At 37.9% G+C, this 230,686-nt stretch carries 199 protein-coding genes, 10 tRNA genes, 1 other RNA gene and 2 pseudogenes (2 of these 212 running past the window's edge); 65 read left to right on the forward strand and 147 right to left on the reverse strand.

Features of this window, described 5'->3' with window-relative positions:
- The 8 genes from QE177_RS08760 to QE177_RS08795 all read right to left on the reverse strand — a co-directional run.
- Positions 1-374, reverse strand: partial view of an APC family permease gene (locus QE177_RS08760; protein ID WP_280548820.1) — the beginning only. It extends 1,006 nt beyond the left edge of the window; the window shows 374 of its 1,380 coding nt (coding positions 1-374); its start codon is at positions 372-374; the stop codon falls past the left edge of the window.
- Positions 364-594 (reverse strand): hypothetical protein, encoded by a 231-nt coding sequence (locus tag QE177_RS08765; RefSeq protein WP_280548822.1) that lies wholly within the window; start codon positions 592-594, stop codon positions 364-366. Before QE177_RS08765 ends, QE177_RS08760 begins: the two co-directional genes overlap by 11 nt.
- Positions 595-854: 260 nt before the next feature.
- Entirely contained in the window at positions 855-2,828 is a 1,974-nt protein-coding gene (locus tag QE177_RS08770) for a ligand-gated channel protein (RefSeq protein ID WP_280548824.1), read from the reverse strand.
- A gap of 142 nt (positions 2,829-2,970) precedes the next feature.
- Positions 2,971-3,756: an ABC transporter ATP-binding protein gene (locus QE177_RS08775; protein ID WP_280548826.1), complete on the reverse strand. Its 786-nt coding sequence runs from the start codon at positions 3,754-3,756 to the stop codon at positions 2,971-2,973.
- Positions 3,756-4,847 (reverse strand): iron ABC transporter permease, encoded by a 1,092-nt coding sequence (locus tag QE177_RS08780; protein ID WP_280548828.1) that lies wholly within the window; start codon positions 4,845-4,847, stop codon positions 3,756-3,758. Before QE177_RS08780 ends, QE177_RS08775 begins: the two co-directional genes overlap by 1 nt.
- Before the next feature lie 9 nt (positions 4,848-4,856).
- The gene (locus QE177_RS08785; RefSeq protein ID WP_280552252.1) at positions 4,857-5,939 is read right to left on the reverse strand and encodes an ABC transporter substrate-binding protein; all 1,083 of its coding nucleotides are present in this window, start codon (positions 5,937-5,939) and stop codon (positions 4,857-4,859) included.
- 252 nt (positions 5,940-6,191) lie between these two features.
- Entirely contained in the window at positions 6,192-7,679 is a 1,488-nt protein-coding gene (locus tag QE177_RS08790) for an amino acid permease (RefSeq protein WP_280548830.1), read from the reverse strand.
- Between the two features lie 146 nt (positions 7,680-7,825).
- On the reverse strand, positions 7,826-8,689 hold the full coding sequence (locus QE177_RS08795) for a LysR family transcriptional regulator (protein WP_280552253.1): 864 nt from the start codon (positions 8,687-8,689) through the stop codon (positions 7,826-7,828).
- Between the two features lie 185 nt (positions 8,690-8,874).
- On the opposite strand from QE177_RS08795, the gene QE177_RS08800 reads away from it, so the two are divergent.
- From QE177_RS08800 to yeiP, 4 genes are all read left to right on the forward strand, one after another.
- Positions 8,875-9,930 (forward strand): YeiH family protein, encoded by a 1,056-nt coding sequence (locus QE177_RS08800; protein WP_280548833.1) that lies wholly within the window; start codon positions 8,875-8,877, stop codon positions 9,928-9,930.
- A 135-nt stretch (positions 9,931-10,065) separates the two neighbouring features.
- The gene (gene nfo, locus QE177_RS08805; protein WP_280548835.1) at positions 10,066-10,905 is read left to right on the forward strand and encodes a deoxyribonuclease IV; all 840 of its coding nucleotides are present in this window, start codon (positions 10,066-10,068) and stop codon (positions 10,903-10,905) included.
- A 377-nt stretch (positions 10,906-11,282) separates the two neighbouring features.
- Positions 11,283-12,527 carry a tryptophan permease gene (mtr, locus tag QE177_RS08810; RefSeq protein ID WP_280548837.1) on the forward strand — a complete coding sequence of 415 codons (1,245 nt, stop codon included), beginning with the start codon at positions 11,283-11,285 and terminating at the stop codon, positions 12,525-12,527.
- Positions 12,528-12,678: 151 nt separating this feature from the next.
- On the forward strand, positions 12,679-13,251 hold the full coding sequence (gene yeiP / locus QE177_RS08815) for an elongation factor P-like protein YeiP (protein WP_280548839.1): 573 nt from the start codon (positions 12,679-12,681) through the stop codon (positions 13,249-13,251).
- A 179-nt stretch (positions 13,252-13,430) separates the two neighbouring features.
- Here the strand turns inward: yeiP and QE177_RS08820 are convergent, their stop codons facing one another.
- Positions 13,431-13,667, reverse strand: coding sequence for a hypothetical protein (locus QE177_RS08820; RefSeq protein ID WP_280548841.1), 237 nt, complete (start codon positions 13,665-13,667; stop codon positions 13,431-13,433).
- A gap of 906 nt (positions 13,668-14,573) precedes the next feature.
- On the opposite strand from QE177_RS08820, the gene mepS reads away from it, so the two are divergent.
- On the forward strand, positions 14,574-15,119 hold the full coding sequence (mepS, locus tag QE177_RS08825) for a bifunctional murein DD-endopeptidase/murein LD-carboxypeptidase (RefSeq protein WP_280548842.1): 546 nt from the start codon (positions 14,574-14,576) through the stop codon (positions 15,117-15,119).
- A 3-nt stretch (positions 15,120-15,122) separates the two neighbouring features.
- Here the strand turns inward: mepS and QE177_RS08830 are convergent, their stop codons facing one another.
- The 3 genes from QE177_RS08830 to rsuA all read right to left on the reverse strand — a co-directional run bounded on the left by QE177_RS08830 (position 15,123) and on the right by rsuA (position 17,854).
- Positions 15,123-15,473 (reverse strand): hypothetical protein, encoded by a 351-nt coding sequence (locus QE177_RS08830; protein ID WP_280548844.1) that lies wholly within the window; start codon positions 15,471-15,473, stop codon positions 15,123-15,125.
- 462 nt (positions 15,474-15,935) lie between these two features.
- Positions 15,936-17,123, reverse strand: coding sequence for a Bcr/CflA family multidrug efflux MFS transporter (locus QE177_RS08835; protein WP_280548846.1), 1,188 nt, complete (start codon positions 17,121-17,123; stop codon positions 15,936-15,938).
- A 38-nt stretch (positions 17,124-17,161) separates the two neighbouring features.
- Positions 17,162-17,854 (reverse strand): 16S rRNA pseudouridine(516) synthase RsuA, encoded by a 693-nt coding sequence (gene rsuA / locus QE177_RS08840; RefSeq protein WP_280552254.1) that lies wholly within the window; start codon positions 17,852-17,854, stop codon positions 17,162-17,164.
- 263 nt (positions 17,855-18,117) lie between these two features.
- On the opposite strand from rsuA, the gene QE177_RS08845 reads away from it, so the two are divergent.
- Together QE177_RS08845 and rplY are read left to right on the forward strand one after the other, a co-directional pair.
- The gene (locus QE177_RS08845; RefSeq protein ID WP_280548848.1) at positions 18,118-19,875 is read left to right on the forward strand and encodes a DEAD/DEAH box helicase; all 1,758 of its coding nucleotides are present in this window, start codon (positions 18,118-18,120) and stop codon (positions 19,873-19,875) included.
- A 206-nt stretch (positions 19,876-20,081) separates the two neighbouring features.
- Positions 20,082-20,363, forward strand: coding sequence for a 50S ribosomal protein L25 (rplY, locus tag QE177_RS08850; protein ID WP_180560193.1), 282 nt, complete (start codon positions 20,082-20,084; stop codon positions 20,361-20,363).
- Between the two features lie 78 nt (positions 20,364-20,441).
- Here rplY and yejK read toward each other — a convergent pair whose 3' ends face one another.
- Positions 20,442-21,446, reverse strand: coding sequence for a nucleoid-associated protein YejK (gene yejK / locus QE177_RS08855; protein WP_280548853.1), 1,005 nt, complete (start codon positions 21,444-21,446; stop codon positions 20,442-20,444).
- A gap of 258 nt (positions 21,447-21,704) precedes the next feature.
- Between yejK and QE177_RS08860 the strand changes: the two genes are divergently transcribed.
- The 7 genes from QE177_RS08860 (at position 21,705) to QE177_RS08890 (ending at position 29,508) form a co-directional block, all read left to right on the forward strand.
- The gene (locus QE177_RS08860) at positions 21,705-21,932 is read left to right on the forward strand and encodes a DUF1414 domain-containing protein (RefSeq protein ID WP_280548855.1); all 228 of its coding nucleotides are present in this window, start codon (positions 21,705-21,707) and stop codon (positions 21,930-21,932) included.
- Between the two features lie 20 nt (positions 21,933-21,952).
- Positions 21,953-23,698, forward strand: coding sequence for an LPS biosynthesis-modulating metalloenzyme YejM (gene yejM / locus QE177_RS08865; RefSeq protein ID WP_280548858.1), 1,746 nt, complete (start codon positions 21,953-21,955; stop codon positions 23,696-23,698).
- Positions 23,699-23,772: 74 nt separating this feature from the next.
- Positions 23,773-23,849: transfer RNA gene (locus QE177_RS08870), tRNA-Pro, on the forward strand.
- 426 nt (positions 23,850-24,275) lie between these two features.
- Positions 24,276-24,893, forward strand: coding sequence for a glycosyltransferase (locus QE177_RS08875; protein WP_280548860.1), 618 nt, complete (start codon positions 24,276-24,278; stop codon positions 24,891-24,893).
- A 1,666-nt stretch (positions 24,894-26,559) separates the two neighbouring features.
- Entirely contained in the window at positions 26,560-26,778 is a 219-nt protein-coding gene (locus QE177_RS08880; protein ID WP_280548862.1) for a hypothetical protein, read from the forward strand.
- Position 26,779: 1 nt separating this feature from the next.
- Positions 26,780-27,565 carry a hypothetical protein gene (locus QE177_RS08885; RefSeq protein ID WP_280548864.1) on the forward strand — a complete coding sequence of 262 codons (786 nt, stop codon included), beginning with the start codon at positions 26,780-26,782 and terminating at the stop codon, positions 27,563-27,565.
- 1,640 nt (positions 27,566-29,205) lie between these two features.
- Positions 29,206-29,508 carry a transcriptional regulator gene (locus tag QE177_RS08890; RefSeq protein ID WP_280548866.1) on the forward strand — a complete coding sequence of 101 codons (303 nt, stop codon included), beginning with the start codon at positions 29,206-29,208 and terminating at the stop codon, positions 29,506-29,508.
- Positions 29,509-29,675: 167 nt separating this feature from the next.
- Here the strand turns inward: QE177_RS08890 and QE177_RS08895 are convergent, their stop codons facing one another.
- The 6 genes from QE177_RS08895 to QE177_RS08920 all read right to left on the reverse strand — a co-directional run bounded on the left by QE177_RS08895 (position 29,676) and on the right by QE177_RS08920 (position 33,336).
- Positions 29,676-30,170, reverse strand: a complete 495-nt coding sequence (locus QE177_RS08895; RefSeq protein WP_280548868.1) for a hypothetical protein — start codon at positions 30,168-30,170, stop codon at positions 29,676-29,678.
- On the reverse strand, positions 30,170-30,514 hold the full coding sequence (locus QE177_RS08900; protein WP_280548870.1) for a M15 family metallopeptidase: 345 nt from the start codon (positions 30,512-30,514) through the stop codon (positions 30,170-30,172). The genes QE177_RS08895 and QE177_RS08900 overlap by 1 nt, the downstream gene beginning before the upstream one ends.
- A gap of 11 nt (positions 30,515-30,525) precedes the next feature.
- The gene (locus QE177_RS08905; RefSeq protein ID WP_280548872.1) at positions 30,526-30,795 is read right to left on the reverse strand and encodes a phage holin family protein; all 270 of its coding nucleotides are present in this window, start codon (positions 30,793-30,795) and stop codon (positions 30,526-30,528) included.
- Positions 30,782-31,159: a putative holin gene (locus QE177_RS08910; RefSeq protein WP_280548874.1), complete on the reverse strand. Its 378-nt coding sequence runs from the start codon at positions 31,157-31,159 to the stop codon at positions 30,782-30,784. The genes QE177_RS08905 and QE177_RS08910 overlap by 14 nt, the downstream gene beginning before the upstream one ends.
- 109 nt (positions 31,160-31,268) lie before the next feature.
- Entirely contained in the window at positions 31,269-31,706 is a 438-nt protein-coding gene (locus tag QE177_RS08915; RefSeq protein WP_280548875.1) for a tail fiber assembly protein, read from the reverse strand.
- 1 nt (position 31,707) lies between these two features.
- A complete protein-coding gene (locus QE177_RS08920) occupies positions 31,708-33,336 on the reverse strand; it encodes a hypothetical protein (protein ID WP_280548877.1) in 1,629 nt (542 codons plus the stop codon).
- 160 nt (positions 33,337-33,496) lie between these two features.
- Here QE177_RS08920 and QE177_RS08925 point away from each other — a divergent pair, with 160 nt between their 5' ends.
- Entirely contained in the window at positions 33,497-33,748 is a 252-nt protein-coding gene (locus tag QE177_RS08925; RefSeq protein WP_280548879.1) for a hypothetical protein, read from the forward strand.
- Between the two features lie 626 nt (positions 33,749-34,374).
- On the forward strand, positions 34,375-34,743 hold the full coding sequence (locus QE177_RS08930) for a type II toxin-antitoxin system YafO family toxin (RefSeq protein WP_280548881.1): 369 nt from the start codon (positions 34,375-34,377) through the stop codon (positions 34,741-34,743).
- Positions 34,744-34,977: 234 nt separating this feature from the next.
- On the opposite strand, the gene QE177_RS08935 is transcribed toward QE177_RS08930, so the two are convergent.
- The 4 genes from QE177_RS08935 to QE177_RS08950 form a co-directional block, all read right to left on the reverse strand.
- Positions 34,978-35,304 (reverse strand): hypothetical protein, encoded by a 327-nt coding sequence (locus QE177_RS08935; RefSeq protein WP_280548883.1) that lies wholly within the window; start codon positions 35,302-35,304, stop codon positions 34,978-34,980.
- The gene (locus QE177_RS08940; protein ID WP_280548885.1) at positions 35,268-35,912 is read right to left on the reverse strand and encodes a hypothetical protein; all 645 of its coding nucleotides are present in this window, start codon (positions 35,910-35,912) and stop codon (positions 35,268-35,270) included. Before QE177_RS08940 ends, QE177_RS08935 begins: the two co-directional genes overlap by 37 nt.
- Positions 35,909-36,601: an HNH endonuclease signature motif containing protein gene (locus tag QE177_RS08945; RefSeq protein WP_280548887.1), complete on the reverse strand. Its 693-nt coding sequence runs from the start codon at positions 36,599-36,601 to the stop codon at positions 35,909-35,911. The genes QE177_RS08940 and QE177_RS08945 overlap by 4 nt, the downstream gene beginning before the upstream one ends.
- Positions 36,602-37,339: 738 nt before the next feature.
- Positions 37,340-37,489 (reverse strand): hypothetical protein, encoded by a 150-nt coding sequence (locus QE177_RS08950; protein WP_280548889.1) that lies wholly within the window; start codon positions 37,487-37,489, stop codon positions 37,340-37,342.
- Positions 37,490-37,706: 217 nt separating this feature from the next.
- Between QE177_RS08950 and QE177_RS08955 the strand changes: the two genes are divergently transcribed.
- Positions 37,707-38,303, forward strand: a complete 597-nt coding sequence (locus QE177_RS08955; protein WP_280548891.1) for a hypothetical protein — start codon at positions 37,707-37,709, stop codon at positions 38,301-38,303.
- 112 nt (positions 38,304-38,415) lie between these two features.
- On the opposite strand, the gene QE177_RS08960 is transcribed toward QE177_RS08955, so the two are convergent.
- From QE177_RS08960 to QE177_RS09070, 23 genes are all read right to left on the reverse strand, one after another.
- Entirely contained in the window at positions 38,416-40,887 is a 2,472-nt protein-coding gene (locus QE177_RS08960; protein WP_280548893.1) for a hypothetical protein, read from the reverse strand.
- A gap of 6 nt (positions 40,888-40,893) precedes the next feature.
- On the reverse strand, positions 40,894-42,375 hold the full coding sequence (locus QE177_RS08965) for a hypothetical protein (protein WP_280548895.1): 1,482 nt from the start codon (positions 42,373-42,375) through the stop codon (positions 40,894-40,896).
- Positions 42,372-44,885 (reverse strand): hypothetical protein, encoded by a 2,514-nt coding sequence (locus tag QE177_RS08970; RefSeq protein WP_280548897.1) that lies wholly within the window; start codon positions 44,883-44,885, stop codon positions 42,372-42,374. The genes QE177_RS08965 and QE177_RS08970 overlap by 4 nt, the downstream gene beginning before the upstream one ends.
- A gap of 12 nt (positions 44,886-44,897) precedes the next feature.
- On the reverse strand, positions 44,898-45,398 hold the full coding sequence (locus tag QE177_RS08975) for a hypothetical protein (RefSeq protein ID WP_280548899.1): 501 nt from the start codon (positions 45,396-45,398) through the stop codon (positions 44,898-44,900).
- Positions 45,377-45,871: a hypothetical protein gene (locus tag QE177_RS08980; protein ID WP_280548900.1), complete on the reverse strand. Its 495-nt coding sequence runs from the start codon at positions 45,869-45,871 to the stop codon at positions 45,377-45,379. The genes QE177_RS08975 and QE177_RS08980 overlap by 22 nt, the downstream gene beginning before the upstream one ends.
- Before the next feature lie 2 nt (positions 45,872-45,873).
- A complete protein-coding gene (locus tag QE177_RS08985; RefSeq protein WP_280548902.1) occupies positions 45,874-48,336 on the reverse strand; it encodes a hypothetical protein in 2,463 nt (820 codons plus the stop codon).
- Positions 48,336-48,941 (reverse strand): hypothetical protein, encoded by a 606-nt coding sequence (locus QE177_RS08990; RefSeq protein ID WP_280548904.1) that lies wholly within the window; start codon positions 48,939-48,941, stop codon positions 48,336-48,338. The genes QE177_RS08985 and QE177_RS08990 overlap by 1 nt, the downstream gene beginning before the upstream one ends.
- Before the next feature lie 50 nt (positions 48,942-48,991).
- A complete protein-coding gene (locus QE177_RS08995) occupies positions 48,992-49,300 on the reverse strand; it encodes a hypothetical protein (protein WP_280548906.1) in 309 nt (102 codons plus the stop codon).
- A gap of 8 nt (positions 49,301-49,308) precedes the next feature.
- Positions 49,309-49,740: a Bbp16 family capsid cement protein gene (locus QE177_RS09000; protein ID WP_280548908.1), complete on the reverse strand. Its 432-nt coding sequence runs from the start codon at positions 49,738-49,740 to the stop codon at positions 49,309-49,311.
- 60 nt (positions 49,741-49,800) lie between these two features.
- Positions 49,801-50,781: a major capsid protein gene (locus tag QE177_RS09005; RefSeq protein WP_280548910.1), complete on the reverse strand. Its 981-nt coding sequence runs from the start codon at positions 50,779-50,781 to the stop codon at positions 49,801-49,803.
- Positions 50,782-50,801: 20 nt separating this feature from the next.
- Positions 50,802-51,452, reverse strand: coding sequence for a peptidase (locus tag QE177_RS09010; protein ID WP_280548912.1), 651 nt, complete (start codon positions 51,450-51,452; stop codon positions 50,802-50,804).
- Positions 51,439-51,756: a hypothetical protein gene (locus QE177_RS09015; RefSeq protein ID WP_280548913.1), complete on the reverse strand. Its 318-nt coding sequence runs from the start codon at positions 51,754-51,756 to the stop codon at positions 51,439-51,441. Before QE177_RS09015 ends, QE177_RS09010 begins: the two co-directional genes overlap by 14 nt.
- Positions 51,753-53,411, reverse strand: a complete 1,659-nt coding sequence (locus QE177_RS09020; protein WP_280548914.1) for a portal protein — start codon at positions 53,409-53,411, stop codon at positions 51,753-51,755. Before QE177_RS09020 ends, QE177_RS09015 begins: the two co-directional genes overlap by 4 nt.
- Before the next feature lie 7 nt (positions 53,412-53,418).
- Positions 53,419-53,628 (reverse strand): hypothetical protein, encoded by a 210-nt coding sequence (locus QE177_RS09025; protein WP_280548915.1) that lies wholly within the window; start codon positions 53,626-53,628, stop codon positions 53,419-53,421.
- 165 nt (positions 53,629-53,793) lie between these two features.
- Positions 53,794-55,269, reverse strand: a complete 1,476-nt coding sequence (locus QE177_RS09030; protein ID WP_280548916.1) for a terminase — start codon at positions 55,267-55,269, stop codon at positions 53,794-53,796.
- Entirely contained in the window at positions 55,262-55,831 is a 570-nt protein-coding gene (locus tag QE177_RS09035; protein WP_280548918.1) for a terminase small subunit, read from the reverse strand. Before QE177_RS09035 ends, QE177_RS09030 begins: the two co-directional genes overlap by 8 nt.
- Before the next feature lie 44 nt (positions 55,832-55,875).
- The gene (locus QE177_RS09040; protein WP_280548920.1) at positions 55,876-56,607 is read right to left on the reverse strand and encodes a hypothetical protein; all 732 of its coding nucleotides are present in this window, start codon (positions 56,605-56,607) and stop codon (positions 55,876-55,878) included.
- Positions 56,608-56,659: 52 nt separating this feature from the next.
- Complete coding sequence (locus QE177_RS09045; RefSeq protein ID WP_280548922.1) at positions 56,660-57,877, reverse strand: hypothetical protein; 1,218 nt, start codon at positions 57,875-57,877, stop codon at positions 56,660-56,662.
- A gap of 174 nt (positions 57,878-58,051) precedes the next feature.
- Positions 58,052-58,597, reverse strand: coding sequence for a hypothetical protein (locus QE177_RS09050; RefSeq protein WP_280548924.1), 546 nt, complete (start codon positions 58,595-58,597; stop codon positions 58,052-58,054).
- Between the two features lie 226 nt (positions 58,598-58,823).
- A complete protein-coding gene (locus tag QE177_RS09055) occupies positions 58,824-59,294 on the reverse strand; it encodes a replication protein P (protein WP_280552255.1) in 471 nt (156 codons plus the stop codon).
- Positions 59,263-60,159 carry a DnaT-like ssDNA-binding domain-containing protein gene (locus QE177_RS09060; protein ID WP_280548926.1) on the reverse strand — a complete coding sequence of 299 codons (897 nt, stop codon included), beginning with the start codon at positions 60,157-60,159 and terminating at the stop codon, positions 59,263-59,265. Before QE177_RS09060 ends, QE177_RS09055 begins: the two co-directional genes overlap by 32 nt.
- A complete protein-coding gene (locus tag QE177_RS09065; protein ID WP_280548928.1) occupies positions 60,159-60,470 on the reverse strand; it encodes a hypothetical protein in 312 nt (103 codons plus the stop codon). Before QE177_RS09065 ends, QE177_RS09060 begins: the two co-directional genes overlap by 1 nt.
- A 27-nt stretch (positions 60,471-60,497) precedes the next feature.
- The gene (locus QE177_RS09070) at positions 60,498-60,818 is read right to left on the reverse strand and encodes a hypothetical protein (protein WP_280548931.1); all 321 of its coding nucleotides are present in this window, start codon (positions 60,816-60,818) and stop codon (positions 60,498-60,500) included.
- Between the two features lie 32 nt (positions 60,819-60,850).
- Here QE177_RS09070 and QE177_RS09075 point away from each other — a divergent pair, with 32 nt between their 5' ends.
- The 9 genes from QE177_RS09075 (at position 60,851) to QE177_RS09115 (ending at position 66,392) form a co-directional block, all read left to right on the forward strand.
- On the forward strand, positions 60,851-61,441 hold the full coding sequence (locus QE177_RS09075; RefSeq protein WP_280548933.1) for a helix-turn-helix transcriptional regulator: 591 nt from the start codon (positions 60,851-60,853) through the stop codon (positions 61,439-61,441).
- Positions 61,442-61,894: 453 nt separating this feature from the next.
- Positions 61,895-63,520 (forward strand): PD-(D/E)XK nuclease-like domain-containing protein, encoded by a 1,626-nt coding sequence (locus QE177_RS09080; protein WP_280548935.1) that lies wholly within the window; start codon positions 61,895-61,897, stop codon positions 63,518-63,520.
- 56 nt (positions 63,521-63,576) lie between these two features.
- Positions 63,577-64,677: a recombinase RecT gene (locus QE177_RS09085; RefSeq protein ID WP_280548937.1), complete on the forward strand. Its 1,101-nt coding sequence runs from the start codon at positions 63,577-63,579 to the stop codon at positions 64,675-64,677.
- A gap of 41 nt (positions 64,678-64,718) precedes the next feature.
- A complete protein-coding gene (locus QE177_RS09090) occupies positions 64,719-64,991 on the forward strand; it encodes an AlpA family phage regulatory protein (protein ID WP_280548939.1) in 273 nt (90 codons plus the stop codon).
- Between the two features lie 42 nt (positions 64,992-65,033).
- Positions 65,034-65,210, forward strand: coding sequence for a hypothetical protein (locus QE177_RS09095; RefSeq protein WP_280548941.1), 177 nt, complete (start codon positions 65,034-65,036; stop codon positions 65,208-65,210).
- Positions 65,211-65,361: 151 nt separating this feature from the next.
- A complete protein-coding gene (locus tag QE177_RS09100; RefSeq protein WP_280548943.1) occupies positions 65,362-65,496 on the forward strand; it encodes a hypothetical protein in 135 nt (44 codons plus the stop codon).
- Positions 65,497-65,541: 45 nt separating this feature from the next.
- The gene (locus tag QE177_RS09105; RefSeq protein ID WP_280548944.1) at positions 65,542-65,814 is read left to right on the forward strand and encodes a hypothetical protein; all 273 of its coding nucleotides are present in this window, start codon (positions 65,542-65,544) and stop codon (positions 65,812-65,814) included.
- A gap of 74 nt (positions 65,815-65,888) precedes the next feature.
- Positions 65,889-66,131 carry a hypothetical protein gene (locus QE177_RS09110; RefSeq protein WP_280548945.1) on the forward strand — a complete coding sequence of 81 codons (243 nt, stop codon included), beginning with the start codon at positions 65,889-65,891 and terminating at the stop codon, positions 66,129-66,131.
- Positions 66,132-66,143: 12 nt separating this feature from the next.
- Positions 66,144-66,392 (forward strand): hypothetical protein, encoded by a 249-nt coding sequence (locus tag QE177_RS09115; RefSeq protein WP_280548946.1) that lies wholly within the window; start codon positions 66,144-66,146, stop codon positions 66,390-66,392.
- 79 nt (positions 66,393-66,471) lie between these two features.
- Here QE177_RS09115 and QE177_RS09120 read toward each other — a convergent pair whose 3' ends face one another.
- Together QE177_RS09120 and QE177_RS09125 are read right to left on the reverse strand one after the other, a co-directional pair.
- Positions 66,472-66,639: a hypothetical protein gene (locus QE177_RS09120; protein ID WP_280548947.1), complete on the reverse strand. Its 168-nt coding sequence runs from the start codon at positions 66,637-66,639 to the stop codon at positions 66,472-66,474.
- A 134-nt stretch (positions 66,640-66,773) separates the two neighbouring features.
- Positions 66,774-67,253 (reverse strand): hypothetical protein, encoded by a 480-nt coding sequence (locus tag QE177_RS09125; protein WP_280548948.1) that lies wholly within the window; start codon positions 67,251-67,253, stop codon positions 66,774-66,776.
- 240 nt (positions 67,254-67,493) lie between these two features.
- Between QE177_RS09125 and QE177_RS09130 the strand changes: the two genes are divergently transcribed.
- On the forward strand, positions 67,494-67,859 hold the full coding sequence (locus QE177_RS09130; protein ID WP_280548950.1) for a helix-turn-helix domain-containing protein: 366 nt from the start codon (positions 67,494-67,496) through the stop codon (positions 67,857-67,859).
- A complete protein-coding gene (locus QE177_RS09135) occupies positions 67,742-68,899 on the forward strand; it encodes a site-specific integrase (protein ID WP_280552256.1) in 1,158 nt (385 codons plus the stop codon). Before QE177_RS09130 ends, QE177_RS09135 begins: the two co-directional genes overlap by 118 nt.
- Before the next feature lie 14 nt (positions 68,900-68,913).
- On the opposite strand, the gene QE177_RS09140 is transcribed toward QE177_RS09135, so the two are convergent.
- Positions 68,914-68,989 (reverse strand) — tRNA-Thr (locus tag QE177_RS09140).
- A 6-nt stretch (positions 68,990-68,995) separates the two neighbouring features.
- Positions 68,996-69,083 (reverse strand) — tRNA-Ser (locus tag QE177_RS09145).
- Positions 69,084-69,257: 174 nt separating this feature from the next.
- On the opposite strand from QE177_RS09145, the gene rcsD reads away from it, so the two are divergent.
- Both rcsD and rcsB read left to right on the forward strand, forming a co-directional pair.
- The gene (gene rcsD / locus QE177_RS09150) at positions 69,258-71,993 is read left to right on the forward strand and encodes a phosphotransferase RcsD (protein WP_280548952.1); all 2,736 of its coding nucleotides are present in this window, start codon (positions 69,258-69,260) and stop codon (positions 71,991-71,993) included.
- Between the two features lies 1 nt (position 71,994).
- Positions 71,995-72,642: a response regulator transcription factor RcsB gene (gene rcsB / locus QE177_RS09155; RefSeq protein WP_026822023.1), complete on the forward strand. Its 648-nt coding sequence runs from the start codon at positions 71,995-71,997 to the stop codon at positions 72,640-72,642.
- A 116-nt stretch (positions 72,643-72,758) separates the two neighbouring features.
- Here rcsB and rcsC read toward each other — a convergent pair whose 3' ends face one another.
- The gene (gene rcsC / locus QE177_RS09160; protein WP_280548957.1) at positions 72,759-75,617 is read right to left on the reverse strand and encodes a two-component system sensor histidine kinase RcsC; all 2,859 of its coding nucleotides are present in this window, start codon (positions 75,615-75,617) and stop codon (positions 72,759-72,761) included.
- Positions 75,618-75,759: 142 nt separating this feature from the next.
- Entirely contained in the window at positions 75,760-78,387 is a 2,628-nt protein-coding gene (gyrA, locus tag QE177_RS09165; RefSeq protein ID WP_280548959.1) for a DNA topoisomerase (ATP-hydrolyzing) subunit A, read from the reverse strand.
- Between the two features lie 166 nt (positions 78,388-78,553).
- Between gyrA and ubiG the strand changes: the two genes are divergently transcribed.
- From ubiG to yfaE, 4 genes are all read left to right on the forward strand, one after another.
- Positions 78,554-79,285, forward strand: a complete 732-nt coding sequence (gene ubiG, locus QE177_RS09170) for a bifunctional 2-polyprenyl-6-hydroxyphenol methylase/3-demethylubiquinol 3-O-methyltransferase UbiG (RefSeq protein ID WP_280548961.1) — start codon at positions 78,554-78,556, stop codon at positions 79,283-79,285.
- Between the two features lie 359 nt (positions 79,286-79,644).
- Positions 79,645-81,936, forward strand: coding sequence for a class 1a ribonucleoside-diphosphate reductase subunit alpha (gene nrdA, locus QE177_RS09175; RefSeq protein ID WP_280548963.1), 2,292 nt, complete (start codon positions 79,645-79,647; stop codon positions 81,934-81,936).
- 11 nt (positions 81,937-81,947) lie between these two features.
- Complete coding sequence (gene nrdB, locus QE177_RS09180; protein ID WP_280548965.1) at positions 81,948-83,084, forward strand: class Ia ribonucleoside-diphosphate reductase subunit beta; 1,137 nt, start codon at positions 81,948-81,950, stop codon at positions 83,082-83,084.
- 5 nt (positions 83,085-83,089) lie between these two features.
- Positions 83,090-83,359, forward strand: a complete 270-nt coding sequence (gene yfaE, locus QE177_RS09185; RefSeq protein ID WP_280548967.1) for a class I ribonucleotide reductase maintenance protein YfaE — start codon at positions 83,090-83,092, stop codon at positions 83,357-83,359.
- Positions 83,360-83,386: 27 nt separating this feature from the next.
- Here yfaE and QE177_RS09190 read toward each other — a convergent pair whose 3' ends face one another.
- Positions 83,387-84,124, reverse strand: coding sequence for a class I SAM-dependent methyltransferase (locus QE177_RS09190; protein ID WP_280548969.1), 738 nt, complete (start codon positions 84,122-84,124; stop codon positions 83,387-83,389).
- Between the two features lie 211 nt (positions 84,125-84,335).
- Here QE177_RS09190 and tyrP point away from each other — a divergent pair, with 211 nt between their 5' ends.
- A complete protein-coding gene (tyrP, locus tag QE177_RS09195) occupies positions 84,336-85,550 on the forward strand; it encodes a tyrosine transporter TyrP (RefSeq protein WP_280548971.1) in 1,215 nt (404 codons plus the stop codon).
- A 57-nt stretch (positions 85,551-85,607) separates the two neighbouring features.
- Here the strand turns inward: tyrP and QE177_RS09200 are convergent, their stop codons facing one another.
- The gene (locus QE177_RS09200) at positions 85,608-86,150 is read right to left on the reverse strand and encodes a YfaZ family outer membrane protein (RefSeq protein ID WP_280548973.1); all 543 of its coding nucleotides are present in this window, start codon (positions 86,148-86,150) and stop codon (positions 85,608-85,610) included.
- Positions 86,151-86,416: 266 nt separating this feature from the next.
- On the opposite strand from QE177_RS09200, the gene QE177_RS09205 reads away from it, so the two are divergent.
- Positions 86,417-87,880, forward strand: coding sequence for a catalase (locus QE177_RS09205; protein WP_280548980.1), 1,464 nt, complete (start codon positions 86,417-86,419; stop codon positions 87,878-87,880).
- A 121-nt stretch (positions 87,881-88,001) separates the two neighbouring features.
- Here the strand turns inward: QE177_RS09205 and menE are convergent, their stop codons facing one another.
- The 20 genes from menE to QE177_RS09305 all read right to left on the reverse strand — a co-directional run bounded on the left by menE (position 88,002) and on the right by QE177_RS09305 (position 111,985).
- Entirely contained in the window at positions 88,002-89,429 is a 1,428-nt protein-coding gene (gene menE, locus QE177_RS09210) for an o-succinylbenzoate--CoA ligase (protein ID WP_280548982.1), read from the reverse strand.
- Entirely contained in the window at positions 89,426-90,400 is a 975-nt protein-coding gene (gene menC, locus QE177_RS09215; protein WP_280548984.1) for an o-succinylbenzoate synthase, read from the reverse strand. Before menC ends, menE begins: the two co-directional genes overlap by 4 nt.
- On the reverse strand, positions 90,400-91,257 hold the full coding sequence (menB, locus tag QE177_RS09220; RefSeq protein ID WP_280548986.1) for a 1,4-dihydroxy-2-naphthoyl-CoA synthase: 858 nt from the start codon (positions 91,255-91,257) through the stop codon (positions 90,400-90,402). The genes menC and menB overlap by 1 nt, the downstream gene beginning before the upstream one ends.
- Before the next feature lie 2 nt (positions 91,258-91,259).
- A complete protein-coding gene (gene menH / locus QE177_RS09225; protein WP_280552257.1) occupies positions 91,260-92,033 on the reverse strand; it encodes a 2-succinyl-6-hydroxy-2,4-cyclohexadiene-1-carboxylate synthase in 774 nt (257 codons plus the stop codon).
- A complete protein-coding gene (menD, locus tag QE177_RS09230; RefSeq protein WP_280548988.1) occupies positions 92,033-93,706 on the reverse strand; it encodes a 2-succinyl-5-enolpyruvyl-6-hydroxy-3-cyclohexene-1-carboxylic-acid synthase in 1,674 nt (557 codons plus the stop codon). Before menD ends, menH begins: the two co-directional genes overlap by 1 nt.
- A 116-nt stretch (positions 93,707-93,822) precedes the next feature.
- Positions 93,823-95,160, reverse strand: a complete 1,338-nt coding sequence (gene menF / locus QE177_RS09235) for an isochorismate synthase MenF (RefSeq protein ID WP_280548990.1) — start codon at positions 95,158-95,160, stop codon at positions 93,823-93,825.
- A 173-nt stretch (positions 95,161-95,333) separates the two neighbouring features.
- Positions 95,334-96,788: an NADH-quinone oxidoreductase subunit NuoN gene (gene nuoN / locus QE177_RS09240; RefSeq protein WP_280548992.1), complete on the reverse strand. Its 1,455-nt coding sequence runs from the start codon at positions 96,786-96,788 to the stop codon at positions 95,334-95,336.
- Between the two features lie 6 nt (positions 96,789-96,794).
- Positions 96,795-98,315 carry an NADH-quinone oxidoreductase subunit M gene (gene nuoM, locus QE177_RS09245; RefSeq protein WP_280548995.1) on the reverse strand — a complete coding sequence of 507 codons (1,521 nt, stop codon included), beginning with the start codon at positions 98,313-98,315 and terminating at the stop codon, positions 96,795-96,797.
- 19 nt (positions 98,316-98,334) lie between these two features.
- Positions 98,335-100,182: an NADH-quinone oxidoreductase subunit L gene (gene nuoL, locus QE177_RS09250; RefSeq protein WP_280548997.1), complete on the reverse strand. Its 1,848-nt coding sequence runs from the start codon at positions 100,180-100,182 to the stop codon at positions 98,335-98,337.
- Positions 100,179-100,481: an NADH-quinone oxidoreductase subunit NuoK gene (nuoK, locus tag QE177_RS09255; protein ID WP_026822041.1), complete on the reverse strand. Its 303-nt coding sequence runs from the start codon at positions 100,479-100,481 to the stop codon at positions 100,179-100,181. Before nuoK ends, nuoL begins: the two co-directional genes overlap by 4 nt.
- Positions 100,478-101,011 carry an NADH-quinone oxidoreductase subunit J gene (gene nuoJ, locus QE177_RS09260; protein ID WP_280549002.1) on the reverse strand — a complete coding sequence of 178 codons (534 nt, stop codon included), beginning with the start codon at positions 101,009-101,011 and terminating at the stop codon, positions 100,478-100,480. The genes nuoK and nuoJ overlap by 4 nt, the downstream gene beginning before the upstream one ends.
- Positions 101,012-101,023: 12 nt before the next feature.
- Positions 101,024-101,566: an NADH-quinone oxidoreductase subunit NuoI gene (gene nuoI, locus QE177_RS09265; RefSeq protein WP_280549004.1), complete on the reverse strand. Its 543-nt coding sequence runs from the start codon at positions 101,564-101,566 to the stop codon at positions 101,024-101,026.
- Positions 101,567-101,583: 17 nt separating this feature from the next.
- Positions 101,584-102,558 (reverse strand): NADH-quinone oxidoreductase subunit NuoH, encoded by a 975-nt coding sequence (nuoH, locus tag QE177_RS09270; protein WP_280549006.1) that lies wholly within the window; start codon positions 102,556-102,558, stop codon positions 101,584-101,586.
- The gene (gene nuoG / locus QE177_RS09275; RefSeq protein WP_280549008.1) at positions 102,558-105,290 is read right to left on the reverse strand and encodes an NADH-quinone oxidoreductase subunit NuoG; all 2,733 of its coding nucleotides are present in this window, start codon (positions 105,288-105,290) and stop codon (positions 102,558-102,560) included. The genes nuoH and nuoG overlap by 1 nt, the downstream gene beginning before the upstream one ends.
- A gap of 85 nt (positions 105,291-105,375) precedes the next feature.
- On the reverse strand, positions 105,376-106,731 hold the full coding sequence (gene nuoF / locus QE177_RS09280; protein WP_280549010.1) for an NADH-quinone oxidoreductase subunit NuoF: 1,356 nt from the start codon (positions 106,729-106,731) through the stop codon (positions 105,376-105,378).
- Positions 106,728-107,276: an NADH-quinone oxidoreductase subunit NuoE gene (nuoE, locus tag QE177_RS09285; protein WP_280549012.1), complete on the reverse strand. Its 549-nt coding sequence runs from the start codon at positions 107,274-107,276 to the stop codon at positions 106,728-106,730. Before nuoE ends, nuoF begins: the two co-directional genes overlap by 4 nt.
- A 2-nt stretch (positions 107,277-107,278) precedes the next feature.
- Positions 107,279-109,078 carry an NADH-quinone oxidoreductase subunit C/D gene (gene nuoC / locus QE177_RS09290; RefSeq protein ID WP_280549014.1) on the reverse strand — a complete coding sequence of 600 codons (1,800 nt, stop codon included), beginning with the start codon at positions 109,076-109,078 and terminating at the stop codon, positions 107,279-107,281.
- A gap of 80 nt (positions 109,079-109,158) precedes the next feature.
- Entirely contained in the window at positions 109,159-109,833 is a 675-nt protein-coding gene (locus tag QE177_RS09295) for an NADH-quinone oxidoreductase subunit B (protein WP_026822049.1), read from the reverse strand.
- 20 nt (positions 109,834-109,853) lie between these two features.
- Positions 109,854-110,294, reverse strand: coding sequence for an NADH-quinone oxidoreductase subunit A (locus QE177_RS09300; RefSeq protein ID WP_280549018.1), 441 nt, complete (start codon positions 110,292-110,294; stop codon positions 109,854-109,856).
- Between the two features lie 773 nt (positions 110,295-111,067).
- Positions 111,068-111,985, reverse strand: coding sequence for a LysR substrate-binding domain-containing protein (locus QE177_RS09305; RefSeq protein ID WP_280549020.1), 918 nt, complete (start codon positions 111,983-111,985; stop codon positions 111,068-111,070).
- A gap of 741 nt (positions 111,986-112,726) precedes the next feature.
- Here QE177_RS09305 and QE177_RS09310 point away from each other — a divergent pair.
- Both QE177_RS09310 and yfbR read left to right on the forward strand, forming a co-directional pair.
- Positions 112,727-113,941 carry a pyridoxal phosphate-dependent aminotransferase gene (locus tag QE177_RS09310; protein ID WP_280549022.1) on the forward strand — a complete coding sequence of 405 codons (1,215 nt, stop codon included), beginning with the start codon at positions 112,727-112,729 and terminating at the stop codon, positions 113,939-113,941.
- Between the two features lie 115 nt (positions 113,942-114,056).
- Entirely contained in the window at positions 114,057-114,638 is a 582-nt protein-coding gene (gene yfbR, locus QE177_RS09315; RefSeq protein WP_280549024.1) for a 5'-deoxynucleotidase, read from the forward strand.
- A gap of 65 nt (positions 114,639-114,703) precedes the next feature.
- Here the strand turns inward: yfbR and QE177_RS09320 are convergent, their stop codons facing one another.
- The 4 genes from QE177_RS09320 to yfbV all read right to left on the reverse strand — a co-directional run bounded on the left by QE177_RS09320 (position 114,704) and on the right by yfbV (position 118,436).
- Positions 114,704-116,533, reverse strand: coding sequence for an SLC13 family permease (locus QE177_RS09320; RefSeq protein WP_280549025.1), 1,830 nt, complete (start codon positions 116,531-116,533; stop codon positions 114,704-114,706).
- Positions 116,534-116,620: 87 nt separating this feature from the next.
- Positions 116,621-117,286 (reverse strand): sugar phosphatase, encoded by a 666-nt coding sequence (locus tag QE177_RS09325; protein WP_280549027.1) that lies wholly within the window; start codon positions 117,284-117,286, stop codon positions 116,621-116,623.
- 18 nt (positions 117,287-117,304) lie between these two features.
- Positions 117,305-117,799, reverse strand: coding sequence for a YfbU family protein (locus QE177_RS09330; RefSeq protein WP_280549029.1), 495 nt, complete (start codon positions 117,797-117,799; stop codon positions 117,305-117,307).
- Positions 117,800-117,980: 181 nt separating this feature from the next.
- Positions 117,981-118,436, reverse strand: coding sequence for a terminus macrodomain insulation protein YfbV (gene yfbV / locus QE177_RS09335; protein ID WP_280549032.1), 456 nt, complete (start codon positions 118,434-118,436; stop codon positions 117,981-117,983).
- 417 nt (positions 118,437-118,853) lie between these two features.
- Here yfbV and QE177_RS09340 point away from each other — a divergent pair, with 417 nt between their 5' ends.
- The 4 genes and pseudogenes from QE177_RS09340 to QE177_RS09355 all read left to right on the forward strand — a co-directional run.
- Positions 118,854-120,056 carry an acetate kinase gene (locus QE177_RS09340; RefSeq protein WP_280549034.1) on the forward strand — a complete coding sequence of 401 codons (1,203 nt, stop codon included), beginning with the start codon at positions 118,854-118,856 and terminating at the stop codon, positions 120,054-120,056.
- Positions 120,057-120,129: 73 nt separating this feature from the next.
- Positions 120,130-122,265 carry a phosphate acetyltransferase gene (gene pta / locus QE177_RS09345; RefSeq protein WP_280549036.1) on the forward strand — a complete coding sequence of 712 codons (2,136 nt, stop codon included), beginning with the start codon at positions 120,130-120,132 and terminating at the stop codon, positions 122,263-122,265.
- Between the two features lie 402 nt (positions 122,266-122,667).
- On the forward strand, positions 122,668-125,472 hold the full coding sequence (locus tag QE177_RS09350; protein ID WP_280549039.1) for an RHS repeat-associated core domain-containing protein: 2,805 nt from the start codon (positions 122,668-122,670) through the stop codon (positions 125,470-125,472).
- A gap of 83 nt (positions 125,473-125,555) precedes the next feature.
- A pseudogene (locus QE177_RS09355) lies at positions 125,556-125,870 on the forward strand (phosphate acyltransferase); the annotation flags it as partial.
- A 165-nt stretch (positions 125,871-126,035) separates the two neighbouring features.
- Here QE177_RS09355 and QE177_RS09360 read toward each other — a convergent pair.
- Positions 126,036-127,496 carry a DUF4874 domain-containing protein gene (locus QE177_RS09360; RefSeq protein WP_280549041.1) on the reverse strand — a complete coding sequence of 487 codons (1,461 nt, stop codon included), beginning with the start codon at positions 127,494-127,496 and terminating at the stop codon, positions 126,036-126,038.
- 870 nt (positions 127,497-128,366) lie between these two features.
- On the opposite strand from QE177_RS09360, the gene QE177_RS09365 reads away from it, so the two are divergent.
- The 3 genes from QE177_RS09365 to QE177_RS09375 all read left to right on the forward strand — a co-directional run bounded on the left by QE177_RS09365 (position 128,367) and on the right by QE177_RS09375 (position 140,570).
- The gene (locus QE177_RS09365; RefSeq protein WP_280549043.1) at positions 128,367-131,282 is read left to right on the forward strand and encodes a Tc toxin subunit A; all 2,916 of its coding nucleotides are present in this window, start codon (positions 128,367-128,369) and stop codon (positions 131,280-131,282) included.
- 8 nt (positions 131,283-131,290) lie between these two features.
- The gene (locus QE177_RS09370; RefSeq protein ID WP_348519929.1) at positions 131,291-136,045 is read left to right on the forward strand and encodes a neuraminidase-like domain-containing protein; all 4,755 of its coding nucleotides are present in this window, start codon (positions 131,291-131,293) and stop codon (positions 136,043-136,045) included.
- 64 nt (positions 136,046-136,109) lie between these two features.
- Positions 136,110-140,570, forward strand: coding sequence for a SpvB/TcaC N-terminal domain-containing protein (locus QE177_RS09375; protein WP_280549046.1), 4,461 nt, complete (start codon positions 136,110-136,112; stop codon positions 140,568-140,570).
- Between the two features lie 240 nt (positions 140,571-140,810).
- Here QE177_RS09375 and QE177_RS09380 read toward each other — a convergent pair.
- Both QE177_RS09380 and yfcD read right to left on the reverse strand, forming a co-directional pair.
- A pseudogene (locus tag QE177_RS09380) lies at positions 140,811-141,432 on the reverse strand (hypothetical protein).
- Between the two features lie 342 nt (positions 141,433-141,774).
- Entirely contained in the window at positions 141,775-142,329 is a 555-nt protein-coding gene (gene yfcD / locus QE177_RS09385) for an NUDIX hydrolase YfcD (RefSeq protein ID WP_280549048.1), read from the reverse strand.
- An 874-nt stretch (positions 142,330-143,203) separates the two neighbouring features.
- Here yfcD and QE177_RS09390 point away from each other — a divergent pair.
- Positions 143,204-144,124, forward strand: coding sequence for a TIGR01777 family oxidoreductase (locus QE177_RS09390; RefSeq protein WP_280549050.1), 921 nt, complete (start codon positions 143,204-143,206; stop codon positions 144,122-144,124).
- On the opposite strand, the gene QE177_RS09395 is transcribed toward QE177_RS09390, so the two are convergent.
- From QE177_RS09395 to QE177_RS09445, 11 genes are all read right to left on the reverse strand, one after another.
- Positions 144,117-144,689, reverse strand: a complete 573-nt coding sequence (locus QE177_RS09395) for a UbiX family flavin prenyltransferase (RefSeq protein ID WP_280552258.1) — start codon at positions 144,687-144,689, stop codon at positions 144,117-144,119. The two genes, QE177_RS09390 and QE177_RS09395, sit on opposite strands and share 8 nt — an antisense overlap.
- Positions 144,690-144,784: 95 nt before the next feature.
- Positions 144,785-146,296: an amidophosphoribosyltransferase gene (purF, locus tag QE177_RS09400; protein WP_280549052.1), complete on the reverse strand. Its 1,512-nt coding sequence runs from the start codon at positions 146,294-146,296 to the stop codon at positions 144,785-144,787.
- Positions 146,297-146,310: 14 nt separating this feature from the next.
- Positions 146,311-146,814, reverse strand: coding sequence for a colicin V production protein (gene cvpA, locus QE177_RS09405; RefSeq protein WP_280549053.1), 504 nt, complete (start codon positions 146,812-146,814; stop codon positions 146,311-146,313).
- Positions 146,815-147,005: 191 nt separating this feature from the next.
- Positions 147,006-147,623 carry a cell division protein DedD gene (dedD, locus tag QE177_RS09410; RefSeq protein WP_280549054.1) on the reverse strand — a complete coding sequence of 206 codons (618 nt, stop codon included), beginning with the start codon at positions 147,621-147,623 and terminating at the stop codon, positions 147,006-147,008.
- Entirely contained in the window at positions 147,613-148,914 is a 1,302-nt protein-coding gene (gene folC / locus QE177_RS09415; protein WP_280552259.1) for a bifunctional tetrahydrofolate synthase/dihydrofolate synthase, read from the reverse strand. Before folC ends, dedD begins: the two co-directional genes overlap by 11 nt.
- A gap of 4 nt (positions 148,915-148,918) precedes the next feature.
- Positions 148,919-149,872 carry an acetyl-CoA carboxylase, carboxyltransferase subunit beta gene (gene accD / locus QE177_RS09420; RefSeq protein WP_280549055.1) on the reverse strand — a complete coding sequence of 318 codons (954 nt, stop codon included), beginning with the start codon at positions 149,870-149,872 and terminating at the stop codon, positions 148,919-148,921.
- 113 nt (positions 149,873-149,985) lie between these two features.
- Complete coding sequence (locus QE177_RS09425) at positions 149,986-150,663, reverse strand: DedA family protein (RefSeq protein ID WP_280549056.1); 678 nt, start codon at positions 150,661-150,663, stop codon at positions 149,986-149,988.
- A 58-nt stretch (positions 150,664-150,721) separates the two neighbouring features.
- Complete coding sequence (truA, locus tag QE177_RS09430; RefSeq protein WP_280549057.1) at positions 150,722-151,537, reverse strand: tRNA pseudouridine(38-40) synthase TruA; 816 nt, start codon at positions 151,535-151,537, stop codon at positions 150,722-150,724.
- A complete protein-coding gene (locus tag QE177_RS09435) occupies positions 151,537-152,547 on the reverse strand; it encodes an aspartate-semialdehyde dehydrogenase (protein WP_280549059.1) in 1,011 nt (336 codons plus the stop codon). Before QE177_RS09435 ends, truA begins: the two co-directional genes overlap by 1 nt.
- A gap of 32 nt (positions 152,548-152,579) precedes the next feature.
- Entirely contained in the window at positions 152,580-153,710 is a 1,131-nt protein-coding gene (gene pdxB, locus QE177_RS09440) for a 4-phosphoerythronate dehydrogenase PdxB (RefSeq protein WP_280549061.1), read from the reverse strand.
- Positions 153,711-153,809: 99 nt separating this feature from the next.
- Positions 153,810-154,607, reverse strand: coding sequence for a helix-turn-helix transcriptional regulator (locus tag QE177_RS09445; RefSeq protein WP_280549063.1), 798 nt, complete (start codon positions 154,605-154,607; stop codon positions 153,810-153,812).
- 113 nt (positions 154,608-154,720) lie between these two features.
- Between QE177_RS09445 and QE177_RS09450 the strand changes: the two genes are divergently transcribed.
- Positions 154,721-155,635 (forward strand): DMT family transporter, encoded by a 915-nt coding sequence (locus QE177_RS09450; RefSeq protein WP_280549065.1) that lies wholly within the window; start codon positions 154,721-154,723, stop codon positions 155,633-155,635.
- Between the two features lie 89 nt (positions 155,636-155,724).
- On the opposite strand, the gene fabB is transcribed toward QE177_RS09450, so the two are convergent.
- Positions 155,725-156,945 carry a beta-ketoacyl-ACP synthase I gene (gene fabB / locus QE177_RS09455; RefSeq protein WP_280549067.1) on the reverse strand — a complete coding sequence of 407 codons (1,221 nt, stop codon included), beginning with the start codon at positions 156,943-156,945 and terminating at the stop codon, positions 155,725-155,727.
- Between the two features lie 206 nt (positions 156,946-157,151).
- Here fabB and mnmC point away from each other — a divergent pair, with 206 nt between their 5' ends.
- The gene (gene mnmC, locus QE177_RS09460) at positions 157,152-159,182 is read left to right on the forward strand and encodes a bifunctional tRNA (5-methylaminomethyl-2-thiouridine)(34)-methyltransferase MnmD/FAD-dependent 5-carboxymethylaminomethyl-2-thiouridine(34) oxidoreductase MnmC (RefSeq protein ID WP_280549069.1); all 2,031 of its coding nucleotides are present in this window, start codon (positions 157,152-157,154) and stop codon (positions 159,180-159,182) included.
- 27 nt (positions 159,183-159,209) lie between these two features.
- Here the strand turns inward: mnmC and QE177_RS09465 are convergent, their stop codons facing one another.
- From QE177_RS09465 to prmB, 5 genes are all read right to left on the reverse strand, one after another.
- Positions 159,210-159,716 carry a GNAT family N-acetyltransferase gene (locus QE177_RS09465; RefSeq protein WP_280549071.1) on the reverse strand — a complete coding sequence of 169 codons (507 nt, stop codon included), beginning with the start codon at positions 159,714-159,716 and terminating at the stop codon, positions 159,210-159,212.
- A gap of 57 nt (positions 159,717-159,773) precedes the next feature.
- Complete coding sequence (locus QE177_RS09470; RefSeq protein WP_280549073.1) at positions 159,774-160,049, reverse strand: YfcL family protein; 276 nt, start codon at positions 160,047-160,049, stop codon at positions 159,774-159,776.
- A gap of 30 nt (positions 160,050-160,079) precedes the next feature.
- Complete coding sequence (locus QE177_RS09475) at positions 160,080-160,622, reverse strand: elongation factor P hydroxylase (RefSeq protein ID WP_280549075.1); 543 nt, start codon at positions 160,620-160,622, stop codon at positions 160,080-160,082.
- Positions 160,623-160,641: 19 nt separating this feature from the next.
- On the reverse strand, positions 160,642-161,712 hold the full coding sequence (gene aroC, locus QE177_RS09480; protein ID WP_280549077.1) for a chorismate synthase: 1,071 nt from the start codon (positions 161,710-161,712) through the stop codon (positions 160,642-160,644).
- A gap of 82 nt (positions 161,713-161,794) precedes the next feature.
- Complete coding sequence (prmB, locus tag QE177_RS09485; RefSeq protein ID WP_280549079.1) at positions 161,795-162,727, reverse strand: 50S ribosomal protein L3 N(5)-glutamine methyltransferase; 933 nt, start codon at positions 162,725-162,727, stop codon at positions 161,795-161,797.
- Positions 162,728-162,948: 221 nt separating this feature from the next.
- Here prmB and smrB point away from each other — a divergent pair, with 221 nt between their 5' ends.
- On the forward strand, positions 162,949-163,497 hold the full coding sequence (gene smrB, locus QE177_RS09490) for an endonuclease SmrB (protein ID WP_280549081.1): 549 nt from the start codon (positions 162,949-162,951) through the stop codon (positions 163,495-163,497).
- 15 nt (positions 163,498-163,512) lie between these two features.
- On the opposite strand, the gene sixA is transcribed toward smrB, so the two are convergent.
- The 4 genes from sixA to QE177_RS09510 form a co-directional block, all read right to left on the reverse strand.
- Positions 163,513-164,016: a phosphohistidine phosphatase SixA gene (sixA, locus tag QE177_RS09495; protein ID WP_280549082.1), complete on the reverse strand. Its 504-nt coding sequence runs from the start codon at positions 164,014-164,016 to the stop codon at positions 163,513-163,515.
- 248 nt (positions 164,017-164,264) lie between these two features.
- The gene (gene fadJ, locus QE177_RS09500; protein ID WP_280549084.1) at positions 164,265-166,439 is read right to left on the reverse strand and encodes a fatty acid oxidation complex subunit alpha FadJ; all 2,175 of its coding nucleotides are present in this window, start codon (positions 166,437-166,439) and stop codon (positions 164,265-164,267) included.
- On the reverse strand, positions 166,439-167,737 hold the full coding sequence (gene fadI / locus QE177_RS09505) for an acetyl-CoA C-acyltransferase FadI (RefSeq protein ID WP_280549085.1): 1,299 nt from the start codon (positions 167,735-167,737) through the stop codon (positions 166,439-166,441). Before fadI ends, fadJ begins: the two co-directional genes overlap by 1 nt.
- 248 nt (positions 167,738-167,985) lie before the next feature.
- A complete protein-coding gene (locus QE177_RS09510) occupies positions 167,986-168,282 on the reverse strand; it encodes a YfcZ/YiiS family protein (RefSeq protein ID WP_280549087.1) in 297 nt (98 codons plus the stop codon).
- Positions 168,283-168,643: 361 nt separating this feature from the next.
- Between QE177_RS09510 and fadL the strand changes: the two genes are divergently transcribed.
- Positions 168,644-169,933: a long-chain fatty acid transporter FadL gene (gene fadL / locus QE177_RS09515; protein ID WP_280549089.1), complete on the forward strand. Its 1,290-nt coding sequence runs from the start codon at positions 168,644-168,646 to the stop codon at positions 169,931-169,933.
- A 284-nt stretch (positions 169,934-170,217) separates the two neighbouring features.
- Here the strand turns inward: fadL and mlaA are convergent, their stop codons facing one another.
- Positions 170,218-170,988 (reverse strand): phospholipid-binding lipoprotein MlaA, encoded by a 771-nt coding sequence (gene mlaA / locus QE177_RS09520; protein ID WP_280549090.1) that lies wholly within the window; start codon positions 170,986-170,988, stop codon positions 170,218-170,220.
- 487 nt (positions 170,989-171,475) lie between these two features.
- Between mlaA and QE177_RS09525 the strand changes: the two genes are divergently transcribed.
- Together QE177_RS09525 and QE177_RS09530 are read left to right on the forward strand one after the other, a co-directional pair.
- A tRNA-Arg gene (locus QE177_RS09525) sits at positions 171,476-171,550 on the forward strand.
- Positions 171,551-171,758: 208 nt separating this feature from the next.
- A complete protein-coding gene (locus QE177_RS09530) occupies positions 171,759-175,109 on the forward strand; it encodes a thioester reductase domain-containing protein (protein WP_280549092.1) in 3,351 nt (1,116 codons plus the stop codon).
- Between the two features lie 154 nt (positions 175,110-175,263).
- Here the strand turns inward: QE177_RS09530 and potD are convergent, their stop codons facing one another.
- From potD to QE177_RS09565, 7 genes are all read right to left on the reverse strand, one after another.
- A complete protein-coding gene (potD, locus tag QE177_RS09535; protein ID WP_280549094.1) occupies positions 175,264-176,310 on the reverse strand; it encodes a spermidine/putrescine ABC transporter substrate-binding protein PotD in 1,047 nt (348 codons plus the stop codon).
- A gap of 258 nt (positions 176,311-176,568) precedes the next feature.
- On the reverse strand, positions 176,569-177,354 hold the full coding sequence (gene potC, locus QE177_RS09540) for a spermidine/putrescine ABC transporter permease PotC (protein WP_026823475.1): 786 nt from the start codon (positions 177,352-177,354) through the stop codon (positions 176,569-176,571).
- Positions 177,351-178,211, reverse strand: coding sequence for a spermidine/putrescine ABC transporter permease PotB (potB, locus tag QE177_RS09545; RefSeq protein WP_280549100.1), 861 nt, complete (start codon positions 178,209-178,211; stop codon positions 177,351-177,353). The genes potC and potB overlap by 4 nt, the downstream gene beginning before the upstream one ends.
- The gene (gene potA, locus QE177_RS09550; protein ID WP_280549102.1) at positions 178,201-179,310 is read right to left on the reverse strand and encodes a spermidine/putrescine ABC transporter ATP-binding protein PotA; all 1,110 of its coding nucleotides are present in this window, start codon (positions 179,308-179,310) and stop codon (positions 178,201-178,203) included. Before potA ends, potB begins: the two co-directional genes overlap by 11 nt.
- Before the next feature lie 443 nt (positions 179,311-179,753).
- The gene (locus QE177_RS09555) at positions 179,754-181,088 is read right to left on the reverse strand and encodes an MFS transporter (protein WP_280549104.1); all 1,335 of its coding nucleotides are present in this window, start codon (positions 181,086-181,088) and stop codon (positions 179,754-179,756) included.
- A gap of 10 nt (positions 181,089-181,098) precedes the next feature.
- Positions 181,099-182,370, reverse strand: a complete 1,272-nt coding sequence (locus tag QE177_RS09560; RefSeq protein WP_280549106.1) for an MASE1 domain-containing protein — start codon at positions 182,368-182,370, stop codon at positions 181,099-181,101.
- A gap of 404 nt (positions 182,371-182,774) precedes the next feature.
- Positions 182,775-183,926, reverse strand: coding sequence for a glycerate kinase (locus QE177_RS09565; RefSeq protein WP_280549108.1), 1,152 nt, complete (start codon positions 183,924-183,926; stop codon positions 182,775-182,777).
- Between the two features lie 133 nt (positions 183,927-184,059).
- Between QE177_RS09565 and QE177_RS09570 the strand changes: the two genes are divergently transcribed.
- From QE177_RS09570 to nifJ, 3 genes are all read left to right on the forward strand, one after another.
- Positions 184,060-184,497: a universal stress protein gene (locus tag QE177_RS09570; RefSeq protein WP_280549110.1), complete on the forward strand. Its 438-nt coding sequence runs from the start codon at positions 184,060-184,062 to the stop codon at positions 184,495-184,497.
- 165 nt (positions 184,498-184,662) lie between these two features.
- Entirely contained in the window at positions 184,663-185,214 is a 552-nt protein-coding gene (locus QE177_RS09575; RefSeq protein ID WP_280549113.1) for an NAD(P)H-dependent oxidoreductase, read from the forward strand.
- A gap of 246 nt (positions 185,215-185,460) precedes the next feature.
- Positions 185,461-189,003 carry a pyruvate:ferredoxin (flavodoxin) oxidoreductase gene (nifJ, locus tag QE177_RS09580; protein WP_280549115.1) on the forward strand — a complete coding sequence of 1,181 codons (3,543 nt, stop codon included), beginning with the start codon at positions 185,461-185,463 and terminating at the stop codon, positions 189,001-189,003.
- Between the two features lie 112 nt (positions 189,004-189,115).
- Here the strand turns inward: nifJ and lysM are convergent, their stop codons facing one another.
- The 7 genes from lysM to QE177_RS09615 form a co-directional block, all read right to left on the reverse strand.
- On the reverse strand, positions 189,116-189,556 hold the full coding sequence (gene lysM, locus QE177_RS09585) for a peptidoglycan-binding protein LysM (protein WP_280549117.1): 441 nt from the start codon (positions 189,554-189,556) through the stop codon (positions 189,116-189,118).
- Positions 189,557-189,770: 214 nt separating this feature from the next.
- Positions 189,771-189,898: non-coding RNA, RtT sRNA (locus tag QE177_RS09590), on the reverse strand.
- 41 nt (positions 189,899-189,939) lie between these two features.
- Positions 189,940-190,015: transfer RNA gene (locus QE177_RS09595), tRNA-Lys, on the reverse strand.
- An 86-nt stretch (positions 190,016-190,101) separates the two neighbouring features.
- A tRNA-Lys gene (locus QE177_RS09600) sits at positions 190,102-190,177 on the reverse strand.
- Between the two features lie 61 nt (positions 190,178-190,238).
- Positions 190,239-190,314: transfer RNA gene (locus QE177_RS09605), tRNA-Val, on the reverse strand.
- Positions 190,315-190,368: 54 nt separating this feature from the next.
- Positions 190,369-190,444: transfer RNA gene (locus QE177_RS09610), tRNA-Val, on the reverse strand.
- A 26-nt stretch (positions 190,445-190,470) separates the two neighbouring features.
- Positions 190,471-190,546: transfer RNA gene (locus QE177_RS09615), tRNA-Val, on the reverse strand.
- A 308-nt stretch (positions 190,547-190,854) separates the two neighbouring features.
- On the opposite strand from QE177_RS09615, the gene gltX reads away from it, so the two are divergent.
- Positions 190,855-192,276: a glutamate--tRNA ligase gene (gene gltX, locus QE177_RS09620; RefSeq protein ID WP_280549119.1), complete on the forward strand. Its 1,422-nt coding sequence runs from the start codon at positions 190,855-190,857 to the stop codon at positions 192,274-192,276.
- Between the two features lie 160 nt (positions 192,277-192,436).
- Positions 192,437-192,512 (forward strand) — tRNA-Ala (locus QE177_RS09625).
- Positions 192,513-192,564: 52 nt separating this feature from the next.
- Here QE177_RS09625 and QE177_RS09630 read toward each other — a convergent pair.
- From QE177_RS09630 to zipA, 4 genes are all read right to left on the reverse strand, one after another.
- Positions 192,565-192,780, reverse strand: coding sequence for a DUF3820 family protein (locus QE177_RS09630; protein ID WP_280549121.1), 216 nt, complete (start codon positions 192,778-192,780; stop codon positions 192,565-192,567).
- Positions 192,781-192,866: 86 nt separating this feature from the next.
- A complete protein-coding gene (locus QE177_RS09635) occupies positions 192,867-194,051 on the reverse strand; it encodes a nucleoside transporter C-terminal domain-containing protein (protein ID WP_280549123.1) in 1,185 nt (394 codons plus the stop codon).
- Positions 194,052-194,263: 212 nt separating this feature from the next.
- Positions 194,264-196,276: an NAD-dependent DNA ligase LigA gene (gene ligA, locus QE177_RS09640; protein WP_280549125.1), complete on the reverse strand. Its 2,013-nt coding sequence runs from the start codon at positions 196,274-196,276 to the stop codon at positions 194,264-194,266.
- A gap of 67 nt (positions 196,277-196,343) precedes the next feature.
- Positions 196,344-197,336 (reverse strand): cell division protein ZipA, encoded by a 993-nt coding sequence (zipA, locus tag QE177_RS09645; protein ID WP_348519908.1) that lies wholly within the window; start codon positions 197,334-197,336, stop codon positions 196,344-196,346.
- A gap of 171 nt (positions 197,337-197,507) precedes the next feature.
- On the opposite strand from zipA, the gene cysZ reads away from it, so the two are divergent.
- From cysZ to crr, 5 genes are all read left to right on the forward strand, one after another.
- On the forward strand, positions 197,508-198,269 hold the full coding sequence (cysZ, locus tag QE177_RS09650) for a sulfate transporter CysZ (protein WP_280549127.1): 762 nt from the start codon (positions 197,508-197,510) through the stop codon (positions 198,267-198,269).
- Positions 198,270-198,594: 325 nt separating this feature from the next.
- Entirely contained in the window at positions 198,595-199,572 is a 978-nt protein-coding gene (gene cysK / locus QE177_RS09655) for a cysteine synthase A (protein WP_280549129.1), read from the forward strand.
- 365 nt (positions 199,573-199,937) lie between these two features.
- Entirely contained in the window at positions 199,938-200,195 is a 258-nt protein-coding gene (ptsH, locus tag QE177_RS09660) for a phosphocarrier protein Hpr (RefSeq protein ID WP_026821734.1), read from the forward strand.
- Positions 200,196-200,337: 142 nt separating this feature from the next.
- On the forward strand, positions 200,338-202,065 hold the full coding sequence (gene ptsI, locus QE177_RS09665) for a phosphoenolpyruvate-protein phosphotransferase PtsI (RefSeq protein WP_280549134.1): 1,728 nt from the start codon (positions 200,338-200,340) through the stop codon (positions 202,063-202,065).
- Between the two features lie 54 nt (positions 202,066-202,119).
- Positions 202,120-202,629, forward strand: coding sequence for a PTS glucose transporter subunit IIA (gene crr, locus QE177_RS09670; RefSeq protein WP_280549136.1), 510 nt, complete (start codon positions 202,120-202,122; stop codon positions 202,627-202,629).
- A gap of 114 nt (positions 202,630-202,743) precedes the next feature.
- Here crr and cysM read toward each other — a convergent pair whose 3' ends face one another.
- The 3 genes from cysM to QE177_RS09685 form a co-directional block, all read right to left on the reverse strand.
- A complete protein-coding gene (gene cysM, locus QE177_RS09675) occupies positions 202,744-203,625 on the reverse strand; it encodes a cysteine synthase CysM (RefSeq protein ID WP_280549138.1) in 882 nt (293 codons plus the stop codon).
- Between the two features lie 173 nt (positions 203,626-203,798).
- On the reverse strand, positions 203,799-204,404 hold the full coding sequence (locus tag QE177_RS09680) for an RpoE-regulated lipoprotein (RefSeq protein ID WP_280549140.1): 606 nt from the start codon (positions 204,402-204,404) through the stop codon (positions 203,799-203,801).
- Positions 204,405-204,698: 294 nt separating this feature from the next.
- Positions 204,699-205,133, reverse strand: coding sequence for a GNAT family acetyltransferase (locus QE177_RS09685; protein WP_280549142.1), 435 nt, complete (start codon positions 205,131-205,133; stop codon positions 204,699-204,701).
- A 639-nt stretch (positions 205,134-205,772) separates the two neighbouring features.
- Between QE177_RS09685 and hemF the strand changes: the two genes are divergently transcribed.
- Positions 205,773-206,681, forward strand: coding sequence for an oxygen-dependent coproporphyrinogen oxidase (gene hemF, locus QE177_RS09690; protein ID WP_280549144.1), 909 nt, complete (start codon positions 205,773-205,775; stop codon positions 206,679-206,681).
- 40 nt (positions 206,682-206,721) lie between these two features.
- Here hemF and der read toward each other — a convergent pair whose 3' ends face one another.
- The 20 genes from der to trmJ form a co-directional block, all read right to left on the reverse strand.
- Positions 206,722-208,203 carry a ribosome biogenesis GTPase Der gene (gene der, locus QE177_RS09695; protein WP_280549146.1) on the reverse strand — a complete coding sequence of 494 codons (1,482 nt, stop codon included), beginning with the start codon at positions 208,201-208,203 and terminating at the stop codon, positions 206,722-206,724.
- A 127-nt stretch (positions 208,204-208,330) separates the two neighbouring features.
- Positions 208,331-209,509 (reverse strand): outer membrane protein assembly factor BamB, encoded by a 1,179-nt coding sequence (gene bamB / locus QE177_RS09700; protein WP_280549148.1) that lies wholly within the window; start codon positions 209,507-209,509, stop codon positions 208,331-208,333.
- Positions 209,510-209,522: 13 nt separating this feature from the next.
- Positions 209,523-210,143, reverse strand: coding sequence for a YfgM family protein (locus QE177_RS09705; protein WP_280549150.1), 621 nt, complete (start codon positions 210,141-210,143; stop codon positions 209,523-209,525).
- A 10-nt stretch (positions 210,144-210,153) separates the two neighbouring features.
- A complete protein-coding gene (hisS, locus tag QE177_RS09710; RefSeq protein ID WP_280549152.1) occupies positions 210,154-211,431 on the reverse strand; it encodes a histidine--tRNA ligase in 1,278 nt (425 codons plus the stop codon).
- A gap of 113 nt (positions 211,432-211,544) precedes the next feature.
- A complete protein-coding gene (gene ispG, locus QE177_RS09715; RefSeq protein ID WP_280549154.1) occupies positions 211,545-212,666 on the reverse strand; it encodes a flavodoxin-dependent (E)-4-hydroxy-3-methylbut-2-enyl-diphosphate synthase in 1,122 nt (373 codons plus the stop codon).
- 129 nt (positions 212,667-212,795) lie between these two features.
- Positions 212,796-213,830: a cytoskeleton protein RodZ gene (gene rodZ, locus QE177_RS09720; RefSeq protein ID WP_280549156.1), complete on the reverse strand. Its 1,035-nt coding sequence runs from the start codon at positions 213,828-213,830 to the stop codon at positions 212,796-212,798.
- Positions 213,831-213,930: 100 nt separating this feature from the next.
- Positions 213,931-214,350, reverse strand: a complete 420-nt coding sequence (locus QE177_RS09725; RefSeq protein ID WP_280549158.1) for a fimbrial assembly protein — start codon at positions 214,348-214,350, stop codon at positions 213,931-213,933.
- A 77-nt stretch (positions 214,351-214,427) separates the two neighbouring features.
- A complete protein-coding gene (locus tag QE177_RS09730; RefSeq protein ID WP_280549160.1) occupies positions 214,428-215,597 on the reverse strand; it encodes a bifunctional tRNA (adenosine(37)-C2)-methyltransferase TrmG/ribosomal RNA large subunit methyltransferase RlmN in 1,170 nt (389 codons plus the stop codon).
- A gap of 188 nt (positions 215,598-215,785) precedes the next feature.
- Positions 215,786-216,211, reverse strand: a complete 426-nt coding sequence (gene ndk / locus QE177_RS09735; protein ID WP_280549162.1) for a nucleoside-diphosphate kinase — start codon at positions 216,209-216,211, stop codon at positions 215,786-215,788.
- 336 nt (positions 216,212-216,547) lie between these two features.
- Positions 216,548-216,982: an enhanced serine sensitivity protein SseB C-terminal domain-containing protein gene (locus QE177_RS09740; RefSeq protein WP_280549166.1), complete on the reverse strand. Its 435-nt coding sequence runs from the start codon at positions 216,980-216,982 to the stop codon at positions 216,548-216,550.
- 89 nt (positions 216,983-217,071) lie between these two features.
- On the reverse strand, positions 217,072-218,367 hold the full coding sequence (gene pepB / locus QE177_RS09745; protein WP_280549167.1) for an aminopeptidase PepB: 1,296 nt from the start codon (positions 218,365-218,367) through the stop codon (positions 217,072-217,074).
- A 166-nt stretch (positions 218,368-218,533) separates the two neighbouring features.
- Positions 218,534-218,734, reverse strand: coding sequence for a Fe-S cluster assembly protein IscX (iscX, locus tag QE177_RS09750; protein ID WP_280549168.1), 201 nt, complete (start codon positions 218,732-218,734; stop codon positions 218,534-218,536).
- A gap of 28 nt (positions 218,735-218,762) precedes the next feature.
- Entirely contained in the window at positions 218,763-219,098 is a 336-nt protein-coding gene (gene fdx, locus QE177_RS09755) for an ISC system 2Fe-2S type ferredoxin (RefSeq protein ID WP_026821717.1), read from the reverse strand.
- A gap of 2 nt (positions 219,099-219,100) precedes the next feature.
- Positions 219,101-220,951, reverse strand: coding sequence for a Fe-S protein assembly chaperone HscA (gene hscA / locus QE177_RS09760; RefSeq protein WP_280549172.1), 1,851 nt, complete (start codon positions 220,949-220,951; stop codon positions 219,101-219,103).
- A gap of 10 nt (positions 220,952-220,961) precedes the next feature.
- Entirely contained in the window at positions 220,962-221,483 is a 522-nt protein-coding gene (hscB, locus tag QE177_RS09765) for a co-chaperone HscB (RefSeq protein ID WP_280549173.1), read from the reverse strand.
- A gap of 97 nt (positions 221,484-221,580) precedes the next feature.
- Positions 221,581-221,904 carry an iron-sulfur cluster assembly protein IscA gene (gene iscA / locus QE177_RS09770; RefSeq protein ID WP_180560303.1) on the reverse strand — a complete coding sequence of 108 codons (324 nt, stop codon included), beginning with the start codon at positions 221,902-221,904 and terminating at the stop codon, positions 221,581-221,583.
- 90 nt (positions 221,905-221,994) lie between these two features.
- Positions 221,995-222,381 carry a Fe-S cluster assembly scaffold IscU gene (gene iscU, locus QE177_RS09775; protein WP_280549176.1) on the reverse strand — a complete coding sequence of 129 codons (387 nt, stop codon included), beginning with the start codon at positions 222,379-222,381 and terminating at the stop codon, positions 221,995-221,997.
- Positions 222,382-222,413: 32 nt separating this feature from the next.
- The gene (locus QE177_RS09780) at positions 222,414-223,628 is read right to left on the reverse strand and encodes an IscS subfamily cysteine desulfurase (protein ID WP_280549178.1); all 1,215 of its coding nucleotides are present in this window, start codon (positions 223,626-223,628) and stop codon (positions 222,414-222,416) included.
- 81 nt (positions 223,629-223,709) lie between these two features.
- Positions 223,710-224,204, reverse strand: coding sequence for a Fe-S cluster assembly transcriptional regulator IscR (iscR, locus tag QE177_RS09785; RefSeq protein ID WP_280549179.1), 495 nt, complete (start codon positions 224,202-224,204; stop codon positions 223,710-223,712).
- A gap of 87 nt (positions 224,205-224,291) precedes the next feature.
- Positions 224,292-225,020 carry a tRNA (cytosine(32)/uridine(32)-2'-O)-methyltransferase TrmJ gene (trmJ, locus tag QE177_RS09790; RefSeq protein WP_280549180.1) on the reverse strand — a complete coding sequence of 243 codons (729 nt, stop codon included), beginning with the start codon at positions 225,018-225,020 and terminating at the stop codon, positions 224,292-224,294.
- Positions 225,021-225,145: 125 nt separating this feature from the next.
- Between trmJ and suhB the strand changes: the two genes are divergently transcribed.
- On the forward strand, positions 225,146-225,949 hold the full coding sequence (gene suhB / locus QE177_RS09795) for an inositol-1-monophosphatase (RefSeq protein WP_280549181.1): 804 nt from the start codon (positions 225,146-225,148) through the stop codon (positions 225,947-225,949).
- A gap of 357 nt (positions 225,950-226,306) precedes the next feature.
- Here suhB and QE177_RS09800 read toward each other — a convergent pair whose 3' ends face one another.
- From QE177_RS09800 to glyA, 3 genes are all read right to left on the reverse strand, one after another.
- Positions 226,307-226,498: a hypothetical protein gene (locus tag QE177_RS09800; RefSeq protein WP_280549183.1), complete on the reverse strand. Its 192-nt coding sequence runs from the start codon at positions 226,496-226,498 to the stop codon at positions 226,307-226,309.
- Between the two features lie 473 nt (positions 226,499-226,971).
- Positions 226,972-228,123 carry a 3-phenylpropionate MFS transporter gene (locus tag QE177_RS09805; protein WP_280549184.1) on the reverse strand — a complete coding sequence of 384 codons (1,152 nt, stop codon included), beginning with the start codon at positions 228,121-228,123 and terminating at the stop codon, positions 226,972-226,974.
- Positions 228,124-228,211: 88 nt separating this feature from the next.
- On the reverse strand, positions 228,212-229,465 hold the full coding sequence (gene glyA, locus QE177_RS09810) for a serine hydroxymethyltransferase (protein ID WP_280549185.1): 1,254 nt from the start codon (positions 229,463-229,465) through the stop codon (positions 228,212-228,214).
- A 288-nt stretch (positions 229,466-229,753) separates the two neighbouring features.
- Here glyA and hmpA point away from each other — a divergent pair, with 288 nt between their 5' ends.
- Positions 229,754-230,686, forward strand: the 5' portion of a protein-coding gene (gene hmpA / locus QE177_RS09815; protein ID WP_280549186.1) for an NO-inducible flavohemoprotein. 276 nt of this gene lie beyond the right edge of the window; 933 of the gene's 1,209 nt are visible here — the first part of the coding sequence; it begins with the start codon at positions 229,754-229,756; its stop codon lies beyond the right edge, outside the window.

Genomic DNA, 230,686 nt, shown 5'->3' on the forward strand with positions numbered 1-230,686 from the left:
GCTAACAATATATTAATCATCGGCATGAATAAGTAATCAAGCAAAGATGACCACCCCACCATGAAACCTATATGTGGATTCATAGATTTTTGCGCATAGGTATAAGCCGAGCCGGCAGAAGGAAATCGTTTTACCAATTTACCATAACTCAATGCGGTAAAAAGAATAGCAATCAAAGCAATAATATAAGAGGAGGGAACATGCCCATCAGTTTTTAATGACACTAAACCAAAAGTATCAAAAACCGTCATTGGCTGCAAATAAGCCAACCCCATCATGACAACCTGGATTAAAGTTAATGTCTTAGCTAGTTGAGCACGATTATTTATCTCGGTCGGTTCTTTGCTGAGAGCTAATGAGATATTATTTGACATGGGCAAAACCTCCCACAACTTCCGATTTTGTCTTGATATTATGACTTAATCGATAGTTATAAGGAAGAGTTCGCTCAGGCCTATAGGCTGAGAAAAAAGAGAAATGAGAGAATAAAGTATTTTCGAAGCTGAACGCTCCGTAGTCATTAATAATACAGCAACCATGACCGATTGGCACAGGTGAAAAAATAGATAATTGCGCCATAATAGCATTCCTCACGACGGTAGCCTGCTCTAGTTTGACTACGCGTTTTTTCTAACAGTGGTATCAACCCCGGCCAGGTTTCCGGCCTCATATAAAATTAAAGAAATCAGCTTAAAATAAAAAAATAACCGATGCAATTATTGAGCATCAGTTATTTCTGATGGCGCATTCTGCCCTTCATCATATGAAATAGCAATATTTTTTTAATTTTTATTAAAAAATTAGCTAACTGTTAGCATGAGTATAGCTAGCTAATTTTTTTACTCAAAATAATTTTAAAAGTTATAATTTAATCCTAAATTATAGCGCCGACCGTCTAATAAAGCGTTGTTATCGTTATCCATCAACCGTCTATCTAAAATATTATAAACCCCAGCTAATAAAGATAGATTTTTACTTAGCGCATAATTTATTCCCAGATCAATAAAGGTATAAGAAGGTAATTGATTGGCCTTTGATGAGTGAGAAAAATATTGATTTGTTCTGCCACGGAAATTTATTCGTGTCCAGGCTTCTAATTCACTTGTTGTCTGCCAGCTTAGCGATGCATTTGCCATATGTTTTGGGGTCTGACTAAAAGCTTTTCCCTTATAATTGCCACTGAGTTGTTCAGAATCTGAATAGGTATAATTGGCTGCTAGTGATAAATTATCCTCAATTTGCCAATTAAATGTTGCCTCAATACCGCGCAAGTTAGCCTTATCAACATTATCACGGGTACTAATAAAATCATATTGACTACCATCGGGAATAATCGCATTACTACAAGCCGCTAATTTATCGCCACAAATACGATATTCCATAATTTTATCTTTAAAATCAGTATTAAAAATCGTTAAACCAATATTCAGATTATCCTGATTATTCCATAATATACCAATTTCCTGACCAATACTTTTTTCCGGTTTTAAGTTCGGATTACCAAGAATGATACCTTTACTCGTTTGCCCGCCGCTTATTTGTCCCCAGTTAGGCGCGACTTGGCGTAAATCAGGTGAACGATATCCGGTCGAAACGCCACCTTTAAGTATCCATTGATCATTGATATGCCAAACACCATATAAGCGAGGAGTCCAATGTGAACCAAAATTCTCATCTTTATCCATACGAATGCCAGCTGTTAAGCTAAAATCACTCGTAATAGTCCATTCATCTTCACTAAATAACGCCCAACTCCAACGGGTTAATTTATTAAAATTGGCCGCTGTCGGTAATTGATTACCTTGATCATGTAAATCTTCATAACGATACTGACCACCAATACTGAGTTTATGTGAATCTAAGTCAAATACTGTCTGATTTTTTAATAAGGTATCATTATATTGCATCTTTCTACTTGGGTTATCTGATTCATCACGTTGGATAAATGTATCCATTGAACCCCACTGATAATTACCATTGTGCGTCAATGCATAGTTATTACGTCGATATGTGGTATTATCATCTTCACATGACCGTTTAGTGCAAGCACGGGTTTTACCAATTGTAGAGTCACGTTGCTGTTCATCATGCTTTAAATCCAGATCAAAATTATTCTGCTCATCGGGGGTGAATGAAAATGTTACCCCAGCATTACTCATTAACTGTTTCTTATAACCACCTACAAACTTATCTTCATTACGTTGAGAATAAAGACCACTCGCTTTCATTCCCAACACACCGTCAATTAAGGGGCCGGCCAGATAAAAACTACCCTGACCCGCATTGCCAGAATTACTACGTTCAGCGATAGTTGTATCCGCTCGCAAACTACCATACCAAGTTTTACCTATTTTACGCGTAATAATGTTGATCACTCCGCCCATGGCATCTGAACCATAAAGTGAAGACATTGAACCACGCACAACTTCGATACGTTCAATCGCAACCAATGGCGGTAGCCAACCTTGTTCTATGCCAGAGCCATCACTATTCGGTCGAGTATTACGTGTATCTATCCGTTTGCCATCCACTAAAATCATGGTGTACTTGGCAGGCATACCTCGAATGCTTATATCGGTGCTACTTGCGCCACCAATCACTTGGACACCAGGCAGATCTTTTAATGCATCTGTCACATCACGATAAGCTTTATTTTCTAGTTGTTTTCGATCTATGACTGAAATAGATGCAGGCGCATCTTCAATTTTCTGCTGAAAACCGGATGCGGTAGTAACTATAATGGTGTCACTATCTTCAGCAGCATTACCGGCAGTAGAAATAAACGCAATAATAATTAACGTTAATTTATTTTTATTAAAAAAATTCATTCCCTATTCTCCAAGAAATAGCAGGATTATTTATTAGCCAGAAAATCGACATAAACTCACATGCCAGTGAAATTAATTTCCCTGTCTTTTTTTATTAATTTTTATTTCACTCGAAAAAGCACAATCTAATTTGCAATTTCAATTAGAATAAATTGGCAACTAATCCATCGATTAATACTTGAGGAACACCTTGCGAACAGCGCTCAATGCGTCCAACGACACCATAAACATTAGCCAGATTTTGAGGTGTTATAACCTCCTGAGCCGCACCTTCTGCAACTAAACAACCCTCTTTTAACATTAATATATGTTCACCATGTCTTAAGGCAATATTAATATCGTGCACAACAACAATAGTAATAATATCTCTACGCTTAGTTTCTTTAGCCACTAAGTCCATAACATGAAATTGATAATTTAAATCCAGCGCACTCAATGGTTCATCAAGTAGCAATAGTTTTGGTTGCCGAATAAGCGATTGAGCTAAACCAACTAGTTGCTTTTGTCCACCTGATAACTGATCTAAATAACATAATGCCAAATGCTCTATGCCTAATTGCCGTAGCAGTTTCATGACCTCTAATTGGCAGATCTGATGACACTCTCCGCCAGCAGCACGTTGGGCAACAATAATTGACTCCAGCACATGTAAATGAACACCAGCCGGTAATGATTGTGGCAAATAAACAATTTGTTTAGCGCGTTGAGCAAAATTCATCGACATCAGATCCTGCCCATCTAACCATAACTGGCCAGTAGCGTTATTTAATCCAGCCAAAGAGCGTAATAGCGTAGATTTACCACTACCATTTGGCCCAAGCAAAACAGTAATTTTTCCTTTAGGTAAAATACCGGTGAACAAATTTTGGATCACCGGACATTTAGGATAACCTGCATAAAATTGATTTATTTGTAATCCATTTATCATTAAATATTACCTCTATGACGCAGGATCATACTCAAGAAAAAAGGAACTCCGACCAATGAGGTTACGATGCCAACAGGTATAATGACACCTGGAATAATATTCTTTGACGCAATCGAAGCCATCGATAGTACTAACGCGCCAATTAAGGCACTGGCTGGTAAATAAAATCGATGATCTTCGCCAAACATCATTCGAGCAATGTGGGGAGCAACTAAACCAATAAAAGCAATAGGGCCGACAAAAGCGACGGATAAAGCCGCCAACATGCTAATTCTTAATAATGTTGCCAAACGCAACCGACGAACATCAATACCAAAACTGATAGCACGATCTTCTCCTAAACGTAACGCAGTTAATTTCCAGGCACTCATGATGGAAATGGGAAAAATAACTGCAAAAACGGCTGCCATAATCGCAAGCTTTGTCCAAGTTGCTTTTGCCAAACTCCCCATTGTCCAGAAGACTAATCCCTGCAAGGTATCTTCAGTGGCAATAAATTGCATCATCGAAACTAATGCATTAAAGGTAAACACTAATGCAATACCAAACAGTACCACACCGGAAGTTGCAATGCGTGTCCAACGGGTGATCGCATCTAACATTAATACCGCTAGTAAAGCGAAGATAAAAGCATTAACAGAAATAAACCATTGTTCGGAGATACCGGCAATACCAATGCCAGAAACGATTGCTAATGCGGCACCAAAAGAGGCGGCACTTGAAACACCTAATGTAAAAGGGCTGGCTAGCGGATTATTTAATATGGTCTGCATTTCAGCACCCGCCAGTCCAAGTGACATACCAACCATGACAGCCATTAATGCATAAGGTAAGCGAATATCCCAAACAATCACCTGAGTAGCAATATCAACACTAACTGGTGAGATTAATGTTTGCCATAGCTTAGTTAAAGAAAGACCTGATGGCCCCAAGGTAAAATCAATTACTAAAGACAGCATAATTAACATAACAATTGACAACATCAATATAATCCGACGTTTCAATATATATTGATAATGCGCTTTAATATTAATGCCATCATGGTTAGCTTGCTGCCTAATAGCTGACATAGGTTCAGTCGTCATACTCATTGAAAATAATTACCTGCTTTTTAATGAGTCTTGACTAACCCAGTAGACACCCGTTGGCTCTATCGTTAAAAATTGACGATATAACTCTTTCATCGTGGTTTGCGGATCCAGATCGGCAAATTTATCTGGGTAGAACCATTTAGCAAAAATTTGAGTCGCAATAACGTTATAGGGTGAATTATAATAATTATGCCAAATAGCATAGCGGCGTCCATTTTTAACCGCTGATAGCGTGTTAATACCTTTGCGTTCAGTTATTTTGGCTAAACTGGTTATAGCCGCTTTTTCTGTTGATAAAGCACCTAATTGCACACCTGCTTCTTTGCTGCCAGGCATCTTGGCCCCACTGGCAATATAAATTGCAGGATCATCAGCAATGACTTTCTCAAGGTTCATCATCCCTAATGGCCCAGGTAACGCATTTTTAGCGATATTTATTCCACCGGCTAGATCAATAAAATTGCCCATATTACCATTGCCCGCTGTACCACAGCAGTCTTCGGAGGAACCCGCTCTTAATTCAATAAAAACAGTTGGTTTTTTATCATTAGGAATATTATTAGTAATATCCGTTACCAGCTTAAGATTTTTTTGATAGAAATTGGCGTATTTTTCAGCCTGTTGCTCCCGCTGCAACGCCTTACCCAATAAGCGAATACTTGGTAAAGTATTTTTCAGTGGCTCACTACGAAAATCAACAAAAATAACCGGTACACCAGCCTTTTCTAGTTGCATAACCAATTCACTATTTTTGCCCGGGCCGTGCCCAGATAGGCCAAAAATAGCGATATCAGGATTTAGTGTTAATACTTTTTCCGCACTAACACTTTCGGCACTGGTATTACCAATTAAAGGAATTTTGTCAATTTCTGGAAACTTAGCTTTATAAACAGCATAAGATTGCGGATCAAGTTTACGAAAATCACCTTGCCAACCAACAATACGTGCTAAAGGTTTATTTCCTTCCAGTAAAGCAATAGCATGAAATAAGCGTCCTTCTCCCAACAAAATGCGATTTACTTTATCTGGTACCTGAACAGTGCGGCCCGCTACATCAGTCACCGTTACTGACCATGCTGCAAACGATGTCATTAACGTTATACCCGCTAATAAACAGCTATCAACGCCCTTGCTAATAAAACTGTACGCAAACTTCACTTGATTGCCTCTCCATTCAACTGATCCGATTTGCGCGTAACAATAAAGCAAATAATAATTATTATCAATACGATTATTACTAACGTTACTTTTTTTTATTTGTTTTTTGACCTAGGTAAAAATTACCGCTCGACACACGCATAAAATGCGTGTGTCTTTATTGAAAATCGAGAGGATTATTAACAATTACTTGTTTAGATTTTGATCATACTCAGGAAAATCCATCTGCCGGTAGTGAACAAAATGTGTTTTCTTGATCAGTTTATAACCAAACCAGATAACAAGAAATAGAGGAATACCAATATAGGTAGCAATCACACCATACCAATCAATCTTGTCCACTAAAAATGCCTGATAATTTTGGCCTAATGTAATGACTAAACAGAGAACAAAAGCAAAAATAGGGCCAATTGGAAAAAAGCCTGAACGATATGGCAATTTATTCAAATCATAGCCTTGTAACATATAACCTTTACGAAAACGATAATGGCTGATAGCAATCCCTAACCAGGCAATAAATCCGGTCATACCTGAAGTATTCAGTAACCATAAGTAAACAACTTGATTACCAAACATTGAACTTAAAAAACAGAGTGCTGCCACGACGGTAGTCGCAATCAAAGCATAGCGAGGAACCCCTCCCTGTGATAAGTGGGAAAAGATTTTTGGCGCCTTTCCTTCTTTGGCCAAGGTATATAGCATTCGGGTAGAAGCATACATACCTGAATTACCAGCGGATAATACTGCCGTTAAAATCACCGCGTTCATGACAGCCGCAGCGGATAATAATCCTGCATTTTCAAAAACCAAGGTAAAAGGACTAACACTAATATCACTGACATCATTACGCAATAAGCGAGGATCCATATATGGGATAATTAAACTTATCACCAATATAGCAAAAACATAAAATAACAAAATTCGCCAAAATACTTGGCGTACCGCTTTAGGAATATTTTTACCCGGATCTTTAGATTCACCAGCAGCAATACCAATTAATTCCGTACCCTGAAAAGAAAAACCGACGATCATAGCAACCCCAATCATTGCTGAGAAGCCCCCAACAAAAGGTGCTTCTCCAATCTGCCAGTTATGCCAGCCAGCATTTTCTGCCCCGCGAAAAATACCAATAATCATTAATACGCCAACTACAATAAAAATAATGACGGTAATGACTTTAATTAAAGAAAACCAATACTCTGCCTCACCAAATCCTTTAACAGAAATATAATTAAGCATAAAAATAATAAACAGAAAAATCGCGCTCCAAATCCAGCCATCAATCTCAGGAAACCAATATCCCATAACTAGTTGAGCAGCAACTAAGTCAACAGCTATAGTGACCGCCCAGTTATACCAATAGTTCCAGCCAAGAGCGAAACCAAAGCCTTCATCTACATATCGCGAACCATAAGTAGAAAACGAGCCGGAAACGGGTAAATAAGCCGCAAGCTCGCCTAAACTGGTCATTAAAAAATAAACCATTAAACCAATAATAATATAAGATAATAAAGCACCACCTGGGCCCGCTTGCGCTACTGTTGCACCGGAAGCAACAAATAATCCAGTACCAATAGAGCCCCCAATAGCTATCATCGTCAAATGACGTGCTTTTAGTTCTCGACGCAGTTTTGTTGTAGTGCCCTGTGATGTCTGTGTTGATTGTTCTGACATTAATGACCTTTTATTCAACGTGGATCTTAACGCCAGTGATTGTAACAGATAGTGTTAGCAGGAATAAGCAACTATTATCAGTTATAAGATACCTTCATAATTGACGGATAATTATTAGTTTTGCGCAGGATCTTATTATTAAAATTTCATTGAAAATATTCTAACAAAAGTAATAATGCCTTAGATAAATGTTTATTTTGATGATGAATTAAATATAATATCCGTGAAAGTTCAAGTTCAACAATATCTAACGCAACCAATGAGCCATTCTTTAATTGTTCTTCTATAGTGAGATAAGATAAACAACTTATTCCCATACCATTCATGACAGCATGCTTAATGGCTTCAGAATTATTAAATTCGATTAAAATATTGCACTGGCTTAGTTTACTCAATAACAGTTGATCAACAATATTACGGGTTCCTGAACCGCTTTCACGCAAAATCCAGTTCGCATTTTCTAGTTCATGTTGTTTTAATTGACGACCTGCTAGTGGGTTATTCGGCGAACAGAATACCACCAGCTGATCTTTTTTCCATGGTATAGTAATTAATTCTGGTTCATAACAGCAGCCTTCAATTAAACCTAAATCAACCTTGAATTCGAGTACCGCTTTAATCACTTCCTCAGTATTATTTATTGATAATTCAAAAGGGATAGTAGGATTATCATGACGATAATGTATCAATTTCGCTGGCAAAATATAATTACCAATCGTCGTACTTGCTGCCAGTTTTACCGCTGCTAATCCTTTTTTTGCAATCTGTTCAACTTCTGTTGCTTGTTCAAGTAATGCTAATACTTTTGGATATAATAACCGACCATATTCATTAGTTACTAAACGTTTACCAACCCGATCAAATAACTGTACCTCAAGTTGTGACTCCAAATCTGTTAAGGCCGCACTTACCGCTGATTGTGATAATGCCAATGATTGAGCAGCCTGGATTGTTGAGCCACATTGCAAAATTTCAATAAAAACTTCAAGTTGTCTAAAAGTTATTCGCATAACAATGCTCGCTTTATTAGTTAACCATATAAACCAAACTAACATAACAATCTAACCAAACATTAATCTACCACTTTTATTAATTAATAATATAAAAATAATCTATTTTCAAGATATATTTTAATGATATATGCTTATAACAGAATGAAATAGTGCATATTGCATAAACCAATGGTTAAAACTTTATGACAACACAAATTAAGAATAAAAATTTTAAATATGTACCAGGCTTATTATTAACAGGTTTTGTAACTACTATTGCCGTTTATCTAGGTAATAAAGAATGGTTTGCAAATATTGGGTTAAGTGCTCTAAGCCTAGCGATCCTGTTGGGTATTGTGATTGGAAATACCGTTTATTTTGCTGTAAAACCCTCCTGTGACGAAGGGATCAAATTCGCTAAACATTATTTATTAAGAACAGGGATTATTTTGTACGGTTTTCGTTTAACATTTCAACAAATTATGGAGGTTGGTACGATTGGCATTATGACTGATCTTATTATGCTAACTTCCACATTCTTAATTGCACTGTTAATCGGTAAATATCTTTTAAACTTGGATAGCCAGACGACCATATTAATTGGAGCCGGTAGTAGCATTTGTGGAGCTGCTGCAGTTTTAGCAACAGAATCTGTCATTAAAACTTCGGCAGATAAAGTTACAATTGCGGTTGCAACGGTAGTTATTTTTGGTACCTTGGCTATTTTTATCTATCCGTGGTTTTATCATCTAAATCAAATTTATCACTGGTTTTCCCTTGATCCGGCTCAGTTTGGTATTTTTATTGGCTCTACTGTGCATGAAGTCGCTCAAGTAGTTGCTGCTGGCCATGCAATTAGCCCTGAAGCTGAAAATAGTGCAGTGATCAGTAAAATGATCCGCGTTATGATGTTAGCACCATTTTTATTGATATTATCAGGTTATCTAAATCGCAAAATGATAACCAGCAATTTATCCCAATCAAAACCCACTATTGTGATCCCTTGGTTTGCAATATTTTTTATTATCATTGCGTACATAAACTCTTTTCATTTATTGCCACAAATTTTAGTTCAATCCATTATTACTCTTGATACTATTCTATTATCTATGGCGATGGCTGCACTTGGATTAACCACCCATATTAGTGCAATTCGACAGGCAGGGATCAAACCACTAGTTATGGCTATGTGCCTTTTTGGTTGGCTAACTATCGGTGGCTTATTTATAAATTCATCAATGCAATCGATTTTTCACTAACATCCGATAGAATTTTGTTTTTTTGTCGCCTTTGCCGATAGTAACCAGAAATTATTAATAACTAAATGACTTAAGGCTATACATTTCATTTCTAAGCCAAAAGTGCCATAATTAAAATAAAATCAGGAGAAAAAAATGAAATTTGTTGGAGCCCATGTCAGCGCTGCTGGCGGTGTTGATCAAGCAGTACTCCGTGCTCATGAAATCAATGCCACTGCCTTTGCTCTTTTCACCAAAAACCAGCGTCAATGGCAAGCTCCACCTTTAAAACCGGAAACAGTTGAACAATTTAAACTCAATTGTGAGAAATATGGTTTTGGCAAACAGCAAATTCTACCACACGATAGTTATCTTATTAATTTAGGTCATCCAGAAACTGAAGCACTGAAAAAATCACGTGCCGCTTTTCTGGATGAAATGCAACGTTGTGAGCAATTAGGTATTACTTTGCTCAATTTTCATCCTGGCAGTCATCTGAATAAAATTACCGTTGATGTATGTCTTGCCCGTATTGCTGAATCAATCAATATTACTTTAGCGCAAACTAAAAATGTCATTGCTGTAATTGAAAATACTGCCGGTCAAGGCTCCAATTTAGGATTTAAATTTGAGCATCTGGCAGCGATAATTGAAGATATCGAAGATAAACAGCGAGTTGGTGTTTGTTTGGATACCTGTCATGCTTTTGCCGCAGGTTATGACTTACGAACAAAACAAGCTTGCGATAATACTTTTGCCCAATTTAATAAAATTGTCGGTTTTCAATATCTACGAGCAATGCATTTAAATGATGCCAAAAGCCAATTTGCCAGTCATGTTGATCGCCACCAAAGCTTAGGCCAAGGTAATATCGGTTACACCGCTTTTAGTTATATTATGAAAGATAACCGCTTCAATAATATACCTTTGATCCTGGAAACCATAAATCCCGAAATTTGGTCTCAAGAAATCAGCTGGTTAAAGTCGCAACAATAATTAACCTTCATCAAATACATCGTTCTGACAATAGGTGAAAATTTTCCTATTGTGGCTAATTTTTATCAGTAACCGGTCATAATATATGGCTATTATTATGATTTAAAGATGTAAGAAAATAAATTAATATGCATTTCTATCTGTTTAATTATTACCTCACTAGGCTATTCTTAATTAAGATGAAAATATAAAAAAATCAATAGGTTATAACAAACGCACTGCTTCATTTATTAAAACAAAAATCGACCAAGCACGGCATTCTAAGACTAAGATTAAAAACAATTTTCATAACTGGAAAAAAATATTAATTTACTTAAATATCATACATCATGTATCATCATGCTAGTACACAAAAACAATAATATTTAGAGGCTACAATGGCTAGTGATGTAATCCAAAATTTTAAACGCCCTTCTTTACTTGGTGGTGCCATGATCATTGCAGGCACAACTGTAGGTGCCGGTATGTTTTCTATTCCTATTGTCACTTCTGGCGTCTGGTTTACAGGTTCAATTATTTTATTAGTTTATACTTGGGCATGTATGTTTTTTTCTGGTTTGATGATCTTAGAAGCCAACATGAATTACCCTTGCGGTGCCAGCTTTCATACTATGGTAAAAGATTTACTTGGCGCACGCTGGAATTTACTAAATAGCATTTCTATTACATTTGTTCTTTATATCTTAACTTATGCTTATATTTCAGCCGGTGGTTCGATCATTACACATAATCTTAATAAGATCATACCAATAAATCACCCTATTGCCGGTTTATTGTTTAGCTTATTAATTGCTTTCGTAGTTTGGCTATCGACTAAAGCCGTTGACCGTCTAAGTACAATTCTAATTGGTGGAATGGTTATTACTTTTATTATGTCTGTGAGTGGCATGTTTAGTAGCGTTTCATCTACTATCTTATTCAATCAAAATAGCCTGGATACGGATTATTTACCTTATGCATTTATTGCTTTACCTTATTTACTAACTTCTTTTGGCTTCCATGGTAATGTACCCGGTTTAGTAAAATATTACCATAAGGAAAGTAAAGCCGTTGTTCGAAGTTTGTTATATGGCACCCTTATTGCTTTAATCATTTATATCTTATGGCAATATGCTATTCAAGGTAATATACCTCGTGCAACCTTTAAACAAATAATTACAGAAGGTGGTAATGTTGACTCGCTATTAAAACAAATGAATCACAGCATCAATAACAATATTGTAAAACAGGGTTTAAATCTGTTTTCATATATGGCACTTGCGAGTTCTTTTTTAGGCGTTACACTTGGACTATTTGATTTCATTGCCGATTTTTTCAAATTTAAAGATAATGATCAAGGCCGCTTAAAATCCGCTTTGATAACCTTTATTCCGCCTACCCTTTTAGCTTTATACTATCCTGATGGTTTTATACATGCGATTGGCTTTGCTGGTCTAGCTGCAACTATATGGGCAGTCATTGTGCCGGCAATGATGGCTAAAGCTAGCCGGAAAAAATTCCCGCAAGCTGTTTATCATGCGCCTGGCGGTAATCTATTAATTTATTTTGTCATATTATTCGGCTTGATTAACGCAGTTATTCATATTTTGGCACTATTTAATATTTTGCCTGTATATAAGTAGTGTATCTTTGCTTAAATTAATTTCAACGCCTCATACTTTGTGATCTTAGTTGTTATGGGGCATAATTTTTACTAAGCATTACTTTGTATTCTAACTACAGATAATTTTATTATAAAATTGGGATTATAATTATTTAATGAAAGGAATTCACATGGCTAGAGCCAATGAAATAAAAAGAGGTTATGCAGTAAACTTAAATGGTAAATTGCTATTAGTAAAAGATATTGATATTCAAACTCCAAGCGCACGAGGCGCCAGCACCCTCTACAAAATGCGTTTTACTGATATTAAAACAGGACAAAAAGTTGAAGAGCGTTTTAAAGGCGACGATAATCTTGAAACAATCCATTTAACTCATCGGGCAGTAAGTTTTTCTTATGTTGATGCTGATGAATATGTATTTATGGATAATGAAGATTTCACTCCTTATAATTTTAAAAAAACAGATATAGAAGAAGAACTTTTATTTTTTACTGCCTCAGGGATTCCTGGTTTGCAAGTTTTAGTAATGAATAACCAAGCTATCGCGTTAGAACTTCCCCAAACTGTTGATATGGTAATTGTAGAAACAGCACTAAGTATCAAAGGGGCATCAGCCAATGCAAGAACAAAACCAGCTATGATGGCAACCGGGCTAATAATACAAGTTCCTGAATATTTATCAATCGGCGAAAAAATTCGCATTCATATTGCAGAACGCCGTTATATGGGACGTTGTGACTAAAACCGATAAAAATTAAATAATAGCTGCTCTTAATTAAAGAGCAGTTATACCAATAAAAAAATAAAAGTGACTCACTTTAATATAAAATCAATGATAGCTAATTTCCAGCATGCCCGGCATTTTTCTTATATTAACGCACAAAAATGCGTTTCATCATATTTAGCGAGTGATTTTTGTCGCTATTTTATTAATGAATGCATACATACCTTCCGGATTACCACTTTGCCAGATTTATGCCAATAATTTGTTGCCAACATATTATCATTTACAATATTTTGACAAATTGGCGCAGTAATAGCACCATAATAAAGGTGAGATAATAAAATTAATGCTAGTATAAACAAAAAATTTTTATTTAAATAGCAGGCTAGCTTACTCTTAGGCACAGCATTGCCATATTTTTCTTGTAAAATCATAAAAAGTTTAATCCTGATCATTAAATAAAATTACTATTGAATATTTTATTGAGTAATTGCAGTGAATTTGCCAGTGATTTAGTAAAATTAAATTATACAACTATAACTAAATATTTGGTTGAAACATAAAATATTGCTAACCACAAAATTCCACATAACATAGTTTTTATGTAATAATAAATTTACTATTTTATTGCTTTTAATATAATACCTTATTACTCTTTTTTATTAAGATATTTTGTTATGTATTAATCACACTAATTTAATTCTATTTGAATTTATTGCTCTATAGGCATCAGGATTACGAGTTTAATATGATAAATATCATATATCTGACTTGTAAAGTCAAAAATTTAATGAGTAAAATAAAAACGACTTATTAGCGTAAAATCTTAAAATAACAATTTCCAAATATATACAGAATTAAATAATTTTTTGCTACTGAAAAACAGACTAAATTATCTAAATAACAGACTCAATTTTATTAAAACATTTAACAAAAAAAATAACTATCTATTAATAAGATATTGTTAACCGATTTAACATAAATTTTTATTAATTAGCCCATTTGCATTGCTAATCACCAATAATCTTACTGTCTTAATAGTATACTTAACGCAAATATTAAACCCTTTATGAAATAAGTTTATTTACATCATCTCTATTTTTAATTAAAAAATTTGCTTTTTTGTAAATTAATACAAGAAAACTCGCCATTTTTTATTTCCTTGTATAAACTTGTTTATGTTTAACATATTAATGTATTTGGAAAAGGTGTTGAGCTATATACATTTATATAACTAACAATATTATTGATATTTTAGCCTTCAACAGGAAAAATAAAATATCGTCAAATTTACTTTATGGCAAAAATCCACACAAGGATAAGCAAGGGATAAATCAATAATGGTAAAACTTCAACCGTTACTGAAATACTGTATGAAACCCACTCCGGCATTAGTCATTACTTTATTGCTATCCGCTTGTAATTCACCAAATTCATCGCTATATAAAACACAATCTAACTCACTTTATCAGGTATCACAAGCTGAGTTTGAGCAATTAGTACGCAATGTGGAAATAAAAACAAAAATTTTAGAGCAGTATGCAAACTGGAGAGGTGTTGCTTACCGTTTTGGTGGTACAACTAAGAAAGGTATTGATTGCTCAGCCTTTACCCAACGTATGTTTAGTGAGAAATTTGGTGTTGATTTACCTCGCTCAACTGATGAACAACAATATACCGGCCACTGGGTCAAGCAACAAAATTTACGCCCTGGCGATCTAGTTTTTTTTAGAACTGGCCCAACCAATCGACATGTCGGTATTTATATTGGTAATGATAAATTTGTCCATGCATCAACAAGTAGTGGTGTCACAGTTTCTGCAATAAATGATGATTATTGGAGTAAGCGTTATTATGCCGCTCGTCGAATCATCGATACATACTAATATCTAATGAGAATAACAAGGTAGCGTTATTGATTCCGCAATAGCTACACCTGCTGTCTTAAAATGACAATTCGCTAAACCTTCATCTTCATAACGAATAAAAAGACAAATTTGACCTTGCCATTCAAGTAAATCATTAGCAATTTGCATTTCATCTAAAGCTGAACTTAGATATTTTAACACCGCCAAATTATCGCTAATATCATAACAAAGAACTTTAAAGCCAATTAATATATTAGACTTGCAGCTGGATATATTATCAGGCATTACCTCGATTTTTTTACCTGCATGCCCTGTTAACCATCGATAATTTTGAGGTAAACGATGAATGACAGATAACTTAAAATTACCCACTAAAAACCCTATATTGTAATTAATTATATTATTTTTCTATTTAAGTAAAAAAATAACTTAACATACTAACTTATCAAGTTATTTTATACTTATCCTGGTATTTTACATCATATTAATATGATAAATTTATGTTATTGTAATATAAAAATCTAGCTTAAACAAAACAAAATATGTTAAAAAAGTTAACGAAATATCTTATCTTTCAATCGCAAACTGTAACATTTAATTTGATTTTTTATAAAAATCCATATATCAACCAATTAGCTTAAATAAGCAGTAATAAAAGATAAAATAATGAATAAACTGTTCGGCTCATGAATTGAGCCAATCTAAATTGTGGTTGTTATCGAAGTAAAAGATAAGAAATTACACTGAGTCCATATTAATAAAAAAGTATTTGAATAAAGACATAACACTAATAAAACTTATTTTTTATAAAATAGATAAGTAATTTTAATTGTATTAGTCTTTACTGTAATTGGCCAATAAAATAAACCCCATTGCAAGACAAACGCATAATCCCATAAATCCTACCATCGACCAGGCTGTCGTTGTTTTGAAACAAGAAAGCAAGTAACCAAAAAATGCACCAATACCGAAACGTATTGTGCCAACTAAAGATGAAACTGTTCCAGCAATATGTGGATAATTATCTAAAATGACAGACATTGCATTAGAAGAGATCATAGCAATACTACCAACATAAACAGCAACACCAAATATCATAGGAATAAAACCTAAGTCCAATATAGTGCTAAGAATCAGCCACATCCCCATAATGAATTGCAGTGTTAAGCCAATATGTAACATTTTCAATGCGCCAAAATGGCGTACATAACGGCTATTAAGCGTAGTCAGTAAAAACAAAAAAACAATATTTAAGCCAAAATAATAACCAAAATGCTGTGGTGAAACCCCATTTAATTCAATATAGACAAATGGTCCAGTATTTAAAAATGAAAACAACCCAGCAAAGGAAAACCCACTAGCAAGAATATAGCAAAAGACTTGTCTAGCGCGGAACAAGGTAAAAATTTGTTTTATAGTATTACGTAAATGGAATTTTTGCCTTTTTTCCTTAGGTAAAGTTTCATGAATAAAAAAAGTAACTAATAAAGCCGCTATAATTGCTGCTAAGGAAATAATCCAAAAAATAGCATGCCAGGAAAACCAAATCATCGCCATACCACCTAAAATCGGTGCTAATAATGGCGCGATGGTCATGACTAACAAAACAAAAGACATGCTACGTGAAAATTCATCACTACTAAACATATCTCTCATCAAAGCAGTTATGACAACACTTGCTGCTGCAGCCGATAATCCTTGTAAAAAACGGACAAAAATAAATTGATCAATATTACTGGCTAGAGCACAAATCCCTGAAGTAATTGCAAAAATTATCACGCCACCCAATATCACAGGCTTTCGGCCTATACTATCTGCCATCGGGCCATAAAATAGTTGACCTATTGCAAAGCCGAAAATATAGCTATTTAAGGTCATCTGAACTTGACCGGTATCAACATTAAAACTTTTTGCAATCGATGGTAAACTAGGCAAATACATGTCAATGGCTAATGGCATCAACATGGATATAAGGCCTAAAATTAAAATTAGGCTGAAATAAGAGGAACGCTGACGTTGCATACTAACATACTCCCAAATCGAGAAAATAAAAATATAATTTAAATAGTTTTGATTTCTTCTTGTGTTAAAGAACGATATTCGCCAGCCCTTAATGCTGGATCAAGATAAATACCACCAATGCGCTCACGATGAAGTGCACAAACATGATTACCCACCGCAGCAAACATTCTTTTCACTTGATGATACCGGCCTTCACTAATTGTCAAGCGCACCTGCATTGATGAAACTATCGATAGCTTTGCAGGCTTTGTAGGTAATTTTTCACCTTTAAGCCATATCCCTGCTAAAAACTTATCAGCTACCTCAGTTGAAATCGGTTGTGCCAATGTGACAAGATAAGTTTTCTCACACTGATGTTTTGGCGAGATCATTTTATGTGTCCACTTTCCATCATCAGTTATAATTACTAACCCAGTTGTATCTATGTCTAATCTGCCAGCAATATGTAACTTTGTTATAGCTGGTTCATCAACAAACGATAAAATTGTTGGGTTAACGCTATCTACCGTCGAACAAACATAACCTTGTGGTTTATTCAACATAAAATAGCGCGGGCCAATAATATGTTGCAATACGACATCTTCATAACTAACTACCATCTCAGAGGTAATTTGATAAGATCCGGTTTTTATTACTGCATTATTAACCATAACTTTTCCTGCTCGTAATTCTCGCATGACCAAGCCACGGCTGATTGTTAGTTGTTGAGATAAAAACTTATCGAGGCGCATCATAATTTTTAAATCTATATGAAAGGGTTAGAATGCATAGGTATTATTATGCTAAATCATTGAATGATTACAATCATTGCTATTAAACAACACTGATAATAAGTAACGTGAATAATTATAATGCAATCAATTATATCAATAACTTGTTAGAGAAGATATAGCTTGCTACAGTAGATTTTATTTTTAATATAGATTACTTCAATATGAATTAGCGAAAAATGCTAATCTACTTGTTATTTATTTTAATATTTTAGTCAATAATCATGATAGTTACACTAAGACCATATCAACAAGACACCGTTCATGCAGCAATAAACTATTTTCGCCGCCATAAAGAACCGGCGGTCATTGTGTTACCTACTGGTGCAGGAAAAAGTCTTGTAATTGCTGAATTAGCTCGATTGGCCCGTGGACGAGTACTGGTATTAGCCCATGTAAAAGAACTTGTTGAACAGAACCATAATAAATACCACTCCTATGGATTAACTGCTGACATTTATGCCGCCGGACTTCATAAAAAACAAAATGAAAATAAAGTTGTTTTTGCAAGCGTACAATCTGTGGCAAAAAATTTAACTGATTTTAATGCTCCCTTTTCGCTATTAATTATTGATGAATGCCACCGCATCAGTCTCAATAACGATGGTCAATATCAACAAATCATTCAAAAATTGCAACACAATAACCCTAAGTTATGTGTTTTAGGGTTGACGGCAACACCTTATCGTCTGTCGGAAGGCTGGATATATCAGTATCACTACCATGGTATGATAAAAGGCGATGAAAACTGTTTTTTTCGTGATTGTATTTATGAACTACCGTTAAGATATATGATAAAAAACCATTACCTTGTGCCACCTAAACGCCTAGATATGCCAGTTATTCAATACGACTTTAGTCAATTGCGCTTAAGTCAAGAAGGCATTTTTAATCACGCGGATTTAGATCAGGAAATTAAACGTCAGCAAAGAGTCACTCCCCTGATTATTAAGCAAATTATCGAATATGCCCGTTCCTGTCAGGGCTGTATGATCTTCGCCGCTACCGTTGAGCATGCCAAAGAAATTTTAACATTATTACCTAATAACGAAGCAGCATTGATTTGCGCAGAGACGACAGCAATAGTCCGTGAAAAAACTATTTATGCGTTTAAAGCACAAAAAATTCGCTATTTAGTTAACGTATCGGTCTTAACCACTGGCTTTGATGCCCCTCATGTCGATCTGATTGCTATTTTACGTCCCACTGAATCAGTGAGCCTCTATCAACAAATAATTGGTCGCGGATTAAGGCTATTTCCGAACAAAAACCAATGTATTATTCTTGATTATGCAGGAAATCCCCATGATCTTTATATGCCAGAAATTGGTAGCCCCAAACGTGATCCACACAACGTGCCCGTTCAAGTTTTTTGCCCACTTTGTCATTTTGCCAATCTATTTTGGGGAAAAAACGATTCAGACGGTCAAGTAATTGAGCATTACGGCCGTCGCTGCCAAGGCTGGGAAGAAAAGCTCAACGGACAAAAAAAACAGTGTCAATTTCGCTTTCGTTTTAAACAATGTCCCGACTGTGATGCTGAAAATGACATTGCAGCACGACGTTGTCATCAATGTCAGGCGATTTTAGTTGATCCCGATGATATGTTAAAAGCAGCGTTAAAAATGAAAAACTCCCTGATCCTTCGCTGCGGTGGCATGCAACTGACTGCCGGACACGATAAGAAAGGAGAATGGTTAAAAGTCACTTACTACGATGAAGATGGTAGCAATGTCTCAGAACTGTTTAGATTAACAACGTCAGCTCAGCGCAAAGTCTTTGAGCAACGTTTTCTGTTGCTACACCAGAGAGCTCCAGGCCTTCCGTTCCAATGGCAAACTGCTGCCGATATCCTACGTCAAAAGACAAGATTACGTCATCCTAACTTTGTTATCGCACGTAAACAAAACCGGTTTTGGCAAATAAGAGAAAAAATTTTTGACTACCAAGGAAAGTATCGTCTGGCTGACAACCTCTATTAATATAATGATTGCCATTTGGCTTTGCTACCTAGCTGCTGTTCCTTAAAAGAATATAAATGTCCTAAAATTAGGAACTTTATTTGCTGTAGCGCGTTTTTTTCGCTAGAATGCCGCCCGCTTGATTAGCAATTACTAACAAGTTTTTATTAACAGATCTGCTACTGGGTCGCCTGTCGCAGAGTCTTTTTACATTATGAGAACAAATCATGCTAACTATTAATGCAGAAATTCGCAAAGAGCAGGGTAAGGGTGCGAGCCGCCGTCTGCGTAAAAACAACAAATTACCGGCTATCGTCTATGGTGGTGATCAAGAGCCCGTTTCTATTGAACTCAACCATGATGAAGTTATCAACCAAGAAAGCAAGCCAGAGTTTTATGAAGTATTAACGCTGGTGGTTGACGGCAAAAAAACCAAAGTTAAAGTACAAGCGGTTCAGCGTCATCCGTTTAAGCCTAAACTAACCCATATCGATTTCTTGCGGGTTTAATAACGCAAAATTGCGCTTTTTTACTAAGCCAATCATCAATAACGCCGGCCTTGCGGCGTTATTTGTTTTTCACCATCATCAACGGCTTTTCTTACTACGCTCTAATTGCTCACGTAAGTTCGGTGGTGTACCTTTAATTGTTAAAGTATCCGTTGCCGGATCCCAAAAAACACGCTCATTCAATAACAAAGCATCAAAGTTAATGGTCAAGCCACCGCCACTACCTGAATATTTGGTTAATTGTTTGAGAGTCGTACGATCTGGTGGAAAACTTTCTGCTAATTGATAGCCATTTTGTTGAGTAAATTCAACAAAATTTTGCTCTCCTAAAGCGGGTAACTCTTTTGATAAGCGCTTTAATTCAATTTCTTCTCCGGCTTGTTGTTGCTCATTACAATAGCGATAAACTTGCTGTCGATATTCCTGCGTTGCTGCCTGGTTTAACTCAGAAGAATCACAATAATCATTCACAGCTTGCAGCAATTCTTTATTCTGTATTTTAGCATTCATGCCTTCGCTAGCTGACAGAAAATCCATAAAAAAATCAGACACTTTACGCCCAACACGCCCTTTTAAAAAAGTTAAATAACGTTCGGAAGCAGGATTTCTTTCCCATTCAGTCAAGTCTATGCGAGCAACAATATCTACATGCGGAATATCAAGATAATGAGTAGTGTTTAATTCTAAATTATCATTAACAAACATACTATTACAGCTATTTAATATGGCTATTAATAAGTAATCTACCGCTAAATAACGATATTGACAAAATAGTACCACCCCACCTTCTGCAAATGGATATTTTGCCAATTCATCCCGCAAACGAATTGTAGCTGCTCGGCTAAATCCCAAAAAGTTTTCATCTCCTTTTCTGAAAGAAACTAATGCTTCCGCTAATTCGCTCGCTTGATTAAAAGTGGCAAAGGCTTTACTTTTAGCGCCATATATTCGATGCAATTCTGCCATCATTTCATGCACGATATTATCCGTACCTAATAAAGAATCACGCAGCACAACCTCTAATGTTTGTTCATCACGTTTGATCAACTGATGTAAAGCAATCTGGCAAATATCCAGACTCATCATTTACTCCTTATTTTCTTTATGGCATAAAGATCAATGGTATTCAAACATCGATAACCTTTCCCCGCGGCCAAATTGGTATCTATTGATATAACATTTTTGTATTATGGGCATATAATAAGATTTATAAATTATGGAAACGGGTTAATTTAAAATATTACTAAATGAAATTATCCTGTTAAATTAGACAAAACAACTACAGCAAAAAACGCAACAATACGCTAAAATACAACGCTTTATTCATTCAGGATTTTTATTATGCCACAATCATCCCGTTATAGTGATGAGCAAATTGAACATCTACTCCTAGAATTAGTCAAGGTACTAGAAAAACATAAAGCGCCAACTAATCTATCATTGATAGTATTAGGTAACATGGTAACAAATTTAATTAATACAACGGTTACACTGACTCAGCGTAAAACTATTGCCGAATCTTTCGCTCAGGCGTTACTTTCTTCCGTTAAGGAAGAAAAAATTCACTAATTAGCAGATAAAATTAAAACATGGTGACCAACACTCGAAACTATCGTGAAAAAGTCTCCCAAATGATAAGCTGGGGACACTGGTTTACGTTATTTAATATAGTACTCAGTTTAGTATTAAGTAGCCGATATCTGTTTGTTTTTGATTGGCCGAATACGCTATTCGGCCGGATTTATGCTTTTGTTAGTTGGCTTGGGCATTTTAGCTTTGTTATTTTTGCCTGCTATCTTTTAATTATCTTTCCTATAACTTTCATTATCGGTTCACAGCGACTATTAAGATTTCTATACACCATTCTTAGCACAACCATACTGACTTTTCTCATTTTTGATATCGCTTTTTTTTCGCGCTATAACCTCCATTTAACGCCACTACTATGGGAATTATTAATAAATCCTAAAAACGGCGAAATGGCACGAGAATGGCAACTGATGTTTATTTGTGTGCCAATCATTTTCTTAATTGAGATGTTATTTGCTACCTGGAGTTGGCAAAAATTACGTAGCCTAAACCGTCAACGATTCACTAAACCCTTGGTAGGTATCTTTATCACGGCATTTGTTGCTTCACATTTAATGTATATTTGGGCTGATGCAAATTTTTATCGTCCAATAACGATGCAACGAGCTAATTACCCGCTATCTCATCCAATGACAGCGCGAAAATTTCTTGAACGTTATGGCTATCTCAATCAAGAGGAATATCAACGCAAAATACAACAACAAGGTAATCCTTCAGCTCTATCTATTGAATATCCACTTAAACCACTTAGCTACCAAAAACAAGCCCCAAAGTATAATTTATTGTTGCTTGTCGTTAATAACCTTGGCTATCAAGATACCATTGAAGGTATGCCAACATTAAATACTGTTAAAGCAAATAGTACCCAATTCAATCAGCATCTCAGTGCAGGTATTCAAAATCAACTTGCGCTATTTGGTCTATTCTATGGTTTATCGCCTAGTTATTTGGATAGTATTCTTAATAGCAGAAAACCCTCCGCTTTGATTGAAGCATTAAAATATCACAACTACCAATTTGGTCTGTTTTCATCAGATGGATTTAGCTCGCCACTTTTCCGTCATGCAATTCTGGCAGATTATTCGTTACCCGAACATAGTGCAGGTAATGATTATCAAACCACCGGCGAATGGGTTAAATGGCTAAATAACATACAAATTGATACAAAATGGTTCTCTTTTCTCAATATCAATGGTTTTGATAATCATAAGTCGCAAAGTGACAATAAAGTACAATTAGATTATGAAATTAAACGTATCATTGATGCGTTAAAACAAAAAAATATGTTAAGCAATACTGTTATCGTCATTACGGCAAACCATAGTAGCAATACAGAAACAAATAAAACAACAAAATGGCTTACTAAAGGTAAATTCAATCTTAAACAAATAAAGGTGCCTTTATGGGTATATTGGCCCAATACTCCACCACAACAAATTAATAAGTTAACCAGTCATCAAGATATTATGACTACCTTAATGCAACGTTTACTTTATGTTGATAATTCACCAGAAGACTATTCTCAAGGTGAAGATCTTTTTACCCCTAAACGTAACCAACCCTGGGTCTTATCAGGTGATGAACAGGTGTTGATTATGAATTATTCCAATAAAACCCTTTATCTACATCAAAATGGAGAGGTTTATATCTTTGATGATAAAGGCAACAGAATAAAAGGTGAAAAACCTGATTTGACTCAGCTGCTAAGAGCTTTTGCCGAATCTACACGCTTTAATATTAATTAATGCTTAAAAATCAAGCAGTCGTAGCACTTGCTATTGATTTTAACCAAAAAAACGGTAGTATAGCGAGCCTGTATCGGCATGTAGCGCAGCCTGGTAGCGCACCGTCATGGGGTGTCGGGGGTCGGAGGTTCAAATCCTCTCATGCCGACCAGCTTTTACCAAGAAAACCAATCAGTTATGATTGGTTTTTTTGTGCCTGAAATTTATGGGTGGTAAAACTGGGGTAAAATCGCGGACATAAAATAACAAAACAAGCTAACATGAGAGAAATTTTTATTATTACTAACAATGTTAACACACTTTTTGCAATAACTTTTGATTCAAATTCATCAGAAAAAATATTCTATTATATCTTTTATATAACTTAATCAAGAGTGAAATCTAAAATATACGTAGCAATAACATATCCACCACTATACTTCTTTCAAGGAATCAAAATACTAGACAAACGTAATTCTGACTACAGCTAAGAAGAAATCAGGAGTAGTGTTGTAGTTACTAGCTAATTCAATATTCTATACAAAATCATATATACTCTTCACCAATAGATGCAACCCACAAATTGAGGTAATAGCAAATGATCCCAAAAAAAATTCACTATGTATGGGTAGGTAATCAACAAAAATCCGATTTAATACTCAAATGCATTGATAGCTGGAAAAAATACTTACCTGATTATGAAATAATTGAATGGAATAACGAAAAATTTGAGGAGATCAAAAATATATATTCAGTGCAAGCCTATGAAAACAAAAAATGGGCTTTTATTTCTGACTATATTAGGCTTTATGCACTTTATCATGAGGGTGGAGTCTATTTAGATTCAGATGTTGAAATCACTAATAACATAGATCAATTTCTTCATTTAGATTTTTTTAGTGGTTATGAAAATTATGAAGGAAACTATCAGCCTATTACTGCGGTAATGGGGGCTAAAAAAGGAAATTCGATTATTGCTGATTTATTGAGTTACTATTATGACAATGAATTTGAAACTTCAAATGGCCTTGATTTAGAGACCAATACTGTTCGCATAAGTCGTTATTTCTCTGAAAAATTTGGGATTCAAGCGCCCTATGATGGTTCTCTTACAACCAAATTAAATGAACGTTCAATTATTTATCCATCATATTACTTTTGCACACCAGAGCACGGGTTAAAAAACTTTTCAATTCACCTCTTTAATGGCTCTTGATGTCCTTCTTATTCACGTAAAGATAAACTAAAAATTTTTAAAAAATTTATTTTTTCCCGCTTTATTAGATTAAGGAACACGGGTGAACCGCCAATAACTTCAAAAGAGAGGATATTATTCAAATTTCCCGTATCAAGCAACAAGCAACAAGCAATATGTATTAATCATAAAAAAGTGATTTGCTTCTGAATATTACTCTTGTTATATGAACTCCGATATCACCATTTTTTCAAAACATGAAACTAATATAGCCGGAGAGTAGCCTTATAAAAAGAAAATAAATGCAGAATGTTACTTTAATGTTTGTTTAAAATAAAATTCAAACTTAGTTTTAAATTAGCAGCTATCGCATTGAACAAAGTAGAGCCATGTTACAAATATTTCAATCTGCATTCTTTTCCTAACTCTGATGCTAGACAAAACTCAGTAGCATTTTCACCAGAACATCTAATAAGAATTTATTGTTTATTTTACTAAACATATTGTAATTCACCGCACAACATTACTTATAGAAAGTAAAAAAAAGCCAGCTAAGCTGGCCAAAACACACAGGAAAAAATAATCATTTAAGGCAAATAACTAAAATATAAAGCCAATCAATTGCTACCAATAACGAAACATAACACAAATTTGATCGAATATTGATCTTAAAACTAATTAGTATGATATTCATCACAGCTTAATACTCTAAATTACAAAAAAATGTAATTGATCTGAGCTAATGACAGACAAGCAATGAAAAATTGATATGGAAAATAATTTTCCTCCTTTTTTTAGTATCCCCCAAAATCAGAGCTTTCAACTAATCAACCTCAGTAAATTATCTATTCGACATTTAACCAAACAAATCTTCATTTCATGATTAAAAATGCTAAAGCAATAGAGAAACGACTACAACCATCATAGCTCGATTAACAGACAATGAAAAAATCGTACACTAAAAAACTTTATAATAACGCCGAAGTAAAATCTGATAAATTTAACATTTTGGCAACTAAAAAAATAACAAGAGTTTCTGTTTGTAATCCTGACTGATAAAATAAAACATTTGTCTGAGATAAAATCATTAACTGCAATATTGCTAGCATTAATAAATCTCTCAGAATAGCTTGGCTACTAATAGCTAGTGAAAGATTGGCTCAAACCTAACATATATAAACATATTATTTTTTTATTACTTAACAATTAATAGATAGGCTAGTAAAGTAGCTAAAAATTGTGAATATGAATAATAATCTTTTAATTTGAGCCACTTTTTCTACATTGATCATTTTTATTATATTAACTAAATAATAGTATAAATTTTTATACAAAAAATTTGTTACTATCAAAGATAGTACAGAATATATTTAATATCGCTATTTCATAGAAATTTAATTTATTACTCTTTTATGTGAGACAGTCCAACGTATCTCACTCAAATGTTGCTTGCTGTATCCTGCAATATGATTATACAATAAAATCAATAGACTAATTACGACTGTTTTCTTTAACACAAGAAATTATTTTTAATGCAACAGAAGTTAATACGTTGCGATAAATTTAACTGCCGAGACTGAACGGTATACAAATTAACAGCAAAAAGTATATAATATAGTTTGATGCTTAAACCATCAAACAAGTAATCAATTAACTGATAAAAAGTCCGCGTTCTTAGGTGGTTATTATGTCAACTTTGCGGAATTGGATTACCAGATACTTTCCGACTGATCATCAGAAAACGAGCAAAAGACAAAATGATAAAATTTCCGCATTTGTACGTGTTGACAAAAGCGGTGCCGCTTATATCCCCTCTAATGAAATTGCAGCATTGCCCGAAGTAAAAGAAATGCAAAAGATGGCTAACTTAATAGTAAATCAGAAAAAAACGAGTACAAGGAAATAGCTTGTTAGCATTACTTCTTATTCCCATTTTAGTTAGCGGCTATATTATGATAGTCCAAAATCCCTACCACTACTTTAGATTACATAGGCACGATGGGCAACTTTTATACCTAAAAGTAGCTACTTATGGTACTTTTTGCCTTTTTTGCACCACGATAATTGCTGTATTAATTAAATTCTTTTTGCCAAATTTTCATTTGCTAGATCTGATTGCAAAAAACTTTATCCTAACTGGTGATGAAAAAAATGATCATATCTATGCATTGTTAACATTATTGTCAGTCACATCAATTTTATTTTCATGGATATACGTTTTTATTGTTTGGATAAAAAACTATATACTTGGTTATTTTTATAGTAAGAAACATTTAGCAACTTACAATAAAATATGCCAAGCTAAAAATGCAAGAGTACTGAGAAAAACATTATCAAATGGTAGTATTGACTGCATGTTACTTGATGCTTTAGAGTCAACACCTAAACGTCCAGTATTGATAAACCTCGCTTCAAAAAAAGTTTACATTGGCATTATCAGCGGATTATCAGATCCAAACGAAAAAGAAGAACCAAATAAATATATCTCTTTCTTTCCCGTTATGTCCGGCTATCGAGACAAGGATACTATGTTGTTAGAATTTACAAATGTATATCCTAACAAAATAAAGGATTTAAATATTGTTGTTTCTACTGACGAAATTTCTCATATCTCTTGGTTTGATTTTAAACTCTACAATAGTGTCAATAATTCGGCAGCAAAAGAAGAAAAAAGAAACACTAAATCTAATTAAAATATAGGATTAATAATGTCTATTTTTATCGTGTAACAATATTATTTGATTAATTATAAAATAAGTAGCAATAATATAATACACCATATTAGTAATTTATGTTAAACATAAAAGCAACGTCATAGGTTATAGTATTATTATAAAAATTCAAATAGTAAAATCAAGAAAGACGATAAATCATTAGATTTAAATAAAAATAAATTACTTTTCTCAAAAATTATTTATTGAAGTTTTTTCTAATAAATTAAATTCATTTGAAAAAATCCAAAAAATATTTTAACCAATTTTAAAATTAATTAACATAGAAATTTTTAATTATATTTTAACTAATCTAATTAGTAACATAGTATGGCTTAATTATTTTTTGAATTTTTAACCTTTGTCAATAAAAAACCACATTCGATTACCATATTAAGCAACTACTTTTAATTCTATACTGAATACTAATATAATTTTTTACATTGAAATTTATAATGAGAATATTTATCACATTAAATATAAAACTTAATTTTCTAAGTTTGCAAGATATTTAAATAGTAAACAAATAATAATCCATATAAAACTCTGGTAATATCATCTTATAGATAAGAGTAATGAAATAATTAAAAATAAATTGATATTGTTAACGTATGGTTGATAAACTTATTTTGTTTATTGATAACTTAAGAAATAAAAGGAAAAATAGTGAAAAATTGCTTGAAAATATTATCTATCATCTATTGCTCTCATATTCAGTCATATTCATTTGCTAATGTGACCACTAGCGATAAAAACGCAGATGAATATATATATAACAAAAATGTTTTTTTTACGGCATGCCATTACGATGATGAAATCGGAGAAAAATTTTGTTGGGATAAAAATGGTTTTGTCGATAACAGGGATATAAATATCTTAGCTACTAACAAAAGTAAACAGTGAAATTGCTATAATTGATTATAACAATATTATTTATATTACTTTTAATCATACCACTGTGGTGGCAAGGTTAAAATAGAGATCATTTAACATGCCGCCTAAAATCAAATTAAAATATTTTAATATTAAACAGTTTCACTTAAATAATTTTAAGACATAAATCAGCTAGTTTAGACAACAAGTACTCGTTTCGAGCGTGCGGTCTTGATTGAAATAAAATGAAAGACTGAAAGACTTTACAGATATATCTATCTACCTAATAGGTATCGGCAATAAATAGATATTTATGCTATAAAAGCACCCCAGAAATATCCCACTTACCTTAAGGTACTGTGGGACATACTGAGTAACTTTGATTTATTTGGTGCCGGCTACCGGAGTCGAACTGGTGACCTACTGATTACAAGTCAGTAAGTTAAAAGATAACAAATTGATTTAATTGATATTTATCACTCACAAACAGATTATCAATGCAGATTATTGCAATCAATGTCATTTGAATGCCACTTAGTGTGGCACAAATATGTCACAAATATTTTCTATGCAATCAAGGTAGAAACTTACCAAACATTTATCTCTTTTTAGAAAACAACAGTCGCCGACTGAAGGGACGGCAATCCCAACAGTCAGCTAACCCTAAACCTATCCGATAATAGGAGTAAGGCTATGAAAAAGTCTATTACCGTTATATCTGTATGTAAAGTATTAACGGGGGTAATAGCATGAGCCCCATCACTGAAGAACAACTAAAAGCCTACAAAGATATTTTTCCCGAATTGGCACGCGATCAACTGGAAACAGCTGTGTTATTTGCAATGGGGATATCCGAGAAGAATATTGCTTTTCTTCGATCTGTTACCTATGTCACAGTTAGAAAAACAATTGAGAGAATAAAACAGAAATATGAAGTTGATTCGATAAGTCATTTACGTTCAATTTTTCAGGCCAGAATATTCCATTTTGGTACCATGCATTGGTATAGAAATATAGATAATTCAATTAATTATGTGGATCACGCCAATTAACATACTAATTGATTATTTATCGTTTCATATCACAAATTTTATGAGTCCGCAATTATCAAATTTAGATAATAGGCAACATTAACCTGATGGGAAATAATTAGCTCAGTAGCAACATAATAATTATGTACACCAGGGAAACCCAAACCAGCCGTTTTTGGCTGGTTTTTTTATTTATACCTACTAAATAATTGCTCTCTAGCGCCTAATTCTATAATACACAAATTGAGTAATCTGGTGTTTTCATCCGCACGCTTAGCCTCATTCCCATACTGTTTAAGTGTGCTTCGTAATTGTTGAGAAAATTGATTGATCTGGTTTCTTTCAATTCGGCAGGAATTGGTGTTAACGGTATCTGCGGTTGCTGTTTTTTTAATATCGTTTTGCCATTGCAAGCTGTCAAAGTGATCAAGCACACGATTAAGCAGATTCTCTGTACGTTTGCTATCGCCCTCTTTAGCATTATAATATTCCCCTATTCGCTTTTGTTGCTCATTATCTGCCAAGTTACGCAATGCAATATTTGCGGTTATGTCTTTTTCATTTTGTTGATATTGTTTTATTGCTTTTGTCATTTGTTTATTAGCCAAATAAACTTGGCTTAAACACCAACCGGAAATAAAAGACACAAGCAAAAAACTCAATCCAATAACGACTCTTATCATTAACGGATCCCGTTATGCTCAAGGCTGAAATGGTTACCATCTGGACGCGTTTTAAACCGCCCTCCCCAGCTTCCTCCAATGGATTCCCAATATTCACCCAGTAACCGGTAATCATTACTATCGGTCAGATAGTTGTTATTTTTATCAAACAAATTTAAATCAATCGCTAAACGCTGGGTGTGCAAGCTATTTAAAATTCCAGTACCATTTTTAGCATTAATACTTGCCTGAGTGGGCGTCCTGTAAGCTTCACCAAACGTCAATTTATAACCCTGGCTTTGTGCAAACTGAATTAATTTAGCGACCATACCGGTAAATTGATTTTGTTTATCAACCAAAGACATTTAAAGCGACCTCACTTAAATAACCGCGTGACATTGCCACGATATTTCAATAGAGCAATACAAATAATTGAATTAGCAAAAATATTTTGTAAATCAGTTTGATAGGAAGAATCGAAATAAGCCAAGACGGGTATACTAGAGGCATAAAACATCATCAGCCAAGCAAGTCGGCCACCCGTCTTACAATAACTTTTACCATTACGCCGAAAGGTGAAGAGGCGGATAAACATTATGCTGCAAATAATTACATTAATAAGCACTAACACTTTATCGAATGTCATCGCTACTACCCCGAGGAAGATCTACTCTGTCATAGGCTTTGATACTTAGTTTTACCGACAATAAAGAAGCGGCAAACGCCCCCATCGTATTAACACTATCAAGGTTGTAATATTCCGCTTTGACGCCAATCAGTGTAGTTAAAGAGATAAACATTGTGGCAAATGGACTAAAAAGAACTAAGCCAGCAACAAAGCTGGCTAAGGCTAAAATAGAACGACGTAAGATGGTGAATTCAGTCGCTGCAGTCGTGAAATAGATTGAGCCAAGGATTGAGCCCATAACAACTTCAGCAGGAAGACCAGAAAAATAACTCGCGAATGCAGCAACACTTAATGATGTTTTTATAACAGCATCTTCTTGCATGTGTAGTACCATGTTGACAAATAATCATTATGATACAGCAAAAAGATAAACAATAAACCTCATAAGGGTTATTTTTATGATCGTAATAACAGTAAGTAACCCTTTTTTATTATAGGGGTACTTCTGGCCATTCAATATCTGGCGCTGCTGAGATATCTACCCGATTTAATAATATACGATAAGTTTTCCATGCCACTAATCGCTGCTCTTCATCCTCTGTTGCTATTTTTAAATCAATTGCATCTTGTAACGGCGCAATAACTTCGGATGCATTTTGCATTAATTCAATTCTTTTATTCTCAGCCTCTGCAATTAATTCACTTTTTGTCTTAGGAGGTATATCAAGCCAAACCGGATCACCATTTTCATTAGCGCCTAACATTTTTCCTTCCGGCGGTGCACACAGTGCATACTCTTGATATACTTTAAAAGGCACTTTTTTAGCTGTACTATCCCAAAAACCAGCGCTAACATAATCATCTTTCAATGAATTAGATAACCAACATAATTTTTTAGCACTAAAATAATAAATATCATTGTTTTTCATTTTACCATCCTATCGCAATCCATCTCATATCAGTAAATGGAGAAGCATTACTTCCAGTAGTTACCTTGGTTTGGCGCATTGTAAATCCGCTATTATTCGCATCCATTATGTTAGGCGCATACATTTCAGATAGATTAGAATTGGAATTAAAATTAGCTAACCCCATACCTGCTAAGGTATTTGGGAAAGCAATAGGAAATGAATTTCTTGAACTATTACTTCTAGCTACTCTACCCCACTGAATAATTACACCAGTACTTGGATCTTTCATCCATCCATTGGTAGATTTGCTAGCCGTCCATTTAGCCGTGGCTAATTTAGAATCTACTTCTGATTTAGTGTAATTATCTCCTTGTAATGCAAGAACTCCTGCTTTGATAGGAAAATACACAGTAAAATCTGGACTACCTCTTTTTACTGCAAATAATCTTTGGTCTGTATTATTTGCTCCTATCACCCAAGCATTCTTATTTGCTGCAGTTAACTCCAATTCACCATTTGAAGTGGTATTTGTAACATAGAGTTTAGGTACTGTTACAACCGTAGGATTATTAGTTAAGGCTAGAGTTCCATTACTTTTAGGAACTTGTACTCGATATTCTAAACCCACACCGCTCTTTACTCCGTCGATATTTAAAGTTTTACTATCTGGATCTAATACAAAATCTACCATAGAATTATCTTTAGTAGTTTTAAAAGATAATCTAGGATTTCCATAAGTTATATTTAATCCTGCAACAGTGACTCCTCTGGTATCAACCAACTTAACAAATTTATCATCTGTTTCTGCTTTAGTATACGAATCAAGCACTATCCGCATCCAGGCACCAACCTTAATACCCCCTGTCGATTCAGGCGTTGAATTTTTAGCTACTAATTTTGGTAGTTGGCCATCCCAGCGATAATAACCCCCCTCTTTTTCATAATGTAATGCCTGGTAACGAGCGGTTACCTCAAATCCCTTTTCAAATGAATCGACTAATACATAACCCAATGCGCCGGTTTGACTCGGATCGAGTAAAGTTGGTTTGCCATTGGCATCAAATCCAATTTGCTTATTTTTGCGGGTTGCAACATCGGGTAGCGCGGGAATATCAATATCATTAACCCGTAAAGAACGAACATCTTTATCCCTGATGGCTGATTTCATTAACCCAAAGTTAACCGCATCGTTATCACTTTTAGGTTGGCTGATGTTTGAAACCCGATAATTTTTAGCATCAAAATAGTTTGATAACATGCTTGGTCGTTTTAAAAACAGTGATAAATTACCTAATACCCGTTGAATCAACATAGTAAGATAATCAAACGCATTTTCATGGGTCTCAGCATAAAAGCGCCCTTGATTGCGAAATGATACTTCTTGCTTTGCTGGCAAATTTCTGGCTATTAATAGCTTATTGCCGTTTACTAACGGTGACTTTAAGATAATTTTGCCGCCTTTATCACTATTAACACCTGTTACCGTATAATCGCTATTTAATGTTAGTTTTCTTTCATTATCACCGTTGCTATCAGTAACAGTGACAACCAAGTGTTCATCACTAAACACTCTAAATTTATAATCAAACTCAGTTGTAACCCCGTTTCCGATATATTCATTCGAGCTTACCTCAGTTACTACAGTCATTATTGCTATCCTCCATCTAACTAATAAACATGATAGCCTTAATAAATCTTTTAAGGAATTATGTTTAACAAAATAGACGGAAAGATAAACAAAATATGAGAATCAGCATATTATATATGGAGATTTCTCATTAAATTTCGTGAAAAAGACAGGGGTTAAAATGTATAGGAAAATTAATTATCCAGCGCCTGAAAACTATGCAGCAAAGCTAAACACGGAAAGTGAAGTGGCAAAGTTGGCGATAAAATCCAATATTGAGAACCTACTGATAACATTAGATAGTAACGGCTATGATGTCAGCGCTGCTTTGATTGAGCTTATCGCGATGAAAAATTATATCCGTCAGAAACTAAAAACTGATGCCAAAATCAGGACGCATTTTGAATATATCATTAAAGAGTTAAACAAATAATCCATTATGGGTTAAAGCACCCAAGTGGTGCTTTTATATTTATTTATAAGCAAAAGTAAATCTTGTTTTTTTTTACAACCAAGGTTGTTTTTAGTATATTGAAAATTAGCCAAACTAATAATTTTATTATATCTAAAGTGATTTTTTGGCTAAAAGGTGTTCTAAAATATAACTAAGGAAATAATCGTAGTATCTAATAAGACCTTTTTGTACAAAAAATGGTCTAAAATATAACTAAAGTAATAACTATAATAATGAGCAAATAACGTTAATAAAGTAACAATAAATAGCTATTTAAGAATCCACTTGTTAACAAGAGAATCTGGATAAAGATAAACAAGTAAAACTTGAATAGCGTACAAAGATAAATCGAGGTAGACTAAACTATGGTACAAGTAGCGAAAAATAAAAAAGTTCGTAAAACTATTCGAACATCGCCAGAAGAAAAAAAAGCTATATCTGAAGCTTTTAAAAACCTGGCAAAGGAAATGGATAAAGTGAGATAGGAACAAATGGGTTTAAAAATAACTCGAAGTATAGAAGTATGTAATTCAGTTAGAAATCTTATTAAAAACAACGGCCCGTATGCTGAAACACCAATTATAAAATTCGAAAAATACAAGCAAATGTGCATTGAATTCGGCGATATACCTATTCCCCCTTATCATATTCAATTAAAGCATCCTTCACATAGTGATACTATAGGTAGAGATAAACCTATGGATAGACCTCGCAGCGCCAGATATGAAGAGCTTCATCATATACATTTTTGGCAGGAAGGATGTGTATGGGAAGATGATGATGGATACCAAGTACAATGGAACAGTACCAGCGACGCATTTATTATTTATTCTTATTTTATCGATAAAGATGGTGACCATCACTTTTACATAATCGATATACTCCTTGATAATGCTCATAATATTATAGAAAATAACGAACAAATTCTAAAATGGGTTACTATCGCCAAAGAATTTCGGCTTAAAAATATCTGATGTATTGATAAAGATTAGAGTAGCACAAGCTTACTATCTAATAATCCGAACTATATACTTAACAATAACATGTTTAATATGTCTGTATTAGCTCAGCTTTAATCTGGCACTGTTATGGTACAGGGCTAAACCAAGTTTGACAGGTAGCTCTGTGCTAATAGCGGACATAGCTAAGTTATCAATTAGTAGCCAGTCACTGTCTCATTATCTTGAAAAACAAAAAGGCATCCCAACCTATGAATCCCAAACCGCTAAATGAGTAATGGATACACATTTTTGGTTTATAACAAAATCAGTTTCTTCCGCTTCATTTGAAAGCATGTACAAAATATCCAGTGGTAATTCCGCTCCTGCAAGTTTCAACTCTGCTTTGAGTTGGAGCAAAGTTTCTCCTGACGGACCTACAACCAGAATATCGTAATCAGTGCCAACCCCAAAAAGCGATGAACCAAACATAAAGCATTCAAAAAACTTCAATGTCGGGCACGTTTTTAAAAGGTGGCATGCCACATCGCTTACCGACATCAACGGCGAAGAATTGATTCTTTGAATTCTGGCCATTTCATGACTCCGCAACCAAGTTGACGCCCGACTTCAAAGGCGCTACTAGTGGGCTCTCCATTGGGATTAATGTTCCACATAACATCAACACTACCAAATTTGTCCCAGAAAGAGCGCACTGCATCAGCTGTCGGCTCATACTCAAGGAGCATACCTACTCTAAGCTTGCGCCCATTGGCTAAATCAATAATGAATACGCGATCAAATTCCCTTTCTATGTTTCTTACAACCCTCATTTGCGTTATAAGCCGATACGCATAAAAATAATCTTTGTGAGCCGCAGTATTAACATTGTTGTCTGCAAGGGCTGAATATAAAGTGCCTGCACTGCCCCATCCTATTTTTGCATCACTTACATAGTTGATAGCCTTACCAGTCCATACACATGCTTTTCTGTACCCACAAATAAAATCCAAATCTGGGAACTGTTCATGATAATGCTGAACTATTTCAAGAGTAATCTCTTCTGATGCAGAAATAATAGCCAATGTATCAGGTCTATCGTGTATTGAGATTTTGATAGCATCTCCAGTCACATGTTTTGCGAAACCTAATCTCTTAAGGCAGTCGTTTATATTTTCAAGAGCATAATTTACTTGCCAATTCACGCAAAGATTCCATCCATATCTTGAGGGTATCGAATGGCTATACCAGAAACGCAGCAAACATGACGTTCGGTAAGCCCACGAACATGCTCTTGGTATTGAGCAAATATTTCTTGTTCTTCAACTGTCAGGTGGCACTGGTTTTTGCTAATGATCGCCTGAATACGATAGTGATTAGGTAATATGACACTTCGCATCCTTTGCGACCAAGCATTGGCCGTTTCAGACTCAGGATCGAATTCAAAATTTGCACCATCACAAGGGGCAAATTCTTTCCAGATGGCCTTATTTTCACCCATAGCTGCAATCACAGCATATCTCGCTTGTTTTCGCTCTTCATAGCAAATAATCCCTTGACTATGAACTAAAGTTATAAGGTGATTTCTCTTCCAGTCTAAAAGCATACTTCTTGGGTATGAATCAGGTGCTTTATCAATAATTGTATGGCACGTGGGGCACAAAAGAATTAGGTTTTCAAATGAGTCTGCCTCAAACTCTTCACTTGGTCTTTGTTCATGTCGAGGCCCTGTCTCACCATGAGGAATAACATGAGCCATTTCTGCAATATGCCTATCACCGCCCATATCAACTGGGAAAAGTGGTTTGAGACAACGAGGATGCTGACAATGTCCTCCTGATTCTGAAAACAGCCTCAATTTAGTGTTACTTGGGATACTTCTCCTGACAGACATATTTGATTTCCAAAGGTTTCATTAAGCGGCAACGTGATTACCAATTATCGTTGTTATGTTCTATGGTGAGTAGCATATCAGATAAAAAAAAAATTTTTTTGAACCAAAATAAATTTCTTAGAAAACACTAATTTTTTGTTTGCTTATTGAGCAAACATAGATCACCAAGGATTCAGAGTCATTTTAAAATTAGCTACTTTTACCATTAATACCTATAGACAATTCCCGCTTTTTCGTTCATAGCTACCAGTCAGTTACTTCATATTATAAACTGAACCATTCAGGCTTGTTTCTCATGTGGATTTTGCATAGGTGATAATATGCAGCTTTGTTTAACAGACTGCGTTGCCTGTCTATGTGAAACGGCGTGCCCGTTATCCAGTACTCAATAGTAGCAGCCAAACGGATAGCGAGACGAAATAGGAGCGCAGCTTACTGAGAGCCAGCAATAGCGCCGGAGTGGAATACTAATCCTGCTACGGCCGTGAAATCGAAACTGGCCGTACTTGTTCGCTCATAGCTGACTGTAAGATTTGATTGTGTGCTGCATGAGAAAACTGTCGGCTCAAATTTGATCTAATATATGTCTGTCTGAAATATACCCTAATCTGATCTCTATTTTATAACTAACTAAAATATTACCGAAACTTCTAAATTCCATTTAAGTGCTCAATTCCTCGTTAGGATTTAATCCGAAAGCTAAGAGATGTTTATTAGAGAATGGGTATCATATAACGATTAGTATTGAGTAACACCAATAAAACAAGCTACCGCAGATAGCAAAATAACTACAGCAACAGCAAACTCACCATCATCTAGTACCCCCTTGCGATTCAAAATCACAATCGCAATCAACACCAAAATGACAAAAATAAATATCCCCATCATTTCTCCTTACTTAAACATCCCATCCTACTATTAATCGCTACTATTAAAATCTAATTACGCAATCGTAAAAATCAAGAAATAAAAAATATAATAAAATCATTAAGATAAATTAATTTCAATAACAATAATTAACAAACTAAACAAATTTATTTCATAAAAAACATTTGTTATGATTAGTTTCCATTATAGTATCGATAACTACATCACTGGTGAATATGTGTTTAATAGAATATCAAGTATTTTTCATCATAATAAGTTCAGTGTATCTGCTGCATTGTCAGAAAAAAACGATATAGAAAATAAAAATATTAAACTTGGAAAGCTAATTGGAGAGGGAATAGAGGGGAAAATATATATAGACGCTAATAATAAAAATTTTATATTAAAAAAATTACATACTAATGATAGACATTATATAGAATCCTGCTTTAGAGAAGAAGTGAACTGTTTTAATAAATATTATGGAGAAGGATCTGCAGCGTTAATAGAAAGTAAGGATACATTTTATATTAGGATGTATAAAGTACCAGGAGTACCACTCAGCAGCATTAATGACAACATATTTCCACCAAATGCGCAAGAACGCTTTCAGCATATGATTTGCGATTTAGGTGATAAAGGCATAATGCATGATGATTTAAATTTTAAAAATATTCTATATGACAGAGAAACCAACACATTTTATCCAATAGACTTTTCTAATCGATATGAAGAGTATCACAGTGGAGATAATGCTATCAAAAATTCACTAAATAACAGTTCAGAAATGAGATATGATTGGGCATTAGAACATATAATTGAACATACATACTAACCTGCCAAAAATCAAAATAATCGACTATCAATATCGCTGAGTATAAACACTAACAAAACCGCTTTCTCAGCACTTTATAATATCAATTCAACAAACTTTAATGCATTAACCCTCAAAAATTAGGCCCCACATCTTGCGGTCTCCACCAATAAGTTTGATTAAACTCTTTTTTAGCTCTTTTTTCCATTCTGCGCAAATAGCCAGGTGAAAAGTATTCCTGCAGTTGATTAAAAATCAGGTGATCGGTAGCTGCTTTTGTGTACCATAAATTAGCAAATGGCAGTAACCCCTTAACCATTTTTATGGTATCACTACCGGTTTGTGCTGGCTTGCCTTCAACAGCATTGACAGGTATGCCCTGCGCAAGTTTAACCATATCCTCAACCATACCTGCTACTGGGCCAAGCATCGAAGCTATTGCTCCCTGACCATATTGTGTATGATTATCAAATAAAAAGTCGCCGTATAAACCAAGTCCACCACCCTTTAAGGCCGCTTGTAACCAGTACTTATACCAATCCTTACCATGCATATCTCTTGGTTTTTTACCAGAAGCGACATCATTAATTTGCATTGATAAAGCACCTAAAAATGTGGTACTGGCTAGGAAAGCGGCTAAATAAGCCGCTCTGCCACCTGCTGACGGTAGACTCATCGCCCTAGACCAATGGCGCGCCACCATCGCAATGGGAAAAGATTTAAATAAAAATAGACTGCGAGTTAATTCACCCAGTATAGAACCTCTTTGCAACGGGGCACCGGTGATCATACTATCTCTTGCACCAGGAGTGACGGCCGCCATATCCACTTCTTCGGTAACAACACCTAACAATTTTCTGGCCGCTTCAAATTTAACCCGTTCTGGATTGCCAAAAGAGGTTAATTTTTGATTGGGAATATGCATGATGCTCTCAGGGGTTAACATCGTATTATTACCATTGCCCCAATCTTCCTGTTGGGCCAATTTCCATATTGACCAGTCACGCTGATTAATTCCTTTATTGGTCAAAATGGCAAAATCATCACGGCTAACCTTAGCTAAATTGGTATGTCTTTTTACCAGACTACCAATACTGCCCATCATAGTAACACCATAGGCACGTTTATTCGCATCTGTCCAGGCACTTAAGCCACTGGCTCGCATAACCGCATTGGCTGACCAGCGGGAAAATGACGGCCCCATATTATCGCTTGCCCAGCGATTCATGCTACCTAATAAGGTTTCCATTGCTAACCCCGCCCGACGCGCTAGGCGTAATTCTTCTTTATTCGTCGGATTAAAGGCCGCTAATTGATTTTTTAATAATTGCGCTGCCGGCAGATTATTAACCTTAGCGGTTAGGTACATGGTGCCAACATCGGTAAAAGAAGTCAGAAAGGCAGAACCCAACCGGCTAGCAACCAGAATATTACGTAAATCTTGCGAGAATTTAGCGATCCTAACATTGGCAACCGGTAATGTTTTGCCGGCGACAAAGTTATATAAATTTTCCGTATTGCGCATTAGCCGGTCTGTTTTTCTGGCATTAGTCGGGTTTTGTTTCGCTTCATTACTAGCCAGTTCATTTAACAAACTTTTAAAAACATGATCAGGATTAGGACCATAGGTTTCTACTAAGGCAATATCTTTACTAAGCCCGTTTAGATGCCCTACCATGATATCCCACAGCGCCTTTTCACCATAAAGTTTTTGGTAATCTAAATAAGCCTCAGCATCTTTAAAATGGATTTGGCGAGAAGCATTACCTCTATTGGCTCGCATCCCTTTGCCGACTATTGGCTGATCACCAATTTTATTTAATCCACCTGTGGCAATCGTTTCATATGCATGGCGTAGAAATTCGGCTAACTCCACATCGTTCATCAATTCACCGTTTTCCTTAACGTATTTATTGCGATCTAATTTACCGATAACATCAGATGTCCATTTTTCTGCTGTCACTTTGGCTACCCTATCTCTGGCATGCCCTTGTGGTAAGCCCCATCCTTCCAGATAACCAATATTACCACCCGCATCATTAAAGTGTTTTCGCAGTAGTGTAGTAACCTGCTGCCAGGCTTCAGCACCCTTTTGGGCTTTAATATTTTTTGTCTTTTGGCCCATAATTTCGTAGACAAGATCTTTAACCGCTTGCTCATTTTCAAATAAATTGAAAAACCGTCCATCAACGGCTGCAAATGCTTCTTGCAATTGACTTAGTGCATAATTAAAGGTTGCTTTGGCTCTGGTTTCCACCGACATAAAATTACTTTTTCCATCGGCACTAAAAGCGATTGTTCGATTTAGTGCTTCAAGTTTGCTGCCAGCAAAACTATTAATATGGCTATCCAATCGCTGCCTGGCTAAAATTGTTAAGGCCACCCGTCTTTTTTTAAGATTAGCCTCATGTTGCAACTGTTCCGCCGCCAATTGTCCAGCACGTTGTAATCGTTCTGATTCGCTTAACAGCCGCCAGGCAGCCGGATCATTTCTGGCCAGATTTCGCATACTTTTAATAATCCGCTGTTCAATATTATTTATTTCAGCGGTACTTAATGGACGTTTAGCGGCATTTTGCACGGCCTGAATACATTCAGCTCGCATAATTATTTATCTCCCAAGAAAACAACGAATGGCAACATCAAATAAGCTGGCATCATGTTTAGCATTCTCAACCTGACGATTAACTTCATTATATAGATCCGTTGCTTTTACTCTTGATGTATTGCCAGCCTCATCCATAAAGTCTATTTCTAACTGAGGATACGCTTTTATTGCTAATTCAGCGCCTTGATAATCAGCCGCAAAATTAGTCGCTGCTCTATCACCGGTCACCAATCCTTCTGTTTTAGCCATATCATCATTTGCTACCTGAACTTTATCTCTGGGTTTAGGTGTCGAAATATAAGCAAAGTTACTTTCTGTAGCAGCATTATCAACAACCGCATCAGTGAATTTAGATTGAATATTAAGCTCTTCATTAATACCCAGTGCATCGCGGACAGCAGAATTAACATAAGTTCTATTGAGTTTTTTGGGTAAAAATTCCGCCTCTGCTAATAAGTTGCCAACGTCAACAGCACGGCCTTGTGATAAATCATGCATTGCCTTGTTCATGGCTGCAACATGACCATTTAATGACATGGCATTAATCGGTAACCCAATTGCAGTATCAAGCTCAATATTTAGTTGTTGGTTGGCGGTTAAGGCGGCATCTAGCTGAGTGGTAGAAAAATCAGGCGGCTTAATATTTTCTCCCCGACTATTGATAAATCGCCCGATACCGCCAAAAGCAGCACCCAACACTGCATCTATCGCAATAGCTTGTTGATCTAAAATGTCGTATTGTGCCGCGATGTCATGATAGCCACCTGCAGTTAAAATTTGGCTAGCAAATCCCCGTTGAGCCATTCCCATCGCTATATTGGCACCCGAGGCAAAAACAATATCGGGTGTGGCCTTGACGATAGGGGCAGCGATATTGCCTGCCATTCCACCTTTTGCTATTAGTTGCGCCGCAAGGCTGTCGGACAATATTCCGCCACCACGTAAGCCTAAGGACATGGGCAAAAACAGTCCACCAGCGGCAAAAATGGCATCACTGGTTGCTTTATCTATTGCAGTGCTTTGGTCTACGCCTTCTGCCCTTAATTTTTCGTATTCAGAAAACCCCTGTATACCACCAACAGATAAAGCCGCTGCGCTAGCGCCGCCGGTCATTGAGGCAACAACTGCTTGGCTACCGATATCAAACAGACTAAATAACACCTGGCCTGCCGTTCCGGTTGTGGCCGGATCGGGCGTTAAACGTCGAACTTGCTGTTCTGCCAGTTTGCGTTGCTGTTTAATAAAAGTTTCAGAGCTATCATTAATGGCAAACTGATCATTAACGGATTGAGCGACAGGCGAAACAAGCGTATCAACCAACCCCCAAAGCGCCTGATCGGGTTTAGCAACTAAGCCAGTATAAAGACCTTTATAGCCGGCAGAAAAAAATGCATCAAAAAAACCAGTTTGCGGCTCAGTTGTGCTATGAGTGGCCTCATCTAACTGTTGATTATCTACCACGGGATTTAAACCAAAATAACTCATAATGGCACATCCCTTATTTTTTCTTGCGATACATCGATAATGACCGGCTGGCCATTTTTATGTCTTAAATATCCGCTGCCCTGGATGATTAAATACTGACTATCACCATAGTTTTGTAATTGAAAAATAGCGGCAGAGGAATGGCGGTTTTTGCCTAAGGTCGCAGCAATGCTATTCCATTCATTGCTAATAGCGTTATCAAAAGCATCAGCACTCATTCCCCACGGTAACATGATCTTACCCATACCTTGATAATCATGAATACCACCGGTTGCAATATTAATGGCTTGCATCCAGGCATCGTTATCCAATTCACCGTTAATATCGCCCTTTTTGGCCATCAAGGCGGCATAGACATCTTTAGCGACCTCAAAAGCTTTATTGGCTCCGCTTATATCGCCAGCAAAAGCATCGCCCACTTTATCAGCAAAGTTTTCTCTCAATTCGGTCTCTTTCGGAAAGATAAATTTTTCCGTGCCTTTATCTAATTTTCTGATCATATTACCTTGCACAATTAGCTGAGCAGCCTCAGTGGGTGTTACGGTAATATCACTACTCCAAAATTTACTTTGGGCGGTTATGCTGGCCGGTTTATTCATAATAATGCCGGCAACGGCAAGCGAGGTATCAGATTGACTGATTTGCTTCAATGCGGCTGTATAGCTCTGATTACTTTTAAGCCCCTGGCGGATCGCATCCAGATATTCTATTTTTTGACTGGCCGGTGCTTTATCTAATAGTTGAGATAAAATGGTCTGTTCCTGAGCTGAAAATATGGTTAGCGGAGTTTGATAACCTTTTGCTATGTCAGCAACATGGGTTGATCTTTGATTCAGTGAATCGGTAAATGAACGAACATTAGAAAAATCTAACTTGTTGATTTGTTGCCTATCGATGCTGAACTGGATCGGGTCGGCTGTTCTTGTTTTATTAACGCTATTGATCGCCTGATTTAATAGGTCGTAGCGTCTCCAGTTATTAGCGGCATCGTCATCACCAGTTGGCTTTTTCGCTGCTAATAAAGCCTGTTGCGCTTGCGGAGAAAGGTATTGCACCGTGGCAATATCCGCCGCCAACCCTTGATTGTGCTGAAATTGTTCATACTCTTTTATGCCGTCATGTTCACCATAAGCATATTTGAATTCATCCAGTGAAGGGGGATTGCTATAAGTTAATCCCCGCAACACCATTGCATTAGCATCTTTGACTTTGTCCGTTAAGCTAGTTTTAAACTCCTGCCGCTGTTTATTTTGCACCGTCTCCGCTTGCTTACGTAGCTGGTATTGCTGAACAGGAGTTAATAACCGCCACCAGGGATTAGAGCCCGCTTGTGCTTTACCTATCTCAGGCTGGTACTGGGATTTATCTGGCTCAGGCAGTCGGGTTAAACCCAAGGCCGCCTGTAAGCCAGTATTTATCTGGGCATCAGTTATGCTATGTTTGCCTTCATGCTGCATAATGGCGGTTGCCAGCGATTTTAAGCTAGCAATATTGGTGACATCGATCGCCACGTTGGCATCAATGTTCATTCGGCTAGCAACATCGGCAATATAAGCTTCGGTGTTATTACCGTCCTTTTTAGGTGCCCAACGATGAATAATTTGATTGAGGGTAACCACTCCCTTATCTCGGTATGTGAGCAAATTTTTCCCTAATGCTCTAACGCCATGCTCTGGCGTGGCAAATTGGACATATTCGCCATCATCGCCAATTTGGCCATCCCAAAGATTGTCAGAAACACGTAAATTACCAGGATTATTGTTACGGCCCCCCCGATTATCCGCCGGATTGCCAGGCACTCGCATAGCGCCATTAACATCAGAAGGCTCACCAATAGTTTGTAAGGTTTGGATCGCATTTGTAGCCATGGCGTTTTGCCCTGCTTGCCAAGCTACCTGATTTTTAAATTTGGCAACATTAGCGATGATCTCCTCTTCACTTTGGCCTTGGGAGCGGCCAAAGGTGACAATGTTATGTTCACCCAAGGTAATATGACTAATAAACGCTTTTGGATCCTGAAAACTGGTTGCCGCCTTCTTGGCAATCATTTCCATTGAGCCTTTATGTGTACTCGTCTCAAATGCTTGGATCTGGCCTATTTCAAAGCGATTAATCTGCGTAGCATACTGCCGATTCAGTACATTAGCTTGTTTGCTAAAATCTGCTCTGGCACCTTCCGGTAAAGAAGCCATTAGCTCTTCTCTTTTGCTGCTGAGATTTGCCATCACTTCATCTGATTGCCCCATGGCATTCCGGCCTTGTTTACTATATAAACCGGTTTGCGGATTATTCAGTTGATCGTCGGCATAGGTTTGCCATTGCAGTAATGCATCCTGCGATAAGGCTACGTTGGCTCTTTGTTTAGCCTCAGCAAAAACTTGGCCATACTGCCCAACGGCTTCGCCGATATCCGCACCAAAATCGTTTGGAGTAGAACGAACCGTTAGACCATTATTTGGCATTGCTGTTGAACGCACTTGACGATCTTTATAGGTAGGCACAATTGGCATTATTGGTTACCTCTATTTTTTATTACCTGAAGATAGATCCCATGCACCACCCGCCGTACGGTAAACGCTATAGGCTTTTATCGGTGCCGTCAGTAACGTATTCATGGCGCCCATATTGCCTTGCCAACGTGACATTTTTGCATTAAGCCGCTCATTTCGGGCCTGCATTTGATAACCATAAGCTTCACGCTTCGAGTTATTTACCAGTGTGAGTGCGTCCAGCTCGCCCATAGCTGCCGTATCAGCCAATAAATCCAATGTCCCAGTTGAGCCCAAATCAACCCCACTAGCGGCCATAGCTGCCGTCTGAGAACCCATTAATTGCCGCGTGCGTGAGCGCTGATTTTCAGCTTCCAGATTGCCTCGATTAATCGCGTCGGAGGCTGATTGCTCATTTAATCTGGCGTTTTGATTAGCCACATCGGCATTAAATTTGCCCGATTGATATTGACTATAAGCTTGCATACCCGATGAAATAAGCATCGTGGCCGCTAATGCGATAGGGTTACACATGATTCAGCTCTCATAGAAAAACGGTGAAAAGGATAGTTGAGCACTCCCGTAGGTTTGGCTTCTTCAAGTTTAAAACCGAGCCAATGTAGCCAACCTTTCGCCACATGATTACGTGCATCAACATAATTTATTAATTCTGGGTATAGGGCTAACATCGCATTAAGAACGGGCCGACAACGGCGCAGAAAGATTTTTTGATACTTTTCCAATAAATCAGACCCGACTAACCAGGGCACACCGATCCCATTTAAAATTGAGCCTGGCGATACACCAAAGATAGTGACGACCTGATGATCAATAATACCGGCCCATGCTTGTGTTGCTTGCGTGATCCCAGTTTCCAATACCTCACGCGGCGACAACATCGACATGGCATAAAATTCATCAATATCCGCTTGCCGGACATGAGGCAATAACGGCGCAATATGCTGTTTGGTGGCACTAATAATTTGTACATGATGTTTGCTGACCATATTTAAAAACCGCCTACGTCTAAGCGAGGGATGACCGCTAAAATAGATAAGGGTAGTGGATCAGTTTGCCGCACATAAACCCGACCGTTTTTGCTCCAGGTAGCATCCAGATTGATTTCAACAATACCGGTCGCGTCATCAACAGGATTATCATAAAATTCAAATTCTCGCTGAGCGTATTCATATAAGCGTTCTTTCTCGGTGCCGGCCCAGATCCCACGACTAGTGTTAACAATCAGACTGGCTGATTTCATTAATTTCTTTTTATCCAGTAAGGTCTCTTGGCCGTTAATATGAATATCAAGGGTTTCCATTTCGCTGATGTAAGGTAAACCCACATGCACAACTACTGCCGGATCATCTAAGGTAATGGCGCCGTTGTTCACTAACTTAGGCGACAAAACGTTAGCATCCGCTAATACATTAACGGTTTTATCTGCTAAATGAGCTAAACCAGCAAACACCAAGCGCGCAAAACCCCAGCTGCTGGTGGGTTGATTTTGCAATACGATAGGCACATCTCTATTGACTAATACGCTGACTTTATTACCATCAATAACCGCAATAATGTGACAGCGTAATACTTTGTTTTCGTCGTCTTCAAAATAGGGGAGATGAATTTCATTATCGATATCGCTATCTTTAAATATTGCGCTGCCGGTTACTGTCAAGGTAAAGTCATTCTGATATGACCAATCTTTTGCGCTTGTCATTAGCGTCACAAACTTAGAGTTATCCCTATTACGACCGTCATAAGACAAACCTGAATCAACAAAAAAGGCGTTTTCAGTCTGGTTAAATAATCGACTTGATAAGCGCTCCACATAACGAACGGATTTACCCTTAATAGTTCGGCAAACGACAAAATAGACCGCATCCTCAGTCCCTTCACTAATGCTACAGGTTGACTCAAATTGACCGTCGGTATGTTGCGGTGCCCAGGCAAAAACTTGTTGCTCTCTTAGATAAGTGAGGGTCAGTAATTTACCATCATCACGAATACACCAAGCGATCGAATAGGGAACGATCGAAAATGCCCAGTCAATAATCTGGTGCTGTTGAAATAGATGATTAGCCAGAATAGTGAGATCGGAGCCCTGATAGCCATCAACATCAAATGAATAGGCCAAATCACGTACGGCGCTGCCCTTCTCTTGAATATATAACGCAATATTGGCAACAGAGATTGGCGGCACATTACTGCAGCCATTAGTACCTTGTGACGAAAACGAAAAACTACTCGGTGTTAAGACTTTGTTTTGATCACCGGTAATTTGATATTCGCCACCGGAGGTTAGCGCCATCAATGAACCCACATCAATTAAATGGCGAATTTCGTTAACCTGACGTCCAGCATAGGTATATATAATCCGATCGTCGTCTTGGATCGGATTATTGCGGCCAAAGTCTTTGTAATCACCACTGCGGCTTGCCCAAATGGTTTGTGGATAGGCGCGTGAACTAGCAAAAAATAACCGCTGTTGATAATAGACAACGGTACTCGGATAACCGGTTACTTCATTCCAGGCAAAGCGGGCCCATTTATAGCTGGTTTTATCTTTGCCTACCACATTTGATGGAATCGTCGCTATCACCGTGCCGGTTGCAGTTCTGCTATCACTACCAACTGACTCGATCTTGACGATACCAAAGCCACTATGCAGATATTGCCATTGAATACCGGTTTCACCGCCCCAGCCGTCCCACTCCATGCCTTCGGTATGTGAAGGTCTTAAAGTGCCACTTTTGCCTGCTGTGTTAGCACGATAATAATTATTTCCCGCCCGCCGCTGATCATTTATGGCGGTTTTTTTATCAGTTTCCCACACCGGAACCGCATCAACTGAGGGTTGCTCTAAATAAAACTGTTTGCCTACCTGCTCTTGGCCAAAAATAGCATGGCTTGCAGTCAGGGTAATTTTACCACTACTGCCACTGGCGTAGACCTTTTTCCCTTTATCGCTATTAATATCCTCAAATGGGCCATTACGGGTTTCTACTGCGACTAATTTCCAATCATCATGATTGTAGCGTTGCAACTCCATCGGCGGATAATTAGCATGCACAATAGTCATCACATCGGCCGATTGAGTAAACTTCAAATTAAATAAATCCGCTTCCACATAAGGGGTTGGCAGTTCAAATATCTTGCCCTTATTGGCACCACTGGAATACAACACTTGGCCACCATCTTTAAAAACGCGTAGATATTTATCGCCAAATTCCAGCGCATAAGTTTGGATGATGCTGAACTGAAACGGGATCAGCCGACATTTTTTATTGGCATATTTCGTCGCGGCAATAAAACGGGTGCCAGGGCGATTTTCAATGCCACCAAATTGACGAACCAGAAAGTTTTCACACTTGCGTAAGGCTAACGCATATTTAGCCAGATCAACCCGCCCATATAGGCTAGGCGCAATTTCACCACCAGAAAAACTAGGCTGAATAAGACTAAATGGCATTATGACAACCTCGCAGCAGTAAATTCGTCGATATAATCGGTTGGTTCGGATGATTCACTTAATGAATGAGCCGCCGCATTTTCAATCGCCAATTGATATAACTGAAAAGATTCATTGCCAATATTAGCGTTTGATGCCAATGAGCGCGCCAATTCTGCCGATAAGCGCCAGGCTAACGCATCAATAAAAATAGCATCAAACATATTGACGTCAGTCACTCTCGCCACATAGCGCAACCAAGCTTTGGGTTGATCACAATAAATTAATTTGCTGGTGCCGGCTTCATCTGAGCCCACCTGAAAATTAATCGCCTGATCCGGTAAGCTATATTTGTCACCAGGTCTAATGATGGCGATGGCTTTCATGCAATCAGTCGGATAACTATAAGCGTATTGCCATTCAGGCGGTGAGTTTCCGCTATCCGCTAAAGCGATCCGCTTAAGGGCAAAATTCCAGGGGAAATCAGTCAGTACCGTATCGCGACAATGAGGATAATGTAATGAACACTGTTCAGCCTCTTTGCTTTTTTCACGAAAGCTATTAATAAACCGGCTATTGCCAACCCGACTTAAGGCTAAATTGCAGATTTCAATTTCCGATGCCATCCTTTGAACTCCAATAAAAAAGGGGCTTAGGCCCCCTTTCGTCGCGGGGGCTAAACCCCTAACTCTTTTCGTTTAGCGTCTATTTCACTACGTAATTTATCTGCCCCCGCTTTATGGTGCGGGCTTTGGCCAAATAATTGCTGATATTCATCACGTAACGCTGCCAGCTCTGGATCAATACCTTCACTTGGTTGACTATTATCTTGCTTGTCTTCATGCTCTTTTTTCGGCTTAGATGCAGACTTAGATTCAACTAGTTCCAAGTTATTACCGGCAATGCCGTCATATTCAACCCTTTCATCAGGATAAAGCAGGCGGCCATTAATAAATGATTTTTTCAATACTTTATATTGCGACATGTCACACCCTATTGACTGACTGCGTGATAAATCGGATGAGCATCTACCGTTAAGTTGATCCCCGCAGTAAAGGCGCCAGCGGTAAGTGAACCCTTAGCCACGACATAGCGTAGACGCATATAACTCTGTGAACCGGCAGGAATTACCGCACTGATGCGCTCGCCCGCCACCAGCTTAGCAACCGGTTTAGCATCGGATTGGAACATTACATGAGGGTTAGCAAAGTCTTTTGTTCGGGCAGTTTCCAGTACAAATTGCACGGTAACATCGTCTGCCGCTGCCGCAGTTTCACTGGCTTGGATAAATAACGTCAACGGTTCACCAATACCGACATCGCGGAACTCCCCCATAATAGGGGATAAATCAATGATAGATTCACTTTCCGCCGAAGCAGTAACTTTCTGATCAAGTGAAAAAAGTGTCTCTTTATCTAAAATCATGTTTTTTACTCCTGATTAGGCAACAGATTTCCAGCGCCAACATTGCAGCGCTGCTCTGGTTTATTTAACCTGGCTCTCTGTCGCTAAAATAGAATCAACGCGACGAACTGGAATTTCGTCGAACGTCACTACCTTTTTGCCTGCTACTTCTTGCATGGAAATATTGACGTTTTTGCTATTTTTAATTTGCCGACGCATCCAGCTGCGGATCTGCTGATTGCAATAAATTGCCGGACGGCCCAAGGCCAGATTAGGGATCTTCTCAATGGCTTGGATCAGTAAATCCGGTAAATCAAGCGTATCTGCTGCTTCGGGATCTTTCTTTAATTTGGCCATATCGATATTGGCAATCCGTACTACATAGCGCCAGTCACGGACGGTTAAGCCATTTTTCCATTGAAAATGCGTTCGATAGCCTTCGTATTTTCCCTTATTGCCATCTTCAAGGGTCACTTGCCCTTTATGTTCTTGCTGCAAGCCAACCTTTGAACCCTTGGGATAAATGCCATGGACGGTATTTTCCCCCCACAACACCAACCAGATTGATGTGAGATTACTGCCAGTGCCACCCGCATCAATGATATTAACGCCATTTTTCGCCGTGCTATCATTAAAACGCGCCGCTAAACCGGTAAATCGTTGCGGATGAACCGTGGTATCACCATAAATCAGGGTTTCTGCCATTTGCTGATTCATTGATTCCAAAAAGGCTAAGGACTCAGAAAGCAAAAACTCATTTTTTTGACCGTTTAAATCGGCTAAATCTTTATCCACCTCAGAATAGGTTTCTAGCATTCCGATGGTATCGGTAACTTGTGCGGTGGTTGATTTGCTCGGAGGCACTCCATAATTCAGTAGCCGCCAGGTAGCTTCCGGTAAACCCGTGCGAATGGTTGTCCGATGACCGGTCGGTTGATTGGCTTCAACAAAAACCATGTCATCAAGGATCTCATTCGTCTGGCTTAAAAGCTCAACAATTTTAGCTTGTTTGTTATCAGGGCCTTGACGTTTAGCCCAGTCAATTAGTGTTAATGCAGGCATGCCTATCTCTCTCCTATACCCTATTTACTATCACCAAAAAGAACATCTGCTGCGCTAATTTGGCCATTAATATTACCGGTCACCATACTGTCCTCTGCCATCGCTTGGCCGATATTGGCAAAAACCCGAATTAACTCAGGATGATTTCCCAATCCGGTATCATTCAAATACTGTTTAAGATCCGGTGAGCCAAATTTTTTCAGCGCTTTTTGCGCATGATTGATCGACTCAACAGAGCCTAATTGCTGATCTTCATTAACCGTCTTAACCCAACTGTCAATCTGTTGTTGCCATTGTTCCGCCTGCTGCTTTATCACTTGCGGCATGATCTTGGCACCATAGAGATCAACCAATTTTTGCGCTTGCTCATTACTTAAATCCAGTTCACGGGCAATCGGCTCAAACTCTTTTACTGCAGTAACATCAAGCTGCTGTCCTTCACTGACTTTAAAGTCATATTTGTCAGGCGCGTTAATCGGGTTTTCTGGCGCATTGTTTGGCTTAACTTCTACAGATTTATTAGTGGCCTCATTATCATTGCTGTTCGCTGGTGGTGCATTCACTGCGGCGGCTGGCTTTTCGATTGGCGTGTTTGCGCCACCAGCGTCACCCCCTTCTGCTGGGAGTTGGTCACATAAACGGCGATCTAATAAACGTTCAAATAAATTCATTGTTTTTCTCCTGCTCTTTGCGTGCTTCCTCTGCCATTTCCAGATACCGTTCAGGACAGATAGTCATAATGTCGTTCAATAGCGCCAGGCCACGATTTCTATTACCTTCATTAAATGCAGTCACATAGGGATCATGGTTAAAAGAGGAAGAGAAAACACCGCTAGTAGTCAGTTGCAGCCAGATAAAGCGGCGCCCCTGTTCTAATGACATCACATGTTTGATATCTTCCGCTTCTCGCTCTATTTTCAAGCGCTGTTTTAGTCTTTCCTCAGCTGAGGATTTTTCATCAAAAAAATCTGTCATTGCGCTCTACCTGCCAGTGCCGCTAGTGCACTTTCCTTATCCATTGAGGTATTACTCAAAGTTTGCGCGCTATCAATAGCCGCCTGCGCCAGCTGCATTTGCTGCATCTGCGCTTGCTGTTCGGCCCGTTGCTGACGGATAACCGCAACCTGATCATTAGAGGAAACCATTGTCGGCGATACGCCAATAGCACCGGCATAAGAGTCGATCATTTCATCGGTGTTCAGCTTATCCAACGCCTCTGGTTTCATCTGGGCTAAGCCACCAACAAAACCCACAAAGCGCTCAATGCTGCTTACGCCGATCGCTTTTTGTGCCTGGGCCATCACCGAAATATATTCAACTTTAAGTTGAGTGCCTTGTAACTCTTCGGGCGGGATAGGCAATAAAGCATTGCGGGCCATAATTGAGAATGTACGATTGATCAGCTTATCCAGCAGTTCAGAATCAAGCCGCTGTAGAACCGGCCCTAACATTAATAATTTTTCTTCCCGCATTTCCACCACCGCTTCGACCGGCATAGAGCGGGTATTGATGGTTTGCATCATGCGAAATAGATCAACAAAATAGGCTGATTCAATACGTGTTCGGGTATCGGCAATATCCTGAATTAAGCTATTAATATCGGGATTGATTTGAAAAACCGGTTTGATCATCTGATCTGGCGTGGCCATGCTGACGTAGTTAATGCCGCCTGGAATTAAATTCACGCGTTGGTTTTTTAACGTAGCAGGCACATTTACTGGCGGGTTTGTAATTTTATCAATCATCTGCGCTTTACGTTTTTGCAACAGTTGTAATGCCTTCGCGCTACCCAGTGCTATCATGCCTGGACAAGATGAACCGTATACATCCTCTCCGTTGACTTCCCAACGCGGAGCCATAATAGGAAACTCATCAAAACCCGATTCACGCAGAAGGGTTTCATTATCACCGCCCAACTCAAAATAAACCGATTTAAAGCGTTTATTTTTGGCACTCATTTGGCTATTAATTTGATTTAAATTTGGGTAGACGGCATGAATGACTGGTAGCCACTGGTTATATTGCGCTGAGTCCCATAAGTTTTTCACTTGAAAACTGACATTTTCAAGACCAAACTCCATTACCATTTGCCTGACGGTCATACTAAATTCACGAAAGGTGGTATCAACGGTTAAATCGGGATTATTGGCAATGTAATAACTGCCGGTCGGAAATGGCACGGTTCGAATGATCCGCGCGCTGTCCTCTAATACAGCCATCGCACCAGTAGCAAATGTGCCAATATCGGCATAAAGTTGCGGTAATGACTGATAGATATTGGAACGATTGAAGACTTCATTCATTCGTTCTTCTACTGTCTCTAACCATATTTTCACCGGACTGTAGTTCATCATGTCCGGATCGGGAGTTGCTAACCTAAACCATTTGCGCGCGGGGCTGGTGATACCTGACATCATGCCACTGGATAAGGTGCGTGAGGCTTCAACCGCAGTTGGATCAATTATGGTCGTATTACGTCGATCACCACGATTAACCTCTGAGACAATAAAACGAGTACTACGTGGACGAGTGAAGTTAGCCAGTTCACGCCAATGGGATTCAAATGATTGACGATCACTTTTTAATTGTGCGAGTTGTGATAACAAATCTTGTTTTAAACTCATCTCCACATCCCGTTTATTGACCCAGTAGTGTCTTGCCGCTAGTTAAAGCTGTTCCGGTTGTTCCTTGCGAACCAGTGAGGATCGTTGACTTACGGCCGGCAGCGGCTCGTCTACGGCGTAATTCTTCTTCTCGGCTATTGGTTACAATGGCATCTTGCTCTTGCGGTGCGGCCTGAATCGGCGGCGGTGTCGGTACCTCTACTTTAGGGCCTGAAACACACATAATAACCTCTTAAGAAAATAAACAAAAAATCTTATAAGATATATTATACCGCTCAATTGACAATTAAAACAAAAATATATACCATTTTGTTTATCATTAACATTGATTATTATCCTTGTAGCTTATTGCGCTTACTGCCCTCTTAATTGAGGGTTTTTTTATTGCTTATGCAAAGGGATCGTAATCTTGTTCCGCACTGGCGGAAGCTTGGGCCGATAAATGAAAATGTTTCTCTTTTTTTGTGACAGGATAAGCAAATGTTAATACAAAAGCATCGCCTTTGCCTGGCGAGCGACCAATGCGTTTTTTGATCTCTGCTTTGGCTTCTAAAACTATTTTTCCATCTAACCTAACTTTATACTCCGGTGTCGATAAATCTTCGGCGGTCTCTTGATCATCAAGCGCGCCACCAATTTTAAGCCAGGTTTTAGCACTGTTATACATTTCGCCACGTTTGTTTAACATCTGCGGATCGGTTGAGGCGCCATTAAACGGCACTAACTGCCAGTCCCTCCCCCAGTTGATACCAATAGAATATATGCCGGTACCATAGCCAAAATCGATATGCACCGCATCCGCAGCAAACTGATCTTCAAAATCTGCAATGCGTTTAGCCATCACAATATCATCAGTGGTCTTGCTGCCTGTCCACAGGCATTTACTATGCAGCCCCTGGCGTAAATAGATCACTGCATCATCAGCGCCAGAATAAGCCGGATCAACACCGATAATGATCGGCGCATGCGCTACTTCGGCAGCAGTTACGGTACGTTTCATGGCAGCATCGGTTAAACCAGTAGCAATAAATTGCGTCTCAGAAACTGAAGGAAAAATACCGCGCACCCGGACTTTAAAGAAATCACTATCTTCGCCATAATCCGCCGCCCATTTTTTTATTTGTTCTTGGTTGGTGCCTTCAACCGTCCGACTGTCGATCTGCTTAGTCTTCCAGCGGTGTTTATACTTACGAAAGCATTCACGAAAACGACCTTCATTACGTGTTGGATTGCCAAAGGCCAGCCAAATAATTTCCGTTTGTTCATCCGTCAATGCCCCTTCTGCTACCTCCCACACCAGATCGGCAATACTCGACGCTTCATCAAAAATCAAAAGAATTCTTTTACCCTTATTGTGTAAACCGGCAAAGGCTTCCGTATTGTTTTCTGACCAGGGCACCGCATCGGCACGCCATGATTTATTATGATTAGGATCGTTGGAATAGACTGCAGTCGCCATACAGCTAAACCATTGTTTAGTAATAGATAATCTTTGCCACTTAATTATTTCTGGCCAGGTTTTGGTTCTTAATTGCGTTTCAGTATTAGCGGTAACGACAATCTTACAATCTTCACACGTGTCTAGCGCCCATTTAATTAACATCGCTATTGCGGCACTCTTACCAATACCATGACCAGAAGCACGAGCAATTTGTAATGGTTGATAGCGCGTTTTTGGATTGCGCAAGTGTTGACCAATTTCGTTAAAGATTTCTGCTTGCCATTGGCGCGGCCCTTGTACCGCTGCTAACTCAGTACCTTTTTCTCTCCAGGGAAAAGCATAACGCACATAAGTAAGCGGATCATGGGTAAATGAGGCGATATCTTCGATCAGTTGCCCTTCGGCGGTGATAACTTCATTCATTGGCAGTTGCATCCGTAAAAGCACGTTTACGTGCCGCCGCTAATTTATCGGCTAAGGTAATATTAACATCAACCTGCAAACGATCACGGAAGGCATTAACATCTACATGGCGGCCAACTAATTCAAGAATTTTCACTTTATCCAACAGTTTGACTTTTTTTAATCTAATGTCATCGTTAATATCAATAACGTCAAATGCCGCTACACTTTTACGCCAAATAGCTGGCCACTCTTTTACCGGTTTTATATCACCGTTTGCCGCTAAAATATCACCAATATCAGCGTCAAGCATATCGACCAGTCGTTTCAGTACCATGTCTGCATCCATCTTGGTACGTTTATTGCGCTGTTGCATCAGCTGGGCAATACGGTCAATAACCCGCGCATCTTTCATCAGTTGAGAGGCTCGTTTACAAGCGCTGATTTCGGCATAGCCGGCAGCAATGGCGGCGTTGGTTTGGTTATCAGGCGCTTTGATATATTCCTGACAGAAACGCTCCATTTGCGCGTTAAGGGGATTGGGTTTTCGGGTTGACTTTTTTCGTTGTTTTTGGGTGGTCATAATGAGTACCTCTTTGTTTATTATGACCATAGGAAAGATGATATTCAAATCATAAAGTATTTATTATACAACTCAGATAAAGATTTATTTCTATCATCACATTCAAGATATACGGAATTCAATAAATCACCATAACTAACAACACCACGATAAAAAAGAATAACTATAGGTCTCAACATATCAATTTTAAATTTATTATCATAATTTTCATTACTGGCTAATTTTAAAAAAATGTTAAGTACATTTTCTAATATTATATATTGTTCATTTAGTGCTATCAATTTTGTTGCAAAATTTTCATTTAATAGATAAATTTCATAAAAAAGTTCAACTGAATTACATATAGACTTAATATTTGTATTAAAGCTCCTAGTACTTCCATCACTACATGAAACAACAAAATCATCAAATTTAAATTCTTGAAAATCTATTTCTACTACCTCATCATTTTTTATTGCATCAAAAGTATTTACAATACCTTTATATAAAATATAATTTCTCTCTAACTTAAATTTAATGGTTTTTTTGATAGCTTTCAATTTTGCCTTATTCGATTCTTCTTTTTCTAAATTATTATCTTTTTTTTGTTTATTATATATTTCAATTGATGTTTCGATAGATTTTTGAGCTGCATGTAAGGACTTATTTGCTATATCTGTAGATTTTTTTGTATATTCCAATGATTTTTTTGTATACCTAATAGTTAAAAAACTTACTATTGCCGTAAAAATCAATGATAAAACTGCAACAACTAACCCCCAATCAACATTTTCCATAACTCACCATAAAGATTTAAACTTTCTAATAACCAACCTTAAAATTAATATATTATTTGGGAATGTGGTACAACATAATCGCTAAATTAACTAAACGATTTCTATCATTATTTAAATGGAAAATATAGTTTAGCCAAGTATCATCTTTAGTACCTAAAAATTTAATAAAGTTAGGATGCTGAGTAATCTCATCCTTTGATGTTTTTATAACAGAAGTGAAGTCTTTATTTGAAACGAACATTATTACCGCAGCTTTTGAATCTCTCCATGTTAAATACCCTAATAACTGCGAAATAGTGTCTAGGAATCCTTTCTTTCCTCGCCAAAATTTGCATTCAGCAATAAACACATTATGACCATCATACCTTAATAAGATATCTGTTTTTCCTTTTTTATTAAATGTTTCTCCAGTTGCAGAACCGGCAAAATTTGGTTCAAGCATCATTAGAAAATGGTCTCTAAGGTGTTCCTCCTCTTTATTTGCATAGAGACTAGGTAAACGCTCAAATACTTTACCTACATCATGTATCAACTTTAGAATTTCTTCATAAGTATTTTTATCAAGGCATGGCTCAGGCGTAAAGACGGATTCTGTGACTTGAGGTCGTACTACAGAAATTTTTTTTCTTTTTTCTAGTGCTGACACAGAAAAAGTTGATGATATATTGCATGATTTTTTTATTGGTATACCAAGAGAAGCCAAGACATTATTCTTTTTTAATAGACTTCTTTTTCTGAATTCAAATGCATCTTTTATTTGAGCATTAATACCTGAATTATATATATTAACATCTTTAGATACATTTCTTGCTTGTTCTAATATACCACGCATTATAGAATCTTTATCGTTTGATATTTGTTCTTTATTATTATTATAATTAATTATTTCAAACGTAATCTCTTGATTACTAACCTCTACCTCTACAGTCCACACTAATTTAGTACTTGGTGAACATCCTAATAAATTTTTATCTCCACTAAATGGAATATGAAACCTGATAACATTTTTTTTATAACTTATACCTTGATTAACTAAATAGGATCGAGAAAAACGCTCTGCAGAAATCATCTTCTCATAGGATGATACATACATTTTATCTTCATAAATCTCTAATGGTTCAACTTTTGCCTCATCTGACTTATATCTCACATAATCTAATTCATTGACGTTAAGAAGATAATCATCTTGTTCTTTATTAATAGAATCAATAATTAAAGCTTTTTTTTCTTGTAAATAGTAGAATAGAACCGTTTCCCAAAATATTTTCAACGCACTATCCCTCATTTAATAATGATTTGTCTTAAGCACGATAATACCCCCATAACCCAATCAGTAAAACAATAACTAACCAAAACAATACAAATTTAAAGTAACGCATTAGCATAATTGTTTTCCTCACTTTTTATCATTCTCATGCCTTCATCACTCAGTTACATGAAATGATTAAACCTTAGCTGGCATAACTAACACGTTCATCTGCTCATAGTTGTTACCGAGTTCACACAAACAGGCGTCAGTTTCCAATGTTAAAAGCAGTTTTACCGCAGGAAATTGAGGATTAAATAACTTAGCTATCTTCTCTAATTTAGCTAAAAATCCGGCATTGAAGCCGATTTGACAAACACCATTTTGATGTAAATTAGTTGTGACCCTAGCGATTAATCTATCGATATCTGGATAGTTTCCATCAATTAACTTAGCCATTGTTACACCAACTAATACCTCATTTTCGTCGTACAGTTGGCATAGATTTTCTTCCGTATTAATGACGGCATATTCGAATTGTTTTGTTGATAATTTATCTATCGCTATGATCACCTCATTTTCAATTTGATTTTCATGTTGACCATAAGCAAGAACATAGCCGTCTGTAGAAACAATCTTGCCGTCAACACGAAAACAGATCCCATTAAGATAATACCTAACATCACTACGCGCTTGACAACGTAATAACGCTAATAATGTGTTTTTCTTAATTGTTAATTTCATAGTCATAACTCCTTACCACTCTTAATCAAGCTTTACACATTACAATCACTAACTTACCTTATGGTAATAAGTTGATGATTTTATTTATTTTTGGGTAACTTTACCCTTAAGTTTTCGCTTATACCCCAACATCTAAAACCGGCCAAATAACAAACCTTATTTGATAATATTTTCCATTTAAAATAAACAAATTGTTTATTATTTTAACAATAAAAAAATAACCCGCTCAGGTTTGCTTTTTACCCTTTTCAATAATATCTATCCAAGCAGGCCGTGGTCGTGATCTATCAGCTAAACGTATAATGGGTTTTGATATTGATCCTCCATTGGCTACCCGCTCTGACCAATCGATCAGCATTTTTTTCAGCTGTTTTTCAATCTCACCCTCAGTCAAACACATATCGATCATTTTCCTATGCAGATCAGTAAAAATCCAATACTGCACTGGATGTTTAAATGGATATAACTCGGCACTATCATACATTCCCTTATCTCTGCAATAACGTTTCCAATCGTTAAGCATGCTATGATCACTAATGCCGAAAGGATCCTGTTTCACTGATTTAGCCGCTAGCTCAGCAATAACATCAGACAGTTCCGGTGGCCATGGATTGCCCTTCATACAACGAGCCAGACAGAATTTAAAAATTAATTCTAACTGGGCGTCACTTAAGGCGCTTATCGCTTGCTTCCACATCAATGACGGTGTTGTCCCGTTCTTGCTCGTCCATTTCTCGCCATAGAGATCGATCATCTGCTTCCAGAGCTTCAACAGCTTCTGATCCATATGTTTCTCTGACTTGTTGATAGAACTTCTGCATGGCTTTGGATTTTCCTGCCGCCGGATCAGATTTGAATGCTGATTGTGCATGTCGTGCCCCTTTTCGTTGTTTTGAACGTTGATACTTCAAACTTTTTGCCAGTGTGATTTGCCATTGGTCGTGATGTTTTGCTTTTCCCTCTGCACACCAGTAGGCAATAAATTCCGCTAATTCAGTTTCGGTAACGGGTGTATCAAGTACCGTCCCCCAATAGGCGGCTTTCTGCAAAAAATCTGCGTCAGGTTGCCAACCCGAACAGACTACAAATTTTTCTGTCCGTGAAAATTCAAAATTTTCTGCGATCTCATTAGAGAGAGTATGTTTTATATATTCTTCTTCTTCCTCTCTCTCTGGTAACGCATTTTGTAACGCTTCATGCGTTACATTTCTTTTCTTTTTTTTCCTGTGCTCTGCAACTCTTCTATTTGTAAGGGCCCGTTTTTTCGATGATTCTCCGTTATGGCGGTCAAAATTTGGCAACATCAATTTGCCATCTATTTCTCTCATCCAGCCAACCTGAATTAATGCATCAGCAAAACCAGTAACAAAAGTAAGACGATCTATTACGCTTTTGGTAACGCTACCAGCGTTACCGTCCAAGGTTTGTAAATCAGCCCAAGCCCAAACTCTTATCAACTTTCCCAATACAGCATCAGGATCGATACTGAGTATCTCGGCAATCTGATAAATCTCAGGCTTATCTGGGGTTATGACTTCAACCTTTATCCAGCTACTGGCCATTAACTAACCTCCTGAGCCGCCCTCACCATTTTTCTTGCCTGCTGCAACAGCCGGTTAATCTCTTTGCGATAATCTGATGCATGTTTTGCCGCACAGGTAACGCAAACACCGTTACTTGTGAAACGCTCTGCAATGTGTCCTTTCTTACACGGTTTGCCGGTATAAAAACGCGTTTGCCCAAATTCAACTGCCTCTTTCCTGCTAATAATTTTCATTATTTTTCCCTGTTCATACTCGGTTGTGCAGTAAGAATAAATAGCAAACAAAAATAAATCAACCATAAAAGGATATTTGTTTATTATTATAAACAAAAAAAATACGCCTAGCTGACAACGTGACTATTTAATAAAATATTGCATAAATTGCTCTAACGAAACATTCATACCAAACTCATTACATGCTTTATGTAATTTCATAACTGACTGTAAACTAACATTTCTTGTTAAGTATCTTACATGAATAGCAATATATTTTTCACTTAGTCCGACCTGTTTAGCAAAAGCTTTTCTTTCTAATTTATTCAAACCGTTCCAAAAATTTTTAAAGTTAAAATTTTCCATATCACCCTCAAAAAGATAAACAACAAGAAAATTGTAAACATTTTTTGCATTTACCGAAATGTTTAATACCGCTTTAATAAATATAAACAGATTAAACATTAATGAAACAACTAAATTAACGGGGATAAATTGTGAAAAGTATTCGTGATATACGTCGAGACAACTTAATTTATATCATCGAAAAATATTACGATGGCAAGCAGAGAAGACTCGCTGAGGCGTTAGAATGTGCGCCTAACGTAATATCACGTTATTTATCATCGTCCGATTTGAAAAGTCACCGCGACATTAGTGATCATACTGCGCGTAAAATAGAGTATTTAACGCGTACTCCCAAGTATTGGATGGATAAAGACCATCTTAATGATGTTATGGAAGATAATTCCGAAAGAGCACTAACCGATACCAGTAAAATACTGAGCGATAATATTACGACCTTAATGATGGTTGATGGCATCAAATCACAAACAAAGCTCTCGATAAAATCAGGACTTGGGCAATCAACTATAAATCGAATTATAAAAAATGAAGCCAGCGCCACTATCGATAGCCTGGAAGCGATTGCCAATGCGCTAGGACGTAAACCTTATGAATTGCTGATCCCGCCCAATGATAAAGATATTCTGCAGTATGATCATAAAAAATATGCTGAACTACCCTGGTCAGAAAAAGAAAAAATCAACGACTTCATTGAGTTCATTATTAATAAATATCAAAAATAACAAATAGTTATATCAATAAACTCCCTTTCACAAACTCTATCCCCCAGAAAAGGATAAACAAATAGTTTATCTTTTTTGCTTTTTACCATTGACAACCATCATTTAAGGGTTATTATTTATCATATATTAACCAAATAGGTTAACGCTCTTTAACAATATAGAAAGTCGTAACAGCACATAGCTACTGTTTAGACCCCTACGCAAAAATGCGATGTACAGATAGTTGAGATCCAGCTGTCTGGAAGATTAGCACTACGTGAGAACGAGAATAGTCGTGAACGGGCAACACTGACAGAAAGAGATGTGGAAACGCAAAATGAACAACTAATTATAGGTCATTCAATGAGTGACCTATGGTGAGTAAATCTATGCTAACCCTTTAACCGGGGGTTTTTTAATGCAATAAAAGATAAACATATTGTTTATTTTTAGATAATTAATAAGGATCAGCACATGGGATCGGATAATAGCCAGACACGGTTAAATACCAATTTAGCCATCGCAATTTTAATCTGCTGTACCAACGATACACCAAGCGAGCAACAAGTCGATGATTTAATCGCCCGTATTGCCGGAGATAAATCAAACAGTGAATGGGCAAAATATGATGATTTAATTTTTCAGATGATCTTAGCCGGTAGTTCATCAAAACATTTATTTGAATTAGACGACAATCAATTTATTGATGCTTTGTGTCATGTGATCAATAACATCCATCAATATCAATCAACAAAATATAAAAAAGACTACTTTGCTACCATTGTTACTGCCAACAAAGATAAACAAAACGTTTATTTTGAACCTGGTAGATACACAGATATAGCCAATAACGTATACCATGCATCTACTGGCATTAGCAGTACCATGTTAAAAGATGCTCGCATCAGCTTGATGTATTATCATCGTCGTCACATCACTAAAGAAATTCAATTTGAACGAACCGAAGCGTTAGACTTCGGCAATCTATTCCACACCCTAGTTTTAGAGCCGGAAAAAGTTGCGGTTGAATTCAGTCTGCCACCAGCAATACCCGATCATGCATTTACCAATACTGATTCAATGAAAAAATGGCTCGAGCAGCATAACGCCAAATTACCTCAACCAATGAGTCTGGATGAACTAAAAGCAATCATTGAGCAACATAATGCCAAACTACCAGAGCCATTTTCATTATCAGGCAGCTTAGAAGAAATCGGCCAGGGCTATATGTCATTACCAGAGGCATTCAAAACAATTCCTGGCGACAATAAACACACCGCTATTGCAATGAAAGCTTGCATTAAGAATTACAATGCAACGCTACCTATTCCATTAAAAACAACAGGCAATAGAGAAAATCTGCTTGATCAGATACAAATTATCAATGCTGATTTAGCAAATCTTGAGCGTAACAAACCAAACCCATTAAAAACCAGTGGCAAAAAAGAGGAGCTGATGCAGATTATTAAATCCATTAAGCCTGATGCGGTATTCGCTGATGAGTTAATGCAGGCATGGATAAATGATAATTCACGTATTCGTGTTACTGATGAGCAATATCAATTAGCCAAGGCGATGCAACATGCGGTCCTTAAACATCCAGAAACGAGCAAGCTAGTTAATCATCCCACTAAAGCAGTAGAAGTGAGTTACTACGGTATTGATGAAGAGACCGGCTTAGAAATTAGAGTACGCCCCGATCTGGAAATTCAGTTATCAGATGATCACCGCATTGGCTTTGATTTGAAATCCGCATCGTTAGGCCGGTTCAAGCAAGAGATGATGCAAACCATGATCAAGCGTGAAATTATTAATCGTGATTATCATGTTAGCGCGGCTATGTACTGTGATATCGCCATGCTGGATCAATTCTTCTGGCTATTTGTTAACAAAGATGAAAATTACCATTGGGTAGCTATTGTCGAAGCCTCACCAGAGTTATTGGAACTTGGGCGTTTAGAATATAAAAAAACGCTACGCGATATTAATCAAGCTATTGAAACCAACTATTGGCCAGAGCCAATCACCACCACACTTACCATTAATCTAAATGATTTTGAGCAACAAAAATTACAACAACTACAACTAAACGCAGCTTAATGTATCTAAGTGTCCTGTTTTATCTGGGGCACTTATCTAATTCTGGAGTATTCACTATGTCAGAAATAGCAACCGTAAATACCACTAACGCTAATATATCAATATTTAATACTGACGGCATCAGTAAAATGATGCAATTCGCTGAAGTAATGGCTAAAGGTACGGTGACCGTACCTAATCATCTAAAGGGCCAAGTTTCAGATTGCCTTGCTATCACTATGCAATCTGCCCAATGGGGAATGAACCCTTTCGCCGTCGCACAGAAAACCCACATTATTAACGGTGTTCTTGGCTATGAGGCCCAATTAGTTAATGCGCTCGTATCGAGTTCAGCCGCTATAAATGGACGCTTTCACTATGAATATAGCGAAAGCGGATGGGAAAAATTAACCAAAAGTAAAGAAATCACAAAATCAAGAGGTGGTAAAGAGGTCACTTTTCGAGTTCGTGATTGGTCGGATGCGGATGAACATGGCCTTTATATTCGTGTTGGTGCGGTGCTTCGCGGTGATAGTGAAATCACGTGGGGTGAACGTATTTACCTTTCCAGTGTTGTCACTCGCAATTCACCGCTATGGTCAACGAATCCAAAACAACAACTGGCCTATTTAGCAGTAAAATATTGGGCCCGTCTCTATTGTCCAGAAGTCATTCTAGGTATCTATACTCCTGATGAACTAGAAGAACGAGCAGTAAAAGATATCACACCCAAAAAAGAGCGTATTCAACTATCAGAGATCACCGAGCAACAACCGCTACAAACCAGTAGCGCTAACCATGATCAAGCCGAAGTTAAAACAAAGGAAATCGTTAGCGAAAGTTTTGACGCTGACGAGATCCGTCATCAGATTAATGCCGCAAAAACATTAGAGCAGGCAACCGGTATAAGAGCAAAAGTTGAAGAACTTAAATCAGTAATGAGTACTGCTATCTATACGGAACTAAAAAATAAATCTGTTCAGGCATATCATCGAATTGATGCCCACAACAATTTAGAGGCAATGATCAATAGCCTGCCTGCTGGTGGTTCGCAAGAAGCAAAAATAGCTTTCAATAAAGTTCTACAAACCTTTGAAGCAAGTAAAAGGAAACTTGGCACTGAATTATATGACGCATTTAGCATAACGTTAAATGACATGAAATATGAATATCAATAACCTCTGAATTAGCGGTTACACTCCGCTTGAGATAACGCATTATGGATTTAACAGCAGTCATTACCCTGGACGATATTGTCAGTCGCGCTGAAGTATATGCAAAAACTGGCCTTTCACGTAGCACCATTGACTCCCTTGAAGCTAAGGGAGAATTTCCCAAACGCATCTATTTAACCAAACGCTGTAGTGTCTGGCGACGGGAAGAATTAAATTTATGGCTAACCGCCAAAGCGCAAAACCCAACCTTTTCCAAAGGGAAAAGTACCATCAAAAACGCGAATAAAAACAATCCAAAGCATCGCAAAAAATCATAAATACCACTTTCTATTTTTCAGAAATATGCGAGGTAAATCACTATGTGGATACTAATCTTAGCAATGTACGCAAATCAGTACGCTGATGCTAATTTCTCATCTATTAACACGCAGGAGTTCAGCACTGAAACAACCTGTTTACTTGCCGCCGATAAATTCAAGCAGAAATTTAAACAACTGATTGATGTTAACGCCAGAGCTATTTGTGTTAAAAAATAGCTTCAAATAAGTAAATTAAAAAATAAACAAACTTTCGTCAGGAAGTTTATTTATTAGAAAATAAATTGTGAATCAGATATAGCAAGTTAATAAAAATTTTTAGCACCTGGGAATAATCTCTCAATCCTTTATTCATTCAAGAGTAAATAATATGAACATGCTTAAACAGCAAGAACTTCGCTATAAACTAAATAGTGATAGTTTTTCTCGTCAGGAAAAAATAAAAGTTCTGCCAATTATATTAACCATATTATTGGCGATATTGGTTTTGTTATTAGCTAGATAAAATTAATGCAAAACTTAATGACTAAATAAAAAACTATGGTTGGTTATGTTAATTCAGTATGCAATACATGAAATTAATGATCTTAATGATGAAAAAGATAGATATGGATTTAATATCAATAACTTTAACAACGAATATCTTGATATTGCAGCTCAAGAATGCGCAGAAAATTTTTATGATAATCACGACGGCTGGGAGAGTAACTGGCCGTTGGTTATCAGAATATTTGTTGATAATAAAATCATTGGAGATTTTAAAGTGGAAATGGAATTTTGGCCGTCTTTTTCAGCACAAAACATAAAAACTTACTCGCCGTAATAAATTAGTAAAAACAATTATTATAAAAAAAACCTGCACTCTTATTAAGATTAATTAAATTAGAGGGTAATACTATGCTTCGAATAAAAAATAATTGCACAACTATTGGATTATTAAAACCAGGGATGATTATTCGTTATCACGATGAAGATTTAAAAATAATTAAATTACTTGAGCGTAAGTTAACGTCGAAAGGTTTAATTTGTAAATATAAAGTCAACGGTGGAAACGGAATATTATCAGCTCACAGCGGATTAAGAGTTAATGTTTTAACTGAAAGACATATTAATAAAGATCATAGAACTTGGTATATGTAAAGAAAATAAAAAATGAAATTAATTGAAAAATGTGAAAAAGAAACAAAACAAGTCGACTACTTTGGCATTGAATTAACTGTTGATGCTGACATTAATTTTTTAGCTACTGATGATGATGGTTTTGTTTATGGTTATATTTTTAAACCCGAATATACGCGCGTACCAAAGGTATGGGGATCGAAAGGTGTATATGTGACAGGTCCTGTAGCAAAAGTTGATCTTGGCGATAAAGACTGGAAAGAAACGTTGGTCGAGGTGTAGATAAGTAGCCAGATGCCAAAAGAATATATTATCAAAAAAGGGAAGAAATCTCCCCTTTAGTTTAATTATAATAATATTATTATATCAACTTATTTAGTGGCGGAGAGCGAAAATGATCTTGGACACTTTCTATCTTTCCATAACGATAGCGAACATAAGGTCTCACATAGACTGACTTACCATTAGAACAAATGCAATCTTCTTTTGACTCATCAATAAATATCACGGTATATCTTCCTTGTATCATACCTGTAGACCCATACAGGTTGATTTTTAGGAGAGATATCGTTATTATCAAATTGCTTAGATTAGATGAATAACGATGGGTCATCCCATAAATTATCTTAAAAAGCTCTCTTTTTTGGCGATTAGAGAGCTTTTTTATTGCCTAATAGCATAGGATTTAATAATGACAGCAATGCGTTCTGCCTCATCTATTGATAAATCACGGGGTAAATTATCAATATTGACAATTAATGCTTCACGTAAGGGAATAGGTAACGAAAAAGTTTTAACAGCTTCTTCCTCAACCTCTGAATTTTTATTTTTAGAATATTTACGATTGGTCACAGGCTTTAACTCCCTGCCTTCGGCATATGCCTTGAATTTATCAACAGCACTCTTAAAACGGCTGTAATAAGTTTTAGCTGTTTGTTCTTTGATATCATTACTATTACGGTAAGAATCTGTAATAGCATCCAAATCCCATTCTGTCGCTAATATTCCATCTGGGATGGATGTTTCAATAGCTTTACATGCAACCTGAATATTTTCAGCTGTGCTCTTATTTACTATATTTAATTCAGTCAGTTTATCGACAAACCTTTTGAATTCTTCTTTAGTTGCAGGAACCTTTGTCATAACAAGAAACCCTTCATTTAATCTCTGCCTGATCCTACCCATGAAGAATAATGATGTCAATCATATAGTAAATCTTTTTTTGATTTCTTAAGATTTAACAAAAAAAGATTTAAAGATTAAAAATGATTTAATCTATATTTATATAATTTTAAGTGATAAAGCGCCTGAAAATAACATTAACATTTCACTAAATTAATCATCTACAAAAAACGATTAATCAATACTAAGGAATATTTCGGCATGAAAATCGATATTAACGATGAAGTATTTGATGTTAAAAAAGCAGCTGATTTTTTATGCAAATCAAAAAGAAAAATATATGACTTAATCGCAAAAGGTCGATTGAAAGCTGCTAAAAGCGAAAAACAAGGTGGTTCTTGGGAAATATTAAAATCCTCGTGTCTTGAATATGTTTACGATAATCATCAAAATTGCCTGGTGAGTGGTGATTGTCAGATTAAATCAAATAAGAGATTTAAATCATGTCAATCAAACAAAGAAATGGTACATGGCACTGTGACTTTGTTACCGCAGCGGGACAAAGAATTAGAAGAAGCCTTGGCACATCGGACAAGAAGCAAGCGCAGGAACTATATGACAACCTAAAATCTGAATCATGGAGAACAAGCAAATTGGGTGAATTCCCATCAGTTACTTTCAATGATGCCTGCCTTAGGTGGTTACAAGAAAAAGAACACAAAAAATCGTTAGATGATGACAAAAGTAAAATAGAATATTTTATGACTTTTTTCTCCAATAAAAAACTTTCAAGCATAACAGAAACTGACATTCTAAACGCTACATCGAATATGATTAATCGTAAGCACAAACAGGTTTGGAAAAGAAAATATGAATCTGCAAAGAAAAATGGAAAGATAATAAATCCATATCAATCAAAACCAGCTTCAGCAGCAACAAAAGCCAGATATTTATCCTTTCTTAGATCCCTATTTCGTGCTGCCGTCAATGATTGGAAATGGCTTGAACGAGCGCCAATCATTAAAATAAAGCAGCAAAAAGAGATAAGGATAAGATGGCTAACAAAAGAAGAGGCAAGTAGATTGATTAAATGTATGCCTAATACCTTTAAACCCGTTGTTATTTTTGCTCTAGCTACTGGATTAAGAAGATCTAACATCCTTAATCTTGAATGGTCACAAATTGACTTACAAAGAAAAGTTGCCTGGATCCATCCCGATGAAGCAAAAGGAGGAAAAGCAATCGGTGTTGCCTTGAATAATACAGCATGCAAAGTATTAACTGGGCAAATAGGCAAACATCATCATTGGGTTTTCGTGCATACCGAAGCATGGCATAGAGCGGATGGAACACCAACCGAAAAAGTAAGGAAAATGCGCGTTGATGATAACACCGCTTGGAAAACAGGCTTGCGGCGAGCAGGAATTGAAAACTTCCGTTTCCATGATTTAAGACATACTTGGGCTAGTTGGTTAGTACAATCTGGCGTCCCACTATCGGCATTACAGGAAATGGGGGGCTGGGAGTCAATTGATATGGTGCGTAGGTATGCCCACCTAGCACCAAATCACCTGACAGAGCATGCAAAAAAAATCGATGCTCTTATGAATGTAAATGACACAAATATGTCACAAACAAACTTCAATGAGATCTCGATAACTGGATAACCCATTGACTTATTTGGTGCCGGCTACCGGAGTCGAACTGGTGACCTACTGATTACAAGTCAGTTGCTCTACCAACTGAGCTAAGCCGGCGAAATTTGGCGGAAGGATAGAGATTCGAACTCTAGGATGGTTTCCCATCGGCGGTTTTCAAGACCGCTGCCTTCGACCGCTCGGCCATCCTTCCATGGCGCGGAATTATGGCGAAATGTAATGACCTTGTCTAGACCTTAATATAAAAAAATATTATTTTTTTCATCATTTGTTCAAAGTTTGAACACTAAAATTATACTATGCGAAATTACCTGTTAAAATAATAAGACAGAATTGTTTAAATAGTAATCACCACACTGGTTTTTTCATGTTTAATAAAAAGGCGCCTCTTCTACCAATGGATTATAATCAACCAACTTTACAACTTTCATCCCTAACTCGCTTTTTTATAATTTTTATTAGCTCGCTTGTATTATTGTTATGTTTATTTGCCTACAATTACTTTCATAATTGGATCAATAATAGTCAAAATGCGCTTAGTAACATCACTAAACAACTTGAATATGAAATTGAAGATTACCGTTATTACGCAAGTCAGCTCTATTATATTGCTAACGATGGTGAAGATGAAACTAAGAGTGATACCCCTTTACCAATAAAATTACGCCCTGATATTTTTTGGATCAATAACTATGAGCGGCATGTCGATGCAATTATTTTTGGCCGCCAAAATAATACCAATATCAATCTGGCATATAAATTATCTAACTATATGGGCATAATATGGGGCGCTAAAAATGAATATAGTTCGATGTACTACCTTAATGGTCCAGATAATACACTTTTGTTGGTAACTACACATTCGATACTAAAACCCGAGATACGCTATAAAGAGAGTTATTTAACTTTAACCGCAGAAGAAAAACGCTCTGAAATGTTGACATTATCATCGGCAATAGACAAACGAGAAAGTTTGTCCGATATTCATCGTACACGCCCTGATAATTCATATTATTATACTTACCGCACGATGTTTAACTCACCTGGCCAATTAACCACCATTATAACTTTTGAATTACCGATAAATTTATTACTCTCAAAAAATATAAATCCTGAATATTTATTGATTGCTTTTTCAAATGACATAATCAACAACAATGGAAACCCTGTTGATATTGAATTTAATGGCCTTTCACTACAATTTACCCAGCCTATTCCTGGAACAACTTATCAACTAGTCTATCAATTACCAATTAAGGATGTTTTATGGGATCTTTTATATAATAACTTGTGGGCCATAATCGCCATTTGTTTTTTTACTACTATCTCTATTGTTGGCAGCTTACACATTAGGACGCGTTTTATTGCTCCTAATCAAAATATGTTTCACGAGATACAAATTACAAACACAATTAGCAACTATATTATTTCAAACATTCCTACTGGTTTTCTACTTTATAATTTTTCTACTAATCGCAAAATTATGAGTAATGGAATAGCTGAATTACTTTTACCCCATATGGACTTGATACGTATTCGTGATATGGCAATTCAGCATCATGGTGCTATTCAAATTTCAATTGAAGATACTATCTATGAAATAAAATTATTAAATAATCAATTATTAGATAATACTTATATGTTTTTTATTCATGATCAAGATAAAGAAGCACTCACAAATAAAAAATTACTAATGGCTAAAAATGAGTATGAAAAAAATATTCAAGTCCGACGCTCGATGTTGTCTAACATGTGTAAAGAGATCCAGACTCCCATCATAGAAATTAATAGTCTTATTCACCAACTCAAAAAAACTTCTGATAATCAAAACATAAAATATTTAATTAATGAATCATTAATTAGGACACATTATATTGTTAACTGGATTGATAATATTGCTTTACTTAATACTATTGAATCTGGTGAATGGAAGTTAGAGCAGCCAAATGAATTTAAAGCTGTCTCAATCGCTGAGATGATGAATAAAATACTTAAAGAAAAAATATCACTGATTATTAATAAAGGTCTTTCACTTTACTATCATAATAATTTAAATTATGAACAACACTTCACCACAAATAATAACGCTTTGTTTAAAATTATTTCACTTTTATTGAGTTATTCAATCAATACAACTAATTTTGGTAAAATTACTGTTATTGTGAACTATGAAACTAAGCGTCTATCCTTTGAAATTATTGATAGCGGTATAGGACTTAATGCAATGGATCTAGCAAATATTCACATGCCTTTTGCTAGCTCAACAAATAATGATGGAACCCTATCCAATTCAGGAATGACATTTTATCTCTGTCACCAGCTATGTTACCGTATGAAAGGCGAATTTTTTATAAAAAGTAAAGTTGGAATCGGTTCTCATTATACAGTGACATTACCCATAGAATTAGAAAATGAACACATTTCCAAGCCATTACCTCTTCTTGATGGTGTTAATATACTGCTTGATATTAGAAATCCTGAAATTCATAAAATTATCCAGCAACATTTAATGACTTATGGCGCTCATTATTCTGATATAGGCAAAAATAATTGTTATTCGTCCTATGATTTCTTTATAACTGATTATAAAACAGAATATGATAAACCAATAATTTATCTTGTAGATAATATTATTAATTATAGAGTAGTAAAACAAAATTTGATAAAATGTAATTTCAATTTTAATGATGAACTTATTAATGCAATTTCTATCTTAATCGAAGATAATTTGATTTTAGAGCAAGAATCAACAGATAAATCAATATTTACTATCATCAATCATACCAATAATTCAGACCCTATAATCCTTGAGGATTATAAAAAAGAGCTTTCTGATAGTGACTATCGTAATTTATTCCTTACTACAGTACCTATAGATATTAATAAGCTGTATACTAACCAAGAAAAAGGTAACTTAAAAAAACTAAAAGATACAGCACATAGACTAAAAGGTGTTTTTGCTATGCTAAACTTCGAGCTTCTAAAAAAAGCATGTGAACAATTAGAACAGCACATAGCAGATAATAATGAATTTGAGATTTTAAATAGCATTAGAGATATTGATATCTTTATCAAAAAACTAATGCCAGAGGGCAACCAATAAAATGAATAACCTTAATGTCATTATCGCTGATGATCATCCTATTGTACTATTTGGTATACGAAAATCTCTTGAACAAATCGAGGGAATTAATTTGGTTGGTCAATTTGAAGACTCCACATCTCTTATCAATAATATATCTAAACTTAATGCAGATATTCTAATTACTGATCTTTCGATGCCTGGTGATAAATATGGTGATGGAATTACATTAATTAAATATATTAAACGACACTATCCTAACCTATCAATCATTGTCCTTACCATGAATAATAATCCTGCAATATTAAGTGCTGTGTTAGATTTAGATATAGAAGGAATCGTTTTGAAACAAGGGGCACCTGCTGATTTACCAAAAGCATTATCAGCCTTACAAAAAGGAAAAAAATTCACTCCTGAAAATGTATCGAAATTATTGGAGAAAGTTAATGCTAATGGTTATGGGGATAAACGTTTATCCCCAAAAGAAAGTGAAGTGTTGCGCCTATTTGCGGAAGGTTTTTTAGTCACCGAAATTGCAAAAAAACTTAATCGAAGCATTAAAACAATTAGTAGCCAAAAAAAGTCGGCTATGCTAAAACTCGGTGTTGAAAATGATATAGCATTATTAAATTATCTTTCTTCAGTCACAATCGAGAAAGAAATTAACTAGTAATGTGATAGTAAATAAAAAACTGATTGATCCTAATCTTATAGGTAATGAATAAGATTAATCGGTTTTACATTACTTTTTATACATTATTAACCATTTGAATATTATAATGGTACTTAATTATTATTTTCTTGTGTTGCTAACATGCTAGCATTGCAACACTTCAACAGCGATTGCTTTAGTTTTTTTAATGTAACTGGTTTGGATAGGCAGTCATCCATTCCTACACTTAAGCAACGCTGTTTTTCTTCTGCCATTGCATTTGCAGTTAAAGCAACGATGGGTATCGCGTACCCTTCTTCTCGAATTAACTTTGTCAAACCATAGCCATCTAGATTAGGCATATTCACATCTGTCAAAACAATATCTATATTATTTTGTCGCACACAATCCAAAGCTATTAGCCCATCTTCAGCAAGTACTATATTAAAGCCTATTGATTTCAGTTGGTCGGCTAGTAAACTACGATTAATCGGATGATCATCAACAATTAATACCGTAAAAAAACATAATTTTTTATCTGGTAGTAACATTATTGAAGATTGGTTAGCAACTTCTTGCTCACTATTTTCCATCACTAATTGATCAATAAAACTAGCCAACATATCAAGTTGGTAAGTATTATGAAACCAATCATTTTTCGCATATTCCAGTGGTTCACCGATAAAAGTTGAAAATAACCTAAGCATAAATTTACTTTCAGCCACTAAGCTTTCAGAATCGGTGATAATCAAATCATATAGTTTATCTTTACTGTGTTCATCCCAAACTGTCGTTAAATTAAAACCATTGTAGTTTAAATAAGTTTGTAGATAAGCTCGCAGATGATGATTAAAAAAATACAAACCGATACGAAAATTTTGCCGATATTCCGGCTGCCTATAAGTCACATATTCACTATCAAACAAAGGCAACCTGACGGTAAAACTACTACCTATACCAACCTGACTGTTAACTTCAATATCGCCATCCATTAAGTTAATTAACTTTTCACAGATAGGTAAGCCCAAACCGGTTCCCTGGGAAAAACTTTCATTATTAACTTTAATTTGAAAAAAAGGATCAAAAAGTTGCATTAATATATTATCAGGCATGCCAATTCCAGTATCCCTAATTTCAATATAAATATAAAAATCTTTTATAAAAATATTTAAAAGAATAAAACCAGTTTTTGTAAATTTAATCGCATTACTTAGAATATTAGAAATAATTTGCTGTACTCGAACGGAATCAGCATTAATGATGTCGGGTACATTAGGATCGATATAGTAATAAATGGAAAGACCCTTTTTGCCTATTAGAGGAATATAATTAGAAATAATAAATGAGAAAACTTCACGACAATTAAATGGTGCCGGATCAATATTAAGTTGCTTAGATTCAATTTTTGAAAAATCTAAAATATCATTAATTATTTTTAATAATAATGATGAAGAGTGATCCATTGTCGCTAATAGACGATCTGCTTGAATGGGTAATTCATAAGATTGTAATAGTTCTAAATTACCAATGATGCCATAAAGTGGAGTTCGTAATTCATGACTAACTGTAGCTAGGAACATAGATTTGGCCTGGTTAGCTTGCTCTGATGCCTGTGCCATATTATGTAAAGATTTTTCCATCTGAACGCGAGCACTAATATCAACCAGAACACAAATAGCGACTTCCTTATTTTGATAGCGTGAAATAACATAACTTATTTGTAAATGAGTATGACTGGTGGTAACAACATCAATATAGCTACTAGATTTATCTTGGATAATTGATAGGATACGGCTTTTATCATCATGACTTAATAATCGAAAATAATCATGGGCAAGTTCATTACTCAATATATTAACACCATCAATCAGGCGTAAAATAATGATACCAACCGGCGCTGACGCTACTATTTTATGATTAAATTGTTCATGTTCTTCTAAACGTATGGCATTATTTTCTGCCGGTAATAACATCTTCCTTTCTAATAGCCAAATCAAAAAAGTGATTAAAATAAATGAGATTATATTTAACAGTATGCCGTTTATAATTGACAACTTAAACTCATTAAGAATATCACTAATAGGCACTGAGAAAACCACACTTAATAACGAAGGTAGTAAGCGATTTTTATAAATTAATCGACTAAAATCATTATCATAACCAAAATAAAAGTTTTCTAATTTATAAACATAATCATCAGATCTTAAATTGCTATCATAAGGAAAATGCAATACTAATCTATTATTTGTATTTAAGACAAAGGTACTAATTGGTCTTTCATAACGTAAATTAAACTGCTCCAGTCGTATTGAACGTTCTAAACCAATTAAACCAATCAAAGTCCCTTTATCATAAATAGGCGCTAATATGTAGAAAGAGCCATTATCAGTTCCTGAGGCTGGCGTGATCCAATAAATATTTTGTTCTCTCCCTTGAGCTCGCAAACTCATATAAGTTCGCATATTTTCATGGATTATTTTTTTTAATGATTGAAGACTGGTAGAACTATTTCGGATAGCTAGATCAATCATACAGTTACTTTCTGGACCAACAATAAAAACTGTTTTTAAGCCTTGTGGTGGCACAATATTATTTCGCCAAAAAGAGAATAACTGATTAAATGCGACTAAGTAATTCTCTGATGTTTGATGCAATTTACTACAATCTGCATCTGCCGTTAGGGGTAAATAGGTGAAGCTAAGTTGTTTCGGCAACACGGGCATATAATTGGGATCTAGCGCTAATTTTTCGATATGGCTATCTACCATATATTGGATTGACCTTAGGGTTTTATCTGTGTAATTCACATATTCAACCATACTGTCATAAGTGGATATATACTGTTGATGTATATTAGATTTAACTTTATTAAAAATATTAAATAGATAAAAAAGTGTTATTACTGCTCCCATTACCCACAGCATAACGCCGAGAGTACGGAACAAATAGCGAGAAATTTTTAATGACGTTCTAAATGAAGATATATATCTCAAACACTGTCCTAACTATAAAAGAAGTGTATTAATGGTAAAGCATATACGATAAGCGGAATAATAAAAAGTTATCACTAATAGTGAATTGACATAAATCGTAAAAACGGGCACCTAAAGTGCCCGCATAGACAAAGCTAATCGATCATTCATTCAGCGTAAGATTTTCTACGTTATTAATATCAGGCTCTGCTTTTATACTGATTGTATCTTCTGGCAATATTTGGTTATCATCTTCCTCTTCTTCAGGGTCAACAACACGCTGTAAACCAACTACTTTTTCATCTTCAGCAGTACGAATCAAAGTGACACCCTGAGTATTTCTTCCGACAATACTAACCTCTGCAACTCGGGTACGCACCAAGGTGCCAGCATCAGTGATCATCATAATTTGATCAGTTTTTTCTACCTGAATGGCCCCGACCACATTACCATTACGTTCACTAACTTTAATGGAAATAACACCTTGGGTAGCACGCGATTTTGTTGGATATTCACTCTGCTCAGTTCTTTTACCATAACCATTTTCTGTAACGGTTAAAATATCACCTTCACCATGAGGTACAATTAACGAAACGACCTTATCGCCCGCTTGTAACTTAATACCACGAACACCGGTTGCGGTGCGCCCCATCGGACGAACCGCATTTTCCGCAAAACGAACCACTTTGCCACCAGCAGAGAAAAGCATTACCTCATTTTTACCTGCTGTTAAATCAACACCAATCAGTTCATCACCTTCATTAAGGTTAACTGCAATGATCCCAGCGCTTCTAGGGCGACTAAAATCTTTTAGTGATGTCTTTTTAACTGTGCCACTCGCAGTCGCCATAAATACATAATGGCCATCATCAAATTCACGTACCGGTAAGATTGCGGTAATACGTTCATTTTGTTCTAATGGTAATAAATTGACGATTGGGCGTCCCCGCGCGCCACGGCTAGCTTCCGGTAACTGATAAACTTTCATCCAATAGAGACGGCCACGACTCGAGAAACATAGAATTGTGTCATGGGTATTGGCAACTAACAAACGCTCAATAAAATCTTCTTCTTTAATACGCGCTGCCGACTTACCTTTACCTCCGCGTCGCTGTGCTTCGTAATCAGAGAGTGGCTGATATTTAACATAGCCCTGATGTGATAAGGTAACGACCACATCTTCCTGATTAATTAAATCTTCGATATTAATATCTGCGCTATTTTCAGTAATTTCTGTGCGACGGACATCACGATACTGTTCTTTAACAGCTTCCAGCTCTTCACGGATGACTTCCATTAACCGTTCTGGGCTGGTTAATATATATAGTAACGCAGCAATCTGTTTTAACAGCTCACGATATTCATCCAATATTTTGTCATGTTCTAAGCTTGTTAATTTTTGCAAACGCAAATCAAGAATTGCCTGAGCTTGCTGTTCAGTCAAATAATATTGACCTTCACGCACACCGTATTGAGGTTCAAGCCATTCAGGACGAGCTGCGTTATCGCCTGCACTTGCTAACATGGCAGAAACATTACCTAGTTGCCAAGGACGTGCAATCAAAGCCAATTTCGCTTCATGAGGCGTTGATGCTTGGCGGATAAGTTCAATAATCGGATCAATATTTGCTAATGCGACAGCGAGCGCTTCCAATATATGAGCACGCTCACGTGCTTTACGCAATTCAAAAATAGTCCGCCGAGTGACCACTTCTCTACGGTGGCGAACAAAAGCTTCAAGAATTTCTTTTAAGTTTAAAAGTCTAGGCTGACCATCACATAAGGCGACCATATTGATGCCAAATGAGACTTGAAGTTGGGTGAGGGAATACAAATTATTTAGTACCACTTCGGCCACTGCATCCCGTTTTACTTCAATCACAATACGCATGCCATCTTTATCAGACTCATCGCGTAATGCGCTAATCCCCTCAACACGCTTGTCTTTAACCAATTCAGCAATTTTTTCAATTAAACGGGCTTTATTAACCTGATACGGGATCTCATTGACAATAATTGTTTCACGACCATTTTTATCATCAACTTCAATGTTAGCACGAGCACGGATATAGACTTTGCCACGCCCGGTTCGGTATGCGTCGATGATACCACGGCGACCATTAATAATCGCGGCGGTTGGAAAATCAGGGCCTGGAATATACTCCAGTAATCCTTCAATACTAATATTTTCATCATCGATATAAGCCAGACAGCCATCAATGACTTCACTAAGGTTATGAGGTGGAATATTGGTAGCCATGCCAACAGCAATACCTGAAGAACCGTTAACCAACAAATTTGGGATCCGTGTTGGCATAACATCAGGGATCTGCTCTGTACCATCATAGTTCGGGATAAAATCGACAGTTTCCTTATCTAAATCCTCCAACAATTCATGGGCAATCTTTGCCATGCGTACTTCGGTATAACGCATCGCAGCAGCAGAGTCGCCATCAACAGAGCCAAAATTACCTTGTCCATCAACTAGCATATAGCGCATTGAAAAAGGTTGTGCCAGACGAACTATCGCATCATAAACAGCACTATCACCATGAGGATGGTATTTACCAATGACGTCACCGACTACACGGGCTGATTTTTTGTATGCTTTATTCCAATCATTACCTAACACATTCATCGCATATAATACGCGACGGTGAACAGGTTTTAATCCATCTCGTACATCTGGAAGGGCGCGTCCAACAATTACAGACATCGCATAATCCAAATAAGAGCTTTTCAGCTCCTCTTCGATATTGACTGGGGTAATTTCTCTTGCTATGTCACTCATGGAGCCACTGTCCCTCATACTCCTTATTCATTAAGGAGTAAAATTATACCACAAAATCGCCATTTTATAAAAACAGGAAACGCATAATGATCAATAAAACATGTATAATGACCTAATGCCATTATACAGTCTATGTTAATAAAAAAATTAAGGAGTAAATTTTCTGATGAATAACAAGAATTCGCTGAGCCAGGCAAATGTTGATCTAGCTGAAATTGACAAATTTAGCTCTGTTGCCGCGCGTTGGTGGGATCAAACAAGTGAATTCCAACCTCTTCATCGGATTAATCCATTACGTTTAAATTATATCCTGCAACACGCTAATGGTCTTTTTGGTAAAAAAGTTCTCGATATTGGCTGCGGCGGTGGAATTTTATCAGAAAGTATGGCGAAAGAAGGTGCCCTAGTGACAGGAATTGATATGGCCACAGAGCCCCTTGAGGTCGCAAAACTTCATGCATTAGAAAGCAATATGCAAATTGACTATCTACAGGAAACCGCTGAAAGCCATGCGGAAAAATACCCTAAAACTTACGATATTGTCACCTGTATGGAAATGCTAGAACATGTGCCTGATCCTGAGTCAATAGTTCAATCATGTGCAAAATTAGTCAAACCGGGCGGTCATGTATTTTTTTCTACGATTAATCGTAATAAAAAAGCCTGGTTATTGGCAATCATTGCCGCTGAATATATTTTAAAAATGGTTCCCAAGGGTACTCATGATGTGAAAAAATTTATTCGACCTTCAGAACTGCTTAATTGGATAGATAAAACATCTTTGCAAGCACAACATATCATTGGATTACACTATAATCCTATCAGCGACAAATTTTCGTTAGGATCGAATGTTGATGTTAATTATATGTTGCATTTATCAAATGCCAATAATTGTTAACATTTGCTGAATAAAACAGCAATCAGTAGGTCATTACTAATTTATTTTTCACTATTGCCGGTAACATAAATTATAATATTCTCCTATTATCACACAGAGTTATCGGCTAATTGGCAAAATTCAGTGCTGGATTATTGCTAAAACCCCAATTTTTGTAGACTTGATAAAAGTAGCAAATACCATTATCTTGTTAGTATAAACGCAATCAAACACTATATATTGTGTTTACTACTCTCCATCTTAATTCAAAATACAAACTTAATATGCATTTAACAGCACGCCTTTTTGTATTTTGTTATTAACCCTCGAGGGTAGTGATCAATAAATATTTAGCTAGTTAACTTTAGGTGTATCTACTCATGAACCAAAGTCTGTTAGTCACTAAACGTGATGGACATAAAGAACGCATTGATCTTGATAAAATTCATAAAGTCATTACCTGGGCAGCTGAAGGCCTAAAAGATGTATCTGTTTCCCAAGTGGAGCTACGTTCTCAGATCCAATTTTATGATGGCATCAAAACTTCCGATATTCATGAAACAATGATCAAAGCGGCGGCAGATCTTATTTCAGCTGATACACCTGATTACCAATATCTTGCAGCGCGATTAGCTATTTTCCATCTACGTAAAAAAGCCTATGGCCAATTTGAACCACCTGCACTATATCAGCATGTTTTACATATGGTTAAAATAGGTAAATATGATAAACATCTGCTCACAGATTATTCAGCAGAAGAATTCGAGCAGATGGATAGTTTTCTGGATCATTGGCGTGACATGAATTTTTCCTATGCAGCAGTTAAACAATTAGAAGGCAAATACTTGGTGCAAAACCGGGTAAGCGGTGAAATTTATGAAAGTGCCCAGTTTCTTTATATCCTTGTTGCAGCTTGCCTTTTTTCACGCTATCCAAAAGAGACGCGGTTAGACTATATTCATCGCTTTTATGATGCAATTTCAACTTTTAAAATTTCGCTACCTACCCCAATTATGGCGGGGGTACGCACGCCAACCCGCCAATTTAGTTCTTGTGTATTAATTGAATGTGGCGATAGCCTTGATTCAATTAATGCCACTTCCAGCGCGATTGTGAAATATGTATCTCAACGTGCCGGTATTGGTATTAATGCCGGCCATATTCGCGCACTAGGTAGTCCAATTCGGGGAGGTGAAGCGTTTCATACCGGCTGTATTCCTTTTTATAAACATTTCCAAACCGCGGTGAAATCTTGTTCTCAGGGTGGCGTGCGTGGTGGTGCCGCCACACTATTTTACCCTCTCTGGCATTTAGAGGTTGAAAGCCTATTGGTTCTGAAAAATAACCGTGGCGTTGAAGGCAATCGTGTTCGTCATCTCGATTATGGCGTACAAATTAACAAGCTCATGTATGAACGTCTGATCAAAGGTGAAGAAATTTCTCTCTTTAGCCCTTCTGATGTTGACGGTTTATATGCAGCATTTTTCGCTGATCAAAGCGAATTTGAACGTTTATATTTAAAATATGAACAAGACACAAGCATACGCCAGAAACGTGTTAAAGCACTTGATCTATTTTCACTTATGATGCAAGAGCGAGCATCAACGGGTCGTATCTATATTCAAAATGTAGATCACTGTAATACCCATAGCCCATTTGATCCTAATGTTGCGCCAATTCGTCAATCAAACCTCTGTCTGGAAATCGCCTTGCCAACCCGACCGTTAAACAATATTAACGACGAAAAGGGTGAAATTGCACTTTGTACTCTTTCCGCCTTTAATTTAGGTGCTATTACCTCATTAGATGAATTGGAAGAGTTAGCGGTATTGGCCGTGCGTGCATTAGATTCACTCCTCGATTATCAAAACTATCCGATTATTGCCGCGGAAAAAGGCTCTATGGGTCGCCGTACTTTAGGTATTGGCGTCATTAATTACGCTTATTATTTAGCAAAACATGGTGTTCACTACTCCGATGGTAGTGCCAATAATCTAACCCACAAAACCTTTGAAGCGATCCAATATTATTTATTGAAAGCATCCAATGAACTGGCAAAAGAGCAAGGTGCTTGCCCATGGTTTAACGATACCACTTATGCAAAAGGTATTTTGCCGATTGATAGTTATAAAAAGTCATTAGATGCACTAACATCTGAACCGCTACATTATGATTGGCAAACTTTACGCAAAAATATCAAGCAATATGGTTTGCGTAACTCAACGCTTTCCGCATTGATGCCATCAGAAACTTCCTCCCAAATATCTAATGCCACCAATGGTATTGAACCACCGCGAGGTTATATCAGCATTAAAGCATCAAAAGATGGTATTTTGCGCCAAGTGGTACCTGAATACGAACGCTTAAAAAATGATTATGAATTATTATGGCAAATGCCCAACAATGACGGTTATTTGCAGTTGGTTGGTATTATGCAAAAATTTATTGATCAATCTATTTCTGCTAACACTAATTATGATCCAACTCGTTTCCCAAATAATAAAGTTCCAATGAACCAATTATTGAAAGATTTGTTACTTGCTTATAAATATGGGGTAAAAACGCTTTATTACCATAATACCCGTGATGGTGCAGAAGATACCCAAGTCGATCTTGAAGAAGTTGTTGAATCTGCTGATAGCGATTGTGATGGCGGAGCTTGTAAGATTTAACGTGAGGACGTATGGAATACCAATATACAACATTTTCGCAAACCAAAAATGATCAATTACAAGAACCTATGTTCTTTGGACAGCCTGTCAACGTTGCACGCTATGATCAGCAAAAATATCCCATTTTTGAGCAGTTGATTGAAAAACAACTCTCTTTTTTCTGGCGCCCAGAAGAAATTGATGTTTCTCGTGATCGTATTGATTATCAAGCACTTCCTGAACATGAAAAACACATTTTTATCAGTAACTTAAAATATCAAACACTGTTAGATTCTATTCAAGGACGTAGTCCTAACGTGGCACTACTGCCCCTTATTTCCATTCCTGAGCTAGAAACCTGGGTAGAAACCTGGTCATTTTCAGAAACTATTCATTCACGCTCCTACACCCACATTATTCGTAATATTGTTAATGATCCATCAATTATTTTTGACGATATTGTAACTAATAACGAAATTTTAAAGCGGGCAAAAGATATTTCAGCTTATTATGATGATTTAATTGAGCTGACCAGTTATTACCATATGTTAGGTGAAGGCAGTCATACGATTAATGGTAAAAATGTAATTATTTCTTTACATGAACTCAAAAAGCAACTCTATCTATGTTTGATGAGTGTTAATGCGCTAGAAGCTATTCGCTTTTATGTTAGCTTTGCTTGCTCATTCGCTTTTGCTGAACGCGAATTGATGGAAGGAAACGCTAAAATTATCAAATTGATTGCGCGTGATGAAGCACTACATCTAACCGGCACTCAACATATGTTAAATTTAATGCGGTCTGGTCAAGATGATCCTGAAATGGCTATTATTGCCAAAGAGTGTGAAGAAGCATGCTACCGATTGTTTGTTCAAGCCGCTGAACAGGAAAAGGAGTGGGCGGAGTATCTGTTCTCTGGTGGTTCAATGATCGGTCTTAATAAAGATATTTTATGTCAATATATCGAATATATTACCAATATTCGCATGCAAGCGGTTGGTTTAAAATTACCCTTTGAAACCCGCTCTAACCCTATTCCATGGATCAACGCCTGGTTAGTTTCTGATAATGTTCAGGTAGCACCACAAGAAGTCGAAGTGAGTTCCTATTTGGTAGGGCAAATTGATGCCCAAGTTGATACCGATGAGCTGCGTAGTTTTGAGTTATAACCGTTATGGCAAGCTATAAAATCACCCTGCGCGACGCGCAGGGTATACAAATTTCTTTTCATTCCGAACAACATACTAGTCTACTTGATGCCCTTGAACAGAGTAAAATTCAAATTGAATTTCAATGCCGAGAAGGCTTTTGTGGTGCATGCCGGGTTCGCCTATGCAAAGGGAAAGTGGGATATCGGCATAAACCGATCGCATTCATTGATAAAAATGAGATATTAGCCTGCAGTTGCCAGCCACTTAGCGATATTGATATTGATATCAATTAATAACCCCATCAGGCACTAATAAGAGTATTACCCTTTTTTAGCAACCACCAGTAACATCATTGGACGCCGTAGTTCATCTCTCATGCCAGCAATTTTATCTAACAAATAATCAGCCGGCTGAGGCTCAATCAGTTGTTCAATAGAAAATCCGGCGGTCAATAAACTGGTCAAATAGGTTGTTAAAGTTTTATGGTACTTAGTCACTTTATGGCCAAGAAATTCTGCCTGTCGCACACCTTCGCTAAAATAGTTATCAACTGGCCAATGGAGCTTAGCGCCTAAATGATCATAACACCAATCTTGTGAACCATCAGCAGTAAAAACTGGGTGCTCGATCGAAAATATAAACTGGCCTTTTTCTGTTAAACAAGCGTGGATTTTATGACATATTTGCGCAAAATCAGCAACATAATGTAACGCTAGCGAACTGACGACCAGATCAAAACTAGCATTGGCAAACTGCATATCCTCTATCGCTTGTTGCCGGTATTCAATGATATCAGGAAAGCGATTTTTTTCTTTTGCTACCTTTAGCATTTTCTGCGAAATATCGGTGCCAATCACTTTTATTGCACCCTGTTGTGCTGCATATAAACAATGCCAGCCGTAACCACAACCCAAATCTAATACTGATTTACCTTGGAAATTAGGTAATAAACGTTGCAATGCTGGCCATTCCCCGGCGGCATTCAATCCATCGACAGAACGTGGAAATTGGCTATAGGCGATAAAAAAATCATCCTGATCATAAATATTTTCTTTCATAACTAAATCCCAATGATTGGTATAAAATTAGCTTAACTATCACTCTCTAACCGAATTTTTATATTATGCCTGATCATTATCCAATTTACTAATACTTAACCTCGCAATGTAAACATAAAATGCCAAATAATGTAATATTAATTTGACACATAATAAGCAATCATTTACTCTGCCGCTATAATAAATTTAGCGATAAAACTCAGGATCACTTGTGAAAAATCCGACACTGGGTAGTATTTTGATTGTTGCTGGCACTACAATTGGTGCAGGTATGCTGGCGATGCCTCTTGCCGCATCGGGCGTTGGCTTTCCCATGATTGCACTTATGCTAATTGGACTATGGGCTTTAATGAGTTATACCGCGCTACTATTAGTCGAAGTATATCAATACCATCCCGCACATTTAGGTCTAGGCTCCATTGCCAAACGGTATCTTGGCTTACCTGGAAAAATGATAACCAGTTTAAGTGTGCTACTACTAATGTATGCATTAGCGACAGCTTATATCGGTGGTGCAGGTATTTTGCTCGCTAATAGCCTTTCATCTTGGATTGGAATAAATATTAGCATCAATTGCGCTATTATTTTATTCACCCTTATAGGCGGTGCAATTGTCTGTATTGGTACGCATTCTGTCGATTTGATAAATCGCATGCTGTTTATCGCAAAAATTGTTTTTCTACTGATCATGCTAGTCGTCATGATTCCGCACGTAGAAAATATCAATCTTACCGCTATGCCAGTAGAAAAAGGGTTAGTTTTATCAGCCATTCCGGTCATTTTTACTTCATTTGGTTTTCACGGTAGTATCCCTAGCCTAGTAAATTATATGGATGGGGATATCAAAAAGTTACGTAAAATTTTTATTATTGGCAGTGCGATCCCATTATTCGCTTATATTTTATGGCAAATGGCCACCTTAGGGGCTATCCCACAAAACACCTTTATCGGTATATTAGCCGCCCAGTCGGGTTTAAACGGATTACTCATTGCAATTAATGATATTGTTGCCACTTCACAAGTTACTATTGCCGTTAACCTATTTATGGATCTGGCGTTAGCAACCTCTTTTTTGGGCGTTACGCTGGGTTTATTTGACTATTTGGCCGATATGTTTAAGCGTAAAAATAGTGCATTCGGTCGCTTACAAAGTGGATTATTAACCTTCCTGCCGCCACTAATTTGCGCACTTTTTTTTAGCAGTTTTGTTAAAGCCTTAACTTATGCAGCTGTCGCTTTGTCGATTTTAGCACTCATCTTACCCACATTGATGGTTATGCGAGTTAGAAAGATCGAAACTAACAAAACTAATCGTTACCAGGTTAAAGGTGGAACACCGGGATTGCTGGTAGTATTGATTTGTGGTGTTGCCGTAATTTTAATTCAGATCGCCATTGTTATTGGCATTTTACCTGCTGTTGGATAACCCTCTTTGACATATAGGAAAGCACCATAATTATATATAGTGCGATCAATTAAGCAGCTAAAAACTGACGCCTGCACCAAGATAAAAACCATCGGCAATAGTATTATTAGGATGATGATGTTTACCTTGTACTTTAATGAAGCGATAACCAAAATTAATGGCTAATGGTTTAATTACTTCATATTTGATGCCAACATCGGCTTCCTGATAAGCATAATTACCTGAAGTGAAATCACGCGGTGAACCATAAATTTCTCCATATAAAGCCAACGATGGCATTATTTGCCAATTAGCACCAACGCCAGCAGAAAAGGCAAAACCGTTATTATTATCTTGTGGTGATAAATAATAAGCTTTTCCACCAATATAAGCACTAAAAGGACCCAAAGGTAAACCAAAAGTCGCGCCAACACTGGCTATTTGGCCATCATGATCACTACGTGTCCAATTGCCATTTATGCCTAGACCTGCCCCTTTGCTACCAATGCCCGCCGTAAGTTCAGTAAAATTTTTTCCTACTTGTGCACTAACAGAAGCGGCATTAGAATGGCCTGAGAATAAAAAACATCCAACTGTTACGGGTAATAGAAACCTTTTCATCAAAATAGTTATCCTAAGTCATTAATTATTCTGGTTACTAAAATATCGACAATATATTTCATTTTCTTGCGAATTATTATTATTTTTTTGTAAAAAGCATTTTTGGCTCTGATATATCACAGCAATAGGTATTTTTGATTGGCTATATATCTTATTAGCTTAGATAATTTATTTGATATAACTTTAATGAGATTAATAAAATTATGTAACACCTGCTAATTATTTTTAAATACATTTTTCTATTTCAAAAAAACTGGAGATGTGTAATGGAGAAAAAAGAAGGTCTTACTACCTCTGCAGGCTCACCCGTCGTTGATAATAATAATGTTATCACCGCAGGCCCTCGAGGCCCGATGCTGTTACAAGATGTTTGGTTTTTAGAAAAATTGGCTCACTTTGACCGTGAAGTTATACCTGAACGCCGTATGCACGCTAAAGGCTCAGGTGCATTTGGTACTTTTACCGTTACCCATGATATTAGCCAATATACGCGGGCAAAAATCTTCTCTCAAATAGGTAAAGAAACCAAATTATTTATTCGTTTTTCTACCGTTGCTGGCGAACGGGGCGCTGCTGATGCAGAACGAGATATTCGGGGTTTTGCCTTAAAGTTTTACACCGAAGAGGGTAATTGGGATTTAGTGGGTAACAATACACCGGTTTTTTATTTACGTGATCCATTAAAATTTCCCGATCTTAACCATGTCGTAAAACGGGATCCGCGCACTAATTTACGTAACCCTGCTTATAAGTGGGATTTTTTCTCACATTTGCCTGAATCTCTTCATCAATTAACTATCGATATGAGTGACCGAGGTATCCCCAAATCTTACCGTCATATGCACGGTTTCGGTAGTCACACCTATAGTTTCATTAATGAAAAAAATGAGCGATTCTGGGTTAAGTTTCATTTCCGCTGCCAACAAGGCATTGAAAATTTAATGGATGACGAAGCAGAAAGAATTGTCGGTAAAGATCGTGAAAGTTCACAGCGGGATCTATTTGATGCCATTAAAAACAAAAATTATCCGCGTTGGAAATTGCAAATCCAAGTCATGCCTGAAGCCGATGCCGCTAAATTACCCTACAATCCATTTGATTTGACTAAAGTATGGCGACATAAAGATTGTCCATTAATCGATGTGGGTGAATTTGAATTAAACCGCAATCCTGATAACTATTTTGCTGATGTGGAACAAGCCGCCTTTAGCCCAGCTAATATTGTGCCAGGCATTAGTTTTTCACCGGATAAAATGTTACAAGGCCGGCTATTCTCTTATGGAGATGCCCATCGTTATCGTCTAGGGGTCAATAATTTTCAGATCCCAGTCAATAAACCCCTTGCCACTTGTCCATTTCATAACTATCACCGTGATGGCGCTATGCGAGTGGATGGTAATAGCGGCAACGGAGTGACTTACGAGCCGAATAGCGCTGGCCTATTTCAAGAACAGCCGCAATTTAAAGAACCGCCATTAACGTTGACGGGAGCAGCCGATCACTGGAATCATCGCGAAGATGATGATTATTATAGCCAGCCTCGGGCCCTTTTTGAATTGCTCAGTAAACATGAACATAAACGTATGTTTGAAAGGATCGCCAGTGAATTAGTTGAAGCATCAATTGAAACTCAGCAGCGACAGGTTGCGTTATTTTATAAGGTACACTCTAAATATGGTAAAGGGGTTGAAAAAGCATTAGAAAAACAGCGAAAAAAACACCATAAGTAAAACGCTTTAGTAGTCAAGGAGAGGCTAAAACCTCTCCAAATCATTTTTACGCTATTGACTGGCTAAAAAATGGATTTACCCAAAGATCTCCTCATCGCCTTAGAGCCAACGCTATACTAGTTTAAACCCGTTTATTATCATCATTATGATGCTGCAAAAGCCATTGTTTGATATTGTGACGGGAAAGCTTAATGCCGGCATTCTCTATTAACATTCTAGGCAATAAATAATAAGCAATAGGCCGCTGAAAAGCGGCTAACCGATTTTTTAACCATTGATTTAAACTGGTTAGCAGTTGTTGATTATCAGATTCAATAACCGCAACTGGACGGTGACCATATTCTTTATCGGCCATTGGGATGATAAAACTCTGTTTAATATCGGGATGGCTATTTAAAATGGCTTCGATATCTTCGGGTTGAATACCTTCCCCGCCACTGAAAAATTGATTATCCAATCGACCTAAAATTTGCCATTCACCCTGTGCAAACGCGCCTTTATCACGACTAGCAAACCAGCCATTAACTAATGCGAATGGTAGCACTTTGCCCTGCCACCAATAGCCTAATGCCAAGCTATCAGCTTGAATATGAATTTCACTATTGACTAAACGAAGCGACTTGCCGCTTAAAGGTAAACCGACACCCTTACCGCTATCTGCTTGTTTAGCGCAAACGGTGGATGCGGTTTCTGTCATACCATAACCTAACCAACAGCGGATCCTATGCTGTTTAGCCGCAGCGACTAGCTCGTTTGGTATCATCGCGCCGCCTAATAACACATGTTGTAAGCTGGGTTTTTGCTCAACATTTTTTATCTGCAATAAACGCCATAATTGAGTCGGCACTAGAGAGGCGTGGCTGCATTGCTGTAAGGCATCTGGTAACGAATTGGTTGCTTTTATTGCTAATCTTGCTCCTCGAAATAACCACCGCCAAACAATTCCCTGACCTGAGACATGAAAAAGCGGTAACGAAAGCAACCAGCAATCCTCTCGTTGAAATGGCAATAACGCAAGCAACCCTTTAGCACTGTTGAGATGAGCAGCAATATTATGTACCACTGCTTTCGCTAAACCGGTTGAACCGGAGGTTAATATTAATGTCGCTGGCAGCAATGGCATAAAAGGCACAGCTATTGTGACCTCATCTTGAAAATTAGGCGATTTTGTTATGACTGCTCGATAATCTAAAGATTTTACATGCGGCAAAAACAACGGCTCTTCTGTAAAATCAATCATATAATCAATCGCTAAACTGGCAGTTAATTCTGTTACTGTGCTCTCTGGTAGTTGTGGATTAAGCGGCAAAATACGAGCACCCAGTTGTAATAATGCCAACTGAGATAACAGCATAGAAAGACTATTTTTACCTCTTAGCATCAGAGTCATCTGTTGGGGAGCAAACAGCTGACGTTGAAAATAGGCAGCAATAGCATTAATTTTTACCACCAATTGGTGCCAGCAATATTGTCTATTCTCGGTTATCAGCGCAATTTCTGTCGGTGATTTTTCTGCCCAATAGAGCCAAGGCCATTGATTAAAAATCATTCATGTTGCCATATTCGTTCTAATTCATTTAATCCGATTAGCGGTAACGAACTTTCAGGCCATTGACGGACAAGTTGAGCCTGGTGGAGAGACAAGGTATCTAATCCTGGCACGGTTTGTGGTGTCAACCAGCTGGCTATTCTAGCTAATTGTGTTAAGCCAAAACTACTTTCCAGACTAGAGCTAATCACAGTCTCTAATCCCAAGGCACGTGCGTCATCAATAAGTTGCTTACAACGATTTAAGCTACCCAGTAAGGTGGGTTTAACAATGATGGCGCTAACGCCCGGCTGCTTTTTAAGTTGAAAGCCAGGCTCACGCACACTTTCATCCCAAGCGATTGCGATCCCAGTTTGATGAGCAAAAGCCAACGAATCATGCATGGTTTTACAAGGCTCTTCAATAAAATCAATTCTAGCGCGATTAGCTGGCTTAATATACTTAGCAAATGCGGCGGCTTGTGATTGATTCCAACTTCGATTTGCATCTAAGCGTAAACGCAAGGAAGCAACGGCATCAAGTAGCAAATTAACCACCATCCCATCGCGCACTGACTCGTAAAACCCAACCTTAACCTTAGCCACTTTTTCACTACTAGCCGCATTTAATTGTAAAATAAGCTCATCCAGATCACCGGTGCAAAGGGGAGCTTTTGGATAATGGGTTATTTCCGGTAATTCAGCCATTAATTCAGCCTGTGCACAACTGAGCCCAAAAGCCACTGATGGAATATCACATTCTTTTATTGCTGCCCCCTGACACCAATCACGCAAGCCCGTTTGTAGTGCCCCTTGAGCCATTTCCAATGTTTCAACACTAAACTGCGGTAAAGGTGAAATTTCACCCCAGCCTTGAGAACCATTTTCCTGTAAATGAATAAGAAAACCATCACGGGATTTTAATCGTTGCTGTCGTAATATAATCCCGGCTTCCATTGGTAGACTAAATTGATATATTGCCGCCTTACGCATTATGGATTACGCTCAAAGGTTGAAAAATCAGGTTGCCGTTTTTCATTAAAAGCATTTCTGCCTTCCTGTCCTTCCTCAGTCATGTAAAACAACATCGTTGCATTACCAGCTAACTCTTGTAAACCTGCCTGGCCGTCGCAATCCGCATTCAGCGCTGCTTTCAAACAGCGTAGTGCCATTGGGCTGTTTTTTAGCATTTCTCTGCACCAGCTTACCGTTTCACGCTCAAGTTCAGCATAAGGCACAACCTGATTTACCAATCCCATATCCAGGGCTGACCGGGCATCATATTGGCGACATAAGAACCAAATTTCGCGCGCTTTTTTTTGCCCAACAATACGCGCCATATAAGAAGCGCCCCAACCACCATCAAACGAACCCACCTTAGGACCAGTTTGGCCAAATATGGCATTGTCAGCAGCAATGGTTAAATCACACATCATATGTAATACATGCCCACCGCCGATGGCATAACCGGCAACCATCGCAACAATCGGCTTTGGGCAGGTTCGAATTTGACGTTGAAAATCTAAAATATTCAAGTGATGGATGCCATTATCATCTCGGTAGCCACCATAATCACCACGAATTTTCTGATCACCACCGGCACAAAAGGCTTTCTCTCCCTGACCGGTTAAAATGATGCAGCCTATCGCATTATCGTAACGGGCATCAGATAATGCCTGGATCATCTCTTTGACGGTTTGCGGCCGAAATGCATTACGAACATGGGGACGATTAATCGTAATTTTAGCAATTCCATCTTTGGTTTTATGATAAAGAATATCTTCAAATTGGGCCGAATGATCATGCCATTGGGCAGCAGCATAAGGTTGTTCTTTATTCAGACACTGCATATTCAATTCCTTCCGTCAGAAAATGTTAAAAAACGCTCCACTGCTTTAGCATAAGCAACAGGATTACTACGATGGGCATTATGCCCAGCCTCAGCTATCCGAATAAGTGGTAACGAAAATTGTTGTGAAATAGCGCAAAACTTTTCGTCATACTCACCACAGAGGTAGCTGAAAGGGTAGTTTCGCTGTAATAATTTATTGACTAAAAAAGGTTGTTTACCTAATGAAGTCATTTCCAATAAATGAGCAACATGTTCGCCACAATTATTTGCGCGCTCAGCAATTAATTGTTGCCGTTGCTCGGCAGATAAGTCATGAAAGACGGCTTGTTGATACCAATCAGATAAAACATTATCCATAGGCTCACATCGAAAGCGCTTTGCCCAAGACTGATCATGCTTTAAACGTAGTAGACGTTCAGTTGACCGTTTTAAACCAACATTGGCCCCCTCAACGATTAATGCTTTCAATTTAGTAGGATGAGACTGACAGGCGTAATACATAGCGATCCTGCCACCCAATGAATAGCCAATTAGATAATAACTGTCAATTTGATTAGCCTGAATTGCCTGTTCAATTAGCCGACTTAAGTAAGAAAAATTTGCCAACTGAATGTGCGGTGAACGTCCGTGTCCCGGTAAATCAATTGTCAGTGATGGGCGATTAGCGCATTGTTCAATAATAGGTAGCCATTCACGGCCTTCACCAAGTAAACCATGTAACCAAACTAACCATGTTCCCGCACATTTTTCATGGTATCGTCGTGTATATAACATCATAATTGCATCATCTGGTTAACAAGTTGATTGAGTGTTTTTGCGCCTTGATCACCTTCTACTAGCAATTCGACCATTAACGCCTTACCATCCTGCTGCCAATAATTATTGATAGTATCTTTCAACTCATGCCAATTTGACGGGGCCGCGTAAGATAGACCAAACATGGCAGCCGCATGCTTAAATTGCAACTGATGAGGCATGCAATAAAAACGTTCTCTTTCCGCTTCAGGGGTAGGTAGCATAGAGAAGATTTGGCCACCATTATTATTCACCACAATCAACACCATAGGTGCCAAGCAAGCACGTAATAAATTCAGACTATTTAAGTCATAAAGCGCAGAAATATCGCCGATGATGCCTAGCGTAGGCTTCGCATTGGCCGCATGCACACCGGCTAGGGTAGCAATCAGACCATCAATGCCACTAGCTCCACGATTGCTATAGATTGGATAATTTGCCGGTAATTGGCAGAGCGCATCAATCAATCTGACAATCAAACTATTACCAACAAAAAGTTGCCCATTGGTCGGTAACAATTGGGTAAGTTGATGAGCAATGGCCGCTTCTGAAAATTGTTGTTCAAACTGTTGCGTGACGCCGCTATAAACACTATTAACAATATCTATCAATGCGTTCGCCCAAGGTAAACAGGCAACTGCCGGATGGGCAATTAACCAGTTAGATACGGAACTGACCAATCGCCTACCACGATGATTAGTCGGATCTAGACGACCAGGAATGTGATCAATAATCCAATATTCTTCAGGTTGGCATTGTGCTTGCCATTCTAATAAACGTTTACTAGTTAAACTTGAGCCAAACTGGACGACTAACTGGGCATTTTGCAAAATGTTTTTCACCGCTGCTATAGATAACCAAAGATCCGCACAGGGTAAATGTTGCCCTGTTTGTGATAAAACATCACTAATTATTGGCCAACCTAGCATTTCTGCCCATTGTGCAACTTGCGCTCCCTCATCAGGCCGCATTCTGCCCGCGATCACCAGACCTTTTTTTTGTCGCCAAACATGCCAATCGGTGACCAATGCTAACGAGTGAGAGACATCACCTTGCAACCAGGGTGTAGAAGATTGCCACCAATCAGCTAGTGAATTTTGCCAGTCAATTTGTGTTGATGCTTCACCATATAAAGGTTCTGCAAATGGGCAATTGATATGCAAAGCGCCATGGGAAAGATTATTCATTGCATTGTCAATGGTACTAAGCAACCATTGTGCACTGATATTTTGGCTTGGGCTGGGTAATGTTAATGTTTGTGCCGGATGATCAGCAAAAATAGCGCTTTGCCGGATCGCCTGATTAGCGCCACAATCAATTAATTCTGCTGGCCTGTCGGCGGTTAAGAAAATAATATTTTCACCCGTTAAGCCAGCTTCGATTAAAGCAGGATATAAGTTAGCTACTGCGGTACCAGAAGTCACAATAACTGCCACCGGTTTGCTAACCACTTTTGCCAAGCCCATAGCAAAATAGCCTAAACCGCGTTCATCATAGTGAGTATGACAAATTAACTTACAATTTGCCGCAGCGGCTAATGTCAATGGGGTAGAGCGAGAGCCTGGTGCAATACAAACATGGCTTAATCCATGTCGGGTTAATGCTTCTAGAATGACTTCCGCCCATTGACGGTTAAAAACACTATGCGACATACATTACTCAAAGCAGAAATAAGAAATAAAATAATAGCAATTTTAAGTAAAATTACGTTATTTTCTTTATTCCAGTTCAATAAAATGACGCTAAAAAATTATTTTTGTTGTAAAAATCAACTTTCACAACAAAATTTTTCCGTATTTAGCAATGTTTGTAAACCTGCGGCCTTATTTTCCACCTCAAGCCATTCTTGCCAGGGATCTGAATCGTTAACGATACCGGCACCGGCATAAAGTCGAAGACGATCATCATTCAGGTGTGCACAACGTAAAGAAACAACAAATTCACTTTGATTCAGTGATAAATAGCCGGCACTACCTGCATACCAACCACGGCAAATAGGCTCATTTTGCTGTAAAAAATGCTTAGCTGTTTTTCTCGGCACACCAGCAACCGCAGCTGTCGGCTGTAGACGTTTTAGACAGTCGCTATCACTAGCATCACGTAGTGTGACGCGAATAAGACGACGCAGATGCTGAATTTTACGTAATAAAATAATATCAGGTGAGGAAACACTAATCTTTTCACAATTATTTTGTAATCTTTGACAAATATCCTCTACCACCAGTCGATTTTCATGCTGATTTTTATCATCGTTCATTAACCAATCCGAATAGGTTTGCCTGACTAACTGATCGGATGAATTGACTACCGTTCCAGCTAATGCTTCAGTATAAAGTTGTTGAAATTTGCGATAATAGAGTCGCTCAGGCGTTGATGATAAAAAGGTATGTTGAGCGTTAAAGGACAACATAAAATGATAACATTGACGATTAACCGCTTTACTTGCCGACATCAGACTGGCCGCATTTAACGGTTTTGTTAATTGAATATCCGTTTGGCGGGCAATAACAACTTTATCCATCACCCCACTATTAATCAGTTGTACTGCCTGAGTGGTTAAATCGCGCCACTGTGGGTATTCAGGCAGATGTTGAACTTGCTTAATATGACTATTAAGTGGAGAAATAGGTTTAACCAATTGCAATTCGGCTAAAAATTGCAGGGCGTGTGGCAGATCTTGTTGATCAATAATATTGACAACTAATATCCACTTTTCCTGACCATAACAAAACTCGATCCGCGGTAAGAATAAATAGCTCTCATCACCAACAAAGCCAGCATAATATTCATTATCAGGCAGTGGCTGCCAAGCATTCAATCCCCAGATCCGCATAGTTGTGGTAGCGGGTTGTTGCTGTAAAAATTGTTCAGCATCAACAATATTAGTAAAATGTTTTACCTCACCAAGTAAAGCCACTTCTTCATGACCATCGCGATGATGCCAATAAAATTGAGGATAAAATTGCTGACTGGCTAGCCAATCTAAGGCAGGAAATTTAATATCAGCGGGTAAAGGAAATTGATATTGTTGCCCACTTTCCCCATCGATTTGTCGTTCAGATAAAAATTGATAAACACTTGCCATGAACTCGCTAATATTAACCACTATTACTATCCTCTTGACTGCAATAAATCATTTTATCAAACCAATTGGCCAATCTTGTATTTATTCTGCTATTTGTCGCTTCAGCTAACTATTATTAAATTTTTTGCTATTAACAATCTCTAGCATAAAAAACCCAGCGATATTAACGCTGGGCTATTAATGCATGATGATATTTATGCTGCCAAGGCAGCAAGTGCAATCTCAAACAAAGGTTGTGGCCATATTCCCAATAAAATTGTCATAACGGCACATAATAACGCAAATAAAGTGGCTAAATTAACATTTAATTGTTTGTGCGCTTGGCCATTAGCTATTGGCTCACGGCTATATAAACTAGCCATAAAACGTAAATAATAGTATAAACCCATCGCACTACCGATAATAACAACTGCTGTTAACCACCATAATTCGGCATTAATTGCAGTAATAATCAGATAAAATTTACCAATAAAACCTAGGGTAATTGGTATGCCCGCTAAAGACAGCATCATGATGGTCAAAATAATCGCCAGTGCTGGTTGGCGCCAATATAATCCCCGATAAACATTAATATCGTCTTTATCATCACCACAGTAAGGACTAGATAGAATACTGACAACGCCAAAAGCCCCTAAACTGGCCAATAAATACCCCATAAAATAGATTGCTACAGTAATTTGCGCTGCACCACTATCAGTCTGTAACGCAATTAACGGCAGCAATAAATATCCCATATGGGCAATAGATGAGTAACCTAGCAGCCGTTTAATACTCCGCTGCGATATGGCCATTAAATTACCAAACAGGATAGAAGCAATGGCAATAATGCTAAGTACTAACAATAATGCCTGACTTTCTGCTAGCGGTGATGTCATTAGTAAACGCATTAAAACCGCAAAAATAGCGATCTTACTAGCGGTTGCCAAAAATGTTGCTACCGGTGCAGGCGCACCTTGATAAACATCCGGTGTCCACAATTGAAAAGGGACAAAAGAGAGTTTAAAACCAATTCCAACCAACATCATGCCAACACCAACCATAATGACTGGATAATGAATAATATGCTCATTTAGGCTTAAACCTAATTTGGCAAATAGCAAACTGCCTGATTCAGCATAAAGTAATGCCATACCGAACAATAAAAATGCAGAGGCAGCGGCGGATAGCAACATATATTTAATGCTAGCTTCTAATGAACGCTTCTGGGTAAAGGCATAGCCAACCAAGCCAAATAATGGCAATGAAATTAATTCAATACCAATGAATAAGGTTGCTAAATGGTTGGCCATTGATAACAAGATCCCGCCTGCAACCGCGATAGTTAATAATAAATAAAATTCTTCTTTATTATCAGGGTATCCTGTAAGCCATCCATAGGCATAAATTGCTGTGCCAATACCAGCAAGCAAAATCAGTGCACTATAAAAGAGTGAATATTTATCTACATAGATTAATGGCGTGACTTCAAGCGGTAATTTATCGCCAATTAAGAAGCAGGCCACTAGCGCAATAATAAAACCGGCTATTGTTAAAGTGGCATTGAGTAAATGAAGACGCCGCCAGGCAATGGATAACATCACAATCACCACTAATAGCCCAACGATCAAAAGTGGTGACAATGCGATCAATTGTTCAAAAGTTATGGTCATGACGAATTATGGCCTTAAGGTTGAAAACGAAATAGAATACAAACTGTGCAGCGATTCCATCACATTTTTTGAAGTATCTAACACGGGTTGCGGATAAAAACCTAATACCACTAATAACAATGCTAATGTCAGTAAAACCAACATCTCGCGACCATTTAAAGCGGGCAGTGCTTTTTCTGATTTTACGCTACCATAATAGACCTGTTGCATCATCCAAAGGGCATAGATAGACGCAAATACCACACCGAATACCATAATCGTTGTCACCAATTTAAATTGCCCAAAAGTACCAAATAGGATCATAAATTCACCAACAAAATTTCCGGTACCCGGCATTCCCAATGTTGCCACAGCAAAAAATAGTGATAGTGCAGGTAGCCACATGACCCGTTTCCATAATCCCCCCATCATGCGCATATCACGGGTTCCGGTACGTTCATAAAGTTGACCACTGATAATGATTAAAGCCGCACCTGACAGGCCATTAGCTATCATTTGTAACACTGCTCCTTGGTAAGCAAGGGTAGAACCGGCATAAATAGCGACGGTAACAAAGCCCATATGCGACAAACTGCTATAAGCGACCAGGCGTTTGATATCTGTCTGTTTGAATGCTAACCATGCACCATAAAATATACTGATAACACCTAGCGTCATCGCAATAGGGGTAAATTGAATCGATGCGGTCGGAAATAGCGGTAATGTGAAACGCAATAAACCATAAGCCGCCGTTTTAAGCATGATACCTGAAATATCAACGGAGCCAGCTGTTGGCGATTGTTCTTGTGTGTCTGCCATCCAGCCGTGAAAAGGTACCAAAGGCATTTTCACCGCAAATGCAATAAAAAATCCTAGCATTAACAGATACTGCGTCAGCGCTGACATTTCGGTATTTAACAGATCGTGATAGGCAAACGACCAATTACCCGATGACTGATAATGAATTAACGCCAATGCCACAATCGCCACCAACATAATCAAGCCACTTGCTTGGGTATAAATAAAAAACTTAGTAGCTGCATTGACATGTGCGCGTTCTTCCGAGCCTTTATGTCCCCAATTAGCAATCAGAAAATACATTGGGATCAACATCATTTCCCAGAAGAAGAAAAACAAAAACAGATCTACCGCCAGGAAAATTCCCATCACTCCGGCTAGAATCCACATCAAATGAAAGTGATAAGCACCTTGATTTGGTTGATTTTCACTCCACGAACTCAATACCGAAAAAATCCCCATGATAGCCGTTAGCACTATCATTAGTAATGATAAACCATCAATGGCCAAGGCAATATTAATACCTAATGGCGTGATCCATGGCATGAAAAAGATCGCCTGCCATTGAGGTAATGCTAAAGTATTAGTCAACGAATAATTTCCCTGTAACCAAAGTAGTACAGAGAGGAGCAGTGTTAACCCCATCACAAGCAGTGCCAAATAGCGTGGTGCCCGTTGATTAAATCGTTCGGACTGCCAGCAAAGTACACCACCGATGAAGGGAAAAAGTATTAGCCAAGGTAATAGCATGGCGCAATGTGTCCCCTAATTAAACCAGAAGTAACAGTGCTAACATCAACACTGCCCCAAACCCCATAGAAGCCAAATACCAACGAATCTGCCCATTCTGGCTAAAAGTTAAGCCTTTATTACCCCAACGCGACATCACAGCTGGGATATTCATTAATGAATTGACAGGATCATTTGCCAATAATTGAGCAATTACTTTAAAGGGTTTTATAAAAATAAGGTTATAAAGTTGGTCAAATCCCCAGGCCTGATACCACCAAGCAGTAAATAAACGTCCCGCCGCACTTTTGGCAATAGATTTAACAAGCTTACGTTTGCCCAGATAGAGAAATATCGCTAGTGCCAGTCCGAGTAATGCAACAATCGCTGAAACTATTTCTAACCTAACTTTACCCGACTCATTGATTGTTTCACTAACAGGGAATATACCCGCTAACGGTTGAATAATCAGTGCCCCAACAACCGTGGATAATACGGCTAATACCGCTAAAGGCAGGGTATGACTAATGCCACCGACAGCTTGAACCTTAGCCTGTTTTTTGCCATGAAAGACAATAAAAATCATACGGAAGGTATAGAGTGCGGTCATAAATGCACCAATTATGCCAGCCCACAAAAAAACAGTTTCTCCTTGCAGCGCGGCTCCCCATAAGATATCGTCTTTACTATAAAAGCCGGCAGTAACTAGCGGTATTGCCGCTAACGCACCCCCGCCAATTAAAAAGCAACCATAAACAAAGGGTAGCGTTTTACGTAAGCCACCCATCTTAAATATGTTTTGTTCATGGTGACAGGCGACAATTACTGAACCTGCGGATAAAAAGAGTAAAGCTTTAAAAAACGCGTGGGTCATCAAATGAAAAATAGCCGCATCCCAAGCCTGGACACCTAAAGCTAAAAACATATAACCTATTTGACTCATCGTGGAATAAGCCAGTACACGTTTGATATCGGTTTGTACTAGAGCCGCAAATCCGGCCAATATAAGGGTAACCGCACCAATAATAGCGACTAAATGCAATATTTCCGGCGCCATTAAGAACAAAATATGCGTACGGGCAATTAAATAAACTCCCGCAGTGACCATGGTTGCCGCATGAATAAGTGCAGATACTGGGGTTGGACCGGCCATTGCATCGGCTAACCAAGTCTGCAAAGGTAACTGAGCAGATTTACCGACCGCACCGCCAAGGATCATTAAGGTTGCCCAATTGATAAGCGGCGAACCAGCGCTAATTTGCTGTGGCACTAATATGCTCAATTGGTGGAAATTCAGGGTGCCAAATTGGTTATAGAGAATAAACATGCCAATGGCTAAAAAAACATCACCAATCCTTGTGACAAAAAAAGCCTTCATGGCTGCTTTGCCATTTTCTGGATTGGTATAATAAAAACCAATTAGCAAATAACTACATAAGCCGACGCCTTCCCAACCAAGATACATTAGCATCATGTTGTCAGCCAAAACGAGAACAACCATACTAGCAATAAACAAATTGGTATAAGCAAAAAAGCGTGAATAGCCTTCTTCACCACGCATATACCAAGAAGCGTATAGATGAATCAAAAAACCCACGCCGGTCACAACCGCTAACATGGTTAATGATAAACCATCAAGCACCAGTGTAATAGGAATGTTGAAGTTACCTACTGCTATCCAATGCCATAATGTCTGACTATAAACATAACCACCATCAGCATTATTAGCATAAAAATCAATCGCTAGCCAAAATGTTATCAGTGCTGCCAAACCTACCGAACCAACCCCGATGATAGCGGACAAATTTTCCGACCAACGTCCGCGAGAGAATGCGAGTAGTAGAAATCCCAATAGTGGCAGCAGAATGGTTAAATAGAGTAAATTCATCCGCGCATCTCACTGACTTCATCAATATTAAGGTTCTGGCGATGACGATGAAGTTGCAATAACAACGCCAATCCTATACTTGCTTCCGCGGCAGCCAAACTGATGGTTAAAATATACATCACTTGACCATCAGCTTGTCCCCAATAACTACCAGCCACCACAAAAGCTAATGCCGCTGAGTTAATCATTATTTCTAATCCAATTAACATAAAGAGAAGATTGCGCCGGATGAGCAAACAACTTAAGCCTAAAACAAATAAAATCGCCGCTAAAATTAAACCATGTTGCAGAAGGATCATACTTGTTCCTCCGTCTCAGAATGACTATCAAGAGCATGCAGCCGCTTTTCACGCCCGATATGAAATGCCACGACCAGACCTGCCAATAACAATAAAGAAACCAGTTCAACAGCTAACACATAAGGACCAAATAAACTGATGCCAACCTGTTTAGCACTGATCATCTCGCCTTTGATCTGGCTATGTTTTATTGCCACGATGGCATAAACAATAACGCCAAGTAAAACGGCTGAAAGAATAGCTGGCCCAATCCATGCTTTTGGTTGTAACCAGGCACGTTCCTGATCGACGACTGATTTACCTAAATTAAGCATCATGACGACAAACACAAACAGCACCATGATCGCTCCGGCATAAACGATAATCTCTAAGGCCCCAGCAAAATAAGATCCAACAGAAAAGAAAACTATCGATAAAGCTAACAGGGAAACGATCAGATACAACAGCGCATGAACTGGATTGGTATGTGTTATTACCCTTAGCGTCGCCAAAATAGCAACCAATCCGGCGACATAAAATGTAAATTCCATAAACATCGTTCCTTATGGCAACAAATCTTTGACATTAATCGGCTTAGCTTCATTATCTGCTTCACCTTTATCTTTACCATTAATCGCCATACCCGTTTTGTGATAAAAATTATAATCTGGATATTTACCTGGCCCTGAAATCAACAAATCCTGTTTTTCATAAACTAAATCTTGGCGTTTGTATTCCCCCATTTCGAAATCAGGCGTTAGTTGAATAGCGGTAGTTGGACAGGCCTCTTCACATAAACCGCAAAAAATACAACGGGAAAAATTAATCTGGAAAAATTCTGGATACCAACGGCCATCTGGCTGTTCCGCTTTTTGTAGTGAAATGCAACCAACCGGGCAAACTACAGCACATAAATTACAAGCCACACATCGCTCTTTACCATCAGGATCACGCGTTAATACAATACGCCCGCGATAGCGAGGAGGTAAGTAAACCGGTTCTTCCGGGTACATTTTGGTTTCACGTTTATGAAAAGCATGTAGCCCAATCATACAAATACTACGTATCTGGGTGGCTAAACCAACCACTAACTCTTTTAATGTCATGGCTCAATCCTCCCTTATTAAGCGTTGCATAGAATAACTGCTGCGGTTACTAACAGATTGATCAACGTCAATGGCAAACACACTTTCCAACCAAAAGCCATCACTTGATCATACCGCGGGCGTGGTAATGAGGCGCGAACCAGAATAAACATCACCATGAAGAAGGCAGTTTTTAAGGCAAACCAAATAAAGCCAGGTAAAAATGGGCCAAGCCAGCCGCCGAAAAATAAGGTCACAATTAATGCGGAAACTGTGACAATACTGATATATTCGCCGACGAAAAATAGACCAAATTTCATACCAGAATATTCAATATGATAGCCATCAGCCAGTTCTTGCTCTGATTCAGGTTGATCAAATGGATGACGGTGACAAACAGCAACGCCCGCGATAACAAAGGTTAAAAAGCCAAAAAATTGTGGAATAATATTCCATAACCCTACTTGTGAATTGACAATATCCATTAAGTTAAAGGAGCCAGCGCGAGCGACGACCCCCATTAATGACAGACCCAAGAAAACTTCATAACTTAACGTCTGGGCAGAAGCGCGCATCGCGCCTAATAAAGAGTATTTATTATTACTTGACCAACCGGCAAACAATACTGAATAAACCGCTAATCCAGCCATCATGAAAAAAAACAATAGGCCAATGTTAAGATCGGCAACATACCAAGTTGCGCTAACTGGAATAATGGCAAACACCAATAACATGGAGCAAAAGGCAATTACCGGTGCCAACATGAAAATACGCTTATCTGAAAATTGCGGGATCCAATCTTCTTTAAATAACATTTTTATCATATCAGCAGCAATCTGTAATGAACCTCCCCACCCTACCCGATTAGGTCCATAACGATTCTGGAACAGTGCCAATAAGCGACGTTCGCCAAAACTCATTAAAGCGCCACAAATAACCACTACCAGCAAAATAACTATCGCTTGTAAAACAGCAATAATCGCAGCAGTAATTTCGGCAGAAAATAGCGTCATTATGTTGCCCTCCGTAAATTTTTCACGGCAACACCTGCCATCGATGGCGCAATACCGGGCATGCCTAGTGGTAAGCCAATCTGCCCTCGAGCTAAATGATAACTGAGACGAACTGGCAATCGATAAACTTGCCCACCATAACTAAATTCAAGCATGGCACCAACTTTCACCGCTAGGTTTTCAGCATCTTGAATATTGAGCATAATATAAGCTTCTAGCATACGTTGTTGTATTGCCTCCGCGCGCTGGGAGGTTTCATCACTACCAAATAAATGATAGTAAGGGGCAACCGTCCATTGGTCATCTTGCTGCTGCCACGCTAGTGGAATAGCAGTAAAATAATCTAACCGACTATCGGTCGAATTAAATAATCGAATACCCGGATCACCAAAACGTAAGGGCCCGCCGACTTCAGCTTGAAATTTATTCCACGCTTGAGGTGAATTCCAGCCTGGCGACCAAGCAAACGGAATTTGTTGGCGTATAGCCGTGGGACTATTGTTGCCTTCCATCGAAAAAGCAAATGGCGTATCAATATCACGTGGTTGACCAGGTTCACTGACCGCAATATCAGCCAATATTGCGGTACGACCACTATAACGTTGCGGAGATCGTGCTAGTTTTTGCCCGCGAATACGAAATGTCGCATTAGGTGCTGCATCAACAATAGCAGCAAACTGAGGCATGGCTGTTATACAGGCCTTGATCACATGATCTAATTGTGACCAATCTACCTGACGTGTTTCAAACTCTGCCTGCAATGAATGAAACCAACGCCAACTTTCATTGATGGCAATATTAGGTTGGTAATAAGTCGGATCAAACACTTGAAAATAACGTTGTGCACGACCTTCATTATTAATCAATGTTCCAGAGCTTTCAGCAAAGCTAGCGGCGGGTAAAATAAGATCTGCGTGATCCATAATAGCGGTACGCTGATGATCTGCGACAATCAATTTATTAAGCTTACCCAAAGCATTATTAACGCTGTCAACATCACTATGGCGATAAAGATCATTTTCCATAACAACGGCGGTATCAACCTCACCGGATGCAATACGCTCGATTGCCATATCTAACGGTTGAGCATTCATTAAAGCCAAACCAAAGCTATTCGCTTCTGCAGCAATATAGGTAATGCCGGCTGCGACATTCTTCACTGTTAATGCAAAGGCTATATTGGCCGCGGCCTGGATAAGTGCATCACTACCGGCATTGCTACCACTAATAATAAGTGGCTTTTTGGCCTGCAATAACGCTGCGGCAACTAATTCCGCTTTCGCTTTGAGATCGGCCGGCAAATCATTAACTGCTGGCGCCTTACTGTCCAAAGCGTGAGCAATAGCAAAACCAAAGCGAGCCTGGTCATCAACCGGTGCCCGATAACTTAATGCAGCAACATCATCTAACCGACTATCGTCTATGCTGGTGATAAATAGGGGATATTTAGCATGTTGGCCTATATTTAACACGGCGGCGATTTGCCAATCTGCCACTTTTTGTGCTGCAGCCATTGCTCTGGCTTTGCCTTTAACCGCTTGACGAACCGCTAATGCAATACGTGCCCCAGTTTGGGTTAAATCTTCTCCCAAAACCAGCACCGCATCATAATTTTCAATTTCGCGCAATGTCGGCGTATAGACGCCACCCTTTTGCAAAATGTTGACCATTAATTCGAGACGACGCTGTTGTGCTGTGGAAATACCGGAATAAAAGTTTTCTTCGCCAACTAGTGCTCGCAATGCATAATTGCTCTCGATACTGGCTCGTGGAGACCCAATACCAATAGTTTTTTTTGCCTGGCGTAAAATTTTTGCCCCCGCTTGCATCGCCTCTAGCGCCGAAATCGTGTGGCGTTTTCCTTTTTTAGCTAATTGAGGCTGGCGAGGACGATCTTTACGATTAACATAACCATAACCAAAGCGGCCGCGATCACATAAAAAATAGTGGTTTATCATGCCGTTGTAACGATTTTCAATCCGGCGTAATTCACCATAACGTTCACCTGGGCTTGTGTTACAACCGATACTACACTGTTGACATATTCCTGGCGCAAATTGCATATCCCACTTGCGATTGTAACGTTCAGAATGGGTTTTATCAGTAAAAACACCTGTGGGACAGATCTCAACTAAATTACCAGCAAATTCACTCTCTAGCGTACCGTCTTCCACCCGGCCAAAATAGACATGATTATGCGCGCTATAAACACCTAGATCGGTGCCGTCGGCATAATCTTTGTAATAACGAACACAGCGATAGCAAGCGATACAACGATTCATTTCGTGCCCAATAAACGGGCCTAGATCCTGATTGTGATGTGTGCGTTTAGTAAAACGATATTTACGCATCGTATGACCAGTCATCACTGTCATATCTTGTAAATGACAATTGCCGCCTTCCTCACAAACCGGGCAATCATGTGGATGATTTGTCATCAACCACTCAACAACACTGGCACGAAACTGCTTGGCTTCATCATCATCGATGGAAATATAGGTTCCATCAGAAGCCGGTGTCATGCAGGACATTACCAGACGACCTCGGGTGTCGTCAGCATTTTGATATTGCTTAACTGCGCATTGACGGCACGCACCAACACTGCCTAACGCTGGATGCCAGCAAAAGTAAGGGATATCCAGCCCCAGAGAGAGACAGGCCTGCAATAGGTTTTCAGCCCCATTTACATCATATCGTTTGCCGTCTACATATATTGTAGCCATAGTCAGCATGCTTCCTAATGGCCTGCTTTTTAGCAGGCGTTAATCAAAAATTCAGTCGACTTAAATACGTTTTTATTTAGCTTCGCGTAGATTATCACCAACGCTGCTTTAACAAATTTGGCTGAATGCCTGCAATTGGGCTCAAGTTGGCCAAATTCTGTTGGCTAATGCCAGCTTCAAATTCGGCACGAAAATATTTGATAGCACTCTGCAAAGGTTCCACCGCACCGGGTGCATGCGCACAAAATGTTTTACCTGGTCCAAGAAAGCGACAAAGTTGCTCTAATGTTTCAATATCACCCGGTTGCCCCTCACCCCGCTCTAAAGCCTGTAAAATTTTCACACTCCAAGGTAGGCCATCACGACACGGTGTACACCAACCACACGATTCGCGGGCAAAAAATTGCTCTAAATTGCGGGTTAAAGAAACCATATTAATTTCATGATCAACCGCCATGGCCAGTGCGGTCCCTAAACGGCTACCAGCTTTAGCAATAGTGTCGAAATCCATCGCTAAATCTAGATGCGCTTCCGTTAGAAAATCGGTACCCGCCCCGCCTGGTTGCCAGGCTTTAAGTGTTAAACCTTCACGCATGCCACCCGCATAATCTTCTAGGATTTCACGTGCAGTGATACCAAAAGGTAATTCCCACAACCCTGGATTATTAACCCGGCCAGAAAATCCCATTAGCTTGGTACCGGCATCTTTACTTTTACCTTCGCTAAGACCGAGATACCACTCTTTACCATGTGCAATAATCGCAGGCACATTACAGAGCGTTTCCACATTATTGACGCAAGTTGGCTTACCCCAAACACCAGATGTTGCCGGAAAAGGCGGTTTTGATCGCGGATTTGCCCGGCGTCCTTCAAGGGAGTTAATTAGCGCTGTTTCTTCACCACAAATATAGCGTCCAGCACCGGTATGCACAAAAAGCTCAAAGTTAAAACCAGTAGCCAGAATATTTTTACCTAATAAACCCGCTGCTTTCGCTTCCTCAATCGCTTTACGTAAATGTTTAGCTGCTTCAATATACTCACCACGTAGGAAGATATATCCACGGTATGCTTTTAATGCATAGGCGCCAATTAACATTCCCTCGATCAACAAATGCGGTAGCTGTTCCATTAAAAGACGATCTTTATAGGTTCCTGGCTCCATTTCATCCGCATTACAAAGTAGATAACGAATATTCATGTTGTCATCTTTCGGCATCAAACTCCATTTGAGACCGGTAGAAAAACCAGCACCACCACGACCTTTAAGACCAGCATCTTTAACTAAGCTAACCACTTGATCTGGCGACATGGTTTTTAGGGCGTTTTTAGCACCTTGATAACCATTTTTACTTAAGTACTCCTCTAACCAGACGGGTTGCTGATCTGCACGTAAACGCCAAGTTAGTGGATGCGTCTGTTCATTACGGGTAATTTGTCGCTGTGTTGTCATGGATACTGCTCCAATAGCCGTTGAATATCAGATGGCTTTACATGACTATGCGTATCCTCATCAATCATCATAGTAGGACCTTTATCACAGTTACCCAGACAACAAGTGGGTAATAAGGTAAAACGACCATCGGCGGTTGTTTGTCCGGGCGCAATCTTCAATAATTTGATAATTTCAGTCTCAATACCTTGATAACCGGTAATATGACAAACCACGCTATCACAATAACGAATAATATGGCGGCCAACAGGTTGACGATAAATTTGACTATAGAAGGTCGCTACGCCTTCGACATCACTAGCAGGAATACCTAACAGAGAGGCAATGGCATAAATAGCACCATCTTCCACCCAACCGCGCTTTTTTTGCACAATTTTCAGTGCTTCAATTGATGCGGCCCTGGGATCTTCATAGTGATGTTTTTCTTGCTCGATCGCTTCTCGCTCTTCTTCGGTCAAAGCAAAATCATGTTTAGTGTGAGACTCTATCCTATTAGCGACATCGAGCCGCTTTTGCTGTTGATTTGGATTAAATTCATCTTGCATTATTAACGATCCACATCTGACATGACAAAATCAATACTACCAAGGTAGACAATAAGATCAGACACCAGGCTGCCTCTGATCACCGCAGGAATTTGCTGTAAATGGGCAAAACTTGGCGTACGAACGCGTGTGCGATAGCTCATCGTATTACCATCACTGGTCAGATAGTAACTATTGATCCCTTTTGTTGCTTCAATCATCTGAAAAGCCTCATTTGCAGGCATAACTGGTCCCCATGAAACTTGTAGAAAATGGTTAATCATGGTTTCAATATGTTGTAAGGTGCACTCTTTGGGTGGCGGGGTCGTGAGTGGATGATCGGCTTTAAATGGTCCAGCCGGCATATTATTTAAACATTGCTTAAGGATATGCAGGCTTTGCCGTAGCTCTTCTACTTTTAACATCACACGATCATAACAATCGCCGTTGTTGCCGATTGGAACCTCAAATTCAAAGTTTTCATAACCTGAATAGGGACGCCATTTACGAATGTCGAAATTAAGGCCCGTCGCCCGTAATCCAGCGCCAGTAACCCCCCAATCTAATGCTTCTTTAGTCGTATAAGCGGCAACACCCACTGAGCGCCCTTTAAGAATACTATTTTGCAATGCTGCCTTTACATAAGAATCGAGACGCTTTGGCATCCAATCAAGGAATTCCTGCAACAGTTTTTGCCAACCTTGTGGTAAATCATGGGCAACGCCACCGATCCGAAACCAAGCTGGGTGCATACGGAAACCGGTGATCGCTTCAATGATGTCATATATTTTTTGCCGATCGGTAAAGGCAAAGAAAACCGGTGTCATCGCACCGACATCCTGAATAAAAGTACTGATATAAAGTAAGTGGCTGTTGATACGAAATAACTCTGACAACATAACGCGGATAGTCTTAACACGTTCTGGGACATCAATACCTGCCAGTTTTTCTACCGCTAATACATAAGGCATTTCATTAACACAGCCACCTAAATACTCAATGCGGTCAGTGTAAGGAATATAACTGTGCCAGGATTGGCGTTCGCCCATTTTCTCTGCACCTCGATGGTGGTAACCAATATCAGGTACACAGTCGATAATCTCTTCACCATCAAGTTGCAGTACAATGCGAAAAGCGCCGTGAGATGAAGGATGATTGGGACCTAGATTCAAGAACATAAAATCCTCATGTTCGTTTCCTCTAGCCATCCCCCATTCTTCGGGTTTAAAGGTCAGTGACTCCATCTCTAAATCAAGCTTCTGTTTGGTTAAAACAAAAGGATCAAATTCAGTGGCTCTGGCCGGATAATCTTTACATAATGGATGTCCTTGCCAGGTTATTGGCATTAATAACCGCCGTAAATTCGGATGGCCATTAAATGTTATGCCAAACATATCCCATACTTCACGTTCATACCAATTAGCATTGGGAAATAAAGGAACTAGAGATGGAACATTAAGATCTTTCTCACTAAGCGCCACTTTCAACATAATATCGCGGTTACGCTCAATCGAAATAAGATGGTAAAAAACGGAAAAATCAGCTTCAGGTAAACCTTGCCGATACACTCTTTGCCGTTCATCAACCCCATGTAAGTCAAACAGCATCACATAGGATTTAGGCTGCTTTTTCAAAAACTCTACCACGGCAAGAAGTTGTTCACGTTTGATCCATATGACCAACATTCCCGTACGAGTTGATTGAATGGTGAAAGCATCTGGACTAAATTGGTTACGCAGTGCCAAAATTATTGGATCATCACAATGATCATAAGTTTGCCATACTGGCCTGACACTCTCTTGCGTTATCTGATCTGTTATCATTATGCACCACAACGCTTGATCAGGTTTATTACGACCGCAACACATTGCTTCTGTTACGCTGAATAGCTTATTTTTAAGCCTTATATTTCATCGGGTGTCCGTAGCGTTTTGACCGCTATTCTTTCACCACGCTTGCGCTCTTTTTCAGATTGCATATTCGCGCGATAAACACCCTGGTCGCCGACCACCCATGATAATGGACGACGTTCTTTACCAATCGATTCTTGTAATAATAATAAAGCTTGCATATAAGCTTCAGGACGTGGCGGACAACCGGGTATATAGACGTCAACAGGAAGAAATTTATCAACCCCCTGAACAACAGAATAAATATCGTACATACCACCCGAGTTAGCACAAGCCCCCATCGAAATCACCCATTTAGGCGCTAACATTTGATCATAAAGTCGTTGAATAACAGGAGCCATCTTAGTAAAACAGGTTCCGGCAACAACCATAAAATCAGCCTGTCGCGGTGATGCCCTTAGTACCTCAGCACCAAACCGAGCAACATCATGTACAGCCGTGAAAGAGGTCACCATCTCAACATAGCAACAGGAAAGGCCAAAATTGTATGGCCAGAGAGAATTTTTTCTGCCCCAATTCACCATATTATGTAAAGCATGCTCTAATTTACCCATATAAACACTACGATGAACATGCTGTTCTAATGGATCTCCGACAACTTGTTGTGTTTGCAAGGGATAACGGTCATTCTCACCATTTAAGTCAATGCGAGTGAGCGTATAATCCATCTTTAAATGCCTCAATTTTACTAGGGGTGACGATTGTTGGTTTTAATTACTTCACTCGGTTTTGCAACATGGCGACGTGAACGCACTGGCGTCCAATTAAGTGCCCCAATACGAACCAAGTAGAATAAGCCCACCAATAACACCAAAATAAAAATACTTGCCTCAATAAAGCCTAACCAACCACTTTCTTTAACAGAGACTGCCCACGCATAAAGGAATAACGCTTCAACATCGAAAATAACAAAAAACATTGCAACCAAGTAAAATTTGGCTGATATACGCAAACGGGCACTACCAACAGAATTAATACCCGATTCATAAGGGATATGCTTTGCTCTGGCTTGGGATCTACCACCAAGGTAATAGGCACCAAGTAACATTAAGGAACACAGACCAAGAGCACCGATAAGATAGATTGCAAAAGCCCAATGATGAGCAAATACTTCAATAGATGTAGACATACTCGCTGCTTACTCATTATAAATAAAAACGGTGTTATTGCCTTGCTCTTGAATTAGCGCAATATTACACCACACTAACCATAATTAGATGAGAAGAAAAAATCAAAATAGACAGACAAACATCAATTTTCTTCAACTTTGTCCCTCTCACCACTATTTTGTTTATAGAATAATGCCTCTCTTCGCACCTTTTACCGTAAACTATAAATTAAAAAACATCGCTAGCTAAAACGGGACAGCTCATTCAACTAAATACTCACAGCTAGTAACTAGTGTAACTGATATTTCGTTTTTTCTACACCATTATCTCAGGAAAAACCTGTTTTAAAACAGCATCACTTCCGCTATTTTTTGATCATGCGCACAATTTTGTTGAAAAAACATAATTGATTAAAAAACAAACAACTTTATATGATTATATTAACGACTCTCATTTTTCACAACTCTATAAATAAACCTAATTTTTAGATTAAATAAAAACCCTTCCAGTCAGAATAAATTTTTTGCCAAAATAAAATTTAGTACTATTGATAAGAAATATTTAAATAATTTTTGTTAAACAATGCCTTTCTTTATCGCAATAATAAAGAATATTTTATGTACTAATATTTTGGCTATTCTCTGCTAAATAAAATAAGCTTTTTTCAAGAAAATAAAAAAATGCACTGTTATAACTATTTAAAATAGAGAAACAGTGCAGGAATATAGAATTGTTCGCAATATGAAACTTAAATAACAGCCTAGACTAAAGGGTAATTTTTTAACCTCCAGATTTATAATATTTCTTTATTAATTGTCTCGCTAACCGGCTGTACTATGTAAGGTGTTTTCTTATTTTTAATTGCACCAAATACAGTTAAAATAGCCTCGTTTTGCTCATCAATATTACGATATAACCAATAACGAATTTCGGGTAAGCGAGGTAAACCATCACTTTCGCTTAGAATTCTTAAATCGCTATTTTGCATTTCCAAGGGACGCGCAGTGATACCGACTTCAGCATTAACCGCTGCAAGCACTGCCGATAATGAAGCGGCTTCATAAGCAATACGCCATTTGATCCCCGCAGCATTAAGGGTGCTTAACGCTATTTCACGAAACGGATTGGTTTCATCCATAACAACCAACGGAATTGGTTCATTTAATTGATGCTGATAATCTGGGGCACAATGCCAAAGGATCGGTGCAGAACGCAAAAGCGTGCTTGGATATTGACTCAATTCTGTGGGTATTAGTGCTAAATCAATTTCACCATTATCCAACATATTTTTAATAAGATGGGCGCGTTTTATATAAATATCAACAGCCATCCGCGGATAGACTGACGCAATACGATTAAGTAAAAATGGTAATAAAGTATTGGTAGTGTCATCAGAAACACCCACTCGCAACTCGCCTTTTGCATCATTATAAGTTAGTGAAGCTGAAGCATCATCATTAGCCCGTAATATTTGCCGCGCATAACCTAATAGCTGCAACCCATGATCCGTTAATAATTTATTACGGCCATGGCGCTCAAAGAGCTCACGGCCAACTAACTGTTCTAAACGCTGCATTTGTTGGCTAACAGCTGATTGAGTACGACAAACGGCCGCAGCAGCTGCGGCAAATGTATTCAGATCGGCAACTGCAACAAAAGTTCTAAGTAAATCAAGATCGAGATTCATAATTGGGCGATTTGAATTTATCATTTTGTTCTCTTATATCATTCCTGGTGTTTTTACGAATTCAATAGATATTAAAATCATTGATAGTTAAAGAAATAAAGATAAGGCCTTACAAATTAAAATTTATTTCTATTAATGCAGTATTTATTACTGTGTATACACTTTTATTAACTTAAATTGTTTAATAATAAGCATGTTTTACATATTGATAAACAAAATGCCAATGAGAATGTTCCTCTTCTCGTTTTTATTAGAATAATTTTTAATTCCAAATCTATGCCAAAATAACGATTTTCCAAACAGGAAGAAAATACGTTATTCTCGACAAAATAACCGTCAAAGATAATGCAGCTAGGAAAAACTATAAATTGATAATCAGCAGCAAAACTTTATTTGCTTAGATACGGCGACAACATATTAACTTTAATTATATGTTATAAAAAGAATATTTCTATCATGAAACCACCAATGGTTTGTAACAAAAAATGCACTGACAATAGTTGCATGAATTAATTTATTTTTTGTTTACTAAAAATTAGCTCATACTTAAAATATAAGGCTACCCTAAATGATATTTTTGAACTTATTTATCTAATTAAGTTAGATAAAAAGTTTATTTAACCTAATTTAATTATTCAAATCAACCTTTTCTACCAAAAGTCAGCCTGTATCTTCAAAATTTTTCCAACTAAGAGTAGAGTGTGAACATAAATATGCAGCGGAATTTCCTCATATTCTATTAACATTGAGGTTTAAACAGAGTAAATGAATACAATCAGTAAATCCAATAAATTGGATAACGTATGTTACGACATAAGAGGGCCAGTTCTTAAAGAAGCTAAGCGTCTTGAAGAAGAAGGCCATAAAGTTCTGAAACTTCATATCGGAAATCCTGCACCTTTTGGTTTCGAAGCGCCGGATGAAATTTTATTTGATGTTCTACGCAATCTTACACACTCACAAGGTTATAGTGATTCAAAAGGAATTTACTCCGCTCGCAAAGCAATTATGCAACACTACCAAGCTAGAGGAATGCTTGACATTAATATTGAAGATATCTTTATTGGTAATGGTGTTTCTGAACTTATTGTGCAATCGATGCAAGCCTTATTGAATAATAACGATGAAATGTTAGTTCCCGCCCCTGACTATCCGTTATGGACTGCTGCGGTATCGCTTTCCGGCGGCAAAGCGGTGCACTATAGATGTGATGAAGAACAAAATTGGTTTCCCGATTTAAATGATATTCGTAAAAAAATTACACCACGTACACGTGGTATTGTCATCATTAATCCCAATAATCCTACTGGTTCTGTTTACAGCAAAGCATTATTGATGGAGATAGTCGAAATAGCCCGTCAGCATCAGCTGATTATTTTTGCCGATGAGATCTACGATAAAATTCTTTACGATGATGCTCAACATCATTCAATTGCTGCGCTGGCGCCGGATCTGTTAACCGTCACTTTTAACGGCTTATCAAAAACTTATCGGGTTGCTGGTTTTCGTCAGGGATGGATGGTGCTTAATGGTCCGAAAGAAAATGCTAAAAGCTATATTGAAGGCTTAGAAATATTAGCCTCCATGCGGCTTTGTGCTAACGTTCCTATGCAACATGCAATCCAAACCGCATTAGGTGGTTATCAAAGTATTAACGAATTTATCCGTCCCGGTGGACGATTATATGAACAACGTAATCGAGCCTGGGAACTGATTAATGAAATTCCTGGAGTATCATGTGTTAAACCGCAAGGTGCTTTATATATGTTTCCCAAAATTGACATTAAAAAGTTCAATATCTCAAACGACCAAAAAATGGTACTTGATTTATTATTACAGGAAAAAGTTTTATTAGTTCAGGGAACGGCTTTTAATTGGCCTGAGCCGGATCATGTCAGAATTGTAACACTACCTTATGTTGGCCAGCTTGAAGCTGCAATTAATAAATTTAGCCAATTCCTGCTAAACTATCGCCAATAGTTGATCAACAATAGAACATCCTTAATTTACTTAAGGATGTTCTATTTTGTTATTTACTTGTTTGCCTGATAAATTCACAATGCTTATCATTATGACAATCGCATGAGGAAAGTCTATGAGTTATTTTTTTGCCCATCTTTCACGTATGAAATTAATTAATCGTTGGCCACTAATGCGCAATGTACGTACAGAAAATATTTCAGAGCATAGTTTACAAGTTGCCTTTGTCGCTCATGCACTTGCTTGCATTAAAAATCGTAAATTTAATGGCCAAACCAATCCTGAACGTATCGCATTACTGGCTATGTATCATGACGCTAGTGAAGTGATCACCGGTGATCTACCTACACCGATAAAATATCATAACCCACAAATTGCGAACGAATATAAAAAAATTGAAAAATTCGCTCAACAAAAACTTATTGCCATGCTACCAAAAGAATTACAGCAAGATTTTCAGCCGATTTTGGATGATGAATATCATACTGATGAAGAACGCGCTATTGTCAAACAAGCTGATGCACTTTGCGCCTATTTAAAATGTTTAGAAGAGTTATCTGCGGGGAACAGCGAGTTTAATTTAGCTAAAACACGACTTGAAAAAACACTTTCTGAACGTTATAGCGATGAAATGCAATACTTTATTGAAATTTTTGTTCCAGGTTTCAGTTTATCTTTAGATGAAATTAGTAGCTAACACATTATAAAACATATAAATAATATCATTATCTTACTATTTGTTACATATAATAAGTAATGACGTCAAAATGGAAAAAATTCAGGTACAATAACAATAGTTATAGCCATCACTAAAAAAGTAAAAGGGACACCCAATTTAAGAAAATCGCTGAATTTATAGCCTCCAGGCGCCAAAATTAGGGTATTAACTGGTGAAGAAACTGGGGTCATAAAAGCCGCGGAAGCAGCAACACTTATCACCATAGCAAATGGTATAGGCGAGACATTCATATGATTAGCGACAGCAATGGCAATCGGTGCCATTAATATTGCTGTTGCAGTATTAGAAATAAATAATCCAATCACTGCACAAACAATAAATAAGCAAAGCAGCATTATCCTTGCTCCCATGCCACCGGCAATATCCATTAGCAAATTAACAATCAAATCGATACCGCCGGTTTTTTGTAATGCCAAAGCAAAAGGCATCATACCAACAATCAGCATAATACTTGGCCAGTGTATGGCACGATAAGCACTTTCCATATCAATACAGCGAAATTTTCCCATTAAAAGACACGCGATAAGCACAGCAATAAAATTAGGGATCTCATCTATTGCCATCATAGTAACCATTAATACCAAACAAAAAATTGCATGTGGCGCTTGCGATGTAGCAGGCGCCACCGCTTCTACTTCAGCGGCCAAATTTAATACAATAAAATTACGCCTATCTGTTGACAATAAGCGAATTAATTTCCAGTCACCCACGATCAGTAAAATATCACCTAAACGCATTGGCTGATCAATTAATTTATCATCGACAGTTTTTCCTTCCCGGTATATGCCAACAACATTAAGACCATAACGGGTGCGAAATTTAATTTCTCGCAATGTACTGCCTAATAACTCAGATTGCGGCGCTAAGGAAAACTCCGCCATTCCAACTTCACGCGAGCGAGCAGAGAAATATTCACCTCGCAAAATCATTGGTGCCAATTTTTGCTCATGGCAAAATTCATTGAGATCAACTTCACTATCAGACATATCAACTAATAACACATCACGTTCATGTAACTCCGTTGCAGCCGTTACACTTAGCATAAGTCGACGAAAACGATGCCAACGCTCAATACCAATAACATTGGCACCATAACGTGAGCGTAAATGTAATTCATCGAGAGAGTAGCCTATTAAAGGGGAACCTGGGCTGATGGCCAAACAGCGAGCGCGACCTGTTAGCTTATAGTCACGAATAAAGTCGTGAAATGTTCGCTGATGAGGATTAATGCCCGCTGCAATTTCGCGGTTACCTAACCAACGACGAACCATCCACATATAAATAATTGCCAGCAACAGTACCGCAATCCCAATCGGCGTAATGGCGAAAAATTTGAATCCCGTATAACCTTCTCTGACTAGTTCACTGTTCACTATCATATTTGGCGGTGTCGCTACTAACGTCATCATACCACTAATGAGTCCAGCAAAGCCTAATGGCATCATCAAGCGTCCTGGTGGAATTTTCATTTGTTTTGCAACATTAAGAACAACGGGAATAAAAATAGCAACAATGCCAGTGGAACTCATAAAAGCGCCTAAACCTGCAACTGTTATCATTAAAAAAATCAGCATCTTATTTTCATTATTACCGGCTACACCGACTAACCAATCACCAACTTGGTAGGCAATACCCGTGCGAACTAATCCCTCACTAAAAACAAAAAGTGCCGCAATTAGCAGCACATTAGGATCACTAAAGCCGATTGTTGCTTGTTTAAGCGTTAGAGTTCCACTTAACACTAAGGCAACAATGACTAATAATGCAACCACATCCATACGGATCTTATTAGTCATAAAAAGCGTGACTACGATTAGCAGTAAAATTAATACCCATACCAGCTGGCTATTCAAAATGACCTCAAATTAAGTCTATTCATCAGGCTCATTTGTCATAAATAGTGCAAATTAGCCGGCCTACTCTATGAAATTGACATCTATTTAACGCTGAGTCACCGTAACAACACCTTGGTTATCTGGTTTTGAAATATTTAATTCAGTAAATGATTTGATAATTAGCGATATTTCTTCTCGCCGTGCCATACCTGCTGGCGCATGAACAGCAATAACCTGGCAACCCGCATCTAAAGCAGAATAGATTCCTGCCTGTGCATCTTCAACTGCAATACACGCTTCTGGCGGTAAATTTAGTAGTTGCGCACCAAGCAAAAATGGATCTGGCTGCGGTTTACCTTGTTCAACCCGTTCAATCGTGACCCAGTGTTTTGGTTCCGGCAAGCCTGCGGCTTTACTGCGATTAAAAGCAATTGGAATTGTGCCTGAAGTCACTATTGCCCATGGAATAGCAAATGTATTTAGTTGTTCGAGTAGATCAATCGCACCGGGTAAGGCCACAATGCCTGTCATATTGGCTGCTTCCAAATTTTCTAGCCAATAAAAAACTTGATCAATTTCAGTTTCAGTGGCATTTGGCATAAAATGACGGATAGAATTTATTGCCGGTTTGCCATGAATATAGTGCAAAACCTCTGTTTCTGAAACACCGATTCGACGGCTAAATTCTCGCCAACAATGTTCAACGTTTGGTAAAGAATCAACTAGGGTGCCATCCAAATCAAATAGAAATCCCTTACATTTTAATACCATTGATGCTCCTTAGATAAGTCATGCATTAATGATTTGATTAATTTCTACTGCACAAAGATGATACTGACGCGGACAAGAAATCCAAACATTTAACATTCTCAGATACTTATCCCACATGGGTGTTTGAGCATTAAAATCATCGCTACCACGCACAAAATGACGATAACGACCTTCACTATTCACCAAAAAACGAACATAATTGAGGTAATGCGCTTCCGTAACCGCATCAAAGCCTAAAAAGATAACTCTTTTGTCCGTAATATCAGCTTTAGACGATAGATTTTCCCACGAAACTTGTAAGGCATGATACATTTCCATAATATCAATGATAGTCTGGCAATTTTCTTCTGACAACTCAGCAAAATCTTGTTCTAACTCTTTTATTTGCAAGCCAAAACCACCTTCAATGATAGTTTGACAGCGTTGATAGCGTTTGGCATTATCCGGATCAAGCAGGATCAGCATTTTATATTGGTTAGACAGAATTAAGCGTTGTGCATGGGTCATTTCCATTATGGCTCTCCGAGTACTAGGAAATTGTTAAATCATCGCATTACCGCCCTGCCTTTTATAGTGATAACACACCTTTTATTGATCTAAAAAGGCTTTTCAAGCATTAACCATTAAAAAACTATTTTCTAATGCCAGTTATCTCTATTTCTGACTAGCTAACCCTGTATCCTTTCAATTTAAGTTAAATACCATCAATAAAAGAGCGATCTAATTGTTTGAAAGCACGTTTTAACAATTCTGCTAATGTTTGATAAGTCGGTGTGCCTTTAACTGGCGTGATGGTAATTCCAGCTTGAGTAAATTTTTCACGAATTTCATAAAACCAACTAAGTAATGCAGAGGGTAGTGGCGTAACTGAACGCTTACCTAACCACCATAGTCCCTGCAAAGGTAAGCTACAAGCAAAAAGCGCTGTCGTTACAGCCGGCCCCAGCTGCCCCCCTAATGCAATCTGCCAGGTAAGAGTAAAAACAGCAACAGCAGGCATATAACGAATCGCAAATCGGCTAGCGGTGATCACGCGATGCTCGGGGAAAATAGGCATCAAACATTTCTCTAACGGAAATGTCTTGGCATACTGCCGACCTAGTTTCAACTTTTGTATGAAACCCGGGGTCGTTTCTGGTGTCGTATTCATTAATACCTCATATGACTTCAATCAATTTTTCATGCAAAATTTAAAATAAATGTATAAAGCATAAAATCTTTTTAGTAGAATTTAGGGGGCAACATCAGTTGCCTGAGGCTACGATTTCTATAATCTATAGAAAAACTTATATCATATAAAGTTTATATTTGGTCTATTACTATGTTTTCAATCCATAATGTTAATATTATATTGCATCTTTAATATCAACATGGCAAACATAGTTATTTAGTCGATAAATACGATTAAAATATCATAATATTGCGTAAATATGATATTAATCATTCAATATGATCCCAGGGATAAGCTAGGCTACTAGCATTCTATTGGATTGATGTTTATTAACCCTAGTCTTCCTGGTTAATCTGACAAAGAAGACTGCATGATAACGATATAGTAGGTAATTCCATGTCAAGTAAGCTGGTACTTGTCCTCAACTGCGGTAGCTCTTCCCTTAAATTTGCTATCATTGATCCTGTTAACGGCGAAGAACAACTATCTGGTTTAGCAGAATGTTTTCATCTACCAGAAGCCCGCATTAAATGGAAAATAGATGGCACAAAAAACGAAGCTGCTTTAGGCGCAGGCGCTGCACACAGTGAAGCAATGACTTTCATAGTCAATCAAATTCTCACCCAAAAACCAGAATTAGCCCAAGCCATTTCTGCTATTGGTCATCGTATTGTTCATGGCGGTGAAAAATTTACCCAATCGGTTGTTATCAATGATGAAGTCGTTGCAGGCATTAAAGCATCTATTCCATTTGCGCCATTACATAATCCTGCTGGCATTATTGGACTTGAGGAAGCGAAAAAAGCATTTCCACATTTAAATGACAAACATGTCGCTGTATTTGATACCGCCTTCCATCAAACGATGCCGGTTGAAGCTTATTTATATGCGCTGCCTTATAATCTTTATAAAGAACATGGTATCCGTCGTTACGGCGCTCACGGTACCAGCCACTATTATGTTTCCCGGCAAGCAGCCAAAGAACTGAATAAATCGATCAATGAATTGAATGTGATCACCTGCCATTTGGGCAATGGCGGATCGGTTACTGCGGTAGTGAATGGACAATCTGTTGATACCTCGATGGGTCTTACACCACTAGAAGGCTTAGTGATGGGAACGCGCAGTGGTGATATCGATCCGGCTATTGTGTTCCATCTTCATGACGCCTTAGGTATGAGTGTTGATAAGATTAATACATTATTAACCAAAGAGTCCGGCATACTTGGATTAACTGAAGTCACCAACGATTGTCGTTATGTCGAAGACAATTATGACACTAAGCCAGATGCAAAACGGGCAATGGATGTCTATTGTCATCGTTTAGCCAAATATATCGCCGCTTACTGTGCATTAATGGAAGGGCGATTAGATGCTATTATTTTCACCGGTGGTATTGGAGAAAACTCAGCCCTGGTACGTGAATTAACGCTTAAAAAATTATCTTTAATAGGCATTAAGTATGATCACGAGCGCAATTTAGCCGCACGCTTTGGCAAATCAGGCAAGATCACCACTGACGATAGCATCCCTGCTCTGGTTATTCCAACCAATGAAGAGTTAGTTATTGCTCAGGACGCTAGCCGCCTAACGGCATAAATAGATTAGAGACTGCCAGTTTACCAATTGGCAGTACTAGGTTGAACATCTTGCAACTGTTAAAGAGGTACCTGTGTCCCGTACAATAATGTTAATACCGACTGACATTAGTGTTGGTTTAACCAGCGTCAGTTTAGGGGTCGTCCGTTCAATGGAACAAAAAGGGGTTAGTGTAACGGTTTTTAAGCCCATTGCTCAACCCCGTTTTGGTGATAAAGATCAGACAACTGAAGTTTTACGCTCCCATTCTAGTGTTCAGGTCGCTGAACCACTAAAAATGAGTTATGTTGAATCTCTACTGGCGAATGATCAAAAAGATGTTTTAATGGAAGAGATTGTTGCCCGTTATCATGACAATACGCAACAGGCTGAAGTTATTCTGATCGAAGGTTTAATGCCTACCCGTAAGCACCCTTTTGCCCAATCGTTAAATTACGATATCGCCAAAACGTTGGGCGCTGACGTTATTTTTGTCACCGCATTAGGTAACAACACACCGGAACAATTAAAAGAGCGCATTGAGTTAGCCCGCGCCGAGTTTGGTGGTGTACAAAATAAAAATATCACCGGGGTGATTATTAATAAACTTAACGCGCCGGTTGATGAGCATGGCCGTACCCGCCCTGATTTATCGGAAATATTTGACGAGTCGACTAAAGCCACAATCACAAAAATTGATAGCAAAACGTTAGCTAGCAATAGTCCACTGCCAATATTGGGTTGTATTCCGTGGAATTTTGATCTGATAGCCACTCGTGGTATTGATATTGCTAATCATCTGAATGCCTCCATTATCAATGAAGGCGCACTACAAACCCGGCGCATAAAATCAGTTATTTTCTGCGCTCGCAGTGTGCCCAATATGGTAGAGCTGTTTCGTCCCGGCTCATTGCTAGTGACCTCTTCTGATCGCCCTGATGTTATTGTATCTGCCTGTTTAGCGGCCATGAATGGTGTCGAAATTGGTGCATTACTATTAACAGGTGGTTACCCTATTGCCAAGCCAATACACTCCCTTTGTCACCGCGCTTTTGAAACCGGTTTACCAGTACTGATGGTAGATACCAATACCTGGCAAACTTCGTTAAGTCTGCAAAGTTTTAGTTTAGAAGTGCATGCGGATGATCATGAGCGGATTGAAAAAATTCAAAACTATGTTGCCCTGCATATCAATCAGCAATGGATTGATTCACTGACGGCTGATTCTGAACGTCCTAAACGGCTATCACCTCCCGCTTTTCGCTATCAATTAACGGAATTAGCGCGAAAAGCTAACAAACGTATCGTACTACCGGAAGGTAATGAACCTCGTACGGTAAAAGCGGCGGCTATTTGTGCTGAAAGGGGCATTGCCACCTGTATCCTGTTAGGTGAGCCCGATGAAATAAAACGGGTTGCTGCCGCGCAAGGGGTTGAATTAGGCGCCGGAATCGAAATTGTGGCACCTAAATCAGTACGGAAAAATTACGTAGAGCGTTTAGTTGAGCTGCGTAAAAATAAAGGCATGACTGAAATTGTGGCGCGTGAACAGTTAGAAGATAATGTGGTGTTAGGCACCATGATGCTGGAAAAAAATGAGGTTGATGGTTTAGTTTCCGGCGCTGTTCATACCACGGCAAATACTATTCGCCCACCGTTACAACTGATCAAAACCGCCCCTGGTAGCTCAATCGTCTCTTCGATATTCTTTATGCTATTACCTGAGCAGGTGTTAGTTTATGGTGACTGCGCAATAAATCCAGATCCAACGGCGGAACAATTATCAGAAATCGCCATCCAGTCCGCAGATTCAGCCAAATCATTTGGTATTGAGCCGCGAGTGGCAATGATCTCTTATTCTACCGGTAACTCCGGTGCCGGCAGTGACGTAGACAAAGTGCGTGAAGCAACCCGTTTAGCACAAGCAAAACGACCAGATTTAGTAATCGACGGTCCTTTACAATATGATGCAGCCATTATGGCCGATGTGGCTAAATCTAAAGCACCAAATTCACCGGTAGCCGGTCAAGCAACGGTGTTTATATTCCCAGATCTTAATACTGGTAACACCACTTATAAAGCGGTGCAACGCTCAGCCAATCTGGTTTCTATCGGCCCAATGCTACAGGGTATGCGTAAACCGGTTAATGATTTGTCCCGTGGCGCATTGGTTGATGATATTGTTTATACCATTGCTCTTACCGCCATTCAGGCAACGCAAAATAACTGATTTTTTCTGGCTGACAAAAAAGCTGAAATACAGAGTATTTCAGCTTTTTCTTTACATAAAATACAGGCAATATCCACTAATAAATTGAAAACAATTGTGTTATACATCATAAAAAAGATTTAAAATCAATACATTACAAATTTAACATTCCTCAAAGAATAAAATTTCCCCACTAACTGATAACAATAATTAATAATAAAAGGCGTTAATCTAAATACATAATATTTATATTCTGATTTAATTTAATACAAAATATTATCTTTAGATAAAAGGCGAATTAATAATAGATATATTTAACGCTAAGTTTTTCGTTATACTAACCAAACTCACCGCTAAAATACCTATAAGTAAGTAGTGGTGAGGGTAATATTCATAACCCTTAAATTTAACATCGGAGGTTTTATGTCTATTTCTTTTGCTACAATCCATCAAGGGACACCCACTATCAAAGTTCAAGATAACCGGGGTCTAGCAATTAGAACATTACAATTTTATCGAACAACCAGCGAAGAGCCACCAGAGTTACGGCTAACCCAGCAAAAATTTACCGCTACAGGTCACATCCTCTCGCAACAAGATCCTCGACTTCCTATCCCCAATTTCTCTTATCAAACATCATTAACCGGTAATATCATTCATACTGAAAGCCAGGACCGTGGTAACTTATTAACGTTAAATGATATTGAAGGACGACCTTTTTACCAACAAGATGCCAGACATACTGAGCGTAACTGGTTATATGAATCAGCAGAAAGGCCTTTTATGGGAAGATTACTTGCTATCAATGAGCAAGTAGCTAATCAAGCATTACGAATTATTGAACGCTTAATCTATGCACCAGGAACACCGCAAAATCAAGCATATAATTTATGTGGCGAAGTCATTCGGCACTATGATACCGCCGGCTGTCAGCAAATACACAGTATTACTCTTAACGGCTATCTTCAAATTCAACAACGCCAACTGCTAGCTGATTTTTCTTATCCAAGCGATTGGCAGGGTACAGAACAAGAGTGGCAAGAAAAACTCTCTACAGATACCTTTATTACCCGTCAGGACTATGATATTGGCGGCGCCCTAATACAGCAAATCGATGCGGATGGCAACATTCAACAGCAGCATTATAACTGTGCGGGACAGTTAATTTCACGCTCATTACAAGTTAAAGATCAACCTCAACAAATTGTCTTACAAGCCGCTGATTATGCTGCTAATGGACAAATCAGACAGGAGATACTTGGCAATGGTGTAATTACTGATTATAGCTATGAAGCTGAAACAGGTTATCTATTAATGGTAAAAACTTACCGTCCAGTGCATCATCCCTTAGGTTATTTAACTTTCCAAGATTTACGCTACACCTATGATCCTGTCGGTAATATTATTCTTATTCAGAATGATGCCCATGCATCACGTTTTTATCATAATCAAAAATCCATTCCTGAAAATCACTACCACTATGATACCTTCTATCAGCTCATTGAAGCGACTGGACGAGAATCACTAACAAACCGCCATCCTTTTACTCAACGTTTTCTTTCTTCCTCTGCTGATGCCGCCTATCAAAGTACCCCTTATACCCGCCAGTATCAATATGATGCTTCAGGTAATTTAACGATGATAAAACATCTGGGGGCTAGTCAATGGACAAAACGTATTTATGTTTCTGATACCAGTAACCATGCCTTATCTGACTCTTTTTTTCCCTCAACATCAGACTTTCCTATTGAAGATTACTTTGATGCTGCTGGCAATCAACTTCAATTGCAAGTTGGCCAAAATTTAACTTGGAATGGTCAAAATCAATTAGCCTCAGTTAAGCCAATTACACGAGAAACAGAGAAAGATGATAGTGAAATCTACTGTTATGATAGCCAAGGAGTGCGTTTGGTCAAACAAGAACAGTATCTAGCTGGCAATGTAACCCATATTAAAACGAGTTGTTATTTACCGGGAATTGAAATAATCACTCATGATCTACAAACAGTAGAAGGGCAACCACCACAACGACAATCCTTACGGACTGTCATCATGCTAGAAAACCTACGAGTATTGCATTGGTCGAATGCTCAAGATGCACCGCCTGAAATCGGCAATAATGCGTTGCGTTATAGTATAAATAATCAGATAGACAGTTGCATTTTAGAATTAGATGAATATGGCCAATTAAGTAGTGAAGAAGAGTTTTTCCCTTATGGTGGCACTGCCTGGTGGGCTGCGGAAAATCAGCTTGAAGCCAATTATAAAACCTATCGGTATTCAGGCAAAGAACGGGATGCTAGCGGGCTATATTACTATGGATCTCGCTATTATCAACCCTGGATTGGACGATGGCTAAATCCTGATCCAGCCGGCACTATTGACGGATTAAATCTCTATCGAATGGTAAGGAATAATCCCATTAACTTATATGATCCCAATGGGAACTCGCCACTTAAAAAACTTTTTGGTAAAAATAACAAACAAGCAAAAAGTGTCGCAGCAGCTACAGCGCCATTAGCCATCCAACGTCCTGAACAAAAAGAATACTTACCCCAAATTGTTATGGACAGTATGTACCAACAAATCGATATACAAACAAACATAAAATATTTAAGTGAACAGGAAAGAGCGTATTATGAAGTAGAAGTTGATAATGAAGGACTATTACGTAATAAAATAAGTCAAAGCCTTTTTAATAAAACTAATGAGTATGGAGAATCAGGTGATCATAGTGTATGGAATGCAACTGTTTATGCTTACGTTATCAGTTTAGATAAAAAACTTTATCTTAATAAGCACGTACCACAATCTTTCCATCATTCTTCATTTATGGCTGGAGCAAATGTATTGGACGCCGGAATGATAAGTGTACTCAATGGACAAATTCTTTCATTAACCACCAAGAGTGGTCATTATAAACCGACAATAAAGCAAAAATTAGCGACAATTGACTATCTTAAAGAAAATAATGCTGATTTATCTCAGACTAAAGTAATAGATGTTGATGGGCCAGGCTATTTATATGAAAAGACTATATATCGTGCAGAGAGTATGTACTTAAAGGGTCTTAAAGCAACTGAAACCAACATTGCCAGAGACACACTAATTGCAGAAAATGTTACCCCTAGTCAAAAACGTGAAATATATAGGCAAAAACTCAGTGAATTTACTCGTTATCAAATTAAGAAACCGCAAGCTAGCGCAAATGCTTCCACACGATTATAAAAATTTATAATCAATAAAAAGCCTTAAAATCACTTATTACTCATGGAATAAGTGATTTTTTTGCATAAAATAATGCTATTTATTTGGCACAAGCAAAACCGCCAGATTGAGTGATTAACAGTCAATTACAATATCATACAGCCATTATGGCCGATGTGGCTAAATCTAAAGCGCCAAATTTACCAATGGTAGGTCAGACAAGGATTTCTATTTTCCCATATCCCAATACTGGCGATACTACTTATAAAACAGAGCAATTCTGAGTCAATCTGGTTTCTATCAATCCAATGCTACAGGATATGGGTAAACCGGTTAATGATTTTTCCCGTGGCGCATTGGTTGATGATATTGTTTATACCATTGCTCTTACCGCCATTCAGGCAACGCAAAATAACTGATTTTTTCTGGCTGACAAAAAAGCTGAAATACAGAGTATTTCAGCTTTTTTGCTCACTAAGCAGTTAATTAATAACTAACTTTAGTTAATAACTTCCAATCGCTGACTAAATGGAAAAATGGCAATTAAAGGCTAAAACTGGCTAGCGCTCTTAATTAGCTGAATTTTATTCAATAACTTCTAGCGCAGCGAAGACATTAAAGCGATGTTTTTCCGTTTCAATTAAACTGAAATTACTTCCGCCATTAGCCAATTGGATATCATATTGCGGGCTATCTCTTAGCATAGGGCTTTCATCCGGCAACCATAACCCTAGCTTATATTTTCCGCTTTTTATATTAACAACCTGACAGGAAAGACTAAATGTATTTCCCCTACCCGCTGCGCACAATTCAGCACCAGCAGGCATAAAAAGTTGCCATTGGATCTCATCTTGCTCATCGAGAAATACAATAGCAATTGGCCTGACGTTTACTGGTCGGGCAAAACCATAATTTTTTAGGCTAAACCTTAAATCAAAATAATGACCAATTTTAACATATAATGGGTAAGTCGCTTCTTCAAGCATCAACCTATAGCCAAGATGATCTCTAATATATTCAAAGGCACTCCTGGTGGTATAATTTGCCTTTGAGTGATCCCAAAAATAGTTCCGATCACAGACAAACCCAGCATTTTCAAACCGTTTTAAATCAATAACCGCTTTACGTAGAGCCGCTATACATAAATTTAAATTATGTATAATACTAAATGTTGAAGCGCCTAATTCAGTAAAGCGCCAAATCGTACCCCAGCCAAAATCAGCCGGAATAGTATTAAGGCACCAAGGATCACGCCCATCATCGTTGTAAGGCATTTCAACGTCATAGATAGAGTTTACGCCAATTTTTTTTAGATCGCGATATACCGCACTTTGCCAGGTAAAGTCATTGCCAACAGCATACTTATGCGCATCTAAGGTATAGTAATCATTATTAAAACCGATGCGCAAATGATCATTAAACTGTAATGGGCTAAGTGAGTTAATCAACATATCTCGATTAGCCTTATAGCGCATAGTTATTTTTCTATTGGCTGGCATAAAGTCGCTATAAAATGTATGGTAGATTTGCCGCTTTTGCTCGTCGTTGTAACAACTACCGTGCTGCTCGCCCCAGGTACCAATCCAACCAAACTGAAAGGCATATATTACGCTATTGGCCAATATTGACTTTAATTGTCGCATATGTTGTTTTACTCTTTCTACCTTAGGCTCTGGGATATGGTTAGCATATTTATAAACAAATCTAACCAAAAGCTTAACACCGGCTAATTTCGCCTGGCTAAAAATATAATTAATTAGCTCGATAGCCTTGTCATCAAGATCGCTATTTATATATTCGGTCAGATAAATATATTGCTGAACAATTTGATAACGTTCACCGGCAATCTCTTTTTTATATAATTCGAGTAAAATATTGCCATTTTGTTTTTCTCTAGAAAAAGGGTTTATTAAATCTTCATTTAATAAAATCATATTTTCATATCTAAAACCTCGTTCTGGGTTCATTATTATTACTGTGCCATTCTCATCGGATGGATAACGCCCACGATAGCTTGCCTGCTGATATTGAGTTGAGTTATTCATTATTATTTCTTTCCATTATTATATTTAATATTAATTAATAGATTTATTCGCAGTTAAAATAATTACAATTACATATAAAAATAAATTTGATCATGAGATAATAGATTATAAAACTTTATGTTTAGTATTTACTTAGTTATAATAATTAAAATTAACAGTTTAATTTATAAATATAAAAGCTAATCAAATTAAAAAATGTATTCAGAAGCCTCTGATAAAAAAATAATACGAATAAACTTATAAAATACAAGCTTTCAGCAGAAAAAATAGGTGTCACACAAAAAATAAAAATCAATAAAATACAAAACAGTACCGAACAATCTATAACAAAATAAACTTACATTTTATAATTATATGGGTAGCCATATTTGATTTTAATAAAATTAATATTTTCAAAATTAACAACAATATCTATAAATAATTTATTCAATTAAATATTCATAAAAACCAAATAATTATGCAAAAAATCTTGTTGAATTAATCGTTTCAGCTAATAAAAAAATATCATTTATAAATTTTTTAATTACAGTTGGAAATAATTAATCAAAATGAAATTACAGTTAATTTATTATCAAAAACTATTGTTAAATTAAAATTTGAAATCACATAATAGTAGAAAATAAATATAATCACGCAACTAAACTTAGCTAAATCCTTTCGTACTTTTATTAAAATTTTTATTAAAAATTCAAATAAAAAAACTGCTAGCTTTTAAAAAAAAGTATGTTATGATTTTTTTCAATTCTTTTCTTATTAATAAAAATAAATTAAAAAATATGAATATAAATCATCAAAGATTTTATATTCTATTTCATCATATTCCTTTTCTTTAAAACACCGATAGAGCCATCTAATATAAGTGAGGGTTTTATGTCATACCAAATTAACGAAAATGCAATTAAGAATATTATTAATAAATTAAATGTTAAATCATTAAGTGACCTGGCTGAGTATGCTAAAGAAGAACTTTATCAAGTAGCTGATAATCAATTAAGCTTGCATGATTGTGACCAACTTTTAGCTCGTGCTAAAAAAATCCAGGCCAAAAATAACACTCAATACCGCCAGCAAATTACCCGTCAAGCCATTCCTAAACAATCAACACACTTCGTTGCGACGCAACTACAGACCCATTTTAGCGACGCTAAAGCGCAGCAGCAGCAATATGACGAAGCTATGTTTTATAGCAACGACTTTATTCCTAGTCGGGATACCGACTTTGTTAATCAGGGTAACATTGCCTCTATGTTTTCTCCTGCCGCTTATCTGGTAAGACTTTATCGCGAAGCACAAAGACTGCATCCAGAAAATTCACCCTATTATATCGATAATCGACGGCCTGATTTAGCTACTCTGATTTTGAGTCAGGAAAATTTGGATACGCCGCTATCCACCCTGTCACTTTCCAATCAAGTACTAGCCGCGCAAATTGGTAAAAAAATCGGTGATGACGATAAGCAAAAAATTCTTGATGCACTAGCACAAGATACGTTAAACCCCGATGGCCCCTATTATTATTACACCGATGTCATCCAACAAGTATTGCAAAACCAAAACGTCACACTGGCCCAATTAATTCAGCCGGAAAATCGTCCCGCCAATACCAATCAAACCTTTATCTTATGTACGGATTTAAAAATATCACCACCCATTTACACATTATTAACGACGGAAATTACGCCAGATAATCTTAACGCTGAGTATCAAAAAGTGTTTGGCACCATTGCGCCACAAACCCTGATGACAACAGTTGCGCTGGCAGAACATTATTATTTACCACCCGAGTTCTTTGAACTATTACTACCCAATAAAGATGATACGGAAGCACAATTAAAACAGCATTTACTAAAAGTGCACAAAATCGTTTTATTACATAAAACCACACAACTGACCCCACTAACCCTGCTGGATTTAGTGGAAAAGCGTAATGGCGATGTCACAAACGAAACTTTAACTGATATTTTGCATATCAAACAGTATGAGCAATTCTACAACTTGCAAGAACAGCAGGCACGCATATGGGTCGGTATAAAAATTAGTCAAACCGCGGTTAATGGCCAGCTTAGTCAATACGATCAACTATTTAATAACCCGCCTTTATATGGCCAAAAATTCGCCCCGGACGATAAAGAGTATGATGTAGCCCCTAACGCGCAAAACGTCTTTAAATCAAATTTAAAGCAAGCATTTGCGGTAAATGACCAAGAGCTATATCAAATGTTACTGTTGTTTAAAGACGATAATGATAGCCATTGTATAAATGATATAGAGACAACTACCGCTTTTTATGTAATCTATCTACTGGCTTTAGCTAATCATCTTACTATTGCAGAATTAACTATCCTATTTAACTTACTTGATTTTAAAAATCTGCCATTTGAAGTATTTATTGACAAACTCCATACCACCGTTGAATGGCTCAATGACCAAAATCTTAATGTCGCAAGCTTAGTTGCACTAACGACAGATAATTTCGATACCAATCAATCACCTGAAATCGAAAACCTGATTATTACATTAAACAGCAATTTGCACGATACAAATTTATCAGATAATGCGCTCAAAACTGCTTTGGCTCCCTATTTTGCCTCTCAATTGGTACTTTCTTCGACAGACATCGCTTACCAATTATTGGTTTGGCTAGATAATATAAAAATCCATCCGGAAGATCTGGACACTAATCAATTTTGGCAGCAAGTGTCTAAAATCGATATTGATAAACCTTTTACCCTTAGTCAAGAAGCCATCCGTTATTGTCACCGCATTGCACAATTAGCGCTTATCACCAATATCTTTAAACTATCCTTAGCTGAAGTGACACTGATTGTTAATCAACCTGACCATTTGAAAAAGGACTTAACTAAAGTTTATCCAACGGTGGAAAATTTGCAGTTCATTACGCAATTCCATAACTGGACTATGCAATTAATGACTCAAGCACCGGTCGTCATTACCACACTCTCTAAAGATCAACTGACGGTTAGCATGCTGGCCAAAGCTATTAATGCACCACTTGATGAATTCACTGCGGCGGCACAACAAGTTGATCCTCTTGCCACCAGCGACACCATTATTACTGATGTGCAACACTGTTTATTTATTCAGCAATGGTATCAGGCGGGAGAAACATTAGCCGTTGATGCAACGGTGGTTGGCAGTTTATATGATCCTAGTAATAATTATCCATTATCGCTTTCATCCCTACAGCTACAAACTCAACTTTCCTTCAATCAATTAAAAACAGGTATTAGCGGTATAACCAAAGAGTATCATAAGGGAAACTTGTACCAAGCTGCTATTATTGATAATGATGATGATATTGAACTATGGGATTTAGTGCGGCAAAAGATAGATGCTTATTATCTTTACGTAGAAGTTTACCCGCTCGGTAACAATAAATTTAGAATTATCTATCAAACCGAGCACCCCGATAGTAGAAAACTGGGTTGGGGCTGGTTATCAGCAAAAGGGTTTCAATTCTTAGGCGATGTCAAAGACGTTGAAGACGAGCCCGGTTCACACTATGAATTGACCACTTACATTGATTGGCATGAGATTGAAGATACGGATATGCTCACGTTGGTATTATGTGATCACGGTGATCCGATTACCAGCATTAGCCCGGTTAATTTCCAACGGCAAGATTATCCAATACAAACCTTTATCGACCAACTGGCGACAGAATTAAAGATTGCTATTCCCACTCAGCCCGATCTGGATCCCTTTTTATTCTCCTTAGCCACCAGCTTATTAATGCTCTTAACAAGACACAACGCAAAACCGTAGACGGCATTCTGGCTGAAAATCTAAGTAGCGCACAATCTTATTATTATCTCGAACATGTTGCCGATAACAGTCTTGCCCTTACCAATCGAGATCAATTATATAGTTACTTGCTAATCGATAACCAAGACAGTTATCAAGTTACCACCAGCCAGATAGCCGCAGCCAATGCTAGTGTGCAACTCTATATTAACCGTTGTATTCAGCAGCCGGAACATGAAGTTGGGGTAAATTATTCTGCACTACAACGGCCATTTTTCCAAAACTGGGAGCAATATAATCGCCGTTACAGTAGCTGGGCTGGTATTAGAGAACTGGACTACTATCCAGAAAACTATATTAATCCGACCCAACGGATTGGCCAAACCCAGATGATGAATAAGCTGCTACAAACAATTAATCAAAGCCAATTAACCAGTGATATCGTTGAACAAGCTTATCATAACTACCTGACGGATTTTGAATTAGTTGCTAATTTAACCATAATCAGTGGCTATCATAATGAATTGAATGTTGAAACAGGTTTAACCTATCTTCTTGGTGCCAGCCAAGAGGCTTCTCCTACTTATTCTTGGCGTAGCCTTAATCATGATATGTTTATCAACCAAGGGTTTCCTGCTGATGCCTGGAGTGAATGGCAAGCCATTACCGCCTCAGCCAAACCGTATCGCAACCTTATTCGGCCAATGATCTATAAATCACGTTTATATCTATTTTGGCTAGAACAGCGACAAATTAATAGCGAGAAAAAAGATACACCACAAAAAACCAAACAAGAGACTATCCCCGAATACACTTATGATTTAAAACATTCACATCTATTGTACGATGGTAATTGGAGCACGCCATATACATACACCACACTCGACATCCGTGATGGACTTCTTATACTTTTAAACAAAGATAACCCTGACATCCATGAACAAGTGGGTTTATTTGTTAGTAGTGACCTGACTAAAAAAAATATGTTAGTCATATTGTACGAAAAGCAAGAAAAATATGACCAAGCATCTATTCCTGAGGGGCAAGCTTGGCAAATTACCCAAGATTTTTCTCTTATCCATGATAACAGTGAGCAAACAAATTATTTCCTCAGCCTAAAAGTTATTAAACGTGAATTAGACACCACCACCTATCTTGGTGTACCCGCACCCTTTGTCGAATATGATAAAGTCCAAGTTCCTCCTAATATTATTGCAACTATTCATTCTGTTGCCCCTGCTATACCCAGTGGTCTTGCACCGTTATCACAGGGCTTAAGCCAATTATTGCTAACAAAAAATACCAGTGATCAATACACTTTATATGGCACTCTTGTCCGTATTGAAGCCAAAGGACAGGACAACCATTACTTAAATACTGGTGATGATGATTTAGATCTCTTCATGGATCATTTACAGCAAATATATCAGACAACTCCTTACGGTCAGGTTATAGTCAATTATTATAATGTACCTAATTTTCCGACTAAATTTGTTTTTCTCACTGCAATACTAAAATTGGCAGCTAATAAATACACCGTAGTCACCTATACAAATAACACCTCCTTTTTCGCTAGCTCTATTATGCGTACCTTTAATGGTATTGTTTTGCCATATAAACAACAGAATTCTAATAACTGGCAAACCGATGTGATTGATGCGCCAGATAATTCCACTCTTGCGGAAATCTACACTCAAGCCAATGGCCAGGTATTTACCGTAGATGGTAATGCTGAACCAACTATGCTTATTCAACGACCCTATAAATATATTTTAGCGCCCAGAGCTATTGTAGGCGGACTTATTGTTCCGATTCAGCCTAAAGAAATTGTTAATGGTGATAGTACTTGGAACATGATATTAGCAAATCAAGAATGGAACTTTGATATAAATGAATACATAAACTCTTACGCATCAAACATAGAATTAACCATCTCGGTCAGAGATAGAGATAATGGCAACTTAGGTTCAGTAACACATGATATCCCACTAGCAAGAAAAACTGCCGATGATACTCAACCGCTATTACTGAAAACCGCCAGTAATAAAGCACAATATCTGGAAGGCGGGTTAACTGATATTTATCAATCCAGCACGCCGAAAAAGCATAGCGGTATTTATCAAGTCCGCTTAAATACGCTATTTGCTAAAGAACTGACTTCTCGCGCTGATCGTGGGCTTGATATCTTATTAAGCCTCGATACCCAATATATGCCAGAGCCTATCCTGCCACGTACTGGTGTACAAGTAACCCTGACGCTAAAACCCTACGATGAACTGACTAATGGCAGCAATAAAATCTTTAAGTTAAAAGAGGCCGATATTTGGGAGAGTAGTGATTCATTACTAATTTACACCGGTGAACTGAGTGACCAGCCAACTACCGTGACCTGCTTCCTTAATCGTTATAATGATGCCCATGGTAATAAAGACAATCTCTATTTAGAAGCGGAATACCAGAAAGGCATACAGAATAAAATTTTATTTAAAAAAGTTCCTGATAAAAAAGAGTGGCAATTGGATACCAGTTACAACGGTGGTACCTTCCCTGGTTTACAAAGTATCGATAATGTCGAAAGTTTTTTCAGTACTGAAATAGATAATCAAACCGTGCCGATGGACTTTGCCGGTTCTAATGCGCTCTATTTCTGGGAGTTATTCTATTACGGGCCAATGCTAGTAATGAAACGCCTGATGCAAGAACAAAATTTTGCCGATTCAGCCAGCTGGTTAAAATTTATTTTTAGCTCATCAGGTTATGATCGTGGTCAACAAAATCAGTACTGGAATACGCGTCCATTACTGGAGGATACTAGCTGGAATGAAGTGCCTGATGATATCACTGATCCCGACGCGATTGCCCAAGCCGATCCGATGCATTATAAGTTATCCACTTTAATGAATATGATAGAGCTACTCATCGCCCGTGGTGATCAGGATTACCGTCAATTAGAGCGCGATACCTTAGCGGAAGCCAAAATGTGGTATGTACAAGCGTTAGAGTTGATGGGGGAAGATGAAGTATCTCTACCCTCTAGTTGGCAAAATCCGACGCTAAAAAATGCTGCTGAATTAGAAGAACACACAATATTTAAACCTGAAAAAAATACTAAATGGCAAGAGCTACGCCTAACATTGATACAAAAACTGTACAACTTACGTCACAATCTCACCATCGATGGTAAACCGCTCTCTTTACCCTTGTTTGCCACGCCAGCTAATCCAGCCGATCTATTAAGTGCCGCGGTTGCCCATGCGCAAGGAGGTATCCCACTGCCAACCGATATTACTTTGGGTTTGTATCGTTTCCCTCCAACACTTGAAAGTGCGAAAGGGGTAGTGACACAACTTACCCAATACGGTAATGGCTTGCTTGCTATTATTGAACGACAAGATGCAGAAAAAATGGCAATGCTATTGCAAACCCAAGGGTTAGCCTTGTCTAAGCAAAGCCTGGAAATGCAAAAAACCACCCAAGATGAATTAAATGAGGAAAAAAAAGCATTACAAATTGCCATCACCGCCGCCAAAGAGCGTAAGGATCACTATAAAGCTCTGTATGATCAGAATATCAATACGGGCGAACAAAAAGTTATCGATTTACATATCGCCGCCGATGCTTTAATGACGACAAGCAAACCTCTCTATATGGCTGCCGCGTTAGCTAATCTGGCACCCAATATCTTTGGTTTGGCAGATGGTGGTATGCAATATGGCGCGGTTCCTACTGCGGTAGCCTTAGGTATAGAAACCGCAGCCAGTGGTATTTTGACTAGTGCCGATAAAACGACACAATCAGAGATCTATCGTCGTCGTCGTCAAGATTGGCAGCAAATGTATCAAACTGCTGACTATGAAGAGCAACAATTGACCGCCCAATTAGCCGCACTAGAAAAACGCATCACCGCGGCTAATCAACAATATAGTTACCTGGCAACGCAGCAAACCAATACCTTAGACCAATTTAATTTGTTGAAAAACAAGTTCACTAATGATGCCTTGTATAACTGGCTGCGCGGTCGCTTATCCGCCATCTATTTCCAATTCTATGATTTGGTTGTTGCTCGCTGTTTACGCGCACAAAGTTCATTCCAGTGGGAAACCAATCAATCTAGCCAATTTATAAAACCCGGCGCCTGGCAAAGTACTTATGCCGGCTTACTGTGTGGTGAAGCCTTGATGCTAAATTTAATCACCATGGAAGAAGCCTATCTGAGATGGGAAGCCAGAGCACTCGATGTTGACCGTACCGTTTCTTTGGCTGAATTCTATCAAGATATGCCCGATGGATTTGATTTACGAGAGACCATTCGCAAACTGATCAATGGCGAAAGTAGCGAGCCGGTCGGGAATGAGGATAATAATGTCAGTCTGGATCAAAATACCTTATCCGCCGCCATCAAAATTGCCGATTTAAAAATACAGGATGACTACCCCAGTGAACTTAATCTTGGTAACATCCGACGTATCAAACAAATTAGTGTGTCGTTACCTGCGCTACTTGGCCCTTATCAAGATATACAAGCTGTGCTGGAATACACAGGTAGTCTACAACTCAGTAATGGCTGTAAAGCTATTGCTATTTCTCGCGGTGTTAATGATAGTGGTCAATTCCAACTGGATTTTAACGACAGTAAATATCTGCCTTTTGAGGGGATCCCAATCGAAGATCAAGGAGGATTAATTTTACAATTCCCGAATGCAACCGAAAAACAGAAAGCCTTATTAAATAGTCTGACCGATATCATCTTACATATTCGTTACACCATTCGTGATAACGGTTAATCACTATTTTCTATCGTTTAATTAATTTCGTTAGGCCCTTTATAGGGCCTTATGGGAGTTTAAAATGCCAGATAATCCAAATAATCAAGATAAATTATCTATTGCACCCCTTTCCTTACCGAAAGGTGGCGGAAGCTTACAAGGCATGGGAGAAACCATCGGCACACCAGGGCCTGATGGTATGGTGCATATTACGCTACCTTTACCTATTTCCAGTGGTCGCGGTTATGCGCCTTCATTGAGCTTAAATTATAACAGTGGCTCTGGTAATAGTGCCTTTGGTCTGGGATGGGATATCCCTTTACTCACTATTCGTCGTCAAACCAGTCACGGCCGGCCGCTTTATCAGCTAGAAGATATCTTTATTGGTGTAGATAATGAAGTATTAGTTGTCGCCGTTGATCAAGCAGGCCAACCTATCCGTTATCAAAAAGATAGCTGGCAAAATATAAAACTAACCGAAAACTATCAAATTACCCAATATCAATCACGCATTGGTACTGGCTCCGAACGGATCGAATACTGGCAACCCGTAGCGGTGCAATCCAGCCAAATGCCTTTCTGGTTGATCTACTCACCGGATGGGCAGATCCACTGCTTAGGTAAATCAGCTAATGCCAGAATTTTTGATCCTAAAGAACAGCAACACATTGCCGTATGGTTATTAGAAGAGTCAGTTTCACCTAACGGAGAGCACATTTTATATCAATATCAAGCGGAAAATGACGCAGGAACTTCTGAGCAGGAACGGCTCCAACATCCATCAGCCACGGCACAGCGATATTTAACGACGGTAAGTTACGGTAACCTGAGCGCCTATGCACCACTGTATAGTTTAACCGACACAATACCATCACCAACCGATTGGTTATTTTATCTAATATTGGATTATGGCGAGCGTAGTAATCAAACCGATCAAGCGCCTGAATTTCTGCCACAACAACAGTGGTCTATGCGGCAAGATCCTTTTTCACGTTTTGAATATGGTTTTGAAATTCGCACTCGTCGTCTATGCCAACAAGTATTAATGTTTCATGACCTGCAACAACTGCAAGGCTTACCTCACGAAAATAGACCACCAACACTGGTTCGTCGTTTACAGTTACATTATGATCAACAAGCCATCGTTAGCCAGTTAATCCGTTGCCGGCAACTGGCCCACGATGAAAATAATTCGCTATTGTTACCACCGATTGAATTTGATTATCAACTATTTGGTCCACCGCCCGCTCAAGATTGGCAACCCTTAATCGAATTTAATAGCATGAAAGATCAACAACAATACTATCTGGTTGATCTGTATGGTGAAGGCATTGCCGGTATTTTGTATGAAGATAATTATGCCTGGTACTATCGTGACCCGATACGTGGCCAATCACAAACCGATGAAATTACTTATTCGCCACCACAACAGTTACCTAATATACCCACCCTACTCAATGGTGGCTCTTTAATGGATATTAATGGTGATGGACGGCTGGAATGGTTTGTAAACCAAATCAATATTAGTGGTTATTATGCCCAACATCCAGATAGAAGCTGGAGTGATTATATTCCACTGCTGGCTATTCCTAACGAATTACAAAATAACCAAGCCCAATTTGCCGATATTACCGGTGCCGGATTAGCGGACATTACGTTAATTGGCCCTAAAAGTGTGCGTTTTTATGCCAATCAGCGGATAAGTTTTGCCGCTGCGGTCAATTGTCCACAAGCCCCGTCGGTAGAGTTACCAATTATTGGCAGAGATGAGCGCCAATTGGTCGCTTTTAGTGATCTATTAGGTTCCGGTCAGCAACATTTAATCCGTATTCGCCATAATGAAGTGACCTGCTGGCCTAACCTTGGCCAGGGTCTATTTGGTACCCCGATTCAGCTTAGCGGCTTTCAACAACCGTCAGAAAGCTTTGATCCAAAACAACTCTACTTAGCCGATCTAGATGGCTCCGGCACAACCGATATTATCTATCTAATGTCCGATCACCTGTTGATTTACATGAATCAGTCAGGCAATAGCTTCGCCGCACCGTTCACCATATCGCTACCTAACAGTGTGGCCTATGATGATACCTGTCAGTTGTGGATTGCTGATATTCAAGGCTTAGGCGTCGCCAGTTTGATCTTGAGCATACCGCATATGCAACAACAGCACTGGCGTTATGATTTAGCTAGTCAAAAACCTTACCTACTTAATCGGCAAAATAATAATTGTGGTACCGATAGCAGTCTTTATTATCGCAGTTCCGTCCAATTTTGGTTGGATGAAAAACAACAAGCAATCGAACAAAATAAAAGCTATGCCAGTCACCTGCCGTTCCCCATTCAACTGCTCAATAAGATTAACCAGCTTGATGAAATTACCATGAGTTGTTTTAGCCAAAGTGTTAATTATTTTCATGGTATGTATGATGGTATAAAGCGCGAATTTCGTGGTTTTGGTCGCGTCGATATTGTCGATTCAACCGAAGACGCAACCGGCAATACCGATCAACGTAGCATGCCATCACTTTTACGCCAATGGTTTCATATCGGTAATACTAATGATGAAGTGTCTTTCAGTAGCGAATATTGGCAAGGGGATAAACAGGCGTTTCCAGTCGGTAATACCCGCTTCACCCAATATCAACAAGGTCAGGATGTTCCGATAAGCTCGCCTGATGAACAGCAAAAATTCTGGGCTTATCGATCATTAAAAGGTAGTCCATTACGCAGTGAACTTTATGGTTTAGATCATGCCGCTGACGCCGAAAATCCTTACAGCGTTACCTATTACCGTTATCAAGTTAGGCAAATTCCTGCTGTCACAACTGCCAAAACTGGCTTAGCAATGGCACCAATGTCTTTGGAACAATGGGATTACAATTATGAACGTATTGCAGAAGATCCACTCTTTAGCCAAAACGTTAATCTTGCTTTTGATGACAACGGCACCTTAATCCATAATGTTGCCATCAATTATCCTCGTCGACCAAGCAGTATAATACCCCCTTCGCTCTGGTTGCCAGACGGTGCCTTTGAACAGAGTTATGATCCGCAACAACAACTATTACGCCTTAGTGAAAATCAAATCCGCTATCACAATTTAAAAACCCAAGAACAATGGCGGTTAAATATTCCAGATGTGCAACGGACAGATATGATCACTTTGCCAGCCAGTGATGTGCCCTCTGAAGGATTTTCGCTAGAATCACTATTAAATCCCGATGGTATATTGAGTGAAAATACCCCTCGCGAGTATGCCGGACAAAGTAAAATTTACTACCTCGCGGGTGGAGAAAATAAACTAATATCGGTTCCTACCCTTCAGGCTTTAGTTGCCTTTACTGAACAAGCCGAGTTTGATCAACTAAGTTTAGCAGCATTTGAGCCGGTACTCACCGAGGCAGAAATTGAAGAATATCTAACCAATGCAGGATATATCAAAACCGAATACCTATTCCCACGTCCAGGAGAAGAAAATAAAAATATTTGGGTAACACGACTTAACTATAGTGAATATTATGGTGCAGAAGGATTTTATTGCCCTTATCTTCAACGACATTCATTATTAACCGGCGCAACCGATTATCAATGGGATACCTATTACTGTGTCGTGTTGAGTACCACTGATGCTGCCGGCTACTTTACACATGCGGATTATGATTACCGTTTTCTTACCCCTTATCGCATAATTGATATTAATGATAATATCAGTTATGCCAATTTTGATGCCTTTGGTCGCGTCTCTTCCAGTCGAATTTGGGGCACAGAAGAAGGACAGCCGGCGGGATTTCCGCCACCGGATGTCGTTCCTTTTATTTCGCCTGACTCAATCGATGCCGCATTGTCTATGCCATCACCCCAACCTGTCGCCCAATTTTACTTCTATGCGCCAGAAGCATGGATGAAACCGGCAACAAAAGCGATCATCTCAATAGTGACAAATTCATCCTATGACTATAAGCAAGTTATTGATGAAAAAGGTAATATCAATGTTATTGGTTATCAACGCTGGTTACGTAATAACAAAACGTCGGTAGATAACACTCAGTTTGCAAATGATACTGAAAGGCAACCTCCCTATATTTTAACTGTCACCACTGATCGTTATTATCCTGATGTTCAACAGCAGCAACGACAACAAATTAACTTTATTGATGGCGCCGGCCGCTCGCTACAAACAGCACTAAGGGTTCCCGCAGGTGATGCTTACATCGTCACAAAAGCTGGCAATTTAGCCAAAAATAAACGTGGTACAGCAAAACAAGCGCCTACCAGCACCCGATGGGCAGTCACCGGCCGGGTAGAATATGATAATAAGGGGTTAATTGTTCGCCAATATCAACCTTTTTTTAGCAATAGCTGGCATTATATTATTGATGATAGCGGCCGTGATGACTACTTTGCTGACACTCACTATTACGATCCGTTAGGGCGGGAAATACGAACGGTTACCGCTAAGGGCTATGAGCGACGCCAACAATATTATCCCTGGTGCACTGTCAGTGAAGATGAAAATGATACTGCCACCGATTTAACAAATTAGTCATTTGCTCAAACCAATAGCATATTATCTAAAATAAAAAAGATAATATGCTATTACTTACCAGATAATAAGAGATTTTCATGGATGAAATGGCATTTTCGCGGAAGTATGCACAAAACCTTGCTATCAGAATGCTCACTATTGCTGAGATCCTAGCAACAAAATTCATAGTCAAGATATCTATAAAACAGATTTTGACTTTGCTAACCATAAACGCCATTTTCACAACTTTGACAGACTCTACCGGTAATTTTTATTCTGCATCAAGCGTAATACACGACCAAAACTAACCGAGCGGCTAGCAATTTTTTGCATTCCATCTTCTGGGAGATAACTAAATTTTACGTAGAGTATATCACCATCGAATTTTTCTTTACTCTTAAGCGAATTTGTAATGCTATAAAGTTCTTTAAGATCCGCAGGAATACCAGCTGCATCGGTAATAACCGTCCCGGCAGGTACAAATTTAAGTACCTGAGCAAGGGTTTGAACTAAAAAATCCTGCAACGGGAAAAGTCCACTAAAACGTTTACGCGGTATGTACCTTGTAATACCCATGTATATTTCATGGATTTCCTGTAGATGGTTTTCGATGCCACAGGTTTCATTTTTTTTTTAGATATTCAAAAATCTCCACCGGTGAGCCAATGAGTACTAGCGGCTTAACGCCTGCCCCTTTTTCTGAAAAAAGAAATTCGTTATTGCTACTTTTAACTGCCTTTTGCAAAGTTCCTCGGTCTTGAATAACGGAGAAAAATTTACCTTCTTTGACAACAGGCGCGGGTTCCCGCCACATATTTATATCACTGGCTTGCGCAGTAGCAGTAATCACTGTAGCAGCCAGCATCATGATAGCAGTCATTTTATCTTTCATAAGACAACATCCTTGTTGTTTATCATAGTATCAGTATGACAATACTATCATCAATATGAACGAAATATAAACAGAGTGTAACTAAAATATAATCCGAATATAACTGAAAAACGATGACAAAAATTTGACTCCTGGGAGCAGCATGCGTGTCTGAGTGGCATATCTGATACAGCGACAATAGCGTCATGTTTTATTGGTACGTAGAAAGGAAAGCATAAAATTTCTTGCCATATAATATTACAGTATATCACTAATAAAATTGATAAATCACCGCTGAGTAAAGTTTACCGCTATAGTTCTATACCATGATTTATAAGTGCTAGCTGATGCCTAATCAACCTTCTGGCACAACTTAGTCTTTTGCAACTCATTATTATTGCGAGCTAACCAAAGTGAAACGGCTTTCAGTGAGTCGGGCGTAAATTCATGACTACGTGCATTAATCTCTTCTGGCGTCAACCAAAAAACCGATTGCACTTCTGCTTCCTGTAAAGCAAAAGGGCCATGACTAACACAGCTAAACAAGCCGCCCCATACCCGACATTTAGGGGTTTCATAATAAAAAAGTCCATGCTCAGCAAAAGGTACGTCGGCAATTCCCAACTCTTCTTCTGCTTCTCGCCTTGCCGCAGCCAGCATACCTTCACCACGGGTTACCACTCCACCTGCGGTTGCGTCTAGTAAACCAGGATAAATATCTTTCGTCTTGGTACGACGTTGAACCAAAATTTTGCCCATCCCATCATGCACAATAATATAGGCCGCTCGATGACGCAAATTCTCTGCTCTCATCTGCTGGCGCGTCGCCTGGGCAATTACTTTATTTTTGTCGTCAACAATATCAATCCATTCTGCATCAACTACTTCGCTTATTACTTGTCCCATCTTAAAACCTTTCTCATTATTAAGCGGTCATCAATCTATTTACTTGAGTCTAAACTCAGTAACATTTTGATGCAAACCAAGTCTCAAACTTAAATAGCCATCTGCGCATTTTTCGCACCACATTTTTTAACTACAGCTTAAATAATCATAGTCTGTTATTAGCAGATACAAAAGCCTTTACGGTAATGGTAGTTGATAAATGAAATAAACAACTCAATTAGGCATAAAATTATAACTATTAATTTTTATAACCTCTAATAAAATGATAATAAGCGCTAATTTAGCAAAATATAAAAATAAGATAGACTCATTTTAGCCGCTAAATAAAACGATAGAAAATAACTGGAATATATTAGCTATTTCAATATTAATTACTTCTATCTACAATCTGGTTTTTTATAAATAACAACCAATATCAATAGTAATTAATAAAAATATTGCTATTATTATATCGGCATTGCACCTTTAGTTTCATTTTCATACATTAATAATCTGTAAAACAACAAATTTTTTCACAATGAACTTATTGATGAATATAATTCTCTTTTCATAAAAAATTAAAATAAATAAACTTCACTAATATGATTTTTAGCATTAATTTAATAATCTTATAAGCAATATGAATAAACCATTATTAGATAACTCATTATTTAATTTGTTTTGGTTTTAATTTAATAATAAAATAACTAAAAATCAACAATTGCAACGCCAATAATATTAATTAACCAAATTTGGCGAAGTTTTATTAACCAATAAATTGGTCACAATCTTTCTAGCCAATTTATTGATAATAATCACAGTCTAATTATCTGCTGTTTCTTTAAATATCAATGCTATAGTTACTTATATTGTAAATGAAAACCACGGAGTGATAATGCGGATTTTTATTACTGGCAGTACAGGTTTAATTGGCTCACGGCTGGTGCAACAGCTTGTTATACATTCACACACTATTACCGTCTTGAGCCGATCATGTCAAAAAGTTTACACCCTATTTGGTCGTCATGTTGATTGTCTGACAAACTTAAATGAGATTGATAATCTTGATGGCTTTGATGCTATTATTAACCTTGCCGGTGAGCCAATTGCAAATAAACCTTGGACTAAAGAACAAAAAATAATTCTGTGTGAAAGCCGCTGGAAAATGACAGAACGCTTAAGCCAACTGATTAAGGCTAGCAAAAAACCAGCAAAAACTTTTATTTCTGGCTCCGCAGTTGGCTATTATGGTGATCAGGGACAAGCCGTTGTCACTGAATCTGATATGCCGCATGCCGAATTCACCAACCAATTATGCCAAAAATGGGAATCCTTGGCATTACAAGCCGAAAGTGACAAAACACGCGTTTGTTTGTTACGAACCGGAGTCGTTCTGGCAAAAGAAGGCGGTGTGCTAAAGAAATTGTTACCGATATTTAAAGCCGGATTAGGCGGGCCAATAGGCAAAGGGAAACAGTATATTCCATGGATCCATATTGATGATGTGGTCAATGCTATCTTTTACCTACTTGTGACACCTGCATTATCTGGCGCATTTAATATTACTTCTCCTTATCCCGTTCATAATGACCAGTTCAGTGCCATCCTGGCTGAAGTTCTTAATCGCCCTGCACTGATTAGAACGCCAGAATTTGTTATTAAATCGATTATGGGAGAATCGGCCGCATTGATGTTAAGTGGACAGCAAGCTATACCAAAGCGGCTTGAAGAAGCTGGATTTAAATTTCACTATGTTGACTTAAAAGAAGCGTTAGAATCATTACTGCTAACTTCATCGGAAGAGACAATTACTTAGCATCCTGCCAACGAGTAAACAACGTTTGGGGTAATGTGATACCATATTGATCTAATACGCGATTGACAGTTTGATCGACAATATCCTGTATTGTTTCTGGCTGATGATAAAAAGCCGGCATCGGTGGAAAAATTATCGCACCAATCTCTATAACATTCATCATTAATCTCAAATGGCCTAGATGTAAAGGTGTTTCTCTGACACCCAATATTAATTTACGTTTCTCTTTCAAAATCACATCAGCCGCACGCGCAATTAATGTATCATTGTAACTATTAGCAATGCCAGATAAGGTTTTTATTGAACACGGCATAATAATCATACCGGAAGTAATAAATGAGCCAGAAGAAATGGCCGCAGCAATATCCCTATTATCATAAACAACATCAGCCATTGCTTGAACATCACGTAAGCTATAAGTCGTCTCCAATGCTAACGTCTGCTTGGCGGCCGAGCTAACAATTAAATGGGTTTCAACATCAGCAACAGAACGTAAAACCTCGAGTAAACGAATACCGTAAATCGCACCACTGGCACCTGTTAGTCCGATAATAATTTTCTGCATCATTTTTGCTCAATAATAACGATAAAATAGACTTCAGTATTGTAGGCTTGACAATATGCGATGAAGTCTAACTTAATTCAAAATATAACAACAAATTAGCCTTCGTTGTAAATTTCTAAATTTTCGATTTCATTATGTTCTTTTAACTGATCATCCTTACGGAGATTTTCCAGATAATCCAGATAAGCTTGATCAATATCTTTAGTGACATAAATACCATTAAAGACCGAACTTTCAAAAGTGGTAATATCTGGATTTTCCTCTCTAACAGCAGCAATTAAATCCGAAAGATCCTGGAAAATTAAATCATCCGCACCAATAAGTTGACGAATTTCATCCACTTCACGCCCATGGGCAATCAACTCATTGGCTGACGGCATATCAATACCATACACATTGGGAAAACGAACTTCTGGTGATGCCGAAGCAAAATAGACCTTTTTTGCTCCTGCTTCGCGTGCTAACTCAACAATCTGTTCAGAAGTTGTTCCGCGCACAATAGAATCATCGACCAATAAAACATTTTTATCGCGGAATTCTGCTCGATTAACATTTAGCTTACGACGTACCGACTTACGTCGCTCTTGCTGCCCCGGCATGATAAAAGTGCGCCCCACATAACGATTTTTAACAAATCCTTGGCGATAAGGTTTACCCAAAATATAGGCGATTTCTAGCGCGCTATCACAAGAAGTTTCAGGGATCGGGATCACAACATCAATATCCAAATCCTGCCATTGGCGAGCAATTTTAGCACCCAATTTTTGCCCCATCCGCAAACGAGCTTTATTAACCGATATTTTATCAATAAAAGAATCGGGTCTAGCTAAATAGACAAACTCAAATAGACAAGGGGTTAGCTGTGGATTTTCTGCACATTGACGGGAAAAAAGTTGCCCCTGTTCAGTAATATAAATTGCTTCCCCTGGTGCTACATCACGCAAAAATTCAAAACCAAGGGTATCTAAAGCGACACTTTCCGAAGCAACCATATACTCATTTTGGCCGCCTTCCAATGTGCGCTTACCAAGCACCAAAGGGCGAATACCAAACGGATCACGAAAAGCCACTAAACCATGCCCAATAATCATCGCAACACAAGCATAAGCACCGCGAACTTTGTTATGCATTGCGCCAATAGCAGTAAAAATGTTTTCTGCTGTCAGGGGAAAATGAGCAAATTGATCTAGTTCGTGAGCCAGGACATTGAGTAGGATTTCTGAATCAGAAGAAGTATTTACATGACGACGGGCCGTTTCAAATAGCGTTTTTCTTAATTCATGTGCATTAGTCAAATTACCATTATGGGTTAATGTAATGCCAAAAGGTGAATTAACATAAAAAGGTTGTGCTTCGGAAGCGCTGGAGCTACCCGCGGTAGGATAACGCACATGGCCAATCCCCATTTTGCCCCGCAAACGAAGCATATGGCGAGCAGCAAACACATCTTTTACTAAGCCATTCGATTTACGTAGACGAAATTGCTTATTTTCATCAATCGTCGCAATACCTGCAGCATCTTGCCCACGATGTTGAAGCACTGTTAGCGCATCATAAATTGATTGGTTAACTGGTGTGAAACCAGCAATACCGACAATACCGCACATCTACTTTTTCCTCATCAGCCAAGCGGAGTGATACTTTCCGGTAAAAAACTTGATGCATTTTTTAAATAATCAAAAAACCATCTAATAATATGACTAAATTGGGGTATCAATTCAGAACGTTGCCAATCTTCACTTTTTGGCAGGGGTGTAAAAGTATCTAGAAAAAACAAAATTGCCGACACAATTAATATACCGCGCAATACGCCAAAACAGACGCCTAACACACGATCAGTGCCTGATAATCCAGTTTTCTCAACTAACGAACTAATTACATAATTGACTACAGCACCTACAATTAACGTTGCGATAAATAAGATCGCAATGGCAATACCATTTCTGATCAGCGGGTCGTCAAAACGAGTCAGATAAGTTGCCAGATAAGGATAAAATTGACTAGCAACAAAAAAAGCACAACCCCAGGTAATCAGTGATAAAGCTTCTCGTACAAAACCACGAATTAAACTAACCAAGGCAGAAAAACCAATAATGGCAATAATAGCGTAATCAATCCAAACCATAATTTTAATCCAAGAAATTAAACATTCAGCATGGTCGAACGCATTCTAGCAGAAAACGAAAACGTTTGCGTTAGATATTTTGCTGAACAGCGGCAAAAATTTGCGGCGAAAAGATAAATCATGATCGCCGCGTAAGTAATTAATATAATCGATTAGTATCAATATGTTTTGTCTATTAGTACATACCCATTTTAAGGCTTATAACTGCGTATTTGACCTTGTAAGCCGGTTAAATCTTTCAATTCCGACAAACTGGACTGCAATTTTTCTCTCGACGCATTTGGGCCAATAAAAATTCGTGTCAATTGACCATTAACCGGTAATGATGGCTCAGTGTAGACCTGATAGCCAGATAAACGTAATCTAGCAATAATCTCTTCCACTTTTGCTGCATTTTTTAGTACGCCCAACTGAATGACATAAGCCCGTCCCTGTGGTGCTTTGCTTTTCTCATTCGACTTAGTACTTTGTTCTGGCTCCAACGCTGGTTTTTCAACTTTAGCTACGGATTTTGGCTTTGCTTGTTGTTGAACGGACTGACTATCTGCTAATTTGCTCTTTGAATCAGAAATAGCTTCAGAAATCATTGCTTGTGCAGCGCTCTCTGAGGGTGTCACTAGTGGTTTTGGATTAATTGGCGCAATAGGTTCAATTTCATATTCATCGCTGGCTTTAGGCACCAAAGGGATCGCGGCAAATTCAGTTTCATTGTATTTCTTATTCCCATCCAATAATACCGGTAATACAATAACGCCAACGGCAACAATAACAATCGTTCCCACCAAACGGTTTTGAAACTTACTGGCCACTTAAGCTTTCCTCTTTTGTCTGCAGTTCCATAACTTCAGCGACAGTATGAAATGAGCCACAAACCACTACAATATCCTGTTCATTAGCTTGACTTATTGCTTGCAACCAGGCATCTTTGACCGTATCAAATTGGTAAGGTGAATCAACATATTGTGCTAATTGTGCAGCATCAGCGCCGCGTATTTCGCTTAATGAAGCGAGATACCATTTATCAACCTGCGGTGCCAGATAAGATAAAGTACTTTTTATATCTTTATCGGCTAACATAGCGACAACTGCATAAACTTTAGTATTTTTCTGCCTGGGCAAGCGAGAGAGTCTGTCGGCTAAATAAGCCGCCGCATGGGGATTATGGGCAACATCTAAAATTACACAAGGTTGCTGGCTAATAATTTGAAAACGGCCTGGTAATTTTGCCTTAATTAATCCCCGGTGAATAGCCTGCAATGATATGGCCCGACTAATGGCATCACCCTCTTTGATTAAACAATCAATAATTGCCAATGCTGTTGCAGCATTAGCTAATGGGACATTTGGCAAAGGTAACTGCTTAAAATCTTGCTCATGGGATTGCCAATGCCAATGATCATTTTGTGGTTCAAATTGCCAATCTACCCCACAACGAAATAACTTTGCGCCCAAAGCTTGAGCTACCTCATTAATCGACTTTGGCATATCTGGTTCACCCACAACCGCATAGCGTGCTGAACGAAAAATACCGGCCTTTTGATAACCAATCTGTTCCCGATCACTACCCAGCCAATCAATGTGATCCAATGCAATACTGGTGATCGCAGCAATATTCGCATCCACAATATTGGTGGCATCTAATCGTCCACCTAAACCGACTTCTAAAATAACCACATCAAGTTTAGCTTGTTTAAATAATTGCAAAGCTGCTAAGGTACCATATTCAAAGTAGGTCAACGTTGTTGTGCCGCGTTTAGATTCAATATCAGCAAAAACGCGGCAAAATTCCTCTTCAGGCAACATCTTACCTTGGATCCTAACACGCTCAGTATAATCCAGCAGGTGTGGAGAGCTATAAACGCCGACTTTTAATCCGGCTTCAATTAAAATAGATTCCAATGTATGGCAGGTGGTTCCTTTACCATTTGTTCCTGCAACCGTAACCACTTTCGGCGCCGGTTGTAAAAGATCCAGTTGACGAGCAACAACACCAACCCGCTCCAGCCCCATATCGATAATTTTATTATGCTGATTGGTTAAATAAGTTAACCAGCTAGCTAACGAAGAGGTCGCCTCTGGTATCATCAAAGGATCAGATATATTGTCATTTTTGATCGGATTTGTTGTCAATTTCGGGTTTCTCACGATAGGGTGGCTCCAGATCATCGTCAACTAAGGTAATTATATCCATTTGGCTTGCGTCTTGTACGTTTTGATGAGTTAACATAGCCAGTATTTCAGCTAGTTTATCCCGCATTTCAGGCCGTCTGACAATCATATCAATCGCGCCCTTTTCTATCAGGAATTCACTGCGTTGAAAACCTGCTGGCAATTTTTCACGTACTGTTTGCTCAATAACCCGCGGGCCTGCAAAGCCAATTAGCGCTTTCGGCTCAGCAACATTAATATCACCTAGCATGGCTAAACTTGCTGATACGCCCCCCATGGTTGGATCGGTAAGTACTGAAATATAAGGAAGCCCTCGCTCCTGCATCTTCGCCAGTGCCGCACTGGTTTTTGCCATTTGCATCAACGACATTAATGCTTCTTGCATGCGAGCACCACCACTGGCAGAAAAACAGACTAATGGACAATTATCTTCCAGTGCTTGCTCAACCGCACGTACAAAACGTGCACCAACAACCGAAGCCATTGAGCCACCCATAAAAGCAAATTCAAAAGCTGCCGCAATAACCGGCATACCTTTAAGCGTGCCTTTCATCACAATTAAAGCATCTTTTTCATGTGTCGCTTTTTGTGCCGCTGATATGCGATCTTTATATTTCTTTGAATCACGAAATTTCAAAATATCTTTCGGTTCTAATTCACTACCTAATTCCGCCGTGGTTCCTTCATCAAGAAAAGAAGCCAGGCGTTGGCGGGCCGAAATACGCATATGATGATCACATTTTGGACATACGGCTAAATTACTTTCTAATTCAGCACGATAGAGCACTTGCCCGCAGCTATCACATTTTGTCCAAACCCCTTCAGGGATACTCGCTTTGCGGGTCTGGGTAATATTGCTTTTATTAAGAATCTTTTCAATCCAGCTCATTAATAGACCTTTCTGTCTGAAATTACATTATCAGTCTCATTATTATGTTAATCATTAAACCACAATGCCAAAGCATAGTGGATAAAAAACTGATCAAACCTGCTAATGACTATCTATTTTTTTGGTTTAACAACCTGTTTTTCTTTAATTGATGCTCGACGATAGCGCCAAATCTCAATAATACCCGGCAGAATAGAAATTAAAATAATTGCCACAATTAATAATTTTAAATTCTGCTGAACAATTGGCAAATCACCAAAAAAGTAACCCGCATAAGTAAATAATAGAACCCATAATAAAGCCCCTGCCACATTATAAAAAGCAAAATGCCGATAGGACATTTTTCCCATCCCTGCGACAAATGGAGCAAATGTTCTAATAATAGGTATAAATCTAGCTAAGATAATCGCTTTACCGCCATGTTTTTCATAAAATTGGTGCGTTTTTTCCAAATAGATCCGGCGAAAAATTCTTGAGTTGGGATTCCGAAATAGACGTTCGCCGAATAAGCGACCAATAGTATAATTAACAGCATCACCAATAACCGCAGCAATAATTATTAATACTACCATTAAATGAACGTTTAGATCATTACTCTCCAGTGCCGTTAATGCACCAGCAACAAATAATAGCGAGTCACCCGGTAAAAAAGGCGTAACAATTAGTCCAGTTTCACAAAATACTATCAAAAATAAAATGGCATATAGCCAAATGCCATACTTAGCCACCAATTCAGCTAAATGGAGATCAATGTGTATAATAAAATCAATAATAAAAGTAATAAATTCCATAAAAAATCCAATAGTTGGCAACTTTAACACTGCCTATTTAAACGCAAAATTAAATTCATTATTCTGGCAAAAAAAGCGGTCCTACGGTCGTTGTCGGTAATTTATATTTTGACGGATAATCGACAGCAACTAAATAAAGCCCTTCTGCTTTTGCAGTTGCCGCCGCTTTGGTTCTATCTTTCAATGCTAAAAGTTCGGCAATCCAGTTAATATCCTGAACACCGCACCCTATCGCCAGCAAACTACCAACAATATTGCGTACCATATGATGAACAAAGGCATTGGCTTTGATATCAACCACAATATAGTCACCATAACGTTTAACATGAACATGCTTTATATTACGCCAAGGCGATTTAGATTGACACTGAATAGCTCTAAATGAAGTAAAATCCTGCTCACCAACCAAGGCCTGAGCTGCAATATGCATTCTTTCAGCATCTAGAGGTGCATGATAGTGAGTAACGCCGGTGGCTAATATCGCTGGTCGATATCGGTGATTAAAAATAATATAACGATATCGACGCGCAGTGGCACTAAAACGAGCATGAAAATCCGGTTCAACGTCTTTACTCCAACGTACGGCGATGTCAGCGGGTAAATGGCTATTAACGCCCATCGTCCAGGCTGAATCTTTACGTATCACAGACGTTTCAAAATGGATCACTTGGCCTGTAGCATGGACACCCGCATCCGTGCGCCCAGCGCAACAGACTTGGATAGATTCATTCGCGACTTTAGTTAGCGCAAACTCCACACAAGCTTGAATACTCTTTACCTGTTGTTGACGCTGCCAACCATAATAATGGCTACCATCATACTCTATGCCTAACGCAATTTTAAACATTGGTAAAGGAGGTTGCTTTTCCAACATTAATAATATTGCTCCTGCACTAATCGCTCCGCAGTTTCTATTAACATTCGAGCACCGCCAAATCGGGTATTATCGGCAACCGACCAAAACTGTAATATCTCAGGTGCTCCATAATCATTACGCATACAACCGATACTTAATTGATCACTACCTGAAGCATCGGTTACCTGAGTTGGAAAGTCATCTTCGCCAACTAACTGAATATCATCAAATTGAGCAATTTCTTGCCAGGCTTCTTGCACGGTCATTGGACGTAATGTTTCCACATGAACCACTTGTGCATTACCATAAAAAACCGGCGCTTGTATGCAACTGACAACTATCGATAATCCATCATTCTGTAAAATTTTACGCACTTGATCAACTAAACAGCGCTCTTGTGGGACAGAACCTTCAACATCACTTAATAAGGGTAATAGATTAAATGCTAACTGTTTAGCAAAACGGTCATTATTAACGGGTAAACCGTTTAATAATCGGGCACTTTGACCGGCCAATTCATCCACTGTACTTTTACCATGCACTGAAACTGAACATAAATTGGTTAAGATTAAACGTTGAATACCGGCAACATTGATTAGCGGTTTAATGGCGACTAACAATTGACTGACATAACTATCAGCAATGGCAACAATATTACGGTTACGATAATCAGCCAGCACATGAGGATTAACATTAGGTACAACTAATGGAATATCCGGTTCTAGCGCAAATAAACCACTACTATCAATGACTATACAACCCTCTTGTGCCGCCTGCTCTGCATAACGAGCAGACGCTTCTTTACCAGCAACAAAAAAAGCGATTTGTGCCTGTGTCCAATCAAATAACTGTGCATCCATGACAGAGTGTTGTTTTCCATTAAAACGGATACTTTCTCCGACACTGTTTTCACTAGCTAATAGAAATAACTCACCAACAGGGAACTGGCGCTCTTGTAATAAACTCAATACTGCTTCACCGACCGCGCCGGTAGCGCCTAATAGTGCAATACTCCAACCTTCTGTCATGTTGGTTTTCTCCAATCTTCTGTGCATTTCGCTCAAATTAATTTACTATTGAAACCCAGCATTTTTAATATGTTAGCCGCATCGACATTATCACAACTGACCTTTAGCGATGACCATTCACGGCGTTCTGGATAATATTTGCGTAAATGATCAAATTCGCCAACATGATGAGCAACTTTTCTTAATGGCGCATCATCACGCCGAACATCATAAACTAAATGTACTAAACGTTTTAAATTTGCCTGGGTTAATTCACCGCGAAAGGTAATCTCATTAAACTCTGCAATAGGTAATAAATCAGCTAATTTAATTTGCGCCTCTTGGCCTAAAAACTGGCTAAATGCGGCAAAAATCTGAGTAGTACCGCGCGCTTTACCTTCTAGAGAATAACCGGCAATATGTGGCGTGCCAATGCTAGTTTTAGCTAACAAAGGTAAGGAAAGAGAGGGCTCATGTTCCCAAACATCTAATATCACGTCGATTTTCTTACCATTTTCTAAGGCTTTTAATAATGCTTGATTATCAACAACAGCCCCGCGGCTAGTATTTAGCAAAATACGTCCTGCTGGCATAGCAGCAAGCAACTCTTCATTTAATAAATGATAAGATGAATAGCAGCCAGATTTATTTAAAGGGGTATGAAAAGTTAAGATATCCGCCTGACTAACTAATTTTTCCAATGGCCAAAATTGTTCGCTATTATCAGCAGCCTCTGCCCGAGGCGGATCACAAAGTAACGTATTGACGCCCCAAGCCTTTAAACGCGCATTAAGACGACTGCCAACATTACCAACCCCAACAATACCGACTGTCTTTTCTCGCAAATCAAAACCATCACGTTCAGCCAGTAACAACAAAGCGGAAAAAACATACTCTACCACCGCGATCGCATTACAACCCGGTGCAGCAGAAAAAGCGATACCCACTTGCGCTAACCATTGCCTATCAACATGATCAAATCCGGCCGTTGCAGTACCAACAAATTTTACCTTACTCTGTTTAAGTAATGCTTCATTGACTTGCGTAACAGAACGCACCATTAAAGCATCTGCTGTTGCTAACTGTGACGATGAGATTGAACGCCCAGAAACAGCCTTAACTTCACCTAATGTTGCAAACAATTGAGTTGCGTAAGGCATATTTTCATCAATCAATATTTTCACTTATCTAATGCCCAATTATCTTTATTAAAATTAACCGATCGCTTTTTACTATTCGATTAGGTAGCAAGAAGCTATTTTGCCATGTTAATGATATAAATCCTAACAACTGGTTTGCTCAGCGTCACTTTTTTGGCGAAAGCGTTCTGGTGTTGTGCCTGAAATCTGTTGAAACATGGTAATAAATGCTGATGCAGAACTATAACCGACATCAAAAGCCACTTGTTGAACAGTCTGTCCTTGCTCTAATTTCATTATGGCATGTAAAAAACGTAACCGCTGGCGCCACTCACTAAATGACATCCCCAGTTCCTGCTGACAACGACGTGACAAGGTACGTTCTGAGGTATATACCCGCTTAGCCCATATCGCTAAAGCAGTATTATCTGCCGGATTTTGTTGTAATTGCGTTAAAATAGGGGCTAAAAATTTATCTTTACTGGCGGGTAAATAGGTCTTTTGAATAGGTGAACGTTTTAATTGATCAATCAAAACATTAGCTAAGCGAATATCTTCCGCAGTCTTAGGTTGGGTTATCTCACGCGCATAAAAATCTAATAATATGGTATGAAAAATAGGCGTTTGACGAATAATACAGGGTTTTTTACACAGCACATGACTGAATGTCTGAGAAATATCTAAAATATTAAACTTAACACTTTTTTTATTGTAAGTGGCATGTTCAACACCGCATGGGATCCAGATACAAAATTCAGGAGGCGCAATATAATGCTGGGTAGCCACTTGCATCTCTATCACACCTTTCACTACATAAATTAATTGGCCAAAGTTATGGCGATGTAATTGACACTCAGTATCACCTAACCATTCATTATTCCGAAAAACTATAAATTTTGGCTCAATAATATTAGGCTCAAGTCTATGTTTAATTTTTTTCATCACAGTAATGTTGGCAGAAAGGGCGGATCAATTGGCTGATTATAAATATATATAATAAAATAGACAATGTTAAAATAGCATAATAGTTAACAGAAGATAAATATGACTCAATAATGAAAAATTTTCTTTTTCCCCTGCTTGCGGTTTTATTATGGTCAATTAATGCGGTTGTAAGTAAAGCGGCGGCAAATGTTATTGATCCAGCCGCTATTTCCTTTTATCGCTGGTTATTGGCCTTTTTAGTACTCACCCCTTTTATGATTAAAGGGATAGTTAAAAATCGCACAATGATAAAACAATATGGCGGCAAACTGTTTATATTAGGTGCCCTTGGCATGGTTCTTTACCAAAGTTTGGCTTATTATGCTGCTCATACGGTTAGCGCCACCTTTATGGGAGTATTAAATTCAGTTATTCCTTTGTTAACGGTGATACTCAGCATTTTTGTGCTACGTACTATTCCTACTATTGGTATAGTGATCGGTAGCCTTTTATCATTACTGGGGCTTATCTGGCTTGTTAGTCAAGGTGAACCAATGATATTTTTTAGCCAGGGAATTAATCGAGGGCAATTACTGATGTTTATTGCTGCTCTTTCTTATTCACTCTATGGGGTATTAACCAAGCATTGGGCGATCCCATTACCCAATTGGCAATCACTTTATATCCAAATTAGTTTTGCTTTGATACTATTATTGCCAAACTTTTTACTGGCTAAATCAGTAGAGATTACCGCGGCAAATATTAATTTGATCTTATTTGCCGGGATTGCCGCCTCGCTGATTGCACCCTATTTATGGATCCAAGGTGTGTTTCGACTTGGCGCTAATACAACCTCAATATTTATGAATTTAGCACCGGTATTTACGGCCATTATCGCGGTTTTATTTTTAAAAGAAAAAATGCACAGCTACCATTTAATTGGTGGTGGGGGTGTATTACTCGGTGTTATTTTAGCGCAGCAATTAAGCACTCCATTAACACAACTTTTTAATCACCACCGATCTAACACTAATAAAAAAGAATAATAACTTATTTAATCAATTGGTTATATTGTAAATAACAAAAAACCTACTGATAAATTATCAGTAGGTAATTGTTTTTTATAGTAAAATAATTATGAATGATATTTACTCATTACCAACGAGGCATTAGTTCCACCAAACCCAAAACTATTTGACATTACCGTATTTAATTTCTGCTCAGTGGCCTGCGTAATAATATTCATTGCTTGTGCTTTTTCATCTAAATTATCAATATTAATGCTTGGGGCAATAAATCCATGCTCTAACATTAACAAACTATAAATAGCTTCATGAACCCCTGCCGCCCCCAGAGAATGGCCAGTCATTGCTTTAGTCGCTGAAATCGCTGGCGTATTGCTACCAAAAACTTCAGTAATTGCTTCTAATTCTTTGGTATCGCCAACTGGCGTTGAAGTGCCATGAGTATTGATATAATCAACCTGTTTAACATCTGCCAATGCCATTTTCATACATCTCACCGCTCCTTCACCGGAAGGGGCAACCATATCATAACCGTCTGAGGTTGCACCATAACCGACAATTTCAGCATAAATATGTGCGCCACGCGCCAAAGCATGCTCTAATTCTTCTACCACAACAATACCACCACCGCCAGCAATTACAAAACCATCCCGATCCTGGTCATAGGTGCGTGAAGCTTTTTCTGGAGTTGCATTATATTTAGTCGATAATGCTCCCATTGCGTCAAATTCACAGGTTAGTTCCCAACTTAACTCTTCACCACCACCAGCGAAAATAACATCCTGTTTACCTAATTGGATCAACTCAACAGCATGGCCAATGCAATGGGCGGAAGTTGAGCAAGCAGAGCTGATAGAATAATTAACGCCCTTAATTTTAAATGGCGTGGCTAAACAAGCTGAAACACCTGAAGCCATTGCTTTGGTCACCATATAGGGGCCAACACCGCGTAATCCCTTTGCCCGCATACCATCAGAGCCAGCCACTTGATTACGCGGTGAGCCACCACCAGAGCCAACCACTAAACCGGTACGAATATTTGAGATCTGCGCCTGCGTCAATTTAGCGTCCGCAATAGCCTCTTCCATCGACAAGTAAGCATAAATAGAACAATCACTCATAAAACGAAGAATTTTACGGTCAATTTTTTGTTTAATATATTCTTCCGTTAGTTGAATATTACCCCAGACATGGCTGCGTAAACCCATTTTTTCAAATTCTTCTGAAAACCTGATGCCAGAACGACCCGTTTTCAGAGAAGCCAGTACCTCTTGCTGGTTATTACCTATGCTGGAGACAATGCCCAGACCAGTGATGACTGCACGCTTCATTGATTGTATTACCTCATAGTCGAAATTCATTTACTGGGAGTTTAGCCTGTTACTTTAGCTTACACTTGTAAGCTGAACAAGTCCGATCAGGTAAAAAATTACAGAAAAAATTATCTTTTTTCATTCTTATATTTTAGCTCTAGCTAGCACACTCAGGTTAAATTAGTTAGAATTGGCTAATTATTTAAAATATTGTAGATAATTTTGTGAATACAAATGAGATCAGTCAAGCTAAATTAAGCTGGAATGAACAAGCTATCCCCGTCTCTGAACAGTTTGATGATGTCTATTTCTCTAAGCAAAATGGTTTAGAAGAATCACGTTATGTTTTCCTAGCGGGTAATCAGTTGCCAAATCGCTTTCTGTCTCATTCAACTAAACAATATGTTATTGCAGAAACTGGTTTTGGCACTGGATTAAACTTTATGGCAGTCTGCCAGTTATTTATTCAGTTTCGCCAACAAGCGACTAAAAGCCAATTACAACGTTTACACTATATCAGTTTTGAAAAATATCCCTTGTCTATTACGGATTTAATAAACGTTCATCAATTTTGGCCTGAGCTCGCCACTTTTTCTAAACAGCTTTGTCAACAATGGCCTCAATCGTTACCTGGTTGTCATAGAATAGTTATAGAAAATGGGGAAATTATTCTTGATCTCTGGTTTGGCGATATAAATATACAATTACCTCAATTAAAAGCTAATTTTTTCAATAAAATAGATAGTTGGTTTTTAGATGGTTTTGCTCCGGCTAAAAATCCCCAAATGTGGAGTGAACAACTGTTCACTGCAATGGCAAATTGGGGACGTGTTGGTTGCACTTTTGCCACTTTTACTTCAGCCGGTATTGTTCGTCGTGGATTAGAAAAAGCTGGTTTTCAAGTAAAAAAAATCAAAGGTTTTGGCCGTAAACGTGAAATGCTAGTTGGTCAATTACCCGTAAATCAACAATCTGCGCCACAACCTTGGTTCGCTCGACAAGCCGCATCCGCCACCGAGAATATTGCCATTATTGGCGGCGGGATTGCCAGTATGATGACCGCGCTTGCTTTATTACGAAGAGGAAGTCGGGTAACTTTATATTGTCAGGATCCCAGCGTGGCACAAAACGCTTCCGGCAATCGTCAAGGTGCACTTTATCCATTATTAACCGGTCGCTACGATAGCTTAGAGCGTTTTTTTATCACTGCTTTTACTTACGCAAAACGTCACTACAGCAAACTGGAACGATTAGGCATTGCATTTGAACATGATTGGAACGGCTTAGTACAATTAGCTTATGACGCAAAAAGCCAACAAAAAATCGCTCAAATATTGATAAAAAACTGGCCACCTGACTTTGCACGCCATGAAACTCGAAAAACATTACGAACTATATGTGGCGTTGATGTTAACCATGATGGCATCTACTATCCAACTGCCGGTTGGTTATGTCCAGCCGAGCTGACATTCAATAGTTGGCAATATGCGCAACAACAGGGTTTAATAAGTTATTTTAATCATCGCCTTATGCAACTTGAAAATACGCCCAATGGCTGGAAATTAATATTCAATCAAGGACAAGCGCAACGGCAAATAACGCATAAAACCGTCATTATCGCTAATGGTCATCAACTACCCCTATTTTCGCAAACAGAAAAATTGCCAGTTAGTGCTGTTCGAGGGCAAGTAAGTCATATTCCGACCACTTCGATACTCAACCAACTGCAAACGACACTCTGTTACGCCGGATATTTAACGCCAGTTAATCATCAATATCACTGCTTAGGCGCGAGTTATAAACGTCATCAACTGACACTAGAATATTCCAAACTTGAACAACAAGAAAACCATTCTCGCTTATTAACTTGTTTGCCTGATGTTGGTTGGACAAAAGATATCGATATCAGCCAAAATGCATCACGTCAAAGCATTCGCTGTGTTACCCGTGATCATTTACCGATGGTCGGTAACGTACCCGATGTTGATCAACTTATTCTTCAATATGCACAACTAGATAAACAGCTCAATGAGCAGCAGCATATTTTGCAAGCGCCAATTCATGCCAATCTATTTGTTATTGGCGCATTGGGAGCAAGGGGATTGTGTAGTGCGCCAATTTGCGCGGAATTACTTTGCAGCCAAATTTTTGCTGAACCATTACCTTTTGACGACGATATACTGGCTAATCTCCACCCTAACCGATTTTGGATCAGAAAATTGTTACAAGGCCGAGGGGTTAAACTAGATAAATAACTTTTTAACAAAAAAATTTAATCTCTATTAAAGAGTATATTGCATTGCACAACGCGAAGATGCAGCAAATCCATACGCCACTTCTCTTTTTAAAATAGCTTGTAGTGGCAAAGTAAGCTTTTCGGCCGGAATAATTGTAAAACCCAATTTTTGATAATAAGCGCCATTCCAGGCAACATCACGAAAAGTTGTTAAAGTAACATGATCACAGCTTAGTTGTTTTGCCTGAATAATGGCTTGTTGCAATAAAATCTGACCAATTCCTCTTCTCTGCCATCGGCTAGCAACGGATAATTCCCAAATATGCAAAGCTTGATCCATCACTTCAACTTCAATAAAACCAACAAGTTGTTGTTCCTCAACGGCAACCCAACAATCACCATCAACAATAAATTCTAAATGTTGGTTAACGGATTTGCCTTGTGCATCAGCAACCCAAGCAAGCTCGGGAATTTGACGAAATAAGGTTGCTGCTGAGCGTTCAATATTGACTAATTTTTCAGCTTCAGTGGGTAGTGCCAATCTTACCAACATCATTACCCCATTTTAAAAAATGCGACAATATATTATTTAATGTTTCACGCTTTCTATTTATTGAAGCGCATTTTCTAACAATTTGCGCCAGGTATTTAATATCAATCGCTGATCAGGAGGAGTTAATTCACCCGCCTTAATTGCCTTATCAATACTCTGTTCGACACGGTCAGAAAGCGCTGCAATATTATTTTTATTTTCAGCTTCTAGTTCTGCAATAGCCAATGTTAAATGGCCACGTAAATAACCACCAGCAAAAAGTTCATCTTGACTAGCACTATCAACATTGTTGTCAATTTGCGTTAAAATACGTGTTTCCAATTCCGCAAGCATGGCTTTGTTCCTTTATATTAGCTAAATTTTTTATAGCTCTTTGGGGTAAATAAAATTTTGCTTCACTAAGGGAGGGGTATTATAAAACAACTGTAGCCCTTGAATAAATCTCTTCGCTCGAGCCGGAATACCATTTGCTAAATAATTCAGCACCTGCTGATAAACTTTGTACTGAAAAGCAAATCGATCGGGTGCAAAATCAGCGGCTAAATTATCGCAACTAACATTAAAGGGAAACGCTGCCGCCACACAAAACATCCATTCCAGTGCTTGTGGTTTAACTTCAACTTTTTCAAAAGCGTTTTGTGTTTGCTCATTCCGCCCATCTGGATAATACCAATAACCAAAATCTATTTGTTGACGCCGAGTTTCTCCGGCTATACACCAGTGGGCAATTTCGTGTAAAGCGCTCGCATAAAAGCCGCGTGCAAAAATAATCCGATGGTAGGGTATCTTTTCATCTGCCGGCAGATAGATAGGTTCATCGTCTCCTTTAATTAAACGTGTCCGATACTCTTTCTCAAAACAAACACTAAAAATGTTAATAAGATGATTATAATTATGTTCTTTCATTGATATTTACATCATACCATTAAAAAGCTGGTTCACCACATTGTGCTCGATGGCGTAAAAAATGATCGATAAGTACAATTGCCATCATCGCTTCTGCTATCGGTACAGCTCGGATACCAACACAGGGATCATGGCGTCCTTTGGTGATCACTTCAATTTCTTCACCTTGCTGATTAATTGTTTTCCCCGGTATGGTGATACTTGAAGTCGGCTTTAAAGCCAAATGGGCAATAATCGGCTGACTACTACTTATACCACCTAATATACCACCGGCATGATTACTGACAAATCCGTCATGGGTTATTTCATCCCGATTTTCATTGCCTTTTAATGTAACCACCTTAAAACCAGCACCAATTTCAACACCTTTAACCGCATTGATACTCATCATAGCATGAGCTATATCCGCATCTAATCGATCAAAAACAGGTTCACCTAATCCGGCTGGAACATGCTCTGCAACAACGGTTACTTTAGCACCAATAGAATTACCTTCTTTTTTCAATGAACGTAATAAGGCATCCAAAGCATCCAATTTTGTTGCATCAGGACAAAAGAAAGGATTTTGTTCAACTAAATCCCAATCCTTTAGTTCACAGCAAATATCACCCATTTGACTTAAATAAGCTCGAACAGTTATACCGAGTTTTTGTTGCAGATATTTTTTTGCGATTGCACCCGCAGCTACACGCATCGCCGTTTCACGTGCCGAAGATCGCCCGCCACCACGGTAGTCACGTATACCATATTTTTGTTGATAGGTGTAATCTGCATGCCCAGGACGAAAAATATCCTTAATCTCACTATAATCCTGCGACCGTTGATCCTGATTTTCAATCAACAAACCAATAGGCGTTCCTGTCGTTATGCCATTAAAAACACCGGATAAAATTTTAACCTGATCAAGTTCACGGCGTGGAGTTGTATAACGAGAAGTGCCAGGCCGACGACGATCTAAATCGGTTTGCAGATCTTTTTCTGATAACGCCATACCAGGAGGAACGCCATCAACAATGCATCCTAATGCCAAACCATGCGACTCACCAAATGTGGTAACACGAAAAAGTTGTCCTATCGAATTTCCCGCCATCCCCTTTGTTTCCTATTTTTCTCATTCATCATAATAATTAATGAATAAATTATTTTATTGTATGAAAAAATATAATTACCCGTTAATCGATAAATAATTTAAATTTCTCTTGATTTTCAATAAGTTGTTTCTGCGTTAACATGAACACCCCATCGCCACCCTGTTCAAAATTCAACCAAGTAAAAGGAATATCCGGATATTGCTCAATAAGGTGTAACATACTATTACCAACTTCACAAATTAGCACCCCATTTTCTGTTAGGAAACGTGAGGCATTGGCTAGAATTCGTCTGACAAGTTTTAAACCATCAGAGCCTGCTGCAAGCGCTAATTTAGGCTCCACCAGATATTCAGCTGGTAAATCAGACATATCTTCTGCATCCACATAAGGTGGGTTAGTAACCATTAAATCATATTTAATCGGTGGCATATTCAAAAACAAGTCTGAACGAATAGGCACTATCCGATCGGCGAATCCATGAGCGGAAATATTTTGTTCAGTTACTGCCAATGCATCAGCAGAAATATCAACCGCATCAATTTGCGCTTGCGGAAATTCATAGGCGCAGGCAATAGCAATGCATCCACTACCTGTGCACATATCTAGAATAGTTGCAGGCTCATAATCAATGATCCCGGCAAAATGTTTATTAATTAGTTCACCTATCGGAGAACGGGGGATCAAAACACGCTCATCAACATAAAATTCATGTCCACAAAACCAGGCTTTATTGGTTAAATAAGCAACGGGGATATGCTCATTGATACGACGTAATACTCGATCAATGATACGATGACGTTCACTGAGCGTTAGACGAGAAACCCACAATTGTTGAGGAATATCTAAGGGCAAAAAAAGTGATGGCAAAACAAGTTGTAAAGCTTCATCCCAACAATTATCCGTTCCATGACCATAATAAATATTTGCTGCATTAAACCGACTAATTACCCAACGCAACATATCTTGGATGGTATGTAGTTCCGCAACCGCCTCATCAACAAAAATCTTGTCCAAAACTCCTCCTAACCAATAAAAGGTTCATATATTTAATACGGATAGTCTGCCATGAACAACTCAACAAATCAGCTTATTGTTAAGGAATTTATAGCAATAACATTAATTAACATTAGGATACTAGCAATATCTGATAAAGCTTGCTGCTTATAAGGAAGGTAATAACAGAAAAATAAGATAAACTTAACAGAATAATTGACTAATAGATTGATAGAATGACAATGAAAAATAAGTTCAAATTGAGTGCTGAGGAAATAAAGCTATTTAAGGAAACTATCGCAGGGACTAAACCTTTACTACATGATATCGTTAGTCATCCACCACAACGACATCATCAAATAAAATCGCAATTTGTCGCAAAACGTTTGCTCCAAGAACAACTCGATGTTAGTTATTACTTTTCCGATGAATATCAACCCCTTTTGGAAGTAGAGGGGCCTACTCGTTACCTACGACCCGATATCAATCCTTACGAATTAAAAAAGCTACGTCGTGGTGATTATACGCCTGAACTGTTTCTCGATTTACATGGTTTATCTCAACGACAAGCTAAACAAGAAATTGCTGCACTAATCGCAGCTTGCTACCGAAATAATATCCATTGTGCCTGTATTATGCATGGTCACGGAAAGCACATTTTAAAACAGCAAATTCCCCTCTGGCTTGCTCAACATCCTAATATCACTGCTTTTCATCAAGCTCCCAAAGTTTGGGGTGGTAGTGCTTCGTTGCTAGTCCTAGTCGAAACTGACGAAACTCAGCGCAGATAACAGCTAAAACCAACACTAGAAATGTGCCGCTAGTTTATTAACACTTTGCAATATTTGAGAAGGTGCCCGTTGCCATCTATATTCAGCGTGCTGCATTTCAGTATTCATCTCTACATAAGCAATCGCAGATGTTGCAAACATAGGCGGAATTTCTTGTGGGCATAAAGCCGATACCAAATAACCGACTAATGGCAAATGAGATACAATCAATGCTGTTCTTACACCACCCTCGGCAAGTAATTGCAAATAATTAGCAATAGATTGCGGATCTCCATCAGGAATAAGTTCCGTCAATACTTCATGTTCACCTGAATATGGCAATAATGGCTGCATGGCCTGATAAGTTTGTACTGCTCTTACATATGGGCTAGTAAACACTCGTTCGAATACTGGATTTTGTTGTGCTAGCCAACCAGCCATTAATTTAGATTCTTCTATTCCTTTAAGAGTAAGTTCTCTTGCTGCATCATTAATTGTATTTAGAGTTGCGTCACCATGACGCATAATAAAAACTTGCATAATCCACCATTTGAGTAAAATATTTTCACCTAACCCCCTACATAGGAGCCCTCTCATTACTCGCTAATGTTGTTGCCGGAAAATATGCAGGGCAAGGCAACCCGAGATTCTGCACTAAAATTACAAAAAAAGGAACCGCTTTATTTTCATAAAAATCGAAAAAAAAGTTTATTTTATATCAAGTTAAATTGAATTCACGCTTAAGGCCATGATATTAGTAAGGTTTAAAAATACTTATTAATAATCCACTACTGATGAAATTTTTTATTTGATTTAGCCATTTGAATTAACCTTTCACAAGGAACAAAATTGTTACCATATTTCTGTGCTAATTGATGCATTATGTCAACTATATTCGATATACCTTGTTGATCCATATATCGAAATGGTCCACCAGTGAAAGGAGGAAAACCAATTCCAAACACTGCACCAATTTCACCATCATTTACATGACGAATAACCCCTTCGTCAAGACAACGAGTAGCTTCATTCAGCATCAGCATAATACAGCGCTGAACAATTTCCTGATCAGATAAAATTGTTTTGGGTTGAATATTAAGTAGTTCATAAATGGTTGTGTCGACTTGACGCTGTTTTTTACACCAAGGCCAACTAATCTTATTTTTCTTATAAAGATAAAAACCTCGGCCATTTTTACGTCCCTTTCTATCATCTTCCAATATGATATTAAGTTCTGAAGGGACAGAAAATCGTTCGCCAAATTGTTCAACAAGCACCGGCATAATTTTAGTGCCTACATCAATTCCGACTTCGTCTAACAAGTTCAATGGGCCAACGGGAAAACCAAATTTAACTAAAGCATTATCAATATTCTCAATTGATTCACCAGCTAACAGACAACGGGTCGCTTCAGCGATATAAGGTGCTAATATCCGATTGACATAAAAACCTGCACCATCAGTAACAACAATTGCGGTTTTACCCTGTTTTTTTGCCAGTGCCACAGCAGTAGCAATCGTCTTATCACTCGTCTTACTATGAGGGATAACTTCAACCAATGGCATTTTGTCGACTGGACTAAAGTAATGAAGTCCAATTATACGTTCTGGGTGCTTAGCAAACTCCGCAATTTTATGGATAGGTAACGAAGATGTATTAGAGGCAAAAACAACGTTATTTAATGTCATTGCCTCTACTTCCTGTACCATTTTACGTTTTAATGCCAAATCTTCAAAAACAGCCTCAACAATAATTTGTGCTTTTTCAAGGTCTTTATAATCTAATGTGCCTGAAATTAACATCATCTGTTGATCGCGAGCTCGTACAGAAAGACGTTTACGGTTAACTTGCTCAGTTAAGCGATGCCAACTAAATTTTAATGCCTGACTAAGCCCACTATTGCTAATGTCCTTCACTCGAACAGGCAATTTTCCACGCGTTGCAGTCACATAGGCAATACCACCTCCCATGAGACCTCCGCCTAACACACCCACCTGATGAATTGTAGCAGATTTTTCAAAACTACCCATTTCACTTTTTAGCGAAGTCGAGCCAAAAAAAAGACCGCGTAAAGCAGCAGATTCTGGTGTCATAGCCAGTTCCCCAAAGGCTTTCGCTTCTGCTTCAAGCCCAGCTTGCACACCCTTATCATAGCCAATAGTCACCACTGAAATTGCTTTTTCTAACGCTGGATAATGACCTTTACTTTTTGAATTTGTTTTATTTTTAATTATCGCGAATAGGATATTTCTGATAATAGGTAATTCTGATAAACGCTGCATAACAGGCAAATATGTTTTGCCTTTTCTCCCTTTATCAATCCAGCTAATTGCCGTTTCCAATAAAATTTCTGCCGGCACAATATCATCAACTAAACCTAATTTTAGTGATTGCCTTGGTCTTAATTGTCTGCCAGTCAGAATCAAATTTAATCCATTAATTAAACCAATTAAACGAGGTAAACGTTGTGTTCCTCCAGAACCAGGTATTAAACCTAGTTTTATCTCAGGTAAACCAAGACGCGTTTTCTCTGACAGAGTACAAATTCTTATATGACAAGCAAGCGCTAATTCTAATCCGCCGCCTAAACATACACCATCAATTGCTGCAACTACCGGTAATGGATAATTTTCAAGCAGGTTAAATAATTTTTGTCCTGTCATAGCAAGCTGTGTTGCTTCTTCTTTTGTTTTACAATTGGAAATCATACTAATATCAGCACCAGCAAGGAAACATCCTGGTTTATTTGAAATAATAATAATACCTTTCAAACCTGCAATTGCTTGTACCTGTTGTAATATCATATAAAATTGATCAACAAATTCAGCTTTTAATGTATTAACTTTTTCGCCGGGAACATCTATGGAAATAACGCCTATGTTGTTTTGTTTGACGGACAAATGAAACACAGGATAGCTAGTAATTGCAGGTAAGTTCTTTTCTTCATTTTTATTGGTTATCATTACTCAACCTCCAAAATCATTGCTGCACCTAAACCGCCTGCTGCACAAGCGGTTGTTAACGCCAAACCACCGCCACGGCGATGTAACTCATTAAGTGTCTGGATAACCATACGAGCACCTGTAGCAGCAAATGGATGTCCATAAGCAAGAGAGCCGCCTAATACGTTAAATTTTTCCATATCAATTTCACCAATCGCTTCAGATTGCCCCAATTTTTCTTGAGCAAATTTTTTGCTCGCAAACATTTTCATATTAGCTAATACTTGAGCAGAAAAAGCTTCATGCATATCAATTAAGGTAAGATCTTTCAAACTTAATCCAGCGCGTTTGAGAGCTAATGGTGTTGCATAAGAAGGGCCTAATAGCATGTCCTGCCATACGTCAATAGCCGAAAAAGCATAACTACGAATATAACCTAATGGGGTTATACCTAATGTTTTCGCATTTGATTCAAACATCAACATTACGGCTGCAGCACCATCAGTCATTGGCGTACTATTCGCGGCGGTAACAGTACCATGTCGACGATCAAAGGCGGGTTTTAACTTTGCATAAGAACTAAGCGTTGAGTCTTTTCGAACATTATTGTCTTGCGATAATGACTCTAGGAAAGGCGGTATATGCGCTGTCATGACTTCTTTATGTAATACACCACTATCCCAAGCCTGGGCAGCTAGGATATGGGAACGATGAGCAAAAGCGTCTTGTTCTTCACGACTGATATGATAGGTTTTTGCCATCTGTTCAGCAGTATCTCCCATTCTTAAGCCAGTAGAATATTCGGCTACTGCTGGTGAAACAGGAAGAAAATCACGAAGACCTAATTTGCTTAAGAGTAGCAAACGTTGGCTTATTGATTTTGCTCTATTAAGGTCAACTAAAGTGCTGGCCATTTTTTTAGTTACACCAATAGGCAAAACTGATGATGAATCAGCACCACCAGCAATACCGACCTTGATCGTGCCTGCCATCATACTTTCAACAATATTGGTAATAGCCTGAAAGCTCGTAGCACATGCTCTAGAAATACTATAAGCATCTGTTGAAACGGGTAGTCCTGTCCCTAAAACAATTTCTCTAGCAATATTCGGCGCTTCAGGCATCTGAACAACTTGGCCAAAAACTACTTGATCAATAAATTGAGAATCAATACCACTACGTATAACTAATTCACTTACTACCATTTTGCCTAAATCGACAGCAGGTATATCATGATAAGCCGTTGCCTGTTTAGCAAAAGGAAGACGTAACCCAGAAACAATTGCGATACGATCAGTATTCTTAACGTTGTAGTTCATAGCAGATCTCGCTTCCCTTTTTATAAAAAATGAAAAATGAAACTATAGTTAATCATTCCCAATACTTCACAGAGGTCTGATCTGATAATCAATTGTTATTCAAATGTAGTGAAAGAAAAATAATAAAAATTAAAAACTGAGAGGCGGCACACAAGATATGAATATTTATTTGTCAAACAAGTCAAAATATTGAGAACAGCTCAACGAACAAATGCCTACAGAATATCTGTAGGCATGGTTAAACTCACTTAACGTAAATTTAATTGAAAAATTAGCGTTTCAGCTTCACAACAAAAGGTAAAGTTCGCTATTAATTTAACACCTTCAGCTATAGGCTGAATCTGATGTTCGATGGTACAAGGCTCCGATTCAACAGCCCGCGCTTTTTCCATCAACTGTATTAACGTTGTTTCAGCTTCTTGTTGATTTAAAAAATTTTTTTCAAAAGAAGCAGTACAATTTTGATTATCTATCACTGTACCCACATCAACACAACAGCAAGCAGCAGTTTCTGCAGCATGACAACGATTTTTAGCGTCCGACATAATTCTTTCCAACAATAAACATTAACAAAATATAATCATAACGCCAATTAACAAAAAAACACCAGTCAATATCTAATAATCTATAAAATTTCAAGTAGTTATTTGATCTAATATCCTATTGTTACGCTATCTCAACCACTTCGCATAATTGATGCACCAATTTATGTTAAATAAATCACATTTTTACAAACAACTAACATATACGTAGTGAACATGCTTGTAATAAAACCGGTATTCAATTCTATACTCAGTCAACTGGTCTGATTTGCCATATTGGCATGGAGCCAATACAATTGCTGGCCTTTCTATTGCGACGAACCATGTCGCTCTTATCATAAATATAATTTAAGGGGTTTTGGTTATGAACCAGAAAAACCTGTTCAAACATACAATTTTGGCAATGGCTGTAAGTTTTATTTCAACAAATGCTAGCGCTGCTGGCTTTCAACTGAACGAATATTCCACCTCTGCGTTGGGGCGTGCTTTTTCAGGCGAAGGGGCGATTGGCGATAATGCTAGCGTTGGTAGCCGCAATCCAGCTGCTATGATGTTATTCAATAACCCTACGCTCTCTTTTGGTGCAATTTATATTAATCCTGACGTTGATATAAAAGGAAAATCACCTGTCACTGGTAACAGTACCACTTCAAGAAACATCGCTCCTCATGCCTGGATACCCAATGCCCATTTTATTTTTCCCGTAAATGAAAAATGGGCAGTTGGCTCTTCAATTACCACTAATTACGGCTTAGCCACCGAATTCAATCACAACTATAATGCCGGGCCTATTGGCGGAAAAACCGATCTGACCACACTTAACCTTAACTTAAGTGGGGCTTATCGGTTTAATGAGCATTTCAGTGCAGGTCTGGGTTTAAATGCAGTTTATGCCGATGCAGAAATCACCCGTCACATAGGGGAACTTGAACCTCTAAAAGGGCTGCCTAAATCAACCACTATTGCCAAACTTAAGGGGGATGATTGGGGCTATGGCTGGAATGCCGGCATCTTGTATGAATTAGATGAGAATAATCGTTACAGCTTTACCTATCGTTCAGAAGTTAAAATAAAGTTTAATGGCGACTATAGTAATGAGCTTCCCACATTGATACCTGGTGGCTTAGGCGGCAACAGCATTAAAGGTAAACTGGATCTGAATTTGCCCGAAATTTGGGAAATCTCCGGTTATAATAAAGTCGCACCTAAATGGGCTGTTCATTATAGTTTAGCCTATACCAGTTGGAGTCAGTTTAAAGAACTGAAAGCCACCGCAAAAGACAGTGGACAAGTTTTATTTAATAAACATGAAGGCTTTAAAGATGTTTTCCGAATTGCGCTAGGCACTACCTACTATCATGATGATCATTGGACGTTTCGTACCGGTATTGCCTTTGATGATAGCCCGGTGCCAGCTAAAAATCGCTCGATCTCAATTCCTGATCAAGATCGCTTTTGGATCAGTGCCGGTACAACTTATGCCTTTAACGAAAATGCCTCAGTTGACGTAGGTATTTCCTACATGCATGGTCAAAACGTAAAAATCAAAGAAGAAATGCCGCTAATGCCTGGTAGCCCTACCCTCCCAGCCTATGAGTTTAAATCTAGTGGAAGCGCCTGGTTAGCTGGCGTTAACTTTAACTACAAATTTTAATTTTTACTGAAAACACAAAAGGATAGCAACAGCTATCCTTCCTAAAATCGGTTATAGGAAAATATTTAGTGATAATATAATTAATATCCAAATATCGCAGCCATACCAGTATTTACTAATTAAATGATAATAAATAATTTATCGAAAATAATGATTAGTAAACAATTATATTATTAATTATCTTTTTAATTTATATAGACTTAAGTCGACCACAAAAATCAATAAATCACCTTACCGTTATTTTGTATCCATTAGCATTTAAATTAAAATGTATCCATCTTCTACTAATCAATAGAATCCAAATCTTCTTCAATCACAGCAGCGTTAGGATTAATAGTCGGTTTCAACACGCCTCCTTGTGCCTTAAAATCTTTATTTTGAAAATAAGCTTCTCTAATCATTAAATAAGGATCGGAGGAGTTTTGTAAAATGCCATCAGAGTCTAATAAAAGTGCCCGCTTTTCAATTCCCTCTAACACCCATTTTCCTGCTGACATCCAAAAAGTAAGGTAACTTAACATCGGGTAAGCCTTGTCAGCCCAATCGCCCCCATCTTCTCGTAAGGTAAAACTACCATAACCTGGCAATACCACATATGGACCATAGCCAACCTGATAATATCCCAACGTACTACCAAAACGATTAGATTCTTGTTTAGCAAGTTTAGGATTAGCCATTGAAGCAATATCGATCAAACCTGCCATACCAAAAACACTATTTAGGAAAAAACGATTGAAATGTTTCATTCCTTGATAGATATCGCCACGTAGAAAATTATTTACCATACTTGCAGGCTCTTCCAGGTTAGCCAAAAAATTGACTAGACCATTACGAGCAGGCATAGGAATATAATCACGCCAGGCGATCGCAACTGGACGCACCACATAACGATCAAGCACATGATAATTAAAATCAAACATTGTTCGATTAAAACTCTCTAGCGGATCAGAGCGCTGTTGATTATCAGTAGGTGTACTGGAACAACTTGTTAGCAATCCTACTGCAAACAATACTCCGCATAAGCGATATGTTTTAAATCTTGTTTTTCTATTCAACAAAACACCCTCACATAGATGGTCCATTCATAATTATATATCCACATTAATTTAATCTTACTTACTTTTTTATTTAATGATAAGAATTTAATCACTATTTATCTAAGCATATAATGTGCAGGCCATTATTTTAAATAAGCAGATAGGTTAAAAAAACAAATAAATAACACTAAGTTATAGACAAAAAAATATTAACAAAAACAAAATAAAAAAATTATTCTCAAAATGATGAAAACGATATAATGTAAAACAGAAAACCAAATTAAATAACAATCATTATTAAATTTATTATAAAATTATAATTTATAAAATCATAATTTTACAAATCGTCTACATATATAACATGGCTAATAATCAAACCAATTAAATACAAATCTAGCCATCAGCAATAAAATTAAACTAATTGTATTCAACAAGTTGATTTTAATAGGGATTTAATAGTAGAATGAGCAGCATCTTAAGATAAGTTAGCCTAAAAAGATATTATGTCCTCTTAGTTAAATGGATATAACAAGCCCCTCCTAAGGGCTAATTGTAGGTTCGATTCCTGCAGGGGACACCATTAACAAATTGATAACGATTAATTTTAATCAACATAAAGTTATAGTTGCTACCTCATATATTTCTTATCGTTTATTACAATTCCTACCCTACTTTGTGTAAATTTATCTCCCTGATTTGCAACTCACTTAATATCACTGAACATACGTTAAGCCCTCTTGTATAATTAATATACTTTTATTTCGTACTAAAAATAACAAGGAGGCGTTATGCGTTTAGTATATATTATTGAAAATATTATAAAAAAACATCATGATCGCCCTGCTATTGGCGAGCGTGTGAAGCGTTATATAAAAGATGCTAAATCCAAGCGCATTGTTTGCCAATTAGCAGCAAAATATCAAACAATCACTTATCAACAATTATGGAATAGAGCTGAAAGTATTGCTAATGAATGGTATCAGCATGACCAATACCCACTAAAAGCCGGTGATAAAGTTGTTATCCTATCCTTTATTCATAGTGACTATATTGCTATTAATCTCGCTTGTGTACAAATTAATGCAATTATAGTTCCACTACAAACTAATTTATCAAATAAAGAATTAACACTTACTTTACAAGAAATAGAACCACGAATAATCGCAGCCAGCATAGAATACTTACCTATAGCAGTAGAATTAGCCAAAAATAATAACTCAATAAAACGAATCATTGTTTTCGATTATGATCCTTCCCATGACAATGCAGAAAAACTAGAACAATTACAAAATCAATCAATTATCAAAATCGAAGAATTACCAAATATTATCCGTTTAGGTAGCAAGTTACCGAAAGTACCTTATCCTGAGAATAGTCATGATACATCTTCGATATCGATGATAATTTATACCTCAGGTAGTACTGGTGCGCCCAAAGGCGCTATTTATACAGAAAAATTTGTAGCAAATATGTGGGACGCTAGCCTATTTGCCAATAATACTAATAAAGAAAATACGACTGTTCTGTATTTACCAATAAGCCATTGTTGGGGAAACCTAAAATTTACAAATCAGTTAGCTAAAGGTGGTACTTGTTATCTAGTAGCTAAAAGTAATTTATCCACGTTATTCGAAGATATTGCTTTAGCAAAACCCATTGAACTTTCATTAGTACCTAGAGTATGTGAAATGATATTTCAACAATATCAAAGTGAATTAGAAGTGAGAAAAAAAACCACCCATGATCCCCTGCTTGATATCAAGCTTAAAAAAGAGATACGTACCAATATTTTTGGCGGTAGAATAACAAATATAAGCTTTGGTTCAGGACATCTTGCTAAGAAGTTAGCTGATTTCATTGAATCTCTATTTGAAATAAAATTATATAATGATTATGGCAGTACAGAAACATTGGTTATCTGTAATGATAATAAGGTATTAAAACCACCGGTGGAGGATTATAAACTTATCGATGTTCCTGAGCTAGGTTATTACTCAACCGATAAACCTTATCCGCGAGGTGAATTATTACTTAAAACAGCCACCATTATTTCAGGTTATTACAAACATCCTGAATTAAATAGCCAAATTTTTGATGAACAAGGTTATTATAAAACTGGAGATATCGTCAAAGAGACAGCGAAAGATCATTTAGTCTTTATAGAAAGAAGAAAAAATGTTATTAAACTTTCTCAAGGTGAATTTATTATTACAACAATGCTTGAAACTCTATTTAAAGAGAGCCCTTTAATAAAGGATATTTTTATTTATGGCAATAGCAAGTGGTCTTATTTATTAGCTGTTATTATTCCTATACCAGAATTATTATATCACTATAATAAACAAGATAACGAAATCAAACAATTAATTCAACAATCACTTAAAAAAATTGCTAAAGACGCCAATTTAAAACCCTATGAAGCTCCACGAGATTTCTTAATCGATACAGAACCATTCAGTCAGAAAAATGGCTTATTATCGGAACTAGGAAAACCATTAAGGCAAAAAATTAAAACTTATTATATTAATGATTTGAATAAATTACATCAAGAAATCTGCAATAATGACTTCTCTAATTTTTCACAACATATTAATAAAGAAAATATATTAGAAACGGTAATAAAATTAACTCAATATCTAGTAGGCTCTCCTGGTATGGTTATTAATTCAGCAGCAACTTTTCGCCAACTTGGGGGTGATTCTTTATCTACATTACAATTTTCATTAGAATTAGAAAAAATTTGGGGGATCATGATCCCAGTCGATATGATTGCCAATCCAACTTGTACACTGGATGATATTGCTGATTATATAAAATCAAATCAATGTGTAAAAAATTTACGCCCAACTTTTGCTACCATACATGGTATAGATAAAAAGAAAATTTATGCCTATCAATTAGCTTTAGATAAATTTATCGATCCCGAAATTTTACAACCAATAAAAAATTCTTCACGATCCTTATCGAGCTTTCATAACGTATTATTGACCGGAGCAAATGGCTATCTAGGAAAATTTCTTTGTTTAGCTCTATTGGAAGAATTAAATAAAACTGACGGTAAATTAATTTGTGTGATACGCGAAAAAGATAGTGATAGTGCCAGACAACGTTTAATTAATACTTTTAGTCCACACAACGACCAGCTAGCACTTAAATTTAAGCAACTTGCCGATAAACATCTAACGGTATATGCGGGTGACTTAACTAAGCCAAACTTAGGACTTGATGAAAAAACATGGCATTATTTATCGCAGAATATTGATCATATTTTTCATGCTGGCGCTTTAGTTAATCATATACTTCCCTATCAACTCCTTTTCGAAACAAATGTGCTAGGCACGGCCGAATTAATTAAATTAGCGCTCGTCAATCACTTAAAACATTTCGTTTTCATTTCCAGCATTATCGTTGTGATACCTTCCGATAATAATAAACCCTTAAGCGAAGATGATAATATATGTGAAGCAATACCTTACCAAGAAATTAATAATCAATACGCGAATGGCTATGCTATTAGTAAATGGGCGAGTGAAATTTTGCTCCATGAGGCAAATAACCATTTTAAATTACCCGTTACCGTTTTTCGCCCAAGCATGATACTTGCACATCGCCAATATGCTACTGAGCTTAATATTAACGATGTATTTACCCGATTATTATTAAGTATCATTAATACTAAAATTGCGCCAAAATCTTTTTATCAATCAAATAGTAATCAATCCCCTCATTATAATGGATTAGCGGTTGATTTTGTCGTTTCATCAATAATCAAATTAGCAAAAAATAATCACAATCAGAGACTTACTTTCAATATGGTTAATCCACAAAATGATAAAGTGTCTCTTGACACGATTATTGATTGGTTAATTAATTCAGGTATTAATATCAAAAAAATAGATGATTATGAAGAATGGTATCAACAATTTAAATTGGCCATGAAAAAATTACCTAGTAATTTAAAACAGTATTCCATGTTACCTGTTATTAGCCTATTAAAACAACCAGAAAAAATAACTAGCAATTTTTGGCTTCAACCTAATAAATTCTCTTCTATTGTTGGTAATACAATACCTGCTATTACACCATCCTTAATTAGTAAATATATCGCTGACTTTAAGGCACTAAATCTATTAATTTAGAATAACTAAATTAATTTTTTAACAAAATTATTAAATATGATTATTAATCATGATTTCTGATTTAATAGCTAGCAGTAAATAATATAGCACCATAATATTATGATGGTGCTTCACTGTAATAATTTTGCTCAAGATAAAAATAGCCTAATGAAATTTAACGGCCCGCTTTTAATCGTTGAAAATAACTTTCATATAAAATATTAGCATTGCCCACATCATTCTGCCATTCTCCTCTTTTTAAGGTTTCTTCATCAGGATAGAGGGTTTTATCTGCCACAAGTTCTGCTGGTAATAATTGCTTGGCGGCTAAATTGGGCGTTGGATAACCAATTTGTTGTGCTACTTGAGCCGCAATATCGGGTCGCAGCAAAAAATTAATTAACTTAAGCGCACCTTCAACATTTTTCGCATTGGCAGGGATCGCTAAACTATCCATCCAAAAAATCCCCCCTTCTTTTGGCCAAATAAATTGTATGGGGGCTCCTGATTGGCGCACTACATAGGCAGAACCATTCCATAGCATGCCCACATCGACTTCACCTTGTATAAAAGGATTAGCCGGATTATCAGAATTAAATGCCATGACATTTGGCATTAATTTTTTTAACTCTTCATAGGCTGTTTTGATTAACATCGGATCGGTTGTATTGCCTGAATGACCCAGTTTAAGTAGCGCCATTTGAAACACTTCTCGTGCATCATCAGTTAATAACAGCCCATTTTTATATTCGGGTCTCCATAAATCTGCCCAAGAGGTAATAGTTTTAGGATCAATAACCTCACTATTGATACCAATACCTGTCGCTCCCCAAATATAAGGTATTGAATAATCATTTTTTGGATCAAATGATTTATGTAATAAATTTGGATCAAGGTTTTTAAATTGATTCAATTTACTTTTATCAATTTTTTGTAGCATGCCTTCCTTACTCATTTTCGCCACAAAATAGGTTGAAGGTACCACTAAATCATAAGCACCTTCAGTATAAGTTTTGAGTTTGGTGTACATACTTTCATTAGATTCATAAGTCGAATAAATGACCTTGATACCCGTTTCTTTAGTAAACTGATTAAGTAGCCCGGGAGGAACATATTCTGACCAATTATAAAAATAGACTACCTTATCATCATCAGCTGCTATAGCTGAGCCAATACTCGCGGCTATAATCCCTGCTGCAAGCCATGAGGAGCACTTTTTCATAGAGTGTTTCCTTCATAAAACAATAGTGAGTGAAAACCCATAGACTTTTTTGTCTAGGTAAAAAAGTTATTATATGGGCACCTGTAATGGGGTAAAGCTTATAAATGCCATTTAGTGACAAATTTTACTAGAAAAAAACTATTTCGGATTTTTAATAAAATAAAAAATAAATAATAATAGCTAACCAAAATACACTAATTAACATCCTGGTAATATGCCAATACTTGCGATCCAACGCATTTAATTCTGGCACTAGGTTTAATTTATATTTTTTATCGATTTTATTTTTAACATCCATTGACTCAACAGCACAAGTATTAATGAAAATAATAATAAAACCGTCGCTAGCGCATTAACTTCTGGTGAGATCCCTATTTTTACCATTGAATAAATTTTCAGAGGCAATATTTCATAAGCCGGTCCAGTAACAAAAGAAGATACAACTACATCATCCATTGAAAGAGTAAAACTTAATAACCAACCCGAAATGACAGCTGGCAAGGCTAATGGTAAAATAATTTGCCGTAAAATAGTTAATTCACTAGCACCTAAGTCTCGCGCAGCTTCTAACATTTTCACATCAAAATCCTTCAATCGCGCATAAACCGTAATAACCACAAAAGGTAAACAAAATGTAATATGAGAGAAGAGTAAAGACCAAAAACCTAAAGAAATTCCTAATAACATAAAGACTAATAGTAATGAGATTGCCATCACAATATCAGGAGACATCATTACAACAAATAACATACCACTAACAAATGATTTTCCTCTGAATTGGTAACGAAATAAAGCCACCGCTGCTAATGAACCAATCAAAGTAGTACAACTAGCTGAAATCATCGCTATCGTTAATGAATGACCTGCAGCCTGTAACAAACTATCATTATTCCACAACATGTCATACCATTCGATAGTCAACCCTTGCCACACATTACCAAAGCGTGAGGCATTAAATGAATTGACAATCAAAATAATAATTGGAATATATAAATAGGCATAAATGATGGTGAGGAAACCACTTCGTAAAAAACGTCCAATCATGCCAAATCCACCTTTTTATTCAGCAAATTTGCAGCACGATAATAAACATAGAGTAGTAGGCCCATAGCAATAGTTAATACTATACTGGTCGCTGCGCCAAAAGGCCAATCGCGCAAATTAAGAAATTGGCTCTTGATAACGTTACCGATTAATAAATTTTTTGCCCCACCCATTAAATCCGCTACATAAAACAATCCCATTGCTGGTAATAGCACTAATAAGCATCCCGCTATTATACCTGGCATAGTTAGTGGCACTATAATACGTAAAAAAGTTTGAAATTTATTAGCACCAAGATCCCGCGCAGCCTCAAGACAAGATTTATCCAATTTTTCAATACTTGAATAAAGTGGCATCACCATAAATGGCAACAAAATATAAACTAATCCCATAATGACGGCTTCTTGCGTATACATGATGCGAATAGGTTTATCTATCAACCCAATCCACAGCAAAAAATCATTTAAATAGCCACGGGTACTCAAAAAAATCTTCAACCCATAAATACGAATAAGTGAATTAGTCCAAAATGGCACAATCAATAAAAATAACATTAATGGCTGCAATTTGGGTGGTAATCGCGTCAGCAGAAATGCAAATGGATAGCCAATCATCAAACAACACAAGGTAGCAATAATTGCCATATTTAGTGAGTGAAACATCACCTCTACATATAAGGGATCAAATAGCCGGGTATAATTGTCGAGGGTAAAAACCATGTCGACTAAATTTGCATCATCACGGGTCAAAAAACTGGTAATAATGATCATCAAATTTGGCAAGAAGGCAAACAAAAGCAACCAGGAAACCAATCCGATAACGATAACATTTTGAAAAATTTTACGATTATTCTTCATCGAGAAGTACGACCTCCCAACTTTCTACCCATGTCACAGCAATTTTTTGTGCTAACGAGTGGTCTACATCCGGATCATCTTCATTAAAAAATTCACTGACCATCACCCGCTTACCATTGTTCATTTCTACTTCGGTATCAAGCATCATCCCCTTATAGTTGCGTTCACGTACATGTCCAATAAGTCCAGCAGGCTGCTGTTCGTCGTCTATCTCTTTAACACGTAAATCCTCTGGTCGCAATAAAACTTTTAATGGCTGACCTTCCGATACAGCAAGCTTCGTGTAAATATCACACTCATAGCCTTCAACATTGGCTCGAATACGCTGCGCATCAATACGGTGTAATGCTATCGCATCAAAAATATTAATTTCGCCGATAAACCGGGCGACAAATAAATTCTTTGGCTCTTCATATATTTCACGGGGCGACGCATCTTGTTCAATATGCCCATCTCGCATAACTAAGATACGATCAGACATGGCGAGCGCTTCTTCTTGATCGTGGGTAACATAAATAAAAGTGATCCCTAACTGACGTTGCAAGGCTTTTAATTCACTTTGCATCTTTTTACGTAAGTTATAATCCAGCGCCGATAAGGACTCGTCTAATAAAAGAACTTTAGGTTTATTGATAACTGCACGTGCAATTGCCACTCTTTGCTGCTGTCCACCCGATAACTGATGGGGATATCGCTGGGCAAAGTCTTCTAACTGCACCATACGTAGCACTTCTTCTACTCTCGGCTTGATTTCTTGAAAAGATTTTTTCTGCATACGTAAACCAAATGCAACATTATCAAATACCGACATATGGGGGAATAAGGCATAACTTTGAAAAACAGTGTTTACATGACGCTGTTCAGCCGGAATATTCGTAATATCCTGACCTTGAAGAAAAATATGCCCATTATCAACATGATCTAATCCAGCAATTAACCGCAAAATAGTCGTTTTACCACATCCTGACGGACCTAATATGGTAAGAAATTGACCATCATTAATCGTAAGATTAAACTGTGAAATAATATTTTTGCCATCGAAACCTTTAGTCAAGGATTTTAATTCGATCAATGGTGTAAGAGAGGTTGTCTCAGTCATTTAAAGTATCACTCTATCCCTTATAGTAATGCAGATAGAACCGCAACAGGAAAAAGACTGTATTAGCTAATCAGGAAGACTCCCAGCAATAGCCAAAACCAGTTGCGCCAATAGATTGAATAAAGAGAGAATGATAAACGTAGCAACACAAAATTAAAAGCAATATCATCAGAAAAATGACAACATTAATCTTAATATATTAAATTAAACTTAAGCCTAAATAGTTAGCAGTCGAAAATAAATCTAATATTTCTATCTATTGCCTGCCATTAATTAATATAAGAGATGATAAAGTGAGCTTGCTATTTTCATTAAGAATTTGCATAAATTATAGCTAATAGCTAATAATTTATAAAAACTCAATTTATACTATTAGGTAGTTAAAACAATAAGTTAAATTTAACAAATCTGCTCATAATTATTTATTCGGCTAGCTTTTTCACTTAACTAGAGTGAAAAATACGCAAAAATCGCTGGTACCAGCAATGGGGTGTAGGATGTACTAGCGCATTCAAGGCGCGAGAATAGTCCATAACTAATCCCGGCGTCCAAGCCATGGATATCGCTCGCTGGCGAATTTGCGATGCAACCCATAATTCCGGCGACAGCAATAATTTCACCAGCGTTAAAAAATTGTTGCTTTTATCAGCCAATACCCCTTCTAAGGCAGCTTCTAGCGCATAAGCCACACTACTGGAGCAATTGCGGTAAGTTAGATTATAAAGCGCTATTTGCCGATATTTTTGCCAAAAAATTGCCAAAGTAACCGCGTTATAATGATAAAAATGGATCTGAAAATCAGATCGACACCACTGTGAAACTTCAGAGTCATAGTCAGGCTGAAATTCACCTGCAACATTATTTTCTTCGGTAGCTTTTAATTTATTTAAAAATTCAGAAGGAGAACGATCGATATCATCGATTGGATATAAGCTAATATAAATCTGATTTCTAATCTCCAATGCGGCGTGACCGGTAGAAATAACACCATTACGGTCAACAGCTGCAATATAGCGATTAATTACTGGGCGAGGTCTGGGCGGTAAATCAGCCGAGCCTTCTGGCGTCCAAATATGCACTGTAAGCGGTGAAGTATGAGACAAATTGATACTCGTTTGCTGTTCTTCAGTTAGTGGCATGACTTCATCTATTTTAATTTCTTGCAGCTCAAATTCTTTTTGTGATAATGCGCTATCAGCCATTAAAGTAAATATCGTTTGTCCATGTCGAATAACGCGTAATTTACTGGAGAAACGGATGGCAGATATTCCACTATGCATTAATAACACAGCCAAAACGATTGGAAATGTCGATTGGTAACTAAGGGGATAAGGAAATAAGATCACCATAGCAAACAACAAATAAAATCCACCTAACCAAATAGTACGTTTCCATAGGCGATGACGAACCACTAAAGCGGACACGATACTAAATATAGCAAGTAATAAATAATTAAAGCCTAACACTATTGATAAGATCAAATGACTATAATTATCATCAATTAAAAGAGAAACAGATACCAGAAAAAATAATCCACCTTTGAGAAAAAGAATAAATTTTTGGCTACCAATTCCACTATTGGCGACACTCAGAGTAATTAAACTCTCAATTAATGTGAATATGCTTATCCAGACCACCGGAATATAACGTGTTTGTCCTAATTCATCACACAATATCACTAAGCCCAATAAAGCCCATAACAGCCCACCAATTAGCAACCAAATCGCCTGCTGGTGCATAAATTTTTTACCTAAAAGTAAACAAGCAATTTGCAACATAAACAATCCGTTATAAATCAACTTTTGTTTTTGAAAGAATTTCCCATTCACCTAATAGCATTGGATTAATTTTATCAGCAATAGTGATTAATATTCGATCACGCACGTTAAGCCATTCACCATCTAACCCCTTTAATTGAAAGCTGACCGGCATACCATGATAGGAGCTTACTAATGACCAGTGCTCTTTTAAAATTTCATGGGCAGAAATTTCAATCGCTTTTAATATATGGTGAATATCACTTTTCACCGGTAACGATGTGATTAATTTAATTTGCGGATCAAATTTTATTTTGTCTTCTTGAATAAACAATTGGTAACGAATGAGGGATTTTGAGGCACGTTTACTCGTTCTTTCTACTTGAGATGCTGCAAGCAATGAAAGTAGCAACATAAAAATGGCAATAACGGACAGGTAAGTTTGAGCAAGTAATAGAGGCTCTTCTCTTAATAAGCCAGGTAAAAAGAAAGGTCCATAGCCCTGTTCACTATAGAAAATAACAATGGTTCCCAAGACTAATAATCCAATTCCTCGACCAAAATCTTGTAGAAATAGGATCAAAAGAATAATGAAAATAATGGGTATGCAAGCTAATATAATATTTAATGCTGAGCCATAATGATAATTAATATAACCTTTCACTCCAGTCATCTGATCAGAAAAAATTAACCAGCTACTGATTGCCAGCAACATTAACCAACATAATGTTAATAATATTTTTTTTATACTGTTAAGCTGCTTTAATGACTGTGGTTGTACTAAACCTAATAACATCGCGACAGCAAAATAGATACCTGACATATCAGCCAGCCAACTGGTAAGAAAATCATCTAAAATAATCTTCTCATCAAGAGAACCCAACAACAGGACACTCAGCCAATTATCAATAGCACATATTACTGCTGAAATCACAATCCAAGTTATAATGGTATTTAATGGCGATTGATATTGCGCTAAATATCTTACAATAGAGGCAATTAATAACGGAGAAATAAGTAAACTAATCGCACTAACCATACTCATCACAGAAGTGGCAACATTGAATGGTTCCAGATACCAATTGACCAAACTAAATAAAAACAAAAAAGCAGGCCAGGAACGTACTGGTGATAATAAAAATGCCACAATACTCACACCAGCAGGAAACCACACCACAACTAGCGATTCATCATAAGGTACTTGTACTTCCTTAGAAATAACAGCCGAAATAAAATAAATTAATGTCCAACTTAGGAATGTAAACCACCTAATATGACTGGAAATTTTCACCAGTCCTATCATCAACGATTCTCCTTTATATTTTGCTAATAAAACCTTTAACAATCAATAAATAGTATTTACTTGCAAAATAAACTGTATTTAAATTTCAAACACTAAAATAATGATATATATTAAACAAGTAGCAGAACTAAAAAATTATTAATATTAAATTAGATTATTACTTTTTTATAACAAACAAATGCAGTTGCTGGACTTTTAAAATATATTTTTCACTATTAAAACTAGCCTAATTAAGCATTATTTTATTTAGCAATATTAATAAGGGGCTTAGTTAAGAATAGATTAACAACAACAATCAAATCATTTACTCAATAGCCAATAAGTCAGCGTTTTAGCTGTTTAACACTAATTTGATTAAATTTGCTAAAAAGAACATTAAGTAAGTTTTAATTTTAAGCTTACAACTAATAATTTTTAGCTAATATTATCCCGCTTTGTAGAACTTTTGCAACATTATATGCACAATGCTGTAGATTTAATTCTCCCTGCTCTAAAGCTGTTTGCTGTGATAACAAGCGGGGTAAAATACTAAATACGGCATTGATCCCTTGCTGATAAACAGCTTCAATGTTTTTTCCTTGGATACCCACTATGGCGATGACAGGGATACCATATTGAGCCGCAAGCTTAGCAATACCAATTGGCGCTTTTCCATTTAATGTTTGTCCATCCATACTTCCTTCACCTACTATAACTAAATTAGTTGTAGCTAATTTATCTTTAAAGTGCATAGCCTGACAAACTGTTTCAATTCCAGAGCACAATGTTGCATTGAGAAAAGCCAATGCAGCGACAGAAATTCCACCGCCTGCGCCAGATCCTTTCAGATATCGATAATCAGTGCCAGTCATGGATTGAATAATATCGGCGTAATGAAGTAAACCCTGTTCTAGATGGGTAATCATTTCGCCAGTAGCCCCCTTTTGAGGAGCAAATGTTTTTGCCGCACCGTGTTGACCAATTAATGGATTATTAACATCGCAGACTATTTCAATCTGACACTGTTGTAATCTGCTATCTAAAGTTGATAGATCTATCCGTTCCAATTCAACCATTTCTTTAGCAACAAATTCTAATAAATGACTATCTTTACGATAAAAGCTGGCGCCCAGCGCCTGCATCATACCAATACCGCCATCCACCGTAGCACTTCCTCCGACGGCTAAAATGATCTTTTTAACGCCGTGATCAAGCGCGGCAAGCATTAATTGACCAGTACCAAAACTGGTTGTTAATAAAGGATTACGCTGGCCTAAAGGAACTTGCATTAAGCCACTCGCTGCCGCCATTTCTATCACGGCGGTATCACCATTATCCAGTAAGCCATAATAAGCTTTCACCAGGGTTTTTAAAGGCCCTGCTACGGTTATCTCAATACGTTGCCCACCTCTAGCCGCAACTAAAGCGTCAACTGTGCCTTCCCCTCCATCAGCCATCGGCAAACATAAATATTCAGCTGCTGGAAAAACGGCCATGAAGCCAGCTTCAATAGCACGTGCAGCCTGCTTAGCGGTCAGACTTTCTTTAAATGAATCCGGGGCAATAATTATTTTCATTTTCACTACCATAAAAAATTAAATAACATAACTTGCAATTAGGGATTGTTATGCTTGAGAGCCAGTTCATTTATTTGATGATAAAATAATAACATCTGAAATTTTGTTAAATTATGCCAAGACAGGAGACAATATGTACCAAACTATTTTAGTTCCAATTGATCTGTCTGAAGACACCTTAACGCAAAAAGTTGTTCCGCATATTAACGCGCTAAGCCAAACTGATGATCCTGATTTCTATTTTATCTCTGCAATTTATGCGCCTTCTTTTTTCATTGCTAGTAAAATTGTCTATTCCAAGCAGCCAATTCGCGATGACGATGAAATTGTGCAACAAGCGCTACAAACCCTAAAAAGTATGACAAAAAAATTTGCTATACCAGAGGAAAAAGTACACTGCTTAATTAAAGCAGAACCACCAAGAGACGCTATTTTAGAAATTGCCGATGAAGTTAACGCTGATTTGATTGTTATTGCCTCTCGCCGGCCTAACTTTAAAACCCATTTATTAGGTTCAACCGCTGCCGCAGTAGTAAATTACGCTAAAATTCCAGTTTTAGTGATTAGATAAATACAGTTATGCGGGAATAATCATCCCGCCTTACTGGCAATATGACTAATTAATTATTATTCTTATTTTAAGAGAAATCATCCATTGGTAAATATGATTAAATCACATAATTATTTTTTGCCAAATCTATTACTTGCTTGGCGTTGAATAAGTGAAAGGTGATATATGAAAGAATACAAAGTCGTTATCATCGTGGGTAGCTTACGTAAAGGTTCATATAATAAAAAACTGGCTAACGAATTAATCAAACTAGCTCATCCACAGATACAATTTTTTTTCGCCGAAATAGGAAAACTGCCTCTCTATAATCAAGATGATGATGAACAACCAAGTAAAGTGGTGCAAGATTTTAAACAACAAATCGCCGATGCTGATGGTGTTATTTTTGTTACCGCAGAATATAATCGATCTATTCCTGGCGTATTAAAAAATGCTCTCGATCAGGGTTCTCGACCTTATGGAAAAAATGTGTGGGCACAAAAACCAGCTGGGGTTATTGGAACTTCACCTGGCGCCATGGGAAGTGCACTATCACAACAACATTTAAGAAATGTGCTAACTTTTCTCGATATGCCAACACTCAATCAACCAGAAGCTTTTATCCAATGGAATGAGCATATTATAGACAAGCAAGGTAATTTGCTGGAAAGAACGAAAGTATTCTTGCAAAAATGGCTGGATGCTTATAGCCATTTTCTAAAAAAACAACTCAATTAATATTCTTAAGTAGAAGGCTAATAGATTGCAAAAGTAGCCTTTACTACTTCATCAATAACAACAAGTTACTAACTAAAAATCAAAATTGATCACTTAATATAAAATAATCTATAATTTTAATAACTTAAATATCTTATTTCTCTTTTATTTAAATTCAATTCCCCACGATATTGATAAATTTTACTTGCTTATTTTGCTAATTTCTTTGGCTAATAAACTATTATCAAAAATCAAAAGGCCATTTTTGTGAGTAACTTAACTTGTTCCTATATAACAACGGATGCAAATTCTGCCGTTGCTTCTGTTGCATATCGACTCAATGAAATTATCGCCATTTATCCTATCACGCCTAGTTCCAGTATGGCTGAGCAAGCAGATATATGGGCAGCGAATAATCGAAAAAATATTTGGCAAGACACACCTAAAATAATTGAGATGCAATCCGAAGCCGGTGCCATTGCGACAGTGCATGGTGCTCTGCAAACCGGCGCACTGGCTACCACATTTACCTCATCTCAGGGATTATTATTGATGATCCCAACCCTTTATAAACTCGCCGGCCAATTACAGCCTTTTGTGTTACATGTCGCCGCCCGAACTGTCGCCACCCATGCATTATCTATTTTTGGCGATCACTCCGATGTGATGGCCGTACGTCAAACAGGTTGTGCTATGCTATGTGCTAATAATGTGCAACAAGCACAGGATTTTGCCGTTATTGCACAAATATCCGCTCTGAATAGTAGATTGCCATTTATCCATTTTTTTGATGGCTTTCGTACCTCACATGAAATCAACAAAATTCATCCAATCTCCGATGAAATACTGCAACAACTAATCCCTGAACAAGCAATACAAGAACATCGTCAACGCGCTTTGTCACCAGAGGCACCCACTATCCGAGGAATCGCAGCTAATCCAGACACCTATTTTCAAGCTCGCGAAGCGATTAATCCTTGGTATTTTCAAGCTTACCAGCATGTCTTGGATGCCATGCAGGCCTTTGGTAATATTACCGGCCGTTACTACCAACCGTTTGAATATTATGGCCATCCTGATGCTGAACAAATTATCATTTTGATGGGATCAGCGGCCGGGCCTTGTGAAGAGGCTATTGATCAACTGCTGACGCAAAATGAAAAAGTCGGCGTAGTAAAAGTGCATCTTTTTCGCCCTTTTTCTGCCCAACATTTTCTTAAAGTAGTACCATTAGCAGTAAAAGCTATTGCGGTACTTGATCGAACAAAGGAACCGGGGGCCCAAGCAGAACCACTGTTCCTGGATATTATGACAGCGTTAGCGGAGTCTTTTAGCCAAGGCCAACGTGATAAGTTACCTAAGGTTATCTCGGGTCGTTATGGTTTATCCTCCAAAGAGTTTGATCCTGACTGTGTGATGACTATTTTTCATCAACTTAAACTGGCTAAACCCAAAACACGTTTTACTATTGGCCTTCACGATGATGTCACCGGACTGTCTTTACCGATTATTAAAGCATCACTCCCCACTACCCACAAATTAGCTGCCCTATTTTATGGCTTAGGTAGTGATGGTTCAGTATCCGCAACGAAAAATACGATTAAACTTATTGGCAACCATACCGCTTTATTTCCACAGGCATACTTCGTTTACGACTCTAAAAAAGCTGGCGGGCTAACGGTTTCACATTTACGTATTAACCACCATCCTTTCTATTCGTCATATCTTATTAAGCAGGCGGATTTTATCGGCTGCCATCAGTGGCAATTTATCCACAAATACCAGTTAATTGAAAAATTAAAACCTGGTGGTATTTTTTTAATCAATAGTCCTTATAAATCTGATCAAATCTGGCATCATCTGCCACAAGAAATACAATATTTGTTACGACAAAAACAGGCACAATGCTATACCATTAATGCTTATCAAATCGCCCGACAATGCCAATTGGGTGGCCGTATTAATACCATTATGCAAACGGCTTTTTTCTATTTGACCCAACTATTGCCTATGTCTGAAGCAAAGCAGCAATTAAAAGAGACAATTAGCCAGAGTTATTGCAAAAAAGGGGCTGATGTCGTTGAAAATAATATTAACGCCGTTGATCTTACCATCAAGGCAATAGAAAAATTTGATTTACAGGAGATTGATATCACCAGCCTTTGCCGACCCGCAACGGTAGCTGATGATGCCCCTGATTTTGTAAAAAACATAACCGCAAAAATGATCGCAGATTTAGGTGATACCCTTCCCGTGTCAGTATTTCCACCCGATGGTAGCTGGCCAACAGGCACAACAAAATGGGAAAAACGCAATATCGCCGAAACGATCCCTATTTGGCAACCGGCTCTATGTACCCAATGTAATTATTGTGTTGCCGCCTGTCCTCATGCTGCGATTCGTGCAAAAGTCACTTCTGCCGAAATACTGGAAGCTGCGCCACCTAGCTTACCCTCTTTAGCCGTTAAATCACGAGATATGCGAGGGCTCAATTATGTACTACAAGTCGCGCCAGAAGATTGTACTGGCTGTAATCTTTGTTATGAAGTTTGTCCGGCTAAAGATCGGCAAAATCCACAAATCCGCGCCATTAATATGCAGCCGCGGGTTGAACATCTAATAGCGGAAAAAATAAATTTCAATTTTTTCCTGCAAATTCCCGATATTGCCCCACATCAACTAGAACGTATAGATATTCGAACCTCACAATTAATTACACCGTTGTTTGAATATTCAGGAGCTTGTGCCGGTTGTGGTGAAACCCCTTATATTAAATTACTGACTCAGTTATATGGTGATAGGCTACTGATTGCCAATGCCACTGGCTGTTCATCTATTTACGGTGGTAATCTCCCTACTAGCCCCTATAGCAAGAATAACGAGGGGCGAGGACCAGCATGGGCAAATTCCCTATTTGAAGATAATGCAGAGTTTGGTCTGGGATTTCGTTTAACATTAGAGCAGCATAAAAAAAGAGTCTCTCGTCTGCTAAATGGCTTAGCTGAACAATTACCGAACACACTAATTAATCAACTACAGGATGATTCTTTATCAATTGAGTTAAAGCGTCAATTAATTGTTCAATTACAATCATTACTGAATAAAATCAATACCGCTGAAGCCCAACAATTAAGCACCGATGCTCACTATTTGATTGATAAATCAGTATGGATCATTGGTGGTGATGGTTGGGCCTACGATATTGGTTATGGTGGCTTGGATCATGTGCTCAATAGTGGTGAAAATATCAATGTTTTGGTGCTAGATACACAATGTTATTCCAACACGGGTGGCCAACAATCAAAAGCAACGCCAATTGGTGCTGTAACTAAGTTTGGTCAAAATGGCAAACAAAAAAGCCGTAAAGATCTGGGAATTACCATGATGATGTATGGACATGTATATGTGGCACAAATCGCTATTGGCGCCCAAATGAACCAGACGGTTAAGGCTATTCAGGAAGCCGCCAGCTATGCAGGACCATCACTGATTATTGCTTACAGTCCTTGTGAAGAGCATGGTTATGATCTTGCCTATAGTCATGAGCAATCCAAACAGCTAACAGCAGCTGGATTTTGGCCGTTATACCGTTTTGATCCACAACGTAGTCAGGCAGGAAAACCGGCGTTAATACTTGACTCAAGAGCACCGACAGCATCGCTAACGGATATCTTACAAAAAGAGCAGCGCTTTTCTCAGTTAACCAGACAGTTACCTGAACAAGCAGAAATACTGGCAAAACAAGCAGAGATAGCAGCACAAAAGCGCTACACTTTGCTTGAATTACTTGCTAAACAAGATTCTAACTAAGATAGCATAGGTCGCCATTCTGCTATTCAAGAAAACAGCGCTAAGTAATAAAGCCGCTAAATTAATAAGCGGCTTTATTAATGTTAATTCATTGCCAATGATTATCCCATGTTTAGCGTTTAGGAATAATTAATACCTGTCCAGGATAAATTTTATTCGGATCTTTCAACATCGGCTTATTTGCTTCAAAGATTTGCTGATAAAGATTAGCATCCCCATAAACTTTTTTCGAAATAGCACTCAAGGTATCACCGGCTACTACCGTGTAATGCTGAACATCACCACTACTCCCTCCAGTATGATCTTCAACCTTTTCAACACCAGCAACATTGCCTAGCGCAACCAAAATCTTATTTTTCATGTCAGCAACAATGCCTTCACCTGAAACGGTGACTTTACCATTATCATCAACATTAACATTGACCTGATCCGCCCCTTTGATCCCTAATGAATCAAGATGTTCTTTCAGTTTTTTTTCTTTATCATCTTTAGTCGCCGTAGCAGGATCCCATAGTTTGTCGCCGGCGCTTTTTAAGAAATCAAATAATCCCATATAACCTCCATCACTTAGTTTTGAGGAAATAAATCTAAGCCTCAATCTATTAGATAATAAATTAAGCGCTCAAGCTACACGCTATCCACTTACTCTATTTTTATCTAATAGTTTTTCAAGTAAATAAATATATCTATATGTTAATAATTGTAGAATGATTTGCGCAATTTAGCCAAAGTTAGGCAAGAAATCATCGTTGATGAAAGCATATCAATGGTGGGTCGTACAGGATTACTCGGCCTACGGCCTCGCCCTGCGGGTCGTTGTGCTTTGCACAACGCTGTCTCGCTGCGCTCGGCTCGAACCTACACAGCTTCTCATCCTGTACTCGCATTGCAATATATTATTTTAGTGGCTTTAGAAAGTATGAAGACATCTTTAGATGGTGGGTCGTACAGGATTCGAACCTGTGACCAATTGATTAAAAGTCAACTGCTCTACCGACTGAGCTAACGACCCATCTGATGAAACTGGATTATGTTGATCTTGATTATGCTTAGTGAATAACAAAAAAGATAAACAAAAATCTTATCTTATACTATCAATGGTGGGTCGTACAGGATTCGAACCTGTGACCAATTGATTAAAAGTCAACTGCTCTACCGACTGAGCTAACGACCCTATTAATAGCAAAACATATTATAAATAACTTAAACAAATAATGCTTTATTTTTGACCTAAATGGTGGGCGATACCAGATTCGAACTGATGACCCCCTCCTTGTAAGGGAGATGCTCTACCAACTGAGCTAATCGCCCATTCATAACAAAAATAGGTAACACTTTTACTTAAGTATGATACTTAATTATGATTGGTGGGCGATACCAGATTCGAACTGATGACCCCCTCCTTGTAAGGGAGATGCTCTACCAACTGAGCTAATCGCCCAATCATAATAAAATCATCACAACAATTGGTGGGCGATACCAGATTCGAACTGATGACCCCCTCCTTGTAAGGGAGATGCTCTACCAACTGAGCTAATCGCCCGTCGTGATGGAGGTGCATTATAGGGATAGTTCTGCATGAGTCAACGGTTTTTCAAAGGAAAATATTCGTTCGTTGCAAAATTAAGCAAGATGCACCTAATATTATCGACGCAAAATAATATTTATTTAAACTTATTTAGTCTAGATCCTATCAGGATAAATTAAGCATTTTTACTGCTAAATGAGCAAAATAAAGTATGAATATCGTGCTAATAGCATTGAGGAATTAAGTTGCAGTGATAAAATAACCGATTGTAAATTTATCACTGACTAGATTCGATATAAAAAAAGGTCATTAAGGCAATCCTAATGAATAAAATAAAAACCCGTTTTGCACCAAGTCCAACTGGTTATCTTCACGTCGGCGGCGCTCGTACTGCACTCTATTCATGGCTATATAGTCGACATAATAACGGCGAGTTTGTCTTACGTATTGAAGACACCGATCTTGAGCGTTCATCACAAGATGCTATTGACGCCATAATGGATGGAATGAACTGGTTAAGTTTAAATTGGGATGAAGGTCCTTACTACCAAACTAAACGCTTCGACCGTTATCATGCTGTTATCGATCAAATGCTTAGCGCCGGGACAGCTTATCGCTGTTATTGTTCTAAAACACGGTTAGACAATTTACGTGAAGAGCAGATGGCTAGAGGCGAAAAACCTCGTTATGATGGCTGCTGCCGCGATCATGCTCATAATCATACACCGAATGAGCCTCACGTAGTGCGCTTTCGTAACCCCCAAGAAGGCGCTGTGATTTTTGAAGACCAAATCCGTGGCCCTATTGAATTTAGTAATCTTGAGCTTGATGATCTCATTATACGCCGTACCGATGGCTCTCCTACCTATAATTTCTGTGTTGTCATTGATGACTGGGATATGAAGATCACTCATGTGATCCGTGGTGAAGATCATATTAATAATACTCCACGACAAATTAATATATTAAAAGCACTTGGCGCGCCAATACCTGTATATGCGCATGTTTCAATGATCTTAGGTGATGATGGTAAAAAATTATCTAAACGTCATGGGGCAGTTAGTGTTATGCAATACCGCGATGACGGTTATCTACCAGAAGCCTTATTAAACTATCTGGTGCGTCTCGGATGGTCCCATGCCGATCAAGAAATTTTTAGCCGTGATGAAATGATCAGTTATTTTTCCCTAGATGCGATTAGCAAATCCGCCAGTGCCTTTAATACCGACAAATTATTATGGCTTAATCACCATTATATCAATTCACTACCTGCCGAATATGTTGCTACTCATTTAGCATGGCACATTGAGCAGCAAGCTATTGATACCCAAATCGGACCAAGCTTAGCAGATTTAGTCAAGCTTCTCGGTGAACGCTGTAAGACCTTAAAAGAAATAGCCGCTTCATGTCGCTATTTCTATCAGGATTTTGCTGAGTTCGACGCCGAGGCCGCGAAAAAACATTTACGCCCAATAGCGGGCTTACCATTAGAAACTGTACGGGAAAAATTGGCAACAATTAGCAATTGGACATGTGAAAATGTCCATCAGGCAATCGAATCAACGGCGACAGAACTTGAAATTGGGATGGGAAAAGTGGGTATGCCACTACGGGTCGCTGTGACAGGAACAGCCCAATCACCGAGTGTTGATGCCACTGTACATGCTATTGGCCAAACTCGTTCATTAAAACGCATTGATAATGCTTTGCTTTATATTAAAGAGCGTGAAAATAGTGCTAATTAATGGAATTAGATTAGCTCAAAGGCACATTATCACTGTGCCTTTTTTCTTTATACCAGGCTTTATGACCATTTTTTCAACGGTTAAACGCTATTTTCATATTAATCGATTGACAGTCTTATTCAGCTTGCATATCATGCGCTCGTCTAACAGGCTTTGGTTAGGGGCTATAGCTCAGCTGGGAGAGCGCTTGCATGGCATGCAAGAGGTCAGCGGTTCGATCCCGCTTAGCTCCACCAAATTTAAATTCCAGCCAAATATGTTTAATCGATCTTGAAACCCCGTTGCTTACTATGAACGCTTTAGTGGTTTAACTAAATTGTCTAACCCTTCTACCTTAACTGTTAATGTCATTTCCATTAAATAACCTAATCTCCCTTGAGGAAATTCACCTTTACGCGCAAACCAAAGTAAATATTCTTCGGGTAAGTCGATCAAAACCCGTCCTTTGTATTTACCGAATGGGATAACAGTATTAGCAATATCGATCAGATCCTGTTTCTGCATACAGCATTCCAATATATTCATTGATTTAACTAAACGCGACATTCTTTAATAAAGAACGTCGCTTGGTAAAATACGCAGTTAAATTATCACAACACTAAACCCGTTATCGCTGCCGATAAGAAACTTACTAGCGTGGAACCATATAATAATCTTAAGCCAAAACTAGAAACAACATTTCCCTGTTTTTCATCGAGACCTTTGATTGCGCCGGCAACAATTCCTATTGATGAAAAGTTAGCAAAAGAGACTAAAAAGACCGACAAAATGCCCACTGAACGAGGGGATAACTCAGCAGCAACTTGTTTCAAATATCCCATCGCCACAAATTCATTAGACACTAATTTGGTGGCCATAATACTCCCCACTTTAAGTGCATCTTCAACAGGAATACCCAAGATCCATGCTAATGGATAAAACACATAGCCCAAACAATCCTGAAAACTTATTCCTATCACTGCACTGAAAATGGCATTAATTCCAGCAATAATTGCAATAAAGCCAATCAGCATGGCTGCGACTATTAACGCAACTTTGAAACCCGCCAGAATATATTCGCCTAACATTTCAAAAAAACTTTGTCCATCATGCAGATGACTGACTTGAATATCCTCTTCCTCTTTAACTGAATAAGGATTAATTAACGATAGGATAATGAATGTACTAAACATGTTTAGGATGAGTGCCGCAACGACATACTTAGGCTCAAGCATTCCCATATAAGCGCCAACAATCGCCATAGACACCGTCGACATGGCTGTTGCTGCCATGGTATACATACGACGTGGCGACATTTGACTCAATATATCTTTATATGCAATAAAGTTTTCTGATTGACCGAGAATTAATGAACTGACCGCATTAAAAGATTCCAGCTTTCCCATACCATTAACTTTAGCCAGTAACGTGCCTATTATTTTAATAATAAAAGGTAACACTTTGATATGTTGCAAGATGCCAATTAACGCTGAAACAAAAATAATTGGACACAATACGCGTAAAAAGAAGGTAGCCAGATTTGCATCCATCATACCACCAAATACAAAATCAGTTCCTGCCGCGGCATAAACTAATAAATAGTCAAAAAATTTAGCAAATCCAGCAATAAATCCCTGTCCAATATCCGAATTGAGGAAGAACCAAGCCAATAGTAACTCAATAATTAATAGTTGCAAAACGTAGCGAATGCGAATACTAGCACGATCGCTACTGGTTAAAATCGATAACCCACCAATCAGAATAATGGATAAAAGAAAGTGAAAAACTGCAGACATAAATATTTCCAAGTCGGTTTTTAATTTAACAAATAGTTATATTATTTTATGTAATAGAAAATAATCGGGTGTGATTTTAATCACTAAAAATAGCTTTAAATGAGTAATTTAGTGATTTAACTTGCAGATAGCTAATTGATAATGAATAAAAGTATTGCATTATCAAAGCAGCCAATATCCTGCGAATTATTACGCCGAAAAGCGATAAAATATTAATGCTCTTCGAGTAATGCTATTAATTCATCCTCATTGATAATTTTTATTCCTAACTCATTGGCCTTGGCCAATTTAGAACCAGCTGCCTCACCTGCGATTACTAGATCGGTTTTTTTAGAAACACTGCCCGTGACTTTTGCGCCAAGTAATATTAATTTATCTTTTAGCTCATCACGCGTTAAACGATTTAGCGTACCGGTTAAAACTATCGTTTTACCAGTGAATGGACTATCCGTTTTCTTAGCCGGCATTGCTGGCCAGCTAATACCAATTTCGTTCACTAATTGATTAACAACATCCCGGTTATGCTGTTCATGAAAAAAATTAACAATATGCTTCGCCACTATCTCGCCAACATCTTGCACCTTTTTGAGCGACTCTATATCTGCAGCCATAATAGAAGTTAATGTAGTATAATGTGCCGCCAAATTGCTTGCCGTTGCTTCTCCAACCTCCCGAATACCCAACGCATAAATAAAGCGGGCTAATGTGGTTTGTTTGGATTTATCAAGTGCATTAATTAAGTTTTGTGCCGACTTTAGCCCCATACGCTCTAATCTGGCTAAAATATCCAGATTTAGACGGTAAAGATCAGCCGCTGTCGTTACATACTCTTTATCAACCAATTGATCAATAATCTTATCACCCATTCCCTCAATATCCATTGCTCGGCGTGAAACAAAGTGCTTTAAGGCGCCTTTACGTTGTGCCGCACAAATTAAACCGCCAGTACAACGGATCACCGCCTCACCTTCAATTCGCTCAATGGCTGAACCACAAACCGGACAGTGAATAGGAAACCGAATTTCTCGGCTATCAATAGGACGACGATCAGCGAGTACATTAACAATTTGCGGGATCACATCACCCGCTCGGCGAATAACAACGGTATCCCCAATGTGTACGCCTAATCGTTCTATCTCATCAGCATTATGTAATGTTGCATTACTTACAGTAACACCTGCAACCTGAACAGGCTCTAATCGAGCAACTGGCGTAATAGCACCGGTACGCCCCACTTGAAATTCAACATCATGTAATAAAGTGATCTGTTCTTGAGCTGGAAATTTAAATGCCGTCGCCCAACGTGGAGCGCGAGCAACAAAACCGAGCTCTTCTTGCAGTTGCAAGGGATCCACTTTAATAACAACACCATCAATATCAAAACCTAAGCCTAAACGTGCATGCTCAATTTGGTGATAATAGGCTAAAACTTGTTGGCTATTTTGGCAAAGCGCTATCTTATCACTAACGGGTAATCCCCATTTTTTAAACTGCATTAGACATTGATATTGGCTAGCAGGCAATTGACCACCCGCCAGAAGGCCAAAACCATAACAAAAAAAGGCTAATGGTCTTTTGGCAGTAATACGGGGATCTAGCTGACGTAATGAGCCTGCCGCAGCATTACGTGGATTAGCAAAAATTTTACCATCATTACGCCGGGCTTCTTCATTCAGTTTTTCAAACCCCCGATGGGTCATAAAAACTTCACCGCGAATTTCAATCCGCTCAGGAATATTATCGCCGGTTAAACGCAGCGGAATTGCTCGAATAGTACGAATATTAGCAGTAATATTTTCGCCGGTTGTACCATCACCCCGCGTAGCTGCTTGTACCAGTTCACCCTGTTCATATAACAAGCTAACCGCTAAACCATCTAATTTAAGCTCACAACAAAATGTCAACTGGCTATTATTTTTTAAACGATCATGCACTCGTTTATCAAAAGCTAAATAACTCTCTTCATCAAAAACGTTATCTAGTGACAGCATCGGTATTTCATGGCGTACCTGCTCAAAAGCCGTCAATGGCGCAGCACCAACTCGTTGTGTTGGCGAATCAGCCGTGATCCATTCTGGATGCTCAGCCTCTAATTTTTTCAATTCCTGCATCAACCGATCATATTCTGCATCAGGTATTTCAGGCGTATCTAATACATGATAAAGATATTCATGATGCCGTAATTGCTGTTTAAGCCGCGCAAGATAATTTTGTTGTTCTTTCATTATTCACCATACAACTAAAGACAAAACCCCCGCTATCACGGGGGTCGATTACTAATCAAGCTATGATTTAAGTTAATGCATTTCTAATTCGGCTATGATATACCTCAATCATTTGGGGAGTCAGCATTTTGCGATCTTCATCAAGCACGACACCACCAACATCAGCCGCAATACGTTGTGCTGCTTGCAACATCAACTTGAAGTTTTGTGCTGAATCACCATATGAAGGTACCATCATAAATATAGAAACACCTGGTGTGGTGAAATCAGACATGGCCTCTGGCTCAAAAGAACCGGGTTTGACCATATTGGCTAAGCTAAATAAAATCTGCCCAGAACCAGAAGGATCAACATGACGATGAAATATCTGTTTTTCACCAAACTGAAAACCCGATTGAAAAATACTTTGTAACAACAGATCACCACCTAAAACTTGACCTTGCAGTGCCGCAACATGTAAAACAACCACAATATCTTTTTTATTAGCCTCAGGGACTAATTTACTGTGTTGTTTTTCTCCATCAGGATGTTCAACTTCACCAACCACATGTTGGTTGCTTTCTACTGTGTTTGCTACGAAAGATCCTTCTCTTTCTTCACTATTCATTGAATTTAGCGCAGGCTCCGAAATTTCCAGTTCAAGCTGTTTAGTTTGAACACTTTTTTCTTGCTTAGCACCAGATCCAATTTCTACATCAGTATCAGCTAAACGTGGATCATCATTAGGTGTTTTAACGACCTTAGATGATTCAGATTTTTGGGAAGCAAATTGTTCATTTGCCTCCTGACGAGTCAATTTAGATGCTAATTGTTGTGCCTCCACTGTTTTATCGCCAAGCGATGGCGAGCTTACACTCTCAGCAGTATCCTGAGTAGGTTGCTTACGGCGCTTCATAGGGCGATCTTTAAATAGCTTCGAACGCTCTTTACGACTTGTCCAAAAGCCATGTAACAGTAAAGCTATTATAGCTATCGCACCAACGACCACTAATATTAGACGCAAATCCTGCATCGCTCTATCTCTGTTGTTTGAAAATAATCGCCACCATGGCGCTATCATTATATTAAGAGTATTTGCCAATAACGTTAAGTGCAACCCTCTACATAATTTTCTTACAAAAAGTTAGATATTTATTCTTTTTTTGCTGCTTTTTTAGCCAACAAAATACTAGCCAGCTAAAAATCCTATCTATATGATACAAGATCAAACCTAAAGGAGAAAATATGAAGTATGATTAATTCAATAAAATCACTAAAAACTGCGAACGGTTTCTATTATTTTGCTCAAGGATGGCAGCTAGTTACTCGCCCTGGTATAAGGCGTTTCGTTATTTTACCTCTATTAGCAAATATTATTTTACTTGGTAGTGCCTTTTGGTGGCTTTATAGTAAATTAGGCGACTGGATCCAAACGTTACTCTCGTATGTTCCCAGCTGGATGCAGTGGTTAAGTTATCTAATATGGCCTATTGCGGTGATCTCGATTTTGCTTATATTTGGCTACTTCTTTAGTACTATCGCCAATTTTATTGCTTCTCCTTTTAATGGCTGGTTAGCAGAAAAATTGGAAGCGGAATTAACGGGAACACCGGCACCTGATACCAGTTTTGCGGTACTTATTGCCGACATACCGCGAATCTTAGCGCGGGAAGTAACCAAATTATGCTACTACCTTATTCGCGTTATTCCGTTGCTTATCCTGTTTTTTATTCCTGGTATTGCGCAGACAGTCGCTCCAATTCTATGGTTTTTATTTGGTGCTTGGATGATGGCAATTCAATACTGTGATTATCCTTTTGATAATCATAAAGTAAAATTTGATCAAATGAAGTTGGCACTTGGCAAGAATCGAACAACCAGTATCCAGTTTGGTGCATTAGTCAATTTGTTGACCATGATCCCAATTATTAATTTGGTTATTATGCCTGTTGCAATCTGTGGTGCAACAGCAATGTGGGTTGATCTTTACCGTCCGCGACATACCAGCTATTAACTCAAACGCTGAAGTTAGCTAAAATTTCTTACACTGACTTCAGCTATTCTCAGATGGCAACAATAATCATAAAAATGATGGTAGCTATTTGATGCTAATAACTACAATCAGCTAAAAAATTGTGCTTAATTTGCTGAAAAATAATTATAAACTGCCACTAAATATTCCGTTATGAAAGTTAGTAAAATTCATCAAAGTGCGATAACTACCTGTCCAATAGAACAATAGTATAAATTTTTATTTCCAAAATAATTCGCTTAGCGTATGGTGATTAGTACTATATTTAGGCATGTTTATAGCTTCTGAAAAATACTAAGGACGATCGATGAGTAACATCTATGAAGATAACTCGCTAACTATTGGTCATACTCCATTAGTTCGTTTGAAACACTTTGGTAGCGGAAATTTGTTAGCAAAAATCGAATCACGTAATCCGAGTTTTAGCGTAAAATGCCGTATTGGCGCAAATATGATTTGGGACGCAGAAAAAAAAGGTCTGTTAACCCCTAAATTATCCAAATTAGTAACCAATAAAACATTAATCGAGCCGACCAGTGGCAATACCGGGATTGCCCTGGCTTACGTAGCCGCTGCACGCGGGTATAAGCTTACCTTGACTATGCCTGAAACAATGAGCCTTGAGCGGCGTAAATTATTAAAAGCGCTTGGTGCTAATCTAGTCTTAACTGAAGGTGCTAAGAGCATGAAGGGCGCTATTGAAAAAGCAATCGAAATTGTTGCCGGTGCACCCGATCAATACCTTCTTTTGCAACAATTTAATAATCCGGCCAATCCTGAAATTCACCAAAAAACAACTGGACCTGAAATTTGGCAAGATACTGATGGTCAAATCGCTGCTGTCGTCGCGGGAGTTGGTACCGGTGGTACAATTACTGGCATTGGCCGTTATCTAAAAAAAACAGTAGGCGGTGAAGCCATTAAAATGATTGCTGTTGAGCCCGCCGCATCACCAGTAATAAGTCAGACATTAGCTGGTAAAGAAATAAAACCTGGTCCACATAAAATCCAAGGCATAGGCGCTGGTTTTATCCCTGATAATCTTGATCTTTCACTTATTGATGATGTATTTGCTATTAGCGATGACGAAGCGATACAAACCGCTCGCCTAATTATGCAGAAAGAAGGTATTTTAGCCGGTATATCATCCGGCGCAGCGGTTGCCGCAGCGGTAAAATTAGCCGCAAAACCAGAATTTCAAAATAAAAATATTGTGGTTATTTTACCTTCTTCCGGTGAACGTTATTTGAGTACCGATTTATTTTCTGCTGCCAAACCAAGCTAACGACTTTTTATGAGCACAATTAGCTAAAAAAGCACTTTAAAAGTGCTTTTTTTGTGTCATAGATCAAAGTTTAGTGTGTATTAAGATGATTTCTTGAAACGAGTTTAGTATTTAAGTCATTAATTATTTCGACAATCGAAATTAATCAAAAAATGAGCAGTGAAAAATTTAACAACAGGACATAAACTAGGCAAATTATCATGTCTGGCTATAATGTCGATATAGATAAAATTTATGATTGATAATCTAATGAAAACGTTTTTCTTTTATTATCACTGAAAAGTAATACGCAAATCCAAATTATTTCAGCTAATATATTTTGGATTTACTAATAAAAAAATATTAAGTTTGTTGAGGGAAATAATATGTTCCAACAAGAAGTCACCATCACAGCACCTAATGGTCTTCACACTCGCCCGGCGGCCCAATTTGTCAAAGAGGCAAAAAGCTTTTCTTCTGAAATTACGCTTACTTATAACGGCAAATCGGCAAGCGCAAAAAGTCTATTTAAACTGCAAACACTCGGCCTGACTCAGGGGACTGTTGTCACGATTTCTGCCGAAGGTGAAGATGAGCAGAAAGCGGTAGAACATCTGGTTAAGCTAATGGCTGAATTGGAGTAATGACATACGGGCAATATAGCATTTATTTTCTATTTTTTATCCCTGGATACCTTTATCCGGGGATATCTATTTAACCGTAAGTATTAAAGCCATAGTCCTATGAGCTAACTATTTTTCGCCCATTGGTAGTAAGGTAACATTTATGATTTCAGGAATTTCAGTATCACCAGGTATCGCCTTCGGCAAGGCATTAATTCTTAAAGAAGCGCCAATTGTTGTCAATCAAAAGAAAATTTCTGATGAACAAATTGACAGTGAAATTAACCGCTTTATTGCTGGACGCGAAAAAGCAATAGAACAATTAAAAACGATAAAAAAAACCGCAGAAAAAAATCTTGGTGAAGAAAAAGCGGAAATATTTGAAGGTCATATAATGCTGCTTGAAGATGAAGAACTTGAGCAGGAAATTCTTTCTTTCATAAAAAAAGAGCATAAAACTGCAGATGCAGCAGCGCAAAAAGTGATTGAAGAACAGGCCACAGCATTAGAAGAATTAGATGACGAATACCTTAAAGAGCGTGCCGCTGACGTCAGAGATATTGGTAAACGCCTACTAAAAAATATTCTAGGATTGCCTATTGTTGATCTTGGTTCAATTACAGAAGAAGTTATTTTAGTTGCAGCAGATCTTACCCCCTCTGAAACAGCACAATTAAACTTGCAGAAAGTGCTTGGTTTTATTACCGATTTAGGCGGACGCACTTCCCATACTTCAATTATGGCCAGATCGCTGGAAATTCCGGCTATTGTTGGCACAAGCAATGCAACCAAGCACATCCAACAAAATGATTATATTATTTTAGATGCTATCAATAATCATATTTATCAAAATCCATCTGATAGTGAAATTGACAAGCTTAAACAAATTAAAGAAGAATATTTACGTGAAAAAAGCGAGCTCGCAAAATTAAAAGATTTGCCAGCAATAACTTTAGATGGTCATCAAGTTGAAGTTTGCGCAAATATTGGTACTGTACGTGATATAGAAGGCGCTGAGCGTAATGGCGCTGAAGGGGTAGGATTATATCGTACTGAATTTCTGTTTATGGATCGCAATAATTTACCTAGCGAAGAAGAACAATTTCAGGCTTATAAAGCGGTCGCAGAAGCCATGGATCCACAAGCTATTATTATTCGTACCATGGATATTGGTGGGGATAAAGATCTTCCCTATATGAACCTACCGAAAGAAGAGAATCCTTTTCTTGGCTGGCGAGCAATTCGTATTTCTCTTGATCGCAAAGAAATCCTTCATGCTCAATTACGTGCTATTTTAAGAGCCTCTGCCTTCGGTAAACTACGTATTATGTTTCCTATGGTTATTTCTGTGGAAGAAATTCGTACCTTGAAAGAAGAATTAGCAATACTTAAAAAGCAGTTAAGCGAGGAAAAGCACGCTTTCGATCAATCGATTGAAGTTGGAATAATGATTGAAACACCAGCGGCTGCAGTTATTGCTCATCATTTAGCAAAAGAAGTTGATTTTTTCAGTATCGGAACCAATGATCTAACACAATATACCTTAGCCGTTGATCGCGGAAATGATCTGATTTCTCATCTTTATAATCCAATGTCTCCTTCCGTGTTAAAACTTATTAAACAAGTTATTGATGCTTCTCATTTAGAAGGCAAGTGGACAGGTATGTGTGGTGAGCTTGCTGGTGATGAACGTGCTACACTATTATTACTTGGTATGGGATTAGATGAGTTTAGTATGAGTGCAATCTCAATCCCAAGTATTAAAAAAATTATTCGAAATGCAAATTTCAAAGATGCAAAAACATTAGCAGAACAAGCTCTTAATCAACCGACAGCGAAGGAATTGATGGATTTGGTTGAAACATTTATTAAAGAAAAAACACTTTGCTAAAATCATCAACCAACTCTTGACCCCATAAGAAAACAATTAATTAGGAGAAGATCCATGGGTCTGTTTGACAAACTCAAATCACTGGTTTCAGATGATAAAAATAGCACTGGTAATATCGATATTATTGCCCCAATTTCAGGTGAAATTGTTAATATAGAAGATGTTCCAGATGTTGTTTTTGCCGAGAAAATTGTTGGTGATGGTATTGCTATCAAGCCTACTGGTAACAAAATTGTGGCTCCAGTTGATGGGACGATTGGTAAAATATTTGAAACCAACCATGCATTTTCTATTGAATCAGATAATGGTATTGAGTTATTTGTCCACTTTGGTATTGATACAGTTGAGTTAAAGGGCGAAGGATTCACTCGCCTAGCAGAGGAAGGGCAAAAAGTACAAAAAGGTGATTTAGTACTTGAACTTGATCTTCCTCTATTAGAAGAAAAAGCAAAATCGACATTAACACCTGTGGTTATTTCTAATATGGATGAAATAAAAGAGCTAATTAAACTAACTGGCTCTGTCATTGTAGGTGAAACCGTTATTATGCAGATCAAAAAATAAACTATAATTCTTCCCTTCATAAATTATTTATGAAGGGAATTTCTTCTCTATTTCACGACTTAGTAACAAGAACTATTTCCTATAAGCAACAATTTGTCTTTAATGTTATTTAATTCAATTAAATAACCCGGTGGAAAGATAGCGATCCCCTCTATCACAAATAATAGTCACAATAACCGCTCCAGGATTTTGTTTAGCTACACGCAATGCACCAGCCACCGCGGCTCCTGAACTAACACCACAAAAGATGCCTTCATCTATTGCTAGGTTTTTCATCATCAGTTCTGCTTCTATCTGAGTGATATCCAATATTCTATCAACTTGTTCAGATTTGAAAATACTTGGAATATAATCTCGAGACCAACGCCGAATTCCTGGAATATAGCTATTTTCAGCTGGCTGCAAACCAATAATTTCTATTTTATTTGATTTAGATTTTAAATATTGGCTAACACCGGTAATTGTCCCAGTTGTACCCATGCTTGAGACAAAATGCGTGATCTGCCCCGCTGTTTGGCACCAGATTTCAGGGCCTGTCGTCATAAAATGGGCTAACGGATTATCAAGATTATTAAATTGATCAAGTACCTTTCCTTCATACCGAGCTTGCATCCGTAATGCAAGATCACGTGCCCCTTCCATTCCTTCCGCTTCACTAACCAAAACTATTTCAGCACCATAAGCTCGCATCACTAACTGACGTTCAATACTCATATTTTCCGGCATTAATAATTTTAGTTTATATCCTTTTATGGTGGCTATCATTGCCAATGCGATCCCAGTATTACCACTAGTTGCTTCAATTAAGGTATCACCAGGTGTAATTTGACCGCGCTTTTCTGCTTGCTGGATCATAAATAGGGCAGCTCTATCTTTGACAGAACCGGCAGGATTATTACCCTCTAGTTTTACCCAAATTTCAGCATCCCTATTTTTAGTCAATCTTTTTAGTTTAACTAATGGCGTATTACCAATAAAATTTTCCAAATAAGTCACATTATTTACCTGATTATTTTTATAATAAAGAATAAAATAACGCTGATATCATCATTCTAAACAAAAATATCTAAAAATCCCGGCAATTAATTTATAATATGCCAAATTAATTAAAGAATGTAATAATTGATTCTTTATGTCATGCTTTGATAATTTACTACTAAATTAAATTATTATTGTGCTGACCAAATAATACCACTAACTTTCCAATTGACTAAAACATCATTTGATGGCACTAAATTTTTAGGACCACTCCATTTGCCAGTAAAACGATATATGACATGGGTAGATTGGGGAGAAACACAATTGATGGTTAACATATTGGTTTGATTTGGATCAGGGTAACAACTACCTTGCACTGCATTTTGGTAGATTTGCGAAAATGGGGTGCCTATTTGTGTCTCCCACACTGTTTTAATATCTTCATCCATTATTTCAATTCGTTTAACTTCGCCCTTTTCAATACCATAAATGACTATCTTTTCTTGATCATTTTTTATGCCTTGAAAAAGAGACATTAACTGCCCCTGTTCAATTTGCATTCCAGAACGAAAATAGTATCGCTTATCTAACGCTGCGGCAATAATCTGTTCTTTCATCGGGGTCATTTTATTAATCTGACCAACACCAGTAGCAGAAATTTTAACTGAACTAGCAAACCAATTCATTGGATATAAATTTGACCATGAAATACTGCTACATCCTGTTAATGATAATAGACTTGTTACGAATAACACTCTAAACCAATTTACTCGGCTGTTCCCAAAAAGTTGTGGCATAAAAACCCCTTAAATCAATTTACAACATAATAAAAAAAGTAAAAAAATTAATAATTTTATTTAAAATATGTTTATAATATTTAAAGTTAACAGCATGATAGAATACAAGTTAATAATCTACAAACAAGCAAGGAAAACAAGCCTTTTACAACTATAAAGGCAAATTAATTTTTATTAATCTGACAATTTTGAAATAACTCAGCAATACCGATAAAAAAGTTTTCCAAAAAATAAATTAATAAAATTTTATATCAAAAAAGAGAAATATTGCTATCATCAAATTAATTGAATTGCTCACTCAAATGCCTGATCATCAATTAATCGTTTAGTATATAAAATATTTTCCTGCTGCAACTCTTCGTAAGCCATTTTCTCACACATACAGATGGTAGCATCATTTTCTTCGGGTACTAAAAACATAATTTGTGGGCAACCTTTAGCAATTAATTTTTTTTCTAAACGACTAATTAATGCATTGGCAATCCCTCTACCACGATATTCAGGGTGAACAGCTAAATAATATGCAGAGCCTTGATAACCATCGTATCCTCCCATGATAGTACCAACAACTTCACCTGCCATTTCAGCGACTAAAAAAAGATCTGCGCCCGATAACATCTTACGCTCAATATCCGCTTCAGGATCTCTATCTGTTTGGATTAGCTGACAAAGCTCCCATAGTGTGATGATTTCTTCAAAATCATCTTGCCGAAAGGTTCTTATTTCCATATTTTCTTACCTAGTTAGCGAGGAATAAAGATTTGCATTCTTATTATCTAAACAAGAATGATAGTTGCAAAATAAAATGAATAAAATAGCGCCGAAAATGTTGATTTTATACCTCATAAATCATTATTTCACTTTTAACTAATTTAATTTATTTACAATAAATCATAGAGTTATTACTTAAACCTATTATTCTATTCACTTAACTCCGTGCTCGATAGCTTTTTAATACCAAGTAATTTAAATTTACTAAAATAATAATACCAGTACTAAATAATTGTAGAATTTTATTCTTTAAAATTAATTTTATATAAAATCCATTCTGACGATAAGAAAATAGATAAATACTTCCGCTTTTTAACTGAAATTGTTGAGATTAACTTTACTAGCCAATAATTATAGTATTAACCATAGACTCAAACTGACAACAACGACAGTTTTTAAATAGACTGCGATTCACATACTTAACTAACGGAAATATGCATCACTCTACTATTAGTATCAATAAGCAATCATGTTTAATATTTTGCTAGCGTTATTGCCATACTACCAGATCCAATCAATAACAAAATGCACTCAGACAGCATTAAGTGTATAATTAAACGCTAATCTCCTGCTCTAATAATAATCAAAATTAAACTTATGAATATACCTGATATTAATGCAGTGAAAGCATTTCTTCTCACTTTGCAAGATAAGCTGTGTCAACAACTTGAGCATGTCGATAACAACGCTAAATTTGCCGAACAAAACTGGCAACATAAACACAAAGGAGGAGGTCGGAGTCGTATATTAAAAGATGGGACAATTTTTGAGCAAGCGGGAGTTAATTTTTCACATATAAGTGGTGAGCAATTACCTACTTCTGCCTCAGAAAATCGCCCACTACTAGCAGGACGTCGCTATCAAGCAATGGGCGTTTCTTTAGTTACGCATCCACTCAACCCTTATATTCCAACAGCTCATGCTAATGTCCGTTTTTTCATTGCAGAAAAACCAGGTGAACCATCAGTATGGTGGTTTGGTGGTGGATTTGATTTAACTCCCTATTATGGTTTTGAAGAAGATATTATACACTGGCATAAGACTGCACAGTCTGTCTGTTTACCTTATGGAAAAGAAATTTATCCCAACTATAAAAAATGGTGTGATCGTTATTTTTTTATCGAACATCGCAATGAACCACGGGGAGTTGGTGGTCTTTTCTTTGATGATTTAAACCAACCTGATTTTACTACCTGCTTTCACTTTGCTCAGGATGTAGGTAACGGTTTTCTTAATGCCTATTTGCCGATTGTTGAAAAAAGAAAAGAGATAGCTTGGGGTGAGCGAGAACGCCAATTTCAATTATATCGTCGTGGACGTTATGCAGAATTTAATTTGGTATGCGATCGTGGAACCCTATTCGGGTTACAAACTGGCGGTAGAACAGAGTCAATTTTAATGTCCTTACCACCACTAGTTCGCTGGGAATATAATTATCATCCTGAATCCAATTCAGATGAAGAAAAACTTTATAACCAGTTTTTAATTGCAAAAGAATGGATATAAACCTGAACAGCACACTTATTTTTTAGCGTGCCGTTTGTTATTAACGTTTTTTAAGATGGGCGATTAGACGTTTACGCTTACGCAGCTGCGTTGGCGTCAATTTATTTTTTTTCCCAGCATAAGGGTTATCGCCTTCTTTAAATTGGATACGTATCGGCGTCCCCATAACCTGTAATGTACGGCGAAAATAGTTCATTAAATAACGTTTGTAAGAATCGGGTAAATCAGCGACTTGATTGCCATGAATAACCACAATCGGTGGATTATAACCGCCGGCATGCGCATATTTCATTTTCACTCTGCGGCCTCGAATTAGTGGTGGCTGATGTTCTTCTTCAGCCATCTTCATTATACGCGTTAATAATGCTGTGCCCACTCGCCGTGTTGCCGATTCATAAGCTTCTTGAATAGACTCAAATAGATTACCCACACCACTACCATGCAACGCTGAAATAAAATGAACTTTAGTAAAATCAATAAAACCTAAGCGTAAATCCAGCATATCTTTTACTGATTGTCTATCTTCCTGTGACATACCATCCCACTTATTAACTGCAATCACCAGAGAACGTCCCGCATTCAAAATAAAACCTAGTAATGATAAGTCTTGATCAGAAATTCCTTGTCGAGCATCAATAACAAGCAAAACAACATTAGCATCTTCAATTGATTGCAATGTTTTGATCACCGAGAATTTTTCGACGGTTTCAGTTATTTTTCCCCGTTTACGAACACCAGCGGTATCAATCAGTACATATTCACATCCATCCCGTTCCATCGGAATATAAATGCTATCACGCGTAGTACCAGGCAGATCGTAAACAACGACCCGTTCCTCGCCCAAAATACGGTTAGTTAATGTCGATTTACCCACATTTGGCCGACCAACAATCGCTAATTTAATGGGTAGTGAACGCGGATCAAAGGTTTCTTCTTCACTACTTTCAATCGCTACTTTCTCTTCCTGAGCCAACCAATAAGCCGCATTGGCCTCCTCTTCCGATAATTCCATGTCATTGGCTAATATTTGCACAGAATAGGGAGCAACCACTTTTTCAATCAGTTGAGTAACACCACGGCCATGGGATGCGGCAATCGGATAAATATCTCGGATACCAAGTGCATAAAAATCACCTAATACCGTATCAATATCCAAACCATCGGTTTTATTTGCTAGCAGGTAAGTATCCTTCTTGCGACTGCGCAAATGTTTAGCAATCGCATGATCTGCCGGCATCAAGCCTGAGCGCACATCAACCATAAAAAAAACAATATCAGCTTCTTCAATTGCCAGTAAGGATTGGGAAGCCATATGGTTTTCTATTCCCTCTTCTGAACCATCGATACCACCGGTATCGATAATAATGAATTCCTGCCCTGCAAACTCTGCTTTACCGTATTTTCGGTCACGCGTTAAACCAGGAAAATCAGCAACCAGTGCATCCCTGGTTCGAGTTAATCGGTTAAATAAGGTAGATTTTCCTACATTTGGACGCCCTACTAGCGCAATGACAGGTATCATTTTTAAGATGCCTCATAAAAATTAAAATCGGTATTCTGATTTCAATCTTCAGAATACTAAAATATAAAACGGCCGCGAAAATTAGCAGCCGTTAATTCTATCTGGAAAATAAAAAAATGTCAGAAAATTAACGTTCAATCAGATATACGGTTCCATCTTTTGCCTGAATAAGTAACTTGTCACTGGCAATCACCGGACGGCTGCGTAATCCAGAACTATCAACTTTATTTTGTGCCACAAATTGACCATCTTGGGTATCTAACCAATGAAGATAACCCTCTCCATCACCAACCACTAAATAACCATCATAAATAGCCGGAGCAGTTAAATTACGATGTAATAATGCATCTTGCGCCCATACAGTGACACCATCACTTTTACGAATTGCTAACACGCGATCATTTTGATCAACTAAGTAGATAATATCATTGGCAACAATAATATCATTCACCGACCCTAGATCACGCTTCCAGATAATTTGGCTAGAACGCATATCCATAGCAACTAAATCACCATTGTACGCAATAGCAAAAATAGCGCCTGAATTGATATCAATAACTGGCGTCATATTAATATCGTGTAAACGATCAATTTCAGTTGCACCACGGATCTGAGAAATATATTGTTGCCAAGCAATCTGTCCTTGAGCAAGCATTACGGCACTAATACGACCACCATCACTACCTACAATCGCGACGCCATAAGCAGTAGCAGGCGCTGACTTTCCTCTGACTGATAATGTTGAAGTGTCTAAATTAATACTCCATTTACTCTGTCCTGTGTGCGCATCTAATGCTTGTAATACACCATTACTGGTATGGATTAATACTAAACCATCACTAACTACTGGCTGCGAAAGTGCTTCTCCGGCAACATCCGTTTCCCATGCCATTTCTCCATCAGCTTTATTCAGTGCAATAACTTTACCGGTTTCTGTTCCTATATAAAGTTTATCCCCTGAAACCGTTAGTCCGCTGGAAAGTAATGCCGGCAAATTAGCGGTGAAAAAACCAACTTGTTGCGATAAATCAATTGACCATAATATCTCACCTGAATCAACGTCCATTGCTTTAACCGATCCTTTACGATCTGCTGCATAAACAACAGAATCATCGTAAGCCGGCGAAAGTTGAGAATAATATTTTCCACTACCATCCCCTATCGAGCGGTGCCAAGTGATAGAAGGGCTAAATTGATTGTCAACCTCAGGTAGAGGAGACATCACTATGGAATCTTTTTCCGTTGAGCATCCCATTAATAAAGTCACTGCCAACAAACCCACCAAGAGTGTTCTACCCAATTGCATATTAATATTCCTCTTAGTTTGGCAAGCTATTAATTTTTATTTTTAATATTGTTTTCATCATGTCAGCTCCACTTGATTCAATTCCTTTAGAATAAGCTGCACGAGCACCAGCGATATCACCTTTTTTCAGTAAAATATCGCCACGAATATCTTCAACGATGGTACTCCATCCTTTATCCTGCACTTGCGTCAAAGTAATTAGAGCTTGATCTGGCTTATTTAACGCTAGCTGTATGCGCGCCAATCTAACATTAAGTAAATCTTTAAGATCATCTACTTTGGCTATTGTTAATGCCTTTAGTAATGCTTTTTCTGCACCAGCAATATCATTTTTTTCCACCGCAATTTTAGCTAGCTCAATATTGGTCAATACACCATAAATATTATTTGTTTCATTAGCAAATTGCTCGGCAGCGGCCAGCGCTTGATTTGAACCGGTCTGCAATTGAGATGAAATTTGCTCAAAAGATTGAGCACTTTCTTGCAAACTATTTGCCTGATGTGATTGCCAATAATTCCAACCAATAATCGCACCAACTCCGATAACTAGCCCAATTAATAACGCTTTGCCATTGTTGGCTATAAAACGTTTAATAGCATCTATCTGCTCGTTTTCAGTGGTATAGACTTCCACAAAGTCTCCTTTAACCTAAAAGTTCAGCCAAACGTACAGCAATATTCTGCTGAGAAATTTTTTCCTGTTCACCCGTGCGTAAATCTTTTATCGTGACTTCACCTGATTGATACTCATCTTCACCTAAAATTAAGGCAATTTTCGCCTGGGATTTATTTGCTCGAGCTAACTGTTTCTTAAAATTCCCACCACCATGATGAGTCATTAATTTCAACACTGGCAGTTGATCGCGAATTTTTTCCGCCAGGCCTAATATTGCCTGTTGGCTTGCCTCACCACAAGCAACCAAATAAACATCAACTAAGGAACACTCTGCAACAAAATCTGGATTTATCTGGCGCACCAATAACACCATGCGCTCCATTCCCATGGCAAAACCTACTGCCGATGTCGCTTTTCCACCAAGCTGTTCAACCAGACCATCATAACGCCCACCAGCGCATATCGTACCCTGTGCACCTAATGCATCAGTAACCCATTCAAAGACAGTACGATTATAATAATCTAAACCACGAACTAAACGTTGATTAATTCGATATTGAACGCCTGCAGTATCAAGTAATTTGCAAAGTCCAATAAAGTGTTGTTTCGAGTCATCATCAAGATAATCAGCCAGTAATGGAGCATCATTAAGCAGTTTTTGCACGTCAGGATTTTTTGAATCAAGGATGCGTAATGGGTTAGTCGATAATCGACGTCGGCAATCCTCATCCAATTTATCTTCATGTTGTTGCAAAAAAGTGACTAATGCCTGACGATATTTTGCTCGTGCTGCTAATGAGCCAATCGAATTTAATTCCAGTGAAACATGTTTAGCAATCCCCAACTCACGCCACCAACGTGCTGTCATTATGATAAGTTCGGCATCAATATCCGGACCAGCTAAACCAAAAACTTCAGCACCTAACTGATGGAATTGGCGGTAACGCCCTTTTTGTGGCCGCTCATAACGAAACATCGGGCCTAAATACCAGAGGCGTTGTTGCTGATTGTACAATAAACCATGTTCGATTCCGGCACGTACACAACCTGCTGTATTCTCTGGCCGCAATGTTATACTGTCGCCATCCCGGTCATCAAAACTATACATCTCTTTTTCAACCACATCGGTGACTTCACCTATTGCGCGAGAAAATAATGAAGTTTGCTCTACAATGGGGGTTCGTATCTCACTAAAACCATAACTAGCAAGGATTTGTTTTAATTTGTTTTCAATTTTTTGCCAGAATTGAATATCGGCAGGAAGACAGTCATTCATACCGCGAATAGATTGAATGTTTTTAGCCACGTTATTTCTCTATTTAAAAATCTACCATAATATGGATTATAAAAGTGAATATTAACAGGGTGCAATCCATAAACAAAATTGGCTCACCACGATATTGAGCCAATCTTACTAAACTATTTATCTAATCGTTTGATATCAATCCGCAGATTTTCATCCAACATAATAGCCTTTGCCCGAATTTTAGCTTCCAACTGTTCAATCATATCAGCATTATCTAACCGTTCTTTTTGACGAACACCGTCTTCATAAAATCCGCTCTTTGCTCTTGCTCCGGTTACACCAAGAGTAGAAACCTCAGCTTCACCAGGACCATTAACAACACAACCAATAATTGAAACATCCATCGGGGTAATAATATCTTCTAATCGCTCTTCTAATGCATTAACGGTACCAATAACATCAAATTCTTGTCGTGAGCAGGTTGGACAGGCAATAAAATTAATACCCCGTGAACGAATACGCAGTGATTTTAAAATATCAAAACCAACTTTAACCTCTTCGACGGGATCAGCAGCTAATGAAATACGTAATGTATCACCAATCCCTTCAGCTAATAACATTCCCAGTCCGATAGCTGATTTGACTGAACCAGCTCGCGCGCCACCCGCTTCTGTAATACCTAAATGTAGAGGCTGATCAATTTTATCAGCCAATAAACGGTAAGCGCCTACGGCCAAAAAAACATCTGAAGCTTTAACACTAATTTTAAATTGATCAAAATTCAATCTATCCAATATATCTACATGGCGCATAGCCGATTCAACTAACGCTGCCGGCGTGGGTTCGCCATATTTTTCTTGAATATCTTTTTCTAATGAACCACCATTAACGCCGATCCGAATAGGAATATTTTTATCGCGTGCACAGTCAACAACCTGGCAAATACGTTCTTCATTACCAATATTACCCGGATTGATGCGTAAACAATCCGCTCCATATTCAGCAACTTTTAGTGCGATACGATAATCAAAATGGATATCAGCAATAACCGGAACATTAACTTGTTGTTTAATGAGCTTAAACGCTTCAGCTGCATCCATTGTGGGTACAGAAACGCGTACAATATCAACACCCACTCGTTCTAAAGATTTAATCTGTTTGACTGTGGCTGCAACATCCGTTGTACGCGTGTTGGTCATTGATTGTACTGTGATTGGTGCACCATCACCAACAGGAACATTACCTACATAAATTCGTGTTGATTTACGCCTCTTTATCGGTGATTGATTATGCATATTACTCTCCCTCAACATCCATGTTTAATAATTTACGCTATTTCTATAATTGAAGCCATCGAATTGACGATGGCTTCTTATTTGTTCACAATTTATCATTATTTATAGATGTTGTCTTACAAAATTCATTTACAATCCAGGCAATTTAAACTTAGCTGGACGATTAGCTTTAATAAAGCGATTTAGATCAACCGAATTACCTTTGAATAACAAATTAACATTGGCGGGTATGCCAATATTAAATTCATAAGGCGGTTCACCATTTAATTCAAGTTTCTGACCTGCATTTTTCATACCGCTAAATAAAATTTTACCTTTAGCATCACGAACTTCTAACCAACACTGCCCTTTAAAGTTCATTACAATTCCATCGCCCGATTCTAAACTAGCAGCATTAGTATCAGCAGCAGCTTCTTCTGCCCTACTCCGCTCTGGATGACTATTATTAGTCATACTGCCTGGCAAGGGTACTGTTTTTACTTCTGTCGGATTGACTGACTCAGTATTAACATTGATATCACTATTTTTTAGTGTTTCAGAAGTTAATGGAGATTGAGGTGCCGGAGATATGACATTATTAGCTATCGCTGAGGTTGCCGGCTGCATACTAGTTTCTGTTGACGACGTATTGACATTATTTTGTTCAATTGCGTCTGCTGCGCCAGGCGCAGAAGGAGATGGAGATGGATCTGACGGCATTTGAGTAGCATTCGAGCGATTCTGTTCAGCCATAGTGGCAATTTCTTGTTTTTGTACTTTATATCCCTGCCACCACCAAATACCTACCATAGCAATACAAATAATGATAATTAGCCAGGTAAATTTCATTAACCAGCCTTCCCGTTTTTTGCGTGTCTTTCCTAGGGAATAACTTTGCATAGGAGAAACTACTGCCGCTTTTGCTGGTGTGTGTTTATCCAATAATTCAAGAATTTCTTTTTCTGGAATTTTCACTAATTTTGCATAAGAACGAATGTAGCCACGCAAGAAAGTAGGATCAACACTATGGGAATTGCTGTCTTCCTCTATCTCACGTACGGTGCATACTTTTAAGCAAAGTCGTTCGGCAACGATTTCTCGGGAAAGACCAAGCGTTTCCCGTGCCTGCAATAAACGTTGGCCAACGGTGATTTCTGTTTTTTCTGTTTTAGGTTTGCTATTCATTCGGGGAACTATTGGTCTTTTCTGAGTTTTAACATCATGAAGGCTTTTAAAAAACTTCATCTATCAAGTTAATCAAAAACCTTCATACCGATAATATTTCTTAGCTTATTTTGGAAATATTTTGACAATTAAGCCCTCTACGTTCTTCTTCTTTCCTCAGTTCAATCATCTCCTCAGATATATTTTCAGAGCATAAGAAGTCTAAATAATAATCTCGCATACTTGTATTATTGATTGCGGATGAACGAATTGCCACTTTAAAATATTTTAATGCTAAGCATGATTGCTTTTGCTGACGCATAATGACCGCCATTCCTAAATTAGCAATCCCATTTTTCGGTTCTGCCAGCAGTATTTTGTCAAAATGATAAGATGCTGCTGGATAATTCCCTGCTGATAGATAAGCAATGCCTAGCTGTGTCCGTGTCACAATCGCAATATCAACGTCTTTATTAATACTAGTACATCCTATTAATAAACCCACTAACAATAGAATATTAATGATAGATATCCTTATCATATCACTCTCATTTATTTATATAGCTGGTAATAAAAGGAATTCTGCTATCTAATTCCCTTTATTTACATAATTAACATTCAGACTGCTTTTACTATAATTGGTTCACCACCCAGGCGTTTTTTCAATGTTCGTTTAGTTCGATCAATAACATCACCCGCTAATTGACCGCAGGCCGCATCAATATCATCGCCACGCGTTTTACGCACAATAGTAGTAAAACCATATTTCATCAATACTTTGGCAAAACGATCAATACGGCTATTGGAACTACGACTGTAAGGCGCACCAGGAAATGGGTTCCAAGGAATTAAATTAATTTTGCTAGGCGTATGCTTAAGACATTCAGCTAGCTGATGTGCATGCTCAATACTATCATTCACACCATTTAGCATGACATACTCAACAGTAACACGTCCCTGATTGGCATTAGATTTAGTTAGATAGCGCCGGACACTGGCCAGGAAGGTTTCAATGTTGTATTTTTTATTAATAGGTACAATCTCGTCACGAATTTCGTCAGTCGGTGCATGCAAGGAAATTGCTAAAGCAACATCGATCATATCAGCCAATTTATCCAGAGCAGGTACAACACCAGACGTCGATAAAGTCACTCGTCGTTTTGACAGTCCAAAACCAAAATCATCCATCATAATTTCCATTGCTGGAATAACATTGTTTAGATTTAATAGAGGCTCTCCCATTCCCATCATTACAACATTGGTAATCGGGCGCCGACCACTGGATTTCAAAGAGCCAATAACTTTAGCAGCCCGCCACACTTGACCTATAATTTCTGAAACGCGTAAATTACGATTAAAACCTTGCTGCGCGGTTGAGCAAAATTTACATTCAAGCGCACAGCCAACTTGAGAAGAAACACAAAGTGTCGCGCGATCATCTTCAGGAATATATACTGTTTCGACTTGTTGCTCACCGACCGTTATTGCCCATTTGATCGTGCCATCAGTAGAACGCTGCTCTTGCGCAATTTCAGGTGCCCGAATTTCAGCAGCTTGCTTTAATTTATTTCGCAGCACCTTATTGATATCTGTCATCAAATCAAAATCATCATAACAGTGGTGATAAATCCATTTCATTACCTGATCGGCACGAAAGGGTTTTTCTCCCATATCACTAAAGAACTGCCGCATCTGTTTACGATCCATATCTAGCAAATTGACTTTTGTTGATTTGCTGACAGGAGAAAAAGAAGGCACACACTGCGCTGCTGTTTTAGATTGAAACATTTTTATTGCCTCGTTATTACACTTTTCGGCGAAAACTGTAGGTTTTATAACAATTAACTTTATTTATGGGACTAAATATTATTTTTAATAGCATTATATGCCATAACCTTGCCAGTAAATCACTTAACAAGGTATGGCATTTTACAAACTTTATTAATATTTTGCTAATAATATCCTATTTCTGTTTGTTAACGCGGACATATTTCGTCGTCAGTAAAGAAAAAAGCAATTTCTCGTTCTGCGGACGCGACAGAATCTGAACCATGTACTGCATTTGCGGTAAAACTATCTGCATAATCAGCACGTAGTGTTCCTGCCAATGCCTTAGAGGGATCCGTTGCTCCCATTAAATCACGATAACGCTGTATAGCATCTTTGCCCGCTAAGACTTGCAACATAATGGGGCCTGAGATCATAAATTCGACTAATCCAGCAAAAAAAGGCTTACCTTTATGCTCAGCATAAAAACCTTCAGCCTGTTCACGACTTAAATGCACCATTTTAGCTGCAATAATTTCGAATCCAGCTTGCTCAAAACGGTTATAAATCGCACCAATTACATTTTTTTTAACTGCATTTGGCTTAATAATGGAAAACGTACGTTGCATCGTCATTAGAAATCCTCTTAGCTATTATTTTTCATCATGATATTTTTGCCTTGCATCCATACTGCCTGCCAAGAAAAAGATTTATCATCATTTTTATTAAGGCAAAATAGCTGGCTATTATAGATAGTGGCAATTCAATTGCCCACTTGACGACAAATTTTGTTAATTTTTTTTATACAATTTTTTTATTTTTTTAGCTTAAATCACATTTTTCTAAAATTTAAAACGATAAATACGATTAAAAAGATAATCAGCCAAATTCTTTTTTTAAGTTGCAAGCTTAGATAAATTTAAATATAAAAAATTAGCTGGTATAAATTAGGGAATAATGGCTAGCCAAATTTAACAATTTTTAATAGCAATCGTGTTACGCAACCAACCGCCTATTTTGCGTTGATAAAATGGCTGCGTATGGTGAACAATAAAATGATCAATATCTGTGCCATTAGACTGCAAAAAATAAAAATCAACAGACTGATTATCTTCAAGATAATCAAGGGCAATGCTTCCTAACTGTGGAATTAATTGTTGCCCTTGCTTTTCATAGCCAAGACTAATTTCTAAAGCAATAAGCATCACCGGCTCTTCTGCTGTTGTATTATCCTTCGCTTGTAGTAAAAAAGCACGGCGTATGATTTTGTATTGTTGAAAAAAATGACACAGCCCACTGATTAATTTTTGTGGTAAGGTTTCAAGTATGCTCAATTTAATAGCACTATCGCCTGGCACTGTAATTGTTGTCATCAGCGCAGTTTGATTGTTTTTATCGGCCGCCATTTTAGCCTCCTTTATCATTAATACTCTCTTACCAACTAATTATTTACCAGAGAAATTAATTTCTTGGTAAATAATCATACAAGAAATGGCTATTTTGCCTTTTTCAATAATAAACTAGCAATAGTTCTGATACCAATGCCGGTTGCACCTTCCGCCCATAAACTCATGGCAGATTTACGATAAGTAGCTGAACAATCGATATGCAACCATCCCTTATGATAATTTTCAACAAAATGTGATAAGAAAGCCGCGGCAGTGCTGGCACCAGCAGTATGAGAGGGTGATGCTATATTATTTAGATCAGCGAAAGCAGAAGGTAATTGGCGACGATGAAATTCCGCTAAGGGTAAACGCCAGAAGAGTTCATTTTCCATTTCTGCCGCAGACATCAATTCAGCCACCAATTTGTCATCAAAACTTAATACTGACTGATAATCGTTGCCTACTGCCATTTTGGCTGCACCGGTTAATGTTGCAGCGTCAATAATTAATACTGGTTTTTCTTTACTTGCATCGATCAATCCATCAGCCAAAACCAGTCTTCCTTCCGCATCCGTATTCATAATTTCAACAGACTTGCCATTACGGTAGCGAATAATATCACCTAATTTGAAGGCATTACCACTCACCATGTTATCAGCAATACAGAGGAAAAGCTTTACGCGTTGTTTTAAACCTCGACTTATTGCTAAGGCTAACGCCCCAGTTAGCATAGCTGCCCCACCCATATCTGCTTTCATTGAATTCATTGATGAAGAGGGTTTTATACTATAACCACCTGAATCAAACGTAATCCCTTTTCCAACCAAACAAGCAAATACCGGCGCTTTTAAATTGCCAGTTGGATTATAATCCAGCACGAGTAATGCAGGTGGGCGGCTTGAGCCACGGCCTACAGTATAAATTCCACTATATTTCTGTTTTGCTAACTCGTCACCCTGAATGATACGGTAGTTGATATTATCCTTTATTGTTTCACATAATAAGTCGGCGCTGCGCTGCGCTAGCTGCGTTGGCGCTAATTCTTCAGCCGGTGCGTTAATAATATCGCGTACCCAATCAATAATTCGTATGCGGTACTGTAGTTCTTTTTTTTCATTTGCAGATAAATTTGGCCATTCAATAGAACGGGCTCCCTTTGGTGCTCTAAAACCTTGCCAAAAAGCCCAACTTTTTTCCAAGTCCCAGTCATCACCTACTAACATGACATGATGAATGCCTTGGCTATCTAATCGACGACCCGCACTTTGGATCGCACACAGTTTTGCTTGTGGCTGCAAGTGAATAACTATCCCTTGCTCACAGAAACTAATTAATGCATTCTTTCCCCAGCAAGGCGCCGCTGCTTGATAAGATAGCGAGACCTGCATGATCTGCTTTTCCATTCGCTCTTCCCACCTTAGTTTGTCATATGTGTTTATGGAATTATTGATAAATATAAGATATTAATAATAGAGGTTATCATGAGTTCATACATTGCACGATGAATGTGAATAATAAAAAAGCTGGCAATTCCCAGCTTTGTAGGTAATTTAATCTTTTAATCAGCTATTATTGATACTCATCAAGCCATATTAATAGAATAGCTTCTAGGATCTTTTCATTAGAAGCTTGCGGATTGTCATTAAATCCGTCTAGTTGGCAAATCCACTGATGCATATCGGTAAAACGAACCGTTTGCGGATCAATATTAGGATATTTATCATAGAGTGCCTCTACAATTGCACGGCTATCGATCCACTTTAAATTCACCATCCCCTCCTGCAATTAAATATAAGGATCAATGCTCTCTGGCATGATTAATGGTATATTTAGGAATTTCTATGACCAGATCTTCATTAGTCACGATGGCCTGACAACTTAAACGGCTCTCAGGCTCTAACCCCCATGCTTTGTCCAACATGTCATCCTCTAGTTCAGAGCTTTCCTCCAGAGAATCAAAGCCTTCACGGACAATACAGTGGCAAGTTGTACAAGCACAAGATTTTTCACAAGCATGTTCAATATCAATGCCACTACGTAAAGCAGCATCAAGAATGGATTCACCTTTCTCCACTTCCACAACCGCCCCTTCCGGGCATAACTCTTTATGCGGTAAAAAAATTATCTTCGGCATTATTATATCTCGTCCACAGAATGACCTGATAATGCTTGACGAATAGAGATATCCATACGTCGAGCTGCGAAATCCTGTGTTTGCTTATCCAGTTGTTTAATTGCATTTTCAATCGCAACAGAGGAGCTTCCCTGTGTGCAGTTAACTAATTCATTTACAGCGTTATCAATCGCTGCTTTTTCTTCTTTATTCAATAAATGAGCATCTTTTTTCAATGCGATCATTAAACTTTCTATCAGCCGGCTAGCTTCAACTTTCTGCTCGGCAAGATGGCGCTCTACCATATCATCTTGCGCATTGACGATTGAGTCAGTGATCATATTGGCAATTTCGTCATCGGTTAAACCATATGAAGGTTTAACTTGAATCGAAGCACTGACACCCGTTGATTTTTCTACCGCGCTAACACTCAATAATCCATCAGCATCTATTTGAAAAACAACCCGAATATGCGCGCTTCCGGCAGGTAATGGCGGTATTCCACGTAGGATAAAACGCGCTAAAGAACGGCAATCATTAACCATTTCACGTTCGCCTTGTACAATATGAAATGTCATGGCTGTTTGCCCATCTTTGAAGGTAGTAAATTCCTGCGCCTTAGCAATAGGCAATGTTGTATTGCGCGGGATCACTTTTTCAACCAATCCCCCCATGATTTCTAAGCCAAGCGATAAAGGAGTAACATCAAGTAACAATATTTCACTATCCGGTTTATTACCGACTAAAATATCTGCCTGAATAGCCGCTCCGATGGCAACAACTTTATCCGGATCAATTGAAGTTAAGGGTGTGAGGCCAAAAAATTCCTCAACCATAGAAAGTACCAACGGTACCCGTGTCGAACCACCCACCATTACAATCTGCAAAATATCATCAATATCAATTGCGGCATCTTTCAATGCACGACGAGTGGTTAATAAAGTGCGTTTAATCAATGGCCGAATTAATACGTTCAACTGCTCCCTTGACAAGGTTCCTCGCCAACCATTGATTTCAATTTCAGTATTATCACCAGCCGTTAATGCTATTTTCGCCTGGTTAGCTATATTTAAAATCTGCCGCTGTAAGCGATGATCCTGGCGATCCGTAATACCCGCTTGTTGATATAGCCAATCCACCAGCAGTTGATCAAAATCATCTCCACCTAATGCTGTGTCTCCGCCCGTTGCTAACACTTCAAATACGCCACGCTGCAACCTAAGAATGGAAATATCAAACGTACCACCACCTAAATCATAAACAGCGATGATGCCCTCTTGCTGTGAATCTAAACCATAAGCAATAGCCGCCGCAGTAGGTTCATTCAATAAACGTAAAACCTGTAATCCGGCTAAACGCGCTGCATCTTTAGTTCCTTGACGTTGCGCATCATCAAAATAAGCAGGCACGGTGATCACTACACCGTCTAATTTACCATTCAAGGTTTCTTCTGCCCGCTGTACCAACGACTTTAGTATCTCAGAAGAAACTTGAATAGGATCAACTTGCCCTATGGCTGTGTGGATCAACGGTAAGCCATTTTTACTTGCTGTCAATTGATAAGGTAAATTAGGATAGCGTTGCTGGATCTCAATCAATGAGCGGCCCAATAAGCGTTTAACTGAAATAATGGTATTAGCCGGATCTTGTTCCACTTTTGCTTTCGCTTGATTACCTACTGTAATAGCCGCTGATTGGTAACTGACTATAGAGGGTAGCAATTCACATCCTGCCGGATCAGGCAGTGTTTCCGCTTTTTTGCTGCGAACCGTTGCAATCAACGAATTTGTTGTACCTAAATCAATACCAGCCGCTAAACGGCGCTGATGTGGCATCGACGACATGCCCGGCTCACTAATTTGTAATAATGCCATAAATTTTACTCTAAAAACGATTGAATAAACGCTCTTCCAATTGTTCAACTTGTTGCTGCAACTTATCGAGAAAACGAAGTTTGCGAACAGTATCTGCCGCCTTCATCCACTGTTCATCATTCAGCTGTTTCTCCATTTCCCGTAAGTAGCTTGTTATTGTTTTAGCTAAATCAGAGGAAAATAAGGCTAATGCCTCTTCTGCTTGCTCACTGGTTTCGATACACGCCAATTCTTCACGCAGCACAAGTTGCTCCATTAAAAACGCCGTATCATGCATAGTATATTGCTCATTATTGATATCAATATCATATAAAGTCAGCATATATTCAGCACGTTTCAAAGGGTGTTTTAAGGCTTGATAAGCAGCATTAATTGTCGCAGCCTGTTGGAGTGCACCTAATTTGTCACTCTCAGGTTGGTTAGCAAAGCGATCAGGATGATATTGACGCTGTAATTCCTGATAACGGTAAGTTAATTGCTCAAGGTCAATAGAATATGAAAATGGCAGACCGAAAAGGGTAAAATAGTCCATAAATGCTCTAGGTTGAAAATATGAAACCGGCAGTGGGAAATTTATGTCACAGCCTTCGTCTATTCAGCTTTAGGTTTATCAAATAATAAATAAATTCTCATACGTTAAAACTTTCACCGCAGCCACATTCATTTTTGCTATTAGGATTGTTAAACTTAAAACCTTCATTAAGACCTTCTTTAACAAAATCCAATTCTGTTCCATTGAGATAAATCATACTCTTACCATCAATGACAACTTTCACGCCCTTGTCTTCAAAGACAGTATCATCTTCATTAATGATATCAACAAATTCAAGCACATAAGCCATGCCTGAACAGCCAGAAGTCCTTACACCTAAACGTAGGCCTTCACCTTTTCCTCGGTTATGTAAGAAAGTCAGAATACGCTCTGCCGCATTTTCAGTCAGAGAAATTGACATACAACACCTCACAATCAAAACCAGTACAGGCGGATACGATAAATAAAAGTAAACCAGTATCACGCCTAAAAGGGATTTTATATTAATTAACTATTTGCTTTGCCGTTTATTTTTATAGTCTGCAATAGCCGCTTTAATCGCATCTTCTGCCAAAATAGAACAGTGAATTTTAACTGGTGGCAACTCTAATTCTTCTGCAATAGCCGTATTTTTGATAGTCTCTGCTTCATCTAGTGTCTTACCTTTCATCCATTCCGTTACTAATGAACTAGAGGCAATTGCCGAACCACAACCATAAGTTTTAAAACGCGCATCTTCAATAATACCTGCGTCATTAACTTTGATCTGAAGTCTCATGACGTCACCACAAGCTGGTGCTCCTACCATCCCACTACCTACCATGGGATCATCATTATCAAACGAACCTACGTTGCGTGGATTTTCATAATGATCAATTACTTTTTCGCTATATGCCATATTGTCAACTCCTGAAACCGTCTATTCGTCTATTAATGATGAGCCCATTCGATGCTATTAAGATCGACACCCTGCTTATACATCTCCCATAGGGGAGAAAGATCACGCAGCCGACCTATTGCATCGTGGATTAGCTGGATGGCATAATCGATTTCTTCTTCTGTCGTGAATCGACCAAAGGAGAAACGAATTGAACTATGTGCTAACTCATCATTCATTCCTAATGCTCTTAGTACATATGAAGGTTCAAGACTTGCCGATGTACATGCAGAACCTGATGAGACAGCCAAATCTTTAAGCGCCATCATCAATGATTCACCTTCCACATAGTTAAAACTAACATTAAGAATATGAGGAGCGCCATTGGCCAGATCCCCATTAAGATAAACCTCTTCAATATCCTTAATACCGTTCCACAAACGTTGGCGTAAGGCGCGTAATCTATCAGATTCTACTGCCATTTCTGCTTTAGCAATCCGATAAGCTTCACCCATTCCTACAATCTGGTGTACTGGTAATGTCCCTGAGCGCATCCCTCGTTCATGGCCACCACCATGCTGCTGGGCTTCAAGTCGAATACGGGGTTTACGACGTACATAAAGTGCGCCTATTCCCATCGGTCCATACAGTTTATGTGCTGAAAAAGACATTAAATCAATTTTTAGTTTACTCAAATCAATCGGTAATTTACCTACTGATTGGGTCGCATCAACATGAAAAACAATACCTCGATTACGGCAAAGTTCACCCATAGCGGCAATATCTTGAATAATACCTATCTCATTATTAACATGCATGATTGACAGCAAAATTGTATCAACACGCATAGCGGCTTCAAGTTCATGTAAATCAATAAGACCACTACTTTTTGGCGCAAGGTAAGTCACTTCAAAACCTTCACGCTCAAGTTGACGGCAAGTGTCCAAAACCGCTTTATGCTCAGTTTTGCTGGTAATGATATGTTTGCCTTTTTTCTGATAAAAATTGGCAACCCCTTTCACAGCCAAGTTATCTGATTCAGTCGCTCCTGAAGTAAAAACAATCTCGCGCGGATCCGCATTAATTAACTCAGCAATCTGATTACGCGCAATATCAACAGCCTCTTCAGCCCGCCAGCCAAAAACGTGAGAACGGGATGACGGATTTCCAAAATTGCCATCCATAGTCATACACTGCATCATTTTTTCAGCGACACGAGGATCAACCGGTGTGGTCGCCGAGTAGTCTAAATAAATCGGTAGTTTCATTAACTCACTAGCTCCATAAGACGAAAAACGTCTCAAAATTTTATTACTTTGCAATTACTCTATTTTGCAGAACCGTTCAATTTATGCTCGCATATTAATAATGGGTTCGGATTGAGGAGTCACTCTCACATGGTGTTTATCGTTATCTTGACGATCAGCAACTTCTTGTACTTCTTGATTATTGACCAATTCTTCTAAGCTAATATTACTAAGAAAACTGGTAATACGGTCACTTAAATCACGCCATAGTGCATGGGTCAAACAACGCTCTCCACCTTGGCAGCCTTCTTTTCTTCCCTGACAGCGAGTTGCATCAACAGACTCATCAACAGCCGAAATAACTTGAGCGATAAAAATAGTTTTCGCGTCGCGACCTAATAAATATCCGCCGCCAGGACCACGAACACTGGCAACTAATTCATTTTTGCGAAGTCGAGAGAACAGTTGCTCAAGATAAGAAAGCGAAATTCCTTGGCGTTCCGATATATCAGCCAATGGCACCGGCCCAGACTTTGAATGCAATGCCACATCCAGCATGGCTGTTACTGCATAGCGTCCTTTAGATGTGAGTCTCATAATATATCCCCATAGTTAAATGTGACAAAAATTGTGTCATTCCTGAGTATTTTAGTCAACTATTTAACCTAGTAATTTACTCAACTATTATTTATGCCATTTTTCAATTGATGTGAGAACACCACGTAAAATATGGAGTTCCTGCACTTCAGGATGCGCTCGAGTAAATAAACGTCGCAATTTATTCATGATTTGTCCAGGGTGACGCTTTCTGATAAATCCAGATGCATTGAGCACTGCTTCAAGATGGATATAAAAACGTTCTATATCCTCAATTGGCGGATATTGTACCTTATCTTCATTATCTACCGAGGATTTTTTTTCATTTATTGCCAGGTATGCCATACGAATTTCATAACAGATCAATTGAACAGCCATGGCCAAATTGAGTGAACCATATTCAGGGTTTGTTGGAATATGAAGATGATATTGGCATTTCTGTAATTCTTCATTGGTTAAACCAACACGTTCGCGGCCAAAAATAATAGCCACCGGAGAATTTGCTGCCTGATGGATGGTTTTTTCGCCACATTCTCGCGGCGTCACCTGTGGCCATGATAAAGTACGAGCCCGCACACTACTTCCAATTACCAAACTGCATCCATGCAAAGCTTGATCTAATGTCTCCACGATAGTCGCTTGACCAATAACATCACTGGCGCCAGCAGATAATGCAATGGCTTGTGAATCGGGTAAAAGCAGTGGATTAACTAAGTATAAATTAGTCAGTCCCATCGTTTTCATCGCACGGGCAGTTGATCCCATATTTCCTGTATGCGAGGTTTCAACCAAAATAATGCGAATATTTTTTAACATGATTGTCTTTATTTGGCGTTGATCATCAGGCTATTCTACCACAATCATAGTCATGTTGACGAATCTCTGTTATACTGCCGGCTTCGCTTAATCCTTGTTCTTTAACATTCCAGTGGAAATAACCCATGCATCCAATGCTAACTATTGCTATACGAGCAGCTCGCCAAGCAGGTAACTTTATTGCTAAAAGCTATGAAAAACCCGATTCTATCGAAATAATGGCAAAAGGCCAAAATGATTTTGTGACCAACATTGATAAAAAAGCAGAACAAATTATTATTGAAGTCATCCAGAAATCTTATCCTACTCATACCATTATTACGGAAGAAAGTGGTCAAATAGTTGGTGAGAAAAATGATATTCAATGGGTTATTGATCCGTTGGATGGCACAACCAATTTTACTAAACGTTTACCCCATTTTTCCGTTTCTATAGCGGTACGTATTAACGGCCGTACAGAAGTCGCCGTCATTTATAATCCTATGCTTAATGAGCTATTTACTGCAGTACGAGGGCAAGGAGCACAATTAAACGGTTACCGCCTGCGTCTTAAAAATACCAATGAATTAGAAGGGGCAATTATTGCCACGGCTTTTCCTTTCAAAGCGAAACAACATTCAGCCGCATATATTAATATTATCGCTAAACTATTTAAAAAATGCGCCGATTTTCGCCGTACTGGTTCAGCAGCTTTAGACTTAGCTTATGTTGCTGCTGGTCGCGTCGATGCCTTTTTTGAAATTGGTTTAAAACCTTGGGATTTTATGGCTGGAGAACTATTAGTACGTGAAGCAGGTGGGGTTATAACTGACTTTGTTGGCGGTCATAATTATCTCTCATCAGGCAATTTGCTGGCAGGCAGTCCACGTATGGTGAAAAAAATGGTACCAGAAATGCAGAGTGAGTTAAGCGATTCATTAAAAAGCTAAAAAATAATAATTGCTATAGCCAATATTTATATTTAGTTAATGATGTCTGGATAGCGTGGTTATATCATTAACTCGTTTGTGGCAGTTGTCAAAATGGCAGGGATTTGTCACAGCTTTAGTGGTTAGATAAACTGGCAAATATTTTCCAGATTTGCTGTTATTGTCGATGCCGCCTTATCGCTTAATTGTCTATTAAACCCCCTATCCCTATTTAGGTATTAAGGGGTATTTTATAGATGTTTTTAGTTAATTTTAATGAGCTGACTGTTCATCACATCGTTGAGTATGAATTTTTTGATTAGCATCACTAGACGCTTTAACTTTCTCTTCTATTATCCCCATCGCTGATTGTAAGGCTTATTTTTCATTAGCAGCACTAACAGGCTGATCAAATAAATCCATTTGCTTGTTTAGATAACCGTGCCAGTTGTGACACATATATTGCTTATCTTTTTTGTCATTGGCCGCCATTGCCATTGAAGGGAACAAAAATGAAACCATGTAACTCATTGATAATATTATCAATCCGTATTTTACTGAATAATTCATTTCAATCTCCTAGGGTATTGTGACGCCTAATTAATAGATGACCTTATTCATTACGATTGAGTTTACTAACCTAAATAGCAATGTTACAAATGATAAAGCAAATAATAATCATTTCCATTATGTTTTTATACATTTTTGCAATAAATATATATATAAATAATATTAAATAACCAATCTATTAATTTAGTTTATCAACTAGTCAAAGTAATTTTGGATAAAATACACTTTCGCACTAGGTTATATATTTCAATATGGCAGGATAGATTTAATCAGCAATTCGTCATTTAGGTTATAAGCAATGAGCGTAATGAGGGAATATTGAATTGCTGTTTGCTACAAGGGAAGATTTTAATGATTGGCCAACTTGCTTAGTTTTAATATAAAAAATTTTATTTGTATCCTTGGTTAATATTTATCTGTTATTCAAGCTAAATGAACAAGTTTAGCTTACTAGTTCGGCTATATCATCGAATTTAATGATGTGAATTTTCACGCGGTCGAATAAATAGCGCTGGAATGGCAATCAATGACATTAACCAAAATACCCAGTTATGATGAAAAGGAAAATGTTCATAAACAAAACCTACAACGATTGTCACTATCGCTAACCCGGCTCCTAAGCCCAGTGCCGAATAAAATGCTTGTAGACGAATAATTTCATCTTCGTTACGGGCACTAATAAAACGCATCGCCGCAAGATGACAAACAGTAAAAGTACCACTATGTAAAAGTTGGCTCACTATCAGTATCGGTAAAGCGGTAAAACTGGCCATTAAGCCCCAACGAATCACCGCACAACTTGCTGCTAACAATAATAATCCACTCGCCTGCCAATGACGAAAAAGGACATAACTAAAGGTAAACACAATCACTTCAGCAACAATACTTAAAGACCATAACAGACCGATAATACCATCGGAATAGCCGACTTCTTTCCAATAAATTGAAGAAAAACCATAATAAGCGGCATGAGAGCTCTGTAATAAGGTAATACAGAGTAAAAAACGCCAGACTGAGCTATCAAGCAATAATTGTTTTAATGATAAAGTTGAATTAGCGATCTGGCGATAAGTGGCTTTAGGCATAACAGTAGGTTGTAATAACATCGTCAACAGCATAATGACTATGCTGGCAAGTAATGCGTAGATAATTATTTTATGCCCCCAGTTATTGGCTAAATACCCCATCCAAGAAGCGCTAATAATAAATGCTACCGAACCCCAAACCCTTACTTTACCATAATCAAATGTTATCTGTTTTTGCCAGCTAGCGGCTAAGGCATCGGTTAAAGGTATCATCGGTGAAAAAAAAAGATTAAAAGCCAACATGATAAATAATAACCACAACCAGTATGAACTGACGATAAATCCAATAGCAAAGATCAACGTTAAACCAGCAAATAGACGCAAAGTGGTAATTAGGTGACGAGAGCCTTTTACTATCGGTGCGATCATCAAAGAACCAATAAAACGTGCGCTAAGGCCGGCTGCTAACAAAATCCCGATTATATCAGCCTCATGCCCTTCACCATGTAGCCAAATTGCGATAAAAGGCAAAAAAATGCCATAAACAAAAAAATAAGTGAAATAATCTAACGCAAGCCAACGTGTTGATGGAATAATCATTATTTATTCCCATTTGATTATCATGTAAAAAGCCCGATTCAGTTAACAACTAAAACGGGCTGAAACGAATCACTAAATTTTAACTTATTTATGCATAAACAGGAAACTGCTGGCACATCAACAATACTTTTTGTTTTACATTTTGGATCACACTTACATCATCAATCTTGTCCAAAATATCACATATCCAATTGGCCAATTCAGCTGATTCTTTTTCTTTAAATCCACGACGAGTAATGGCAGGTGACCCTATACGAATACCGGAAGTAACAAATGGGCCCTTAGGATCATTCGGTACACTATTTTTATTGACGGTAATATTAGCACGACCCAGTGCAGCATCTGCCTCTTTACCGGTGATCCCTTTATCCACTAAATCTAATAAAAATAAATGGTTTTCAGTTCCACCAGAAACAACCTTGTAGCCACGTTTGATAAAAACTTCAACCATCGTTTTCGCATTTTTAGCCACTTGCTGTTGATAGGTTTTAAATTCAGGCTCCATCGCTTCTTTTAATGCAACCGCTTTACCAGCAATAACATGCATTAACGGACCGCCTTGAGCGCCAGGGAATACAGCAGAATTTAGTTTTTTGTAAAACTCTTCATCACCACCTTTAGCCAAAATCAAACCACCACGAGGGCCGGCCAAAGTCTTATGGGTGGTGGTGGTCACAACATGCGCATGAGGAACAGGATTAGGATAAACACCAGCTGCGATCAAACCCGCGACATGCGCCATATCAACAAATAAATAAGCACCTACGCTATCTGCAATTTGACGCATTTTAGCCCAATCTACCACGCCTGAATAAGCAGAAAAACCACCAATAATCATTTTAGGTTTATATTTTTGTGCCTGAGTAGCTATATCGTCGTAATCAATTTTACCATTTTCATCGATACCATAAGGAACGATATTATAAAGCTTACCGGAAAAATTGACGGGTGATCCGTGAGTTAAATGTCCCCCATGTGCCAAATTCATGCCTAATACCGTATCACCGGGTTGCAATAATGCCATATAAACAGCAGTATTAGCTTGCGAACCTGAGTGTGGCTGGACATTAGCAAAATCCGCATCAAATAAAGTTTTTGCCCGATCAATAGCAAGTTGCTCAACAATATCAACATATTCACAACCACCATAATAACGCTTACCTGGATAGCCTTCGGCGTATTTATTAGTAAGTTGGGAACCTTGAGCCTGCATGACTCTTGGACTGGTATAATTTTCTGAAGCGATTAACTCAATATGCTCTTCCTGACGCTTAACTTCATTTTCCATTGCCTGCCATAGTTCTTGGTCATAATCTGCAATACTCATTTCACGCTTTAACATTTACTTCTCCTGACTCAGCCACATTTTAAATCGCTATTCAATTAAATGAATAGCACACAGTGTAAACTCTTTTAGCTCACTGAGATAGCCCCAAAATAAAAAATCACGCAAACGTTTGCCGTATAGGTATTATCAAATGTAAACATTTATCAATAGCGATTTTATCGCCAACTAAAATACGCTAACTCAATCTCATTTTTACAATTAATTATTTACTTTTAACCTGAAACAATTTAAGTTTCATTTTAAATGCAACTTTAAGTCCTTAGCTAACTTTAGGAATTTAATATGATTGATACTCAAACTATCGCCACCGTTAAATCAACTATTCCTCTTATTGTTTCCACTGGTCCTAAATTAACCGCTCATTTTTATCAACGGATGTTTCAACATAACCCTGAATTAAAAGATATTTTCAATATGAGTCATCAAATTAATGGTGCTCAAAGAGAAGCTTTATTTAATGCTATTTGCGCCTATGCTGCCAATATTGATAATGTTTCAGCCTTACTACCTGCGGTTGAAAAAATTGCCCACAAACATGCTAGCCTGAACATAAAACCTGAACATTATTCGATAGTTGGTCGACATCTATTACATACCATTGATGAGTTATTTCAACCGGGAAAAGAAATTATTGATGCCTGGGCTAAAGCTTTTGATGTGCTGGCCGATATCTTTATTAACCGTGAAGAACAAATCTATAAAACAAATGAAGAAAATATCGGCGGTTGGCGTGGTTTGCGTCGCTTCAAAGTGGCTAAAAAGATCCCGCGTAGCGAAACGATCACCAGTTTTCAATTTATTCCAGCAGATGGTAATGAGATAGTCGATTTTCTTCCAGGACAATATTTAACCATTTATTTACAGGATCGTGAAAGACTAACCAATCAGCAAATTCGGCAATACTCATTAACCAATGCGCCTAATGGCGAAAATTATTGTATTGCGGTAAAGCGTGAAGAAAAAGGGAGTGTGTCGAACTATCTGCATAATAATATAAAAGAAGGTGATATCGTCAAATTGGCACCACCTTGCGGAGATTTTTTTTTGGCAGTCAATACTGATACACCAGTAACGTTGATTTCAGCCGGTGTCGGCTTAACACCAATGATAAGCATGTTGGAAAAATTACAACAACAACAACATAAAGCGCCATTAAATTGGCTACATGCGACAGAGCATGGTGGACATCACGCTTTTGCTAATGAAGTAAAAGAT

It is taken from the genome of Arsenophonus sp. aPb (assembly GCF_029873475.1).
In the GTDB taxonomy this organism is placed as follows: Bacteria; Pseudomonadota; Gammaproteobacteria; order Enterobacterales; family Enterobacteriaceae; genus Arsenophonus.

What these genes read in the sequence shown, in the direction of transcription:
- QE177_RS08770 (WP_280548824.1), bottom strand. Translation starts at nt 2,828, where the DNA reads ATGAATTTTTTTAATAAAAATAAATTAACGTTAATTATTATTGCGTTT.
- QE177_RS08775 (WP_280548826.1), bottom strand. Translation starts at nt 3,756, where the DNA reads ATGATAAATGGATTACAAATAAATCAATTTTATGCAGGTTATCCTAAA.
- QE177_RS08780 (WP_280548828.1), bottom strand. Translation starts at nt 4,847, where the DNA reads ATGAGTATGACGACTGAACCTATGTCAGCTATTAGGCAGCAAGCTAAC.
- QE177_RS08785 (WP_280552252.1), bottom strand. Translation starts at nt 5,939, where the DNA reads ATGACATCGTTTGCAGCATGGTCAGTAACGGTGACTGATGTAGCGGGC.
- QE177_RS08790 (WP_280548830.1), bottom strand. Translation starts at nt 7,679, where the DNA reads ATGTCAGAACAATCAACACAGACATCACAGGGCACTACAACAAAACTG.
- QE177_RS08795 (WP_280552253.1), bottom strand. Translation starts at nt 8,689, where the DNA reads ATGCGAATAACTTTTAGACAACTTGAAGTTTTTATTGAAATTTTGCAA.
- QE177_RS08800 (WP_280548833.1), top strand. Translation starts at nt 8,875, where the DNA reads ATGACAACACAAATTAAGAATAAAAATTTTAAATATGTACCAGGCTTA.
- nfo (WP_280548835.1), top strand. Translation starts at nt 10,066, where the DNA reads ATGAAATTTGTTGGAGCCCATGTCAGCGCTGCTGGCGGTGTTGATCAA.
- mtr (WP_280548837.1), top strand. Translation starts at nt 11,283, where the DNA reads ATGGCTAGTGATGTAATCCAAAATTTTAAACGCCCTTCTTTACTTGGT.
- yeiP (WP_280548839.1), top strand. Translation starts at nt 12,679, where the DNA reads ATGGCTAGAGCCAATGAAATAAAAAGAGGTTATGCAGTAAACTTAAAT.
- QE177_RS08820 (WP_280548841.1), bottom strand. Translation starts at nt 13,667, where the DNA reads ATGATTTTACAAGAAAAATATGGCAATGCTGTGCCTAAGAGTAAGCTA.
- mepS (WP_280548842.1), top strand. Translation starts at nt 14,574, where the DNA reads ATGGTAAAACTTCAACCGTTACTGAAATACTGTATGAAACCCACTCCG.
- QE177_RS08835 (WP_280548846.1), bottom strand. Translation starts at nt 17,123, where the DNA reads ATGCAACGTCAGCGTTCCTCTTATTTCAGCCTAATTTTAATTTTAGGC.
- rsuA (WP_280552254.1), bottom strand. Translation starts at nt 17,854, where the DNA reads ATGCGCCTCGATAAGTTTTTATCTCAACAACTAACAATCAGCCGTGGC.
- QE177_RS08845 (WP_280548848.1), top strand. Translation starts at nt 18,118, where the DNA reads ATGATAGTTACACTAAGACCATATCAACAAGACACCGTTCATGCAGCA.
- rplY (WP_180560193.1), top strand. Translation starts at nt 20,082, where the DNA reads ATGCTAACTATTAATGCAGAAATTCGCAAAGAGCAGGGTAAGGGTGCG.
- yejK (WP_280548853.1), bottom strand. Translation starts at nt 21,446, where the DNA reads ATGAGTCTGGATATTTGCCAGATTGCTTTACATCAGTTGATCAAACGT.
- QE177_RS08860 (WP_280548855.1), top strand. Translation starts at nt 21,705, where the DNA reads ATGCCACAATCATCCCGTTATAGTGATGAGCAAATTGAACATCTACTC.
- yejM (WP_280548858.1), top strand. Translation starts at nt 21,953, where the DNA reads ATGGTGACCAACACTCGAAACTATCGTGAAAAAGTCTCCCAAATGATA.
- QE177_RS08875 (WP_280548860.1), top strand. Translation starts at nt 24,276, where the DNA reads ATGATCCCAAAAAAAATTCACTATGTATGGGTAGGTAATCAACAAAAA.
- QE177_RS08880 (WP_280548862.1), top strand. Translation starts at nt 26,560, where the DNA reads ATGTCAACTTTGCGGAATTGGATTACCAGATACTTTCCGACTGATCAT.
- QE177_RS08890 (WP_280548866.1), top strand. Translation starts at nt 29,206, where the DNA reads ATGAGCCCCATCACTGAAGAACAACTAAAAGCCTACAAAGATATTTTT.
- QE177_RS08895 (WP_280548868.1), bottom strand. Translation starts at nt 30,170, where the DNA reads ATGATAAGAGTCGTTATTGGATTGAGTTTTTTGCTTGTGTCTTTTATT.
- QE177_RS08900 (WP_280548870.1), bottom strand. Translation starts at nt 30,514, where the DNA reads ATGTCTTTGGTTGATAAACAAAATCAATTTACCGGTATGGTCGCTAAA.
- QE177_RS08905 (WP_280548872.1), bottom strand. Translation starts at nt 30,795, where the DNA reads ATGACATTCGATAAAGTGTTAGTGCTTATTAATGTAATTATTTGCAGC.
- QE177_RS08910 (WP_280548874.1), bottom strand. Translation starts at nt 31,159, where the DNA reads ATGCAAGAAGATGCTGTTATAAAAACATCATTAAGTGTTGCTGCATTC.
- QE177_RS08915 (WP_280548875.1), bottom strand. Translation starts at nt 31,706, where the DNA reads ATGAAAAACAATGATATTTATTATTTTAGTGCTAAAAAATTATGTTGG.
- QE177_RS08920 (WP_280548877.1), bottom strand. Translation starts at nt 33,336, where the DNA reads ATGACTGTAGTAACTGAGGTAAGCTCGAATGAATATATCGGAAACGGG.
- QE177_RS08925 (WP_280548879.1), top strand. Translation starts at nt 33,497, where the DNA reads ATGTATAGGAAAATTAATTATCCAGCGCCTGAAAACTATGCAGCAAAG.
- QE177_RS08930 (WP_280548881.1), top strand. Translation starts at nt 34,375, where the DNA reads ATGTGCATTGAATTCGGCGATATACCTATTCCCCCTTATCATATTCAA.
- QE177_RS08935 (WP_280548883.1), bottom strand. Translation starts at nt 35,304, where the DNA reads ATGGCCAGAATTCAAAGAATCAATTCTTCGCCGTTGATGTCGGTAAGC.
- QE177_RS08945 (WP_280548887.1), bottom strand. Translation starts at nt 36,601, where the DNA reads ATGTCTGTCAGGAGAAGTATCCCAAGTAACACTAAATTGAGGCTGTTT.
- QE177_RS08950 (WP_280548889.1), bottom strand. Translation starts at nt 37,489, where the DNA reads ATGATGGGGATATTTATTTTTGTCATTTTGGTGTTGATTGCGATTGTG.
- QE177_RS08960 (WP_280548893.1), bottom strand. Translation starts at nt 40,887, where the DNA reads ATGCGAGCTGAATGTATTCAGGCCGTGCAAAATGCCGCTAAACGTCCA.
- QE177_RS08965 (WP_280548895.1), bottom strand. Translation starts at nt 42,375, where the DNA reads ATGAGTTATTTTGGTTTAAATCCCGTGGTAGATAATCAACAGTTAGAT.
- QE177_RS08970 (WP_280548897.1), bottom strand. Translation starts at nt 44,885, where the DNA reads ATGCCAATTGTGCCTACCTATAAAGATCGTCAAGTGCGTTCAACAGCA.
- QE177_RS08975 (WP_280548899.1), bottom strand. Translation starts at nt 45,398, where the DNA reads ATGTGTAACCCTATCGCATTAGCGGCCACGATGCTTATTTCATCGGGT.
- QE177_RS08980 (WP_280548900.1), bottom strand. Translation starts at nt 45,871, where the DNA reads ATGGTCAGCAAACATCATGTACAAATTATTAGTGCCACCAAACAGCAT.
- QE177_RS08985 (WP_280548902.1), bottom strand. Translation starts at nt 48,336, where the DNA reads ATGCCATTTAGTCTTATTCAGCCTAGTTTTTCTGGTGGTGAAATTGCG.
- QE177_RS08990 (WP_280548904.1), bottom strand. Translation starts at nt 48,941, where the DNA reads ATGGCATCGGAAATTGAAATCTGCAATTTAGCCTTAAGTCGGGTTGGC.
- QE177_RS08995 (WP_280548906.1), bottom strand. Translation starts at nt 49,300, where the DNA reads ATGTCGCAATATAAAGTATTGAAAAAATCATTTATTAATGGCCGCCTG.
- QE177_RS09000 (WP_280548908.1), bottom strand. Translation starts at nt 49,740, where the DNA reads ATGATTTTAGATAAAGAGACACTTTTTTCACTTGATCAGAAAGTTACT.
- QE177_RS09005 (WP_280548910.1), bottom strand. Translation starts at nt 50,781, where the DNA reads ATGCCTGCATTAACACTAATTGACTGGGCTAAACGTCAAGGCCCTGAT.
- QE177_RS09010 (WP_280548912.1), bottom strand. Translation starts at nt 51,452, where the DNA reads ATGAATTTATTTGAACGTTTATTAGATCGCCGTTTATGTGACCAACTC.
- QE177_RS09015 (WP_280548913.1), bottom strand. Translation starts at nt 51,756, where the DNA reads ATGACAGATTTTTTTGATGAAAAATCCTCAGCTGAGGAAAGACTAAAA.
- QE177_RS09025 (WP_280548915.1), bottom strand. Translation starts at nt 53,628, where the DNA reads ATGTGTGTTTCAGGCCCTAAAGTAGAGGTACCGACACCGCCGCCGATT.
- QE177_RS09030 (WP_280548916.1), bottom strand. Translation starts at nt 55,269, where the DNA reads ATGAATGAAGTTATCACCGCCGAAGGGCAACTGATCGAAGATATCGCC.
- QE177_RS09035 (WP_280548918.1), bottom strand. Translation starts at nt 55,831, where the DNA reads ATGACCACCCAAAAACAACGAAAAAAGTCAACCCGAAAACCCAATCCC.
- QE177_RS09040 (WP_280548920.1), bottom strand. Translation starts at nt 56,607, where the DNA reads ATGGAAAATGTTGATTGGGGGTTAGTTGTTGCAGTTTTATCATTGATT.
- QE177_RS09050 (WP_280548924.1), bottom strand. Translation starts at nt 58,597, where the DNA reads ATGAAATTAACAATTAAGAAAAACACATTATTAGCGTTATTACGTTGT.
- QE177_RS09055 (WP_280552255.1), bottom strand. Translation starts at nt 59,294, where the DNA reads ATGTGGAAGCAAGCGATAAGCGCCTTAAGTGACGCCCAGTTAGAATTA.
- QE177_RS09060 (WP_280548926.1), bottom strand. Translation starts at nt 60,159, where the DNA reads ATGGCCAGTAGCTGGATAAAGGTTGAAGTCATAACCCCAGATAAGCCT.
- QE177_RS09070 (WP_280548931.1), bottom strand. Translation starts at nt 60,818, where the DNA reads ATGTTTAATCTGTTTATATTTATTAAAGCGGTATTAAACATTTCGGTA.
- QE177_RS09080 (WP_280548935.1), top strand. Translation starts at nt 61,895, where the DNA reads ATGGGATCGGATAATAGCCAGACACGGTTAAATACCAATTTAGCCATC.
- QE177_RS09085 (WP_280548937.1), top strand. Translation starts at nt 63,577, where the DNA reads ATGTCAGAAATAGCAACCGTAAATACCACTAACGCTAATATATCAATA.
- QE177_RS09090 (WP_280548939.1), top strand. Translation starts at nt 64,719, where the DNA reads ATGGATTTAACAGCAGTCATTACCCTGGACGATATTGTCAGTCGCGCT.
- QE177_RS09095 (WP_280548941.1), top strand. Translation starts at nt 65,034, where the DNA reads ATGTGGATACTAATCTTAGCAATGTACGCAAATCAGTACGCTGATGCT.
- QE177_RS09100 (WP_280548943.1), top strand. Translation starts at nt 65,362, where the DNA reads ATGAACATGCTTAAACAGCAAGAACTTCGCTATAAACTAAATAGTGAT.
- QE177_RS09105 (WP_280548944.1), top strand. Translation starts at nt 65,542, where the DNA reads ATGTTAATTCAGTATGCAATACATGAAATTAATGATCTTAATGATGAA.
- QE177_RS09110 (WP_280548945.1), top strand. Translation starts at nt 65,889, where the DNA reads ATGCTTCGAATAAAAAATAATTGCACAACTATTGGATTATTAAAACCA.
- QE177_RS09115 (WP_280548946.1), top strand. Translation starts at nt 66,144, where the DNA reads ATGAAATTAATTGAAAAATGTGAAAAAGAAACAAAACAAGTCGACTAC.
- QE177_RS09120 (WP_280548947.1), bottom strand. Translation starts at nt 66,639, where the DNA reads ATGATACAAGGAAGATATACCGTGATATTTATTGATGAGTCAAAAGAA.
- QE177_RS09125 (WP_280548948.1), bottom strand. Translation starts at nt 67,253, where the DNA reads ATGACAAAGGTTCCTGCAACTAAAGAAGAATTCAAAAGGTTTGTCGAT.
- QE177_RS09130 (WP_280548950.1), top strand. Translation starts at nt 67,494, where the DNA reads ATGAAAATCGATATTAACGATGAAGTATTTGATGTTAAAAAAGCAGCT.
- rcsD (WP_280548952.1), top strand. Translation starts at nt 69,258, where the DNA reads ATGTTTAATAAAAAGGCGCCTCTTCTACCAATGGATTATAATCAACCA.
- rcsB (WP_026822023.1), top strand. Translation starts at nt 71,995, where the DNA reads ATGAATAACCTTAATGTCATTATCGCTGATGATCATCCTATTGTACTA.
- gyrA (WP_280548959.1), bottom strand. Translation starts at nt 78,387, where the DNA reads ATGAGTGACATAGCAAGAGAAATTACCCCAGTCAATATCGAAGAGGAG.
- ubiG (WP_280548961.1), top strand. Translation starts at nt 78,554, where the DNA reads ATGAATAACAAGAATTCGCTGAGCCAGGCAAATGTTGATCTAGCTGAA.
- nrdA (WP_280548963.1), top strand. Translation starts at nt 79,645, where the DNA reads ATGAACCAAAGTCTGTTAGTCACTAAACGTGATGGACATAAAGAACGC.
- nrdB (WP_280548965.1), top strand. Translation starts at nt 81,948, where the DNA reads ATGGAATACCAATATACAACATTTTCGCAAACCAAAAATGATCAATTA.
- yfaE (WP_280548967.1), top strand. Translation starts at nt 83,090, where the DNA reads ATGGCAAGCTATAAAATCACCCTGCGCGACGCGCAGGGTATACAAATT.
- QE177_RS09190 (WP_280548969.1), bottom strand. Translation starts at nt 84,124, where the DNA reads ATGAAAGAAAATATTTATGATCAGGATGATTTTTTTATCGCCTATAGC.
- QE177_RS09200 (WP_280548973.1), bottom strand. Translation starts at nt 86,150, where the DNA reads ATGAAAAGGTTTCTATTACCCGTAACAGTTGGATGTTTTTTATTCTCA.
- QE177_RS09205 (WP_280548980.1), top strand. Translation starts at nt 86,417, where the DNA reads ATGGAGAAAAAAGAAGGTCTTACTACCTCTGCAGGCTCACCCGTCGTT.
- menE (WP_280548982.1), bottom strand. Translation starts at nt 89,429, where the DNA reads ATGATTTTTAATCAATGGCCTTGGCTCTATTGGGCAGAAAAATCACCG.
- menC (WP_280548984.1), bottom strand. Translation starts at nt 90,400, where the DNA reads ATGCGTAAGGCGGCAATATATCAATTTAGTCTACCAATGGAAGCCGGG.
- menB (WP_280548986.1), bottom strand. Translation starts at nt 91,257, where the DNA reads ATGCAGTGTCTGAATAAAGAACAACCTTATGCTGCTGCCCAATGGCAT.
- menH (WP_280552257.1), bottom strand. Translation starts at nt 92,033, where the DNA reads ATGTTATATACACGACGATACCATGAAAAATGTGCGGGAACATGGTTA.
- menD (WP_280548988.1), bottom strand. Translation starts at nt 93,706, where the DNA reads ATGTCGCATAGTGTTTTTAACCGTCAATGGGCGGAAGTCATTCTAGAA.
- nuoN (WP_280548992.1), bottom strand. Translation starts at nt 96,788, where the DNA reads ATGACCATAACTTTTGAACAATTGATCGCATTGTCACCACTTTTGATC.
- nuoM (WP_280548995.1), bottom strand. Translation starts at nt 98,315, where the DNA reads ATGCTATTACCTTGGCTAATACTTTTTCCCTTCATCGGTGGTGTACTT.
- nuoL (WP_280548997.1), bottom strand. Translation starts at nt 100,182, where the DNA reads ATGAATTTACTCTATTTAACCATTCTGCTGCCACTATTGGGATTTCTA.
- nuoK (WP_026822041.1), bottom strand. Translation starts at nt 100,481, where the DNA reads ATGATCCTTCTGCAACATGGTTTAATTTTAGCGGCGATTTTATTTGTT.
- nuoJ (WP_280549002.1), bottom strand. Translation starts at nt 101,011, where the DNA reads ATGGAATTTACATTTTATGTCGCCGGATTGGTTGCTATTTTGGCGACG.
- nuoI (WP_280549004.1), bottom strand. Translation starts at nt 101,566, where the DNA reads ATGACATTAAAAGAGTTAGTGGTTGGTTTAGCCACCCAGATACGTAGT.
- nuoH (WP_280549006.1), bottom strand. Translation starts at nt 102,558, where the DNA reads ATGACGCTATTTTCTGCCGAAATTACTGCTGCGATTATTGCTGTTTTA.
- nuoG (WP_280549008.1), bottom strand. Translation starts at nt 105,290, where the DNA reads ATGCTGACTATGGCTACAATATATGTAGACGGCAAACGATATGATGTA.
- nuoF (WP_280549010.1), bottom strand. Translation starts at nt 106,731, where the DNA reads ATGACAACACAGCGACAAATTACCCGTAATGAACAGACGCATCCACTA.
- nuoE (WP_280549012.1), bottom strand. Translation starts at nt 107,276, where the DNA reads ATGCAAGATGAATTTAATCCAAATCAACAGCAAAAGCGGCTCGATGTC.
- nuoC (WP_280549014.1), bottom strand. Translation starts at nt 109,078, where the DNA reads ATGATAACAGATCAGATAACGCAAGAGAGTGTCAGGCCAGTATGGCAA.
- QE177_RS09295 (WP_026822049.1), bottom strand. Translation starts at nt 109,833, where the DNA reads ATGGATTATACGCTCACTCGCATTGACTTAAATGGTGAGAATGACCGT.
- QE177_RS09300 (WP_280549018.1), bottom strand. Translation starts at nt 110,294, where the DNA reads ATGTCTACATCTATTGAAGTATTTGCTCATCATTGGGCTTTTGCAATC.
- QE177_RS09305 (WP_280549020.1), bottom strand. Translation starts at nt 111,985, where the DNA reads ATGATAAATTCAAATCGCCCAATTATGAATCTCGATCTTGATTTACTT.
- QE177_RS09310 (WP_280549022.1), top strand. Translation starts at nt 112,727, where the DNA reads ATGAATACAATCAGTAAATCCAATAAATTGGATAACGTATGTTACGAC.
- yfbR (WP_280549024.1), top strand. Translation starts at nt 114,057, where the DNA reads ATGAGTTATTTTTTTGCCCATCTTTCACGTATGAAATTAATTAATCGT.
- QE177_RS09325 (WP_280549027.1), bottom strand. Translation starts at nt 117,286, where the DNA reads ATGGTATTAAAATGTAAGGGATTTCTATTTGATTTGGATGGCACCCTA.
- QE177_RS09330 (WP_280549029.1), bottom strand. Translation starts at nt 117,799, where the DNA reads ATGGAAATGACCCATGCACAACGCTTAATTCTGTCTAACCAATATAAA.
- yfbV (WP_280549032.1), bottom strand. Translation starts at nt 118,436, where the DNA reads ATGAATACGACACCAGAAACGACCCCGGGTTTCATACAAAAGTTGAAA.
- QE177_RS09340 (WP_280549034.1), top strand. Translation starts at nt 118,854, where the DNA reads ATGTCAAGTAAGCTGGTACTTGTCCTCAACTGCGGTAGCTCTTCCCTT.
- QE177_RS09350 (WP_280549039.1), top strand. Translation starts at nt 122,668, where the DNA reads ATGTCTATTTCTTTTGCTACAATCCATCAAGGGACACCCACTATCAAA.
- QE177_RS09360 (WP_280549041.1), bottom strand. Translation starts at nt 127,496, where the DNA reads ATGAATAACTCAACTCAATATCAGCAGGCAAGCTATCGTGGGCGTTAT.
- QE177_RS09365 (WP_280549043.1), top strand. Translation starts at nt 128,367, where the DNA reads ATGTCATACCAAATTAACGAAAATGCAATTAAGAATATTATTAATAAA.
- QE177_RS09375 (WP_280549046.1), top strand. Translation starts at nt 136,110, where the DNA reads ATGCCAGATAATCCAAATAATCAAGATAAATTATCTATTGCACCCCTT.
- yfcD (WP_280549048.1), bottom strand. Translation starts at nt 142,329, where the DNA reads ATGGGACAAGTAATAAGCGAAGTAGTTGATGCAGAATGGATTGATATT.
- QE177_RS09390 (WP_280549050.1), top strand. Translation starts at nt 143,204, where the DNA reads ATGCGGATTTTTATTACTGGCAGTACAGGTTTAATTGGCTCACGGCTG.
- QE177_RS09395 (WP_280552258.1), bottom strand. Translation starts at nt 144,689, where the DNA reads ATGCAGAAAATTATTATCGGACTAACAGGTGCCAGTGGTGCGATTTAC.
- purF (WP_280549052.1), bottom strand. Translation starts at nt 146,296, where the DNA reads ATGTGCGGTATTGTCGGTATTGCTGGTTTCACACCAGTTAACCAATCA.
- cvpA (WP_280549053.1), bottom strand. Translation starts at nt 146,814, where the DNA reads ATGGTTTGGATTGATTACGCTATTATTGCCATTATTGGTTTTTCTGCC.
- accD (WP_280549055.1), bottom strand. Translation starts at nt 149,872, where the DNA reads ATGAGCTGGATTGAAAAGATTCTTAATAAAAGCAATATTACCCAGACC.
- QE177_RS09425 (WP_280549056.1), bottom strand. Translation starts at nt 150,663, where the DNA reads ATGGAATTTATTACTTTTATTATTGATTTTATTATACACATTGATCTC.
- truA (WP_280549057.1), bottom strand. Translation starts at nt 151,537, where the DNA reads ATGTTGGAAAAGCAACCTCCTTTACCAATGTTTAAAATTGCGTTAGGC.
- QE177_RS09435 (WP_280549059.1), bottom strand. Translation starts at nt 152,547, where the DNA reads ATGACAGAAGGTTGGAGTATTGCACTATTAGGCGCTACCGGCGCGGTC.
- QE177_RS09445 (WP_280549063.1), bottom strand. Translation starts at nt 154,607, where the DNA reads ATGAAAAAAATTAAACATAGACTTGAGCCTAATATTATTGAGCCAAAA.
- QE177_RS09450 (WP_280549065.1), top strand. Translation starts at nt 154,721, where the DNA reads ATGAAAAATTTTCTTTTTCCCCTGCTTGCGGTTTTATTATGGTCAATT.
- fabB (WP_280549067.1), bottom strand. Translation starts at nt 156,945, where the DNA reads ATGAAGCGTGCAGTCATCACTGGTCTGGGCATTGTCTCCAGCATAGGT.
- QE177_RS09465 (WP_280549071.1), bottom strand. Translation starts at nt 159,716, where the DNA reads ATGTTGGTAAGATTGGCACTACCCACTGAAGCTGAAAAATTAGTCAAT.
- QE177_RS09470 (WP_280549073.1), bottom strand. Translation starts at nt 160,049, where the DNA reads ATGCTTGCGGAATTGGAAACACGTATTTTAACGCAAATTGACAACAAT.
- QE177_RS09475 (WP_280549075.1), bottom strand. Translation starts at nt 160,622, where the DNA reads ATGAAAGAACATAATTATAATCATCTTATTAACATTTTTAGTGTTTGT.
- aroC (WP_280549077.1), bottom strand. Translation starts at nt 161,712, where the DNA reads ATGGCGGGAAATTCGATAGGACAACTTTTTCGTGTTACCACATTTGGT.
- smrB (WP_280549081.1), top strand. Translation starts at nt 162,949, where the DNA reads ATGAAAAATAAGTTCAAATTGAGTGCTGAGGAAATAAAGCTATTTAAG.
- sixA (WP_280549082.1), bottom strand. Translation starts at nt 164,016, where the DNA reads ATGCAAGTTTTTATTATGCGTCATGGTGACGCAACTCTAAATACAATT.
- fadJ (WP_280549084.1), bottom strand. Translation starts at nt 166,439, where the DNA reads ATGATAACCAATAAAAATGAAGAAAAGAACTTACCTGCAATTACTAGC.
- fadI (WP_280549085.1), bottom strand. Translation starts at nt 167,737, where the DNA reads ATGAACTACAACGTTAAGAATACTGATCGTATCGCAATTGTTTCTGGG.
- QE177_RS09510 (WP_280549087.1), bottom strand. Translation starts at nt 168,282, where the DNA reads ATGTCGGACGCTAAAAATCGTTGTCATGCTGCAGAAACTGCTGCTTGC.
- fadL (WP_280549089.1), top strand. Translation starts at nt 168,644, where the DNA reads ATGAACCAGAAAAACCTGTTCAAACATACAATTTTGGCAATGGCTGTA.
- QE177_RS09530 (WP_280549092.1), top strand. Translation starts at nt 171,759, where the DNA reads ATGCGTTTAGTATATATTATTGAAAATATTATAAAAAAACATCATGAT.
- potD (WP_280549094.1), bottom strand. Translation starts at nt 176,310, where the DNA reads ATGAAAAAGTGCTCCTCATGGCTTGCAGCAGGGATTATAGCCGCGAGT.
- potC (WP_026823475.1), bottom strand. Translation starts at nt 177,354, where the DNA reads ATGATTGGACGTTTTTTACGAAGTGGTTTCCTCACCATCATTTATGCC.
- potB (WP_280549100.1), bottom strand. Translation starts at nt 178,211, where the DNA reads ATGAAGAATAATCGTAAAATTTTTCAAAATGTTATCGTTATCGGATTG.
- potA (WP_280549102.1), bottom strand. Translation starts at nt 179,310, where the DNA reads ATGACTGAGACAACCTCTCTTACACCATTGATCGAATTAAAATCCTTG.
- QE177_RS09555 (WP_280549104.1), bottom strand. Translation starts at nt 181,088, where the DNA reads ATGTTGCAAATTGCTTGTTTACTTTTAGGTAAAAAATTTATGCACCAG.
- QE177_RS09560 (WP_280549106.1), bottom strand. Translation starts at nt 182,370, where the DNA reads ATGATAGGACTGGTGAAAATTTCCAGTCATATTAGGTGGTTTACATTC.
- QE177_RS09565 (WP_280549108.1), bottom strand. Translation starts at nt 183,926, where the DNA reads ATGAAAATAATTATTGCCCCGGATTCATTTAAAGAAAGTCTGACCGCT.
- QE177_RS09570 (WP_280549110.1), top strand. Translation starts at nt 184,060, where the DNA reads ATGTACCAAACTATTTTAGTTCCAATTGATCTGTCTGAAGACACCTTA.
- QE177_RS09575 (WP_280549113.1), top strand. Translation starts at nt 184,663, where the DNA reads ATGAAAGAATACAAAGTCGTTATCATCGTGGGTAGCTTACGTAAAGGT.
- lysM (WP_280549117.1), bottom strand. Translation starts at nt 189,556, where the DNA reads ATGGGATTATTTGATTTCTTAAAAAGCGCCGGCGACAAACTATGGGAT.
- gltX (WP_280549119.1), top strand. Translation starts at nt 190,855, where the DNA reads ATGAATAAAATAAAAACCCGTTTTGCACCAAGTCCAACTGGTTATCTT.
- QE177_RS09630 (WP_280549121.1), bottom strand. Translation starts at nt 192,780, where the DNA reads ATGCAGAAACAGGATCTGATCGATATTGCTAATACTGTTATCCCATTC.
- QE177_RS09635 (WP_280549123.1), bottom strand. Translation starts at nt 194,051, where the DNA reads ATGTCTGCAGTTTTTCACTTTCTTTTATCCATTATTCTGATTGGTGGG.
- ligA (WP_280549125.1), bottom strand. Translation starts at nt 196,276, where the DNA reads ATGAAAGAACAACAAAATTATCTTGCGCGGCTTAAACAGCAATTACGG.
- zipA (WP_348519908.1), bottom strand. Translation starts at nt 197,336, where the DNA reads ATGATAGCGCCATGGTGGCGATTATTTTCAAACAACAGAGATAGAGCG.
- cysZ (WP_280549127.1), top strand. Translation starts at nt 197,508, where the DNA reads ATGATTAATTCAATAAAATCACTAAAAACTGCGAACGGTTTCTATTAT.
- cysK (WP_280549129.1), top strand. Translation starts at nt 198,595, where the DNA reads ATGAGTAACATCTATGAAGATAACTCGCTAACTATTGGTCATACTCCA.
- ptsH (WP_026821734.1), top strand. Translation starts at nt 199,938, where the DNA reads ATGTTCCAACAAGAAGTCACCATCACAGCACCTAATGGTCTTCACACT.
- ptsI (WP_280549134.1), top strand. Translation starts at nt 200,338, where the DNA reads ATGATTTCAGGAATTTCAGTATCACCAGGTATCGCCTTCGGCAAGGCA.
- crr (WP_280549136.1), top strand. Translation starts at nt 202,120, where the DNA reads ATGGGTCTGTTTGACAAACTCAAATCACTGGTTTCAGATGATAAAAAT.
- QE177_RS09680 (WP_280549140.1), bottom strand. Translation starts at nt 204,404, where the DNA reads ATGCCACAACTTTTTGGGAACAGCCGAGTAAATTGGTTTAGAGTGTTA.
- QE177_RS09685 (WP_280549142.1), bottom strand. Translation starts at nt 205,133, where the DNA reads ATGGAAATAAGAACCTTTCGGCAAGATGATTTTGAAGAAATCATCACA.
- hemF (WP_280549144.1), top strand. Translation starts at nt 205,773, where the DNA reads ATGAATATACCTGATATTAATGCAGTGAAAGCATTTCTTCTCACTTTG.
- der (WP_280549146.1), bottom strand. Translation starts at nt 208,203, where the DNA reads ATGATACCTGTCATTGCGCTAGTAGGGCGTCCAAATGTAGGAAAATCT.
- bamB (WP_280549148.1), bottom strand. Translation starts at nt 209,509, where the DNA reads ATGCAATTGGGTAGAACACTCTTGGTGGGTTTGTTGGCAGTGACTTTA.
- ispG (WP_280549154.1), bottom strand. Translation starts at nt 212,666, where the DNA reads ATGCATAATCAATCACCGATAAAGAGGCGTAAATCAACACGAATTTAT.
- rodZ (WP_280549156.1), bottom strand. Translation starts at nt 213,830, where the DNA reads ATGAATAGCAAACCTAAAACAGAAAAAACAGAAATCACCGTTGGCCAA.
- QE177_RS09725 (WP_280549158.1), bottom strand. Translation starts at nt 214,350, where the DNA reads ATGATAAGGATATCTATCATTAATATTCTATTGTTAGTGGGTTTATTA.
- QE177_RS09730 (WP_280549160.1), bottom strand. Translation starts at nt 215,597, where the DNA reads ATGTTTCAATCTAAAACAGCAGCGCAGTGTGTGCCTTCTTTTTCTCCT.
- ndk (WP_280549162.1), bottom strand. Translation starts at nt 216,211, where the DNA reads ATGACGATGCAACGTACGTTTTCCATTATTAAGCCAAATGCAGTTAAA.
- QE177_RS09740 (WP_280549166.1), bottom strand. Translation starts at nt 216,982, where the DNA reads ATGGCGGCCGATAAAAACAATCAAACTGCGCTGATGACAACAATTACA.
- pepB (WP_280549167.1), bottom strand. Translation starts at nt 218,367, where the DNA reads ATGGAAAAGCAGATCATGCAGGTCTCGCTATCTTATCAAGCAGCGGCG.
- fdx (WP_026821717.1), bottom strand. Translation starts at nt 219,098, where the DNA reads ATGCCGAAGATAATTTTTTTACCGCATAAAGAGTTATGCCCGGAAGGG.
- hscA (WP_280549172.1), bottom strand. Translation starts at nt 220,951, where the DNA reads ATGGCATTATTACAAATTAGTGAGCCGGGCATGTCGTCGATGCCACAT.
- hscB (WP_280549173.1), bottom strand. Translation starts at nt 221,483, where the DNA reads ATGGACTATTTTACCCTTTTCGGTCTGCCATTTTCATATTCTATTGAC.
- iscA (WP_180560303.1), bottom strand. Translation starts at nt 221,904, where the DNA reads ATGTCAATTTCTCTGACTGAAAATGCGGCAGAGCGTATTCTGACTTTC.
- iscU (WP_280549176.1), bottom strand. Translation starts at nt 222,381, where the DNA reads ATGGCATATAGCGAAAAAGTAATTGATCATTATGAAAATCCACGCAAC.
- QE177_RS09780 (WP_280549178.1), bottom strand. Translation starts at nt 223,628, where the DNA reads ATGAAACTACCGATTTATTTAGACTACTCGGCGACCACACCGGTTGAT.
- iscR (WP_280549179.1), bottom strand. Translation starts at nt 224,204, where the DNA reads ATGAGACTCACATCTAAAGGACGCTATGCAGTAACAGCCATGCTGGAT.
- trmJ (WP_280549180.1), bottom strand. Translation starts at nt 225,020, where the DNA reads ATGTTAAAAAATATTCGCATTATTTTGGTTGAAACCTCGCATACAGGA.
- suhB (WP_280549181.1), top strand. Translation starts at nt 225,146, where the DNA reads ATGCATCCAATGCTAACTATTGCTATACGAGCAGCTCGCCAAGCAGGT.
- QE177_RS09800 (WP_280549183.1), bottom strand. Translation starts at nt 226,498, where the DNA reads ATGAATTATTCAGTAAAATACGGATTGATAATATTATCAATGAGTTAC.
- QE177_RS09805 (WP_280549184.1), bottom strand. Translation starts at nt 228,123, where the DNA reads ATGATTATTCCATCAACACGTTGGCTTGCGTTAGATTATTTCACTTAT.
- glyA (WP_280549185.1), bottom strand. Translation starts at nt 229,465, where the DNA reads ATGTTAAAGCGTGAAATGAGTATTGCAGATTATGACCAAGAACTATGG.